General features: G+C 71.9%; 203 protein-coding genes, 5 tRNA genes, 9 pseudogenes and 1 riboswitch (1 of these 218 only partly in view). Of the genes and pseudogenes, 100 read left to right on the plus strand and 117 right to left on the minus strand.

The genetic code is table 11. The features are described from left to right. Positions 1-36 precede the first annotated feature (36 nt). The 4 genes from AB0P07_RS13685 to AB0P07_RS13700 all read left to right on the plus strand — a co-directional run bounded on the left by AB0P07_RS13685 (position 37) and on the right by AB0P07_RS13700 (position 2,023). Positions 37-459 carry a M67 family metallopeptidase gene (locus AB0P07_RS13685; RefSeq protein WP_365549520.1) on the plus strand — a complete coding sequence of 141 codons (423 nt, stop codon included), beginning with the start codon at positions 37-39 and terminating at the stop codon, positions 457-459. Between the two features lie 79 nt (positions 460-538). Next, positions 539-634, plus strand: a complete 96-nt coding sequence (locus AB0P07_RS13690; protein WP_309546867.1) for a putative leader peptide — start codon at positions 539-541, stop codon at positions 632-634. Between the two features lie 99 nt (positions 635-733). After that, complete coding sequence (locus tag AB0P07_RS13695; RefSeq protein WP_365549524.1) at positions 734-1,066, plus strand: MoaD/ThiS family protein; 333 nt, start codon at positions 734-736, stop codon at positions 1,064-1,066. 6 nt (positions 1,067-1,072) lie between these two features. Beyond that, positions 1,073-2,023 carry a cysteine synthase gene (locus tag AB0P07_RS13700; RefSeq protein WP_365549527.1) on the plus strand — a complete coding sequence of 317 codons (951 nt, stop codon included), beginning with the start codon at positions 1,073-1,075 and terminating at the stop codon, positions 2,021-2,023. 59 nt (positions 2,024-2,082) lie between these two features. Here AB0P07_RS13700 and AB0P07_RS13705 read toward each other — a convergent pair whose 3' ends face one another. Beyond that, positions 2,083-2,241: a hypothetical protein gene (locus AB0P07_RS13705; RefSeq protein WP_365550353.1), complete on the minus strand. Its 159-nt coding sequence runs from the start codon at positions 2,239-2,241 to the stop codon at positions 2,083-2,085. A 204-nt stretch (positions 2,242-2,445) separates the two neighbouring features. Here AB0P07_RS13705 and AB0P07_RS13710 point away from each other — a divergent pair, with 204 nt between their 5' ends. After that, positions 2,446-3,198: an MBL fold metallo-hydrolase gene (locus AB0P07_RS13710; protein WP_365549530.1), complete on the plus strand. Its 753-nt coding sequence runs from the start codon at positions 2,446-2,448 to the stop codon at positions 3,196-3,198. A gap of 91 nt (positions 3,199-3,289) precedes the next feature. Here AB0P07_RS13710 and AB0P07_RS13715 read toward each other — a convergent pair whose 3' ends face one another. Together AB0P07_RS13715 and AB0P07_RS13720 are read right to left on the minus strand one after the other, a co-directional pair. Beyond that, positions 3,290-4,540, minus strand: coding sequence for a PTS transporter subunit EIIC (locus tag AB0P07_RS13715; RefSeq protein ID WP_365549533.1), 1,251 nt, complete (start codon positions 4,538-4,540; stop codon positions 3,290-3,292). A gap of 227 nt (positions 4,541-4,767) precedes the next feature. Further along, positions 4,768-6,063: a PTS transporter subunit EIIC gene (locus AB0P07_RS13720; protein WP_365549536.1), complete on the minus strand. Its 1,296-nt coding sequence runs from the start codon at positions 6,061-6,063 to the stop codon at positions 4,768-4,770. Positions 6,064-6,223: 160 nt separating this feature from the next. Between AB0P07_RS13720 and AB0P07_RS13725 the strand changes: the two genes are divergently transcribed. After that, positions 6,224-6,457 carry a glucose PTS transporter subunit EIIB gene (locus tag AB0P07_RS13725; protein WP_003975905.1) on the plus strand — a complete coding sequence of 78 codons (234 nt, stop codon included), beginning with the start codon at positions 6,224-6,226 and terminating at the stop codon, positions 6,455-6,457. A 36-nt stretch (positions 6,458-6,493) separates the two neighbouring features. Here the strand turns inward: AB0P07_RS13725 and AB0P07_RS13730 are convergent. Next, positions 6,494-6,864: pseudogene (locus AB0P07_RS13730) on the minus strand (RNA-guided endonuclease TnpB family protein); the annotation flags it as partial. Positions 6,865-7,018: 154 nt separating this feature from the next. On the opposite strand from AB0P07_RS13730, the gene rph reads away from it, so the two are divergent. The 3 genes from rph (at position 7,019) to rdgB (ending at position 8,991) form a co-directional block, all read left to right on the plus strand. Continuing rightward, positions 7,019-7,759: a ribonuclease PH gene (rph, locus tag AB0P07_RS13735; RefSeq protein ID WP_365549539.1), complete on the plus strand. Its 741-nt coding sequence runs from the start codon at positions 7,019-7,021 to the stop codon at positions 7,757-7,759. 177 nt (positions 7,760-7,936) lie between these two features. Continuing rightward, positions 7,937-8,341, plus strand: a complete 405-nt coding sequence (locus AB0P07_RS13740) for a hypothetical protein (RefSeq protein ID WP_365549542.1) — start codon at positions 7,937-7,939, stop codon at positions 8,339-8,341. A gap of 47 nt (positions 8,342-8,388) precedes the next feature. Next, complete coding sequence (gene rdgB, locus AB0P07_RS13745; RefSeq protein WP_365549544.1) at positions 8,389-8,991, plus strand: RdgB/HAM1 family non-canonical purine NTP pyrophosphatase; 603 nt, start codon at positions 8,389-8,391, stop codon at positions 8,989-8,991. A 41-nt stretch (positions 8,992-9,032) separates the two neighbouring features. On the opposite strand, the gene AB0P07_RS13750 is transcribed toward rdgB, so the two are convergent. The 3 genes and pseudogenes from AB0P07_RS13750 to bcp all read right to left on the minus strand — a co-directional run bounded on the left by AB0P07_RS13750 (position 9,033) and on the right by bcp (position 10,392). Further along, a tRNA-Leu gene (locus tag AB0P07_RS13750) sits at positions 9,033-9,117 on the minus strand. Positions 9,118-9,129: 12 nt separating this feature from the next. Continuing rightward, positions 9,130-9,791, minus strand: a pseudogene (locus AB0P07_RS13755) (HNH endonuclease). Positions 9,792-9,924: 133 nt separating this feature from the next. Continuing rightward, positions 9,925-10,392, minus strand: a complete 468-nt coding sequence (bcp, locus tag AB0P07_RS13760) for a thioredoxin-dependent thiol peroxidase (RefSeq protein WP_365549547.1) — start codon at positions 10,390-10,392, stop codon at positions 9,925-9,927. Positions 10,393-10,486: 94 nt separating this feature from the next. Between bcp and AB0P07_RS13765 the strand changes: the two genes are divergently transcribed. The 3 genes from AB0P07_RS13765 to AB0P07_RS13775 all read left to right on the plus strand — a co-directional run bounded on the left by AB0P07_RS13765 (position 10,487) and on the right by AB0P07_RS13775 (position 11,679). Beyond that, the gene (locus AB0P07_RS13765) at positions 10,487-10,819 is read left to right on the plus strand and encodes a DUF3618 domain-containing protein (protein WP_365549549.1); all 333 of its coding nucleotides are present in this window, start codon (positions 10,487-10,489) and stop codon (positions 10,817-10,819) included. A 23-nt stretch (positions 10,820-10,842) separates the two neighbouring features. After that, positions 10,843-11,199, plus strand: coding sequence for a co-chaperone GroES (locus tag AB0P07_RS13770; RefSeq protein WP_003975911.1), 357 nt, complete (start codon positions 10,843-10,845; stop codon positions 11,197-11,199). A gap of 61 nt (positions 11,200-11,260) precedes the next feature. After that, positions 11,261-11,328, plus strand: a riboswitch (guanidine-III (ykkC-III) riboswitch). A gap of 30 nt (positions 11,329-11,358) precedes the next feature. Further along, positions 11,359-11,679 carry a multidrug efflux SMR transporter gene (locus AB0P07_RS13775; RefSeq protein ID WP_365549552.1) on the plus strand — a complete coding sequence of 107 codons (321 nt, stop codon included), beginning with the start codon at positions 11,359-11,361 and terminating at the stop codon, positions 11,677-11,679. Here the strand turns inward: AB0P07_RS13775 and AB0P07_RS13780 are convergent. Continuing rightward, positions 11,673-14,081 (minus strand): transglycosylase domain-containing protein, encoded by a 2,409-nt coding sequence (locus AB0P07_RS13780; RefSeq protein WP_365550309.1) that lies wholly within the window; start codon positions 14,079-14,081, stop codon positions 11,673-11,675. The genes AB0P07_RS13775 and AB0P07_RS13780 overlap by 7 nt on opposite strands. 180 nt (positions 14,082-14,261) lie before the next feature. Here AB0P07_RS13780 and AB0P07_RS13785 point away from each other — a divergent pair, with 180 nt between their 5' ends. From AB0P07_RS13785 to AB0P07_RS13800, 4 genes are read left to right on the plus strand one after another with little or no spacing between them, the layout of a single operon-like run. After that, a complete protein-coding gene (locus tag AB0P07_RS13785) occupies positions 14,262-15,068 on the plus strand; it encodes an ABC-2 family transporter protein (RefSeq protein ID WP_365549555.1) in 807 nt (268 codons plus the stop codon). Beyond that, positions 15,061-15,903 carry an ABC transporter permease gene (locus AB0P07_RS13790; RefSeq protein ID WP_365549558.1) on the plus strand — a complete coding sequence of 281 codons (843 nt, stop codon included), beginning with the start codon at positions 15,061-15,063 and terminating at the stop codon, positions 15,901-15,903. The genes AB0P07_RS13785 and AB0P07_RS13790 overlap by 8 nt, the downstream gene beginning before the upstream one ends. Continuing rightward, positions 15,900-16,973: an ATP-binding cassette domain-containing protein gene (locus tag AB0P07_RS13795; RefSeq protein WP_365550312.1), complete on the plus strand. Its 1,074-nt coding sequence runs from the start codon at positions 15,900-15,902 to the stop codon at positions 16,971-16,973. The genes AB0P07_RS13790 and AB0P07_RS13795 overlap by 4 nt, the downstream gene beginning before the upstream one ends. Before the next feature lie 33 nt (positions 16,974-17,006). Further along, positions 17,007-17,852, plus strand: coding sequence for a DUF1707 domain-containing protein (locus tag AB0P07_RS13800; protein WP_365549560.1), 846 nt, complete (start codon positions 17,007-17,009; stop codon positions 17,850-17,852). Positions 17,853-17,962: 110 nt separating this feature from the next. Here AB0P07_RS13800 and AB0P07_RS13805 read toward each other — a convergent pair whose 3' ends face one another. Continuing rightward, positions 17,963-19,327 (minus strand): SGNH/GDSL hydrolase family protein, encoded by a 1,365-nt coding sequence (locus tag AB0P07_RS13805; protein WP_365549563.1) that lies wholly within the window; start codon positions 19,325-19,327, stop codon positions 17,963-17,965. Between the two features lie 346 nt (positions 19,328-19,673). Between AB0P07_RS13805 and AB0P07_RS13810 the strand changes: the two genes are divergently transcribed. From AB0P07_RS13810 to AB0P07_RS13820, 3 genes are read left to right on the plus strand one after another with little or no spacing between them, the layout of a single operon-like run. Beyond that, on the plus strand, positions 19,674-20,936 hold the full coding sequence (locus tag AB0P07_RS13810; RefSeq protein ID WP_365550315.1) for a DUF445 domain-containing protein: 1,263 nt from the start codon (positions 19,674-19,676) through the stop codon (positions 20,934-20,936). Positions 20,937-20,964: 28 nt separating this feature from the next. After that, the gene (locus AB0P07_RS13815; protein ID WP_365549566.1) at positions 20,965-22,473 is read left to right on the plus strand and encodes an MFS transporter; all 1,509 of its coding nucleotides are present in this window, start codon (positions 20,965-20,967) and stop codon (positions 22,471-22,473) included. A gap of 52 nt (positions 22,474-22,525) precedes the next feature. Further along, positions 22,526-22,885, plus strand: a complete 360-nt coding sequence (locus AB0P07_RS13820; RefSeq protein ID WP_365549569.1) for a VOC family protein — start codon at positions 22,526-22,528, stop codon at positions 22,883-22,885. A gap of 46 nt (positions 22,886-22,931) precedes the next feature. Here the strand turns inward: AB0P07_RS13820 and AB0P07_RS13825 are convergent, their stop codons facing one another. Beyond that, entirely contained in the window at positions 22,932-23,234 is a 303-nt protein-coding gene (locus AB0P07_RS13825) for a hypothetical protein (RefSeq protein ID WP_125631267.1), read from the minus strand. Positions 23,235-23,409: 175 nt separating this feature from the next. Here AB0P07_RS13825 and AB0P07_RS13830 point away from each other — a divergent pair, with 175 nt between their 5' ends. Together AB0P07_RS13830 and AB0P07_RS13835 are read left to right on the plus strand one after the other, a co-directional pair. Continuing rightward, positions 23,410-24,294 (plus strand): alpha/beta hydrolase, encoded by an 885-nt coding sequence (locus AB0P07_RS13830; protein WP_365549572.1) that lies wholly within the window; start codon positions 23,410-23,412, stop codon positions 24,292-24,294. 111 nt (positions 24,295-24,405) lie between these two features. Continuing rightward, complete coding sequence (locus AB0P07_RS13835) at positions 24,406-24,879, plus strand: carboxymuconolactone decarboxylase family protein (protein ID WP_365549575.1); 474 nt, start codon at positions 24,406-24,408, stop codon at positions 24,877-24,879. Between the two features lie 54 nt (positions 24,880-24,933). Here AB0P07_RS13835 and AB0P07_RS13840 read toward each other — a convergent pair whose 3' ends face one another. The 8 genes from AB0P07_RS13840 to AB0P07_RS13875 form a co-directional block, all read right to left on the minus strand. Beyond that, positions 24,934-26,160 (minus strand): cytochrome P450, encoded by a 1,227-nt coding sequence (locus tag AB0P07_RS13840; RefSeq protein WP_365549578.1) that lies wholly within the window; start codon positions 26,158-26,160, stop codon positions 24,934-24,936. 11 nt (positions 26,161-26,171) lie between these two features. Next, positions 26,172-27,404: a cytochrome P450 gene (locus AB0P07_RS13845; RefSeq protein ID WP_365549581.1), complete on the minus strand. Its 1,233-nt coding sequence runs from the start codon at positions 27,402-27,404 to the stop codon at positions 26,172-26,174. Then, positions 27,401-27,970, minus strand: coding sequence for an ATP/GTP-binding protein (locus AB0P07_RS13850; RefSeq protein ID WP_365550317.1), 570 nt, complete (start codon positions 27,968-27,970; stop codon positions 27,401-27,403). Before AB0P07_RS13850 ends, AB0P07_RS13845 begins: the two co-directional genes overlap by 4 nt. Before the next feature lie 127 nt (positions 27,971-28,097). Further along, on the minus strand, positions 28,098-28,451 hold the full coding sequence (locus AB0P07_RS13855; protein WP_365549584.1) for a DUF742 domain-containing protein: 354 nt from the start codon (positions 28,449-28,451) through the stop codon (positions 28,098-28,100). Then, a complete protein-coding gene (locus tag AB0P07_RS13860; RefSeq protein ID WP_061444491.1) occupies positions 28,448-28,888 on the minus strand; it encodes a roadblock/LC7 domain-containing protein in 441 nt (146 codons plus the stop codon). Before AB0P07_RS13860 ends, AB0P07_RS13855 begins: the two co-directional genes overlap by 4 nt. 2 nt (positions 28,889-28,890) lie before the next feature. Further along, a complete protein-coding gene (locus AB0P07_RS13865) occupies positions 28,891-30,474 on the minus strand; it encodes an ATP-binding protein (RefSeq protein WP_365549587.1) in 1,584 nt (527 codons plus the stop codon). A 568-nt stretch (positions 30,475-31,042) separates the two neighbouring features. Beyond that, positions 31,043-33,796 carry a hypothetical protein gene (locus tag AB0P07_RS13870; RefSeq protein ID WP_365549590.1) on the minus strand — a complete coding sequence of 918 codons (2,754 nt, stop codon included), beginning with the start codon at positions 33,794-33,796 and terminating at the stop codon, positions 31,043-31,045. Positions 33,797-33,952: 156 nt separating this feature from the next. Further along, complete coding sequence (locus tag AB0P07_RS13875; RefSeq protein ID WP_365549593.1) at positions 33,953-34,516, minus strand: GNAT family protein; 564 nt, start codon at positions 34,514-34,516, stop codon at positions 33,953-33,955. Between the two features lie 252 nt (positions 34,517-34,768). On the opposite strand from AB0P07_RS13875, the gene AB0P07_RS13880 reads away from it, so the two are divergent. After that, positions 34,769-36,046 (plus strand): hypothetical protein, encoded by a 1,278-nt coding sequence (locus AB0P07_RS13880; RefSeq protein ID WP_365549595.1) that lies wholly within the window; start codon positions 34,769-34,771, stop codon positions 36,044-36,046. A 309-nt stretch (positions 36,047-36,355) separates the two neighbouring features. Here the strand turns inward: AB0P07_RS13880 and AB0P07_RS13885 are convergent, their stop codons facing one another. Both AB0P07_RS13885 and AB0P07_RS13890 read right to left on the minus strand, forming a co-directional pair. Next, positions 36,356-36,556, minus strand: coding sequence for a DUF397 domain-containing protein (locus tag AB0P07_RS13885; protein WP_365549598.1), 201 nt, complete (start codon positions 36,554-36,556; stop codon positions 36,356-36,358). Further along, positions 36,557-37,402: a helix-turn-helix transcriptional regulator gene (locus AB0P07_RS13890; protein ID WP_365549601.1), complete on the minus strand. Its 846-nt coding sequence runs from the start codon at positions 37,400-37,402 to the stop codon at positions 36,557-36,559. It lies immediately after the preceding gene. 220 nt (positions 37,403-37,622) lie between these two features. On the opposite strand from AB0P07_RS13890, the gene AB0P07_RS13895 reads away from it, so the two are divergent. Continuing rightward, complete coding sequence (locus tag AB0P07_RS13895) at positions 37,623-38,252, plus strand: ATP-binding protein (RefSeq protein ID WP_365549603.1); 630 nt, start codon at positions 37,623-37,625, stop codon at positions 38,250-38,252. Here AB0P07_RS13895 and AB0P07_RS13900 read toward each other — a convergent pair. Continuing rightward, the gene (locus tag AB0P07_RS13900) at positions 38,249-39,001 is read right to left on the minus strand and encodes an HNH endonuclease (protein WP_365549606.1); all 753 of its coding nucleotides are present in this window, start codon (positions 38,999-39,001) and stop codon (positions 38,249-38,251) included. The genes AB0P07_RS13895 and AB0P07_RS13900 overlap by 4 nt on opposite strands. A gap of 164 nt (positions 39,002-39,165) precedes the next feature. On the opposite strand from AB0P07_RS13900, the gene dcm reads away from it, so the two are divergent. Beyond that, complete coding sequence (dcm, locus tag AB0P07_RS13905; protein WP_365549609.1) at positions 39,166-40,383, plus strand: DNA (cytosine-5-)-methyltransferase; 1,218 nt, start codon at positions 39,166-39,168, stop codon at positions 40,381-40,383. Here the strand turns inward: dcm and AB0P07_RS13910 are convergent, their stop codons facing one another. The 4 genes from AB0P07_RS13910 to AB0P07_RS13925 all read right to left on the minus strand — a co-directional run bounded on the left by AB0P07_RS13910 (position 40,384) and on the right by AB0P07_RS13925 (position 46,624). Continuing rightward, entirely contained in the window at positions 40,384-40,836 is a 453-nt protein-coding gene (locus tag AB0P07_RS13910; protein WP_365550320.1) for a very short patch repair endonuclease, read from the minus strand. Positions 40,837-40,891: 55 nt separating this feature from the next. Beyond that, the gene (locus tag AB0P07_RS13915) at positions 40,892-41,833 is read right to left on the minus strand and encodes a NaeI family type II restriction endonuclease (protein ID WP_365549612.1); all 942 of its coding nucleotides are present in this window, start codon (positions 41,831-41,833) and stop codon (positions 40,892-40,894) included. Positions 41,834-42,036: 203 nt separating this feature from the next. Next, positions 42,037-45,015: a Z1 domain-containing protein gene (locus tag AB0P07_RS13920; RefSeq protein ID WP_365549614.1), complete on the minus strand. Its 2,979-nt coding sequence runs from the start codon at positions 45,013-45,015 to the stop codon at positions 42,037-42,039. A 55-nt stretch (positions 45,016-45,070) separates the two neighbouring features. Beyond that, the gene (locus AB0P07_RS13925; RefSeq protein ID WP_365549617.1) at positions 45,071-46,624 is read right to left on the minus strand and encodes an ATP-binding protein; all 1,554 of its coding nucleotides are present in this window, start codon (positions 46,622-46,624) and stop codon (positions 45,071-45,073) included. A 217-nt stretch (positions 46,625-46,841) separates the two neighbouring features. Between AB0P07_RS13925 and AB0P07_RS13930 the strand changes: the two genes are divergently transcribed. Continuing rightward, positions 46,842-47,363, plus strand: a complete 522-nt coding sequence (locus tag AB0P07_RS13930; RefSeq protein ID WP_365549620.1) for a hypothetical protein — start codon at positions 46,842-46,844, stop codon at positions 47,361-47,363. 119 nt (positions 47,364-47,482) lie between these two features. On the opposite strand, the pseudogene AB0P07_RS13935 reads toward AB0P07_RS13930, so the two are convergent. Further along, positions 47,483-47,939: pseudogene (locus tag AB0P07_RS13935) on the minus strand (SRPBCC domain-containing protein). A gap of 115 nt (positions 47,940-48,054) precedes the next feature. Beyond that, positions 48,055-49,071, minus strand: a complete 1,017-nt coding sequence (locus AB0P07_RS13940; RefSeq protein ID WP_365549623.1) for an SEC-C domain-containing protein — start codon at positions 49,069-49,071, stop codon at positions 48,055-48,057. Between the two features lie 159 nt (positions 49,072-49,230). On the opposite strand from AB0P07_RS13940, the gene AB0P07_RS13945 reads away from it, so the two are divergent. The 3 genes from AB0P07_RS13945 (at position 49,231) to AB0P07_RS13955 (ending at position 51,558) form a co-directional block, all read left to right on the plus strand. Further along, complete coding sequence (locus AB0P07_RS13945) at positions 49,231-49,551, plus strand: DUF6412 domain-containing protein (RefSeq protein ID WP_365549626.1); 321 nt, start codon at positions 49,231-49,233, stop codon at positions 49,549-49,551. Positions 49,552-49,651: 100 nt separating this feature from the next. Continuing rightward, the gene (gene yidC / locus AB0P07_RS13950; RefSeq protein ID WP_365549629.1) at positions 49,652-50,365 is read left to right on the plus strand and encodes a membrane protein insertase YidC; all 714 of its coding nucleotides are present in this window, start codon (positions 49,652-49,654) and stop codon (positions 50,363-50,365) included. 335 nt (positions 50,366-50,700) lie between these two features. Next, entirely contained in the window at positions 50,701-51,558 is an 858-nt protein-coding gene (locus AB0P07_RS13955; protein ID WP_365549632.1) for a fumarylacetoacetate hydrolase family protein, read from the plus strand. 154 nt (positions 51,559-51,712) lie between these two features. Here AB0P07_RS13955 and AB0P07_RS13960 read toward each other — a convergent pair whose 3' ends face one another. From AB0P07_RS13960 to AB0P07_RS13970, 3 genes are all read right to left on the minus strand, one after another. Beyond that, entirely contained in the window at positions 51,713-52,585 is an 873-nt protein-coding gene (locus AB0P07_RS13960) for an LLM class F420-dependent oxidoreductase (protein ID WP_365549635.1), read from the minus strand. Positions 52,586-52,691: 106 nt separating this feature from the next. After that, positions 52,692-53,168, minus strand: coding sequence for a heme-degrading domain-containing protein (locus tag AB0P07_RS13965; RefSeq protein WP_365549638.1), 477 nt, complete (start codon positions 53,166-53,168; stop codon positions 52,692-52,694). Beyond that, on the minus strand, positions 53,165-54,247 hold the full coding sequence (locus tag AB0P07_RS13970) for a Gfo/Idh/MocA family oxidoreductase (protein ID WP_365549641.1): 1,083 nt from the start codon (positions 54,245-54,247) through the stop codon (positions 53,165-53,167). The genes AB0P07_RS13965 and AB0P07_RS13970 overlap by 4 nt, the downstream gene beginning before the upstream one ends. A gap of 55 nt (positions 54,248-54,302) precedes the next feature. Between AB0P07_RS13970 and AB0P07_RS13975 the strand changes: the two genes are divergently transcribed. The 5 genes from AB0P07_RS13975 (at position 54,303) to AB0P07_RS13995 (ending at position 59,455) form a co-directional block, all read left to right on the plus strand. Next, positions 54,303-55,763, plus strand: a complete 1,461-nt coding sequence (locus tag AB0P07_RS13975; protein ID WP_365549643.1) for an ROK family transcriptional regulator — start codon at positions 54,303-54,305, stop codon at positions 55,761-55,763. Positions 55,764-55,977: 214 nt separating this feature from the next. Then, the gene (locus tag AB0P07_RS13980; RefSeq protein ID WP_127895636.1) at positions 55,978-56,757 is read left to right on the plus strand and encodes an HAD-IIA family hydrolase; all 780 of its coding nucleotides are present in this window, start codon (positions 55,978-55,980) and stop codon (positions 56,755-56,757) included. A 103-nt stretch (positions 56,758-56,860) separates the two neighbouring features. Then, complete coding sequence (locus AB0P07_RS13985; protein WP_365549645.1) at positions 56,861-57,415, plus strand: hypothetical protein; 555 nt, start codon at positions 56,861-56,863, stop codon at positions 57,413-57,415. A gap of 44 nt (positions 57,416-57,459) precedes the next feature. Next, a complete protein-coding gene (locus tag AB0P07_RS13990) occupies positions 57,460-58,146 on the plus strand; it encodes a class F sortase (protein ID WP_365550322.1) in 687 nt (228 codons plus the stop codon). 277 nt (positions 58,147-58,423) lie between these two features. After that, positions 58,424-59,455: a glycoside hydrolase family 6 protein gene (locus AB0P07_RS13995; RefSeq protein ID WP_365549648.1), complete on the plus strand. Its 1,032-nt coding sequence runs from the start codon at positions 58,424-58,426 to the stop codon at positions 59,453-59,455. Positions 59,456-59,554: 99 nt separating this feature from the next. Here the strand turns inward: AB0P07_RS13995 and AB0P07_RS14000 are convergent, their stop codons facing one another. The 3 genes from AB0P07_RS14000 to AB0P07_RS14010 all read right to left on the minus strand — a co-directional run bounded on the left by AB0P07_RS14000 (position 59,555) and on the right by AB0P07_RS14010 (position 63,870). After that, the gene (locus AB0P07_RS14000; protein ID WP_365549650.1) at positions 59,555-61,492 is read right to left on the minus strand and encodes a kelch motif-containing protein; all 1,938 of its coding nucleotides are present in this window, start codon (positions 61,490-61,492) and stop codon (positions 59,555-59,557) included. Beyond that, positions 61,489-63,504, minus strand: a complete 2,016-nt coding sequence (locus AB0P07_RS14005; protein WP_365549653.1) for a glycosyltransferase family 2 protein — start codon at positions 63,502-63,504, stop codon at positions 61,489-61,491. The genes AB0P07_RS14000 and AB0P07_RS14005 overlap by 4 nt, the downstream gene beginning before the upstream one ends. Before the next feature lie 292 nt (positions 63,505-63,796). Next, positions 63,797-63,870: transfer RNA gene (locus AB0P07_RS14010), tRNA-Lys, on the minus strand. Positions 63,871-64,068: 198 nt separating this feature from the next. On the opposite strand from AB0P07_RS14010, the gene AB0P07_RS14015 reads away from it, so the two are divergent. The 3 genes from AB0P07_RS14015 to AB0P07_RS14025 all read left to right on the plus strand — a co-directional run bounded on the left by AB0P07_RS14015 (position 64,069) and on the right by AB0P07_RS14025 (position 67,213). Then, a complete protein-coding gene (locus tag AB0P07_RS14015; RefSeq protein ID WP_365549656.1) occupies positions 64,069-65,169 on the plus strand; it encodes a peptidoglycan-binding protein in 1,101 nt (366 codons plus the stop codon). 59 nt (positions 65,170-65,228) lie between these two features. After that, positions 65,229-66,458: an SPFH domain-containing protein gene (locus tag AB0P07_RS14020; protein ID WP_365549658.1), complete on the plus strand. Its 1,230-nt coding sequence runs from the start codon at positions 65,229-65,231 to the stop codon at positions 66,456-66,458. 149 nt (positions 66,459-66,607) lie between these two features. After that, complete coding sequence (locus AB0P07_RS14025) at positions 66,608-67,213, plus strand: lytic polysaccharide monooxygenase (protein ID WP_365549661.1); 606 nt, start codon at positions 66,608-66,610, stop codon at positions 67,211-67,213. Between the two features lie 53 nt (positions 67,214-67,266). Here AB0P07_RS14025 and AB0P07_RS14030 read toward each other — a convergent pair. From AB0P07_RS14030 to ehuB, 6 genes are all read right to left on the minus strand, one after another. After that, positions 67,267-67,340: transfer RNA gene (locus AB0P07_RS14030), tRNA-Lys, on the minus strand. A gap of 124 nt (positions 67,341-67,464) precedes the next feature. Further along, the gene (locus tag AB0P07_RS14035; protein ID WP_365549664.1) at positions 67,465-68,235 is read right to left on the minus strand and encodes an IclR family transcriptional regulator C-terminal domain-containing protein; all 771 of its coding nucleotides are present in this window, start codon (positions 68,233-68,235) and stop codon (positions 67,465-67,467) included. Between the two features lie 216 nt (positions 68,236-68,451). After that, on the minus strand, positions 68,452-69,237 hold the full coding sequence (gene ehuA, locus AB0P07_RS14040) for an ectoine/hydroxyectoine ABC transporter ATP-binding protein EhuA (RefSeq protein WP_007449894.1): 786 nt from the start codon (positions 69,235-69,237) through the stop codon (positions 68,452-68,454). Then, positions 69,227-69,877 (minus strand): ectoine/hydroxyectoine ABC transporter permease subunit EhuD, encoded by a 651-nt coding sequence (gene ehuD, locus AB0P07_RS14045; protein ID WP_365549667.1) that lies wholly within the window; start codon positions 69,875-69,877, stop codon positions 69,227-69,229. Before ehuD ends, ehuA begins: the two co-directional genes overlap by 11 nt. Next, positions 69,877-70,590 carry an ectoine/hydroxyectoine ABC transporter permease subunit EhuC gene (gene ehuC / locus AB0P07_RS14050; RefSeq protein ID WP_365549670.1) on the minus strand — a complete coding sequence of 238 codons (714 nt, stop codon included), beginning with the start codon at positions 70,588-70,590 and terminating at the stop codon, positions 69,877-69,879. Before ehuC ends, ehuD begins: the two co-directional genes overlap by 1 nt. After that, positions 70,587-71,516: an ectoine/hydroxyectoine ABC transporter substrate-binding protein EhuB gene (ehuB, locus tag AB0P07_RS14055; RefSeq protein WP_365549673.1), complete on the minus strand. Its 930-nt coding sequence runs from the start codon at positions 71,514-71,516 to the stop codon at positions 70,587-70,589. The genes ehuC and ehuB overlap by 4 nt, the downstream gene beginning before the upstream one ends. Positions 71,517-71,623: 107 nt before the next feature. Here ehuB and AB0P07_RS14060 point away from each other — a divergent pair, with 107 nt between their 5' ends. Then, complete coding sequence (locus AB0P07_RS14060) at positions 71,624-72,118, plus strand: DUF3830 family protein (RefSeq protein ID WP_164410898.1); 495 nt, start codon at positions 71,624-71,626, stop codon at positions 72,116-72,118. Here AB0P07_RS14060 and AB0P07_RS14065 read toward each other — a convergent pair. The 3 genes from AB0P07_RS14065 to AB0P07_RS14075 are packed head-to-tail and all read right to left on the minus strand — an operon-like array spanning position 72,099 to position 75,025. Next, on the minus strand, positions 72,099-72,596 hold the full coding sequence (locus AB0P07_RS14065) for a hypothetical protein (protein ID WP_365549676.1): 498 nt from the start codon (positions 72,594-72,596) through the stop codon (positions 72,099-72,101). The genes AB0P07_RS14060 and AB0P07_RS14065 overlap by 20 nt on opposite strands. A 16-nt stretch (positions 72,597-72,612) precedes the next feature. Beyond that, entirely contained in the window at positions 72,613-73,995 is a 1,383-nt protein-coding gene (locus AB0P07_RS14070; protein ID WP_365549679.1) for an amidase, read from the minus strand. A gap of 46 nt (positions 73,996-74,041) precedes the next feature. Then, on the minus strand, positions 74,042-75,025 hold the full coding sequence (locus AB0P07_RS14075; RefSeq protein WP_365549682.1) for a D-2-hydroxyacid dehydrogenase: 984 nt from the start codon (positions 75,023-75,025) through the stop codon (positions 74,042-74,044). Between the two features lie 188 nt (positions 75,026-75,213). Between AB0P07_RS14075 and AB0P07_RS14080 the strand changes: the two genes are divergently transcribed. Both AB0P07_RS14080 and AB0P07_RS14085 read left to right on the plus strand, forming a co-directional pair. Continuing rightward, positions 75,214-76,116, plus strand: a complete 903-nt coding sequence (locus AB0P07_RS14080) for a decarboxylase (protein ID WP_365549684.1) — start codon at positions 75,214-75,216, stop codon at positions 76,114-76,116. Next, positions 76,113-76,844, plus strand: a complete 732-nt coding sequence (locus tag AB0P07_RS14085; RefSeq protein ID WP_365549687.1) for an aspartate/glutamate racemase family protein — start codon at positions 76,113-76,115, stop codon at positions 76,842-76,844. Before AB0P07_RS14080 ends, AB0P07_RS14085 begins: the two co-directional genes overlap by 4 nt. An 82-nt stretch (positions 76,845-76,926) precedes the next feature. On the opposite strand, the gene AB0P07_RS14090 is transcribed toward AB0P07_RS14085, so the two are convergent. Then, a complete protein-coding gene (locus tag AB0P07_RS14090; RefSeq protein WP_365549690.1) occupies positions 76,927-77,310 on the minus strand; it encodes a peptidoglycan-binding domain-containing protein in 384 nt (127 codons plus the stop codon). A 528-nt stretch (positions 77,311-77,838) separates the two neighbouring features. Here AB0P07_RS14090 and AB0P07_RS14095 point away from each other — a divergent pair. The 4 genes from AB0P07_RS14095 to AB0P07_RS14110 all read left to right on the plus strand — a co-directional run bounded on the left by AB0P07_RS14095 (position 77,839) and on the right by AB0P07_RS14110 (position 80,693). After that, positions 77,839-79,395, plus strand: coding sequence for a pectate lyase (locus AB0P07_RS14095; protein ID WP_365549693.1), 1,557 nt, complete (start codon positions 77,839-77,841; stop codon positions 79,393-79,395). 150 nt (positions 79,396-79,545) lie between these two features. After that, the gene (locus tag AB0P07_RS14100) at positions 79,546-79,893 is read left to right on the plus strand and encodes a hypothetical protein (protein WP_102927141.1); all 348 of its coding nucleotides are present in this window, start codon (positions 79,546-79,548) and stop codon (positions 79,891-79,893) included. 112 nt (positions 79,894-80,005) lie between these two features. Then, positions 80,006-80,629, plus strand: a complete 624-nt coding sequence (locus tag AB0P07_RS14105) for a bifunctional DNA primase/polymerase (RefSeq protein WP_365549697.1) — start codon at positions 80,006-80,008, stop codon at positions 80,627-80,629. After that, positions 80,620-80,693: transfer RNA gene (locus AB0P07_RS14110), tRNA-Lys, on the plus strand. Before AB0P07_RS14105 ends, AB0P07_RS14110 begins: the two co-directional genes overlap by 10 nt. A gap of 241 nt (positions 80,694-80,934) precedes the next feature. Here the strand turns inward: AB0P07_RS14110 and AB0P07_RS14115 are convergent. Continuing rightward, a complete protein-coding gene (locus AB0P07_RS14115) occupies positions 80,935-82,287 on the minus strand; it encodes a M6 family metalloprotease domain-containing protein (protein WP_365549700.1) in 1,353 nt (450 codons plus the stop codon). A 284-nt stretch (positions 82,288-82,571) separates the two neighbouring features. Between AB0P07_RS14115 and AB0P07_RS14120 the strand changes: the two genes are divergently transcribed. Continuing rightward, positions 82,572-84,500, plus strand: coding sequence for an EAL domain-containing protein (locus tag AB0P07_RS14120; RefSeq protein WP_365549703.1), 1,929 nt, complete (start codon positions 82,572-82,574; stop codon positions 84,498-84,500). Here AB0P07_RS14120 and AB0P07_RS14125 read toward each other — a convergent pair. From AB0P07_RS14125 to AB0P07_RS14140, 4 genes are all read right to left on the minus strand, one after another. Next, positions 84,476-85,576 (minus strand): LLM class flavin-dependent oxidoreductase, encoded by a 1,101-nt coding sequence (locus AB0P07_RS14125; protein ID WP_365549706.1) that lies wholly within the window; start codon positions 85,574-85,576, stop codon positions 84,476-84,478. The two genes, AB0P07_RS14120 and AB0P07_RS14125, sit on opposite strands and share 25 nt — an antisense overlap. A 72-nt stretch (positions 85,577-85,648) precedes the next feature. Beyond that, positions 85,649-86,137, minus strand: coding sequence for a pyridoxamine 5'-phosphate oxidase family protein (locus AB0P07_RS14130; RefSeq protein ID WP_365549709.1), 489 nt, complete (start codon positions 86,135-86,137; stop codon positions 85,649-85,651). 133 nt (positions 86,138-86,270) lie between these two features. After that, positions 86,271-86,837 carry a dihydrofolate reductase family protein gene (locus AB0P07_RS14135; protein ID WP_365549712.1) on the minus strand — a complete coding sequence of 189 codons (567 nt, stop codon included), beginning with the start codon at positions 86,835-86,837 and terminating at the stop codon, positions 86,271-86,273. A gap of 87 nt (positions 86,838-86,924) precedes the next feature. Beyond that, positions 86,925-87,290, minus strand: coding sequence for a VOC family protein (locus tag AB0P07_RS14140; RefSeq protein WP_365549715.1), 366 nt, complete (start codon positions 87,288-87,290; stop codon positions 86,925-86,927). Positions 87,291-87,442: 152 nt separating this feature from the next. Here AB0P07_RS14140 and AB0P07_RS14145 point away from each other — a divergent pair, with 152 nt between their 5' ends. Continuing rightward, positions 87,443-88,420 (plus strand): WYL domain-containing protein, encoded by a 978-nt coding sequence (locus AB0P07_RS14145; protein WP_365549718.1) that lies wholly within the window; start codon positions 87,443-87,445, stop codon positions 88,418-88,420. 288 nt (positions 88,421-88,708) lie between these two features. Here AB0P07_RS14145 and AB0P07_RS14150 read toward each other — a convergent pair whose 3' ends face one another. Genes AB0P07_RS14150 through AB0P07_RS14165 form a run of 4 tightly spaced genes read right to left on the minus strand, consistent with a single transcriptional unit; the run spans position 88,709 to position 93,909 of the window. Beyond that, positions 88,709-90,076, minus strand: coding sequence for an AAA family ATPase (locus tag AB0P07_RS14150; protein ID WP_365549721.1), 1,368 nt, complete (start codon positions 90,074-90,076; stop codon positions 88,709-88,711). After that, a complete protein-coding gene (locus AB0P07_RS14155; RefSeq protein WP_365549724.1) occupies positions 90,073-91,746 on the minus strand; it encodes a hypothetical protein in 1,674 nt (557 codons plus the stop codon). Before AB0P07_RS14155 ends, AB0P07_RS14150 begins: the two co-directional genes overlap by 4 nt. Next, positions 91,737-92,894 (minus strand): hypothetical protein, encoded by a 1,158-nt coding sequence (locus tag AB0P07_RS14160; RefSeq protein ID WP_365550324.1) that lies wholly within the window; start codon positions 92,892-92,894, stop codon positions 91,737-91,739. The genes AB0P07_RS14155 and AB0P07_RS14160 overlap by 10 nt, the downstream gene beginning before the upstream one ends. A gap of 1 nt (position 92,895) precedes the next feature. Beyond that, complete coding sequence (locus tag AB0P07_RS14165) at positions 92,896-93,909, minus strand: phosphatase PAP2 family protein (RefSeq protein ID WP_365549727.1); 1,014 nt, start codon at positions 93,907-93,909, stop codon at positions 92,896-92,898. Positions 93,910-94,121: 212 nt separating this feature from the next. On the opposite strand from AB0P07_RS14165, the gene AB0P07_RS14170 reads away from it, so the two are divergent. Further along, positions 94,122-94,718, plus strand: a complete 597-nt coding sequence (locus AB0P07_RS14170) for a histidine phosphatase family protein (protein ID WP_061444573.1) — start codon at positions 94,122-94,124, stop codon at positions 94,716-94,718. Between the two features lie 258 nt (positions 94,719-94,976). On the opposite strand, the gene AB0P07_RS14175 is transcribed toward AB0P07_RS14170, so the two are convergent. Then, the gene (locus AB0P07_RS14175) at positions 94,977-96,398 is read right to left on the minus strand and encodes a hypothetical protein (RefSeq protein ID WP_365549731.1); all 1,422 of its coding nucleotides are present in this window, start codon (positions 96,396-96,398) and stop codon (positions 94,977-94,979) included. A 266-nt stretch (positions 96,399-96,664) separates the two neighbouring features. Between AB0P07_RS14175 and AB0P07_RS14180 the strand changes: the two genes are divergently transcribed. Both AB0P07_RS14180 and AB0P07_RS14185 read left to right on the plus strand, forming a co-directional pair. After that, entirely contained in the window at positions 96,665-97,060 is a 396-nt protein-coding gene (locus tag AB0P07_RS14180) for a hypothetical protein (protein ID WP_365549734.1), read from the plus strand. An 89-nt stretch (positions 97,061-97,149) separates the two neighbouring features. Next, positions 97,150-98,022: a fused MFS/spermidine synthase gene (locus AB0P07_RS14185; RefSeq protein WP_365549737.1), complete on the plus strand. Its 873-nt coding sequence runs from the start codon at positions 97,150-97,152 to the stop codon at positions 98,020-98,022. 22 nt (positions 98,023-98,044) lie between these two features. Here the strand turns inward: AB0P07_RS14185 and AB0P07_RS14190 are convergent, their stop codons facing one another. Beyond that, complete coding sequence (locus tag AB0P07_RS14190) at positions 98,045-98,605, minus strand: hypothetical protein (protein WP_365549740.1); 561 nt, start codon at positions 98,603-98,605, stop codon at positions 98,045-98,047. Positions 98,606-98,724: 119 nt separating this feature from the next. Here AB0P07_RS14190 and AB0P07_RS14195 point away from each other — a divergent pair, with 119 nt between their 5' ends. The 3 genes from AB0P07_RS14195 to AB0P07_RS14205 all read left to right on the plus strand — a co-directional run bounded on the left by AB0P07_RS14195 (position 98,725) and on the right by AB0P07_RS14205 (position 102,525). Beyond that, positions 98,725-99,429 (plus strand): response regulator transcription factor, encoded by a 705-nt coding sequence (locus tag AB0P07_RS14195; protein WP_365549743.1) that lies wholly within the window; start codon positions 98,725-98,727, stop codon positions 99,427-99,429. After that, the gene (locus AB0P07_RS14200; RefSeq protein WP_365549746.1) at positions 99,426-100,892 is read left to right on the plus strand and encodes a HAMP domain-containing sensor histidine kinase; all 1,467 of its coding nucleotides are present in this window, start codon (positions 99,426-99,428) and stop codon (positions 100,890-100,892) included. The genes AB0P07_RS14195 and AB0P07_RS14200 overlap by 4 nt, the downstream gene beginning before the upstream one ends. A gap of 163 nt (positions 100,893-101,055) precedes the next feature. Beyond that, positions 101,056-102,525: a cellulose binding domain-containing protein gene (locus tag AB0P07_RS14205; protein ID WP_365549749.1), complete on the plus strand. Its 1,470-nt coding sequence runs from the start codon at positions 101,056-101,058 to the stop codon at positions 102,523-102,525. Positions 102,526-102,680: 155 nt separating this feature from the next. Here the strand turns inward: AB0P07_RS14205 and AB0P07_RS14210 are convergent, their stop codons facing one another. From AB0P07_RS14210 to AB0P07_RS14225, 4 genes are all read right to left on the minus strand, one after another. Next, on the minus strand, positions 102,681-104,120 hold the full coding sequence (locus AB0P07_RS14210) for a GH1 family beta-glucosidase (RefSeq protein ID WP_365549752.1): 1,440 nt from the start codon (positions 104,118-104,120) through the stop codon (positions 102,681-102,683). Positions 104,121-104,303: 183 nt separating this feature from the next. Then, positions 104,304-105,221: a carbohydrate ABC transporter permease gene (locus AB0P07_RS14215; RefSeq protein WP_102929453.1), complete on the minus strand. Its 918-nt coding sequence runs from the start codon at positions 105,219-105,221 to the stop codon at positions 104,304-104,306. 12 nt (positions 105,222-105,233) lie between these two features. Then, a complete protein-coding gene (locus AB0P07_RS14220; protein ID WP_365550327.1) occupies positions 105,234-106,247 on the minus strand; it encodes a sugar ABC transporter permease in 1,014 nt (337 codons plus the stop codon). A gap of 5 nt (positions 106,248-106,252) precedes the next feature. Continuing rightward, positions 106,253-107,578, minus strand: coding sequence for an extracellular solute-binding protein (locus tag AB0P07_RS14225; protein ID WP_164410826.1), 1,326 nt, complete (start codon positions 107,576-107,578; stop codon positions 106,253-106,255). A 364-nt stretch (positions 107,579-107,942) separates the two neighbouring features. Between AB0P07_RS14225 and AB0P07_RS14230 the strand changes: the two genes are divergently transcribed. Next, positions 107,943-108,998: a LacI family DNA-binding transcriptional regulator gene (locus tag AB0P07_RS14230; RefSeq protein ID WP_365549755.1), complete on the plus strand. Its 1,056-nt coding sequence runs from the start codon at positions 107,943-107,945 to the stop codon at positions 108,996-108,998. A gap of 233 nt (positions 108,999-109,231) precedes the next feature. Continuing rightward, entirely contained in the window at positions 109,232-109,636 is a 405-nt protein-coding gene (locus AB0P07_RS14235; protein ID WP_365549758.1) for a hypothetical protein, read from the plus strand. An 88-nt stretch (positions 109,637-109,724) separates the two neighbouring features. Here the strand turns inward: AB0P07_RS14235 and AB0P07_RS14240 are convergent. From AB0P07_RS14240 to AB0P07_RS14255, 4 genes are all read right to left on the minus strand, one after another. Then, positions 109,725-109,797: transfer RNA gene (locus tag AB0P07_RS14240), tRNA-His, on the minus strand. Between the two features lie 122 nt (positions 109,798-109,919). Further along, a complete protein-coding gene (gene orn, locus AB0P07_RS14245) occupies positions 109,920-110,522 on the minus strand; it encodes an oligoribonuclease (protein WP_365549761.1) in 603 nt (200 codons plus the stop codon). Between the two features lie 369 nt (positions 110,523-110,891). Next, on the minus strand, positions 110,892-112,082 hold the full coding sequence (locus AB0P07_RS14250; RefSeq protein ID WP_365549764.1) for a helix-turn-helix domain-containing protein: 1,191 nt from the start codon (positions 112,080-112,082) through the stop codon (positions 110,892-110,894). A 385-nt stretch (positions 112,083-112,467) separates the two neighbouring features. Next, a complete protein-coding gene (locus tag AB0P07_RS14255) occupies positions 112,468-112,746 on the minus strand; it encodes a hypothetical protein (RefSeq protein ID WP_164712943.1) in 279 nt (92 codons plus the stop codon). Positions 112,747-113,041: 295 nt separating this feature from the next. Here AB0P07_RS14255 and AB0P07_RS14260 point away from each other — a divergent pair, with 295 nt between their 5' ends. After that, positions 113,042-113,569, plus strand: a complete 528-nt coding sequence (locus AB0P07_RS14260; RefSeq protein ID WP_007449983.1) for a universal stress protein — start codon at positions 113,042-113,044, stop codon at positions 113,567-113,569. A gap of 15 nt (positions 113,570-113,584) precedes the next feature. Here the strand turns inward: AB0P07_RS14260 and glmS are convergent, their stop codons facing one another. From glmS to AB0P07_RS14275, 3 genes are all read right to left on the minus strand, one after another. Beyond that, a complete protein-coding gene (gene glmS / locus AB0P07_RS14265; RefSeq protein WP_365549767.1) occupies positions 113,585-115,402 on the minus strand; it encodes a glutamine--fructose-6-phosphate transaminase (isomerizing) in 1,818 nt (605 codons plus the stop codon). Positions 115,403-115,435: 33 nt separating this feature from the next. After that, positions 115,436-115,693 (minus strand): hypothetical protein, encoded by a 258-nt coding sequence (locus AB0P07_RS14270; RefSeq protein WP_365549770.1) that lies wholly within the window; start codon positions 115,691-115,693, stop codon positions 115,436-115,438. An 88-nt stretch (positions 115,694-115,781) separates the two neighbouring features. After that, positions 115,782-116,669 (minus strand): DUF4429 domain-containing protein, encoded by an 888-nt coding sequence (locus tag AB0P07_RS14275; RefSeq protein WP_365549773.1) that lies wholly within the window; start codon positions 116,667-116,669, stop codon positions 115,782-115,784. Positions 116,670-116,783: 114 nt separating this feature from the next. Here AB0P07_RS14275 and AB0P07_RS14280 point away from each other — a divergent pair, with 114 nt between their 5' ends. Next, positions 116,784-118,391, plus strand: a complete 1,608-nt coding sequence (locus AB0P07_RS14280; RefSeq protein ID WP_365549775.1) for a beta-N-acetylhexosaminidase — start codon at positions 116,784-116,786, stop codon at positions 118,389-118,391. Between the two features lie 59 nt (positions 118,392-118,450). Here the strand turns inward: AB0P07_RS14280 and AB0P07_RS14285 are convergent, their stop codons facing one another. From AB0P07_RS14285 to AB0P07_RS14330, 10 genes are all read right to left on the minus strand, one after another. After that, a complete protein-coding gene (locus tag AB0P07_RS14285) occupies positions 118,451-120,229 on the minus strand; it encodes an IucA/IucC family siderophore biosynthesis protein (RefSeq protein ID WP_365549778.1) in 1,779 nt (592 codons plus the stop codon). Further along, positions 120,226-120,786, minus strand: coding sequence for a GNAT family N-acetyltransferase (locus AB0P07_RS14290; RefSeq protein ID WP_365549781.1), 561 nt, complete (start codon positions 120,784-120,786; stop codon positions 120,226-120,228). Before AB0P07_RS14290 ends, AB0P07_RS14285 begins: the two co-directional genes overlap by 4 nt. After that, positions 120,783-122,066 (minus strand): lysine N(6)-hydroxylase/L-ornithine N(5)-oxygenase family protein, encoded by a 1,284-nt coding sequence (locus AB0P07_RS14295; protein ID WP_365549784.1) that lies wholly within the window; start codon positions 122,064-122,066, stop codon positions 120,783-120,785. The genes AB0P07_RS14290 and AB0P07_RS14295 overlap by 4 nt, the downstream gene beginning before the upstream one ends. Further along, positions 122,050-123,492, minus strand: a complete 1,443-nt coding sequence (gene desA, locus AB0P07_RS14300) for a lysine decarboxylase DesA (RefSeq protein WP_365549787.1) — start codon at positions 123,490-123,492, stop codon at positions 122,050-122,052. Before desA ends, AB0P07_RS14295 begins: the two co-directional genes overlap by 17 nt. A 151-nt stretch (positions 123,493-123,643) precedes the next feature. Further along, a complete protein-coding gene (locus tag AB0P07_RS14305; protein WP_365549790.1) occupies positions 123,644-124,504 on the minus strand; it encodes a siderophore-interacting protein in 861 nt (286 codons plus the stop codon). A 29-nt stretch (positions 124,505-124,533) separates the two neighbouring features. Next, entirely contained in the window at positions 124,534-125,586 is a 1,053-nt protein-coding gene (gene desE / locus AB0P07_RS14310; RefSeq protein WP_365549793.1) for a siderophore-binding protein DesE, read from the minus strand. Positions 125,587-125,715: 129 nt separating this feature from the next. Further along, positions 125,716-126,876, minus strand: coding sequence for an acyl-CoA dehydrogenase family protein (locus tag AB0P07_RS14315; RefSeq protein WP_365550329.1), 1,161 nt, complete (start codon positions 126,874-126,876; stop codon positions 125,716-125,718). A gap of 5 nt (positions 126,877-126,881) precedes the next feature. Continuing rightward, positions 126,882-127,829: a hydroxymethylglutaryl-CoA lyase gene (locus AB0P07_RS14320; protein WP_365549795.1), complete on the minus strand. Its 948-nt coding sequence runs from the start codon at positions 127,827-127,829 to the stop codon at positions 126,882-126,884. Next, entirely contained in the window at positions 127,826-129,850 is a 2,025-nt protein-coding gene (locus AB0P07_RS14325) for an acetyl/propionyl/methylcrotonyl-CoA carboxylase subunit alpha (protein WP_365550332.1), read from the minus strand. The genes AB0P07_RS14320 and AB0P07_RS14325 overlap by 4 nt, the downstream gene beginning before the upstream one ends. A gap of 38 nt (positions 129,851-129,888) precedes the next feature. Beyond that, the gene (locus tag AB0P07_RS14330; protein WP_365549798.1) at positions 129,889-131,505 is read right to left on the minus strand and encodes a carboxyl transferase domain-containing protein; all 1,617 of its coding nucleotides are present in this window, start codon (positions 131,503-131,505) and stop codon (positions 129,889-129,891) included. Positions 131,506-131,602: 97 nt separating this feature from the next. On the opposite strand from AB0P07_RS14330, the gene AB0P07_RS14335 reads away from it, so the two are divergent. From AB0P07_RS14335 to AB0P07_RS14345, 3 genes are all read left to right on the plus strand, one after another. Next, positions 131,603-132,217, plus strand: a complete 615-nt coding sequence (locus AB0P07_RS14335) for a TetR/AcrR family transcriptional regulator (RefSeq protein ID WP_125631439.1) — start codon at positions 131,603-131,605, stop codon at positions 132,215-132,217. Between the two features lie 125 nt (positions 132,218-132,342). Further along, complete coding sequence (locus tag AB0P07_RS14340) at positions 132,343-133,500, plus strand: acyl-CoA dehydrogenase family protein (RefSeq protein ID WP_365549801.1); 1,158 nt, start codon at positions 132,343-132,345, stop codon at positions 133,498-133,500. Between the two features lie 10 nt (positions 133,501-133,510). Then, the gene (locus tag AB0P07_RS14345) at positions 133,511-134,377 is read left to right on the plus strand and encodes an acyl-CoA thioesterase II (protein WP_102932859.1); all 867 of its coding nucleotides are present in this window, start codon (positions 133,511-133,513) and stop codon (positions 134,375-134,377) included. Between the two features lie 25 nt (positions 134,378-134,402). Here AB0P07_RS14345 and AB0P07_RS14350 read toward each other — a convergent pair whose 3' ends face one another. After that, a complete protein-coding gene (locus AB0P07_RS14350; protein ID WP_365549804.1) occupies positions 134,403-135,191 on the minus strand; it encodes a phosphatase in 789 nt (262 codons plus the stop codon). Between the two features lie 209 nt (positions 135,192-135,400). On the opposite strand from AB0P07_RS14350, the gene speB reads away from it, so the two are divergent. From speB to AB0P07_RS14365, 3 genes and pseudogenes are all read left to right on the plus strand, one after another. Then, the gene (gene speB / locus AB0P07_RS14355) at positions 135,401-136,372 is read left to right on the plus strand and encodes an agmatinase (protein WP_365549807.1); all 972 of its coding nucleotides are present in this window, start codon (positions 135,401-135,403) and stop codon (positions 136,370-136,372) included. Next, complete coding sequence (locus AB0P07_RS14360) at positions 136,369-138,054, plus strand: thiamine pyrophosphate-binding protein (RefSeq protein ID WP_365549810.1); 1,686 nt, start codon at positions 136,369-136,371, stop codon at positions 138,052-138,054. The genes speB and AB0P07_RS14360 overlap by 4 nt, the downstream gene beginning before the upstream one ends. Beyond that, positions 138,054-138,305, plus strand: a pseudogene (locus AB0P07_RS14365) (sortase); the annotation flags it as partial. The gene AB0P07_RS14360 and the pseudogene AB0P07_RS14365, both read left to right, overlap by 1 nt. A 4-nt stretch (positions 138,306-138,309) precedes the next feature. Here AB0P07_RS14365 and AB0P07_RS14370 read toward each other — a convergent pair. The 4 genes from AB0P07_RS14370 to AB0P07_RS14385 form a co-directional block, all read right to left on the minus strand. Beyond that, entirely contained in the window at positions 138,310-139,149 is an 840-nt protein-coding gene (locus tag AB0P07_RS14370) for an endonuclease (protein ID WP_365549813.1), read from the minus strand. Positions 139,150-139,519: 370 nt separating this feature from the next. Further along, positions 139,520-140,131, minus strand: a complete 612-nt coding sequence (locus AB0P07_RS14375) for a hypothetical protein (RefSeq protein ID WP_365549816.1) — start codon at positions 140,129-140,131, stop codon at positions 139,520-139,522. A 93-nt stretch (positions 140,132-140,224) separates the two neighbouring features. After that, positions 140,225-140,449 (minus strand): DUF397 domain-containing protein, encoded by a 225-nt coding sequence (locus AB0P07_RS14380; RefSeq protein WP_365549819.1) that lies wholly within the window; start codon positions 140,447-140,449, stop codon positions 140,225-140,227. Next, a complete protein-coding gene (locus AB0P07_RS14385; RefSeq protein ID WP_365549821.1) occupies positions 140,442-141,236 on the minus strand; it encodes a helix-turn-helix transcriptional regulator in 795 nt (264 codons plus the stop codon). The genes AB0P07_RS14380 and AB0P07_RS14385 overlap by 8 nt, the downstream gene beginning before the upstream one ends. Positions 141,237-141,398: 162 nt before the next feature. Here AB0P07_RS14385 and AB0P07_RS14390 point away from each other — a divergent pair, with 162 nt between their 5' ends. Both AB0P07_RS14390 and AB0P07_RS14395 read left to right on the plus strand, forming a co-directional pair. Then, positions 141,399-141,710, plus strand: coding sequence for a hypothetical protein (locus AB0P07_RS14390; protein WP_365549824.1), 312 nt, complete (start codon positions 141,399-141,401; stop codon positions 141,708-141,710). A 23-nt stretch (positions 141,711-141,733) separates the two neighbouring features. Beyond that, entirely contained in the window at positions 141,734-141,988 is a 255-nt protein-coding gene (locus AB0P07_RS14395; RefSeq protein WP_365549827.1) for a hypothetical protein, read from the plus strand. 9 nt (positions 141,989-141,997) lie between these two features. Here the strand turns inward: AB0P07_RS14395 and AB0P07_RS14400 are convergent, their stop codons facing one another. After that, positions 141,998-142,372 carry a hypothetical protein gene (locus AB0P07_RS14400; RefSeq protein WP_365549830.1) on the minus strand — a complete coding sequence of 125 codons (375 nt, stop codon included), beginning with the start codon at positions 142,370-142,372 and terminating at the stop codon, positions 141,998-142,000. A gap of 90 nt (positions 142,373-142,462) precedes the next feature. On the opposite strand from AB0P07_RS14400, the gene AB0P07_RS14405 reads away from it, so the two are divergent. From AB0P07_RS14405 to AB0P07_RS14420, 4 genes are all read left to right on the plus strand, one after another. Then, the gene (locus AB0P07_RS14405) at positions 142,463-143,497 is read left to right on the plus strand and encodes an esterase-like activity of phytase family protein (protein ID WP_365549833.1); all 1,035 of its coding nucleotides are present in this window, start codon (positions 142,463-142,465) and stop codon (positions 143,495-143,497) included. 108 nt (positions 143,498-143,605) lie between these two features. After that, on the plus strand, positions 143,606-147,337 hold the full coding sequence (locus AB0P07_RS14410) for an ABC transporter ATP-binding protein (protein WP_365549835.1): 3,732 nt from the start codon (positions 143,606-143,608) through the stop codon (positions 147,335-147,337). Positions 147,338-147,438: 101 nt separating this feature from the next. Further along, positions 147,439-147,831, plus strand: coding sequence for a hypothetical protein (locus tag AB0P07_RS14415; protein ID WP_365549838.1), 393 nt, complete (start codon positions 147,439-147,441; stop codon positions 147,829-147,831). Positions 147,832-147,894: 63 nt separating this feature from the next. Next, entirely contained in the window at positions 147,895-149,319 is a 1,425-nt protein-coding gene (locus tag AB0P07_RS14420; RefSeq protein WP_365549841.1) for a S28 family serine protease, read from the plus strand. 42 nt (positions 149,320-149,361) lie between these two features. Here the strand turns inward: AB0P07_RS14420 and AB0P07_RS14425 are convergent, their stop codons facing one another. The 3 genes from AB0P07_RS14425 to AB0P07_RS14435 form a co-directional block, all read right to left on the minus strand. Next, entirely contained in the window at positions 149,362-150,000 is a 639-nt protein-coding gene (locus AB0P07_RS14425) for a hypothetical protein (RefSeq protein WP_365549844.1), read from the minus strand. A 613-nt stretch (positions 150,001-150,613) separates the two neighbouring features. Continuing rightward, on the minus strand, positions 150,614-152,461 hold the full coding sequence (locus AB0P07_RS14430; protein WP_365549847.1) for a glycoside hydrolase family 3 protein: 1,848 nt from the start codon (positions 152,459-152,461) through the stop codon (positions 150,614-150,616). A gap of 349 nt (positions 152,462-152,810) precedes the next feature. Continuing rightward, entirely contained in the window at positions 152,811-153,752 is a 942-nt protein-coding gene (locus AB0P07_RS14435) for a LysR family transcriptional regulator (protein ID WP_365549850.1), read from the minus strand. Positions 153,753-153,873: 121 nt separating this feature from the next. Between AB0P07_RS14435 and AB0P07_RS14440 the strand changes: the two genes are divergently transcribed. Together AB0P07_RS14440 and AB0P07_RS14445 are read left to right on the plus strand one after the other, a co-directional pair. After that, positions 153,874-154,812, plus strand: coding sequence for an EamA family transporter (locus AB0P07_RS14440; RefSeq protein WP_365549853.1), 939 nt, complete (start codon positions 153,874-153,876; stop codon positions 154,810-154,812). Continuing rightward, positions 154,809-155,441, plus strand: a complete 633-nt coding sequence (locus AB0P07_RS14445; protein WP_365549856.1) for a GNAT family protein — start codon at positions 154,809-154,811, stop codon at positions 155,439-155,441. The genes AB0P07_RS14440 and AB0P07_RS14445 overlap by 4 nt, the downstream gene beginning before the upstream one ends. Before the next feature lie 68 nt (positions 155,442-155,509). Here the strand turns inward: AB0P07_RS14445 and AB0P07_RS14450 are convergent, their stop codons facing one another. Beyond that, positions 155,510-156,310, minus strand: coding sequence for a sugar phosphate isomerase/epimerase family protein (locus tag AB0P07_RS14450; RefSeq protein ID WP_365549859.1), 801 nt, complete (start codon positions 156,308-156,310; stop codon positions 155,510-155,512). A 248-nt stretch (positions 156,311-156,558) separates the two neighbouring features. Next, positions 156,559-157,605, minus strand: a complete 1,047-nt coding sequence (locus AB0P07_RS14455) for a LacI family DNA-binding transcriptional regulator (RefSeq protein ID WP_365549862.1) — start codon at positions 157,603-157,605, stop codon at positions 156,559-156,561. Positions 157,606-157,822: 217 nt separating this feature from the next. Here AB0P07_RS14455 and AB0P07_RS14460 point away from each other — a divergent pair, with 217 nt between their 5' ends. From AB0P07_RS14460 to AB0P07_RS14470, 3 genes are read left to right on the plus strand one after another with little or no spacing between them, the layout of a single operon-like run. After that, a complete protein-coding gene (locus AB0P07_RS14460; RefSeq protein ID WP_365549865.1) occupies positions 157,823-158,974 on the plus strand; it encodes a Gfo/Idh/MocA family oxidoreductase in 1,152 nt (383 codons plus the stop codon). Further along, entirely contained in the window at positions 158,971-160,140 is a 1,170-nt protein-coding gene (locus AB0P07_RS14465; RefSeq protein ID WP_365549868.1) for a dihydrodipicolinate synthase family protein, read from the plus strand. The genes AB0P07_RS14460 and AB0P07_RS14465 overlap by 4 nt, the downstream gene beginning before the upstream one ends. Further along, positions 160,137-160,991, plus strand: coding sequence for a sugar phosphate isomerase/epimerase family protein (locus tag AB0P07_RS14470; RefSeq protein WP_365549871.1), 855 nt, complete (start codon positions 160,137-160,139; stop codon positions 160,989-160,991). The genes AB0P07_RS14465 and AB0P07_RS14470 overlap by 4 nt, the downstream gene beginning before the upstream one ends. Before the next feature lie 170 nt (positions 160,992-161,161). Here the strand turns inward: AB0P07_RS14470 and rbsD are convergent, their stop codons facing one another. The 6 genes from rbsD to AB0P07_RS14500 form a co-directional block, all read right to left on the minus strand. Further along, positions 161,162-161,551 (minus strand): D-ribose pyranase, encoded by a 390-nt coding sequence (rbsD, locus tag AB0P07_RS14475; protein WP_365549875.1) that lies wholly within the window; start codon positions 161,549-161,551, stop codon positions 161,162-161,164. Continuing rightward, positions 161,548-162,453 (minus strand): ribokinase, encoded by a 906-nt coding sequence (locus AB0P07_RS14480; protein WP_365549878.1) that lies wholly within the window; start codon positions 162,451-162,453, stop codon positions 161,548-161,550. Before AB0P07_RS14480 ends, rbsD begins: the two co-directional genes overlap by 4 nt. Before the next feature lie 59 nt (positions 162,454-162,512). Further along, the gene (locus tag AB0P07_RS14485) at positions 162,513-164,471 is read right to left on the minus strand and encodes a substrate-binding domain-containing protein (RefSeq protein ID WP_365549882.1); all 1,959 of its coding nucleotides are present in this window, start codon (positions 164,469-164,471) and stop codon (positions 162,513-162,515) included. Then, entirely contained in the window at positions 164,461-165,996 is a 1,536-nt protein-coding gene (locus AB0P07_RS14490) for a sugar ABC transporter ATP-binding protein (RefSeq protein WP_365549884.1), read from the minus strand. Before AB0P07_RS14490 ends, AB0P07_RS14485 begins: the two co-directional genes overlap by 11 nt. After that, on the minus strand, positions 165,993-167,036 hold the full coding sequence (locus tag AB0P07_RS14495; protein ID WP_365549887.1) for a LacI family DNA-binding transcriptional regulator: 1,044 nt from the start codon (positions 167,034-167,036) through the stop codon (positions 165,993-165,995). The genes AB0P07_RS14490 and AB0P07_RS14495 overlap by 4 nt, the downstream gene beginning before the upstream one ends. Before the next feature lie 181 nt (positions 167,037-167,217). Continuing rightward, positions 167,218-167,706, minus strand: coding sequence for a carboxymuconolactone decarboxylase family protein (locus tag AB0P07_RS14500; protein ID WP_365549890.1), 489 nt, complete (start codon positions 167,704-167,706; stop codon positions 167,218-167,220). Positions 167,707-167,839: 133 nt separating this feature from the next. Between AB0P07_RS14500 and AB0P07_RS14505 the strand changes: the two genes are divergently transcribed. Beyond that, positions 167,840-168,817: an RNA polymerase sigma-70 factor gene (locus AB0P07_RS14505; RefSeq protein ID WP_365549893.1), complete on the plus strand. Its 978-nt coding sequence runs from the start codon at positions 167,840-167,842 to the stop codon at positions 168,815-168,817. Between the two features lie 12 nt (positions 168,818-168,829). On the opposite strand, the gene AB0P07_RS14510 is transcribed toward AB0P07_RS14505, so the two are convergent. Further along, the gene (locus tag AB0P07_RS14510; protein ID WP_365549896.1) at positions 168,830-169,624 is read right to left on the minus strand and encodes a metalloregulator ArsR/SmtB family transcription factor; all 795 of its coding nucleotides are present in this window, start codon (positions 169,622-169,624) and stop codon (positions 168,830-168,832) included. A 111-nt stretch (positions 169,625-169,735) separates the two neighbouring features. On the opposite strand from AB0P07_RS14510, the gene AB0P07_RS14515 reads away from it, so the two are divergent. The 3 genes from AB0P07_RS14515 (at position 169,736) to AB0P07_RS14525 (ending at position 171,431) form a co-directional block, all read left to right on the plus strand. Next, entirely contained in the window at positions 169,736-170,353 is a 618-nt protein-coding gene (locus AB0P07_RS14515) for a TOPRIM nucleotidyl transferase/hydrolase domain-containing protein (RefSeq protein WP_365549899.1), read from the plus strand. Positions 170,354-170,389: 36 nt separating this feature from the next. Further along, positions 170,390-171,043 (plus strand): hypothetical protein, encoded by a 654-nt coding sequence (locus AB0P07_RS14520; protein ID WP_365549902.1) that lies wholly within the window; start codon positions 170,390-170,392, stop codon positions 171,041-171,043. A 220-nt stretch (positions 171,044-171,263) separates the two neighbouring features. Continuing rightward, entirely contained in the window at positions 171,264-171,431 is a 168-nt protein-coding gene (locus tag AB0P07_RS14525; protein WP_365549905.1) for a hypothetical protein, read from the plus strand. 35 nt (positions 171,432-171,466) lie between these two features. Here the strand turns inward: AB0P07_RS14525 and AB0P07_RS14530 are convergent, their stop codons facing one another. Beyond that, the gene (locus AB0P07_RS14530) at positions 171,467-172,489 is read right to left on the minus strand and encodes an alpha/beta hydrolase (RefSeq protein WP_365549908.1); all 1,023 of its coding nucleotides are present in this window, start codon (positions 172,487-172,489) and stop codon (positions 171,467-171,469) included. On the opposite strand from AB0P07_RS14530, the gene AB0P07_RS14535 reads away from it, so the two are divergent. After that, entirely contained in the window at positions 172,488-172,928 is a 441-nt protein-coding gene (locus AB0P07_RS14535; RefSeq protein WP_365549910.1) for a MarR family transcriptional regulator, read from the plus strand. The two genes, AB0P07_RS14530 and AB0P07_RS14535, sit on opposite strands and share 2 nt — an antisense overlap. A gap of 45 nt (positions 172,929-172,973) precedes the next feature. Here the strand turns inward: AB0P07_RS14535 and AB0P07_RS14540 are convergent. The 5 genes and pseudogenes from AB0P07_RS14540 to AB0P07_RS14560 form a co-directional block, all read right to left on the minus strand. Next, a pseudogene (locus AB0P07_RS14540) lies at positions 172,974-173,138 on the minus strand (IS630 family transposase); the annotation flags it as partial. 83 nt (positions 173,139-173,221) lie between these two features. Next, positions 173,222-173,956: pseudogene (locus AB0P07_RS14545) on the minus strand (class I SAM-dependent methyltransferase); the annotation flags it as partial. A 27-nt stretch (positions 173,957-173,983) separates the two neighbouring features. Beyond that, positions 173,984-174,688, minus strand: coding sequence for a HEAT repeat domain-containing protein (locus AB0P07_RS14550; RefSeq protein ID WP_365549913.1), 705 nt, complete (start codon positions 174,686-174,688; stop codon positions 173,984-173,986). A 515-nt stretch (positions 174,689-175,203) separates the two neighbouring features. Next, a pseudogene (locus AB0P07_RS14555) lies at positions 175,204-175,413 on the minus strand (hypothetical protein); the annotation flags it as partial. A gap of 57 nt (positions 175,414-175,470) precedes the next feature. Continuing rightward, entirely contained in the window at positions 175,471-175,881 is a 411-nt protein-coding gene (locus tag AB0P07_RS14560) for an ATP-binding protein (protein ID WP_365549915.1), read from the minus strand. Positions 175,882-176,102: 221 nt separating this feature from the next. Between AB0P07_RS14560 and AB0P07_RS14565 the strand changes: the two genes are divergently transcribed. Together AB0P07_RS14565 and AB0P07_RS14570 are read left to right on the plus strand one after the other, a co-directional pair. Beyond that, a complete protein-coding gene (locus tag AB0P07_RS14565; RefSeq protein WP_365549918.1) occupies positions 176,103-176,954 on the plus strand; it encodes a helix-turn-helix transcriptional regulator in 852 nt (283 codons plus the stop codon). Positions 176,955-176,960: 6 nt separating this feature from the next. Continuing rightward, positions 176,961-177,155, plus strand: a complete 195-nt coding sequence (locus tag AB0P07_RS14570) for a DUF397 domain-containing protein (RefSeq protein WP_365549921.1) — start codon at positions 176,961-176,963, stop codon at positions 177,153-177,155. Here AB0P07_RS14570 and AB0P07_RS14575 read toward each other — a convergent pair. Further along, positions 177,152-177,724 (minus strand): Uma2 family endonuclease, encoded by a 573-nt coding sequence (locus AB0P07_RS14575; RefSeq protein WP_256110132.1) that lies wholly within the window; start codon positions 177,722-177,724, stop codon positions 177,152-177,154. The two genes, AB0P07_RS14570 and AB0P07_RS14575, sit on opposite strands and share 4 nt — an antisense overlap. A 66-nt stretch (positions 177,725-177,790) precedes the next feature. Between AB0P07_RS14575 and AB0P07_RS14580 the strand changes: the two genes are divergently transcribed. Next, entirely contained in the window at positions 177,791-180,052 is a 2,262-nt protein-coding gene (locus AB0P07_RS14580) for an ATP-dependent RecD-like DNA helicase (RefSeq protein WP_365549925.1), read from the plus strand. 236 nt (positions 180,053-180,288) lie between these two features. Next, positions 180,289-181,578: a citrate synthase gene (locus tag AB0P07_RS14585; protein WP_365549928.1), complete on the plus strand. Its 1,290-nt coding sequence runs from the start codon at positions 180,289-180,291 to the stop codon at positions 181,576-181,578. Positions 181,579-182,273: 695 nt separating this feature from the next. On the opposite strand, the gene AB0P07_RS14590 is transcribed toward AB0P07_RS14585, so the two are convergent. Next, positions 182,274-184,577, minus strand: coding sequence for a heavy metal translocating P-type ATPase (locus AB0P07_RS14590; RefSeq protein ID WP_365549931.1), 2,304 nt, complete (start codon positions 184,575-184,577; stop codon positions 182,274-182,276). A gap of 36 nt (positions 184,578-184,613) precedes the next feature. After that, positions 184,614-184,856, minus strand: coding sequence for a heavy-metal-associated domain-containing protein (locus AB0P07_RS14595; protein WP_134652931.1), 243 nt, complete (start codon positions 184,854-184,856; stop codon positions 184,614-184,616). Between the two features lie 200 nt (positions 184,857-185,056). Between AB0P07_RS14595 and AB0P07_RS14600 the strand changes: the two genes are divergently transcribed. Continuing rightward, positions 185,057-186,106, plus strand: a complete 1,050-nt coding sequence (locus AB0P07_RS14600) for a zinc-dependent alcohol dehydrogenase family protein (RefSeq protein WP_365549934.1) — start codon at positions 185,057-185,059, stop codon at positions 186,104-186,106. A 117-nt stretch (positions 186,107-186,223) separates the two neighbouring features. Here AB0P07_RS14600 and AB0P07_RS14605 read toward each other — a convergent pair whose 3' ends face one another. Next, on the minus strand, positions 186,224-186,847 hold the full coding sequence (locus AB0P07_RS14605) for a GNAT family protein (RefSeq protein WP_365549937.1): 624 nt from the start codon (positions 186,845-186,847) through the stop codon (positions 186,224-186,226). Positions 186,848-186,925: 78 nt separating this feature from the next. Continuing rightward, on the minus strand, positions 186,926-187,117 hold the full coding sequence (locus AB0P07_RS14610; protein WP_061444657.1) for a MerR family transcriptional regulator: 192 nt from the start codon (positions 187,115-187,117) through the stop codon (positions 186,926-186,928). 582 nt (positions 187,118-187,699) lie between these two features. On the opposite strand from AB0P07_RS14610, the pseudogene AB0P07_RS14615 reads away from it, so the two are divergent. Beyond that, positions 187,700-187,909 (plus strand): annotated as a pseudogene (locus AB0P07_RS14615) (hypothetical protein); the annotation flags it as partial. A 14-nt stretch (positions 187,910-187,923) separates the two neighbouring features. After that, on the plus strand, positions 187,924-189,426 hold the full coding sequence (gene mmsA, locus AB0P07_RS14620; protein ID WP_365549941.1) for a CoA-acylating methylmalonate-semialdehyde dehydrogenase: 1,503 nt from the start codon (positions 187,924-187,926) through the stop codon (positions 189,424-189,426). A gap of 118 nt (positions 189,427-189,544) precedes the next feature. On the opposite strand, the gene AB0P07_RS14625 is transcribed toward mmsA, so the two are convergent. Then, positions 189,545-190,402, minus strand: coding sequence for a hypothetical protein (locus AB0P07_RS14625; RefSeq protein ID WP_365549944.1), 858 nt, complete (start codon positions 190,400-190,402; stop codon positions 189,545-189,547). A gap of 341 nt (positions 190,403-190,743) precedes the next feature. Here AB0P07_RS14625 and AB0P07_RS14630 point away from each other — a divergent pair, with 341 nt between their 5' ends. The 5 genes from AB0P07_RS14630 (at position 190,744) to AB0P07_RS14650 (ending at position 200,020) form a co-directional block, all read left to right on the plus strand. Further along, positions 190,744-192,165 (plus strand): APC family permease, encoded by a 1,422-nt coding sequence (locus AB0P07_RS14630; RefSeq protein WP_365549946.1) that lies wholly within the window; start codon positions 190,744-190,746, stop codon positions 192,163-192,165. A gap of 509 nt (positions 192,166-192,674) precedes the next feature. Beyond that, positions 192,675-195,326, plus strand: a complete 2,652-nt coding sequence (locus AB0P07_RS14635; protein WP_365549949.1) for a CocE/NonD family hydrolase — start codon at positions 192,675-192,677, stop codon at positions 195,324-195,326. Next, positions 195,323-196,222 (plus strand): ABC transporter permease, encoded by a 900-nt coding sequence (locus tag AB0P07_RS14640; protein WP_365549952.1) that lies wholly within the window; start codon positions 195,323-195,325, stop codon positions 196,220-196,222. The genes AB0P07_RS14635 and AB0P07_RS14640 overlap by 4 nt, the downstream gene beginning before the upstream one ends. Before the next feature lie 147 nt (positions 196,223-196,369). Further along, positions 196,370-197,962: a von Willebrand factor type A domain-containing protein gene (locus AB0P07_RS14645; protein ID WP_365549954.1), complete on the plus strand. Its 1,593-nt coding sequence runs from the start codon at positions 196,370-196,372 to the stop codon at positions 197,960-197,962. A gap of 129 nt (positions 197,963-198,091) precedes the next feature. Then, positions 198,092-200,020: an AMP-dependent synthetase/ligase gene (locus tag AB0P07_RS14650; protein ID WP_365549957.1), complete on the plus strand. Its 1,929-nt coding sequence runs from the start codon at positions 198,092-198,094 to the stop codon at positions 200,018-200,020. Positions 200,021-200,110: 90 nt separating this feature from the next. Here AB0P07_RS14650 and rdlB read toward each other — a convergent pair whose 3' ends face one another. After that, a complete protein-coding gene (gene rdlB, locus AB0P07_RS14655; protein ID WP_007388551.1) occupies positions 200,111-200,503 on the minus strand; it encodes a rodlin RdlB in 393 nt (130 codons plus the stop codon). A 263-nt stretch (positions 200,504-200,766) separates the two neighbouring features. On the opposite strand from rdlB, the gene rdlA reads away from it, so the two are divergent. From rdlA to chpA, 3 genes are all read left to right on the plus strand, one after another. Beyond that, entirely contained in the window at positions 200,767-201,162 is a 396-nt protein-coding gene (rdlA, locus tag AB0P07_RS14660; RefSeq protein ID WP_365549960.1) for a rodlin RdlA, read from the plus strand. Between the two features lie 287 nt (positions 201,163-201,449). Then, positions 201,450-201,677: a chaplin ChpD gene (gene chpD, locus AB0P07_RS14665; protein WP_102929832.1), complete on the plus strand. Its 228-nt coding sequence runs from the start codon at positions 201,450-201,452 to the stop codon at positions 201,675-201,677. Positions 201,678-201,837: 160 nt separating this feature from the next. Further along, the gene (chpA, locus tag AB0P07_RS14670) at positions 201,838-202,626 is read left to right on the plus strand and encodes an LAXTG-anchored chaplin ChpA (protein WP_365549963.1); all 789 of its coding nucleotides are present in this window, start codon (positions 201,838-201,840) and stop codon (positions 202,624-202,626) included. Positions 202,627-202,860: 234 nt separating this feature from the next. Here chpA and AB0P07_RS14675 read toward each other — a convergent pair whose 3' ends face one another. Continuing rightward, the gene (locus AB0P07_RS14675; RefSeq protein WP_365549966.1) at positions 202,861-204,192 is read right to left on the minus strand and encodes an ATP-grasp domain-containing protein; all 1,332 of its coding nucleotides are present in this window, start codon (positions 204,190-204,192) and stop codon (positions 202,861-202,863) included. A 167-nt stretch (positions 204,193-204,359) separates the two neighbouring features. Between AB0P07_RS14675 and AB0P07_RS14680 the strand changes: the two genes are divergently transcribed. Next, positions 204,360-205,631: a glycosyl hydrolase gene (locus tag AB0P07_RS14680; RefSeq protein WP_365549969.1), complete on the plus strand. Its 1,272-nt coding sequence runs from the start codon at positions 204,360-204,362 to the stop codon at positions 205,629-205,631. Positions 205,632-205,680: 49 nt separating this feature from the next. Here the strand turns inward: AB0P07_RS14680 and AB0P07_RS14685 are convergent, their stop codons facing one another. The 8 genes and pseudogenes from AB0P07_RS14685 to AB0P07_RS14720 all read right to left on the minus strand — a co-directional run. Further along, positions 205,681-206,832 (minus strand): GNAT family N-acetyltransferase, encoded by a 1,152-nt coding sequence (locus tag AB0P07_RS14685; protein ID WP_365549972.1) that lies wholly within the window; start codon positions 206,830-206,832, stop codon positions 205,681-205,683. Further along, a complete protein-coding gene (locus AB0P07_RS14690; RefSeq protein WP_365549975.1) occupies positions 206,829-207,548 on the minus strand; it encodes a lipopolysaccharide biosynthesis protein in 720 nt (239 codons plus the stop codon). Before AB0P07_RS14690 ends, AB0P07_RS14685 begins: the two co-directional genes overlap by 4 nt. Then, on the minus strand, positions 207,545-208,711 hold the full coding sequence (locus tag AB0P07_RS14695) for a glycosyltransferase (RefSeq protein WP_365549978.1): 1,167 nt from the start codon (positions 208,709-208,711) through the stop codon (positions 207,545-207,547). Before AB0P07_RS14695 ends, AB0P07_RS14690 begins: the two co-directional genes overlap by 4 nt. Before the next feature lie 10 nt (positions 208,712-208,721). Next, positions 208,722-209,411, minus strand: coding sequence for a polysaccharide deacetylase family protein (locus AB0P07_RS14700; protein WP_365549981.1), 690 nt, complete (start codon positions 209,409-209,411; stop codon positions 208,722-208,724). Between the two features lie 40 nt (positions 209,412-209,451). Beyond that, entirely contained in the window at positions 209,452-211,170 is a 1,719-nt protein-coding gene (locus tag AB0P07_RS14705; protein ID WP_365549984.1) for a lipid II flippase MurJ, read from the minus strand. After that, positions 211,167-212,483, minus strand: coding sequence for an O-antigen ligase family protein (locus tag AB0P07_RS14710; protein WP_365549987.1), 1,317 nt, complete (start codon positions 212,481-212,483; stop codon positions 211,167-211,169). Before AB0P07_RS14710 ends, AB0P07_RS14705 begins: the two co-directional genes overlap by 4 nt. A 5-nt stretch (positions 212,484-212,488) precedes the next feature. Continuing rightward, a complete protein-coding gene (locus tag AB0P07_RS14715; protein ID WP_365549990.1) occupies positions 212,489-213,988 on the minus strand; it encodes an exopolysaccharide biosynthesis polyprenyl glycosylphosphotransferase in 1,500 nt (499 codons plus the stop codon). A gap of 794 nt (positions 213,989-214,782) precedes the next feature. Then, a pseudogene (locus tag AB0P07_RS14720) lies at positions 214,783-215,931 on the minus strand (glycosyltransferase); the annotation flags it as partial. Between the two features lie 291 nt (positions 215,932-216,222). Here AB0P07_RS14720 and chpG point away from each other — a divergent pair. From chpG to AB0P07_RS14750, 6 genes are all read left to right on the plus strand, one after another. Then, complete coding sequence (gene chpG, locus AB0P07_RS14725; RefSeq protein ID WP_007449696.1) at positions 216,223-216,462, plus strand: chaplin ChpG; 240 nt, start codon at positions 216,223-216,225, stop codon at positions 216,460-216,462. A gap of 271 nt (positions 216,463-216,733) precedes the next feature. Continuing rightward, positions 216,734-217,429: a hypothetical protein gene (locus tag AB0P07_RS14730; protein WP_365549993.1), complete on the plus strand. Its 696-nt coding sequence runs from the start codon at positions 216,734-216,736 to the stop codon at positions 217,427-217,429. A gap of 199 nt (positions 217,430-217,628) precedes the next feature. After that, the gene (locus AB0P07_RS14735) at positions 217,629-217,931 is read left to right on the plus strand and encodes a hypothetical protein (RefSeq protein WP_102931516.1); all 303 of its coding nucleotides are present in this window, start codon (positions 217,629-217,631) and stop codon (positions 217,929-217,931) included. Between the two features lie 103 nt (positions 217,932-218,034). Continuing rightward, positions 218,035-218,550 carry a hypothetical protein gene (locus AB0P07_RS14740; RefSeq protein WP_365549996.1) on the plus strand — a complete coding sequence of 172 codons (516 nt, stop codon included), beginning with the start codon at positions 218,035-218,037 and terminating at the stop codon, positions 218,548-218,550. Between the two features lie 120 nt (positions 218,551-218,670). Beyond that, complete coding sequence (locus tag AB0P07_RS14745) at positions 218,671-219,237, plus strand: tyrosinase family oxidase copper chaperone (RefSeq protein WP_365549999.1); 567 nt, start codon at positions 218,671-218,673, stop codon at positions 219,235-219,237. Beyond that, a complete protein-coding gene (locus tag AB0P07_RS14750) occupies positions 219,221-220,087 on the plus strand; it encodes a tyrosinase family protein (protein ID WP_365550002.1) in 867 nt (288 codons plus the stop codon). Before AB0P07_RS14745 ends, AB0P07_RS14750 begins: the two co-directional genes overlap by 17 nt. 90 nt (positions 220,088-220,177) lie before the next feature. Here the strand turns inward: AB0P07_RS14750 and chpF are convergent, their stop codons facing one another. Further along, entirely contained in the window at positions 220,178-220,450 is a 273-nt protein-coding gene (gene chpF, locus AB0P07_RS14755; RefSeq protein ID WP_365550005.1) for a chaplin ChpF, read from the minus strand. Positions 220,451-220,690: 240 nt separating this feature from the next. On the opposite strand from chpF, the gene AB0P07_RS14760 reads away from it, so the two are divergent. Then, positions 220,691-221,332 carry a DUF2087 domain-containing protein gene (locus AB0P07_RS14760; protein WP_365550008.1) on the plus strand — a complete coding sequence of 214 codons (642 nt, stop codon included), beginning with the start codon at positions 220,691-220,693 and terminating at the stop codon, positions 221,330-221,332. Between the two features lie 6 nt (positions 221,333-221,338). On the opposite strand, the gene AB0P07_RS14765 is transcribed toward AB0P07_RS14760, so the two are convergent. Beyond that, a protein-coding gene (locus tag AB0P07_RS14765) for a D-2-hydroxyacid dehydrogenase family protein (RefSeq protein WP_365550010.1) crosses the window boundary here: on the minus strand, positions 221,339-222,117 show its 3' portion. 208 nt of this gene lie beyond the right edge of the window; only the last 779 of its 987 coding nucleotides appear in the window; the start codon falls outside the window, past its right edge; its stop codon occupies positions 221,339-221,341.

The raw sequence follows: 222,117 nt of genomic DNA on the forward strand, positions 1-222,117 counted from the left end.
CCGGTACGGAGGAGCCCGTCTGCTTATCCTGGCCGCATGCTGACCATCACACAGGCCCTGTACGACCAGATCGTCGCCCACGCGCGCGCCGACCACCCCGACGAGGCGTGCGGCGTGGTGGCCGGTCCCGTCGGCGAGGGCCGTCCCGAGCGGTTCGTCCCCATGCTCAACGCCGCCCGCTCGCCCACCTTCTACGAGTTCGACTCGCAGGACCTCCTCAAGCTCTACCGCGAGATGGATGACCGCGACGAGGAGCCGGTGGTCATCTACCACTCCCACACCGCCACCGAGGCCCACCCCTCCCGCACCGACATCACCTACGCCAACGAGCCCGGCGCCCACTACGTCCTCGTCTCCACCGCGGACACCGACGGCGCCGGCGAGTTCCAGTTCCGGTCGTTCCGCATCCTGGAGGGCGAGGTCACGGAGGAGGAGGTCAAGGTCGTCGAGGCGTACTGATCCCGCCCTGCGGACGGAAAGAGTCCATCAGGTGAGATCACACTCCGGATGTCGGACCGGGAATCGATACGATGAGCCCATGGTTCTTCTCGACGTGAGCGAAAAGGCGCCGGGCACGCTGCTCGTGGCGCGGCTGCACGTCGACCTGTGCAGGCTGAAAAGCGCCATCTGTTGATCTTCGCCGCCGCCGTACGGCCGTGAGCCGCGGCGTGCTGACGTGTGCCGCCGCGCGCCCCACGAACCCACGACAAACTTCCGACAGGAGCACTCAGCCATGGCCATCGAGGTCCGCATCCCGACCATCCTCCGCCAGTACACCGACGGCCAGAAGGCGGTGGAGGGCAACGGGGACACCCTCGCCCAGCTCTTCGCCGACCTCGAGACCCGGCACACGGGCATCCAGGCCCGCATCGTCGAGGGCGAGCAGCTCCGCCGCTTCGTCAACGTCTACCTGAACGACGAGGACGTCCGCTTCCTCGACGGCATCGACACCAAGCTGTCCGACGGCGACAGCATCACGATCCTGCCGGCCGTCGCAGGGGGTTCTGTCGCGGCGAAGCCGCGTCCGGTCGGGGTGGCGGCCGGGCGACGGGCGGGAATGGCCTGATCGCCGATGCGCTACGACTCCCCGCTGGCCGCGGTGGGCAACACCCCCCTGGTGCGCCTGCCGCGGCTGTCGCCGTCCGACGACGTCCGCATCTGGGCCAAGCTGGAGGACCGCAACCCGACCGGCTCGATCAAGGACCGCCCCGCGCTCCACATGATCGAGCAGGCGGAGAAGGACGGCCGGCTCACCAAGGGCTGCACGATCCTGGAGCCCACCAGCGGCAACACCGGCATCTCCCTGGCCATGGCCGCCAGGCTCAAGGGCTACCGCATCGTCTGCGTGATGCCCGAGAACACCTCCCGGGAACGCCGGGACCTGCTCGCCATGTGGGGCGCGGAGATCATCTCCTCCCCGGCCGCGGGCGGCTCCAACACCGCCGTACGGGTCGCCAAGGAACTCTCCGCCGAGCACCCGGACTGGGTCATGCTCTACCAGTACGGCAACCCGGACAACGCGGGCGCCCACTACGCCGGCACCGGCCCGGAGATCCTCGCCGACCTGCCCTCCGTGACCCACTTCGTGGCCGGCCTCGGCACCACCGGCACCCTCATGGGCGTCGGGCGCTACCTGCGCGAGCACAAGCCGGACGTGAAGATCGTCGCCGCCGAACCGCGCTACGACGACCTCGTGTACGGCCTGCGCAACCTCGACGAGGGCTTCGTGCCCGAGCTGTACGACGCCTCCGTCCTCACCACCCGCTTCTCGGTGGGCTCCGCCGACGCGGTCACCCGCACCCGCGAGCTGCTCCAGCAGGAGGGCATCTTCGCGGGCGTCTCCACCGGCGCCGCCCTGCACGCCGCGATCGGCGTCGGCAAGAAGGCCGTCAAGGCCGGCGAGAGCGCGGACATCGTCTTCGTCGTCGCCGACGGCGGATGGAAGTACCTCTCCACCGGCGTCTACACCGCCGAGACGACCGAGGCCGCCATCGAGACCCTCCACGGCCAGCTCTGGGCCTGACGGTTCCGCCCGCGCAACGCCCGCACAACCGCCCCGTGACGTAAGCGTCGCGGGGCGCGTCAGCTTTCGGGCCCCCGTCCGCCGGCCCCGTCCCGCCCGTCCGGGGGCCGCCGGCCCCGGCCACGAGGCCGCCGCCCCCGGCCCCAGCCGTCGACGACCGTGGCGACGAGCGCGAGCAGGACCACCGCCGCGAAGACGAGCCACCAGGACGTGTTCATACCGAGGACCGTACCGGCGCGCACCGTTCCCGCGCGCCCCCTCAGCGGCCCCGCGCTCCCCACTTCCATCCGAACCGGTGATCCCACAGGTGAGTTCGCCCACAACAGCCCCTGGCGGAGGAGCGACCACAGGTTTTGCGCCTTACGCTCGACAAACCGCACGACCCCCGTCTCTCCACACGCGCCAGCGGAGGTTTCTGCTTCATGAAGCTCACCGTCGTCGGCTGCTCGGGGTCGTTCCCGTCCGCGGAATCGGCCTGCTCGAGCTACCTCGTCGAGGCCGACGGCTTCCGGCTGCTCCTCGACATGGGCAACGGCGCCCTCGGCGAGCTGCAGCGCCACTGCGGTCTCTACGACCTCGACGCGATCTTCCTCAGCCACCTGCACGCCGACCACTGCATCGACATGTGCGCCTACTTCGTGGCGCGCTACTACCGGCACGACGGCGGCCGCTGCGCTCCCCTCCCGGTCTACGGACCCGAGGGCACCGAGCACCGGCTGACCACCGCCTACGCCGACACCCCCTCGGCCTCCTCCATGAGCGAGGTGTTCGACTTCCACACGGTCAAGCCGTCCACCTTCGAGGTCGGCCCGTTCACCGTGCACACCGAGCGTGTCGCCCACCCCGTGGAGGCCTACGCCATCCGCGTCGAGCACGGCGGCCGCTCACTGACGTACTCCGGCGACACGGGAGCCACCCCCGTGCTGGACGAACTCGCCCGCGACACCGACCTGTTCCTGTGCGAGGCCGCCTTCACGCACGGCAAGGAGAACATCCCCGACCTGCACCTCAACGGACGCGAGGCGGGACAGAGCGCCGCCCGCGCCGGCGCCCGGCGCCTGGTGCTCACCCACATCCCGCCGTGGACCGACCCCGAGGTCAACCGCGCCGACGCGCGCGAGGTCTACGACGGGACCGTGGACATCGCCGCGGCGGGCGCGGTGTACGAGATCTGACACCGGGGCGAGGCCCCAGACACCCCGGACACGGGGGAAGGCCCCGGAACCTCGCGGTTCCGGGGCCTTCCGTACGCCGTGGGGCCGGGGCTCACGCCTTGGTGAGGTCCTCGATCTCCTCCTCGGGCTCGCGGCCCGGGGTCTTCAGGTCGAACTTGACGATCGCGAAGCGGAACGTCACGTAGTAGATCGCCGCGAACACCAGACCGATCGGGATGATCAGCCAGGGCTTGGTGGCGAGGTGCCAGTTCAGGGCGTAGTCGATGAAACCGGCCGAGAAGTTGAAGCCGGCGTGCACACCCAGGCCCCACGTCACCGCCATCGAGATCGCGGTCAGCACCGCGTGCAGCACGTACAGGACCGGCGCGATGAACATGAACGAGAACTCGATCGGCTCGGTCACACCGGTGACGAACGAGGTCGCGGCCAGCGAGAGCATCATGCCGAGGACGGCCTTGCGGCGCTCCGGGCGGGCGGTGTGCGCCATGGCCAGGGCGGCGGCCGGCAGACCGAACATCATGATCGGGAAGAAGCCCGACTGGAAGATGCCGGCGGAGGGGTCGCCCGCGAGGAAGCGGGTGATGTCGCCGTGCACCACGTCACCGGCGGAGTTGGTGAAGTCACCGAGCTGGAACCAGGCCACCGTGTTCACGAACTGGTGCATGCCGACCGGGATCAGCGCGCGGTTCACGCCACCGAACAGGGCCGCGCCGCCGGAGCCGAGGCCCGTCATCCACTCGCCGAAGTTCGAGATGCCGTCGCCGATGGGCTCCCAGACCAGACCGAAGAAGACACCCACGACGATGCCGACGAAGGCCATGATGATCGGCACCAGCCGGCGGCCGTTGAAGAAGCCCAGCCAGTCCACCAGCTTCTTGCGGTGGTACCGCTGCCACAGCACGGCGGCCAGCAGACCCATGATGATGCCGCCGAGCACACCCGGGTCGTTGTACGTCGCGGCGACGTCCTCGCCCTTCTGGATCACCGCCTCGGTGACCGGGAAGGCCTCCAGGACCTTGCTGTAGACGAGGAAGCCGACCACCGCGGCCAGCGCGGTCGAACCGTCCGCCTTCTTGGCGAAGCCGATGGCCACGCCTATGCAGAACAGGATCGGCAGCGAGCCGGTGAGCGCGCCGCCCGCGTTGTTGAAGACGGCGGCGACCTTGTCCCAGCCGAGGCCGTCCTTGCCGAAGATGTCGTCCTGGCCGAGACGGACCATGATGCCCGCCGCCGGAAGAACGGCGATCGGGAGCTGGAGGCTGCGTCCTACCTTCTGCAGCCCCTGGAAAAGACCGGATCCCCGCTTCTTTGCGGGGGCCGCCGTGTCGGTGGCGGTGCTCATGCTTCCTCCATCGGGTGGTGGTCTACACCACTCAGTGGTGTAGACCTGTTGTAGCACGATGAAGGCGGCGTAAGGAACCCGCGATTCCGCAACCGGAGCGCTACGCGCAGTACCCGCCCAAGTCCCCTGATCACAGGCCCGGGAGCGCGCGGAGAAGGCCCCCGGACCGTCGGTCCGGGGGCCTTCGCGAGACCACCCTCAAAGGGTACGTGAGGAACGGAAGAGGTCTACACCTTGGTGACGTCCTCCACCTCGTCCTCGGGCTCCCGCCCCGGAGTCTTCAGATCGAACTTCGTGATCGCGAACCGGAAAACCACGTAGTACACCACCGCGAAACACAGTCCGATCGGAATGATCAGCCACGGCTTCGTCGCCAGGTTCCAGTTGATGACGTAGTCGATCAGTCCCGCCGAGAAGCTGAACCCGTCCTTCACCCCCAGCGCCCACGACACCGCCATCGACACCCCCGTCAGCACCGCGTGCACCGCGTACAGAAGGGGAGCGATGAACATGAACGAGTACTCCAGCGGCTCCGTGATCCCCGTCACGAACGACGTCAGCCCCACCGACAGCATCAGACCGCCGACCTCCTTGCGCCGGCTCGGCCGCGCGCAGTGCGTGATCGCCAGCGCCGCCGCGGGCAACGCGAACATCATGATCGGGAAGAAGCCCGTGGTGAACTGCCCCGCGGTCGGATCCCCCGCCAGGAACATGTTGATGTCACCGTGCACCACCGTCCCGTCCGGCTTGGTGTACGAACCGAACTGGAACCACATCGGCACGTTCAGGAACTGATGCAGACCGATCACCAGCAGGGCCCGGTTCGCCACCCCGAACACACCCGCGCCCCACGCGCCGATCCCGGTCATCCAGTCGCTGAAGCTCTCCAGCGCGTCACCGATCGGCGGCCACACCCACAGACACAGCGCCGCGAACACGATCGCCACGAACGCCATGATGATCGGCACCAGCCGGCGGCCGTTGAAGAAGCCCAGCCAGTCCACCAGCTTCGTCCGGTGGAACCGCTGCCAGAAGTACGCCGTCAGCAGCCCCATCACGATGCCGCCGAAGACCCCGGGGTTCTGGAAGACGAACGCCGTCACCTCGCCCGACCCGTCGGTCACCTGGCAACCGACCTGAGGGACGGCCTGCGACCCCTCCGGACAGTCCTCCGGGAACTGCCGCAGCACGTTGTAGTAGACGAGGAACCCCGCCACCGCCGCCAACGCCGTCGAGCCGTCGGCCTTCTTCGCCATCCCGATGGCCACACCCACACAGAACAGCAGCGGCAGCCCCAGCGACCCGTCGAGCAGCGCACCGCCCGCACCCGTCATGACCTTCGAGACGTTCGTCCAGCCCAGACCGTCGTCCCCGAACACGTCCGGCTGCCCCAGCCGGTTGAGAATGCCCGCAGCGGGCAGGACCGCGATGGGCAGCTGAAGACTGCGACCCATCTTCTGCAGCCCCTGGAACGCCTTGTTCCAGCGGACCCGAGCGGGACTGACCGTGCTGTCGGCACTCATCCGGTCTCCATTCGGTCGCCGGTACACTGGTGTAGACCAGTAGACGGACGGCTCCGCCGTCGTGAGGCCCATCATTCGCGACGGAACCGTGCGATGGCTCGCGAAGATGGGCCAACTGTGGGTTACTGCGACAAAGCGGCTCGGATCAGGGAGAACCAACATGGCCAGCAAGGCTGAGAAGATCGTCGCCGGCCTCGGCGGCATCGACAACATCGACGAGATCGAAGGCTGCATCACCCGACTCCGCACCGAGGTCAACGACCCGGCCCTGGTCAACGAAGCCGCCCTCAAGGCCGCAGGCGCCCACGGCGTCGTCAAGATGGGCACCGCCATCCAGGTCGTCATCGGCACCGACGCCGACCCGATCGCGGCGGAGATCGAAGACATGATGTGAGTCCTCCCTTCCCCGAAGGGGGAGGGGATTCCTGGCTCAGGCTGCCTCCTGGAGCGGCGTTCCAGGAGGTCTTGTGCCGTCGGCGCCAGCCGGGTTGAGACCAGCCCGGACGAGCATGACGCGTGCGGAGTTCTTGTCCTGGCGCCGATGGCGGCGTCCGCGGCTTTGCGGGCCATCGTGGCCTGGGCCAGGAACTGGGGCCGGAAGTCTTCGACCGCGACGGCGTCATGGTCGCGGACGACCTTCTCGGCCCACTTGCGGCCGGTATCCGTGCGCTGCCTGGCGACCTTCCTGTGGGCCTTCGCGCGCAGCCTCTTCGCCGTCCGACAGCCCTTCGACGCGGGCATTCCCTTCTTGGGTCGGCGACGGGCCATCATCCGGTCGTACCGGGTGAGTGGTGACGCTGCGCGTCGCAACAACGGATCCGATTTCTTCCCCGGCGTGAACGGCGGAGCCCCCTCGCAAGAATCAGGTGAACCACCGGTTCACCGGCAAGGAGCCCGTCCCGCCCGCCCCACGGCGGGGCAGGCCCCTTTCCCATGGGCCGCTAGGCTCACCCGCATGTCACGAATCGACGGCCGCACCCCCCAACAGCTCCGCCCCGTCACCATCGAACGCGGCTGGAGCAAGCACGCCGAAGGCTCCGTCCTCGTCTCCTTCGGCGACACCAAGGTCCTCTGCAACGCCTCCGTCACCGAAGGCGTCCCCCGCTGGCGCAAGGGCAGCGGCGAAGGCTGGGTCACCGCCGAATACGCCATGCTCCCCCGCGCCACCAACACCCGCGGCGACCGCGAGTCCGTCAAGGGCCGCATCGGCGGCCGCACCCACGAGATCAGCCGCCTCATCGGCCGTTCCCTGCGCGCCGTCATCGACTACAAGGCGCTCGGCGAGAACACCATCGTCCTCGACTGCGACGTCCTCCAGGCCGACGGCGGCACCCGCACCGCCGCCATCACCGGCGCCTACGTCGCCCTCGCCGACGCCGTCCACTGGGCCCAGCACACCAAGAAGCTGATCAAGCCCAGCCGCAAGCCCCTCACCGGCACGGTCTCCGCCGTCTCCGTCGGCATCGTCGACGGCACCCCGCTCCTCGACCTGCGCTACGAGGAAGACGTCCGCGCCGACACCGACATGAACGTCGTCTGCACCGGCGACGGCCGCTTCGTCGAGGTCCAGGGCACCGCCGAGGCCGAGCCCTTCGCCCGCGACGAACTGGGCGCCCTGCTCGATCTCGCCACCGCGGGCTGCACGGAACTGGCCGAGCTCCAGCGCAAGGCGCTCGACGCGACCCTCGACAGGTGACGGGGCACGGCGGGTAAAGCGAGTAAAGGGAACGCCAAAGGCACGCAACTCGGCCGCACGCAGGCGCGTCCCTAGCAGTACAGCACCACGGGCGTACGGCGGCAGACCTCGCCGTACGCCCGCCGTCGCACCGCACACGGGCCGCCCGGCCCTGTCCCAAGGGGAGGACCGAGACCCATGGCCGCGAGCCGCCACCGCCGCCTTCGCCGCACCGCCACCGCCGCCGCCACCGTGGCGACCATCGCCCTGACGGCCGGCCTCACCACCGGCTGCGACGCCGTCGACAAGGCGCTCGACTGCGTACGCACGGCCGACGCGATAGCCGACAGCGTCACCGAACTCCAGCAGGCGGTGGAGAACACGGACGACCCCACGCAGTGGGAGGAGTCCCTCGACTCCATCGACAAGAACCTCGGCAAGATCGGCGACCAGACCGACAACGCCGACGTCGACAAGGCCGTCGACGACCTCGGCAAGGCCGTCGACAACGTCCGCACCTCGGTGGAGAAGGGCGACGAGACCCCCGACCTCAGCCCCGTCACCGACGCGGCGGGCGAACTGACGAAGGTCTGCACGCCGTAGCGGAGGGCTCGGTGGGGCGGGACACCGGCTCCGGAATACTGGACCCCATGACCCGCCTCATCCTCGCCACCCGCAACGCCGGAAAGATCACCGAACTGAGGGCCATCCTCGCCGACGCGGGCCTGCCCCACGACCTCGTCGGCGCGGACGCCTACCCGCACATCCCCGACGTCAAGGAAACCGGCGTCACCTTCGCCGAGAACGCCCTGCTCAAGGCCCACGCCCTCGCCCGGGCCACCGGCCTCCCCGCCGTCGCCGACGACTCCGGCCTCTGCGTCGACGTCCTGAACGGCGTCCCCGGCATCTTCTCCGCCCGCTGGGCCGGCCGCCACGGCGACGACAAGGCCAACCTCGACCTCCTCCTCGCCCAGATCGCCGACATCGCCGACGAACACCGAGGCGCCCACTTCGCCTGCGCGGCGGCCCTGGCCCTGCCCGACGGCACGGAGCGGGTGGTCGAGGGCCGGTTGCGCGGCACCCTCCGCCACGAGCCCGCCGGTACGGGCGGCTTCGGCTACGACCCGATCCTCCAGCCGGAGGGCGAGACGCGGACCTGCGCGGAACTGACGGCGGCGGAGAAGAACGCGATCAGCCACCGCGGGAAGGCTTTCCGGGCGCTGGTGCCGGTGGTGCGGGAGCTGTTGGGCTGAAGCGCACGAGGGGGGCCGCCCATGGGACGGCCCCCCTGCCGTGCGGCCGGTGGGATTCGAACCCACACGGGCTTTCGCCCACGGGCTTCTAAGGCCCGCGCGTACTGCCTATTTCGCCACGGCCGCGTGGCCGTCATGTTACCGGTCTCCGTCTGCTTGCCTAGGCTGACCTCCTCGGCACCAGGTGCTGGTGATCGCGTGGCAATTGGGGCAGAGCAGTCGCAGATCCTCACGCCGGTCGTCGCTCCAGTCGCCGTTGACGTGGTCGATCTCCAGTGTCATCGGGTTGCCGAGCCGCACTGCCTCGTTGCCGCAGAGCGCGCGGCGCTCCTCCACGTCGAGTTCGCGCATCGCTCTCTTCAGCCGGGTGCCCGGGACACGCCTGGCGCGGGCCGACGTGTCCGCGACGAGAATTTCCTCAGCGGTCCGGCGTCGCTGGTTGTGCCGCTGTGCCTCCGTGCGGACCACCGATGTGAAGTGTGAGGTGTCGATGCAGTAGGCCCTGATGCGCCGGGAGGTGTTCGTGTGGTGCCCTCCCACGGGGTCGAGTCCGAGTCGCCGCAGGACCTCGTAGACGCTCGCCGACTCCCCGACCACGGGCTCCAGGATCTCCCTCGTCCACTTCGCACCCTCGCGCTCGAAGTGTGAGACATCCACCCCAGCTTCCTCATCCGGTCGAAGATGTACCGGCGCTTCCAGCTCTTCGGATCTACCTCCAACCGCACCAACGCCTCCGACAACGTCCGCGCCCCCCGAGCCGCCTCCTCCAACCGCTCCCGGCTGTACGCACTGGCCCCCATCGGATCCCCTCCGTTTCCGGCCACGCGTTCGTGGCCCCGTACGGAGTAACGAACCGGTTATCGGACCGTCATGTACGGCATGCGGAGGGGCCCGTACCGGAAAGCTTCGGTACGGGCCCCGCCGGAAGGGGACTCAGATGCCAAGGTCCTTGATGATCTTGGCCACGTGGCCCGTCGCGCGGACGTTGTACAGGGCGCGTTCGACCTTGCCCTCCTCGTCCACGACGATCGTGGAGCGGATGACGCCCAGGTAGGTACGGCCGTAGTTCTTCTTCTCGCCGAAGGCGCCGTACGCGTCGAGGACCTTCTTGTCCGGGTCGGCGAGCAGGGTGACCTTCAGGGACTCGGTCTCGCGGAACTTGGCCAGCTTCTCGGGCTTGTCGGGGGAGATGCCGATCACGTCGTACCCGGCGCCGGCCAGCAGCTCCAGGTTGTCCGTGAAGTCGCACGCCTGCTTCGTGCAGCCGGGGGTAAGCGCCGCAGGGTAGAAGTAGACGATGACCTTGCGGCCCTGGTGGTCGGACAGGGACACCTCGTTGCCGTCGGCGTCCGGGAGGGTGAAGGCCGGGGCCTGGTCCCCGGGCTGGAGTCGCTCGCTCATCGATCCAGCGTAACGGGGGGTCCTGACAGTGCGGCGGCGCGAGTAGCTGACAGACTGTCCGGGACAGCGTCAGAGCAGACTTCGGAGGCGTACGGTGGCGGACACGTCGGACATCAGAACCCCGGCGCAGATCGAGGCGGACATCAAGCGCCGCCGCGAGGTGCTGGCCGAGACGCTCGACGAGCTCGGGATGCGGGTGCACCCGAAGACGATCGTCGACGATGCGAAGGCCAAGGTCGCTTCCAGCGTCGACCACACACTCGGCCGGGCGTACGTCCAGGTCAACCGGGTGGTCAGCGATGTGAAGGCGCAGTTCGTGGACGAGACGGGCGCCCCCCGCATGGAGCGGGTCGTGCCGGCCGCGCTGGTCGCGGTCGGGGTCGTCGGGCTGCTCGCCCTGGGCGGCACCCGGCGGCGGAAGCGCTGAGCGGGGGCAGGTAGGTTCAGGGCGTGAGCGCCAAGAGAAACGAGCACGGTCCCCAGGACGACAAGCTGCCCATCCGGATGCTGCACGACCGCGTGCTCGTGCGGCAGGACACCGGCGAGGGCGAGCGGCGTTCCGGGGGCGGCATCCTGATCCCCGCGACGGCGGCCGTCGGCAAGCGGCTGGCCTGGGCCGAGGTCGTCGCGGTCGGGCAGAACGTACGGACCGTGGAGCCGGGCGACCGGGTGCTGTACGACCCGGAGGACCGTGCCGAGGTCGAGGTGCGGGGCGTGGGCTACGTGCTGATGCGCGAGCGCGATCTGCACGCCGTGGCCGCGGACCGGTTCGAGGGGTCGGAGGACTCCACCGGGCTGTACCTCTGAACCACGGGTTCGCATCCTGACTCAGGGGCCGGTGACCAAGGTCACCGGCCCCTTTCCGCTGTCTTTGCTACGTTGGGAAGCACCCCGACGAGACGCGCCGTACCGGGCTGAAGGAAAAGACGACGCACCCCGTTCAGTTCGTTCACGGAGGTGCCTGTCATGGCGTGGGTTCTGCTCGTCGTCGCCGGTCTGCTCGAGGTCGGCTGGTCGGTCGGGATGAAGTACACCGACGGTTTCACGCGGCTGTGGCCGAGTGTGTTCACCGGTGCCGGGATCGTCGCGAGCATGATGCTGCTGTCGTACGCCGCCCGGACGCTGCCCATCGGTACCGCCTACGGCGTGTGGGTGGGCATCGGCGCGGCCGGGGCGGCGGTGCTCGGCATGGTGGTGCTGGGGGAGCCGGCGACCGCCGCCCGGATCTTCTTCATCTGTCTGCTACTGGTCGCCGTCGTGGGGCTGAAGGCGACCTCCGGTCACTGACGCCGGGGTGTGACGGGGATGCCGGGGAAGCCGGTGTCGCCGCCGCTCGCGCCGTCGGTGTCCCCGCCGCCCGGGCCGGTGCCGCCGTTCGAGGAGTCGTCGCCGGTGTCGCCGCCCGAGTCGCCGCCGCCCGTGGGGCCCGGCTCGGTGCTGGGGCCGCCCGAGCCGGGGGTGCCGCCGCCGGTCGACGGGGGGTCGGACTCGGTGCCGCCCACGTCGCCGGGCGGGGTGCTGCTGCCGGAGTCGCCCGGGGTGTCGCTGCCGTTGCCGTCCTCGTCGCCGGTGGAGGAGGCGTCCGGGTCGCCGCTGCCGCTCTCCTCGCCGTCGCCGGGTTCGTCCGAGGCGTCGCTGCTGGGGGGCGCCGTCACGTCGGCGCCCGCCTGGAGCTGGAGGTCGAAGTCGGCGACGGGTTCGCCCTTGAGTGCGTTGCGGGTGTACTGGCTCCAGATCTCGGCGGGGGCGCCGCCGCCGTTGATGCGGGCGAGGCCCATGGCGCCGTACAGGGACTTGTGGGCGGCGGTCTTGGGGTCCTGGCCCATGACGGCGACGACGGTGGCCAGGTCGGGGGTGTAGCCGGCGAACCAGGCGGCGGTGTCCTCCTCGGCGGTGCCGGTCTTGGCGGCGGCGGGGCGGCCGACGGCCTGGGCGGCGCTCGCGGTGCCGTTCTGGACGACGCTGCGCAGGACGGACGTGGTGGTGTCGGCGGCCTCGCGGCTGACGGCCTGGTGCTCGCGCCGCTCGGGCAGCTCGACCTCCTGCTTGCCGTCCTTCATGACCTTCTCGACCAGCGTGTAGGTGCTGTGCCTGCCGTGGTTGGCGAGGGTGGCGTAGGCCTCGGCCATGTCGAGGGGGCTGGCGGTGGCGACGCCGAGGGCGATGGAGGGGGAGGGGGTCAGTTCGGGGGTGTTCTTGGAGAGGCCGAGGTCGATCGCGGTCTGCATGACCTTGTCGGAGCCGACGTCGACGGCCATCTGGGCGTACACGGCGTTGATGGACTTGTCGGTGGCCTCGCGGACGGTGACGTTGCCGTAGTCGCGCTGGTCCTCGTTCTCGGGGGCGTAGCGGCCGCCGGCCCAGCCCTGGACGGGGCGTTCGCTGGTGCCGTCGTAGCGGGTGTTCGGGTCGATGGTCCGGCCGTTCTGTGTCTCGGAGTGGTTCTCGACGGCGGACGTGAACACGAAGGGCTTGAAGGTGGAGCCGACCTGGAAGTCGCGGCGGGTGGCGCCCGGTGTGTACTGCTTGACGTAGTCGATGCCGTTGTACATGGCGACGACCTTGCCGGTCTTCGGGTCGACGGAGGCGCCGCCGGCGCGGACGTAGGTGTCGACCTTGCGTTCCTTCTGGTCCAGCTGGGAGATGAGCTTGTCGTCGACGGCCTTGACGAAGGCGTCCTGCTTGTCCTTCTGGAGGGTGGTGGTGATGCGGTAGCCGCCGCGGTCGAGTTCCTCCTCCTCGACGATGCCGTTGTCGATCAGGTACTTCCTGACGATGTTGACGACGTAGCCGCGCTGTCCGGACAAGTTGGTGGAGATGGTGGACTGCTTGGGCTTGGGGAACTTCGCGGCGGCGCGGTCGGAGGCGCTGAGCCAGCCCTTGTCGACCATGCCGTTCATGACGTAGTTCCAGCGGGCCTCGGCGGCGGGCCGGTTCTCGGGGTGGGCGACGACGTCGTACTGGCTGGGGGCGTTGAGCAGGGAGGCCAGGTAGGCGCCCTGGGCGGCGGTGAGGTCCTTGGCGTCGACGCCGAAGTAGGCCTGGGCGGCGGACTGGATGCCGTAGGCGCCGCGGCCGAAGAAGCTGGTGTTGAGGTAGCCCTCGAGGATCTCGTCCTTGCTCTTCTCGCGGTCGAGCTTGATCGCGATGAAGAACTCCTTCACCTTGCGGGTGACGGTCTGTTCCTGGGCCAGGTAGTAGTTCTTGACGTACTGCTGGGTGATGGTGGAGCCGGACTGCTTGCCCTGGCCGGTGGCGGTGTTCCAGCCGGCGCGGACCATCGCCATGGGGTCGATCGCGGACTCGCTGTAGAAGTCCCGGTCCTCGGCGGCGAGGACGGCGTGCTGGGCGTCCTTGGAGACGCGGGCGAGGCCGACGCTCTCGCGGTTGACCTCGCCGTCGCGGGCGAGGACGCTGCCGTCGGCGTACAGGTAGACGTTGGACTGCTTGGTGGCGAGGGCGTTGGCGGCGGGGATCTGGACGAGGTGGTAGCCGAGGAAGAAGCCGCCGACGACGAGCAGCAGGCCGATGACGACGGTGCTGAGCACGATGCGCCAGGTGGGGATCAGCCGGCGCCAACCGGTGCGCTTGGGCCGCTTGGCCTTCTTCGCCTTCCCGGCGGCGTCCGGTGTTCCCGACGCCCAGCCCCGGTTCGGCTGCTGTGGCTGCGGCTGCGGCTCGTCGCTCATCTCGTGCACGGACTCCTGTTTCATTTCGTACGGTTTTCGTACGTCTGAGTTCTTCTGAAGAAGACTCTCGCACCGTGGGTTCCGTTCCCAGTCGACGGCACACCCGTGAAATTCCGTGGCGGGGGCCTTCGCGGTCGCACTAGGCTCCTGCGCTTCGGTGCCGGTCGGAGGGGGAGGGCTGTGGGTGCGGGCTCGGGGCGGTTGTACGTGGCCGTCGCGGCGGGTGGATTCCGACGGTACGCGACGTATCGGGCGGCCACTGCGGCCGGGGTGTTCACGAACACCGTTTTCGGACTGATCCTCGTCTACACCTATCTGGCCCTGTGGGACGAGAAACCGCAGCTCGGCGGGTACGACCAGGCGCAGGCGACGACCTTCGTGTGGCTGGGGCAGGCGCTGCTGGCGGCGCTGGCGATCGGCGGCGGGGGCTTCGAGGACGAGCTGATGGAGCGCATCCGTACGGGTGATGTCGCCGTCGATCTGTACCGTCCGGTCGATCTTCAGCTGTGGTGGCTGGCGGCGGACGTGGGCCGGGCGGTGTTCCAGCTGCTGGGCCGGGGCGTGGTGCCGTTCGTGTTCGGATCGTTGTTCTTCCCGGTGGCGCTGCCGGGTGAGGTGAGCGTGTGGGCGGCGTTCCTGGTGACGCTGGTGCTGGCGATGCTGGTGGGTTTCGCGCTGCGCTATCTGGTGGCGCTCTCGGCGTTCTGGCTGCTGGACGGGTCCGGGGTGACGCAGATGGCGTGGCTGGCGGGGCTGTTCTGCTCGGGGATGCTGCTGCCGCTGAACGTGTTCCCCGGGGCGCTAGGCGAGGTGGTGCGGGCGCTGCCGTGGTCGTCGCTGCTGCAGGCGCCGGCGGACGTGCTGCTGGGGGAGGCGGACCCGCTGCCCACGTATCTGTTCCAGGCGTCCTGGGCGGTGGCGCTGCTGGCGCTGGGCCGTCTGGTGCAGTCGGCGGCGACGCGACGGGTGGTGGTCCAGGGTGGCTGAGGCGGCCGGTACGGAGGTACGGCGGGGGCGGGTCGTCGAGGGGGTGCGGGCGTACGGGCTGATCGCCGGGATGTGGATCAGGTCGACGATGGCGTACCGGACGTCGTTCGCGCTGACGACGCTGGGGAACTTCGCGACGACCGCGCTGGACTTCGTGGCGATCCTGTTGATGTTCTCGCGCGTCGACGCGCTGGGCGGCTGGGCGCTGCCCGAGGTGGCGTTCCTGTACGGGCTGTCCGGGGTGTCCTTCGGCCTGGCCGACCTGGCCATCGGCTCGATGGACCGGCTGGGGCGCCGGGTGCGCGACGGCACGCTGGACACGCTGCTGGTGCGGCCCGTGCCGGTGCTCGCGCAGGTGGCGGCGGACCGGTTCGCGCTGCGCCGGCTGGGCCGGGTGACGCAGGGGGTGCTGGTGCTCGGGTACGCGCTGGTGGTCCTGGACGTCGACTGGACGGCGGCGAAGCTGCTGCTGATGCCGTTGATGCTGCTCGGCGGTGCGGGGATCTTCTGCGCGGTGTTCCTGGCGGCGGGGGCGTTCCAGTTCGCGGCGCAGGACGCCTCGGAGGTGGCCAACGCCTTCACCTACGGCGGTACGACGCTGCTGCAGTACCCGCCGGCGGTGTTCGCGCTCGACCTGGTGCGCGGGGCGACGTTCGTGGTGCCGCTGGCGTTCGTGAACTGGCTGCCGGCGAGCCATGTGCTGGGGCGGCCGTACCCGCTGGGACTGCCGGGGTGGGTGGCGTTCACGACGCCGCTCGTGGCCGCGGCCTGCTGTGCGCTCGCCGGGCTGGCCTGGCGGGCGGGCCTGCGTTCGTACCGGAGTACGGGGAGCTGAGGGAGATGACCGAGACGGCTGGGACGGCCCGCACCACGGCGGAGACGACGGAGACGACGGAGACGACGGAGACGACGGAGACCGTGCCGGGCGGGGAGGCGGACGGCGGGGCCTTCATCGAGCTGGACGGTGTGGAGAAGGTCTTCGACGTGCGCAAGAAGACGGGCTTCCTGAGACGGGAGCGGCGGCAGGTGCGGGCCGTGGACGGGCTGTCGTTCACCGTGTCGCGCGGCGAGGTGGTCGGCTACATCGGCCCGAACGGCGCCGGGAAGTCGACGACGATCAAGATGCTGACCGGCATCCTGACGCCGAGCGGGGGCCGGCTGCGGGTGGCCGGCATCGACCCGTCCCGGGAGCGGACCCGGCTGGCGCACCGCATCGGGGTGGTCTTCGGGCAGCGCACGACGCTGTGGTGGGACCTGCCGCTGATCGACTCCTACCGGCTGATGCACCGCATGTACCGCATCCCCGACGCCCGTTACCGCGAGAACCTGGACCGCTGTGTCGAACTCCTGCAGCTCCAGGACCTGTTGGACGTGCCGGTACGGCAGCTCTCGCTCGGCCAGCGGATGCGCGGCGACATCGCGGCGGCGCTGCTGCACGATCCCGAGGTGCTGTACCTGGACGAGCCGACGATCGGGCTCGACGTCGTCTCCAAGGCCAAGGTGCGGGGATTCCTGCGGGACTTGAACGCGGAGCGCGGCACGACGGTGCTGCTGACCACGCACGACCTTCAGGACATCGAGCAGCTGTGCTCGCGGGTGATGGTCATCGACCACGGCCGGCTGATGTACGACGGCCCGCTGGCGGGCCTGCACGAGGCGGGGGAGAGCGAACGCACCCTGGTGGTGGACCTGGCACGGGAGTTGCCGCCGATCGAGGCGCCGGAGCCGGCGCGGGTGGTGCGGGTGGAGGGCCCGCGGCAGTGGCTGGCGTTCCCGGCGTCGTCGTCGGCGGCCGGGCTGGTGGCGGCGGTCGCGGCCCGGTATCCGCTGGTGGATCTGTCGGTGCGGGAGCCGGACATCGAGTCGGTGATCGCGAAGATGTACGCGGAACGCGCGGGCGCGTAGTGTCCGGCGCGGTCACCTCGTAGGCTGCTGTACATGACCGACGACGCCCCGGAACTCCGCGCATCCGACGCCGACCGCGAACGAGTCGCCGAGGTCCTGCGCGACGCCCTCGCCGAGGGACGCCTGGACATGACCGAGTTCGAGGAGCGGCTGGACGCCACCTACAAGGCGCGGACGTACGGGGAGCTGGCGCCGATCACCCGGGACCTGCCGGTCGGCGCGGCGCCCGCGGCACCCGCGGCGCCCAGGGTGTCGATGACCAAGGAACCCGAGCGGGCCGGGGGCTGGGCGGGGCGGATCACCGGCGCGGAGCCCTCGTCGACCTGGGCGGTCGCCGTGATGTCCGGCTTCCAGCGCAAGGGGCGCTGGACGGTGCCGGGGCGGTTCAACTCCTTCGCGTTCTGGGGCGGCGGTGAGATCGACCTGCGCGAGGCGGACTTCTCGGCCGGCGAGGTCGTGCTCAACTGCGTCGCGATCATGGGCGGGATGCAGGTGATCGTGCCGCCCGGCGTCGAGGTGATCGTGCGCGGCATCGGCATCATGGGCGGTTTCGACCACCGCGAGGAGGGCGTCCCCGGTGACCCGGGCGCCCCGCGCGTCGTCGTGACGGGCTTCGCCTTCTGGGGCGGGGTCGGCGTCGAGCGCAAGGTGACGCGGGCGGAGCGGCAGCGCCTGAAGGAGGAGCGCCGGCAGGAGAAGCTGGAGCGCAGGGCCGCGCGCCGAGAGCTGCACTCCACCGTCCGCGAGGACGCGGAGGACGCCCACCGCCGGATGCTGGACGACCACCGCGACATGCTGCGCGAGCACCGCGAGGACCGCCGCGAGCGGCGCGAACTGCGCCGCGAGGACCGCGACCGCCGCGGGCGCGGCGAGGACTGACGACCGCCGCGGGCGCGGCGAGGGCCGGCGGATGCCTCGCTCGGAGCGAGGGCCGCGACCGCCGCGGGGGCTGACGACGGCGCGGGCGGGACCGGGCGGCGCCACGCCCGCTACGCCGCGACCGGTGCCGCGCCCTTCAGGGTGTCGAGGTCGAGGACCCGGCCCATGCGCGCGTACCCCTTGTCGCCGGGGTGCAGGTGGTCGCCGCTGTCGTAGTCGGAGCGCAGCCGGCGCGGGTCGTAGGGGTCGCGCAGGGCCTTGTCGAAGTCGACGACCGCGTCGAAGACCCGGCCGGAGCGGATCTCCTCGTTGATCTGCTGCCGCATCGTCTCGCGGGCCTCGGTGTGGCCGCCGTGGCCGCCGAACGGCAGGATCGTGCCGCCGACGACCCGCAGGCCCCGGTCGTGCGCCCGGTCGACGAGGGTGCGCAGGCCGGTGAGGATGCCGTCGCGGTCGGCGAGTTCGGGGCTGTGCAGGATGTCGTTGACGCCGAGGAGGACGACGACGACCTTGACGCCCGTGCGGTGCAGCACGTCCCGTTCGAAGCGGCTCAGGCCGCTGGGGTTGTCGGCGGGCCGGCCCGTCCTGCCGGTCAGGAGGCGGTTGCCGCTGATGCCCTCGTTCACGACGCTGTAGCGGGGCGTGTCCCGGCCGTCGCCGGCCGCGTCGTGCAGCCGCTCGGCGAGGACGTCGGTCCAGCGGTGGTTGGCGTCGACGTCGGCGCCGAGACCGTCGGTGATCGAGTCGCCGAACGCCACCACCGTGCCGTCGGCCTCGTGGCTGAGCACGTCCAGCGCGGTCAGGTAGCGCCAGTACGGCGTGGGCGTGGTGTACGCGACGCCGGTGACGTCGGCCGTGCGGTCGCCGTCGGCGAGGTAGCTGGTCTGCCGGGCCATCGGATGGTAGGTCACCGGGCCGGACGGGAGCGGGGAGTACGTGGTGACCAGGACGTCCGCCCCGTAGGGGAGGGCGATGCGGACGACGTCGCTCATCACCCGGCCGCCCGCCGGGATGATCACCCGGGCGCTGCCGCCGAAGGTCAGCCGGCGCATGGTGTCGGCGACGGCGGCGGCCGTGTCGGGCCCCGCGGCCAGCGCTATCGAGGCGTGCGTGACGGTCAGCGGCGACTGGCCGTACAGGTTGGACAGGGTGATGCGCGCGCTGGTGCCGCCGACCGAGGTGTGCACGACGTTGCGCACGGAGCGGCCCGCCATGCCGGTCGTCTCGGTCCCGGGTTCGGCCGCGGCCGGCGCGGTGGCCCAGGCGCCCACCCAGACGCCCGTGGAGGCGGGGGCGGCCTCTCCCCGTGAGAGGCGGCCGCCGGCCTGCGGTGCGTGGTCCCCGGTGCCGATGTCCGCGGACGCTCCGGCGTATATGGCCGCGGAGATCGCCACTATCAGGGTGACGATCGCCGCCAGCAGGGCACGGTGCTTGGTGGGAGGCGCCCCCGCACCCCCGTCACGACCAGGGGTCATGCTGTGTTGTTCTCCTCGGGCGAGGGGAGCCCCGGGGCTCCGGTCCGATGAACCCATGATGCGTCATGGGCGGAGGAAAGGCCGCGGGAGCCCCGGGCGTTCCCCCTTCCGGGACAGACGCCGGGAACTTGTGTTCCGTTCCGGGAGTCGGTCAGGAAGGGACAATGTGTGAGGGACGTGTCAGCGAACGGTGGAGCGGATGGAACGCACGAAGGCGGAGCTTCCTGCGGGTGCGGGTGCGGGTGCGGGTGCGGGTGCGGGTGCGGGGGACGGGGGTGGTTCCGGGGGCGCCGGGGCGGGCGCGGGTGAGGACACCGGCGGCGCGGGTGCGGTCCGTGACCGTGCGATGACGTCCTTCAGCCCGGCCGACGAGATCAAGCGCCGCGGCGTGCGCCGGATGAAGCTCACCGCCACCGGCCTGCTGCTCTTCGTCGCCCTGGTCTACGTCCTGGCCGAGTGGGCCTCCCACCGCGGCGCGGGCGCCTGGGCGGGCTATGTGTCGGCCGCCGCCGAGGCCGGCATGGTCGGCGCGCTCGCCGACTGGTTCGCGGTCACCGCCCTCTTCCGCCACCCGCTCGGCATCCCCATCCCGCACACCGCGATCATCCCGAAGAAGAAGGACCAGCTGGGCGTCTCGCTGGGCGAGTTCGTCGGCGAGAACTTCCTCTCCGAGGCCGTCGTGCGCCACCGGCTGCGCGCCGTCGGCATCGGCAGCCGCCTCGGCGCCTGGCTCGCCGTGCCCGAGCACGCCGACCGGGTGACGGCCGAGCTGTCCGCCGCCCTGCGCGGCGCCCTCACCGTGCTGCGCGACTCCGACGTCCAGGCGGTGGTCGGCGAGGCGATCACGCGCCGGGCCGACGCCCAGGAGATCGCGCCCGGCATCGGCAAGATGCTGGACAGGGTCGTCTCCGACGGCGGTCACAAACGCGCCGTCGACCTGATCGTCTCCCGCGCCCACGACTGGCTGATCCTGCACGGCGACTCCGTGATGGACGCCGTACAGGGCGGGGCGCCCGGCTGGACGCCCCGGTTCGTCGACCGGAAGATCGGCGACCGGGTCTACAAGGAGCTGCTGCGCTTCGTCACCGAGATGCGCGACATGCCCGCCCACCCGGCGCGCGGCGCCCTCGACCGGTTCCTCACCGACTTCGCCGCCGACCTCCAGTCCGACACCGAGACCCGCGCGCGCGTGGAGCGGCTGAAGACCGAGGTGCTGGGCCGCGGCGAGGTCCAGGACCTGATCGCGTCCGCCTGGACGGCCGTACGGTCGATGATCGTCTCGGCGGCGGAGGACGAGCGCAGCGAGCTGCGGCTCAGGGTGCGCGCCTCGCTGCTGTCGCTGGGCGCCCGGATGGCCTCCGATCCCAAGGTGCAGGGCAAGGTCGACGGCTGGGTGGAGAGCGCCGCGGTGTACGTCGTCACCACCTACCGCAAGGAGATCACCTCGCTGATCACCGACACGGTGGCGAGCTGGGACGCCGAGCACACCACGAAGAAGATCGAGGCGAACATCGGCCGCGACCTCCAGTTCATCCGCATCAACGGCACCGTCGTCGGATCCCTGGCCGGGCTGCTGATCTACACCGTCTCGCGCATCCTGGGGGCGTAACCCCGTCCGCCGCGGGCACTCCCTCGCCATGACAGGAGACTCGCCGGCGCCGGTGCCCGCTTCCACCGGGACGGTCACCACGGCCGTCCCCGCCCGGCTGGACCGGCTGCCCTGGTCGCGCTGGCACTGGATGATCGTGATCGGCCTGGGCACCGTCTGGATCCTGGACGGCCTGGAAGTCACGATCGTCGGCAACGTCGCCGGACGGATCGCCGAGGAGGGCAGCGGCCTCGACATCAGCTCCGCCCAGATCACCGGCCTGGCCGCGGCCCTGTATGTGGCCGGCGCCTGCTCCGGGGCCCTGTTCTTCGGCCGGCTGACCGACCGGCACGGCCGCAAGAAGCTGTTCATGATCACGCTGGTGGTCTATCTGGCGGCCACCGCGCTGACCGCGGTCTCCTTCGAGTCCTGGTGGTTCTTCCTCTTCCGCTTCCTGACCGGTTTCGGCATCGGCGGCGAGTACGCGGCGATCAACTCCGCGATCGACGAGCTGATCCCGTCCCACTACCGGGGCCGGGTCGACCTCGTCATCAACGGCAGCTACTGGCTCGGCGCGATCGGCGGCGCCCTGCTGTCCATCGTGATGCTGGACACCGACATCTTCGCCAAGGACGTCGGCTGGCGGCTCAGCTTCGCCCTCGGAGTGGTCCTGGGCCTGGTGGTGCTGCTGGTACGGCGGCACGTGCCGGAGAGTCCACGCTGGCAGATCATCCACGGGCACGGCGAGGAGGCCGACCGGCTCGTCGACTCCGTCGAACGGGAGATCGAGCAGGAGAAGGGCGAGGGACTTCCCCCGGCGGCCGGTGAGATCACCATCCACCAGCGCAGGTCCATCGGCTTCGGCCTGATCGCCAAGACCGTCTTCGGCCGCTACCCGCGCCGCGCGATCCTCGGCCTGTCCCTCTTCATCGGCCAGGCCTTCCTCTACAACGCCATCACCTTCGGCTTCGGCACCATCCTCATCACGTTCTTCGACGTGCCGACCGGCAGCACGGGCTACTACTTCGCCGTCATCGCCGCCGGCAACTTCTGCGGACCGCTGCTGCTGGGCCACCTCTTCGACACGGTCGGCCGCCGCATCATGATCTCCGGCACCTATCTGCTCTCCGGCCTCCTGCTCTTCGCCACCGCCTGGCTCTTCGACCGCGGCTCGCTCACGGCGACGACCATGACGGCCTGCTGGTGCGTGGTGCTGTTCTTCGCCTCGGCGGGCGCGTCCAGCGCTTACCTGACCGTCTCCGAGATCTTCCCCATGGAGACCCGCGCCATGGCCATCGCCTTCTTCTACGCCCTCGGCACCGCCGCCGGCGGCATCAGCGGCCCGCTGCTCTTCGCCGACCTGACCGAGTCGGGCGTGGTCGGCGACACGGTCATGGCCTTCCAGATCGGCGCCGGCCTGATGTGCGCGGCCGGCCTGGTGGCGGCGTTCCTCGCGGTGAAGGCGGAACGCCGCTCGCTGGAGGACATCGCGGAGCCGCTGTCGGCGGCGGCGCCGGATACGCCCGGGACCGCGGACTCCGGCGCGAAGACCGCGTAGCGTCACACACGCCGATCCGGTCCGACCCGGCACAGACGTCGAGGAGTCCCCGATGAGCGTCCGCAGGATCGTCCCGAACATCCACGTCGAGGCCGAGGAGCAGTGGAACACGAGCCGCGACTTCTACGGCCTGCTCGGCTTCGAGGAGGTCATGGACATGGGCTGGGTCACCACCCTGGCCTCCCCGTCCAACCCCACCGCCCAGATCAGCCTCTTCACCGAGGAACGCACGGCGCCCGTCGTCCCCGACCTGAGCGTGGAGGTCGAGGACGTCGACGCGGTCTACGACCGGGTCGCCGCGTCGGGCGCCGAGATCGTACGGGAGCCGCGGAACGAGGAGTGGGGCGTACGGCGGTTCTTCGTCCGGGCCCCGGACGGCCGGGTGATCAACGTGCTGACCCACCTGACCTGATCCCTTCCCCGGGCCGGCGGCCCCGGCCGGGCCGGTGCCTCGCCGCTCAGGCGCGCCGGTCGGCGACCGCCCAGGAGGCCAGCGCCACGGCACCCGCCACGCCGAACACGGCGGGCCACGCGCCCACCTTCTTGGCCAGCGGGTGCGACCCCGCGAACCCGGCGACGTAGGCCGCCGTCAGCGCGCCCGCGGCCTTCCCGCCGGCCCGCGCCCGCCACTGCTGCGCGGCGGCGGCCCCGGCGACGGCGAGCACGGCCCCGCCGAGCTGCCGCTTCTTCGTCCAGCGGGCCACGCCGTACCCGCCGACGAGACCGCCCGCGGCGACCACCGCGCTGGGAACCTTCGCCATCTCTGCCTCCTGCACTGCCGCACCGGTCCCGGTCGTCGAACGAGATTCCGGTGCACCGACTTGTCGGGTTCGAGGCTAATCCCCGCCCCTTTCGGCCGAGCACCGAGCCCTGATCGCGACACTCGCGGGTATGCGCCCCGTTGGAGAGGGGGACGACGAGCACCGGAGGAGCCCGATGACCACGCAGCGCCCCCGCACCGACGACCCGACCCGCCCCCGGACGGTCACCGTGGACGGCGCCCGCGTCGCCTGCTGGGAGTCGGGACCGCGGGACGCCGAGCCCGTACTGCTCCTGCACGGCTACCCGGCCGACCACCGCTGCTGGCGCCACCAGGTCCCGCCCCTGTCGGACCGGTACCGGGTCATCACCCCGGACCTCCTCGGCTGGGGCGCGTCCGAGCGGCCGCTGCACCTGTCCTTCGACTACGACACGGAGGTCGCCCGGCTCGGCCGGCTCCTGGACGCGCTGGAACTGGACGCGGTGAACCTGGCCGGCCACGACTACGGCGGCTTCCTCTCCCTCGGTTTCGCCGAAACCCGCCCCGGACGGGTACGCAGGCTGGCGATCCTCAACAGCCGGGCGCAGGGCACCTTCACCCGCCGCTGGTACGCCGTGTTCAGCCTGGTCAGCCTCGTGGGACGCACCCCCGCCCTGCACCGCCCGGCGACGCGCCTGCCCTACGCCGCCCTCCACCGCCGGGCCTTCGCCCCGCTCGTACGCGCCGGACACCTGGAGCCCGGCGTCCTGGACGGCTACGTCGACTGGATGGCCACCGCCGAGGGCCGCCGCTGGCTGCTGCACTACTTCGGCGACTACCGCACCCCGCCCCGCCCCGAACTGCGCCGGCGCCTGCGTGACCTCACCTGCCCGACGGCGGTCGTCTGGGGCCGCGCCGACCCGTACCTGAGCCCGGCGATCGCGACCGAGCTGGCGGCGACCGTGCCCGGCGCCGAGCTGACGCTGCTGGACGACGCGGGCCACTGGGTGATGGACGAACGCCCGGACGCCGTGACGGCGGCACTGGGCCGACTGCTGGAACGACCGACTTCGAACGGGTGAGACGCACGTCACATGCGGGGCGTGCTCCGGCCTGTCACATCGCGCCGCCGGCATCCGTCGTAGCTGTGTAGGGCCAGGAAGCCGATCGAGCAACGCTGAAGAGGAACCGTCATGGAAGCGCGTCTCAACATGTTCACCAACCCGCTCGCGGGCAAGATCCTGCGTCACGTCAACTCCGCGGGCAAGGCCGTGAGCGACTCGACGCTGCCGGCCGAGACCCAGGAGCTGGTCAAGATCCGCGCCAGCCAGATCAACGGCTGCGGTTTCTGCCTCGACATGCACACCAAGGACGCCGCGAAGGCGGGGGAGACCCCGCTGCGCCTCAACCTGATCGCCGCCTGGCGGGAGGCCAAGGTGTTCACCGACGCGGAGCGCGCCGCCCTGGAGCTGACCGAGCAGGGCACCCGCCTCGCCGACGCCTCCGGCGGCGTCACCGACGAGGCCTGGGCGAACGCGGCGAAGCACTACGACGAGGAGCAGCTCACCGCCCTCGTCGGGCTGATCGCCGTCATCAACACCTACAACCGCCTGAACGTGATCACCCAGCAGCCGGCCGGCGACTACGAGCCGGGGATGTTCGGCTGAGGCCGGCGCCGCCCCGGCCGTCGTCCCCGGCCGCCCGGTCCCGTCGCCCGCCGCTCAGCCGGCGTGCAGCAGGACCGGAAGCCGCTGGTGGCCGTTGCTGATCAGCGAGGGCACGGGCGGCAGCTCCTCGGCCGGGTCGGCGAGCCGCAGGTCCGGGAAGCGGCCGAAGAGGCTCTCCAGCGCCAGGGTCACCTCCATGCGGGCCAGCGGCGCGCCCAGGCAGAAGTGGACGCCGTGGCCGAAGGCCAGGTGCTCCTTGACCGTGCGGGTGGCGTCGAAGGTGTCGGCGTCCTCGTGCCAGTCCGGGTGCCGGTTGGCGGCGGCGTACGAGGCCAGGATCGCCTCCCCGCGGGCGATGGTCCGCCCGTCCGGCAGGGCGATGTCGTTGACCGCGTACCGCAGCGGCAGATGCTTGACCGCCGGTTCGTGACGCAGCGTCTCCTCCACCACGTCCCCCCAGGTGACCTCGCCCTTGCGGACCAGGGCGAGCTGGTCGGGGCGGGTCAGCAGGGTGTGCACGGCCTGGTCGATGACGTTGACGGTGGTCTCGTAGCCGGCGCTGATCACCAGCAGCAGGGTGTCGCGCAGCTCGTCGGGCGTCAGGCGGTCGCCGTCCCCCTCGTCGTCCCGCGCGGCGATGAGCAGGGACGTCATGTCGTCGCCCGGCGTCGCGCGCTTGGTCGCTATGAGCCGGTCCAGGACCGCGTACAGGCCTGCGGCGTTGGCCTGCGCCTCGGCCTGGTCCAGGGTGGTGTCGAAGACGCCGTCCACGACGGTGCGGAAGCCCCCGCGCTGGTCCTCGGGCACGCCCATGAGGTGACCGATCACCGCGATGGGCAGGGGGTAGGCCAACTCCTGCCGCAGATCGACCGGTTCACCGGCGGGAAGCTCCGCGAGCCGGTCGACGATCGCGGTCACCGTCTTCTCCACGGCCGGCCGCATCGCGGCGATCCGGCGGGCGCTGAAGGCGGGCGCCACCAGTCGGCGCAGCTTGCGGTGGTTCGGCCCGTACGCGGTGAACATGTTCTCCACCGCCACCCACAGCGCCAGCGGCCAGGTGGTGACGACCTCGGCGAAGGCGGGCCAGTGCGCCCGGGAGTCCTTGGACACGTCGGGGCTGGTGAGCAGCTGTTTGAGGAGGACGGGGTCGCTCACCGACCAGGCCTCGACGCCGAGGACGTCCACCCGGGTGGCCGGGCCGCGCTCCCGCAGGGTGCGGTGCTCGGCGTGGTGATCGGCGCCGTAGGGGTCGAGGACGAGGGCGGGCTGCTGGGTCGCCATGGCCTGGCTCCTTAGTGTGCGGCGGGTTGCGCGGCGGGGAAGGTGACGGGCAGGGATTCGAGGGCGCGGTGGAACGGGCCGGGGCGCCAGGTCAGTTCGGCCGCCGGCCGGGCCAGGTCGGTCTCCGGCAGTGCGTCCAGGAGGTGGGTGACCGCGGTCTCGGCGATCAGGTAGGCGTGCGAGCGGGCGGGGCAGGTGTGCGGGCCGGCGCTCCACGCCAGGTGGGCGCGGTTGCCGCCGAGCCGCCCCGCGGGCAGACCCTCGGTGAGGGCCGGGTCGTTGTTCGCGGCGGCCATCGAGATCACCACCGGCTGGTCGGCCGGCAGCAGCACGCCCTCCACGTCGATGGGGTACGGCGGGTAGGAGATGCAGTAGTTGGCCATCGGCGGGTCGGTGTAGAGGACGGCGTCGAGCGCGTCGCGCACCGTGGACAGGCCGGCGTGCAGGTCGGCGGAGAACTCGTCGTCGGTGAGGATCTTCAGGATCGTGTTGCTGATCAGGTTGGTCATGGGTTCGATCCCGGCGCCGTAGAGCGTGACGAGCTGGTGGCTCATCTCCTCGTCGCTCAGCTCGACGGGGTGCAGGGCCAGCCGGGAGGTGATGTCGTCGCCGGGGTGGGCCCGGCGCAGCGCCACCAGGTCGGACACGGCCCGGGCGAGGATCACGTTGCCCTGCTCGGCGTTGGTGGTGTCGAAGATCTTCGCCATGCCGTCGGCGATGCGCTGCCCGATCTCGTCGGGGCAGCCGAGCAGCGCGCTGAGCACGCTGAAGGCGATGGGGAAGGAGTACTGGGTCAGCAGGTCCGCCGAGCCGGCCGCGCGGAAGCCGTCGATGGCGCCGTCGGCGACCTTCTCGACCAGGGCCCGCAGCCCGTGCTGGTCGACCTGGTCGAGGGCGTGGGTGTTGGCCGACCGGTAGCGGGCGTGCTCGGCGCCGCCCGAGCGCAGCGCGTTGGGCCGCCACTCCATCATCGGCCGCACCGGGCAGGTCGCCGGGATCAGCTTCTCCCAGGCCCGCGGGTCGGCCGGGAAGTGCAGCGGGTCGTTGAGGATGCGGCGGGCCTGGTAGTAGCCGATCACCAGGGTCGCGGGCACACCGGGCGCCAGGTCGACCGGGACGAGCGGGCCGTGGGTGCGGCGCATGCTCCGGTAGGCGGCGTGCGGGTCGGCGGCGAACTCCGGTGCGTACAGGGCGATCCGGCCCGGGGGACCGGCGGGCGCGGACTCGGCGGAGGACAGCGTCATCGGCGGGACTCCAGGAGGGCGGCTGAACGGTGCTCGGAGAGGTACTCGGTCAGCGTGATCAGGGCGTGCAGGGAGGACGTGCGGTCGCGGGCGTCGCAGTACGTCAGGGGCGTGGCCGGCTCCAGGGCGAGGGCCTCGCGCAGTTCGGCCTCGGGGTAGGCCGGGGCGCCGGGGAAGGTGTTGATCGCGACGGCGTACGCGATGCCCGCACCGTCGAGCAGCCCGAGGGCGTCGTGGGAGGCGTCGAGGTCGCGGGTGTCGGCCAGGACGAGACAGCCGAGGGCGCCCTCGGCCAGGTCCTCCCACAGCGGCTGGAAACGGGACTGCCCCGGCAGCCCGAACAGGTACAGGGCGAGCCGGCCGCCGGCCATGTGGATGCGGCCGAAGTCCATCGCCACGGTGGTCGTCGTCTTGTGCGGGGTGCCGCGCAGGTCGTCCACACCGGCGCTGGCCTGCGTGATCGGCTCCTCCATCCGCAGCGGCCGCACCTCCGATACGCTGCCGATCAGCGTCGTCTTGCCGACGCCGAAACCGCCCGCGACCACGATCTTGGCCGACCGGGTCACCGTGGCGGGGACGTAGGTGACGGCCCCGTCGGCCCGGTCGGTGCCGTGGGCCCGGTCGGCGCCTTCGGCCGGGGTGGACTCGTCGGTCCGGGTGGACGCGCCGGTCCGGGTGGACGCGCCGGTCCGGTCAGACCATGGAGCGAAGTCCACGGAGTACCTCCTGCAGCAGGTCGAAGTCGGGCTGGTCGTCGGTCGCGTCGACCGGGCTGGCGAGGTGGCCGGAGTCCATCAGCGAGGAGACGAGGATGCGCACCGTCGAGGGCGGCAGCTCCAGCGCGGCGGCGATGTCGGCGACGGCCAGGCCGCCGTCCGCGCCCGCGAACAGCCGCATCACCCGGCGGGCGTCCGGCCCGAGCGTGTCCGTGGGGCCGGTCGCGGCGATGACCACGCTCTCCAGGCGCACGTCCTCGCGCGCACGGACCCGGCCCTGGGTGCGGACGTAGGGCCGGACCATGTCGGGGTCACGCCGCGGCCCGCTCATACCGGTGAGCCGCCGTCCGCGGCCGGCACCCGCGCCTGGACCGGCACCCGCTCCTCGGTGGCCAGCTCGTGCCCCACCCGGGTGGCGAGCCGCACCATGTGGTGCGAGATCAGACCGACGTCGGCGTCGGGGCCGGTCGTGCACACCGACAGCATGGTGTTCTTCGCGGCCGTGGTCGTCAGGCCGATGCAGCCGACCGACTCGATCAGCAGCTGCCGCATCCCCGAGCCGCCGGTGAACTCGTCCCAGGCCTTGCCCGCCGCGCGCAGCGCCGCCGTCAGCGCGGCGAACTTCTCCCCGTCGTCCTGGCCGATCGTCTCGGTGCGGGCCTTCAGCAGCCCGTCGCTGCTCATCAGCACGGCGTACCGGACGCCCTCGACGCTGCCGAGTTCCTGGTCCAGCAGCCAGCCCAGGCCGTTGGTGTGTGTGTCTTGCACGATCAGTTTCCTTCGTCGTCAGCGCCGTCGTGGGGGGTGGGATGGGCGGCGGAGGTGCGGATGGCGTCGGCGGAGGTCGGCGAGGGCCGCTCGCCCTCCCGGCCGCTGCGGGTGCCGGCCGCCCAGGCGGCGGCGACGGCGGGACGGCCGGGCTCGGTGTCGTCGGGAGCGGCGGGGCGGGGTGCGCGGGCGGGCGCGGGGGAGCGCCGGCGGACGGTCAGGCCGCTGGCGGTGGTGGTGGCGGGTGCGGCCTCGGGGGTGGCCGAAGGGGCGGTCTCGGCGAAGGGGGACGAGGCGGCCGGCACGGGTGCGGGGGCCGGCTCGGGTGCCGGGTCCGGGGCCGGAGCCGGGCCCGGTTCGGGTGCGGGTGCGGCGGGAGCCGTGGTCACCGTCCGGCCCGGGGTCTCCTCCGCCTCCGCCGCGTTCGCCACCGCCTTCGGCGGCAGTGCCCGGGACACGGCCTGCGGCGCCGGCTGGGCCGCCGCCGGGTCGACGATCAGGTTCTTCGGCAGGACGACCATGGCCCGGGTCCCCTGGTAGATGTTGGGTGCGGTCAGCTCCACGCGGAAGCCGTAGTTCTCCGCGAGCAGCGACGCCACGCGCAGCCCGGTCTGGGGGTGGGCGCCCAGGCGCGTGATGTCGTCGCGCTGCTCGCCGGACATCACGTCGCTCGCCCACAGCAGCCGCTCGTCGTCCATGCGCAGCCCGGCGTCGTCCACGATCAGGAAGCAGGCGTGGTGCCCCTGTTCCAGCGAGACGTGGACGCTGGCGGCGGGCGGCGAGTAGCGAAGCGCGTTGTCCAGCAGTACGGCGAGCGCGTGCACGACCGCCTCCACGGCGCGGCCCTCGACCACCACGGATCCCATCTCGGGGTGCTTGATCCGCTCGTACCCCTCGATCCGGCCCATGGCCGCGCGCACGATGTCGGTCAACGTGGTGGCCGGCCAGCGCCGGGACAGCTTGTCCCCGGCGAGCACGGAGTACCCGGACGCCGTGAGCAGCATCTGCTGCGCGAGGTGGTCGATCTCCACGAGCGTCGCGTACGCCTCGTCCGAGATGTGCCGCCGTACGCCGTGGCTGACGGCCCGGCCCAGCTTCGCCGCGCGGGCCACGACGTTGTTGGCGAAGCCGCGCACGGCGGCGCGGGCCACGCCGACGGACTCCTGCCGTACCTGTGCGATCCGCCGCTCGGTGTCCTGCCGTACCTGCTCCGCGGCGTGGGCCGCGGCCTGCTGGGCGGCCGTCCGTTCCTGCGCCCGTACGTCCCCCACCGCCGCGGCCACCGCGCCGGGCACGGCACGCAGTCGCTCGGCGAGCGGCGTACCGTCGAGCTGCGCCGGCACGGGCAGCCCGCCGTCGGGGCCGGTACCGCCGGGCCCGCCCTTCGCGACCGCCGGGATCACCGTGGCGGCCAGGTGCCCCACGCACTGCTCGGCGGCGACGAGTTGCAGGGTGAGCCGGTCGGCGTGCTCGCGCAGCTGCTCGGCCCGGCGCCGGGCCTGCTCGCCCTTGCGCCGGAAGTACCACGCGGCCCCGACTCCGGCCACCGCCAGCACGGCGGTGGCGGTCACTATCAGTTCAGTCATCAGGTCCTCACGGATCGGAAGCCGTCGGTGTGGGCGAGGGTGGCCGAGGCGGGACGGCGCGCAGGGGCGGGGCGCCGTCCGGCCCGATGACGACCGGGCTCAACGGGCCGGAGCGGACCGGTGTCTGCGAAGGGCGCCTCGGGCTGCGGACTCAGCAGCGACGCGGGCGACGGCGAGGGCGCACGACATGGAACTCCCGGGGGACACGCGAGGGCCGGTACGAGCAGGGGGTGCCGACGACGCGGACTCGAAGCGGTACGGGACACGGCCCGACCACCTCGAACTCCCGTATCCGCGAGCGGCGTTCGACGTACAGGAGGGGACACTACCGCTTGTGCTCACGGGTCGTGGCAGCCTCGTGACTACGAGCCGGAGCCGTCGGGGGTTTGACGCGAAAAATGCCCGAATGGCGGCCGAACGTCTTTGGCCGGAAAGGAAGTTGGCCCGGAAGGCGCCACCCTGGTAAGGGCGGTCCGGCAGCGGCTCGGCCCACGTCGGCGAGACGCTTCAGCCATTCGACGACCACGGACTCGCGCAGCCCCGTCCTCGTCCCCCCCGCTCCGCTCCGTCACGATCCGGAGCTGAGCTGGTCCGTGATCTCCTTGATCCAGTCGGCCTTGGCGGCCGGGTCCATGAGGCTCTCCTGCCATGTCCGCGGATCCATCCCGTGGTCGGTGGGGCCGGCCTTGAGCACCACCAGCAGATCCATGGCCGAGCGGCGCAGTTCGGGCTCGGTGTCGGGCCGCGAGACCATGTCGTAGAGCTTGTGCGCCGCCAGCTGGCGCTTGTACTTCGACACCTTCTTCCAGACCTTCATGGCGTGCTTCAGCGATTCCCAGGTGGGCTTGGCCTCCGGCACTTCCTCGCCGTGCGGCGTGTAGCGCTCGGGGTGGTGGGCCTCCTGGAAACGCCCGTAGCCCGACCTGACCCCCTTGTAGCCGGCGGTGAGGACGACGAGACCCGCCCCGGCCGCGGCGACGATCCAACCGGCCGGGTTGGAGGCCAGGGCTCCCGTGGCGACGATGGCCACGGTCGCGATGCCGCCCGCACCCTTCAGCCCCTCGCCCAGGCCACCGCCCGCCCCCTCCTTGAGGGCCTTGGAGACCTGCTTCCGCCGCGCGAACTTCTTGGTCCCGTCCACGGTCCTCGCGTCGTTCAGGGCACGGAGGTAGGTGAGCTTGGCCTGGGCCTCGCGCTGCGCGGCCGCCTCGTAGCTCCGCACGGCGGCGTCGAACGCCGCCTGCCACCCTTCCCGCGGACGCCCCTGTTCGGACTCCCTCTGCAACGCCACGACCTCGTCGTACGCGGCTTTGGCCCGTTGCTCCTCGGCGTCCGCCGGAGCCTTCAGCCGGGCCAGCAGTCCGGCGTGGGCGGTTTCGGCGTCCGGGAGCTTCCCCAGGTTCCGGTACTTGCGGATCGCGCCGCCGGTCTTGCCGAGGGCGCGGATGCTCTTCGCCACACCGGCGACGCCGCTGAGCACACCGCTCGCCTCGGCGCCGGCCGCGGTGCTCGCCACGCCCTCGACCTTGATCGCCTCCTTGGCGATGGCACCGGCGTTGGCCCCCGTGCTGGCGACGCTCATACCCGCGTCGCCCGCCTTGACCTTGGCCTTCCTCCGCGCGTTGTGATATCCGGCGCCCGCCTTCTTCTGCAGGGAGGTCTTCAGGTTCCTGAAGGCGTCCGCGACGCTGGCCCCGAGGGCGAGGAGCTCCGCGCCGGCGCTCAGCGACGCGCCGGCGACTCCCGCGGCGGCGGCGTCGTGCTTCAGGACGGAGGCCGCCGACGCCCCGGAGGCCTCCGCCGGGGTGGCGTCCGGCTTCGCCGCGGCGGCCGCCTCTTCCGTGGCCTTCTGGCCGAGCCCCGCGGCTGTGGGCGCCTGAACCCCCTTGCCCAGGGCGTCCGCGGGATCGAGGATCCGTTTTCCCTGGTCCGCGTTCTCGGCGATCTCCTTCAGGCGGTCACTCTTCTTCCCCGAGGCCGAGGGCGCCTCCGTGACGCGCGCCGCGTCTCGGGCGGTGTCGAGCTCCGTCTGGAAAACGGGGTCGACTCCCATCCCGTGGGTGCCGGATTCCGATCCGCGTCGGGTGAGGGTGGCGGGGTCGGGGCGGGTGTCGGTGTCCGAGCCGCGCCGGGTGCGGCCCGTGGAGGTGAAGCGGGCGGCGAGGGCGGCGCGGCGTGCCGCTTCTTCTGCGGCGGCACGCTCCTGGGCGGCGCGTTCGGCGGCGCGGCGTGCCTGCTCCTGGAGGCGGGGGTCGACTCCCATCCCGTGGGTGCCGGATTCCGATCCGCGTCGGGTGAGGGTGGCGGGGTCGGGGCGGGTGTCGGCGTCCGAGCCGCGCCGGGTGCGGCCCGAGGGGGTGAAGCGGGCGGCGAGGGCGGCGCGGCGAGCCGTCTCCTCGGCCGCGGCGGCGGCGCGTCCGGCGGCGAGGCGTGCCTCTTCGGCGGCGCGTTCAGAGGCGAGGCGCTCCGCTTCTTCGGCGGCGGCGCGTTCGGCGGCGGCGGTGCGTGCCTCTTCTCTGGCGGTGTCGACGTGTTCCTCGAAGCCGGGGTCGACTTCCATCCCGTGGGTGCCGGATTCCGATCCGCGTCGGGTGAGGGCGGTGGGTCCGGGGCGGGCGTCGGTGTCGGAGCCGCGCCGGGTGCGGCCCGAGGGGGTGAAGCGGGCGGCGAGGGCGGCGCGGCGTTCCGCTTCTTCGGCGGCGGCGCGTTCGGCGGCGGCGGTGCGTGCCTCTTCTCTGGCGGTGTCGACGTGCTCCTGGAAGCCGGGGTCGACTTCCATCCCGTGGGTGCCGGATTCCGATCCGCGTCGGGTGAGGGCGGTGGGTCCGGGGCGGGCGTCGGTGTCCGAGCCGCGTCGGGTACGGCCCGACGGGGCGAAGCGGGTCGCCCCGGTGGCCTCGGGGGCCGCGACGGGTTCCGGTGCGCTGGTGCCGACCTCCGGGGCGCCGGAGTCGCTCCGGACTTCGGCGACCGACGCGGGCCGGGTGCCGGACCCCATGCCGAGCGGGACACGGTCGCCCAGGGCACCGGGTGCCGACCCCCGTCGCGTGAGGCCGGCCGGGGCGCGCCGGGCGCCGGGGGCCGAGCCGGGCCGGGCGGTGTCGATGCCCGGGGCCCGCTCCGGGGTCCTGCCCCTGGCGCGCTGCACGGTGGCGGTCGCCGCCTGGTTGCCGGCGCTGGACTGGAGCCCGAGGAGGGCCTGTTCCGCCGAGGTGCCCGACCCGGACGACCTGGCGGTCCGTCCCTCCTCGCGACGCTGCCGGGCCGCGGCCAGGGTGGCTGCGGAGGGCCGTTCGGAGGAGCGGTGGACAGGGGCGCTCATGGACATACCTCTCCTGCTGCCGGACCGGGCAGCGCGAAGCTAGCCGGGCACGGCGAACAGCAGAGGTGCGGCGGGGAAACACTTCGAGGACGCGTGCGGAACCCGTCGACCCTCCCCGCCCCTCGAGCGCAGGACGTACGCGTACGCCAGGAGGAGTCAGCGCGTGTCGGCTTCGGGCCGCCACTCGCGCCTGATCAGCCCGTACACCCACGAGTCGGACACCTCGCCGTTCACGACGCAGTCCTCGCGCAACGTCCCCTCGCGCACGAACCCGAGCTTCTCCAGAACGCGGGCGGACGCCGGGTTGCGCGTGTCGGCCTCCGCCTGGACCCGGTTCAGGTCCAGCGTGCCGAAGGCCCACCGCAGCACGGCGTGCGCCGCCTCCGGTGCGTAACCGTGGCCCCACATCGGCTCGTCGAGGCAGTAACCCAACGACGCGCTGCGGTGGACCGGGTTCCACTCCAACAGGCCGCACCAGCCGACGAAGGCCCCGTCGGACACCCGGTCGACGGCCACCCGCGCACCGGTGCCCTCTTCCTCCATCTTCCGGCAGGTGGAGAGGAAGCGCTCCGCGCGTGCCCGCTCGGTCCACGGCGGGGAGTCCCAGTAGCGCATCACACGGGTGTTGCCGTGCAGCGCGAAGAGGCGGTCCCCGTCGGCATCGGTGAAGGGCCGCAGCCGCAGGCGGGGAGTGTGCAGTACAGGAGTGGCCAGACGCATGCGACCATCCTGGGCCCTCACGAAGCAGGCGGACACCGAATATCCGGGGGCATCCCGGGCGGCCGGCGGACCGCCGGAGGGCCGTGACCGGCACAGCGTCGCGCACGTGCGGTCCGCTCCGTGGTCACCAGGGGCGGAACAGGCCCCTCCGTCACGATCTGTGGCCAGTTCGGCCCTCACACCACCCCACCGTGTGGCCGTTACATTCACCCCCCGACCGGACCCACACGACCAGGGGGGGAACAGACAACGATGCGCTTCACAGGACCCGTCCGTCGCACCGGCAGATTACTCATCGCGACGACCGCCACCGCGGCCGCCGGGGCGGTCACCGCCCTGAGTCTCGCCACCCCACCGGCCGCCGCGGCACCCACCCGGACCACGGAGGCCCGGCCGGGCGACGCCTGCACGGCGGCCGACCTCGGCACGCGCCACCCGTACGTCAAGACCACCGAAGTGTCCCCGACGATCACCCACTTCAAGGGCTGGTACGTCACCGAGGGCACCACCGGCCAGCAGACCGTCAGCACCGACACCACGACGGTCATCACGGTCTCCGTCGGCCTCGACGACACGATCGAGACCAGTTTCGCGACCCAGGCGCTCAGCAACGTCAAGGCGACCGTCGGCCTGGACGTGAAGCTCGAGTACACCTCCACCAGCAAGGAGTCGAACTCGGTCACCTGGAACCTGACCCAGCCGGGCTACTACGGCTTCTACAAGGGCACCAAGAAGGTCACCGGCACGTACGGCAGCCTCAACTGCAACCGCGCCCCACAGGACGACGGAAGCTGGGCGCTGGAGTGGACCGAGGGGTCCGGCAGCGGCAGCTTCACCACCTTCACCACCCTTGAGGAAGGAGCGGTGCGCTGCCAGGACAGCGTGCCCGCCGACAGCATCATGGCCAGGGCACAAGCCCTCCTCGACTGCGGCTCGGCGGCCGCGCAGGCCGACCACCCGGCGGGCGCGGTCGCGCCGACGGCGCGGCAGAAGCAGGAAAGCCCCGCGCCGCGCCCGGCCCCCGCCGACGGCACCTCCACCCAACGGCCCACGGCGAACGCGAGCACCACACGGACGGCCCTCGACTGCTCCACCGAGGCCTACAAGATCGCCGTACCGGGCAAGCCCCTGTCCTGGGGCGCGCCGCTCCTCGCGGACGACGGCGTACGGCTGCGGCCCTCGTCGATCTTCAGCGCCCACCTGGACAACTGGCGCCTGTGCAACGTGACGGAGCAGAACGGCGTCATCGAGGCGTCCCTGTGGAACTGGGGCAACGGCGGTTGCGCGACCGTCGCCGAGCAGAACGCGTCCGCCGAACGAGCGGTCCTGATGACGGTCCCGTGCGCGGAGGACGACCTCCAGCGGTTCTCCATCTACCGCGACGTCCCCGGCAGCTCGAAGATCGGGGTGCAGAACAAGTACACCGGTTCCATGATGGGCTACGACCGGTACGCGGACGGTGAGTTCATCCGCCAGTACTCCAGCGGCAGGCAGGACGGTTCGGGGACGTTCGACCTGACGGGAGTCTGACGCCCCCCGTGAGGGGCCGGTACGCGGCTGCCCGGGTGTCTAACCCGCGGGCAGCCGCAACTGGGGAGTCCTGAATGCAGCAGCCCCAGGTACTTCAGCGGGTCGCCTTCCCGGACATTCCAGGTCCCCCGTCGGGAGTGAGCGTGGCGACGGACGAGGGAACCACGCGGATGAGGTGCGGCACTCCGCCGATGGTGACCACGTGCGCGTCCGGTACGCCACCTGGGCGAGGAACCGTAAGTGGAAGGCTTCCTCGGTCGCGGCTGTGATCCGCTCCGGAGCGTGCCGCGCCGACCGGGGCTACGCACGTCACCTCTGATGGAGTGCGTCGATGAAGCGACGCCAAGCCTTTGTGTCGACGGAGAGGACGGGACCGTCTGCACACTTCGAGTCGCGTATCAGCGTCCTCGGAGAAGCGTAGGCGCACTCGACGCACTCAGTGGCGTTGCCACCGCTGTACGAGGATTTGAACCAAGCAGGGGTGGCGGCAACCTGGAGACCGACGGACATTCACAGCTCCTTGCGGACGCGATGGATCAGGGCGGACGAAGCTTCCATGTCCAACGCTTGTGCGCGCAGGTACTCGAACGCAACCCGGTAGCGCTCCAGTTCTTCGTCCTTCTCCAGGAAGAGGGACCCAGTGTGGAAGTCGACGTATACGACATCGAGCGCCGGCTCAGCGCCGCCAATCATGACGAAGCTTCCGAGGGCCGCGGCATGAGCGCCCTTCGCGAAGGGGAGTACCTGGAGCGTGGTGTGAGGCGAATCGTTGGCCGCGAGCAGTCGGTCCAACTGGTCCTTCATCGTCTGCGGTGACCCGACAACGCGACGGATAACGGACTCGTCGATGATCGCCCACAGGCGTAGCGGCTTCGGGCGGGTGAGAGTCTCCTGCCGCTTCATGCGGATGTCCACGAGCCGCTCGATCTCATCTGGTGACAAGGGAACTTCGTTGGCCCGCTGAAGGGCGGTGCTGTAGGCGCGCGTCTGGAGGAGACCGGGGACGTAGACGCAGGAGAAGTGGTTCTCGCGTACCGCCTCGTCCTCAAGGGTGAGGAGCAGGTTCATACTCTCCGGGATGGAGTCGGCGAACGAACTCCACCAGCCCTGCTGCTTGGCGTCCTTGGCCAGCCGTACGACCGCCTCACGCTCAGCGTCCGATGCTCCGTACTCGCGGCACAACGCGTCGATGACGATCCACCTCACCGGGCCGGCCTGCGTCTCGTACCGACTGACCGTTGCCTTCGATACGCCTACCAGCCGTCCGGCCTCCTCCAGTGTCATACCCGCGTGAGCGCGCAACTTGCGGAGTGTCGCCCCCAGTTGACGACGGCGTGTGGTGGTTCTCGCGGGCATGTGACTCCTCTGCGCAGACCCCCGGCACCTGCTCGGGGGGCGTGAACAGGCTAGGCATCGCCGCTGGCGGCCTACTACGGGATTCACTCGATAGATTCTGATGAGAAGTTACATAGAGAGACTTCTCTGTGCCATCCTCTCCTTACGGACCGCTACGCACCGCATCCACAGAGACACGGTGAGTGCAGCACGGGGCGTGGTGGAGGGTGGAGGAGTGCGTATGACCAGTACTGATGCCACAGGGTGCGAACGCCGCTGGGTCCTGCCCTTTGAGGCGCTGCCGGCAGAAGTACGGCTGCTTCGGAGAGCCGTCGATGCCCAAGTTGCTCAGTGGGGTGTCCCAGTGTCTTGCGAGGAGGTGCAACTTGTCGTCACGGAACTGGCGACGAATGTCATCAAGCACGTGGGTGAGGGTGCGTCGGCGACTCTGGTACTCGAGTTGAAGGGGAGGCGGCTTCGCGTGGAGATGCACGACAAGAGCCGATCGCTACCTGCCTTGCGAGCCGCCGACTGCGACGCGGAGTGCGGGCGTGGGCTGCACTTGCTCGCTGCCATAGCGCTGGACTGGGGAGTCGTCGCCACCGCTGTCGGCAAGGCGGTGTGGTGCGAGGTCGGACTGGATTCCGAGATGAGGTGTCGCCGAGTTGAGCGTGCCGTGATGGCTCTGGAGAACTATCAGACCGATGGCGGTACTGCCTCGGTAGGAAGTCCAAGAGAAGCGGCTCTTGAGGAGTCGGCGATCGAGCTCATCGCGGACCTGCTCCACTGGACTTCGGCGCTTGGTCGGGACCCGGACGACGTGCTGGACCAAGCCCAGAGGTTCTTCGAAGCCAAGAGGGAAGCCGCCTAGTGATCATCCGTCTCGCTGTTCGGTTTGTGCATGAGCTCCCGAAGGTCAGCCGGCGTGCGCCAGGACTCTCCGGGACGGGCCCGGTGGCACATGCGGTGGCAGTTGGCACACAGGCATGCGAGGTCATCCAGCCGGGTTTCTCCTTCTCCGGAGACGTGAAGGGGAGTGAGGTGATGGACCTCGATGTATTCCTCGCCCAGTTTTCCGTACGTGTCGGCGAAGCTGAACGCACAGACCTCGCACCGGAGCGGGTTGCCCTGACGCTGAACGTGCCTGATCTTCTGGGCCCTGAGGCGGGGGTTCCGCTCACGAGCCAGGGCTCGTCGAACGAGGAGGCGTCCCTCAATGGCGGAGGTGCCTGTTTCGTCGACCTCGTCGGGTTGCGCGGGGAGCAGGTGCAGCTCGCCGGATCCGATGCCGTCCTCAATGGCTCGGGCGGCCTGGAGCATTTCAGCTTCCCGTGCGATGAAAGCCTGGATCATGAGCTGTGTCGGCCTGCCACAGCGGGTCGCTTTGCCGTTGTATTTTGGGTGGTTTGTCATAAAATCAGTCGTCTTGCGGCTCACACTGTCCACGGATCTGAAGGACGGCAGCGTGCGCGCCGCGGGTTCGTGCAACGGCAGCGACCGGAGCAGCTCCGACAACTTCTGGACCTCAGGATCTCCCGTGCGCAGTTCGCGCCAGCCGTTCCGCGCCACGAGGGCCCCGGCCAGCACGAGTTCGTCCTCGGTCCAGGCAGGTATCCGCATGTGGAATATCGTATGTGTGTTCGTTGTGTCGTGAGGCATGTACGGCGAACCATGAGACGTACTGCAAAATTGGTCAGGTCTCGTTGTTGTCAGTGGGGTCTGTCACCCTCAGTGATGGTGGACTGCAAAGTGTGTCTGCCGCTGCACGACTGTAAGGAGGGGGCATGACCCGCACAAGTGAACCGAAGCCCGCGACGGAGGAGCGAAGGGAACCCGCCTTCACGTCGATCGAGATCTGCGCAGGCGCCGGCGGTCAGGCTATCGGGCTGCACCAGGCCGGATTCGGCCACCTCGCACTGGTGGAGATCGACAAGTACGCGGTCGAGACACTGCGCCTCAACATCGAAGACCATGAAGTGTGGGCCTGGGAGCGAGAGCACTGCGACGTCCTGTCGGCTGACGTCACGAAGTTCGAGCCCCACCAGGATCTGCACAAGGGCGCCGACCTGCTGGCACGGAACGGGTTGGATCTCCTGGCTGGCGGCGTGCCCTGCCCGCCCTTCTCTCACGCGGGCAAGCAGTTGGGGAAGCTCGACGAACGTGACCTTTTCCCCCGCATGCTGCAACTGGTCGAGAAGCTGAAGCCTCGAGCAGTGATGATCGAGAACGTTCGCGGGATCATGGACCCGAAGTTCTCGGATTACCGTGACTGGATCAGGGCTCGGCTCGAGGGCGGCACGTACCAGGCGGACGACGGACAGACGGTCAGTGACGAGGGTCTCGGGTACACCGTCTGCAGGTGGGACGTTCTGGAGGCGAGTGACTTCGGCGTCCCTCAGCTTCGTCCGCGTGCCGTCCTCGTCGCGTTCCGGGATGACGTCATCGAGGACCTCAAGTACGAGTGGCCCGCGCCCACGCATGAGGACCCGGTCAGTGTCGCTGTCAGCCTTGAGCCGTCCATGCGGGAGCGGTACGGGCGGTACTTCAACGGTGTGCACGCGGAACGCGCCCGCAAGGGGTTCGAGCGATGGCTCAAGAAGGCCCGGGAACGTGACGCCGAACTCAAGGGCAAGGGCGGTGGCATCGCTCCCACGCTCGTCGGCGGCTCGAAGAAGCATGGAGGAGCGGACCTCGGACCCAGCCGTGCCAAGGCGGCCTGGAAGCAACTCGGGATCTCAGGCATGGGCGTCGCCAACGACATCGAGGCATGCGAGAAGAAGGCCAGCGAAGAACGCGACCTGTTCGGTGCTGACGGCCCGATGCTCACGGTTCGGCAGGCTGCTGTCATCCAGGGCTTCCCGCCGGAATGGGACTTCTCCGGCGGGAAGACTGCGCAGTACCGCCAGGTGGGAAACGCCTTCCCACCCCCAGTAGCCCGTGCTGTCGGCAAGTCGATCATCGACGTACTCAAGGCAGCCCGAGAGCGTGACGGGAAGAACTGACTAGCTGCTCGGCGGATCCTTCCGTTCGGTGTTGCGGCGCCTTTCTACTTCTGCAGCAATGCGGGCGGCGCACTCTTCCGACGGTTCGTGTTCCCAGAACCGGAGCACCGTCCAGCCCTCCGCTGCGAGGCGCTGGTCGGTGTCACGATCACGAGCTACGTTCCGCGCGACCTTGTCTGACCAGTAGCCGGAATTGGTTTTCGGCGGCACATAGTGTTCAGGGCACCCGTGCCAGTAACAGCCGTCGATGAAGACAGCCACTTTCGCCGGACGGAAGACCATGTCAGCCGTCCGGCGAAGCTTGGGAATCGGTCTCGCAGCCACGCGATAGCGCAGGCCCTGCGCGTGAACCAGTTGTCTGATCAAGCGTTCGGGTGTGGTGTCCCGGCTGCGGATCGCCTGCATGTTGCGCCGTCGCGCGGCTGAGGAAGCCCAGGAGCCGACGGGGGGCACCCAGGCGGTGCCTAGGGGCTCGTCCGCCTGCGTGCCCCTGTCGCTGTTTGCCTGGTCAGGCTTCTTCTTCACCCGTGACCTTCGGTAGGAGTGGCGCTGTCATCACCGGATCCTCCGGCCCTGCAAGGACCCAGCGGCTTCCGTCCAGTTCAACAGATGGGCGGTCGCCATGATGAGGCATGGCCTCAGCTACCCGGAAGCTTACAAACTCCCCTCGCTGGGGTACTTCTGCCCCGAGGCGGCATGCAATATCCCGGTGCTTGCTGTAGGGGCCAGCAATGACGATGCCCTCCTTGCGGAGCACCGTGCGAGCCCGTCCTTTGCCTTCCCGTAGGCGCGCCATGTAATCCAGCTGCTTCGCGGCGGTCCGTATGGCGCCCCGTCCGATACGGCGGTTCTGTACCCTTCGGAACAATTCAATGACTCGCTGCTGCCCCTTGCGGGGACCCTCGAGAAGAATTTGCTGGCGCGTGGCATCGTCGAGATGCAGAAGAACGTTTTCTGGGAGTTCTTTCTCATGCCAGAGCCAGTGCACCTTGTCCATGCGGTACTTTGCCTTCAAGGTGAGCTTCTTGTCGCGGTTGCTGCCTGTATTGAGCCATTCTTCGCGCACTCGGAAGATACCGGCACTCCACCTGCTCTTGAGGTCGTCTGCCCACACCAGAAGACACAGATGCCCCATTGCCTCAGGTGGGATCATCCATCCGCCGAAATCCTGAGAAAACTTGCAGTCCACGTTCACGCCAAGAATCTGGTAATCCATGGGGTGCTGGTCGTGTGAACCTACGTCTGCGCCGTCGTCGAACTTGAACTCGCGCTGCAGGTTGATCTCGACGAGAGTGCCCGCATGAGTCTTTTCGGTTTTGAAGAGCTGCTCCCAGGCGTATCGGCCGGTCGTTTCGCCGTTCAGCAATTGGTCGATCGTGTCGCGCAGAACCGCGGCGAATCTCTTTCCATCAGGATCGAGGGAAAGGAGGTGATCGGCGACCCTCTTCACGTCTGAATCTTGCGCGATCAGACTGTGCTGTGCACTCCAACTCGTCCTTTGAACGCTGGTGTATTCGTCGAAGGGAAGCAATTCAGGACCTAGCTTGTGAGTCGACGTGGGACGCGCACTCGGATGTGGACACCGTGTGCAGGGGCGCGATGGCAAGGCCCTCAGTTACGACGCCTGCTGCCTGGGCAGCAGGCGTCCCGCGGTCACGAGGGCTGCGGCAGCGACACGGTGGCCTCGTTGATGAAGCGTGAGTCCTTGGCCCGGAAGCGCACCAGGCGGCGGTCTGCGTTTGTGGCTGACTTGGGCGGGATCAGAGTGAAGGCCATGACGACCTTGGACGGGTCGGCCGCACCGTTACGGACGGCCGCCCGGACGCTTTCGATGCTGTCCCCCTCCACGACCGGGTAGACCAGCGCGACACCGGTTCTCGGCCCGACCTCCCGGCCTGAGCCGGCAGCAGCCTCGTCGATGAGCCGTAGTGCTGTGGTGCGGTGCTCGACGCTGGCGATACGGCCGAAGGAGCTCTTGCCGGCCTGAATACTGCGTCGGACGAGAGACAGTGGGGCCGAGCCAAGGACGCTGGCCTCGACGCGGCTTTCCGAGGCGAGCCGGGGCGAGATGAGGAGCCAGTCATCGACTTTTGCGAGGGTGCCATCGAGCTGGCGAAGGTACGTCAGATGAGGGTCAAAGTACTGCGGCCGCTCCCATTCGAGCTGGGTCAGTACCCCTACCAGATCACCATGCGTCACAGTGGCTGTGAGGGCGGTGAATGTGCGGGTGAGTGAACTTGAGGAATCCGGAGGATTGCTGAAGGACAGCGGTGTGCTGCCCAGGGCATGCAGCAGAGGCCGCCAGCGCTCGGTGTTGCGCTTGTTGGTGGCGCTGTTCAGAGGGTAGGCGGCGGGCTCGATGGGCCGGCCCGGCGACCGGATCTCCACGAGTTCCGCGTTGAACATCTTGTTCCGCGCCGCTGGCTTCAGCCACGGCAGGTGCTGGGCTACCAGAGGTGGGATCTGAACGGGCGTGACCTGTGGCTCTCCGTCCACCATGACGGAGTACTGGGCCAACTGCTCCCGGAAGCTCTCTTCGTCGCGACAGACGGCTTCGTATGCCTCGTAGAGGTCGACGTGCTTGTCACGGCCAAACGGCTCTTCACGGCCGATGTAAAGCCGGACGAGGTCTCGGTATCCGGGGCGGAAACCGAACCATCGCCCCATCTGCATGAGTGTGTCTGCTTGCTGAGTGGTCCGGCGGTAGTAGGTGACGGTGAGCCCTTCGACAGTGAAGCCACGGGACAGTTTTGTGCCGCCCACAAGAATCTTCCACACGTTCGGTGTCCGGTCGAAGTCAAGGTCGAGCTGGGCGAAGTACCGGTCCGTGTCCCCGTTCACGACAACGACGGGATTGCCTCCACTGCCGATGCGCTGCCGCGCGGCGTGGACGTATGGACGCAGATCGGTGTACGAGGAGGGTGCGGGGAGATCACTTGCGCGTGCTGCCGTCACCGGCGCGAAATCCGCCTCCCACAGTGCGGCCAGACGGTCGTGTCCCGCCGCCGAGCTGTAACCCGCCTGATGCCAAAGAGAGTTGATACGGAGTGCCAGGTCGGCGTGATCATCCTGACGTACTGATTCATGAGCGAGCATGGTGTGGTGTCGAAAGGCTGCGTCAGGTACGCCGTGGTCTGCCCGGTAGAGCTTCAGGGCGCCAGACAGGACGAAGGCGTCCATGGCCTCCTGAAGCCTGTCGTCCGCGGAGTCGTAGATGCCCCGCACATGTGCTTTCTCCTGTGAGTTGGCGTAGGTGCGCTCTTCCACAGGGACAGGCGAGTTCAGGTCGTGGAAGTCCTGGACCCCCATGTACCCGGCCGGGCGTGGCAGAGAGATCAGGAAGTCGCTGGGGAAGATGTCCATGTCGTCGCCGGGGTCGACGAAGACGTTGGCGAAGGGGGTCGCGGTATACCCCACGTACTGGGCTCGCGGCAGCAGACCCAGGAGCTTGGATATCAAGCCGTTGATGGCTGTGCGCTCAGTGCTCCCACGTTCCCACTTCTTCGGGTCCGAAGTGTTCACCGAAGCCTGATCGGACTCGTCGTCGATGATGAGAGCCGGGAGCTCGCCAAGGATCCCGTGGATCTGCTTGAGGTCTTTGACGAGTTTCGTGAGGACAGACTTGTTCTTCTTTACGACAAGAATGCGTGCCGCTGCGTGGTGAATGTTCGCCGGATCATGCAGAGGACGGGCGGGGAAACGCTTTTCAAACTCGAGTGCCCGAATGCCCTGGGCAAGGCTCTTGTAGTCGTTCTCGCGTGTCGTCAGCCGCTCGATGTCGAACGCGCCCAGCGTGGAAGGACGGCCACCATGGCGCACGAATTCCGGCCAGCCCTCGTCATCGCCTACATAGTCCACGCCCACCAGGGAGTCCACATCTGTGACGTCCGCGCCACGCAGGATGTTCTCCTGGCCGATCAGTTCCATGTCCAGTCTGCGTTGGGTCTGGGCGCGGAGGAGGTTGAGTGTTCCTCCCAGAATGATGACGAGACGGTACCCGGCATCGATGGCCTTGGCCGCCACTCCCGTGAAGTTTGCCGTCTTTCCAGACTGGACGTATCCGACAACCAGACCCTTCGCCTGCCTGGCGGACTCCTGTTCGGGATCGGTGAGACGTTCGACGACTGAGCGGCTCGCCTGGTCGAGGCTGGCGATAGCGGCTTCGGACCATCCTTTGGTGCGAAGCTTCTGCTCGTAGGAGGTCCAGTAGAAGGACCGGGCCGCTGCACGCTCAGGGCTGTACCACGGAGTGAACTCCCGCGTGATGACGGTCGCGCCAGGGACCTTGGCCACCGGGACAGCTTCGTCCAAGGCCTTGCGCAGTTCGTTTCCGAAGTGAAGGCGTTCGTAGACCACGAGGCGCCGTTCCTCGGTACGGGCGCCGGAGCCCTCACCCCATGAGGGCGTCTCGGCGAAATCCCAGGCAGCGAGATGACGGGACCAGAGCGCGATCAGTCCTTCGTGGCCGCTGATGAGAAGCGACCGGAAAAGATCTTCCCCGAGGTCTGCGTCCGGCTGACGGTCTTCTGCGGCGAGTTCTGCCCATCTCTGGAAGGGCCGCGGCAGGATGCTCATACCCGCCAGGGCGTCGGCGTGGATGTCAAGGAGCATGCCAGGTGCGGTGTTGGTCATCGTTGGTTCCTGGGGTTCAGGGGGCCAGAGCGGCGCGGGACGAGAGCGGACCGGGTCAGTCAGCAGCCTGTGCCCGGCGGTCTTGCTGTACCTGCACAGAGGCCAGGAGGATGGTGTTCCAGTAGTCCACGCGGTCCTGGCGGCTACGCTCCCAGCGGCCGAGGCCGAAGCAGTCCTCCAGCAGCAGGTAGAGCAGGGCCTTCGTGACGGGTGCGTCGTTGCTTCCTCCGCGCCTTCCGTCGTTGAAGTCACCACGGAAGGCCTTGTTGAGAAGTACGGAGTTGTTCTCGCGATCCAGGTCGAAGAACTTGTCCGGCGGTAGCGTCGCCCAGGTGAACGCGATCGGTTCTTCGCCAGGCTTCTCAGGCAGTTCCTCTTTGATGACCCGCTTGATCTTCGGGTCCATCCCCTTACCTGGAGGAGTCACAGGTCGCCGGACGATCTCAGTGCGCTTCGCCCCGTCGCGGTATGTGGCTTCAGCGTCAGTCAGGTACCCCCGGAAGCTCCCGCCGGATGCATCGATAGCGTTCTCGACTCCCAGCGTGAAGGCCGGCGTGACCGTGACGCTCTCCTTCTTTACGTCAAGGCTCAGCACGCTGCTCTCGTGACTCGGAAGGTCGACTGCTACGCGGGCCAGCGCCAGGTGCCCCTCGGGATTGCGGAGACCGTTCCAGCCGCCAGCTTGGACGAGTCGGTTGTTCCGGTAGAAGTAGAACCCCTGCCGGTCCGTCAGGGAACCGATCTGCCGGAAACCGGCCTGCTTCGATTTGGCTGGCCAGATATGCGCCGTCAGCTGTACGTCTCCCAGGCCCTCTACGGGGGCTGTGAACGTCCGGGGGTAGCGAGCCTTCCCAGGCACCTTGTAGCCGAAGGGGTCCAGTGCTTCGACAGCAATGTGGTCCACTTCCTCACCGAGGAGGCCCTCGCCGCTGCTTACATCCCATACGGCGATGTCGAGCTTGAGGCCATCCTGGAGAAAACGGTGCAGGTAGAGACCGAGGTGGGTTTCCAGGCGGGCAATCGCCTTCGACAGGAACTGGTCGCTCTGACCAGTCGTCACGGTCTCGAACACCCGGACCTGGTCCCAGCGCACGATCGTGCCGTGCCACTCGATGACGCCGTCGTACCGGTCTACAAGTTCCTGGGCGTAGCGAGGGTCGACGGTGTCACAGCGGAAGCTGTCCTCAATGCCCTCTGCGGTGAGACGGCGCCCCGCGGCGCGACTGCGCTTGGTGCGGCTGACCACGGTGAGCGACGCCGCATGTGAGAGCGAAGCGGCCTTGAGACCCGTCCCGTACATGCCCAGGGCGCTCTCGCCGTAGTCGCGGCGTCGGCCCACTGTCATCGCAGTGTCCAGGCCGACATCGTCCATGCCACCGCCGTTGTCGATGACTAGCAGGGTCAGGATCCGCTTGGCGTCACGCAGGAAGTGCACAACGATCTTGTCGGCGCCAGCATCGATCGAGTTGTCGATCAGGTCGGCGACTGCAACCTCGAAGCCGTAGCCCTGGTTGGTCAACGCCTTGCCGTAGCCGGCGTCCGGCGGCAGGTGGGTGCTGCCGGTCGTCGGGACCTCGTACTGCCAGACGGTTCCGGGCTCGTAGGGCATTGCGCTTCCTCTATACACAGGTCTGGGCCTGCTCAACGAGCGATGGGCCCTCCGGATCGGTGGTTCATGTGACGGTACTGCAAAGGTCGGACATAGAGGCAGCTGATCTGTAGAGAAGGGTGGTTCGCCCGAAATCCGCCAGTCGATGGTCCGGTTGACGAACACCGAACGGACCGAATCCGCCCCACTCCACAGGCCCTGCTGGCACCCTCGTTCCGTGGACGCAGGGACAGCAGCCGTCCTGGGTGCCGGGGTCGGTGTGGTGGGGACTGCCCTGGCGGCGACCATCGCCGGGATAGCGGGGCAGCGGCAGGTGCGGGCCGAGCATCGGCACTGGCGGCGGCAGTTGCGCTGTGATGCGTATGCCGTCTTCACGGTCAAGGCCGACGAGGTCTACGAGGCACTGCGCGACGTCGAAGCCGAGTTGGGCAGGCCGGGTCATGACCTTGAGCGGGTGCGCGCGACGCTCGACGGCGCGCGCAGGCTGGTGCGAGGGGGACTGGCCGACGCGCAGACCGCCGCCGAGTTGGAAGGGCCGGAGAAACTGGCCCGGACGGCCGGTGAGTTGGCCAAGTCCCTGTCTGCCTGTGTCGCGGCGATCGAGGCGAGGATCGTGGGACGGGCGGGCGGCGACGCGCTGGAGTCCAACGATTCGCATCGCATCCGGCGTTTCCTCAACCATGCGTCGAAGAAGCGGGAGCAGTTCGTGAGCCATGCCCGCGAGGCCATCGACGTGTGAACTGCCTCGTTGGAAGCGCCCGCTCCGCAATGGAGCAAGGCGTGACCACTTCGCCGTGCGCAGCGTTCACGCCTTCCGTCGACGGGGTTCTGGCAGCGGGCGCGGTCGGGGAGAGCTGGTCAGGCCTTCGCCCCGCCCGCCAGGAACCCCGTCAACCGTCCAGCAGCATCCCGCTGCCCTGCTCCGCGCCGTCCCGCTGCTCCGCCGTGGCGCAGGTCCGGCGGAGGGTGATCACCGTGTTGCGCGGGCCCTGCTCCGTCAGGTCGAGGGTCGTCGTCGCCGGGTCCGGGCGGCCCGGGACGTCCGTGCCGATGGTCAGGTGACGCGGTTCGGCGACCTCGGTGTAGGAGGCCGTCAGCGGGAACTCCGCGCCCTCCGGGGTGCGCATCGTCGCCTTCCAGGCGCCGCCGGGGCGGACGTCCGTCTCCACGGAGCCGGGGACGGCGTAGGCCCACTGGGCGTACTGGTCGGGGGTGGTCCACGCCTGCCGGACCCGGGACGCGGGGGCGTCCAGGGTGCGGGTGAGGTGTACGAGAAGCCGTTGTCCGCCGCGGTGGGCGTCTGGTCGGTGCTCATGTCGTCGGGTCTCCTCGGTCGGCTCGGGTGACGACGCCCCGCCCGCTGTCGGCGAGGCTCTCGCACCGGTAGACGACCGGCGGTGCCGGAACTCATCGCCCCCCGCGCCGGTTTCCTACCGCCCGTGGCACTCCCCGTACGTCCGCCCCGACCCGCACCAGCACGCCGCCCCGCGCTGCGGCGGCCACGCCGTCGCCAGGCCCCGGGCCGCCAGCGTCGTCGCGTACTGGGGGAGCAGCGCCGGGTCGGCCGGGGACGCGCCCTCCGACGCCGCGAAGGCCTCGTAGGAGGGGACCGTGCCCGGGACCACGCCCAGGTTCGGGGTGCCCGAGGAGGCCAGTTCGCGCAGGGCCGCCTCTATCGAGGCCAGGTGGTCCTCGTAGGACGGGTACTCGGTGGCGAGGGGCGGGTACGCCTCGATCAGTTCCGCCAGCTCGCCGGCCGGCCAGTGGAGCATGGCGACCGGGAAGGGGCGGGACAGGGCCTCGCGGTAGGCGCCCAGCTCGGCGCGCAGCCGGGAGATCTCCGCCTCCAGGTCCTCCGGGTTGTCCGAGCCCAGGGACCAGACCCGCTTGGGGTCGTGCAGCTCGTCCAGGGACACGGGCATCGAGTGCAGGGTGTCGGCCAGGGTGTCCCACGCGTCGTGGGCCAGGCCCAGCATGCGGCGGACGCGGTGGCGGCCGTAGAGGAGGGGGTGCGTGGCGTACGGGGGTTCCGGTACGTCGGTGAGGAGCAGGCGGGCGCCCTCCGTGAACGTCTCGTGCGCCGCCTCCAGCTCGTCGTGGGACTCCAGGGCCTCGGCCGCGATCACCCAGGGGGCCGGGTCGCGCGGCGCCGCCGCACGCACGCCGTCGATGATCGCCCTGGCCTCCGCCTCGTGGTCGTACTCCCAGAGGTTCGACGCCTTCAAGGCGCGGACCAGGGACGGGTTGTCCAGCGGGACGGAGGCCTCGGCGGACAGCAGGCGGTCGTAGAGCTTCGTCGCGGCGGGGCGGTCGCCGGACAGTTCCAGGTGGGCCGCGGCGCGCAGCAGCAGGGCCTCGGCGTCCTCGGGGTAGAGGCCGGCGGTCCGTTCCAGGCGGGCCGCCTCGGCGGCGTGGTCGACGTTTTCGGCGGGCGTGTCGGGGCGCATGGAGGACACGGTACTGCCGCGGGGTGGCGAGGGTGAGGGGCCCGGGGGCAGGTACCCGGGATGTGCGGTCGGGCTCCGGGGGCGATACCGGCTCGCGTACGGCTCCTGTATAACTTGGGGCAAACGTGTGTACGCGAGCGGGGGAGCGAGGGGCGGCGGATGAGTCGGGGACGGGCCGTGGTTCGGGTGTCCCGTGCGCTGTTCGTCCTGCTCCTCGTGGTCCTGCCCGTCGCCCTCGTCGACGTCGGCAGCCTCTCCGCCACCGTCGCGCTCGCCGCGACCACCGCGGTCGCCTCCGCGCTCGCCGCGTGCGCCGTCATCGCCGCCCGCTGCGCGCCCGCCGTGCCGCCCACCCGGGTGCGCACCGCCATCAGGGACCGTGACCTGCGTACGGCCTTCCTGCCCCAACGCGATCCCGACGCCCCCGGCCGCCGCCGGCCCCGAGCGCCCGGACACGCCCTCCCGGCGACCACCGCGTAGGGCGAGGCTTCTCCCGTACTCCTGGCCCCGCGCCGGTCGTGTCGTCATGCCGCCCCACCTTCACCCGGCACGACGAGACCCCCGGAGGGCTCACCCACCCATGTCCGTTTTCGCCAGCCTGGTCGAGCGCCTCGCCGACCTGCTCCAGCCCCTGTGCGGCGCCTCGGCCGCGGCCGCCGCCATCGTCCTGTTCACCGCCCTCGTACGGCTCCTCGTCCACCCGCTCTCCCGGGCCGCCGCGCGCGGGCAGAAGGCACGCACCGAGCTCCAGCCGCGGATCGCCGAACTGCGCCGCAAGCACGCTGGGAACCCCGATCGTCTTCAGCGGGCGGTCCTCGAACTGCACGCCGCGGAAAAGGTGTCCCCGTTGTCGGGATGCCTGCCCAGTCTGTTCCAGTTGCCCGCTTTCTTCCTGCTCTACCACGTCTTCTCCAGCTCGGAGATCGGCGGCCGGGCCAACGGACTCCTGTCCCACCAGCTGCTGGCGGCCCCGCTCGGCGGACGCTGGGCCGACGCGCTCGGCGACGGCGGGGCCCTCGGCGGGGCCGGGCTCGTGTACGTGGCGCTGTTCGCGGTCGTGGCCGCGGTCGCCACCTTCAGCTACCGGCTCACGAAGCGGACGACGGCCGCCCGTCCGGTGCTGCCCACCGGTGACGCGGACGCGGTGCCGGGTGTCGGCGCGATCACCAAGGTCATGCCCTTCATGTCCTTCTTCACGCTCGTCACCGTGGCCGTGGTGCCGCTGGCCGCCGCGCTCTACGTCGTCACCAGCACGACGTGGAGCGCCGTCGAGCGGGCGGTGCTCTACCGCTGAGGGCCGGCCGGCCGGTCGGCCCGGCCGGGTTCCAGGGGTTCCAGGGGTTCCAGGGGTGAACGGCCTGGTCAGGCGGAACACCGGAAGCAGGGGCCTTGTCGACCGCCGCTGTCGATCGACAAGGAGGAGACCCTGTGCCTGCGATCCCTCGGCCCGGGCGCTGCGTCCCGGGCGGCCCGCCGGGGTCGTGGCTACGGTCCAGTACGTGAACGGGGTATTGCGGAGTGCACCCCTGCCTTGGAGGATCGACCAGTCCTCCGATGCTTGTCGCGTCGCTGCCGCACCCAGGTCGCGCACCGTCGGGCGGGCTGCCCGCGAGCGAGGAGTTGGGGATCATGAAGCTGTTGCGAGTCGGTACGGCGGGGTCGGAGCGTCCCGCGCTGCTCGACGCCGACGGGACCCTGCGAGACCTGTCGGGCGTCGTCACGGACATCGACGGCGAACTGCTCGCCGACGCGGGCGCACTCGGCCGGATCCGGTCCGCCGCCGAGGCCGGTGAGCTGCCCGCGCTGGACGCCACCGGGCTGCGCGTCGGACCGCCGGTGGGACGCATCGGCAAGATCGTGTGCATCGGGCTGAACTACCACGACCACGCCCGCGAGACCGGGGCCGAGCCGCCCGCCGAACCGGTCGTCTTCTTCAAGACGCCGGACACGGTGGTCGGGCCGCACGACACGGTGCTCGTGCCGCGCGGGTCGACCAGGACCGACTGGGAAGTCGAGCTGGCGGTCGTGATCGGGCGTACGGCCCGCTATCTGGAGTCGGCCGAGGAGGGGCTCGCGTGCGTCGCCGGGTACGCGGTCGCGCACGACGTGTCCGAGCGGGAGTTCCAGATCGAGCGCGGCGGGACCTGGGACAAGGGCAAGAACTGCGAGACGTTCAACCCGCTGGGCCCCTGGCTGGTGACCGCCGACGAGGTGCCCGACCCGCAGCGGCTGTCGCTGCGGCTGTGGGTCAACGGCGAGCTGAAGCAGGACGGGACGACGGCGGAGCAGATCTTCCCCGTGGGGGAGGTCGTGCGGTACGTCAGCCAGTTCATGGTGCTGCGCCCCGGCGACGTCATCAACACCGGGACGCCGGCGGGCGTGGCGATGGGGCAGCCCGAGCCGAAGCCGTACCTGCGGGCGGGGGACGTCGTCGAGCTGGAGGTCGAGGGGCTGGGGCGGCAGCGGCAGGAACTGAAGGGGGCGTAGGCGCTCCGCCGGGGAGAGGGATACGGCGGTGCGGTGGCGGCCGCGGCCTGTCCGTCGCCGCCCGCCCCCACGAGGTGGAGCCGCTCACGTCACGGTCCCGCTCACGTCACGGTCCCGCTCGCGTCACCGTCCCGCGTCCCCGGGCGCCTTGCCCTCAGCCGAGCAGTGAAGCCAGTCGGCGCCAGCCCTCCCTGGGGAGCCGGGCCGTGTCGTCCTCCACCAGCTGGAGGGCCACGTGGTCGGCGCCCGCGGCGTGGAAGGCGTCGATGCGGGCGCGGATCGTGGCCTCGTCGCCCCAGGCGAACACGGCGTCGACGAGGCGGTCACTGCCGCCGCCCGTGACGTCCTCGTCCGTGAAGCCGAGGTTCAGGAAGTTCCTCGTGTAGTTCGGCAGCCTCAGATACATGGCGAGGTAGGCGCGGGCCGTCGCACGGGCGCGGGACGGGTCGGAGTCGAGGACGACCTTGAACTCCGGGGCCAGCAGCGGGCCCTCGCCGAGCCGCTCGCGGGCCTGCGCGGTGTGCTCCGGGGTGACCAGGTACGGGATCGCGCCCGCTGCCCGGTCCCGGGACAGGTCCAGCATCTTCGGGCCGAGCGCCGCCAGCACCCGGTGCCCCGAGCGCACCCCGGCCCGGTCCAGCTCGTCCAGGTAGCCGACCATCGTCGAGTACGGGCGGCGGTACCCCTCCGCGAGCGGGGCGTGGCTCACGCCGAGGCCGAGTACGAAGCGGCCCGGGTGGGACACCTCCAGCTCGGCGAAGCCCGCCGCCGCCTCGGACGCCCTGTGCTCCCAGATGCTCTGGATGCTGGTGCCCACCACGATCCGCTCCGTCGCCCCGATCAGCGGGGCGGCGTGCCGGGCGGAACTGTTGCCGCCGAGCCACAGGGCACCGTAGCCGAGCTGCTCCAACTCGGCGGCGGCATCGGCGCGTTCGGCCGCGCCCTCCGGGGCCTCGGAGCGCAGGGGCACGCTCCAGACGCCGTACCGTCCGACCGATTCCTTCAGGGAAGCCGTCGCCTCGTCCATCGCTTGCGATCCCTCCGGTGGGCACCGTGATCATGCTGCGTGTCTGCCTGCCAACCACGGGTACCCACCGGTGATTCCCCGACCACGCCGCCCGGGGCCGGTCGGGCTACTCGCCCAGGAAGCGCTCCAGCGCCTCGACCACCAGCCGGTGGTCCTCCACCTGCGGCAGTCCGGAGACCGTCACCGCGCCGACGACCCCGACGCCGGCCACCGTGACCGGGAACGAGCCGCCGTGCGCCGCGTACGTGCCGGGGTCGAGCCGCGAGGCCTCCTCGAAGGTCGTGCCCTTGGCCCGGAAGCGGGAGCCGACCAGGTACGACGCCGAGCCGTACCGCTCCACCACGCGGCGCTTGCGGGCGATCCAGGCGTCGTTGTCCGGGGCGGAGCCCGGCAGTGCGGCGTGGAAGAGCTGCTGTCCGGCACGGTGGATGTCGATGGCGACCGGGGCCTCGCGCTCCCGGGCCAGCTCGACGAGCAGGGAGCCCAGCGCCCACGCGTCGTCGTTCGTGAACCGGCGGAAGACCAGGCGGCGTTCCTGCTCCTCCAGCTCCGCGACGGTGGGGGTGGCCGGTGCGGTGCTCACAGGGCCACCACCACTGCGTCGCGGGCGGACCGGCGGGCCGCCTCCAGCACGTCCAGGGCGGCGGCCGCCTCCCGTGCGTCCACCGGGTTCGGGCCGCCCTCGCGCAGGGCCCTCGCCACCGCCGCGTAGTACGCGGGGTAGTCGCCCGCGACGGTCGCCGTCACCTGTCCACCGCCGGTCAGCGGCGACTCCCCGGCGCCGACGCGGCCCCAGAGCGACTCGGCCTCCTCGCCCCAGCCGGGGCCCGGCCGCTTGCCCTCGCGCAGCGCCGCCTCCTGCGGGTCGAGGCCGTGCTTGACGTAGCCCGCCTTCGAGCCGAGCACCCGGAAGCGGGGGCCGAGCTGGGCGGCGGTGGAGGAGACGTAGAGGTGGGAGCGGACGCCGTTCGCGTGGGTGAGCGCGAGGAAGGTGTCGTCGTCCGCCTCCGCGCCCGCCCGCCGGACCACGGACTCGGCGTACACCTGCGTGACCGGGCCGAACAGGACCAGGGCCTGGTCGACGACGTGGCTGCCGAGGTCGTACAGGAGACCGCCGATCTCCGCCGGGTCGCCGGACTCGCGCCAGCCGCCCTTCGGCTTCGGCCGCCAGCGCTCGAAGCGGGACTCGAAGCGCCACACCTCGCCCAGCGCGTCCTCGGCGAGCAGGGCGCGCAGGGTGAGGAAGTCGTTGTCCCAGCGGCGGTTCTGGAAGACGGAGAGGAGCAGACCGCGTTCCTCGGCCAGCGTCGCCAGCGCGCGCGCCTCGGCGGCGGTGCCCGCGACCGGCTTGTCCACCACGACCGGCAGACCGGCCTCCAGGGCCCGGGTCGCGAGGGGTACGTGCGTCCTGTTCGGGGACGCGACGACGACCAGGTCCAGCTCGCCGGCCCGGTCGAACAGCTCGTCGGGGCTGGCCACGGTGCGCACGTCCGGGAACTCGGCGCGGGCCTGCTGCTGCCGCTCCGGGTTCGACGTGACGACCGTGTCCAGGGCCAGGCCCTCGGTGGCGGCGATCAGCGGGGCGTGGAAGACGGAGCCCGCGAGACCGTAGCCGACGAGGCCGACGCGCACAGGGGGAGTGCCGGGAGGGGTAGCAGTCATGCGTCTACTTTCGCAACGGTGTTGCCAAAGTGCAAGCGCCGGGGACAATGAGGGTGTGAACAGGAGTAACGCGAGTGCGGGCGACGGTGCCAACCTGCTCGCCCTGCGCAGCCACAACACCGCCCTGGTGCTCGACCTGCTGCGCGGCGCCGGTGCCGGAGGGATCAGCCGACTGGAGCTCGCCGAGCAGACCGGGCTCACCCCGCAGGCGGTCAGCAAGATCACCGCCCGGCTCCGGGGCGAGGGCCTGGCCGCCGAGGCCGGACGCCGCGCGTCCACCGGCGGCAAGCCGCGCACGGTGCTGCGCCTGGTGCCCGGGGCCGGCCACGCCGTCGGCGTCCACCTGGACCGCGACGAGCTGCGCGCGGTGCTGGTCGACCTCGACGGCACCGTGGTGGCGGAGCGGCGCGCTCCACTCGACCTGGGTGCGGGCGCGGAGACCGTGCTGGAGGGGGTGGTGCGGGCGGCGGAGGAACTCGTGGCGGAGGTACTGGGGCCGCCTGCCGCGGGACCCGGCTCGCCCGGCTCGCCCGGCGCGCCCGGCGCGGCGGGCCTGCGGACGGAGGCGACGGAGGCGACGGAGGCGTCGGAGGCGTCGGGCTCGTCGTCCCGAGGGGAGCGGGCCTCGGGGGAGCAGGCCTCGGGGAAACGAGGTCCGGAGGATCGGGCTTCGGGGAAGCAGGGCCCGGGGGAGCGGGAGCCGGGGAAGCGGGAGCCGGGGAAGCGGGAGTCGGAGGAGCAGGCCTCGCAAGGGCGGGTGTCCTTTGCCGGGGAGGGCGCGCCGCCGGGCGCCGCTCTCGACGGCGTGCCCACCCTCCTCGGTCTCGGCGTCGCCCTCCCCGGGCCGCTCGACCACGTCCGCGGGGTGCTGCACCGGGTCACCGGCTTCCCGGAGTGGGACGGCTACCCGCTGCGGGACGCGCTGGAGCGGCGGCTGGGCGTGCCGGTCGTCGTCGACAAGGACACCAACGCGGCGGCCCTCGGCCTCGCGGTCGGCGGCGCGGGACACGAGGCGGGGGGCGCCGGGGCCGGCTCCTTCGCGTATCTGCACCTCGGTACGGGACTCGGCGCCGGGCTCGTCTTCGGCGGCGGCGTGCACCGGGGCGCCCGGACCGGCGCCGGCGAGTTCGGGCACCAGGTCGTCCAGCTCGACGGGCCGCCCTGCACCTGCGGCGCCCGGGGCTGCATAGAGGCCCTGTGCCTCGCCGCCGTCGCCCGCGGGGACCTCGCGGAGGCGGCAAGGGTGCTCGGCACGGGCGCCGCGAACCTCGCCGGGCTGCTGGACATCGACCGGGTGCTGCTGGGCGGCCGCACCGTCACCGCCGCGCCCGAGGTCTTCGTCCACGGCGTCGGCGCGGTCCTCGACGCCCGCGCCCGGCGCGAGGGCGGTCACGACGGCGCCGTACCGGTGCGGCTCGCGCCGGGCGGGCCGCGCGGCGTCGCGGAGGGCGCGGCCCAACTGCTGCTCGCCCCCCTCTTCGGCCACGGCAACGGTTCCGCCCGAACGGCTCCCTGACCCCGCTACCTTCGCCCTGCCCTACGCGGCCGGACTCGTCACCGGCGCCCCGCACACCGAGAACGGGAAGCTCCTCGACTGCATGCTGAGCACCTCACCTCGTACATCGACGCCCGGAAGGAAGCCACCGGAAGCTGAGACGGCCGTTCCCACAAGATCCGGCACTGTTTAGGCTGGGGCGCACGCAGGACCGCCCAGGCAGGAGACCGAGCACATGGCAGACCGCAAGCCCATCGAGTCGTGGCTCACCGACATGGACGGGGTCCTCATCCACGAGGGGGTGCCGATCCCCGGCGCCGACGCCTTCATCAAGAGGCTCCGCGAATCCGGCAAGCCCTTCCTGGTCCTGACCAACAACTCGATCTACACCCCGCGCGACCTGCACGCCCGGCTGCGCCGCATGGGGCTGGAAGTGCCGATCGAGTCCATCTGGACCTCGGCGCTGGCCACCGCCCAGTTCCTGGAGGACCAGCGGCCCGGCGGCTCGGCGTACGTCATCGGCGAGGCGGGACTGACCACGGCCCTGCACGACATCGGCTACATCCTCACCGACCACGACCCCGACTACGTGGTCCTCGGCGAGACCCGCACCTACTCCTTCGAGGCCATGACGAAGGCGGTACGGCTGATCAACGCCGGCGCCCGCTTCATCTGCACCAACCCCGACGAGACCGGCCCCTCCACCGAGGGCCCGCTCCCGGCGACCGGCGCGGTGGCCGCCCTGATCACCAAGGCGACCGGCAAGCAGCCGTACTTCGCGGGCAAGCCCAACCCGCTGATGATGCGCACCGGGCTCAACGCGATCGGCGCCCACTCCGAGACCAGCGCGATGATCGGCGACCGCATGGACACCGACGTGCTGGCGGGCATGGAGGCCGGGATGCAGACCTTCCTCGTCCTCACCGGCCTCACCCGGCCCGAGCAGGTCGAGGACTTCCCGTACCGCCCCTCCCAGGTGGTCGACTCCATCGCGGACCTCGTGGAACGGGTCTGAAACGCGGACTTCCTCCGCATGACCCGATCGGAGTAGCCCCGGCCCCGCGCAGGATGCGGTGACGGGGTCCGCGGGGCAGCCTCCAGGTAACTGGAGGTACACGATGGGCTCACTGAAAGTAACCCTCTGTGCGGGTGCCGCGCTGGCCACCGCACTGTGCGCACCGGCGGCCTACACCTACGCGGCGGACGGCGGCGGCATCTCCGTGTCGCCGTCCTCGCCCGCCCCCGGCGCCGACGTCACGCTTCGCGTGCCCGACTGCACCGAGAAGACGGCCGTCGCCGTGTCCGCGGCCTTCGAGTCGGACGTACGGCTCAGCCTGGCCGCGCAGGACGGCGTCCTCGTCGGCTCCAGCCGGGTCCGTACCAGCGTGCGGGCCGGTGCGTACGCCGTGCAGGTCACGTGTGGCGAGCAGGCGCGCAAGGGCACCATCACCGTCCACGACGAGGGACGCCCGACCGCACCCGCCTCGCCCGTCGCCCCCGTCGACGCGGGCGGCGGCGGCACGGCGGAGCTGGCCGCGTCGGGGACCGGGGACGCGGCGCGCGTTGATCCCCCCGGTACGGCGCACACCGTGACCGGCCTGGTGCTCGCGGGCATCGCCGCCGTCGCCGTGGCACTGCGCAGCGTCCGCAGCCGGAGCCGCAGGACGGACTGACCATGTCGGAACAGGCCGAACGGGACGAGCGGGACACCGCACGGATGACGGGGCCGGAGACCGCGCCGACGACCGCCGCCCCCGGCGGGCGTCTGGTCACCGGCATCGCCTGGGTGGTGCTCCTCCTCGGGCTGTGGCTGTGGGGCCGCGAGGCCACCGACGTGCGCGAGGGCATATCGCGGCCGGCCACCGGGGACATGGCGGCGGCCGGCCGGCCTCCGGACGTCCCGCTGCCCCCGGCCCACGCGCCCCTCGACGACGCCCGGCCGCAGCGGCTCGACGTCCCCGGACTCGACATCGACGCCCCCGTCGTGGCCCGCGGTCTCGACGCCGAGGGCGCCATCGAACCACCGCCCTTCGACCAGCCCGGCACCGTCGGCTGGTACGCGGCCGGGGTCGCCCCCGGAGCCGCCGGGACCGCCCTGATGGTCGGCCACGTCGACACCGAGACCCGGCCCGCCGTGTTCTACCGGCTCAGCAGCATCGAACCCGGCCAGACGATCCGGGTGGCCCGCGACGACGCGGAGGCCGCCGAGTTCACCGTCGAGGACGTCCAGGTCCTCACCCGCGACGGCTTCGACGCCCAGCAGGCCTACGGGCCCCGCGACACGGGCCGCTCCGAGCTCCGACTCATCACCTGCGGCGGCACCTTCGACCAGGCCACCGACAGCTACACGGCCAACGTCGTCGTCTCCGCCTACCTGACCGGAACCGGCCCCGTCACCCGGTGAGCGCTCCCGTGTCGCGCGCCGCCCTCGCGAGGGCCCGGACCAGCGCCGTCTCGGTCCTCCAGCGATGACTCCCGGGTTATCGGACCATGTGCGGCGGCAGCTTCTCCGCGCCCCTCCCCTCCCCGCCCCGCATCCCGGTCGGCGACCACGAGGGCGGCGGCGAGAGCGCTCGGGGCCGACCCCTTCCGCCTCCTGCCGTCCGTCGGCCGACGACCCCGTGGGCGCACGAGGCGTATGTCAGGATTGAGCCTCGGAACAGTGCACCCAGGGGGGTTGGATGTACGGCAGCAGGCCGGCCGGAAGCATGTCCAGGAGGCGGGCTGCGTCGGCGGCGGTGCTCGGAGCGGCGGCCCTGCTGCTCGCGGGCTGCTCCTCGTCCGGTGACGGGGACGGCGAGGGCAAGGGCGCGGGCGCCGGGATCACGCAACAGCCCAAGGAGGCCGACCCGTTCTGGGTCAACCCCGACGGCACCGCGGCCCGGCAGGTGGCCTCGCTGACCGAGGCGGGCAAGAAGGACCAGGCCGAACAGATCCGCAAGATCGCCCAGCAGCCGACCGGCGAGTGGATCAGCCCGGAGAACCCCGAGGAGCAGGCCCGCGGCTTCACCGAGGCCGCCGACGAGGCCGGCCGCACCGCGCTGCTCGTCCTCTACAACATCCCGCACCGCGACTGCGGCCAGTACTCCGGGGGCGGCGCCGCGGACGGCGACGCCTACCGCTCCTTCGTCGACGGCGTCGCCAAGGGCGTCGGCGACCGCGCCGCGACCGTCGTCCTGGAACCGGACGCCGTGCTCCACCTCGTCGACGGCTGCACCCCGCAGGAGTTCCACGAGGAGCGCTACGACCTGCTCAAGGGCGCGATCGCCAGGCTCGGCGCGCTGAAGAACACCAAGGTGTACCTGGACGCGGGCAACGCCGGCTGGGGCCACCCCGACCAGATCTTCGACCCCCTGAAGCGGGCCGGCATCGACCAGGCCGACGGCTTCGCGGTCAACGTGTCGAACTTCTACACCACCGAGGACTCCATCGCCTACGGCAAGCAGCTCTCCGCCAAGGTGGGCGGCAAGCACTTCGTCGTCGACACCAGCCGCAACGGCAACGGCCCCTACACCGAGGGCGCCGAGGACGAACGCTGGTGCAACCCTCCGGGCCGGGCCCTCGGCGAAACCCCGACGACGAAGACGGCCGACCCCCTGGTGGACGCCTACCTGTGGGTCAAGCGCCCGGGAGAGTCGGACGGCGAATGCAAGGGCGGCCCGAAAGCGGGGGCGTGGTGGCCGGAGTACGCCGTGAAACTGGCGCAAGGATAAGGAACCCAGGGGCGCGGGGCTGTGACATGTGCGGCCACCGTCGCGTGCGCGCGATCAACCACGACGCTCCCGCACCCCTGGCCGTACCCTGCGGGAGCGCTACGGCACCCGCACCCACTCCGCCTTACTCGGCGTCCCCTCCCCGTCCGTCGCGAACATCATGTACCACCCCGACTGCACCAGGTTCTCGTTCCTCGGCACCGTCACCGTCAGCTTGTCCCCCTCCGCCCTGAAGTCCAGCGCGACGGACCGCTGATCCACGTCCGTGACATGCGTGGACGCGCTCGGCCGGATCAGCCGCACCTTCTTGACGGTGGACGCCGCACGCGAGGTGAACGTCCCCGACCCACCGCGCTCGATGGTCTGCGGCCCCCCGGAAAGGTCCGGCCGCGAGTCGCGGTACAGGTACGGCGGCGTGTAGATCTCGATCCGCTGCTCGAACTTGCCCGGCTTGGTGTTCGCCTTGTCGGCGTAGAGCGAGTCCGAGCCGAAGAACATCAGGCGCCCGTCGGGCAGCAGGATCGAACCGGAGTGGTAGTTGCGGCCCACCAGCGGATCGGCGACCCGCTCGAACGAGTTGGTGTCCGGGTGGTAGAGCCGTGCCTGGAGGATGTTGGAGTCGCTGCGTCCCCGGTAGTCCTCCGAGCCGCCGGAGACCAGCACGCTGTCGTCGGGCAGGACCGAGGCCTGCGGATAGCGCGTGCCCTTCTCCAGTGACGGCCCGTCCACGAACGTCGGGTCGTCCGCCTTGAGGTCGACGATCCGGGTCTTCTCGCTGGACAGCTTGGACTCGCCGACCCCGCCGCCGCCGATCACCATGAACTTCTCGTCCTGCGCCGGCGGCAGCAGCACCGTGTTCGCCGTCTCCAGCTTGTTCGCGTCGCTCATGCCGGGGACCTCGGTGAACTTGTTGGTCTCCACGTCCCAGATGCCCGGGGTGCGGCCCACGTCGTCGGGGCCGTAGCCGGCGTTCGCGCCCGAGTAGAAGATCTTGCCGTTCTGCATCAGGAACAGCGCCGGGTACGTCGGGAACTGGCGGACCTTGTCGGTGTAGGTCCACTCCTTGGTCTTCGGGTCGTAGATCTCGTTCTTGCCCGGGACCAGCTGGCCGATGTCGTCGAGACCGGAGACGCTGAGGATCTTGCCGTCGCTCAGGGTGGTGAGCGTCGGGTACCAGCGGGCCTCGTGCATCGGGTCGACCTTGATGTACTTCTCGGCGACCGGGTCGAACTCGAAGGCGTCGCGGATGCCCTGGAAGTCCTTCTTGTCGAGGGCGAGCTTCTGCGCGATGCCGTACGTGTTGCGGGCGTCGGCACCCGACAGGCCCTGGACGCGGTAGTTGTCCTCGGTGCCCGTCTCGTACTCGCTGCCGCTCTTCTGCGCCTCGACGTAGATCCGGCCGAGGCCCGGGTCGTTGCGCAGGAACTTCCCGGTCTCCTTGTCGAAGACCTTCTCGGCGCGGGGCACCAGGACCGGGTCCTTGGAGACGAAGGTCTTGCCGTTCTCCCTGCCGGTGAACCTGGTGCCCGCCGGGAGGGTGATCGGCTCGTCCGGGTTCTCGTTGTGGACGACCATCAGGCCGCCGGCCTTGGTGACGTCGCCCTTGAGCTTCTCGTACCGCTTGGTGCCGCCCGCGATCAGCAGATTGCCGTTGGCGAGCTGGGTGTGCCCGGTGCAGAACAGGTCGGTGGGTGTCGGCACCTTCTTGATGGTCCCCTTGACGGGGTCCCAGATCCGGGTGTCGTACTGCTTGTCGTCGGAGTTGTCCTGGTTGTTGCCGGACCCGGCGACCATCAGCACCTTGCCGGTGCGCAGCAGGGCCGCGTGAATGGTGTTCTGCCGGTACTTCTCGGGAAACTCGATGATCTCCCACTTGCCGTTGGCGGCCTTGTACTCCGGCTGGTCGATCTTGTACTGGTGGTATTTCTCGGTGCTGAAGCGGTAGAGCCACGGCCCGTTCATCCCGGCCAGCGCGACTACCACCGCCGTACCTATCGCGAAGCGACGGGCCCGGCGGCGGCCGGCACGGTCTTTCATTCCTTACGTCCCCCAAGTCCACCAAGGGCGATCTGCATGGTCTGGTCGTCGCCCCCGTCGGCGGAGGCGGCCCAGTTGGGCGTCTGCTGCGGCGCGTGCTGTCCGTACGGCGGTCCGTAGGGCGCCTGCCGTTGTCCGTACGGTGCGTCGGCCGGTCCGGGCGCGGGCTGCTGCGAGGGGACCCGCGGTGCGGGCTCCGCCGCCGCGACCGGCGGTTGCTTCTTCGCCTTCCTCAGCTCGTGGCGCCAGGCGAACATCGGCGACGCGGTGATCAGCAGCGCGAACGTCGCCCAGATGATCATCGCGGGGTGCGAGTGGCCGAGGACGAGGCCGGCGGCGATGGAACCGGCGAAGATCACGATGAAGTACCAGTGGTACCGGAAGGTGCCGAACAGCGTGTCCGGGCTGGCCGAGTCGCCCTTCGGGGTCACCACGAACTTGCTCTTGCGGCGCAGCACGGAGTCGACGAGCGCCTTCGCGTACAGCGGCGCCGACAGCGCGGACATGATCATGCCGGCCACGCCGCCGGAGCCCTCCGGCTCGTGCGGGGAGACGTTGTGGCGGCGGTTCCAGACGTACAGGCCGATCTGGAGCGCGGAGGCGTTGCCGTAGAGCATCAGCCAGACCGCCGGGTCGATGTTGACGCCGGACGCGCCCAGGCCCAGGAACAGGCAGCAGCTCAGCGCCGCCAGGATCCAGTTCAGGGCCGACATCGGATAGAAGATGATCATCATCGTGTAGTTGAAGAGCTTGCTCGGCGGGAGCGAGTACCAGCCCTTCCAGTACTGTTTGAGGATCGTCTCGTACGTCCCTCGCGACCAGCGCATCTGCTGGGTGAAGAAGTCCGTCCAGGCGTTCGGGCCCTCGCCCACCGCGAGCACGTCGGGGGTGTAGACCGAGCGCCACTTGCGGCCCGTGGCCGGGTTCTTGTGGCGGTGCATCTCGAACCCGGTCGCCATGTCCTCGGTGATCGAGTCGTACAGGCCGCCGATCTGCTTGAGCGCCCTGATGCGCACCGCGTTGGAGGTGCCCACGAACATCGGCCCGCCGTAGCGGTTGCCGGCGCGCTGGATCAGCGCGTGGAAGAGGAACTGCTGCGACTCGGCGGCCTTGGTGATCGGGTTGTCGTAGTTGCCGTAGACCTGCGGGCCGATGACGAAGCCGACGTCCGGGTCGCGGAAGAAGCCGAGCATCCGCTCCAGGTAGTTGGGCAGGGGCACGTGGTCGGTGTCGACGGAGGCGAAGAAGTCGTAGTCGTCGCCGTGCGCCTCCAGCCAGGCGTTGTAGTTGCCGTGCTTGGTCTTGGCACGGTGCGGGCCCTTCTTCCGGTTCCACTTGGCGACGCCCTTGCGGGAGAAGTGGTGCACGCCCAGGCGCGCGCAGACCTCCTTCACCTCCGGGTCGTCGCCCTCGTCGAGGAGCCAGACGTGCATCAGACCGCGGTGGCGGATCTTCACCGCCGCCTCCAGGGTCTTCGTCACCATCTCCAGCGGCTCCTTGCCGGGCACGAAGGAGGTGAGGAAGGCGACCCGGGTGCCGGTCTCGGGCACCACCGGCACCGGGTCGCGGGCGACCAGGGTGGCGTGCGCGTTCGACAGCACGTTCAGGCAGCGGAACAGCTCGATCAGGCCGATCGCGACCAGCATCACGATGTCGAGCGCGGGCAGCCAGGAGAAGGCCGGGTAGTCGCGCTCCGTCCAGTGCTCGGGCTGGAGCAGCCACACCAGCAGCACCACCGACAGCAGCGGTGCGGCGGCCAGCATCAGGGCGACCCGGATGCGGTGCGGCTCCTGCGATATCAGCGAGCGGTACTGCACCCGGTACGGCTTGTTCGGGTCGGGCTGGGTGAGGGGGCCCGCGAGGCGACTGTAGTGCTCGTAGTCGTACTTCGGCAGCGTCTTCTTTATTCGCCGGAACGAACCTGTGTTCCAGTTCCGGTGCCCGGGCACCCGGAGTCGGGTGGTCTGGGACGGGTCGGGATCCTGCCCGGCGCCCGTCGGCGTCGACGTCATGTGTCATCCCCCCACACGCGGGTCAGTGCGTGTTTCGTCGCTTCCTTCGCCTGCTCGGGTCCCCCTCGACCGTCACGGACGTGTCAGTGGTGGGTCATGGTCACCACGGCATGCACACCATATAGACATGGGAATGGCGACCCCCGGTTGCATGATGCCCCCCTCGGCATCCCCTCCGCACCCGGCCCCCGACCGGACCAAGGTTCTACGGCGTTCCTCATGATCGCAAGACGTTCCGGAGCCGAATGCACCGAAGGCCCCTCGTGTGATACGAGAGGCCTTCGACCGTCTGTGCGCCGCCAGGGACTCGAACCCCGGACCCGCTGATTAAGAGTCAGCTGCTCTAACCAACTGAGCTAGCGGCGCCTGCTGACCTGCACAACTCTACCCGATGCCGACCGGTGCTCCGGACCACCGCCGGCCGTTCCCGGCGCACGGCGATATCGGCCGGGTACATCATTCGGACCGTCAACATGCGAGTGGTGTGGACAGTTGAGAAACTGACCGACATGTACCGAAGTGGGCCGCCGCGGACATATCCACCGGGAGTGTGAGGGGAATCGCATGGAGACTCCCGTATTCGAGGAAATCGATCCCGCGATCGATTGTGAATGTCCCGGCTGCCGTCACTGGCGGCGCGTTCTGCCGCATTCCCCGGCAGGCCGCGCGCTCGCCCACCCGGCCGCCTACCGCACGCTGGTCGTGGCCACCGCCACCGCCGCCGCTTCCGCGACCGCCGTGTCCGTCCTCGGCGCGGGCCCGGCGGCGGCGCTCCCGGCGGCCGCCCACGCACCCCACCTGCCGGGTGTTCCGCCGGATTCCGCTTTTGCGGATCCGGCGGATCCGGCGGGCGACGAGCCCGGCACCCCTCAGGGGCCCAGGTCCCCGCTGTACGGCGCGACCGGCCGGCCCGCGGCGCCCCCGGCCGGCGCGGAACCGGCCGGCATCACCCGTACGGAGATCATCGACCGGGCCAGGACCTGGGTGGCCGCGAAGGTCCCCTACAGCCTGACCGCGTACTGGTCCGACGGTTACCGGCAGGACTGCTCGGGCTTCGTGTCGATGGCCTGGAAGCTGCCCGGCAACGAGTGGACCGGCAGCCTCGGCACCGTCGCCGACCGCATCACCAAGGAGGAACTGCAGCCCGGCGACATCCTGCTGTTCCACAACGCGTCCGACCCGGAGAAGGGGTCCCACGTGGTGATCTTCGGCGGCTGGACGGACGGGACGCGCACCGCCTACACGGCGTACGAGCAGACCCCGCCGCACACCCGCAAGCTGGACACGCCGTACGCCTACTGGAGCAACTCCGCCAAGTACCTGCCGTACCGCTACAAGGGGGTCACGGAGGGCAAGGCGGGCCAGGCGGGTGCGGCGGGCGGCGGGGACGCGCCGCCCGCGGCCGAGGGGCCCGCCTCGCACGGGGTGGCGGGCTACCCCGGGCGGGGCATGTTCCGGCCGGGCGCCGACAACGTGTACGTCACCCGGCTCGGCAGGCAGTTGGTGAAGAAGGGATTCGGCGCCCACTACACCAGGGGGCCGGGTCCGCGCTGGGGCGAGGCGGACCGGCTGGGCGTCCAGGCCTTCCAACGTGCGCAGGGCTGGCGCGGCGGGGCGGCGGACGGCCTCCCGGGTCCGGAGACATGGCGGCGGCTCTTCTCGTGACCGTCGCCCGCAGGTGATCACCCGTTCATGACGCGTCTGGCGCGGAGGCTGGAGCACGCATGAGTACGAACACGACATCCTCGACCGACTCCTCGACCCCACCGGCCGGCTCCCCGACCGCCCCACCGGCCGGCTCCCCGGCCGGCCCCTCGACCGGCTCGTCGGCGCAGTCCTGCACGGGGTCGCGTGCCGTGGCACCCGAGGCCGGGACCCGGCCCGCCCGGCTCATTCACAACGAGGCCACCACGGAGATCCCCGTCCACCTGCTGTTCCGCGACGACCCCGCCCCGGCGCCGGTGCCGCTGCGGCCCGCGGTCGTCGCGCGGCGGCAGGGCGCGGGGGAGCGGCCCGGAGAGCGGCCCGCGACCCGGCGCCCCGTCAACGCCCGCCCCCGCCCGGTGCCGTCGGTCGACCCGGAGCTGAGGGAACGTCCGGCCCGGGTGCTGCCCGGCGCGGCGGGCGTGGCCGCGGGGCTGTGCGGGGTGGCCGGGTGCGCGGCGACCTCCTGGTGGGCCGGTCTCGTACCTCCGCTCGCGGCGCAGGCGCTGGGGCTGCCGGCGTACGCGGGTGCCGGGCTCGGGCCCGCACAGTGGGCGGCGTACGCGACCGCCGGTGTGCTCGGGCTGTTCGGATTCGGCGGGCTGGCCCGGGGGCGCACCGGGCGCGCCTGGGTGCTCGGGCTGTTCGGCCGCTACCGGGGGACGGTGCGGCGCACCGGCCTGATGTGGGTGAACCCGCTGCTGCTGCGCCGCCGGGTGGACGTGCGGCTGCGGCACTGGCGCAGCGAGCCGATGCCCGCGGCCGACGGGAACGGGGTCGCGCTGCGGGCGGTGACGCTGGTGGTGTGGCGGGTGCGGGACACCGTGAAGGCCACGCTGGGCGTCGAGGACCACGAGACGTATCTGCGCGAGTGCGTCGAGGCGGCGCTGGCCCGGGTTCCGGTGGAGCCGCTCGGCACGGTCCGCAGCTCGGCGGACGTGGCCGGGGACACGCTGACCCGGCTGGTGGCGGCGGACGCGGCGCCGGTCGGCCTGGAGGTGTTCTCGGTGCGGCCGGTCCGGGTGGAGTACGCGCCCGAGGTCGCCGCCGCGATGCACCGGCGCCGGATCGCGGCGCTGGACGCGGCGCAGCGGGCGAGCGTGTTGACCTCGGTCGTGGACTCGGTGGAGGACACGGTGACCAGGCTGACCATGCGCGGTCTGGTCGAACTGGACGACTACGAGCGCAAGGTGCTGGTGAAGGACCTGACCGTGGCGTTCTGTGCGGGACGGGGGGATGCCGGGGCGTGACCCGGCGCGCTGCCCGGCGTGGGCGGGCAGCACGTCCCGTCTTTGGTATGGACATGTTCAACTAACGGCAATAATCTGAACTTGGTCTAGACCTGCACGGCTCACTGAACTTCCCCTGAACTTCCCCACACGTCACAGGGAGCAGCAGTATGCGCACAAGGACCAAGTTGTACGCGGCCGCGCTGGGCATGGCGACCACCGGAGCCCTCGTGCTCTCGTCCGGCGGCGCCAGCGGTCACGGCTACACCGACCTGCCCGTCAGCCGGCAGAAGGTGTGCCAGAACGGCACCGTCAGTGGGTGCGGCGCCATCCAGTGGGAGCCGCAGAGCGTCGAGGGTCCCAAGGGATTCCCGGCCTCCGGACCGGCCGACGGAAAGATCTGTTCCGCGGGTCACGGGCCGTTCGCCGCACTCGACAGTCCCAAGCAGCCGAACGGCCAGGCGTGGCCGACCACCCGGGTGAACGGCGGGCAGAGCTACACCTTCCGCTGGCAGTTCACCGCCCGGCACGCCACGACCGACTTCAAGTACTACGTCACCAAGCCGGGCTGGAACCAGAACCACAACCTCGCCCGGTCCGACCTCAACCTCACGCCGTTCTTCACGGTGCCCTACGGCGGCAAGCAGCCCCCGGCCACGCTCTCCCACACCGGCACCCTGCCGTCCGGGCTGAGCGGGCACCACGTGATCCTCGCGGTGTGGACGGTGGCCGACACCGGCAACGCGTTCTACGCGTGCTCGGACGTCACCTTCTGAACGGGTTCCGAACAGGCGAAGGCCCCTCGCTCGGCGAGGGGCCCTTCCTTCTGTGCGCCGCCAGGGACTCGAACCCCGGACCCGCTGATTAAGAGTCAGCTGCTCTAACCAACTGAGCTAGCGGCGCATGACTCCCGCCGTCCGCTTTCGCGGCCGGCGACGAAGAAAATACTACCCGGTGCCGGGCAGTGCTCGTGACCAGCCCCAGGGGTGTCGTTGGGATCAGGCCGGCTAGATCCCAACGGCGCCCCCTAGATCGCCAGGGACAGCAGTATCGGCGCCGCGCTCCGGTTCAGCTCGTCCGCGGCCTGGCGCAGCCGGTGCGCGTGCTCGACCGGGAGCGACAGGGCCAGACAGCCCACGGCGGAACCGGCGGTGATCGGGACGGCTGCGCAGACCGTGCCCACCGCGTACTCCTGGAGGTCGAGGACCGGCACGGTGGCGGGCTGGGACTCCAGACGGGACAGCAGCAGCTTGTCGCTGGTGATGGTGCGCGAGGTCAGACGGGCCATCCGGTGCCGGGACAGGTGGTCGCGGCGGCCCGCGTGGTCCAGCTGGGTCAGCAGGGACTTGCCCACCGCGGTGGCGTGCGCCGAGACCCGGAAGTCCACCCACTCGTTGACCTTGGGCGTGGCCGGGCTGTCGGCGTACTGGGTGACGCTGACCTCGCCGTCGACGTACCGGCTGATGTAGACGGCGGCGCCCACCGAGTCGCGCAGCCGGTCCAGGGTGCGCTGGAGTTTGTCGCGCAGGGCCTGCTCCCGGCCGTGGGCGGAGCCCAGCCGGGCCAGTGCCTCCCCGGTGACGTACGTGCCGTCGGCGGTCTGCTCGACGTAGCCCTCGCGGCGCAGCATGCGCAGGAGCGGGGTCAGTCGCTCCCGGTCGAGGCCGCTGAGGCGGGCGATCTCGGTGTCGGTGACACCGGAGGCGTGCCGCGTCACCGTCTCCAGGACGCGCAGGGCGTCCTGGGCCGAGTGGTGCGGCGCGGTCGGCTTGTGCTTCGGCGTGTGCTGTAGCGCCACGGTGGTCTCCCCCTGCGCTAGCTCGTCGGCCCCTGTCCCTGCCTGTGCCCCCGGTGCGGACAGCGGATGGCGTCCACGATAGCCGCCAAGGTGCCCGATGTGAGGGGGTGTTGGCCCAATCTCAGGGCCCCCAACTGCGACACTGGCCCGCTGGCATATGACAGAGGACTGCCCCAGCGCCCCGACCTCGGACGTTGGGGCAGTCGCGCCTTGTGGTCACAGGACCGCGCTGAGGAACTCCCGCGTACGGTCGTGCTCCGGCTCGCTGAAGATCTTCTCCGGCGCGCCGGCCTCGATGACCCGGCCCGAGTCGAACATCAGGACCTGGTCCGAGATGTCCCGGGCGAAGTTCATCTCGTGGGTCACACAGAGCATCGTGATGTCCGTGGTGCGGGCGATGTCCCGCAGCAGGTCCAGGACGCCCGCGACCAGCTCCGGGTCGAGCGCCGAGGTGACCTCGTCGAGCAGCAGCACCTTCGGCCGCATCGCCAGCGCCCGGGCGATCGCCACCCGCTGCTGCTGACCGCCGGAGAGCTGGGCCGGCCGGGCGTCGCACTTGTCGGCCAGGCCCACCATGTCGAGCAGGCCCTTGGCCCGCTCCACGGCCTCGTCCTTGGACATCCCGAGCACCGTGACCGGCGCCTCCGTGATGTTGCGCAGGACGCTCATGTTCGGGAACAGGTTGAACTGCTGGAACACCATCCCGATCTGCTTGCGGACCTCGCGCCGCTCCTTCTCCGTCGCCGGGAAGAGCTTCTGCCCGTCCACGGTGATCGTGCCCTCGTCGGGCTTGAGGAGCGTCATCAGCAGCCGCAGGATCGTCGTCTTGCCCGACCCGGACGGGCCGATCAGGGTGACGTGCTTGCCGGCGTCGACGGAGAAGTCCAGGTGGTCGAGGACGGTGTTGTCCCCGAACCGCTTGGTGACCTGCTCCAGGCGTATCAGCTCGCCGGAGCTGCGCTCGGGGCTTTTCTCGGGGTTGGGAAGAGTGTCAGTGGGCAAGGCGTCGCTCCAGGGCTCGCAGGGCAAGGGAGGCCAGGTAGGAGATGACGATGAAGGCCACGCCGATCACCGTCAGGGGCTCGGTGAACTGGAAGTTCTGCTGCGAGAACAGCCGCGCCTCGCCGAGCATCTCCAGCACCGTGATCGCCATCAGCAGCGGCGTGTCCTTCAGCATGGAGATCACGTAGTTGCCGAGGGCGGGAGTCACCCGGCGGATCGCCTGCGGCAGGACGACCGCCGTCCAGGTCCGCCGCAGCGGCAGGTTCAGCGCCGTCGCGGCCTCCCACTGGCCGACCGGCACTCCCTCGATGCCGGCCCGGTAGACCTGCATCGTGTACGTCGAGTAGTGCAGCCCGATGGCGACCACACCGGTGGTGAGCGCCGAGAAGGTGATGTTCCACTCGGGCAGCACGTAGAAGAGGAAGAACAGCTGCACCAGCAGCGGGGTGTTCCGCACGAACTCGGTGACCACACCGACCGGCCAGGTCACCCAGCGGCTCGGCACCCGCATCAGCAGCGCCCACACCAGGCCGAGGCCGAAGGAGACCAGCGAGCCGAGCACCAGGATCTGCAGGGTGACCAGCAGGCCGTCCCAGAAGTGCGGCATGAAGTCGGAGACCGCGCTCCAGTCCCACTTCATCAGACAGCACCTCCCACGTTGGTCGCCTCAGGGCGCTTCAGTTCCACCTCGGGCTCGGGCGTCGGCGCCTTGCCGACACCCGCCTTCAGCTTCTTCTCCAGGCCGCGCATCACCCGCGTGAGCAGGAACGCGATCACGAAGTAGATCAGCAGGATGTACGTGTAGATCTCCGCGCTCTCCTGCAGCGCCAGGCGGACCAGGTTGCCGCTGAAGGCCAGGTCGCCCATGCCCATGATCGACACCAGGGCGGTGCCCTTGAGCAGCTCGATCAGGAGGTTGGAGAAGGGCGGGATCATCTCCGGCACCGCCTGCGGCAGCAGGATCAGCTTCATCCGCTGCCAGGGCGTGAAGCTGAGGGCGATGCCGCCCTCCTTCTGCGCCGGGTCGACCGCGCCGAGCGCGCCGCGCACGATCTCGGAGCCGTACGCCCCGTAGGTCAGGCCGAGCGCCAGCGTGCCCGCCCACATCGGCACCAGCTGCCAGCCGAAGGCCGGGGGCAGCACGAAGAAGACCCAGAAGATCATCACCAGCGCCGAGGTGCCGCGGAACACCTCGGTGTAGAAGCCCGCGAGGAAGCGGACGATCCACAGCCGGTGGGTGCGCGCGATACCGATCACGAAGGAGACGCCCGCCGCCAGCAGCGAGCTGAAGAAGAGCAGCTGGACGGTGACCCAGACGCCCTGGAGTACGAGTTCCCACAGTCCCGAGGTCATCCGCCGCAGAGCTCCTTCGCGGTCAGATCGGTCATCTCGTTCTGGGTGAAACCGAAGGGCTTGAGTATGCGCAGCAGTTCGCCGCTCTTCTTGAGCTTCTGCAGCTCGACGTTGAAGGCGTCCCGCAGGTTGGTCTCGTCCGGTCGGAAGGCGAAACCGCCGCCGTCGACGTGCGGCTTGCCGTCGATGATGGGTGAGAAGGGCTCGGTGGCCTCCGCCTTGCTGGACTTCTTGACCACTTCGCGGACGGTCAGTGCCGTACCGGCGAAGACGTCCACGCGCCCGGACTCGACGGCGTTGAGTCCGGCCACCTGGTCGGGGACGATCAGGATGTCGTCCTCCTTGTACCCGTGCTCCACCGCGTAGGCGATCTCGGCGTAGCCGGTGCCGGTCGCGAACTTGGCCTTCTTCTTGACGACGTCCTCGTAGTTGTGGAGCCCGAGCGGGTTGCCCTTGCGCACGATGTACGCGTCGAGCATCTGGTAGTCGGGGTCGGAGAAGATGACCTGCTGGCACCGGTCGGGGTTGATGTACATCCCGGCCGCCACGACGTCGAACTGCTGCGAGGCCAGACCCGGGATGAGGGAGCCGAACTCCGTCGGCACCGGCTGCACCCGGTCCACTCCGAGCCGCTTGAAGATGACCTTCGCCAGCTCCGGCGCCTCACCGGTCAGCTCGCCGTTCTTGTCGATGTACCCGAAGGGGATCTCGCCCGCGATGCCGAGCCGGGCGACACCCTGTGCCCTGAGCCGACCGAGCAGGTCACCTCCCTTGACGTCGGACGCCGTGGCCACCCGCGAGCAGCCGGCCGCCCCCAGCGCGCCGAGCGCCGCGACCCCCGCGAGCAGCGACCGGCGAGTGGGCCCGGCTGTCCTGGACCTTTGGTCGGATATACCCCATGGAGGGGTTCTGTGTGGTGGAGCCATGGGCGCGCAGCTACCCGAAGGTGGGCAGGTTATGCCGATCTTTTTCAGTCCGATACATCGGCCCGGCGCCCTTGACCGCGGGGCTCCGGGGCACTGCCATGGAGGGCATGGCTGATCGCTACATCGAAGTCTCGCTGGTCAAGCGCGGAATCACCTGCACGGCCCAACTGCTCGACGACCGGGCCCCGATCACCTGCGCGGCCGTCTGGGACGCGCTCCCCCTCGGCGGCGACGTGTATCACGCCAAATACGCCCGCAACGAGATCTACGCCCTCTTCCCGCCCTTCGCGACATCCGAACCACCGCTGGAGAATCCGACGGTAACTCCCATTCCGGGCGATCTGTGCTATTTCGCCTTCGCGGGTGCCGAGTTGGGCACGAAGGCGTACGGCTACGACCGCGAGGTCCGCCCGGGCACCACCCTCGTCGACCTCGCCCTCTTCTACGAGCGCAACAACCTCCTCCTCAACGGCGACGTCGGCTGGGTCCCCGGCACCGTCTGGGGCCGCATCACCGAGGGCCTGGACGCCATGGCCGAGGCCTGCAACGACCTGTGGCGCACCGGAGCGGCGGGGGAGACGCTCAGCTTCCGCCGGGCATAGCCGACGAAACGGAGAACCCTTCACCGCCGTACAGCGACTCGTACTCGATCTCGATGACGAGCCGCCGGTCGATCAGGCTCCAGAACTCCCGGAGCCGGTCGGAGCCGGTGCTCCCGGACCGGTCCAGGAGCACCAGGAAGGTCTCCTGACCGGCGAGCACGACGGAGCCGGCCCTCAGGGAGTAGGTCTTCGGCCACAGCTCGGGGGCGAAGACCGTCCCCTTGACCTCCCGGTTCCACTCCCCGGCCGCCGTGCCGTCCAGGCGTACCACGGTGCGCGTCACGACGGCCGGGCCCAGCCCGGCGTTGACGAGTCTCAGCCCGACCATGTCGTCCTGGCGTATGCGCCGGATCTGCAGCAGGGGTCTGACCGACTGCCGGTTGTGCAGCCGGGTCGCCCTGGTCTGGGCCCAGCTGACCCACAGCGATCCGAGCGCGATGACGGTGGCGGCCACGGCGACGACCGTCTCCGCGTTCAACCGGCGCTCCGCGTATTCATGAGGTGGCCTCCCCTCCGTACAGCGCATGCGCGGCCCGCAGTACGAGGTCGTCCCGATGCCGCGCCGCGACGACCTGGAGGCCGACGGGCAACGCGTCGCTGTCGGTCCCCACCGGCACGGTCGCCGCAGGCTGCTGCGTCAGGTTGAACGGATAGGTGAACGGCGTCCACGCCGTCCACCGCCGGTACCCGGAACCCTTCGGCACCTCCACCCCCGCCTCGAACGCCGTGATCGGCAGCGTCGGTGTCACCAGCAGGTCGTACTCCTGATGGAAGACCCCCATCCGCCGCCCCAGCTCCATCCGCACGTCCACCGCCGCCAGATAGTCCAGCGCCGAGTACCGCGCCCCCGCCCCCACGATCTCCCGCAGCCCCGGATCGAGCAGCTCCCGCTGCCCCGCCCGCAGATGCTGCACCACCCGCGCCGCCCCGCTGAACCACAGGGTGTGGAAGGCGTCCACCGGGTCGGCGAAGTCCGGGTCGGCCTCCGTCACGTACGCGCCCAGTTCCGCCAGCCGTTCCACCGCCCGCCGCACCGCCCCGGCCACCGCGGGACGCACCGCCACCTGCCCGCCCAGCGAGGGCGAGTACGCCACCCGCAGCCCCCGCACCCCGCCCGACAGTGCCTCGGTGTACGAGCCCGGCGCCGGGCCCAGCGCCGACCAGTCCCGGGCGTCCGGGGTGCCGATGACGTCCAGCATCAGCGCCGCGTCCGCCGCGTCCCGCGCCATCGGACCGACGTGCGCGAGCGTGCCGAACGCACTCGCGGGGTACAGCGGCACCCGGCCGTACGTCGGTTTCAGGCCGAAGATGCCGCAGAACGACGCCGGGATGCGCACGCTGCCGCCGCCGTCCGTGCCCAGCGCCAGTGGCCCCGCCCCGAGCGCCACGGCCGCCGCCGCGCCCCCGCTGGAACCGCCCGCCGTACGGGACGGGTCGTGCGGGTTGCGCGTCACGCCGGACAGGGGCGAGTCGGTCACGCCCTTCCAGCCGTACTCCGGCGTCGTGGTCTTGCCGACGAACACCGCACCGTGCTCGCGCAGCCGGGCCACGGACGGCGCGTCCTCGTCCCAGGGGCCGTCCGGCGAGACGGCCCGCGAGCCGCGCAGGGTCGGCTGACCGCGCGTCAGCAGGATGTCCTTCACCGTGACCGGCACTCCGTCGAGCCGCCCGCACGGCTCCCCGCGACGCCACCGCTCCTCGGCCCGCCGGGCCTGGTCCAGCGCCTCCTCGCCGGTCAGCCGGACGAAGGCGTTCACTTCCGGCTGGATCCGCTCGGCCCGCTCCAGGACCGCCCGGGTCGCCTCCACAGGGCTGAAAGCACCCTTGCCGTAGCCGTCGACGAGCTGTACGGCGGTCAGCTCGGTGAGGTCGGTCATGCAGCACCCTCCCGCAGGTCTTGGAACGTCGGTGTCGTCGGCGACGTCAGTGTCCGGGTACGTATCCGCGCTTCTTGTCGACCACGTTGGCCAGCGGTCCGCCCGCCGCCCAGCTCTCGAACAACTCCACGAACTGGGCGCCCAGTTCGTCCCGCCAGCCGATCGTGTCCCCGCTCATGTGCGGCGAGACGATCAGCTCCGGCACCTTCCACAGCGCGCTGTCCGGCGCGAGCGGCTCGTCGTTCAGCACGTCCAGGGCGGCGCCCGCGATCCGGCGCGCGGTCAGCGCCTCGACCAGGTCCTCCTCGACGACCAGCGGGCCCCGCCCCACGTTCACGAACCGGGCGGAGGACCGCATCAGTCCGAACCGCCGGGCGTCGAACATGCCGCGCGTGGCGTCGGTGAGCGGTGCCGCCGCCACCACCCAGTCGGCCCCGGCCAGCAGCCGGTCCAGCTCGTCGGTCCCGTGCACACCGGGGCGCGCGGTGCGGCCGACCAGCGCGGTGGTGACGCCGAGCGCCTCCAGCGTGCTCGCGATCGCCCGCCCGATCGGCCCGGAGCCCACCACGCAGGCGCGGGTTCCGGCCACCCGCATCGACTCGCGGTGCCGCCAGGTCCGCTCGCCCTGCAACCGCAGCGTGGCCGGCAGATCCTTCGCCATCGCCAGGACGAGCGCGGCGACGTACTCGGCGATCGGCCGGTCGAAGACGCCGCGCGCGTTGGTCACCACCGTGTCCGACTCGGCCAGCTCCGGGCACATCAGATGGTCCACACCGGCGCTCGCCGTGTGCACCCAGCGCGGGCGCGGGCCGCCGCCGGGCCACGCCTCGCGCACCGCGTGCGAGGTGAAGTCCCACACCAGCAGGACGTCGGCGTAGGGCAGCCGCTCGGCCAGCGTCGCCGCGTCGGCGTGCTCGACGCGGGCCCGGCCGGTCAGCCGGCCCAGACGGGGGAGCGGCTCGGCGTCCAGGACGAGGAGCGTGGGCACGGGCGGGGACGCGGGCGTGGGCGAGGGCACGGACGTGGTCATCGGCGGGCCTGTCTCCGGTCGGGGGGAAGCGGGGCGGTTCAGGAGTTGACGGGGGACTTAACCAGCTGTTGACCTGGAGGTGACGCGGGCGGATTGACCACGCTCGCACCGGAACCTACCTTCGTCAACACGGCCGTTCATAACGGTGCGTTGCCCTCTCCTTCCTCAGTGTGAGGCCGGTGCGTGCCATGGACATCTCCTTTCTCGGCGGACCAGCTCCGCAACGCGGGGTCGGCGTGGTCGCCCCGTTCGACTTCGCACTCGATCGCGAGCTGTGGCGATGGGTGCCCGACGACGTGTCACTCCACATGACACGGACACCCTTCGTACCCGTCGAGGTCAGTCTGGACCTCGCCCGGATGGTCAGCGAGCACGAGACCCTGGGCGAGGCGGTCCGCACCCTCAACGCCATCGCGCCCCAGGTCGTCGCCTACGCCTGCACCTCGGGCAGCTTCGTCGGCGGCATCGCCGGGGAACGCGCCATGTGCGAGGCGATGACCTGGGCGGGCGCCGTCCCGTCCGTCACCACCTCCGGCGCACTGCTCGACGCGCTGACCGAGCTGGGCGTACGCCGGGTCGCGCTGGTGACGCCGTACACCGTGTCCGTGACCCGGGCGCTGGAGGCGTACGTCGCCGAGGCCGGCGTCACGATCAGCGGTTGCGCCTTCATGGGGCTGACCCGGCACATCTGGAAGGTCCCGTACCGCGACGTGGCCGACATGGCCCGCCAGGCCGTGCCCACGCCGGGATCGGCGGACGCCCTGTTCATCTCGTGCACCAACCTCCCCACCTACGACGTCATCCCGCAGCTGGAGGCCGAGCTGCGGATCCCGGTGATCTCGGCCAACCAAGTGACGATGTGGGCGGCGCTGCGCCGACTGGGTACCCCTGCGGTGGGGCCGTACCAGGCGCTGACCGATCCGTCGGCGCGCACCGGCCCCGCGGCGACGGGTGCGGCCGGTCCCGCGGTGGTGGGGCCCGCCGGTCCCGTCGACCCCGCGGTGGCGGGCCCGGTCGGACCCGCCGCGGCGGACCTGCCGGGCGTCGGTGACGTCCCGGACTCGGAACAGCAGCAGGAAGGGTGGACATGACAGCACTGGGAATCCTGTACCCGGGCCACTCCGGCGAGGACGACTACCCACGCATCGAGCAGCTCCTGAGCAGCGGCATCCGGGTGGACCTGGTGCACACGGACATCGGCGAGGACGCCCACCGGGTGGACGCGCTGCTCGAGATGGGCTCGCCGCAGCGGCTCGAGGCGGGTGTGGCCGAGCTGCGGCTGGCCGGCGCCGACGCGGTGGTGTGGGCCTGCACCAGCGGCAGCTTCGTGCACGGCTGGGACGGCGCCCACGAACAGGTGCGTTCCCTGGCCCGGGTGGCGGGCATGCCGGCCTCGTCCACCTCCTTCGCCTTCGTGCACGCGGTGAAGGAGATCGGCGTGCGGCGGGTCTCCATCGGCGCGACCTATCCGGAGGACGTGGCCCGGATCTTCGCGGACTTCCTCGGCGCCGCCGGCATCGAGGTGGCCGACGTCGTCAGCTCGGGCATCATCACGGCCGCGGAGGTCGGCACCTGGACCGAGAAGGAGGTACTGGCGCTGGCCCGTGCCGCCGACCGCCCGGACGCGGAGGCGGTCCTCCTCCCGGACACGGCCCTGCACACGGCGGCCCACATCCCGGCCCTGGAGAAGGAACTGGGCAAGCCCGTCCTCACCGCCAACCAGGTCACCGTCTGGGAGGCCCTGCGCCTGGCCGACCGCCGCGTCAACGCCCCCGAGCTGGGCGCGCTGTTCACACGGGAGCCGGTGGTGCAGGTCTGAGGAGGGGCGTCGAGGGCCGGGCCGGGGGCGGGGCAGGAGCGGTTCCCGGTCCGGTCCCGCCCCCGGGAGGGTGCCGGACCGGTCAGGGCGTACGCAGGGCCCACCAGGTGTGGGGGCCGACGATGCCGTCGACCCCGATCTTGTTGTGCCGCTGGAACGCCATGACGGCCGACCGGGTGGCCGAGCCGAACTCGCCGTCGATCCCGTAGCGGCCGACCGAGTACCCGAAATACGTGAGGAGAGCCTGGATCTCCTTCACGTGCGCGCCCCGGTCGCCGTAGTCGGTGTAGCGGCTCCCGTCGTAGTAGCCGCAGGCGAATCCGATGAAGTCGTAGAGCCCGCAGTACCGGGTGCCGGGGCCCGCGGCCCGCTGTGGGGCGGCGTCCGGAACGGCGGCGGCGGTGCCGGCCGCGCCGAACAGCGATCCGCAGACGGCCAGGATCACCAGTGCTTTCTTCCCCCGCATGGCATGTCCCTTCGGTGGACGGATTGGTCACCCGGAACGCTAGGGGTCGGGTGCGGCCGTGGCATCCAACGAGCGTGCGACAACGAACGGCGTAGGCGGGGTAAACCGGCGCGGTACGCACGGACGCGGCCAGCCGGCCGGAGCCGACACGGAAGAAGCCCCGGTCCGCGTGAGCGGGACCGGGGCTTCTCGTCGAGCGCTGGGCAGGCCTTGCACCTGCATTTCCCCACGGGAAGTGGGGCGTCTTTCCTTGGACCACCAACGCACTGCCTGCTGCGGGAGGTTGACCTCCGTGATCAGGGGATGATCGTATCGCAGCTTCGGCCGGGGTGCACATCGAGCCGCGTTCGTTCATGTAGAGGGACACTGATTGTCAGTCTGAACGTTCGAGATCTCGCCTGACCTCTTGTCAGCTTTCGGGCAGGCCCCTATTCTCACGCTGAGAAAGCGCTTTCCGCCATGGCCTGATTGACATGATCACGTCATGGCTTCCGTTCCGGCATGTGAAGGCGAATGGGGAGACCGAGGATGAGACGACCAGTCGCGCTGCGACTCCAAGCGGCACTGGGCACGCTGGCCCTCGCGGCCGCGGCCGGTGTGGTGCTGACGATGCCCGAGACGGCGTCGGCGGCGGCCGGCGGCGCCACCGGCTACGCGACCCAGAACGGCGGCACCACCGGCGGCGCGGGCGGGCAGACCGTCCGCGCCACCACCGGCACGGCGATCCACCAGGCCCTGTGCGGCCGGGCCAGCAGCTCGACCCCGATCGTCATCGAGGTCGAGGGCACCATCAACCACGGCAACACCAGCAAGGTGTCGGGCGACAGCTGCAACACGGCCGCCGACAAGATCGAGCTCAAGCAGATCAGCAACGTCACGATCGTCGGCGTCGGCAGCGGTGCCGTCTTCGATCAGCTGGGCATCCACATCCGGGAGTCCAGCAACATCATCATCCAGAACGTGACCGTGCGGAACGTCAAGAAGTCCGGCTCGCCCACCTCCAACGGCGGCGACGCCATCGGCATGGAGAGCGACGTCCGCAACGTCTGGGTCGACCACTCCACCCTGGAGGCCTCGGGCGGGGAGTCGGAGGGCTACGACGGCCTCTTCGACATGAAGGCCAACACCCAGTACGTCACCCTGTCCTACAGCGTCCTGCGCAACTCCGGCCGCGGCGGACTCATCGGCTCCAGCGAGAGCGACCGCTCCAACGGCTACATAACCTTCCACCACAACCTGTACGAGAACATCGACTCCCGGGCGCCCCTGCTGCGCGGCGGCACCGCCCACATGTACAACAACCACTACGTGAGCCTGAACAAGTCCGGGATCAACTCCCGGGCGGGCGCCAAGGCCAAGGTCGACAACAACTACTTCGAGGACTCCAAGGACGTCCTCGGCACCTTCTACACCGACGAGGCCGGCTCCTGGCAGGTCAGCGGCAACATCTACGACAACGTGACCTGGTCCGAGCGCAGCGGGGACAACAACCCGGCCGGTCCCGACCCGCAGTCCAACACCTCGGTGTCCATCCCGTACTCCTACACCCTGGACGACGCCTCCTGCGTGCCGTCCGTGGTGAGCGCCACCGCGGGCGCGAACAAGGGCCTGAAGGTGTCGGACGGCAGCTGCACGCCGCAGAGCCCGGACCCGACGGACCCCACGGACCCGACCGACCCGACGGACCCGACGGACCCGGACCCGACCGATCCGCCGAGCGGGACCAACCTCAGCATCGGGGCCGGCTCCGACGGCTCGTCCAAGGCGAGCGGCACCAGCTACGGCAACGTCCGCGACGGTGACCTCGGCACGTACTGGTCCCCGGTCGGCACGACGGGCTCCGTCTCCGTCAAGTGGTCCTCCGCCCAGACCATCGGCAAGATCAACATCCGGGAGGCGGCGGGCTCCGAGGGCACGATCGGCTCGTACCGCGTCCTCAACCACGACACCGGCGCCGTCCTGGCCTCCGGCAGCGGAGCGGGCGTGATCGCCTTCTCCCCGGTCTCGCTGGAGAAGATCACCTTCGAGATCACCGGCGCCTCGGGCACCCCGAGGATCGCCGAGTTCGAGACGTACGGCGGCTGACCCGGCCGGGAGGGCGGGGTGTGTCCGGATCGCGGTGCCGGACACACCCCGCCCTCTTGCGCGGGCGCGGGACAATGGACGGTGGCCCACTCCGCCGGAGTGCCCCCGCGTCCCGGGGAGGGCCGTCGTGACGTACGAGGAGGACCAGACATGGCGGAGCCCACGCCGCGTCGGCACGAACCGCGGCTACGCCCCGCGCCCCTGCTCTTCGAGCCCGCCGAGGCGGCCGCCGACCCCGAGCACTTCTTCGACCTCGAGTCGATCGACGACCCCCGGGCCCTGCTGGAACGGGCCACCGAGCTGACCCATGCGTTCCGCGCCGCGGCGGACCGGGCCATGGAGTTCCAGGCGATCGCGGCGGCACAGCTGGCCGATCCGAGGCGGTTCGACCGGCTGACCACCGCCGACATCGCCGAGCGCGCCGAGTGGACCGAGGACTACGCCAAGAAGATGGTGGAGTTCGGCCGTGACCTGATGCGCGGCGAACCGGCCGAGTAACCGGGGCGCATATGACAGAGGGGTGGGCAAGATACTCCCTTCCCGGTCGTCGTGTCACCGTTTCCCGTAACCCGACGGAGCGGCTCCCTCACACCGGGTAGATATTTGCGGTATGAGCAGCACACGCAACGCCACCACCCACGTCTCGGACGTCACCTCGGACGGCGCCGCCTGGCTGGCGTCGGCGGGCGCGTACCCGCGCCGCACGCTCGCGCTGTGGGAGGAGCGGCCCGGGGCGCCGGTCGTCCTGCCCTGCGGCTCCGCCTTCGACGTGGTGAGCGCTCCCGCGATCTTCGGCCGCCGGATGCTCGACCGGATGTGGGAGGACGGCCCGGGTTCGGGCCCGGTGGCGGAGTTCCGCGGCCGGATGCTGCTGTTCGCCGCGCCGGGCACCGCCCAGCGCCTGCCCTCGCTCCTCGACTGGGAGGAGTGGGGCGCCCGCGGCCGGGCGGCCGGCCGTACGGGTGCGGTGCCGCCGCTGCTGTGCCACGGCGCCGGGGACACGGTGACCGTCCCGGCCCCCGCCGGCTCCACGAGTGCTGCGGTCACCGCCGGCACGCCGCCGCGTTCCGGGTCCCGCTGGCTGGTGGCCCCGGACACCCGCCGGCCCTGGCTGCCCGGCCCGGAGATCCTGCTCTGGGCGGCCGTGCGGGCGGCCCGCGCGGCGGTGCGGATTTCGATTTTTTCTCCCGCCGACCAGGATGCTAAGGTCTACGACGTCAGCAGGCGCCGCTAGCTCAGTTGGTTAGAGCAGCTGACTCTTAATCAGCGGGTCCGGGGTTCGAGTCCCTGGCGGCGCACGTTGGCGATGGCGAGGCGTGTTCGCGGAAAGCGCGAACCGGCCTCGCCATCGTTGTTTTCGCGCTGGCTTTGCCGCGCGTTGTGGGGGCTTCGCCACCCACAGCCCCCCATGCGCGGTGCGCCGCCGAGCCGCGGCTCGGCCGATGCCGGGGGTGGGCCGGGGGTGCCTGGGGCGCCCGGTGTGGTGGTGGGCCGGGGGCGGAGGGGCCCCGGCGCCCGTGTCGGCCGGAGGCGTGTGCGTCAGCCGGGGGTGATCCGTACGGTCCAGGCGCCCGACTCCGTGCGGGCCTCGGCCTCCACCCGCACGCCGTCTCCCGGCACCGTGAAACTCTCGCCGAGACCCACCGGGGCGTCGGCGAGCGGGGGATAGACCGAGCCGGCCCAGCAGGCCTCGGTGCCCGGGTGGGCGTCGACCACCTCGATCGGCCCGCCCCCCGACCGCTCCCCACTGCGCACCCGGTACACCAGCACCCCCGCCCGGCACGCGGAGACGTCGTTGCCGACCGGCGTGCGCACCTCGAAGGCGAGGGCGCTGCCCGCCCCCGTGCGCACCACCGCGAGCTTCGTACCCCGCCCGAGACCGAAGGCCGGCGCGCCGGCGGCACCGGTCACCACCACCCCCGGGCCCGCGCCCAGCGGCTCCAGCGTCAGCCGGGTCGGCTCGCTGCCCCGCACGCACGCCACCTGCCGGGGCTGCAGCCAGCCCAGCTTCCACTTGTGCCAGCCGAAGAGGTCCGGGGCGAGTCCGAACTGGCTGCCCATCAGGTCCCAGTCACCGACGTGCGTGTCCCAGTCGCCCGTGCCGTCGGCCGGACGGTGGTACAGGTCGGGCAGGTCGAAGACGTGCCCCGTCTCGTGGGCCAGGACCAGCCGGTCCGGCGGATGGTTCTCGAAGACCGTGACGACCCGCCGGATGTCCGTGCCGTCGGCCCGCATCGGGGTGTCCAGGTTGACGACCTTCGTGGCATCGGAGTCCACCCCGGGTGCGTCCGGGTCCGCGACGAAGTAGACGACGTCGTAGCGGGAGAAGTCGACGTGCGGGTCGGCCGCGGCCAGCGCGTCGCGCAGATAGGCGGCCCGGTGCCCCGGGGTCCAGTCGCGCCGTATGGCGTACGACGTCGACGGGCTCGGCATCCGGATCCACTCCCGCAGTGGATGCGGGCGCAGCGTGAAAGCGCCGTAGGAGGCACGCCGGAAGAAGTCGCCGGTGGCGGGGAAGTGGTCGGCGGCGAGTTCCGCCGGTGCCGTCAGCGGCTGGGAGTCGGGGAAGGACAGGAACACCATCACCGCGTCCAGGGTGCGGGCCGGCCTGGGGTAGGCGGCGTTCCAGGTGTCCAGGCCTTCGGAGTGGTGCACGTCGGTGCGCTGGAGGGCGCAGGGCTCCGGGGAGAAGGGCTCGGCGACCGAGGGCGCGGTGATCAGGGAGGTCGCGGCGAGCGCCGACAGCGTGGTGCACACCGCGGCGGTGCTGCGCAGCCTCGTCCGCGCCGCCCGCGCCGTGCCCGCCTCCCGGGGAAGGCGCCTCAGGGAGAGCTGGCGCGGCACATGAACCTCCGGACGCGGTCGACGGGACACCGCACCCAGCTTGTGCATGATTGTCGTATTACGACCTGTTCGCCTGCACCGGATGGGTGAGCCGGCCGGGATTTCGCCGAAGTTCTCCCGAACGACACCCCGAAGACACTCACGGAACGTCACAACTGGTCGGAGGGGTGACGGACCCGGCCAGGGGTGAGCAGAAACGATCTGTCAGAGGGGTCGCCCGGTCCGCGACGCGGAACGGCGGCTGGAAGGGTCCGGTGTCAGCCTCTATGATCGGCACACTTTCCTGCACGAACAGAGCACGAACAGAGATCGAGGCACTGCGGGAGCGAGCGGTGAACGGAACCTCCGACGGGCCGGCGCCCGCACCAGACCTCGGCCCGTCGGTCATCACGGACAGTGACGAAGGTCTGGCTCCTCGTGCCGGACGTACGGAGCCCCCGGCCTACCGGTCGGTGTTCACCACGGCCCCGCTCGCCATGGCCGTCGTCGACGCCGAGGGTCTGGTCGTCAGCGCCAACGACTCCCTGGGCGGCCTGCTCGGCACCGATCCGGAAACGCTGGCCGGGTCCGTCGCGGCCGACCTCGTAGACCTCGCCTCCGACGCCGGCACCTGGCACGCGTACCGCGAGGTGCTGCGCGGGCACCGGTCCCGGCTGCGCTGCACCAGACGGCTCAAGCGGGCCGACGGGCACTCCCTGTGGGCCCAGGTGACGGTCGAACCGCTGGCCGGTTCGGGGGGTGAGGGGCACGGCGACTCCGAGGCGCTGCTGCTCTCCGTCGCCGACGTCAGTGCCCGGCGCGAACTGCAGGAGCGGCTGCGCCACCTCCAGATGCACGACCCGGTGACCCGGCTGCCCAACCGTGCCCTGTTCTTCGAACGCCTGACGGCCGCGCTGGAGGCGGAGTCGTACGAGAGCGGCACCGGCCGGATCGGCGTGTGCTACCTCGATCTGGACGGCTTCAAGGCCGTCAACGACACCCACGGCCACCGCGTCGGCGACCGGCTCCTGGCCGCCGTGGCCGAACGGCTGACCAGGTGCGCGGAGGAGGCCGCCCAGGCCCGCTCCGGCCCGCCGCTGGTCGCCCGGCTCGGCGGTGACGAGTTCGCCCTCCTGGTGGAGGACTCCACCGGCACCGACCAGCTAGCCGACCTGGCCGGGTCGGTCCTGGCGGCCCTCCAGCCGCCCTTCGAGCTCTGCGACCGGCGTCTGTCGGTCACCGCCTCGGTCGGCGTCGTCGAACGCCACACCGCCGGCACCACCCCCACCGCCCTGATGCAGGCCGCCGACACCACCCTGTACTGGGCCAAGGCGGACGGCCGGGCCCGCTGGACCCTCTTCGACCCCGAGCGCAACGCCAACCGCATGACCCGCCAGGCGCTGGCCGCCACGCTCCGCCCCGCCATCGAACGCGGCGAATTCGCGCTGGAGTACCAGCCGCTGGTCGGCATGGAGGACGGCCGGGTGCGGGGCGTCGAGGCGCTCGTCCGCTGGAATCATCCTCAGTTCGGTGTACTTGCGCCGAATCGGTTCATCGCACTGGCGGAGGAGGATGGTTCGATCGTTCCCCTCGGCCGCTGGATCCTGCGCACCGCCTGCCACCAGGCCCGCCGGTGGCAGCTGGCCCACCCCGACGAGCCGCCGATCTTCGTGAGCGTCAACGTGGCCGTCCGCCAGGTCTGGGACTCCGACCTGGTCGCGGACGTGGCCCACACCCTGGAGGAGACGGGCCTCGCCCCGGAGCTGCTCCAGCTGGAGCTGACGGAGTCGGCGGTGATGGGCTCGGCCGGACGCCCGCTCCAGGTCCTCAAGGCGCTCAGCGACATGGGCGTCCGCATCGCCATCGACGACTTCGGCACCGGCTACTCGAACCTGGCCTACCTCAGCCGGCTGCCGGTCTCGGTGCTGAAGCTGGACGGCGCGTTCGTACGGGGCTTCCAGTACGAGGCCGCAGTTTCAGAGGCCACCGGGGCGGGGGCCGGGACCCGGACGGGTACGGGTGCCGGTGCCGGAGAAGGTGCCGGGGTCGCCAGTCCGGCCGACGAGGTCATCGTCGAGGCGATGGTCCAGCTCGCCCACCGCCTCGGTCTCACCGTCACCGCCGAGTGCGTGGAGACCTCCGACCAGGCGAGCCGCCTGCGCCGCATCGGCTGCGACACCGGCCAGGGCTGGCTCTACTCCCGGCCGGTGGCGCCGGACCGCATCTCCGCACTGCTGGGCTCGGGACCGGCAGGGGTTCAGGCCGGCGTCGGCAACCCGTAGGCGTCGGCGATCAGCTCGTAGGAGCGCAGCCGTACGTCGCCGCCGTGGGCGTTGGCGGTGAGCATCAGCTCGTCGGCGCCGGTGCGCTTCTGCAGGTCGTCGAGGCCGGCCCGGACCTCGTCGGCGGTGCCGTGGACGACGTTGGCGTTCCAGGAGCGCACGAACTCCTCCTCCATCGGGCTGAAGTCGTACGCCTCGGCCTCCTCCGGCGTCGGCACCAGCCCCGGGCGCCCGGTGCGCAGCCGGACCATGTTCAGCGCGGCCGCGAGCACCTGCCTGCGCGCCTCCTTCTCGTCGTCGGTCGCGAGCGCGGAGACGCCGATGAGGGCGTACGGCGCGTCCAGCACGGCGGACGGCCGGAAGGACTCCCGGTACAGGTCGAGGGCGGGAATCGTGTTCTGCGCCGAGAAGTGGTGCGCGAAGGCGAACGGCAGCCCGAGGGAGCCGGCCAGCCGCGCGCTGAACCCGGAGGACCCGAGCAGCCACACCGGCGGCCGGTGCGCCGACTGCACCCCGCCGGGCGAGGTGGCCTGCACGGGCCCCGGCACGGCGTGGATACGGCCGTAGGGGTGCCCGTCCGGGAAGTCGTCGTCCAGGAACCGGATCAGCTCGGCGAGCTGCTGCGGGAAGTCGTCGGCGCCCTCGTTGAGCCGGTCGGTGCGGCGCAGCGCGGCGGCGGTGGCTCCGTCGGTACCGGGCGCCCGGCCCAGCCCGAGGTCGACCCGCCCCGGCGCCATCGCCTCCAGCGTCCCGAACTGCTCCGCGATGACGAGCGGCGCGTGGTTGGGCAGCATGACGCCGCCGGACCCGAGCCGGATGCGGTCGGTGTGGGCCGCCAGGTGGGCGAGGATCACCGCGGGCGAGGAGGAGGCGACGCCGGGCATGGAGTGGTGCTCGGCGACCCAGTACCGCCGGAAGCCGCGCGCCTCGGCGAGCCGCACGATGTCCACGCTGGTCCGCAGCGCGTCGGTGGCGGTCCGACCCGCCCCGACGGTCACCAGGTCCAGTACGGAGAGGGGGACGGGAGCGGTGCCGTGGGCGGTGCCCCGGATCTCCTCTGCGGCGTCTGCGGCCATGGTGGGGTGCCTCCTGTGATTGACGTACTCGTACGCGGGTCGCTGCGCGACGTAACAGGAGGGGGTCTCCGGTTATTCCCGGGCGGGGCTCGGTCGGGGCTGGGCGAGCCACACTCCGCCCCGCATGACGACCCGGCCGCGAAGCTCCGGTTCTCCGCGCCAGGCGCGCACCGTCGTCGGCTCGACGCGCAGGTAGAGGAAGGAGCCGTGCTCGGTGCGCGGATCCCAGCCGAACTTGCCGGCGAACGCGTCGGCGGCCTCCCCGGGTACCTCACTCGCGGGATACGCCTGTGCCGATCCTTGCAGCATCACCACGTCGAAGGTGTCCGGCAGCGACAGGCGTACGCGCGGCTCGCGACGCACGTTGCGCGCGGTCGCGGAGGAGGCGCCGGTACACATCCAGACCGCCCGTCCGTCCCACCGGAACCACAAGGGCACCTGGTGCGGCCCGTGGTCGGGGTGAGCCGTTGACAGCCACACGTCGCGTTCCGTGCTCAGCCGGTCCAGGGTGTCGCGCCTGCGCTCCGCCGCGGTCCGGCGGGTGGTCTCCGTAGCGTGCATGGACGCCGACCCTAGGCGTCACGGTCGCGACGCGCATCGGGCGCAGGTCCTAGGTCGAGGCGCCGACGCCCCGGGCCGCGTCAGCTGCGGGGTGAGTTCCGGCTGCCGTGGGACGGACGGCCTGACGTCTCGGTCAGCGGGTCACGCGGTGGCGGAGGCGGACGACGCCTGACGCGAAAGTGTGGGCCTCCATGAGGTCGAGCTTCACCCGGCGTCCGTGGTGAGGGAAGTAGGGGGTACCGCCGCCGACGAGTACCGGGTGGACCACGGCCCGGTACTCGTCGATCAGGCCGGCCTCGGCGGCCTCGGCGGCGAGGCTTGCTCCGCCGATCGCGATGTCGCCGTCGCCGGGTACGCTCCGCAGGTGCTCGATCTCCTCCGTCAGCGTGCCGGAGGCCAGGCGGGTGTTGGTGCCCCGCACCGTCGTCAGCGTCCGGGAGAAGACCACCTTCGGCAGCGCCTTCCAGAGCGCGGCCCACTCCCGTTCCGCCGCGTCGAGCGACTCGTCCTGCTCGGCGGTCTCCCAGTACAGCATCGTCTCGTACAGGCGCCGGCCCAGCAGGTGGACGCCGGTCTGCCGTAGCTCGTCGGTGAAGTGGCGGAAGACCTCCTCGTCCGGGTCGCTCCAGTCGATGGCGCCGTTCGGATCGACGACGAAGCCGTCGAGGGACGTGTTCATCGAATAGGTCACCCTGCGCATCGGAAGGCCTCCTCGGTAGCCGTTCGGGTCCGACCGTACGGCCACCGGCCGGGCGCCGCAGCCGATCCGGGACGGCGCGGCCGGGGCCTAGTCGACCGGCGCGACCCGGATCAGGTTGCCGTCCGGGTCCGTGATCGCGAAGGTACGGCCGAAGGGCTCGTCGTGGGGTTCCTCCGCCACGGTGACGCCCTTGGCGGCCCACTCGGCGTGGAGGGCGTCGATGGCCGCCGAGGAGCCGGGGATCATCAGGCCGACCTCCGAGGTGCGCGGGGTCTGTGGCGTGACCTGGTCGGCGCGGCCGCTCCAGAGGGCGAAGAGGACTCCGGGGGCGACCTCGAAGGGGATGTAGCGGGGGGTGGTCATCACCGGCTTGATGTCGAAGAGGTCGGAGTAGAAGGCGGTCGCGCGCTCGACGTCCGTGACGTAGACGAGGAAGAGGTTGGGTGCGGACATGGGTGACTGCTCCTTCCGGACGGGCCGGTCGGTTCCGGCCCTTGGTGCCAGCCTCGCCTGAGAACATGACAGGAGTTGTCCTGTTCGGGCTTTCCGGTCTTCCGGTCTTCCGGTCTTCCGGTCTTCGGGTTTTGGGTGAGAGGGGCTGTCGGATGAGTCGGCCGCAGCGGTTGATCGAGCTTCTCGCGGCCCTGCAGGCGCGGCCGCGGACCACCGCCGAGGAGCTGGCCGAGGAGCTGGGGGTGTCGGCGCGGACCGTGCTGCGCGATGTGCGGGCGCTCGTCGATGCGGGGATCCCCGTCTTCACCGAGCGGGGGAAGTACGGCGGCATCAGTCTGCTGCCCGGCGACCAGGCCGACCTGTCGAGGCTGACGACCGGCGAGGCGGACCTGCTGCGGGCGGTCGGCCTCGACCTGGAGCGGGCCCGGCAGCTCGGCGGTGAGGCCGCCGCCCGGTCGGCGCTGCGCAAGCTCACCTCACGCAGGCGGCCGCCGCCCGCCCGGGACGAGTTGCCGCTCGCGCTGACGGATGTGATCGCGATCGACAACCGGCCCTGGTTCGGAGAGACCGCGCCCCTGCCCGATGTCGCGGGGCTGGTGCAAGACGTGCGGACGGGGAGGCGGTTGCGGATCGTCTACCGCAGGAGCGGGGCCGCGTCCGCGCGGGAGTTCGTGGTCGATCCGTACGGGCTCGTGCAGCGGGGCGGGCGGTGGTATCTCGTGGCCGACCGGGACGGCGAGCCACGCCTGTTCGCGCTCACCCGGCTCCGGCGGTGGACCGTGCTCGACGACGGGCGCCGGCTTCGGCCGGGTGCCGACCTCGCCGGTACGGCACGGGAGTTGGGCGAGGCGCTGGAGAGCAGGGAGCGCGTGCTGGTCACGGCGCGCGTCGATGCCGCCAGCCTCGACATCGCCCGCCGGATCCTGGGCGCCAGGCTCAGGGCGGCGGGTGACCGGGGGGAGGACGGACGGGTCGAGATCACCGTGGCGTACGACGGGGTGGACGCCGTACGGCAGTTGCTCCAGTTCGGGGAGCACATAGAGGTCGTCGGTCCGGAGGCCGCACGCCGGCTGGTCGCGCGGCTCGCCACCCACCTCGCCCACACGCACACCCCCCTCGGCGAAACGTGAACACTCGCCCCGCATCTGTCCTTCAGCCGCTCGAACGAGCGGCTGAAGGACAAACTTGCCGAACTGTCCTCGCCGCGCGTGACCACACCCCCTACGGCGCCACGTCCTCCAACGTGCGGCCGCTCGTCTCCTCCGCCCAGCTCGCCGCCGACAGAGAGCCCGCGACGGCGACGACCGCGAGGGTCACGAGCACCGTGCCGGTAGTAGGACCGACCTGACCGCGCTCGGCCCCGTCCTAAGGGAAATCCCCCGTCCGTCGGTGCCCTCCGACTCCCTGCAGCGCCCCGCTCAGGGCCGCCAGGCCACCCGGTGCTCCGCGAGACGCGCCAGCACCGCGTGGTTCGCCTCCCAGCCGTCCGGGAACTTCACCAGCGTCCCCAGCTGGACCGGTTCTGTGGACGGATAGTCGTCCAGCAGTGCGCCCACGCCCTCGCGGCAGACCACGATGCACGCGTGCCGGTGCCGGGAGGCGAGGACGCACAGGCGGCCGGTCTCCAGGTGGAAGGCGGTGGCGTCGGGGCGGCCGGAGAGCGGGTGCAGGACGACCGTGACGTCGTACTCGCGGCCCTGGAGGCGGTTGGCCGTGTCCACGGTCACGTCGTGCACACCGAGGTCGGCCAGCGCCGCGCGGACCGCCGCCGCCTGGTCCCGGTGCGCCGTGCCGACGGCGACATGGGCGGCGGTCAGGGGAGCGGGGTCGGGGGAACGCTCGGAGGTCGCCCGGCCCTCCCGGTCGAGCAGGCGCCGGACCACCGCCGCCACTGCCCGCACCGCCTCCGGGTCGGTGCGCGGGGTGTGCCGGGGCGGAAGCTCCAGCAGGCCCCAGCCGGCGACGGCCGCCTCGTCGATCACCCGGTCGGGACCCGAGCCGTCCGACGGCACCGCGAAGGCCAGGCTCCGGTCGCCGTGGTCCGTGCCGCTGCGGAAGGGCGTGTACGGGTAGAAGGCGTCGGAGACCAGACGGGCCGCCGACGCGGGCAGGCGCCAGGAGACCGGGAGACGGTGCTGGGGGAGCCCGGGGTTGTGGGCCAGCAGGGTCGTCACCGCCGAGGACGACGGGTCGTAGGCCAGGCCCGCCCACTGCTCGCTGCCCACCGTCGCGAACGGGTCCAGCTGGCCCGGGTCGCCCACGAACAGCGCCCGTTCGAAGAGCCCGGCGACCGCGAGCAGGGAGTCCGAACGCATCTGGTACGCCTCGTCGACGATCGCGTGCCGCCACGGCTCGTCCACCTTGACGTGCGCCCACTTCGCCGCCGTGGACAGGACGACGGACAGCCCGGCGAGGTCGGCGGCCTTCGCCGACTTGCGGACGTTCTCCAGCCCGTCGAGCGCCTTGTCGTACGGGTCGGCGTCACTGCTGTGCAGGCGGCCCACCGGAAGGTCCGGGTTCTTCTCGGCCAGGCGCAGCACCAGGTCGTCCACCTGCGCGTTGGTCTGTGCCACCACCATCAGGGGGCGGCCCGCCCCGGCAAGCTCCAGCGCCGCCCGCACCACGAGCGTCGACTTCCCGGCGCCGGGCGGGGAGTCCACGACGACGCCGCGCTCCGTGCCGTGCAGGGTGTCGTGGAGGATCGCCGCGGTGGCGCGGGCAGCCTCCGCGCCCGGGTCGAAGGCCTCGGGCGCGGGTGCGGGGGCGGACAGGGCCTCGGCGGTCACAGCACGTCCTCCTCGGTCTGGGCGTCGGCGGCCTCCGGCACCGCGGCCGCCTCGCCGGGCGGGCCGCCGTGCGTCCACGGGGTCTGCTCCGGGTCGGGGAGCTTCGCGCCGCCCCGCTGCTCGTGCTCGAAGAGCGTGAAGCAGACCAGGTCGCCCTTCTCGGGCACCGACCCGGCCTCGGGTTCCTTGCCGCGGCCCATCTTGTCCACGATCCGCAGGACCAGTGTCCCGTCGACGGTTCCGGCCCCGGCCCCGTCGACGGTTCCGGCCCCGGCCCCGTCGTCCGGGCCGTCGTCCGACGGCGCGGGGCCGACGTACTCGGCCGTCTGGGGCCTGCCGCCCAGCGAGCGGTACACCTTCACCCGCTCGCCCAGGTGCGGGCGGTCGTCCGTGCGGACCGTCACCAGCGGGCGCGGACTGGGCCGCTTGCTCTCGCTGTACGCCATCACCACGTCGACGACCTCACCCGCGAACGCCTCCCCGGACAGCCGGCGCCCCGCCATCACCAGCGGGTCGTCCAGCGCCTCCTGGGCCTCCAGGCGGGCCTGCTCACGCTCGCGCGTGGCCAGCTTGTTCGCCGCCGTCACCGCGTCGTCGCGGCGGGGCTGCGGGGGCTCACCGGCCAGGATGCGGTCGCGGTGCGAGGTGAACGACCAGCGGTCGCGGGTCCAGCGCTCCTCGACGTGCGCCCCTTCGGGCAGCTCGCCCAGCAGGTCCAGGCCCCGCCACACCGCGTCCCAGGTGGGGCGGGTACGGCTCTCGACCAGGACGCGGACCTCCCGCTCGGCGGCCACGAGCGCGCCGAGCCGGTCGTCGGCCTCCAGTCCGTCCTCGGCTGCGGCCAGCGCGGTGCGCGCGCGGTCGTAGCGCTCGATGGCGGGCGCGAGCAGCTTGTTGTCGAAGGCCGGGTCGGTCGCCGGGCCCGCGGGCGGGCACAGCAGCTGGCCGTCGGCGTCGCGGGCCAGCTCGGCGCGGTGAGCCGCCTCGGCGCCGGTCAGGCCGGGGTTCAGCGCGTCCTCGGGCGCGATCCACGCGAGCAGGGCGCCCAGGTGCTGGTCCTCCAGCGTGGACTGCCCGGTCGCCCAGTGCCGGCCCAGCAGGTCGGTCACGGCCAGGAGGAGGGAGGAGCCGGGCACGCGGGCCCGCTCGCCGTAGTGGGTCAGCCACCGGCCGAGCAACGGCACCCGGGGCGGCGCGGGGTGCGGGGTCTCCGGGTCCTGCTCCGCCGTACGCCGAAAGCGCATGGAGCGGCCCAGCAGCCGTACGAAGTCGACGCCGGCGCGGCTCGGCACGACCAGTTGGGCGGCGTCCGCGCACAGGTCGACCTCGACCTTGACCCGCTTGCCCGTCTCCGGGTCCGTCTCGGTGCGCTCGGCGGCCTCGACGCGCTCCGCGTACGCCTCGACGTGCGGCAGCACGATGTCCGCCAGCTCGGCCAGGAACGCGAAGCGCAGGTCGCGGTCGCGGGGCTGCGGCACGACCAGCAGCCGCGGCGCGTCCCGGTCGGTGCCGACCAGCGCGCCGAGCGGGGCCCCGGCCTCACCGGCGGTGATCAGCGGTACGAAGACCAGCGGACGGTCGGACAGGTGCCGGTGCCGGACGGTGGCGGCGGGCTGGGCACGGCCGGTGCGCACGGCCTCCAGCCGGGCGAGCGTGGTGATCAGCGACACGCGGACACCTCGCCGGCTCCGATCCCGGTGCCGGTTTCGGGAGCGCTGCCGGCGCCCGCCGACCCGCCGGGTGCCGCACCGGCCGTCGCGAGCGCCTCCGCGCGCAGCCGGGCCGCCCGGCGCAGCGCGGCCACCGCCGGGTCGTCCGGGTCGCCGGCCTCCCCGCGGGCCGCGGCCAGCACCTCCTCGACCGTGGACAGCCCGCCCAGTTCGGCCCGTACCGGGCGGCCCAGGCGGGTCACCGCACCGGCGTCGCGGGAGCGGGCACGGCAGTGGAAGGCCAGCTCGCACGCGGACAGGCACTCCGGCGCATACGTCGCCGGGACCGCCTCGACCGCCGCCGCGAGCTCCTCGGCCGACTGCTCGGGGGAGAAGCAGACGCCCTGAGGGAGCGCGTCGGCGATCTCCTCGATACGGGTCAGCCGGGCCAGCTGGCGGTCGGTGACGGCGCGCTGCTTGCGCACGTCGACGGCGGAGGCGGTGGGCAGGTTGGAGAAGTCCTTGGGGCAGACCAGCAGGACGCGGTGGCGCACGCGCGGGGCCGGGTCCAGCCGCGCCGCGACCCGCTCCAGGGCCAGCACGTACACCGCGGCCTGCCGCGCGGCGGCGCCGACCTTCGCCGGGTCGGCGGAGCCGTCCAGCATGGGGAAGGACTTGATCTCGACGACCGTCCAGCTGCCGTCCGGATGCACCACCACGGCGTCCGGCTCCAGGAAGGCGGGGGAACCGGCTACCTCGAGGGCGAGCATCGGATGGTCGAGCAGCGTCCACGCGCCGGCGGTGCCGGTGGCCTCGCGCAGGGCCAGCGCCGTGCGCGCCGCACGCCCCTCGGGGCCGGTGGCGGACAGGTCGGGCACCGCCACCCGGGCCTCCGCGGGCGGCTCGGCACCCCGGTCCAGCCTCTCGTGCACGAGCCGCAGCAGCTCGGCGCCGCCGTCCGCCTTCACCTTCGCCTCGAAGGCGTTGCCCCGAACCAGGGCGAACTGCGACTGCCCGAAGACCGACGGAGATCCCAGCGCACTCGCCAGCGAGCCCTTGTCCACCCCGGCGCCGTCGAGGACCGCCCGTCGGCGGCACCCCGGGTTGGCGGCGAGGGCGGCCAGGGCGCGCGCGTCCAGCGCCTTGGCCGGTACGTCGGGACCGCGCAGCTCAGCGAGCCGGTGCCGGAGTCTCGTCCCCCGCGTCCGAGGGGGCGGGGTCCGGCTCGGCTCCCGCTCCGAACCGCTGCTCGCGCTGCCGTGGAAATCGCTCACCCGCGGAAGTCTGGCATCCGCCACTGACATTCGCGGAACCCGCGCCGTCCGCGGCGGTGGCGGAGGCCGTCGCGGGGGTGGTCCCGGCAGCGGCCGCGGGGGCGTCGCCGGAGGCGGTCCCGGCCGGTGCGACAGGGACCGGGAGCCGGGACCGCAGCCGCTGCGCGGTCCGCAGCACGAACGGCGTCAGCAGCAGCCCCACGCCCATCACGGCCGCGCCCGCGACCGCGTCGAGGAAGTAGTGGTTCGCGGTGCCCATGACCACGATCGTGGTCCCCAGGGGGTAGACGACGGCGACCACCTTCGCCGCGCGCGTGCCGCCGTAACGCCACAGCATCACCCCGCACCACAGCGCCCAGCCCACGTGCAGGCTCGGCATCGCCGCGTACTGGTTGGTCATGCCGCCCATGCCGCGCGGCGCGCTCGCCGCGCCGCCCCACCAGCCGTACGAGCTGTACTGGGCCATCGTGTCGACGAAGCCGTGGGAGGCGTCCAGCAGCCGGGGCGGGCAGGTCGGCAGGAGGGTGAAGCCGATGAGACCGATGAACGTGGACGTCATCAGCCAGGTGCGGGCGGCCCGGTAGCGCACCGCGCGGGAGCGGAACAGCCACACCAGGATCGCCGGGGTGACGAGGTAGTGCAGCGACGCGTACCAGAAGTCCGCCGGGACGCCGATCCACGGCTCCCTGGTGAAGAGACGGTTGAGGGGGTGCTCCGCGTTGAGGAAGAGCGCCTTCTCGATGTCCAGGATGGCCAGGCCGTGGTCGACGGCATCCGCGACGTTGCTCTGCACGAGCAGGCGCCCGGCGCTGTAACAGGCGTACACGAGGACGATGAGCGGCAGCTCGGTCCACCAGCGCAGCCGAGTCTTCGGGGCCGTCTCGGTGCCCGGTTTCTCGGTGTGCCGCAATCCGATCGCCCTCCCCCTCTTCTCGTTCCCGCTTCTCGTTCACACGTGCGCCCGGACGGACACGGACGAGTCACTCTACGGCCTCGCCCGGCCCGCTCCGCGAAGCGCCCTCGGACCGGATAGACGCGGGCAGTGCCCCTCGGGTTGCCCGCACGGACAGTACGGGATGATGGAAGCGTCCTCTCAGACATTTCTCCCGGAAAGGCCTCTTCATGGCACCGCGCATTCTGCTGGCCCGGCACGGACAGACGGAGTGGTCGCTGTCCGGCAGACACACCGGCAGGACCGACGTGCCGCTCCTGGAGGAGGGCCGGCGCGGCGCGAAGCTGCTCGGCGAGCGGCTGCACCGGGCGCCGCTGGACGGGCTGGACGGCGTGGAGGTGCGGACCAGTCCGCTGGTGCGCGCGAGCGAGACCTGCGAGCTGGCGGGATTCGGCGAGCGCGCACGCGCGTGGGACACGTTGATGGAGTGGGACTACGGCGCGTACGAGGGCATGACGCCGGACCAGATCCAGGCCGTGCGGCCCGGCTGGCTGATCTGGCGGGACGGGGTGCCCGAGGGGGAGAGCGTGGCGGACGTCACCGCGCGCGCGGACGAGGTGGTGGCGTGGGCGCGGGAGGCGGACCGGGACGTGCTCGTCTTCGCCCACGGGCACGTGCTGCGGGCGATCGGGGCGCGGTGGCTGGGGCTGCCGGTGTCGTTCGGGGCGCGGATACGGCTGAATCCGACGTCGCTGTCGGTGCTGGGGTGGGCCTATGGGGAGCCGGCGGTGGAAAGCTGGAACGACGTGGGGCACCTCGTCGGCTGACGGTTGCTGCCGCTGCCGCTGCCGCTGCCGCTGCCGGTGCCGGTGCCGTGTTTGGCGGTGCCCGGTGTCGGGATGGGCGGTGGCGGGGTGCGCGGCCCGGCGTTGCGGGGTGCCTCCCCCAGCGCCTGAACGGCCTGGGAGATACCCCCGGCGTCCACCCGTGCCGCCCCAGCGGGACGACTGCCCGCAGCGGAGGTCGGTGGGGGAGCGACATGACTGCACGCAGCGGCGGTGGGCCGCAGCGGTGGCGGAGTGCGGTCATGCCGGTCGCGGGAGTGCTCCATGGCGGTCAAGGAAGGTGGAGACGGCCGAGGAGCGGCGGTGGGGGAGGAGGACCCGGGCCGTGCCCGCCAGCATCGTGTGGATGCGGGAGGACTGCACCTCGCCCAGCAGGTCCACGACCCGCATCCCCGCCCCCGCCGCCTCGTCGGGGCGCCCGCCCCGGGCCAGGTCGTCCGCCAGCTCCGCCGAGTACAGCGCCAGGTTCCGGGTGAAGTGCGGGTCCTGGAGGTCCGCCGCCCGCCGCGCGTGCCGGGCGGCCCGGGGCCAGTCGCCCAGGGTGGACCAGCACTGTGCCTCCAGCCCCTCCAGTTCGGCCTCGCCGTAGAAGCTCATCCACTCGGGGTCGGTGTCCGAGGGACCCCGCCCGAAGAAGGCCTGCGCGCGGACCAGTGCCTGCTCGCAGCCGACCCGGTCGGCGAGCCCCGCCCAGCCGCCCGCCTCGCGCAGCGCGAGCAGGGACATCAGCCGGTCCGAGCCCAGCGGGCGGGCGGCGCGCTGTGCGGCCTGCGCCGCCCGTACCGCCTCGCGCGGCCGGCCGGCGTCGCGGGCCAGGAACGCCATGTTGCAGAAGGCGTGCGCCTCCAGGCCCGCGTCGCCGTTCATGCGGGCGGTGGCGAGGGCCTCGGCGTAGTGGGAGCGCGCGTCGTCGAAGCGCCCCGAGTCGTGCGCCAGCCAGCCCACGGAGATCGCCAGTTCACCTGCGCCCGTGTAGAGCCGGTCCGCGGTCGCCCGCCGGGACGCGCCGGCGTCCAGGAGCGCGTACGCGGTGCGCAGCGGGGCCGCCGCGCGCCGGTAGAGCCCGTCCGCGCCGTGCCGGTCGTCCAGCAGCCGGATCCGGCGGACGGCTTCCTCGAGGGCGCCGGCCTCGCCCGTCCCGGCCCGGCGCGTGGGGCGCCCGGCCGCCGCGGCGTCGAGGGCGAGTCCCAGGGGGCCGAGCGAGGCGGCGGCCACCGTGGCACCGCTCGTCATGAATGCGCGACGCAGCACGTCGCTCTCCTCGTTGTTGTCGTGCGTTTCGTACAGGTCTTGCGGGTCTCGGACGTCTTGCGTGTCATGCGTCTCATACGGCTCACCCGCCCCTCGCGGCTCACCCGGGGTGCGCGCCTGCCGTCCGCGTACCGACGAGCGGGGCGCGAACCCCAGGTCGGTGAGCGTGCGACCGGGGAACATGTGCAGGAACACCCGTTCGTAGGCGTAGTTGGGACAGCGGATCTCGCCCGACTCGACCCGGCCGACATAGCGCGCGTCGCAGCTGACCCGCTCGCCGATCTCGCGCGCGGCCCGGCGGACCGCCGCCGCGAACTCCGCCGGGGAGCGCTTGCCGCGCAACCGCCTGAAGGCGAGGTTCGGCCGCGGGGGCCGTTCTGGCTGGGCGGAGGTCACCGTTGACGACGCCATGGCCGGGTCCTCTCGTGCGAACCGTCGAACCATGCCGGGGAAGGACACGACCGCGCGGCCCTGTTTCCGGCGAGCAAGAACGTACCGGTTGTGACGGAGCCGGTACGCGCTGTTTGGCTACAAACCGGATATCTCATCCACGATCTGCCATGAAGTGCCATCCTTTGCGGCGGCCCCGTGCCGTAGCCGTTGACGGTCCGCCGCGTTGAACCGGGTGGACCGGGAGACCCGCCGACTCCCGATCCGCTCGTCCGAGGAGGAGTTCCGTGGTGGAAGCCGGGATGGACACCAGTGTCAGCGTTCCCCCCTGCGATGCCTGTGACGTCGTCACCGTGCCGGCCCGGCAGGGTCTGGAGGCGGTCGACATCATCCGGCGGGGAGCCGGTGAGGGGGTGGGCTCGGTGCTCCACGACGACGGCTGCGACACCCTGGGCTTCCTGGTGCCGCCCGGCACCGCCGCCGCCTGGGACGTGCCGGGCAGCACCTGCACGGAGACGGACGGCCGGGGACTGAGCATCGTCCCGGAGCCCGAGCCGCCCGTGGAAGGCTCCGACTGGCTGCTGCCGCCCGGCGAGGCGGACCTGGCGACCGACCCCGCCGTCCTGAGGGCCGCGCTGGGCGAGGCGGCCCGTCTGATCAGGGCCGCGGACAGCTGCCGCTGAGGGAGACCCGTGGACTGCTGCCGCTGAGCGCGGCCCGTGGACTGCGGCCGCTGCGCGGGGCACTCCCACCCCGGTCCGACAATGGACCCATGGGAAAGTCCAGGAACAACGCCCGTCGCGGGCGCGCCACCGCCGAAGCCGTCGTCGAGGACGTCGACGGAGGGCGCGCCGAGCTGGTGCCCGACCGCGACCGGCCCCGGGCCTGGACGCTGCTGATCGACGGCGCCCCGCAGTCGCACGTCGACCTCGACGACCCGGCGTACCTGTCCTTCGAGTACCAGCGCCGCATCGGCCACGTCATCGACCTGGCCGCCCCGTCGGGCAAGCCGGTCCGGGCCGTGCACCTGGGCGGCGGCGCCCTCACCCTCGCCCGCTACGTCGCCGCCACACGACCCCGCTCCACCCAGCAGGTCGTCGAACGCGACGCGGCCCTCGTCCACCTGGTCCGCCGGGAGCTCCCCCTGGACCCGGCCGCGCGGATACGGGTGCGCTCCACCGACGCCCGCGCCGGGCTGGCCAGGGTGCCCGACGGCTGGGCCGACCTCGTCGTCGCGGACGTCTTCGCCGGCGCCCGCACGCCGGGCCACCTGACCTCCACCGAGTTCCTCGACGAGGTGCGGCGCGCGCTCGCGCCCGGCGGGGTCTACGCCGCCAACCTCGCGGACGGGCCGCCGCTCGCCCACCTGCGCGGACAAATCGCCACCGCGGCCGCCCGGTTCGCCGAACTCGCCCTCGTCGCCGACCCGGCCGTACTGCGCGGCAAGCGCTTCGGCAACGCGATCCTGGTCGCCTCCGACCACCCGCTGCCCCTCGCCGAACTCACCCGTCGCGCCGCCTCCGACCCGCACACCGCGCGCGTGGAACACGGCCGCGCGCTCACCGACTTCACCGGCGGCGCCCAGCCAGTGACGGACGCGGCGGCCGTGGACTCACCCGCGCCGCCGGAATCCGTCTTCAAGTGAGCCCGTACCGGCACGGTCCGGTTCAGTAGCTGCCGATCTCCACTCGCGGCGGTCCGTCGTGCCAGGTGCAGAACACCGAGACCCGGTCGGCGCCCGAGGTGAACTCCACCCGGATCCACGACTCCGTCTTCCACACCTGCATTGACCAGCCCGCACCCGGCGTCGCCGACACCAGGGACGCGGACGACGTACCGAGGTCGAAGACCGCGCGGCCCCCGTCGGTGTCGTAGCTCCTGACCCGGCCGGACGTCGTGGGGGCGGGGCTCGCCGGGGTCGCGGGCGGCGTGGTGGAGGGTGCGGTGCGCGAGGGGGCCGGGTCCGGCTCGCGGGGCGTTGCGCTCGGCGTCGGCGAGGCGCTGTGCGACGGCGAGGGCGAGGGACGGCTGGTGGACGACGCCAGGGACTCCCCGTCGTCGCCGTCCGCCCCGTCCCGCGCGCTCGCGTCGGCGGCCGTGATGGGCAGCGCGCGGGGAGCGTCGTAGGCCGTGCCGGCCATCACCGTGTGAACGCCCCACCACGACAGGGTGACCGCGGCGCCGGTGGCGAGCAGCCAGGCGATCACGTGGACGAGTCCTCTGCGCATCGCGGCCATACTGCCTCACCCGCCCCACGTGTGTCGCGTGGACGCCGTGCGACGCGGGCCCGGGCGGAGTTGTCCACAGGCTCGGACCGGGTCGGTCCGCATGGCGTACGGTGCCGCCCATGGCAAGTGTGCTCGTGGTCGAGGACGACCAGTTCGTACGCTCGGCGCTCATCCGGCAGCTGACCGACGCCTCGCACACCGTGCGCAGCGTCGGCACGGCACTGGAGGCGCTGCGCGAGGTCGCCCATTTCCGGTTCGACGTGGTGATCCTGGACCTCGGACTGCCCGACCTGGACGGCTGTGAGGCGCTGAAGATGCTGCGCGGCATCACCGACGTACCGGTGATCGTCGCCACCGCCCGGGACGACGAGGCGGAGGTGGTACGGCTGTTGAACGCGGGCGCGGACGACTACCTCACCAAGCCGTTCTCCGTCGAGCACCTGTCGGCCCGGATGGCGGCCGTGCTGCGCCGGGCCCGCGGCGGACCCACGGAGGCGGCGCCCCCGGCCGTCCTCAGGGTCGGCGGCCTCACCGTCGACCCGCTGCGCCGCCAGGCCGAACTGGACGGGACGGCACTGGACCTGACCCGCCGCGAGTTCGACCTGCTCGCCTTCCTGGCCGGCCGGCCGGGCGTCGTCGTCCCCCGCAAGGAGCTGCTCGCCGAGGTGTGGCAGCAGTCCTACGGCGACGACCAGACCATCGACGTCCACCTCTCCTGGCTGCGGCGCAAACTGGGCGAGACCGCGGCCCGGCCCCGCTATCTGCACACTCTGCGCGGCGTCGGCGTGAAGCTGGAGCCACCGCGACTGGAGCCACCACGATGAGATGGGCCCTGGTCAAGGTCTCGCTGGCGGTCACCGCGATGGTCGTGGTCGCCTTCGCCGTGCCGCTCGGACTCGTCATCCGGGAGATGGCCCGGGACCGCGCCTTCTCCAACGCCGAGCGGGAGGCCGCCGCCGTCGCCCCCGCCCTGTCCATCACCACCGACCGCGAGCAGCTGGAACGCGTCGTGGCCTCGGCCGGTTCGGACGCCGGGATGGCCGTGCACATACCGGCGCCCGGCGACGGGAGCGGCGACGCCACCGACATCGGGCGGCAGCGTGCCACCGACGAGGACATCGCCGCCGTACGGGAGATGGGGCGGGCCTCGACCACCGAGGTGGGCGGCGGTTCCACCCTGCTCCAGCCGGTCGCGCTCAGCTCCGGCGAGATCGCCGTCGTCGAGGTGTACGTGCCCGAGTCCGCGGTGACCAACGGCGTCGGCACCGCCTGGGCGGTGCTCGCGGCGGTCGGCGCCGCCCTGATCGTCGGCTCGGTCGCGGTCGCCGACCGGCTGGGCGTACGGATGGTGCAGCCCGCGCGGCGCCTGGTCGACGGGGCGCACGAGCTGGGGGAGGGCAGGCTGGGGGCGCGGGTGCCCGAGGAGGGGCCGGACGAACTGCGGCGCGCCGCCGTCGCGTTCAACTCCATGGCCGACCAGGTCGTGCAGCTGCTGGCCAACGAACGGGAGCTGGCCGCCGACCTGTCCCACCGGCTGCGCACCCCGCTGACCGTGCTGCGCCTCAACGCGGCCTCGCTGGGCGACGGCCCCGCCGCCGAGCAGACCCGGGCGGCCGTCGAGCAGTTGGAGCGCGAGGTCGACACCATCATCCGCACCGCACGGGACGCCAAGCCGCAGACCGCGACCGCCGGCCCCGGCGCCGGGTGCGACGCGGCCGAGGTGGTCCGGGAGCGGATGGGGTTCTGGTCGGCGCTCGCCGAGGACGAGGGCCGCAAGTGGCGGGTGGCCGGCGCCGACCGGCCGGTGCGCATACCCGTGGCCCGCGCCGACCTGGCCGCCTCCCTCGACGCGCTGCTCGGCAACGTCTTCCGGCACACCGCCGAGGGCACCGCCTTCGCCGTCGACCTGCACAACGGCGAGGACGCGGTGATCGTGCTGGTCTCCGACGCGGGCGCCGGGATAGCCGACCCCGAGGCGGCGATTGCCCGCGGCCGGGGCTCGGGCACCGACGGGTCGACCGGGCTCGGCCTGGACATCGTGCGCCGGATGGCCGAGTCGACCGGCGGCGACGTGCGCATCGGCGCTTCCGTGCTGGGCGGCACCGAGGTGCGGATCTGGATCCAGCTGGACGGGCGAACGGCACCGGTGCGGCGCGGGCACCGGGGAGCGGTACGCCGGCGCAGACAGGGCCGTACGCGGGCGCAGACGCAGACGCAGACGCAGACGCAGACGCAGACGCAGACGTCGGCACCGGCACCGGCGGTCCGGGCCGGCCGCGACCATTAATCGGTCCCGATCCCTTCCTTAAGCCCACCCTAAGATCGTCAACCCTCGCCCGGATCAGGCGCTTTGCCCGTTTCCGGGTCGCTAGCGTGCTGCCGCACCCACCCCCACCCCGCCCTCGCCGCGTCCCCGCGAGGGCACCGTGAACAGCGAAGGCAGGCACGTGATGCGTACGCACCGACGCAAGGCCAGTGGCAGGAACAAGGCGATCGGCGCCGTCGTCGCGGCGGCCGTGGCCGGGGGCGGCGCGCTGCTGTTCACCAGCACCGCCCAGGCGGCCGCGGTCGGCGCCGCGTACACGAAGACCAGCGAGTGGTCGACGGGCTACACCGCCCAGTACGTCGTCACCAACACCAGCGGGCAGGCGAAGGCGGACTGGACGCTGGAGTTCGACCTGCCCGCGGGCGCGCAGCTCGGTTCGCTGTGGAACGCCGAGTCGAAGGTCGACGGGCAGCACGTCACCGTGACCCCGCCGAAGTGGGACACGGACGGGCTGAAGGCCGGCGAGTCCGTCACGGTCGGCTTCGTCGTCAACGGCACCGCCGACCCCACCGGTTGCCTCGTCGACGACGCCGCCTGCTCGACGGACGGCGGCGCCACCCCCGAGCCCAGCGGCCGCCCCACCGAGCCCCCGGCCCCGACGCCCACGCCGACCCCCACGGCCACCGGCACTACCGAGCCGGCCCCGACCGGCACCCCCACCACCCCCGCGCCCACCGGAACCCCCGGCGACGGCACCGCCGCCGGCGCGGGCTTTGCGCCGTACGTCGACACCTCCCTCTACCCGGCCTTCGACCTGCTCGCGCACTCCGCGGCGACCGGCGTGCAGGAGTACAACCTCGCCTTCGTCACCGACGGCGGCGGCTGCACGCCCAAGTGGGGCGGCGTCACCGACCTCGGCAGCGACGCCGTCGCGAACCAGATAGGCGATCTGCGCGCCAAGGGCGGCGACGTCCGGGTCTCCTTCGGCGGCGCCTCCGGCTCCGAACTGGGCACGACCTGCACGTCGGCGGACGCGCTCGCGGCGGCGTACGGCAAGGTCGTCGACGCCTACCGGCTCACCAAGGTCGACTTCGACGTCGAGGGCGGGGCGCTGCCCGACAAGGCCGCCAACACCCGCCGCGCCCAGGCCGTCGCCGCGCTCCAGAAGCAGCACCCCGGCCTGGACGTCTCCTTCACCCTCCCGGTGATGCCCGAGGGCCTCACCCAGGCGGGCGTCGACCTGCTCGCCGACGCCGAGAAGAACGGCGTGGACATCGGCGCCGTCAACATCATGGCGATGGACTACGGCCCCGCGTACAGCGACGACATGGGCACCTACGCCATCCAGGCCGCCACCGCCACCCAGGCCCAGATCAAGGGCGTTCTCGGCCTGTCCGACGCGGAGGCCTGGAAGACGGTCGCCGTCACCCCGATGATCGGCGTCAACGACGTCGCCTCCGAGGTCTTCAAGGTCGACGACGCGACCCAGCTCGTGGAGTTCGCCGAGTCCAAGGGCCTCGGCGCGCTGTCCATGTGGTCCGCCACCCGCGACAAGGCCTGCCCCGGGGGCCCCAAGCCCTCGGCCGACGCCACGTGCAGCTCCGTCGACCAGGCGCTCAACGCCTTCTCCAAGGCGTTCGCCGCCTACAAGTAGGACGGCCTGGCTCCCCCGGGCAGGGCCGGGCCCCACACCGGCCCTGCGAGTGGGGCGCGGCATCCCCCCCGTGGGATGCCGCGCCCCGTGTCCCGCGTTCCTGCCGCGTACCTCCCGCGTCGTTTCTCCCGCGTTCCCTCCGGCTGCCCGAAGGCCTACTCGGCCGCGTCCAGCGGCGGCAGCGTCCCCGTGCGGGCCGCCCGGCCGTACCACAGCGCGCTCGACTTCGGGGTGCGCTGCTGGGAGACGTAGTCGACGTACACCGCGCCGAAGCGCTTCTCGTAGCCGTACGCCCACTCGAAGTTGTCCAGCAGGGACCACAGGTAGTAGCCGCGCACGTCGGCGCCGTCGGCGATGGCCTGCCGGACCGCCGTGAGGTGGCCGTTCAGGTAGGCGACCCGCTCGGGGTCGTGGACCGAGCCGTCCGCGCCGGGCTTGTCGTCGTAGGCGGCGCCGTTCTCGCTGATGTACAGCGGCATGCCGGGGGCCTCGCGGTTGTAGCGCATGATCAGCTCGTGCAGGCCGGACGGGTCGACGCTCCAGCCCATCTCGGTGCGCTCGCCCGGCGGCTGGTGGAACGCCACGTCGTCCGCGGCGGGCCACGGCGAGTGGTCGCTGGCGCCGTGGCCGTCGGCGCGCGGGGCGCGCGAGTCGGCGTCGGCCGCCGACACCACGGTGGGCGTGTAGTAGTTGAGGCAGATCGCGTCGACCGGCTGCCGGATCTGCCCCAGGTCGCCGTCCTGGACGTGCGACCAGTCCGACACCGACGCCGTCGCCTCCAGCAGGGACTGCGGGTAGGCGCCGTGCAGGATCGGGCCGTGGAAGATCCCGCCGGACAGGTCGTCGATCTTCCGCGCCGCCGCCAGGTCCGCCGGGCTCTGCGACAGCGGCCGCACGACGGAGGTGTTGAGGCTGATCGCCACCGAGTTGCGGGCCGGCATCACCGAACGCAGCGCCACCGTGCCCAGGCCGTGCGCCAGGTTCAGGTGGTGCGCGGCGCGCAGCGCGGCCGCCGGGTCGGTACGGCCGGGGGCGTGCACACCGGAGGCGTAGCCCAGGAAGGCGGCGCACCACGGCTCGTTGAGCGTGATCCACTGCTCGACCCGGTCGCCGAGGGCCTCGCCGACGATCTGCGCGTACTCGGCGAACCGGTACGCGGTGTCCCGCTCGGGCCAGCCGCCCGCGTCCTCCAGCTCCTGCGGCAGGTCCCAGTGGTAGAGGGTGACGGCGGGCTTGATCCCGGCGGCCAGCAGCTCGTCCACCAGGCGGCGGTAGAAGTCCAGGCCGCGCTGGACGGCGGGGCCGCGGCCGGTCGGCTGCACCCGGGGCCAGGAGATCGAGAAGCGGTAGGCGCCGAGGCCCAGGTCCTTCATCAGCGCCACGTCGTCGCGGTAGCGGTGGTAGTGGTCGACAGCGATGTCACCGGTGTCCCCGCCGGCCGTCTTTCCGGGGGTGTGGCTGAAGGTGTCCCAGATCGAGGGGGTACGGCCGTCCTCCCGCACCGCGCCCTCGATCTGGTACGCCGAGGTGGCGGCGCCCCACAGGAAGGCAGGGGGGAAGGTCACCGGGGTCACCGGCGTTGCGGACTCAAGCATGGAAACGCTCCCATAGAGGGTTCGTGGCGGGTCGTCCCGGCCGGCGCGAGGCCCGGCCGGTGGGACCGACGGGTGGAGGGACGAGGGGGGAAGCCGGGCAGGGGGCGGCGGTCACGGCGGTCGCCCGTTCCGGGGCCGGGGCGGCGGTGACCCGGCCCCCGCGGGTGAGCTGCCGGTGAGGTGTCAGCCCTTGACGGCGCCCTGCATGATGCCGCCCACGATCTGCTTGCCGAAGATCGCGAACACCAGGAGCAGCGGCAGCGTGCCCAGCAGCGCGCCGGCCATGATCAGGGACTGGTCCGGGGTGTAGCCGCGGCCCAGTCCCGCGAGGGCGACCTGCACGGTCGGACTGCCGTTCTGCGTCAGCACCAGGAACGGCCACAGGAAGTCGTTCCAGGACTGCACGAACATCAGCATGCCGAGCACGGCCATCGCGGGCCGCGCCGCCGGGAACACCACGTGCCACACCACGCGCCAGCTGCTGGCCCCGTCGACGCGCGCGGCCTCGATGATCTCGTCGGGCAGCGCCTGGAGCAGGTACTGCCGCATGAAGAACACGCCGAACGCGTTCACCAGGGACGGCAGGATCACCGCCTGGAGCTGGTCGGACCAGTCCAGCTTCGCGACCATCATGTACAGCGGGATGATGCTGAGCTGCGGGGGCACCATCATCGTGCCGATGACGATCAGCATCAGCGCGCCCCGCCCGCGGAAGCGCAGCTTGGCGAAGGCGAACCCGGCGATCGTCGACAGGAAGACGATCGTGAGCGCCGAGGTGCCGGCCACGATGGTGGTGTTGAGGAACGCCTCGCCGAGGTTGGCGTCGTTCCAGGCGATCTCGAGCTTGTCGAAGAGGTTGCCGCCGAACCAGAAGGGCGGCGGGGTCTGGGCGAGCCGCTGGTTGTCGCGCGAGGCGGCGATCGCCGTCCACACCAGCGGGAACAGCGAGCCGATGGTGAACAGGGCGAGGATGATGTAGGCGATCGGGCCCGCGTGCATGTGCCCGCCGGCCCGGGAGGACTTGGCGCCTCGTCGGCCCCTGCCCTTGCGGGACGGGTCGGGTGCCGCGTCGGCCGGGGGTTTCGTCATGGTCGTCGTCACGGCCGGTTCTCCTTAACTACTGGCGCGCAGCCGGCGCGAGATGACGGCGTTCAGGATGCCGATCACGATGAGGATCAGGAACATCGCCCAGGCGATCGCGGAGGCGCGGCCCAGGTGCTGGTTGACCCAGCCCTGCTCGTACAGGTACAGGCCGAGCGTCTGGAACTGGTGCTGGGAACCGCCCGAGGCACCCTTGTTCGCGTCGAACAGCAGCGGCTCGCCGAAGACCTGCGAGGCGCCGATGGTCGACACGACGACCGTGAACAGGATCGTCGGACGCAGCGAGGGCAGCGTGACGTGGATGAACTGCCGCCAGCGGCTGGCGCCGTCCAGCGCCGCCGACTCGTACAGATCCTGCGGGATCGCCTGCATCGCGGCCAGGTAGATCAGCGCGTTGTAGCCGGTCCAGCGCCAGATGACGATCGAGGACACGGCGAACTTCGACGCCCAGGAGCCGTTCTGCCAGTCGATCTTGTCCAGGCCAACCAGGTCGAGGGCCCAGTTGATCATGCCGTAGTCGCGACCGAAGAGCAGCACGAACACCAGCGAGGCCGCCGCGATCGACGTCGCGTACGGCGCCAGCATCACGACCCGGTAGAAGGTCGAGGCCCGCAGCTTGTAGTTGAGGATGTGCGCGAGGCCCATGGCCATCAGCAGCTGCGGCACCGTGGAGATGATGCCGATGTACAGGGTGTTCTTCGCCGCGTTCCAGAAGAAGTCGTCGTCGAAGATGCGGGTGTAGTTGTCCAGGCCCGTCCACTTCATGTCGGTGGGCGCGGTCAGCTCCACCGTGTGCAGCGAGGCCCAGCCGGTGTAGATCAGCGGGAACAGGCCGAAGGCGACGAAGAGCAGGAAGAACGGCGAGACGAACGCGTACGGGCTCCAGCGGATGTCCCGCTGCCAGCGCCGGGAGAGATTCGCCCGCTTCTTCCGGTCGGCCTCGTCGGCCGCCCTGCCGCCGGGCGGGCGGCCCGGGGCCGCGCCCCCCTTGACGGGGGACGCGGCGGTGTCGTGCCGGGTGGTCATTCCGGTCACTTCTCCAGGTTGTTGTCGATGGTCTTCACGGCGTTGTCCCAGGCGTCCTTGGCCGACTTGCCCTGGGTGACGAGGATGACGCCGTTGTCCGTCAGACCCTGCTGGATGATCTGGTCCTTCGGGCCGATGACCTGGGTCGGGATCTGCTCGGCGGCCTTGGCGAACAGCTCACCGATCGGCGCGTCGCCGGTCATGTCGTTCTTGCCGCCGGTCACCTGCGGGAGCTTGTACGCGGCGGGCGCGCTCGGGAAGCTGCCCATCTTGGAGAACAGCTTGGCCTGCTGCTCGGGCGCGGTCAGCCAGGTGACCAGCTTCTGGGCCTCCTTCACGTGCTTGCCGCTCTTGGGCACGCCCAGGAAGGTGCCGCCCCAGTTGCCGGACTTCGGGGCCTGGGCCACGTCCCACTTGCCGGCGGAGTCCGGCTGCGACTTGGCCTTGATGGTGCCGAGCATCCACGGCGGGCAGGCGACGGTGGCGAACAGGCTGTTGGAGATGGTCTGGTCCCAGGCCGGCTGGAACTGGGTCTGCGACTGGACCAGCCCCTTCTCGGCCGCCTCGGCGGTCAGGTCGAAGGCCTTCTTGACCTCCGGGTTGGTCTTGTAGATGACCTTGCCGGAGGAGTCGTAGAACTTCTCCTCCTCGCTGCTGAGGATGGCGTTGATCAGACCACCGGGGGAGTCCATGAAGTAGGTGTCCTTGCCGGCACCCTTCTTGTACTTCTCACCGGCCTCGATGAACTTGCTCCAGTCGCCGGCCCACAGCTTGGAGACCTCGTCGCGGTCCGTCGGCAGGCCCGCCTTCTCGAAGAGGTCCTTGCGGTAGCAGATGGCCATCGGGCCGATGTCCGTGCCGAGGCCTATCGTGGCGCCGTCCTTGGTGGTGGCCTGCTGCCACTTCCAGTCCAGCCAGTTGTCCTTCTTGACGCCCTCGGCCTTGGACATGTCCTCGAACTTGTCCGCCTGGGTGGCGACGACCTCGGCGATGTTGCCGACCTCGATCGCCTGCACGTCCTGGAGGCCGCTGTTGGTGGTGAGGTGGTTGACCAGAGCGGGGTAGTAGTTCTCGTTCCGCTCGGTGACGTTCTCCTCGATGTTGATGTCCGGGTTGAGCTTCTCGTACTCCTCGTAGAGCCCGGCCTCCTTGAAGCCCATCGTCCCGAACAGACCGAGGGTGATCGTGGTCTTGCCGCTGCTGTCGCCCGACGACGAGCTGTCCTCGTCCTTCCCGTCGTCGGCGCAGCCGGCCAGCAGCCCGGCGCCCAGCGACGCGATGGCCGCCATGACCACCACTCTGCGGGCCGATCCTCTGCGTGCTGCTCGCATTGCGTCCTCCTGTTGCCCTGACGTGCCGACCCCCCGGCCAACTGCATGGTTGGACCCGCTGCTTCATGTGATGCGTTCGTCGCTGCGGCTCGGGCGTGGAACGTGCGGGATGTGTATGTGCCAGGTAGTGTGGGAGCGCTCCCACAAGTGATGTGTTGAAGATTCGCGGGTCCGGGCGGGGGTGTCAAGGGAACGGACGCGACGAATTGCGTTCAGTTATCGGCCTGTTAACTGGACGTTGCGAGCGGCACGGAGACACTCCCGTACGGCGGTGGAGGGGCCGGAGTCGGTCATTACACCCGACCGGCCTGTTAAATTCCAGGCCAGCCGCAGAGTGCGGGGGTGACGACGGGAGGCGGGGCCGATGGCAAGCCACGGAGTGCGTGGGCGGAGCGGTGGCCGGCCCACCCTCGAAGAGGTGGCGGCACGCGCGGGCGTCGGTCGCGGCACGGTCTCCCGCGTGATCAACGGCTCCCCCCGGGTGAGCGACGCGACCCGGGCGGCCGTCGAGGCGGCGGTCGAGGAGCTCGGCTACGTCCCCAACACGGCGGCCCGCGCGCTGGCGGCCAACCGCACGGACGCGATCGCCCTGGTGGTCCCGGAGCCGGAGACCCGATTCTTCGCGGAACCGTACTTCTCGGACATGCTCAAGGGGGTCGGCGCGGAGCTGTCCGACACCGAGATGCAGCTGCTGCTGATATTCGCGGGCAGCGACCGGGAGCGGGAGCGGCTCGCCCAGTATCTCGCGGCGCACCGGGTGGACGGCGTCCTGCTGGTCTCGGTGCACGCCGACGACCCGCTGCCCGACCTGCTGACCCAGCTGGAGATCCCCGCGGTGATCAGCGGCCCGCGCTCGGCCGCGGAGCCGCTGGCGTCGGTGGACTCGGACAACTACGGCGGCGCCCGCTCGGCCGTCGAGCACCTGTTGTCCCGCGGCCGCGACCGCATCGCCCACATCACCGGGCACCTCGCCGTCTACGGCGCCCAGCGACGCGTCGACGGCTACCGCGACGCGCTGCGCGAGGCGGGCCACGAGGTGGACGAGGGGCTGATCGAGCCGGGCGACTTCACCGAGGAGGGCGGGCGCCGCGCGATGGCGGAACTGCTGCGCCGGCGCCCCGACATCGACGCGGTCTTCGCCGCCTCGGACGTCACCGCGGCCGGTGCCGGCCAGATCCTGCGCGAGGCGGGGCGGCGCATCCCGGACGACGTGGCGCTGGTCGGCTACGACGACTCGGCGATCGCCCGGCACATGGAGCCGCCGCTGACCAGCGTGCGCCAGCCCATCGAGGAGATGGGCCGCGCGATGATCGACCTGCTGCTGACCGAGATCGCCGACCGCAGGCCGGCCGCCTCGCGGGGGCTGGAGCGGCACCAGGTGGTGCTGGCGACGGAACTGGTGGAGCGCCGGTCGTCGTAGTGGCCTCCTTCGGCGGACGCCCTCCTGCTGCGCGCGCCGCGCTCACGGGCTCGCCGGGAAAAGGGTGACCGGCTGCGCCCTTGTCGCGGACAACACTCCTGGTTCGGGGGGAAGTTCGAGGTCCGTTGGACATGGCGTAGGGCCGGGCGCATCGTGGAGGGAGAGGGGCCAACGGGGCGGCATGCGGGGTCGGCTTCGATCTCTGGGCTCCGCTCCGGGACAAGGAGCAGACCATGACGCGCAGAATCACGACGCTGGCGGCGGTCAGCGGAATGGACTACGAGGACTTCGGTCCGAACGAACGTGCTTCGGGCGTCCGCAACGGAGTGGACTTCTACGAAGAGGGGGAGGGCTACCGCCGCTTCTTCGACGGGGAACTGCGCTGGGGCGGTGAGTGCCGCGGCGAGGTGCATCTGGACGGACGGGTCCAGGACCGCGAACTCTTCGTCAAGGGTGAAGCGCTGCTGTTCGAGGGGACGAGTGAGGACACCACTGATCTCGACGGCCGGCAGGAGCTGTCGTTCTCCGTGCCGAGGGGTGACACCGTCACACAGTCGGCCCACGTCACCAACACGGACGAGGGGTCCCAGGACTACGTCCACTGGGACATCACGGTCTCCAACAACATCGTCGAGTGACGCAGCGGGCACGGACGGTCCAAGATCCCCGCATTGCGGAAGAGGGGCCGCCGGTCTGCTCTCGCAGATCGGCGGCCCCTCTGATCAGGGTGAGTGACGGGACTTGAACCCGCGGCCACCTGGACCACAACCAGGTGCTCTACCAACTGAGCTACACCCACCAAGGCCGGTGCTCGAATCCCGCGTGGCGGGGTTTCCCGACCGGCTGAGAAAAAGTGTACAGGGTCCCAAGGGGTGCTCGCGCCCGGCTTTCCGGACGCCGCCGCCCGGCGGCCCCGAGCCGCTACCCGGCGCGTACGACGTGCTTCGCGGCGATCGCCCGGGCCGTGTCGGAGTCGGGGCCGGGCTGCGGGACGAAGACCGCCTCGCGGTAGTAGCGCAGCTCGGCGATGGACTCGCGGATGTCGGCGAGCGCGCGGTGGTTGCCGTTCTTCTCGGGGCTGTTGAAGTACGCCCGCGGGTACCAGCGGCGGGCCAGCTCCTTGATCGAGGAGACGTCGACGATCCGGTAGTGGAGGTAGCCCTCCAGCGCGGCCATGTCCCGCAGCAGGAAGCCGCGGTCGGTGCCGACGGAGTTGCCGCACAGGGGGGCCTTGCCGGGCTCCTTCACGTGCTCGCGCACGTAGGCCAGGACCTGGGCCTCGGCGTCGGCCAGGGTGGTGCCGTCGTTCAGCTCCGCGAGCAGGCCGGACGCGGTGTGCATCTCGCGCACCACTTCCGGCATCGTCTCCAGGGCCCGGTCCGGCGGGCGGATGACGATGTCGACGCCCTCGCCGAGGATGTTCAGCTCGGAGTCGGTGACGAGGGCGGCAACCTCGATGAGCGCGTCGTCGGACAGCGAGAGGCCGGTCATCTCGCAGTCGATCCACACCATGCGATCGTTCATGCGGGCCACTTTACGGTGGGCGCCTGTTTATCGGGCCCCCGGCGTCGGTGCGGGCCTCGCTGGGGGCTGCCGCCCTCAGGCCCCCGCTTCGGCCCTGAACGGGCCTCGTCCTCAAACGCCGGACGTGCTGAAGCGCCCCGCCCGGCGTCGGACGTGAGCGCCGGACGGGCCGAAGTGACCCCCGTGTCGGACGTGAAAGCCGGACGGGCCGCAGTGCTCCCCGTGTCGGTGTGAAAGCCGGACGGGCTGAAGCGCCCCGCCGGCGTCGGACGTGAGCGCCGGGCGGGCCGAAGTGACCCCCGTGTCGGGTGTGAACGCCGGGCGGGCCGAAGTGACCCGTCCGGCGCTCAAAGGGGCCGTCCGCTCACCTCACGGCGCGCTGCGCTGGCCCGGTACGCCGGCCGCGCCGGCCGGCATCGGGGTCGGCGTGCGGCGGGTCTGGAAGGGGACCGCGGTCTCCGCGGGGAGGGCGGCCGGCGGGTCGGACGGGGGCAGGGGGCGGGCGGCCCCCGCCGGGTCCGGGTCGGGCCGGCGCTCGCCCTGGGGGCGGCGGGCGCGGTAGGCGGCGCGGTAGGCCGCCGGGGACGAGCCCAGCTGGCGGCGGAAGTGGCCGCGCAGGGCGACCGGCGAGCGGAAGCCGCAGCGGCCCGCGACCTCGTCCACCGAGTAGTCCGACGTCTCCAGGAGGCGCTGCGCCTGCAGGACCCGCTGGGTGATCAGCCACTGGAGCGGGGCGCTGCCCGTCAGCGAGCGGAACCGGCGGTCGAAGGTGCGGCGGCTCATGTAGGCGCGCGCGGCCAGCGTCTCCACGTCGAACTGCTCGTGGAGGTGCTCCAGCGCCCAGGCGACGACCTCGGCGAGCGGGTCGGCGCCGATCTCCTCCGGTAAAGACCTGTCCAGGTAACGCTCCTGGCCGCCGCTGCGGCGCGGCGGAACCACCAGGCGGCGGGCGAGGGCGCCGGCCGCCTCGTTGCCGTGGTCCGTGCGCACGATGTGCAGGCACAGGTCGATCCCGGCCGCGGTGCCCGCGGACGTCAGCACGTCGCCGTCGTCCACGAACAGCTCGCGCGGATCCACGTGCACCGACGGATAGCGCTTGGCCAGCGTCGGCGCGTACATCCAGTGCGTGGTGGCGGGGCGGCCGTCGAGCAGGCCCGCCGCGGCGAGGACGAAGGCGCCCGTGCACAGTCCGACGATGCGCGCCCCCTCCTCGTGCGCGCGGCGCAGCGCGTCGAGCGCCTCCTCCGGCGGCGGCGAGGTGATCGACCGCCAGGCCGGCACGACCACGGTGCCCGCGCGGGAGATCGCCTCCAGGCCCTGCGGCGCGGTGAGTTCCAGGCCTCCCGTGGTCCGCAGCGGGCCCTCCTCGCCGGCGCACACCAGCAGCCGGTAGCGCGGTACGCCGGCGTCCTGGCGGTCGATCCCGAACACCGACAGCGGTATGGAACTCTCGAAGATGGGGCCGCCGCTGAACAGCAGCACCGCGACGATCTCCTTGCGGCGTCGCCCGGAGAGCTTCCGGGCCGCGGCTTCCGGCGCGGCAGTGGAGTCGTGGCTCATCCTGCTAAGCCCCCCTCGGTGGTCGCGGCGCCCCTTACCCTTCGGGCCTGTCGCTCCAACACGTTTCCCCTCGGTCCTGCACGAGTCCCCCGCCCAGACGGTCAAGATCGAATCTACTGCGTCCCACCGCGCCGAGGTGGCTGGTTCGGCACTTGGGACATTGTCGACATGGCAACTTGGCGTGAAGCAGTCGATCACGAAGCGTCGCACTCCCGGGAGCCCCTGGGAAGTGCGCCTTGTGTCAGTGGCCAATCCACGTAGGGTGCGAAGGGGTCACGAGACCCTTTACGTGCAGGTGGAACGGGGGTTTGGGGGTGGTGAGGGGTGGTGATGCGCCACCTGTGGAAGTTGGCTGAAAAGAAGCGGAACGGTGCGCGGAAACCGGTCAGTCGACCGGTGTGTTTTCCCCGGCGTGCCGTCCACCCCTGCGGGCCCGCCGTCGCGCCGCCACGCGCTCGGACCGCCGCAGCAGCACACGGCACACGCCGGTGACGGCGGCCAGGCCGAGGGCCGTGCCGGCGGCGCCGGCGAACGAGGCGCCGTACCAGAGGAGCGCGACCGGCACGAGGAAGCAGCTGAACGCCGCCCAGCGCACGAGGTCGGTGACGCCGTCGCGGCCGGGCGCGCCGGACGTCGGCTCGGCGGGGCGGTGCGGTCCGGTCACGGGTGCTCCCTGGGGTGGCGGCATGGAGATCAACGTCCGCGCGGCGCATCGGTCACGACCGGTGACCGGCAGTTGAATCCCGTGCAAACCGCCTGTACAGAGCAGCAACCATTGCGTTACGGGCGCCCTCTCGGGCATGCTCCGGTGCAGCCCGCGGCGGACCCTTCGCGGGATCTGGGCGAAGGAGGCGTGCCGCCGTACCCTTGGGGGTATGGGGTTGGGAAGACCATTCCCGGACACACAGCTCCGCCGCACACTGTTGTCCCCCACAGAGGATAAAAACGCCGAGACAGCCATGGCCGGTCACGAATTCTTCGAACCCGCGGACCGCAAGCGGCCCGTCGCCGAACCTACGGCGGCCGAGCCCCTGGCGGCCGAAGAGCCACGCCAGTCGTGCGACCCAGCCTTCAAGCACGGCGTCGTCGTCGGCTTCGACGGCTCCACCTCCAGCGAGCGCGCCCTCGCCTACGCCATCGGCATGGCCTCCCGGCTGGGCTCGGGCCTGGTCATCGTGCACGTCGCCAACCGGCTGCCCACCACGGTGTGGGCCGGGTGCGAACCCCCGGTCTTCGTCGACGTGCCCGACCACCGCACCGAGGTGCTCGGTCTGGAGCTGGCGTGCGCGGACTACCTCGCCGAGGTGCCCTGGATCCTGGTCGAGCGCGGCGGCGACATCTGCCACGAACTCGAGGAGGTGGGGCGGGAGTACGAGGCGGACGCCATCGTCGTCGGCTCCAGTCACGGCCTGGTCGGCCGCCTCTTCGGCTCCGTGGCGGGCCGCCTCGCCAAGCGGGCGAAGCGGCCCGTGGTCGTCATCCCCTGACCGGGCGGGAGCCGGCTACTCCACCGTCACCGACTTGGCCAGGTTGCGCGGCTTGTCGATGTCCCGGCCCAGGGCCAGCGCCGTGTGGTAGGCGAGGAGCTGGAGCGGGATGCCCATGAGGATCGGGTCCAGCTCGTCCTCGTTCTTCGGGACGACGATCGTGTGGTCGGCCTTCTCCTGCTCCCGGTGGGCGACCGCGAGGATCTGACCGCTGCGGGCCTTGATCTCCTCCATGGCCGCGCGGTTCTTCTCCAGCAGGTCGTCGTCCGGCACGATCGCGACCGTCGGCAGGGCGGGCTCGATCAGGGCGAGCGGGCCGTGCTTCAGCTCGGAGGCCGGGTAGGCCTCGGCGTGGATGTAGGAGACCTCCTTGAGCTTCAGGGAGGCCTCGCGGGCGACCGGGTAGCCCCGCACCCGGCCGATGAAGAGCATCGAGCGGGCGTCGGCGTACTGCGCGGCCAGCTTCTTGACGTCCTCCTCCTGCTTCAGCATCTCCTCGATCTGCGCGGGCAGCTTGCGCAGGCCCTCGATGATCCGCTTGCCGTCGCGCACCGACAGGTCGCGGGTGCGGCCCAGGTGCAGGGCGAGCAGCGCGAACGCCACGCAGGTGTTGGTGAAGCACTTGGTGGACACGACGCACACCTCGGGACCGGCGTGCACGTACATGCCGCCGTCGGCCTCGCGGGCGATCGCCGAGCCGACGACGTTGACGATGCCCAGCACGCGGGCGCCCTTGCGCTTCAGCTCCTGCACGGCCGCCAGCACGTCGTAGGTCTCACCGGACTGGGAGACGGCGATGTACAGGGTGTCGGGGTCGACGACCGCGTTGCGGTAGCGGAACTCGGAGGCGGGCTCGGCGTCGGCGGGGATGCGGGCCAGCTCCTCGATCATCTGGGCGCCGATCTGGCCCGCGTGGTACGAGGTGCCGCAGCCGAGGATCTTCACCCGGCGCACGGCGCGCGCGTCGCGGGCGTCCAGGTTGAGGCCGCCGAGGTGCACGGTGGAGAAGCGGTCGTCGATCCGGCCGCGCAGCACGCGGTCCACGGCCTCCGCCTGCTCGTGGATCTCCTTGTGCATGTAGGTGTCGTGGCCGCCCATGTCGTAGGAGGCGGCCTCCCACTCCACCGTGGTGGGCTCGGAGGTGGTGCGGGTGCCCTCGGTGGTGTAGGTGCGGAAGTCGTCGGCCTTGAGGGTGGCCATCTCGCCGTCGTCGAGCGTGACTATCTGCCGGGTGTGGGCGACCAGCGCGGCGATGTCCGAGGCGACGAACATCTCCTTCTCGCCGATGCCGAGCACGACCGGCGAGCCGTTGCGGGCCACGACGATGCGCTCGGGGAAGTCGGCGTGCATCACGGCGATGCCGTACGTGCCCTCGATGACCCTGAGGGTCTCGCGGACCTTGTCCTCCAGCTTGACGCCCTCGGAACGGGCGATGAGGTGGACGAGGACCTCGGTGTCGGTCTCGGAGAGGAACTCGACGCCGTCCGCCTCCAGCTTGCGGCGCAGGTCGGCGGCGTTGTCGATGATGCCGTTGTGGACGACGGCGACCTTGTTGTCGGCCGACATGTGCGGGTGGGCGTTCACGTCGGAGGGGGCGCCGTGGGTGGCCCAGCGGGTGTGGGCGATGCCGGTGGTGCCCTTGAAGCGCGCCGGGACCTTGGCCTCCAGGTCGCGCACCCGGCCCTTGGCCTTGACCATCCTCAGGCCGGTCGCCTTCGGGGAGGTGACGACGATGCCGGCCGAGTCGTAGCCGCGGTACTCCAGGCGCTGCAGGCCCTCCAGGAGCAGGGGCGCGACGTCGCGCTTGCCGATGTATCCGACGATTCCGCACATGTAGACGTATTCCTCGTGTCCTTCTCGGCCTGCTCAGCCGTAGACGATGCGGCGCAGCTGACGGAGCGACAGCTCCGGCGGCGCGACCGCGCGGTATTTCAGTTCCGCCTCGATCCGTTCGAAGATCGTCGCGTTCACCTGGCCCTGGGCCTGGAGCTCGCGGTGGCGGCGACGGACGTACTCCTCGGTCGTCTCGTCGAAGTAGGCGAGCACGTCCTGGACCACGCGCAGCGCCTCGCCCCGGCTCAGCGGGGTGGACCGCGTCAGATGATCAACGAGTTCGTCGTGCACCCGGTAGATCCTGGGGTAAGGGAGGCGCTTGCGCAAGAATCCTGCCCGATATCGGGCAGGCGTGAGCGTGTCTCTGGGGGTGCTGTGTCTACATCCGCTTGAGAATCGCCTGTTTCGCCAGGGAGAACTCCTCGTCCGTCAGTACTCCCGAGCGGTGCAGATCACCCAGCTCGCGCAGTCGGCGCAGCAGCGCGTCGTGGTCGTCCTCGGCGGCCGGCGCGGGCGCCGGCGCGTGGCTCTCCCCGGCCGGACCCGCGTCGTCCAGGGCCGGGCGGGCGGCCGGGTGCGGCAGGCGGGCCTGTACGGCCGCGGCCACCAGGGCCATCAGCGGGTCCTTCTTGAAGCCCCACAGCTCCACCGCGTTGGGGTCGTACTTCGGCGGCACCTTGCCCGGCGCCGCCCGCACCGTGAAACGCAGGTGGCCGTTCTCCAGACCGGCCGACGGCTGCCACTCCACCGCGACGATGTCCGCGAGGGGAAGGGTGCGCGGGCCGGCGGCCGACTTGGCGTCCTCCGCCTGCCACTTCCACTCCAGGCGCACCTGCTCGCCGTCGAAGTGCGCGATGCCGTCCCCGGCCGACACGGACAGCGGCACCGACGGCCCCGGCAGCAGGTACGCGTCCACCGGGCCGGACGGAACCTGGTCGAGGAGCAGGGCGTTGCGCACCTCGTCCACGAAGTACTCGGCCACGCCGTACCGGTCGGGCTCCACCAGGAGCTGGTACGGGTCGTGCGGCTCGGTCAGCCGGCCGCCCGTCGCGTGCAGCAAGGGGTCGGCGCCGTCCCGCAGCCGGAGCCTCAGCCGCCCCGACTTCTTCCCCTGCTCGAACGAGACGCCCGCCAACGCGGCGAGCGGCACGAGCAGTTCACCCAGCTCCCTGCGGAGCAGACCGACGTTCTTGTCCCGTCCGGGTGTCAACCGCAGGGCGTCGCCGTCGAAGACCCACGTACCGTCCTTCTGGATGATTTCCGCCATGCCTGGATTGTTTCATCGCTCCCGCGGACGGCGATGGTGCGGGAGAGTGGTCTGCACCCGTCCCCAACACCCATGACTCACACCCCGATTGCACCCCCCGCGAAGGGAGCGCACGTGAGACCTCATCGACGGCACCACAGAACGACTCCCCGCATCCCCCGGCTGCTGGGAGCGCTGCTGCTGGTGGCGGCGGTCGGCGCCATGACCACCGGCGCCGCACCGGACCGGAAGACGGCCGCGGAACCCACGCCCCTGGACCGGGTGATCCCGGCCCCCGCCTCGGTCGACCCCGGCGGCGCACCGTACCGCATCACCCGCGGCACCCACATCCGCGTCGACGACTCGCGCGAGGCCCGCCGCGTCGGCGACTACCTCGCGGACCTCCTGCGGCCCGCCACCGGATACCGGCTCCCCGTCACCACCCACGGCCACGGGGGCATACAACTGCGCCTGACCGAGGGCCCCTACGGCGACGAGGGCTACCGCCTCGAAAGCGGCCGCTCCGGCGTCACCATCACCGCCCGCAAGGCCGCAGGCCTCTTCCACGGCGTCCAGACCCTGCGTCAGCTGCTGCCCCCCGCCGTCGAGAAGGACACCGCGCAGCCCGGCCCCTGGCTGGTCGCGGGCGGCACCATGGAGGACAGCCCGCGCTACGCCTGGCGCAGCGCGATGCTCGACGTCTCCCGGCACTTCTTCGGCGTCGACGAGGTCAAGCGCTACATCGACCGCGTCGCCCGCTACAAGTACAACAAGCTCCATCTGCACCTCAGCGACGACCAGGGCTGGCGCATCGCCATCGACTCCTGGCCGCGCCTGGCGACCTACGGCGGCTCCACCGAGGTCGGCGGCGGCCCCGGCGGCCACTACACCAAGGCGGACTACAAGGAGATCGTCCGCTACGCGGCCTCGCGCCACCTGGAGGTGATCCCCGAGATCGACATGCCGGGCCACACCAACGCCGCCCTCGCCTCCTACGCCGAGCTGAACTGCGACGGCGTGGCGCCCCCGCTCTACACCGGCACCAAGGTGGGCTTCAGCTCGCTGTGCGTGGACAAGGACGTCACCTACGACTTCGTGGACGACGTCCTCGGCGAACTCGCCGCGCTCACCCCCGGCCGCTACCTGCACATCGGCGGCGACGAGGCGCACTCCACGCCGAAGGCCGACTTCGTGACGTTCATGAAGCGCGTCCAGCCGATCGTCGCCAAGTACGGCAAGACGGTCGTCGGTTGGCACCAGCTGGCCGGCGCCGAGCCGGCCGAGGGCGCGCTGGTCCAGTACTGGGGCCTGGACCGCACCAGCGACGCCGAGAAGGCCGAGGTCGCCGCGGCCGCCAGGAACGGCACCGGGCTGATCCTCTCCCCGGCCGACCGGACGTACCTGGACATGAAGTACACCGAGGACACCCCGCTGGGCCTGTCCTGGGCGGGCTACGTCGAGGTGCAGCGGTCCTACGACTGGGACCCGGCCGGCTATCTGCCGGGCGCCCCGGCCGACGCGGTCCGCGGGGTCGAGGCCCCGCTGTGGACGGAGACCCTGTCCGACCCGGACCAGCTGGACTACATGGCCTTCCCGAGGCTGCCGGGCGTCGCCGAGCTGGGCTGGTCCCCGGCGTCCACGCACGACTGGGACACCTACAAGGTGCGGCTCGCCGCGCAGGCCCCGTACTGGGAGGCGGCCGGGATCGGCTTCTACCGCTCGCCGCAGGTGCCCTGGACCTGACCCGGACGGCACGGCGGGCACCCCGCAGGACCGTCTCCGGGGTGCCCGCCCGTCTGTGGTCAGAGCCCCGCGATGGGGTTCTGCAGGGTCCCGATCAGCTGCAGCGCGCCGGACGGGTCGGCCAGGTCCACCATCTGCCGGTTGTCGCGCAGCTGGAGCCGGTTGAGGCAGGACAGCGCGAACTCGGGGGTGAACATGTCGTACCGCTCGAACTTCTCGGCCAGCTCCGGCACCGACTCCTGGTACGCCCGGGTGACCTCCGCGACCGTCCGCCAGAAGGCGTCCTCCGTCACGATCCCCTCCTGCGCCAGGTTCGCGGCGAGGAAGCGGAAGAAGCAGTCGAAGACGTCAGTGAAGATCGACAGGAGCTTCTTGTCGTCCGGAACGTCCACCGCGATCCGGGACACCTCCGGCGGCAGCACGGCGTCCGGGTCCATCACCGCGATCTCCTCGGCGATGTCCTTGTAGATCGCGCGCCGCACCACCCCGTCCGCCAGGACCAGGATCACGTTCTCGCCGTGCGGCATGTACACCAGGTCGTAGGCGTAGAAGCTGTGCAGCAGCGGGACGTAGTAGGCGCGCAGGTAGTGCCGCAGCCACTCGGTGGGCGCGAGCCCCGACCGCTCGATCAGCGCGCCCGCGAAGGAGGCGCCCTCGTGGTCGACGTGGACCAGGGAGGCCATGGTGGCGAGCGTCTCGCCCTCCCGCAGGGACGGCACCGGGCTCTCCCGCCACAGCGCCGCCAGCATCTTGCGGTACGGCGAGTAGCGGTCGGTGGCCTTCTCGTACTCCAGGTGCCGGTAGCCCACGGCCGCCCGCTCCCGGATGATGCTCAGCCCCGTCTCCTTCAGCACCGGGTCGCCCTCGATCAGCCGGGCGAGCCAGTCGTTGATGGCGGGGGTGGCCTCCATGTACGCCGCCGACAGGCCGCGCATGAAGCCCATGTTGAGGACGGACAGGGCCGTCTTCACATAGTGCTTCTCGGGCCGGCTGGTGTTGAAGAAGGTGCGGATGGACTGCTGGGCCAGGTACTCGTCGTCGCCCTCGCCCAGGCACACCAGGTGCCCGCGGGCGACCTCGGCGGCGAAGGTGACGGTGAGCTTGTTCCACCACTGCCAGGGGTGGACCGGGATGAACAGGTAGTCGTCCGGGTTCAGGCCGCGCTCGCGCAGCACGCCGTGGAACCGGTCGACGGTGGCCGCGCCCAGCTCGTCCCGGACGAAGGGCTCGTACTCGATGCCCACGCCCGCCGTGAACGCCGCCCGCGAGCGGTGCGCCGCCAGCCACACCAGCCGGACCGGGCTCGCGGTCTCGGGGGCGTACGAGAGGTACTCGTGGATGCCGAAGCCGAGCCGGCCGTTGTTGGCGACGAAGCACGGGTGGCCCTCGGTCATGCCGGTCTCGACGGCCTGGAAGTCGTCGCTCCGGGCCAGCTCGGCCGAGGTGACCTGCGGTTTGGTCAGCTTGTAGCAGGTGCCGGAGAGGGTGGAGGAGACCTCCTCCAGGTAGACCGGGAGGATCTCGTCGCTCAGGCCCAGGGTGTCCTTCAGCTCGACGAGGAAGTCCAGCGCCGCGAGCGGAAGTTCGGCACCGTCGCGGTGGCGGGTGATCGAGTCGGCGTCCACCTGCCAGTGGTCCAGGGCGCGGACGGTGGCGGTGAAGCGGTAGGCGGTCTTTCCGTCGTCGGCGCGGACGGTGTACGCCGCCCCGTCCGGCTCCCGCTCGGGGGTCAGCAGGCGTTCGTGCGTGAACTCGGCCAGCGCCTTGCGGATCAGGAGGCGGTTGGCCCGCTCCCAGCGTGCGGGGGAGAGGTGGGCGACGGCATCGGCGAGGCTCATGCGGACACCGCCTTCTCGAACTGCTCACGGGTGCAGAAACTCAGCAACGCCCTCTTCTCCGGCTTCTGGATCTCGCGCTCGGGCACGAATCCGACGGCTGCGTTCAGGGCGTGGACGGCGGTGTTGGCGACGTCCGGCTCGACGACGACCCGCCGGGTCGCCGGGTCGGAGAACAGTTCGGCCATCACGGTGGTGATCACGGCACGGGTGAAGCCGTGCACGGGCCGGTCGGTCGGCGCGACCAGGAAGTGCATGCCGACGTCACCGGGCTCGGGCTCGTACAGTCCGACCAGCTCGCGGTGGGCCGGGTCGTAGCGCTCCATCAGGAAGGCCGGGACACCGTCGTGCAGGCCGAGGTGGGCCTGCTGGTGCTCGTCGGCGGCCAGCTCCATGTACGCCCGCTCCACGTCCACCAGCCTGGCGTCCTGCATCATCCAGAACGCGGACTTGGGGTGGGTGAGCCAGCCGTGCAGCAGTACGGCGTCGGTCAGCGGGTCGACGGGGCGCAGGGTCAGCGCCCCGACGGCGGTGGTGGTGGCGGTGCTCGTGCGGCTCATACGGCGAACTCCTGGAACGCGATCGTCTTCTCGACCGGGTAGTACTCGCGGCCGAGCAGCTCCCGGACGATGCAGCTGTTGCGGTAGGCGCCCATGCCCAGGTCCGGGCTGGTGACGCTGTGCGTGTGGACCCCCGCGTTCTGCAGGAACACGCCGCCTCCCGTGACGTCCACGGAGTAGTTGCGGGCGATGTCGAAGTTGCCGCGGGAGTCGTGGCGCAGCCGGCCTCGGACGGGCTTGAGGAACTCCGGCTCGGCATACCGGTAGCCGGTGGCGAGGACCAGGCCCTCGGTCTCGATCTCGAAGTCCGCGCCCTGCTCCTGCTGGCGGAAGCCGAGCGTGTACGTGCCGTCCGCGTACCGGGCGCTGGTCAGCGCCGAGTTGGTGAGCAGGCGGGTGGGGACCGGGCCGCCGAGTCTCTTCTGGTAGAGCAGGTCGAAGATCTCGTTGATCAGGTCGCCGTCGATGCCTTTGAACAGGCCCTTCTGCTCGGCCGTGAGGCGGTAGCGGGTGTCCTCGGGCAGCGCGTGGTAGTAGTCCACGTACTCCGGGGAGGTCATCTCCAGCGTCAGCTTGGTGTATTCGAGGGGGAAGAAGCGCGGGGAGCGGGTCACCCAGTTGAGCTGGTAGCCGTGGACGTCGATCTCGCCCAGCAGGTCCCGGTAGATCTCGGCGGCGGACTGGCCGCTGCCGACCAGCGTGATCGACTTCTTCTTCACCAGTTCCGCGCGCTGGTGGACGTACCGGGAGTTGTGGAGGAAGTCGCCGGCCAGGCCCCGGCAGGCGTCCGGGATGTGCGGCGGGGTGCCGGTGCCGAGGACGAGGCGGCGGGCGCGGTAGGTGTCGCCGGAGGTGGTGGCGACGGCGTACAGCTCCTCCCGCTCGTCGTAGGTGACCTCGGTGACCGTGGTGGAGAAGCGGACGCTGCCGAGCTTGTGTGCGGCCCAGCGGCAGTAGTCGTCGTACTCGACGCGCAGGGGGTAGAAGTTCTCGCGGATGTAGAACGAGTACAGCCGCCCCTTCTCCTTCAGGTAGTTGAGGAAGGAGTACGGCGAGGTCGGGTCGGCGAGGGTGACCAGGTCCGACATGAACGGGGTCTGGAGGTGGGCGCCGTCCAGGAACATGCCGGCGTGCCACTCGAAGTCCGGCTTGGACTCCAGGAAGACGCCGTTCAGCTCCGCGATGGGCTCGGTGAGGCAGGCGAGGCCGAGGTTGAAGGGGCCGAGGCCGATGCCCACGAAGTCGTAGGTGGTCTCCGGGGCTTCAGGAAGCGCGGTCAAGGGAGTCTCCCAGGTACTGCTCGGCGTGGCCGGCGATCAGGTCGAGGACGGCGGCGATGTCGGCCGTGGTCGTCTCGGGGTTGAGCAGGGTGAACTTCAGGTAGTGGCGTCCGGCCACCTTGGTGCCCGCGACCACGGCGTCGCCGGAGGCGAACAGGGCCTTGCGGGCGTACAGGTTGGCGCGGTCGATCTCGGCGGGGTCGGTGACGGCCGCCGGAATGCAGCGGAAGACCAGGGTGGAGAGCGACGGCTCGACCACCACGTCGAAGCGCGGGTCGGCGGCGAGCAGTCTCCAGCCCTCGGCGGCCAGGTCGCAGACCTCGTCGAAGAGCTCGCCGATGCCGTCGGCGCCCATGACGCGCAGGGTCATCCACAGCTTGAGCGCGTCGAAGCGGCGGGTGGTCTGGAGGGACTTGTCCACCTGGTTGGGGATACGTTCCCGTACCATCCGGCGCGGGTTGAGGTACTCCGCGTGGTAGGTGGCGTGCCGCAGGGTGGCCGCGTCGCGGACCAGCACGGCGGACGAACTCACCGGTTGGAAGAAGGACTTGTGGTAGTCCACGGTGACGGAGTCGGCCCGTTCGATGCCGGCGATGCGGTCCCGGTACTTCAGGGAGGCCAGCAGCCCGCAGCCGTAGGCCGCGTCCACGTGCATCCACACGCCGTACCGCTCGCACAGCCGGGCGATCTCGGGCAGCGGGTCGATGGAGCCGAAGTCGGTGGTGCCGCCGGTGGCGACGACGGCCATGGGGACGAGGCCGGCGCGCGCGCAGCGCTCCAGCTCACGGGCGAGGGCGACGGTCTGCATCCGCTTGTCGTGGTCCACGGGGATCGACACGACGGCGTCGGGCCCGAGGCCGAGCAGTTTCGCCGACTTCTTCACGCTGAAGTGGCTCACCTCGGAGGCGAAGACGCGGAGGTCGGCGAGGGACTCGGCCTTGGCCTCCTCGCGGGCCAGCAGCAGCGCCTGGAGGTTGGACTGGGTGCCGCCGGAGGTGAACACACCGTCGGCCGCGGAGCCGAGGCCGATGCGCCCCGTGGTCCAGTCGATCAGTTTCCGCTCGATGAGCGTGCCGCCGGCCGACTGGTCCCAGGTGTCCAGGGAGGAGTTGACGGCGGTCAGGACCGCCTCGCCGAGCACCGCCGGTATGACGACCGGGCAGTTGAGGTGGGCGAGGTAGCGGGGGTGGTGGAAGTAGACGGCGTCGCGGAGGTAGACGTCCTCCAGCTCGTCGAGGGCCGCGGCCGTGTCGCGCAGGGGCCGGTCGAGGTCGATCCCGTCGACGCGGGGGGAGAGGGCGTCGACCGTGACACCGGTGAACGGGCGGTCGGTGGTGGCGAGTTTGGCGGCCACCCGCTCGACTCCTTCGGTCACGCAACGGCGGTACTGCTCCGCGGTGGTGTCGTTGAGCAGGTGCGAGCGCATGTGGGGGTCCTCCGGTGGGGACGGTCCGAGAGGGGCGGGAGAGAGCTGAGTCCTCCTCAGTTTAACTTAGGTTAGCCTAACCTAAGTTGAGAGGATCAAACGCGCGTCGCGGGGTGACCGCCGTCACTGCGGCCCCTGGAAGTGGCAGGCGTCAGTCCTGCTCGCGGAGTTGTTCCTCCGTCAGCCCCCGGCGCCAGTAGCCGACGAAGGTGACGCGCCGGCGGTCGATGCCGCGCTCGCGCACGAAGTGCCGCCGCAGCTCCTTGACGCAGCCGGACTCTCCCGCGATCCAGACGTAGGGGTGTTCGGCGGGCGGAAGGTGGGCGTCCCGGAGCGCGGCGAGGGTGGCTTCGGAGCCGCCGCCGGCGTTCCCGACCAGCCAGGTGACCTCGGCGTCCGCGGCCGTCTGGAGGTCCTGCACGTCCTCGGCGTGCGGCACCTCGAGCCAGACCCGGGCGCGGGTGCCGGCCGGCAGTGCCTCCAGGGCGGCGCAGGCGGCCGGTACGGCGGTCTCGTCGGCCCAGATCACCACCAGGTCGGTGTCCCCGGGCGGCCGGAAGCGGATCGCCCGATTGTCCGCGACCGCCGGGCCGAGGATCAGCACGCGGTCGCCCGGGGCGGCGCCGGCGGCCCAGCGGGCGGCGGGACCGGCCTGGGCCCCCGAGCCCGGTTCGAGGCCGTGCAGCACGAAGTCGACGTCGATCTCGGCGGTGTGCCCCTCGCCGTCCCGGCGCAGCGCCCGCAGCGTGTAGGAGCGCATCACCGCCCGTACGTCCTCCGGCAGTTCGCGCCAGCCCTGCCACCAGTCCTCGCCCAACTCCACCGGCACCGCGGGCGCGGTCTGCCCCGGGTGCGGCAGGAACAGCGACAAGGACTGGTCGAGGCCGTCGGAGTGGAAGTCGCGCAGGTCGGGCCCCGCGAAGGTGACCCGGGCCAGGGAAGGTCCGAGCCGCCGCGTCCGTACGACCTGGAGGGAGAAGAAACGGAACGGGGCGGCCACGGCCGTCGTCATGGAGGGCTCCGGGGGAGAAAGGGGAAGGGTCAGCCGACCTTCTTGGCGTTCTCGATCGCCTCGGCCAGGTTGTCGAGGAGCGGCGTGCACTTGTCGTAGGACAGGATCGGCTCGGGGGAGCGGGCGATGACCTGGCCGGCCTTGACCGCGGGGAGCTTCTTCCAGGTGCCCTCGGTGATGTCCGCGGGCTGGATGGTGGAGGCGCGGTCGTCCATGATGATGACGTCGGCCGGGTACTTGTCGACGTTCTCCCAGCTCAGGGACTCGAACCAGCCGCCGGTCGCCTTCTTGGCCTCCTCGGAGGGCTCGACGAAGTTCACGCCGAGGGCCTTGAAGTACTCCAGGTCCACCGAGAGGTTGGTGCCGGAGACGTAGAACAGGTCGGGGCTCGCCGAACCGGCCAGCACCCGGATCTCGGGCCGGGCCTTGGCGGCCGCGCGCAGCCGGGCGGCCGCCTTGTCGAAGGCGGCCTTGGCGTCGGCGACCTTCTTGGCCTTCATGTCCGCGCCGAGCGACTCGGCCAGCTCCCACATGCGCTGCAGCGGCTGGGTGAGCTGGCGGTCGAAGACGGAGATGGCCACGCTCGGCGCGAGCTTGGCGATCTTGTCCTTCGACTCCTCCGGGACGGACCAGAGGGTGCCCGCGGTGTCGAAGGTCGTGGTGATGAGCACCTCGGGGGCGAGGGAGGCGTACTTCTCGACGCTGAGCTTGCCCCACTCGTTGCCGAGGACGGTGACCTTGTCGACGTCGAGGTCGCCGGCCTGCACGTCGGGCTTGCCGTCCTTGGTGGTGGTCGGGCCGAAGACGCCCTTGACCTCGACGCCGTAGTCGTGGAGCGCGGCAGCGACACCGGTGAAGGCGACGATGTTCGTCGGCACCTTGTCCAGCTTCACGGTCGTGCCGCGGTCGTCCTTGAAGGACCAGGGGCCGGACTTGGCGGCCGCGCCACCCGTCCTGTCGCCCGAGCCGCCGCTCTTGCCGTCGTCGTCCCCGCAGGCCGCGAGCACGGCACCGAGGCCGAGGGCGCCGCCGGCGGCGAGGATTCCACGGCGGGTCGGGTGGGTGGCGCTGGCGTTGGACATGGTGGTGGCTGCCTTCGAACGGTGCGGAGGGTCGTGCCCTGCGGGACGATTCGAAGATAGGTTAGCCTAACCTCAGATCTTGTCCAGGGGTGGGGCCCGTTTGCCGCCCCACCCCGGCCCTTTGGGGGCTCAGCCCGCCAGCCCCAACTCCCGTGCGATCAGCATCCGCTGGACCTCGCTGGTGCCCTCGCCGATCTCCAGGATCTTCGCGTCCCGCCACATGCGGGCCACCGGGTACTCGTTCATGAAGCCGTAGCCGCCGTGGATCTGGGTGGCGTCCCGGGCGTTGTCCACCGCCACCGTCGACGAGTACAGCTTCGCCAGCGCCGCCTCCTTCTTGAACGGCTCACCCGCCACCAGCCGCGAAGCCGCGTCCCGCCAGGCGAGACGGGACGTGTGGGCCTTCATCTCCATGTCGGCGATCTTGAACTGGATCGCCTGGTTGGCGCCGATGGGCCTGCCGAAGGCGTGACGTTCCTTCGCGTAGGTGACCGACTCGTCCACACAGCCCTGCGCGAGCCCCGTGCCCAGCGCGGCGATGGCGACCCGGCCCTCGTCCAGGATGCGCAGGAACTGCGCGTAGCCGCGCCCCTGCTCGCCCAGCAGGTTCGCCGCCGGGACCCGGACGTCGGCGAAGGACAGCTCACGGGTGTCCGACGCGTTCCAGCCGACCTTCGAGTACGGGGCGGCCACCGTGAAGCCCGGGGTGCCGGACGGGACGATGATCGACGAGATCAGGGGCCTCCCGTCCGGCTTGCGGCCGGTGACCGCCGTGACCGTCACCAGGCCGGTGATGTCCGTGCCGGAGTTGGTGATGAAGCACTTGGTGCCGTTGACGACCCATTCGTTCGTCGCCTCGTCCAGGCGGGCCGTGGTGCGCGTCGCGCCCGCGTCGCTGCCGCCGTCCGGCTCGGTCAGTCCGAACGCGCCCAGGATCTCGCCGGAGCACAGTCGGGGCAGCCACTGGCGCTTCTGCTCCTCGGTGCCGAACAGGTGCAGGGGCATCGCGCCCAGCGAGACGCCCGCCTCCAGCGTGATCGCCACCGACGAGTCGACCCGGGCCAGCTCCTCCAGGGCGATGCCGAGGGCGAAGTAGTCGCCGCCCATGCCGCCGTACTCCTCCGGGAACGGCAGCCCGAACAGGCCCATGCGGCCCATCTCGCGGACGATCTCGTACGGGAACTCGTGCCGCTCGTAGAAGTCGCCGATCTTGGGTGCCACGACGTCGTGGGCGAACTCCTCCACCGTGCGGCGCAGTTCCTCGAGTTCGGGGGAGAGCTTGTGGTCCATGGTGTTCACGACTCCTGGTGGGAGAGGGCTCGAACGGTGCGGGACGGGCTGGGTCGGCCCAGGTGTGCGGCCATCCAGACGCTTGTGGCGACGAGACGGCCGAGGTCGACCCCGGTGTCGATGCCGAGGCCGCGCAGCATCCACACGAGGTCTTCGGTGGCGAGGTTGCCGGTGGCGGACTTCGCGTACGGGCAGCCGCCCAGCCCGCCGGCCGAGGCGTCGACCGTGGTGACGCCCTGCTGGAGCGCGGCCAGCGTGTTGGCCAGGGCCTGGCCGTAGGTGTCGTGGAAGTGGACGCCCAGCGCGGACACCGGCACACCCGCCCCGGTCAGCGCGGTGAGCAGGGCCGTCACCTGGCCGGGGGTGGCCACCCCGATGGTGTCGCCGAGACTCAGCTCGTCGCAGCCCATGTCCAGCAGGGCCCGGCAGACCCGCACCACCTGGGGGAGGGGTACCGGGCCCTCCCACGGGTCGCCGAAGCACATCGAGAGATAACCGCGTACGTGGACGTCCTCCGCCTTCGCCCGGACCACCACCGGCTCGAACATGGCCAGCGCCTCGTCCACCGTGCGGTTGAGGTTGGCCTTGGCGAAGGACTCCGTGGCGCTCGCGAACACCGCGACGCGGCGCGCGCCGAGCGCGAGGGCCCGGTCCAGGCCCCGCTCGTTCGGCACCAGCACCGGCAGCGACACCGGCAGGCCGGAGATCTGCGGGTACAGGTCCTCGGCGTCGGCCAGCTGGGGGACCCACTTGGGGTGGACGAAGCTCGTCGCCTCGATCGTGGTCAGGCCCGTGCCGGCCAGGCGGCGGACGAACTCCGCCTTGACGGCCGTCGGCACGGTCGCCTTCTCGTTCTGCAGTCCGTCGCGGGCGCCGACCTCGTGGATGCGGACGCGCGCGGGCAGGCCCGTCGCCGGTACGGCCATGGGCAGATCCAGCTCCGGGGTGTTCATGTCGTCTCCTGCCCCTCGTCGGTGGGTGCGACGACCGCCAGCACCTGGTCCATGGCGACGGTGGTGCCCGGCGCCACGTCCAGCTCGGCGACGGTGCCCGCGTGCGGGGCGGAGACGACGTGCTCCATCTTCATCGCCTCCACCACCAGCAGGCTCTGCCCGGCGCTCACCTCGTCGCCGACGGCGACCTTCACCACCGTCACCGTGCCCGGCATCGGCGCGGTCAGCGAGTCGGCGCCCGCGTGGGCGGCCCGGTTCAGCAAGGCGGCGACCGGGTCGTGGTCGCGCACGTGCCAGGCGTCACCGTCGCGGCCCAGCCAGCTGCCGTCCGGCAGAGCGGTGAAGGTGTGGGCGACGCCGTCGAGGAGGAAGGTGAACCGGTGCTCGTCCTCGGGCCGCGGGGGCGTGCTCCCGGACCCCCGAACGGGCGTGTCGCGTCCCGGCAGCAGCAGCTCCACTTCTCCGCCCGGTGCCCGGCGCACGCGCACGGTCACCGGGTCGTGGCCCGCCGCCCGCAGGTGGTGCGCCGTCCAGGCGCGCTCCCCGCCCATGCGCCAGCCGTCCGCGGCGGCGAACGGGTCGGCCCAGCCGGGGCCGCCGACGGGCGTGAGGGAGGCCTGGCGCAGCAGCGCGGCCGCCGCGTACGTCGCCGCCGGCACCTCGTCCGGTACGAGTCCGCCGACCTCCCGCTCCACCAGCCCCGTGTCCAGGTCGCCCGCGACCACCGCCGGGTGCGCGAGCAGCCGGCGCAGGAACCCCGCGTTGGTGGGCACGCCCAGGGTGACCGTCCCGGCCAGCGCCGCCCGGAGCCTGCGCAGCGCGGTCTCCCGGTCGGGGCCGTAGGCGATCACCTTGGACAGCATCGGGTCGTACAGGCTGCCCACCTCGGTGCCCTCGTTGAGCCCCGAGTCGGTGCGCACGCCGTCGCCCTCGGGCTCGCGCAGCCGCAGCACCGTGCCGCCGGAGGGGAGGAAGCCGCGGGACGGGTCCTCCGCGCACAGCCGGGCCTCGATCGCGTGGCCGGTCAGCCGTACGTCCGCCTGCGCGAACCCGAGCCGCTCGCCCGCCGCCACCCGCAGCTGCCACTCCACCAGGTCCAGGCCGGTCACCAGCTCGGTCACCGGGTGCTCGACCTGGAGACGGGTGTTCATCTCCATGAAGTAGTACTGCGAGGGGTCGCCGCCCGGCACGATGAACTCCACCGTGCCCGCGCCCCGGTAGCCGCAGGAACGGGCCGCCTGCACGGCCGCCTCGCCCATCGCCGCCCGCGTCGCCTCGTCGAGCAGGACGCTGGGCGCCTCCTCGATCACCTTCTGGTGGCGGCGCTGCAGCGAGCACTCGCGCTCGCCCAGGTGCACCACGCCCCCGTGGCCGTCGGCCAGTACCTGGATCTCGATGTGCCGGGGACGGTCGATCCACCGCTCCACCAGCAGCGTGTCGTCGCCGAAGGAGGCGCGGGCCTCGCGGCGGGCGGCGGCGATCTCGTCGGCCAGCACCGCCTCGTCCCGCACCAGCCGCATGCCCTTGCCGCCGCCGCCCGCCGAGGGCTTCAGCAGCACCGGGGTGCCGATCTCGCGGGCGGCCTCGGCCAGCTGTCCGTCGGTGAGCCCGCTGCCGCTGGAGCCGGGGACGACCGGCACCCCGGCCGCCCGCACCGTCTCCTTGGCGCGGATCTTGTCGCCCATCAGGGCGATCGCGTCGGCGGGCGGCCCGATGAAGACCAGCCCCGCCTCCTCGCAGGCCCGCGCGAAGCCGGCGTTCTCGGCGAGGAAGCCGTACCCCGGATGCACGGCCTGCGCGCCCGTCCGGGCCGCCGCCTCCAGCAGCCGCTCGACGGACAGGTAGCTCTCGGTCGCCGGCGCCGGGCCGATCCGTACCGCCTCGTCGGCCTCCCGCACGTGCCGTGCGTCCGCGTCGGCGTCGGAGAAGACCGCCACCGAGCGCACGCCCATCGAGCGCAGCGTCCGGATGACGCGGACGGCGATCTCGCCGCGGTTGGCGACGAGCACGGTGTCGAACATGCGCGGCGTGTCCTTCGTGTTGTCCATGGGTCCCCTCCTCACATCCGGAAGACGCCGAACTGGGGCTCGCCCAGAGGCGCGTTGGCACACGCGGTCAGGGCCAGGCCCAGCACCTGCCGGGTGTCGGCGGGCTCGATCACGCCGTCGTCCCACAGGCGGGCGGTCGCGTAATAGGCGTTGCCCTGGTGCTCGTACTGGGCGCGGATCGGCGCCTTGAAGGACTCCTCCTCCTCGGCCGGCCACTGCTCGCCGCGCCCCTCCAGCTGGTCCCGCTTGACCGTGGCCAGCACGGACGCGGCCTGCTCGCCGCCCATCACGGAGATCTTGGCGTTGGGCCACATCCACAGGAAGCGCGGCGAATACGCCCGCCCGCACATCGAGTAGTTGCCCGCGCCGTACGATCCGCCGACGACGACCGTCAGCTTCGGCACGCGCGTGCACGCCACCGCCGTGACCATCTTGGCGCCGTGCTTGGCGATGCCGCCGGCCTCGTAGTCCCGGCCCACCATGAAGCCGGAGATGTTCTGCAGGAACACCAGCGGGATGCCGCGCTGGTCGCACAGCTCGATGAAGTGGGCACCCTTCTGGGCGGACTCGGAGAACAGGATGCCGTTGTTGGCGACGATGCCGACCGGGTGGCCGTGGATCCGGGCGAAGCCGGTGACCAGGGTCTGCCCGTACTCGGACTTGAACTCGGCGAAGCGGGAGCCGTCCACCACGCGCGCGACGACCTCGCGGACGTCGTAGGGGGTGCGGGAGTCGACCGGCACCGCGCCGTACAGCCCCTGCGGGTCCGCCTTCGGCTCGACGGACGCTTCGACGCCCCAGGGGAGCGTGCCGCGCTCCGGCAGGGTGGAGACGATCTGCCGCACGATGCGCAGGGCGTGCGCGTCGTCCTCGGCCAGGTGGTCGGTCACGCCGGACACCCGCGAGTGGACCTCGCCGCCGCCCAGCTCCTCCGCCGTGACCACCTCGCCGGTGGCCGCCTTCACCAGCGGGGGGCCGCCCAGGAAGATCGTGCCCTGGTTGCGGACGATCACCGCCTCGTCGCTCATCGCCGGGACGTACGCCCCGCCCGCCGTGCAGGAGCCGAGGACGGCGGCGATCTGCGGGATGCCGGCGCCGGACATGCGGGCCTGGTTGTAGAAGATCCGCCCGAAGTGCTCGCGGTCGGGGAAGACCTCGTCCTGCATCGGCAGGAAGGCGCCCCCGGAGTCGACGAGGTAGAGGCACGGCAGCCGGTTCTCCAGCGCCACCTCCTGCGCCCGCAGGTGCTTCTTCACGGTCATCGGGTAGTACGTGCCGCCCTTGACGGTGGCGTCGTTGGCGACGATCACGCACTCCCGGCCGCTGACCCGGCCGATGCCGGCGATGACGCCGGCGGCGGGGGCCGCTCCGTCGTAGAGCCCGTCGGCCGCGAGCGGCGCCAGCTCCAGGAACGGCGAGCCCGGATCGAGCAGCGTGTCCACGCGGTCGCGCGGCAGCAGCTTGCCGCGCGCGGTGTGCCGGGCCCGCGCCCGCTCGCCGCCGCCCAGCCGGGCCGCCGCGAGCTTGGCGCGCAGCTCCTGAACGAGGGCGGCGTGCGCCTCCTCGTTGGCCCGAAAGGCCTCGGAGGCGGGATCGGCCGCCGTCGTCAGCTCCGGTGCCTCTTGCATCCTGCGGTCCCCTCACCCAGTGATCGACCAGTTAATGAGCGTTAACGCATTTCCTTCAGGTTAACGACCGCTAACCTCCCTGTCTAGAATCGACTCCATGGCCACCAGAACCGACGCCCCCACCCGCCGCGAGCAGATCCTCAAGGAGGCCGCCCGGCTCTTCGCCGAGCGCGGCTTCCACGGGGTCGGCGTCGACGAGATAGGCGCCGCGGTCGGTATCAGCGGCCCCGGTCTCTACCGCCACTTCCCCGGCAAGGACGCGATGCTCGCCGAACTGCTGGTCGGGATCAGCGACTCGCTGCTGACGGGGGCGAAACGGCGGCTGGCGGAGGCGGACGGGGCGGCCGGCTCCGGGGCGGGCGCCGGTGCGACGGGTCCCGAGGCGGTCCTCGACTCGCTCATCGAGGGGCACATCGACTTCGCGCTCGACGACCGCCCGCTCATCACCCTGCACGACCGCGAGCTGGACCGCCTGCGGGACGCCGACCGCAAGATGGTGCGGCAGCTGCAGCGGCAGTACGTCGAGCTGTGGGTCGGGGTGCTCCGCGAGGTCTACCCGGCGCTCGCCGAGCCCGCCGCCCGCTCCGCCGTCCACTCGGTCTTCGGCCTCCTGAACTCCACCCCCCACCTGGGCCGCCCGGGGCGCGCGGTGACGGCGGAACTGCTGCACCGGATGGCGCGGGGGGCGTTCGCGGCGGTGGGGGAGGCGTAGGGCCGGCTCCCCGCCTCCGGGAGTGACGAGGGTTACCCGCGTCCCGGTCTGGACGCCTCTGACTACTCGCCGGTACGGTGGTATATGAGCAAGCGCTTAGATATTCGTACCCTGGAGGTGGCGCGGTGCGCCGTACGGTGTTCAACGAGGACCACGAGGCGTTCCGGGAGACCCTGCGCGCCTTCATCGAGGCCGAGGTCGTCCCCGTCTACGACGACTGGTTCGCCGCGGGCCAGGCGCCGCGCGAGTTCTACTACAAGCTCGGCGAGCTGGGCATCTTCGGCATCAACGTGCCCGAGGAGTTCGGCGGCGCCGGCATGGACAGCCACAAGTTCGAGGCCGTCCTCTACGAGGAGACCGCCCGCGCGGGCGTCCAGTTCGGCGGCTCCGGCGTCCACGTGCTGCTCGCCCTGCCCTACATCAACATGCTGGCCACCGACGAGCAGAAGAAGCGCTACCTGCCGAAGTTCGTCACCGGCGAGGAGATGTGGGCCATCGCGATGACCGAGCCGGGCACCGGCTCCGACCTCGCGGGCATGAAGTCCACCGCCAAGCTCTCCGAGGACGGCACCCACTACGTCCTCAACGGCGCCAAGACCTTCATCACCGGCGGCGTGCACGCCGACCGGGTGATCGTCTGCGCCCGCACCGCCGCGCCCACCGCCGAGGACCGCCGCCACGGCATCTCCCTGTTCGCCGTGGACACCAAGTCCGGGGGCTACTCCGTCGGCCGCAAGCTCGACAAGCTGGGCCTGCGCACCTCCGACACCGCCGAGCTGGCCTTCGTCGACGTCAAGGTCCCCGTCGAGGACCTGCTCGGCGAGGAGAACAAGGGCTTCTCCTACCTCGGCCACAACCTGGCCTCCGAGCGCTGGGGCATCGCCTTCGGCGCCTACGCGCAGGCCAAGGCCGCCGTCCGGTTCGCCAAGAGTTACGTGCAGGACCGCACCGTCTTCGGCAAGCCGGTCGCCCATTTCCAGAACACCAAGTTCGAGCTGGCCGCCTGCCAGGCCGAGGTGGACGCCGCCGAGGCCGTCGTCGACCGCGCCACCGAGGCCCTGGACGCCGGCGAGCTGACCCCCGCCGAGGCCGCCAGCGCCAAGCTGTTCTGCACCGAGGTCGCCCACCGCGTCATCGACCGCTGCCTCCAGCTGCACGGCGGCTACGGCTACATGAACGAGTACCCGATCGCCCGCCTGTACGCGGACAACCGCGTCAACCGCATCTACGGCGGCACCAGCGAGATCATGAAGTCGATCATCGCGAAGAACATGGGCCTGTAGACCACAGGTCATGAGCGAAGCACTCCAGTCCCTCCTCGACCTGCTCGACCTCGAGCGGATCGAGGAGGACATCTACCGCGGCCGCTCCCGGTCCGCCGTCGTCCCCCGGGTCTTCGGCGGGCAGGTGGCGGCCCAGGCCATGGTCGCCGCCGGCCGCACGGTCCCCGCGGACCGGCACGCGCACTCCCTGCACGCGTACTTCCTGCGCCCCGGCGACCCGGGCGCCCCCATCGTCTACAACGTCGACCGGCTGCGCGACGGCCGCTCCTTCACCACCCGCCGCGTCGTCGCCGTCCAGCACGGCAAGCCGATCTTCACCCTGTCGGCGTCCTTCCAGACGTACGAGGAGGGCCTCGACCACCAGGCCCCGATGCCGCCCGCCCCGGACCCGGCGACCCTCCCCACCGGCGAGGAACGGCTGCGGGCCTACCCGCACCTGCCCGCCGAGACCGTGGAGCGCTTCCTGGAGGCCCGCGCCGCCGTCGACCTGCGCTACGTGGACGACCCGCCCTTCGGCGACTTCGGCACCCCGCGCGAACCGCACTCCCAGGTGTGGTTCCGTACCAACGGCAAGCTCGCGGACGACCCCCTGCTGCACGTCGTCCTCGCCACCTACGTCTCCGACATGACGCTGCTCGACTCGGTCCTGCTCGCGCACGGCCGCGGCGGCTGGGCCGTCGGCGATGTCGTCGGGGCCTCGCTGGACCACGCCATGTGGTTCCACCGGCCCTTCCGCGCCGACGAATGGCTGCTGTACGACCAGCAGTCGCCGTCGGCGTCCGGCGGCCGGGGCCTCGGCCAGGCCCGCATCCACACCCAGGACGGCCGGCTCGCCGTCTCGGTCGTCCAGGAAGGCGTGGTCCGCGTCCCCCGGTGACGGCGGCAGGCCCGCAAGGCGCGGCCTACTTCAGTCCCGCCTCCGTCAGCAGGTACGCCGTCATCGGGTCGTAGGAGCGCGGGCTGACCACGTGGTCGTCCAGCGGCACCGCCACCTGGAGGGTGCCCTCGGACTCGGCGAGGAAGAGGGCCGGGTCGTTGCAGTCCGCGTAGCCGATCGAGTCCACACCGTGCTGGGCGGCGTACCCGGCCCAGCCGTGGTCGGCGACCACCAGGTCCGGCAGCGGGCGGCCCTCGCGCTCCAGGCCGGTCAGGATGGCCTTCATCGGCTCGCCCGAGTGGGTGTGCCACAGCGAGGCCCCGTGCTCCAGCACGGACACGTCCGCGAACTGCTGGACGTACCCCTCCTCCGTGGTCAGCCCCTCCGGGATCACCACGATCTCGCAGCCCGCCTCCCGCAGCGCGGCGGCCGTGGCACGGTGCACGTCGAGCAGCCCGCCGGGGTGGCCGGTCGCGAACAGCACCCGCTGCCCGCCGTCGGCCGCCTTGCGCAGCCGCCCCGCCATCCGCTCCAGCGCCGAGACGGTCAGCTCGGGATCGATGGTGTCCTGGCCGTACCGGTGCTCGGGATCGTCGTTGACGCCGACCCGCTCCGCCATCACCGCGAGCACGTCCTGCTCGTCGCTCCAGCGGTCGCCCAGCTCCAGGCCGAGCCAGAAACCCCGGTCGCCGTTGGCCAGCTTCCGGTAGTGGGAGAGGTTGTTCTCGCGGGGAGTGGCGACGTCACCCGCGATACGGGTTCTGACGAGGTGCTCGGCGAGTTCGGCGCGGCTGGGTGTCCCGGGTATCGGCATGGCCCCATTGTGAGGCAGCCCGGGTCCGGGCAGCAGCCGGTCCCGGCGGAATAGCCGATTCCTCCAGTCACCGGGACGCGTATGGACGTGATGTACATGTCGCGGTCCGGTTTGGGCCATCTAGTCTGCGACGACCGGCTGCCTCGCGCACCAGTACAGTCGGTCAGCAGTAGTACATACGCGACGAAGCGTAAGAAGGAAGGCAGTACATGAGCAGCAACGAGACGCCCCGCGGGCCCGTCGACTCCTCGCGGATCCCGCGCTACGCCGGGCCCGCGACCTTCGCCCGGCTCCCGCGCCTGGACGAGGTCGGCACCGCCGACGTCGCCGTCGTGGGCGTGCCGTTCGACTCGGGCGTCTCCTACCGGCCCGGCGCCCGCTTCGGCGGCAACGCCATCCGTGAGGCCTCCCGCCTGCTGCGCCCCTACAACCCGGCGCAGGACGCCTCCCCCTTCGCCCTCGCCCAGGTCGCGGACGGCGGCGACATAGCCGTCAACCCCTTCAACATCAACGAGGCCGTCGAGACGATCGAGGCCGCCGCCGACGACCTCCTCGGCACCGGCGCCCGCCTGATGACCCTCGGCGGCGACCACACCATCGCCCTGCCGCTGCTGCGCTCGGTCGCCAAGAAGCACGGCCCGGTCGCCCTGCTCCACTTCGACGCCCACCTGGACACCTGGGACACCTACTTCGGCGCCGAGTACACGCACGGCACCCCCTTCCGCCGCGCCGTCGAGGAGGGCGTCCTCGACACCTCCGCACTTTCCCACGTGGGCACCCGCGGCCCGCTGTACGGCAAGCGGGACCTGACCGACGACGAGAAGATGGGCTTTGGCATCGTCACCTCCGCCGACGTCTACCGCCGCGGCGCCGACGAGGTCGCCGACCAGCTCAGGCAGCGCATCGGGGACCGCCCGCTGTACATCTCCATCGACATCGACTGCCTGGACCCCGCCCACGCCCCCGGCACCGGCACCCCCGAGGCCGGCGGCATGACCTCCCGCGAGCTGCTGGAGATCCTGCGCGGCCTGGCGTCCTGCAACCTGGTCTCGGCCGACGTCGTCGAGGTCGCCCCGGCCTACGACCACGCGGAGATCACGTCCGTCGCGGCCTCCCACACCGCGTACGAACTGACGACGATCATGTCCCGCCAGATCGCCCAGGAGAAGGCAGCGAAGTGACCCACGACCACGACCTGGTACTCCGTCCGACCGCCGCACAGACGGAGGCCGCACTGAACCCTCCCGGCGGCCGCAACGGCGGCGACCTGGTCGTGGAGAGTCTGGCCGGGCTCGGCGCGACCACGGTCTTCGGCCTGCCCGGTCAGCACGCCCTCGGCATGTTCGACGCCCTGCGCCGCTCCGACCTGCGCTACATCGGCCTGCGGGTGGAGAACAACGCCGGGTTCGCCGCCGACGCGTACGGCCGCGTCACCGGCGAGGCCGCCCCGCTGCTCCTGTCCACCGGTCCGGGAGCCCTCACCTCCCTGGCCGCGCTCCAGGAGGCACGGGCGGCCTCCGCCCCCGTCCTGGCGGTCAGCAGCCAGGTGCCGACGGCGGGCCTGGGCGGCGGACGCCACGGCTACCTGCACGAACTGCCCGACCAGGCCGCCTCCTTCCGCGGCGTGGTGAAATCCGTCCACACGGTCCGCACCCAGTCCCAGATCCCGTCCGCGATCGCCGAGGCGTGGACGTCGGCACTGACCGTCCCGCACGGCCCCGTGTGGGTGGAGATCCCGCAGGACGTCCTCCTGGCCGAGACGCAGATCCCGGTCGTGACCGGCGGCGACACCTTCCCCGAGGAACTGCCCCCGCGCCCCGAACTGACCGCGGTCGCCGCCGACCTGCTGTCCCGCGCGGAGCGCCCCGCGATCGTCGCGGGCGGCGGCGTCGTCCGGGCCGACGCCGCGAAGAAGCTCCGGCAACTCGCCGAACGCCTCCAGGCCCCCGTCGTCACGACCTTCGGTGGCAAGGGCGCCTTCCCCTGGACGCACCCCCTCTCCCTCCAGTCCTGGCTGGAGGACCGCCACACCACGGACTTCCTGGAGGACGCCGACGTCCTCCTCGTCGTCGGCTCGGGCCTCGGCGAACTCTCCTCGAACTACCACACGTTGAGGCCCCGCGGCCGGGTGATCCAGATCGAGGCCGACCTCGGCAAGCTGGAGTCCAACCATCCGGCCCTCGGCATCCACGCCGACGCCCGCCTCGCCCTCCAGGCGCTGCTGGAGACCGTGGGGGAGCGCACCGACCCGAGTGCTCCGGAGCGGGTCCGCGCGGTACTGGACAAGGTCCGCGAGCGCATCGCGGCCCAGGAACTCACCCTGGAGCAGGACGTCCTGGCCGCCGTCCGCGCGGCCCTCCCGCCCGGCGCCCCGTCGTTCTGGGACATGACGATCCTGGCCTACTGGGCGTGGTCGGCCTTCGACGCCAAGGCCCCGAACACCATGCACTCCGCCCAGGGCGCCGGCGGCCTCGGCTACGGCTTCCCGGCCGCCCTGGGAGCCGCGGTCGCCGACCCCACCCACCCGGTGCTGGCGGTCTCCGGCGACGGGGGCGCCCTGTACTCCGTCGCCGAGCTGGCCACCGCCCGCCAGTACGACCTGAACGTCACCTGGCTGATCGTCGACGACGGCGGCTACGGCATCCTGCGCGAGTACATGACCGACGCCTTCGGCGCGCCGACGGCCACGGAGCTGACCCGCCCCGACTACGTGGCGCTGGCCGAGTCGTTCGGGGTGCCGGGCGTGCGGACGTCCCCGAAGACCCTGGCGGCCGACCTCGCGAAGGCCCTGGCCGCACCGGGCCCCTCGGTGGTCGTCCTCCCGGCCGTCCTGCGGATGTTCGCGCCGACACACCTGGGTTGAACGGCCCGGCGGTCACGCGGAACGTCGGGAGGATCAAGCCCGGCGACACGATCGACGTGACCCGCGAGGACGGCACCCGGGCGGTCTTCGCCGTCACCGCGCTGGAACAGGTCGACAAGGACGCCTTCCCCACCGACAAGGTCTACGGCAGGACCGACCGCCCCGAACTGCGCCTGATCACCTGCGGCGGCGAGATCACCGACGGCCACCGCCCGGACAACATCATCGTCTACGCCGACCTCGTGGGCTGACCGCCTACCAGATCGACTCCACCCACTCCGGGTGGTCGACGAACGGGTTGCGGTTGTGCTGGTACTCGTCGTAGACGACCTGGTTGCGCCGCTCCTCGAAGGCGTCCGGCGGATCCTCGTCGTTCCACGCCTTCAGTACCGAGAGCTTTCCGATGTACGGGCTGCTGCCGTTGTCGACCTGGCCGTTGACCTCCAGGTCGGCGAAGCCGTCGCCGCCCTCGTAGCGGACCGCCATGTAGAAGATCATGCGGGCCACGTCGCCCTTGACTGCGTCGCGGGGTTCGAAGGAGTCGGAGTCGGTGAGGCTGCCGCCGCCCTCGCTGACCGCGCTGCCGCCGTTGTCGAAGTCCTTGTTGCCCCGGACACTGTTCACCCGGACGTCCGAGGGGCGCAGGTGGTGGATGTCCGTGCCGGGTCCGGTCGAGGTGCCGAAGTCGCCGTGGGACTTGGCCCACACGTGCTCGCGGTTCCAGTCGCCGGTGTCGCCGCCGTTGAGCGACTTGCTGCGGGAGACGCCCGAGTAGAGCAGGATCACGTTCCCGCTGTTGTCCGGGTCCTCGTCGGTGGCCTTGAGAGCGTTCCAGACCGCCGAGTACGACAGCTTGGTCTGGTCGCTGATGATGGTGTGCAGGGCGGACTTGAGGCTGTCGCCGGTCTTCCCGATCGCGTCCTTGTAGTACGTCGAGTCGTAGTCCGTGTTCGCTGTCGATGCGGTTGCCGGGGCCGCCGTGGCCGGGGTCGCCGTGGCCGGGCTCGCCGTCAGAGAGGGGCCGGCGAGTCCGACGAGTACGGCGACCGCGGCGAGGGCGGCCGCTTTCCGGTGCCGGGTGCGTATCGCGAGCATGTGGGGTGTCCGATCTACGCGTGTGGAGTTCTGCGGTAGATCGAGCGTGACATGGACATGTAGGAGGTGGGGTGTACGGACGGTGTCGATTGAGTGACGGTGGCCCCGGCGTCGTGAGTGGCGGGGCCACCGGGCCGGGAGCGCCGTGGGTCAGTTCCCGTCTGCGGGGTCCAGCCGGTAGACGGGCGACGTACTCTCCGAGTCGTCGCGGCGACCATCAGGGCGAACGGCGGCTCGTCGACGGTCAGAAGTCCAGCTCTCGGCGCCGCTGAGCGCGGCCGCGCTGCACAAGCAGTTCGGACCGGACCGGACCGGACTGTGGGCGCCGACCGTGCTCAGTCCACGAGCAGGCTGTGAATCCGGCGCGGAGTCACTCGGAGGTGGCTGCCCATGGGGCGAGCAGGTCACGCACCAGGTGAGTGAAGCCCCCGTCCAGTCGGTCCTCCCAGTCGGGGTCGCCGACGGCCTCGGGACACAGGGCGGCGGGACGGGCGACCCACAGGATCTTCCACGGCCGGGAATGCAGCACCGGGCTGCCCTGGACCCCGCCGTACGGCGCGAGCGGGTGCAGCAGATCGCCGAGGTGCTCCGTCGCGACGCGCACCAGAGGTCCTTCGGTCACCGTGTGCGCCGTGGCCATGGCCGCACGCGAGCTACGGGCGACGGCCGCCGTGGTCGGGTGGCGCCGGACGAGACGTACGGCCTGCACGAGGTGCTCGGTGATGCCCCGGACCGTGCCGTCGCTCGGGTGGGTGCGGTTCGCGGCGGCGAAGGTCTGGGCGAGTTCGACGGTCAGCGCGCGCAGATGCAGAGCGGAGACGGACTTCCAGTTCGCGTAGAGGAAGTTGTGCGAGGTTCCGCAGGCGCGGGCGATGGCGGTCAGGGACACGTCCAGACCCTCGGTGCGCATGAGAGTACGGACCGTGCCGATGACATGGCCGGTGCTGAGAGGGTCCGGGGCGTGCCAGGGGGCGGGGCTCATGGACCCTATGGTGGAAAAGGCGTGAGCAGTTGGGGGATTTTTGTCATCGGGTCACTCGGATGAGCGGGTGGAGGACAGGGGAGGGGGGAGTGTTCAGGCTTTTGAGGCGGTGAGGGTGGTCTTGAGGGCTGTGATGAACGACGTCCATCCACCCACCGAGAACACCAACACCGCCCCACCCGGCACCTTCGAGTCCCGCACGGGTATCCCCGCGGGATGCCCGTCCACCACCTCCACACAACTGCCGGCCTCATTGCCGCTGTACGTGGACCTGCGCCAGCCCGCGAGGTCGGTCGCGGTTGCGATGTGGTCAGGCATCGTCTTCGTAGTCCTTCGCCGTCGACTTGAGCAGGGCGAGCGACTCACGTAGAGACAGCGCGTCGCTCAACGCGTGATAGTAGGCGCCTTGCAACCGCTCGACGACGGTCGGACTGTCGTGGATCTTGGCGACGTTGATGCCCTCCGAGTACGCCACCGGGGGCTGGTCCTCGAACCACAGCAGGCTCAGCATGCTCTGCATGACGGGATACGCGCCTTGGTGACGAGGCATGACGTGCACCCGGACACGACCGCTCTCCACCAGTTGGGCGAGGTGGGTGAGTTGCTGTGCCATGACCCGCCGATCGCCGATCACGCGGTGCAGCAGCGCCTCGTCCAGCAGTCCCCAGAAGACAGGTGTGGCGGGATCGTCGAGAATCTTGCCCCGCTCGAGGCGTGTGACAAGGCGCCTGTCACATTCCTCGGCGGTCAACGGAGGGTACGTGGTGCCGAGAACAGCACGTGCGTACCCCTCCGTTTGCAGAAGGCCGGGAAAGAAGGTCACGGCTGACTCCCGGATCGCCACCGCCTGCTGCTCCAGCAGCCGCGCCGCCTCGAAGTAGTCCGCGACCGCCGCCTCCTCCGGAGGAAGAAAGCTGGTCAGCACGTTCCCCGTGTTCAGCGCCCGGTCCAGGCGCCGCGCGTCCTCCTTCGAAGGCACCCGCCGCCCCGCCTCGACGTGCGCGATGTGGGACCGCGTCATGATGGCCATGTCGGCAAGCCGCTGCTGCGTCAGGCCGGCCGCTTCCCGCTGCTGCTTGAGCCAGTCGCCGTAGATGTTGCTCATCCGTTCGACTTCCGTGTGACAAAGGCGCCGTCACATCCGCACCTCTGGCGAGCCTAGCGACGACGGTTCCACTCTGTACGTGGATCGCTACGGAAAGCGAGACCCCCGCGACCGTCGCACCGGTCCGGGGGCATGGTCACCGATCACCACGGAGTCGACGACATGCGTCACCGTATCGCCCGTATCGCCGGGCCGCCCCTGCTTCTGCTGCTCGAACTCCTGCTGCCCGCTTCGGGATGCCGGCGCCGCCGACGGCGTCCGGCGACGAAACCCGCAGCACCCGCCCGCACGGCAGGCGCCACCACCCCGCACGCCGACATGGCCGCCCTGCGGGGCGAGGACAATGCGCTCGTACGCCCGTACGTCCTGGCACACCGACGACGCGACGAGGCCCGGCAGCGGACCCTGCGGTTCGCGGTACACGGCGTCGACCTGGGACCGCGTGTTCTCCACGGTGCTGCGGCGGCACGGTGAACAACGGCACGCACCCTGCCCGGTTGCTGCCCTGGACGGGCTCGGAGGGCAAACCCTGCTACCTCCTGACCGACGGTGACGGGCCGTTGTCCCGGATGGCCGATGTCATGGAACGCACTCAACTCGACATGGCCCAGGACCTGCTGGACCACGCGGCCGACCTGCTCGCCGACGCGCGCTCGACGCCCGAACAGCTCCGCTTCCTGCTGGCCCGGATGCGGGAGGCGCTGACGGACGTCCACCGCGTCGCGGAGAGCCGGGGCATGCGGCCGCGCTGAGACACCGGGTCAGCCGAGCAGTTCGGGCAGAGCCTCTTTGAGGGCGCCGAGCTGGGCCCGGTACCCGGCGTTGAACTCGGCCAGTTCGCGTTCCCCGAGGTTGTCCTGCAGTGCGCCGTGCCTCAGCGGTACCACGGAAGGCATCGCGCGGAACACCTCAGCCATCGCCTCCGCGTGCCTGCCCTTTTGCACAGCGGTCACCAGGTCCTCGAAGAGGTCGAGCTTCAGGGCCTGGATCCGCCTGCGCGGACTGTCCTTGTCCTTGAACAGGTCCTCCGTCGTCGGCCTGGGGCCGCTGCGGGGGTTCGCGACGAACTTCAGCACCCGCAGCGTCGCGTACAGCCGCCCGGCCAACTTCTCGCCGCTTTCCTTTTGATCTGGCATGGAGCATTACTTGCCGTCCCGACACCCCCGCATCCCAGCATTCGCGAAACAGCCAACTTGCGTCCTTTTTCCCGCCCTAGGGTGACCGGCATGCGCCCGAGAACCTTCCGAACCGCCCTCGCCACCCTCACCGCGAGCGTCGCGGCGGCCGGCTGCCTGACCGCCGCCGGTCCGGTCGCCGCGCAGGGGAGGCACCCGGCAGCGAACGCCTGCTCGCCCTCCGTCTCCCTCGCCGGCTTCTCCGACGTCCTCGACAAGACGACCTACGACGGCACCTACGTCGGCAACCTCTCCGCCCTCGCCCGGGATCGTCGGGGCACGGTAGCCGCTCTCTCCGACCGCTCCTCCCTCTTCCGGCTGGACGCACGCACCCTCGAGCCGCGCGGCGTGATCCCGCTCGCCGACGAGAACGGCGCCGCCCTCGACTCCGAGGGGCTGGTCGTCGACCTCCCCCACGCTCGGCTTCGCTCGAGCGGGGGGAACCCCACCGGCACATACCTCGTCTCCTCCGAGGACGAGCCGTCCATCCGCCGCTACTCGCACACCGGGGAGCCGCTGGGCCGTCTGCCCGTGCCCGACGACCTGCGCACCGCTCCCGAGGGCCGGGCGCGGGCCAACGGCAGCTTCGAGGGGCTGACGCTCCTGCCGGGCGGACGGACCCTGCTCGCCTCGCTGGAGTACCCGCTCGACGGCGACCCGGCCGACCTGGTCCGTTTCCAGACCTGGCAGCGGACGCGACAGGGCGACTTCCGGCTCGGGGTCCGCTACACCTACCGGACCGACACCGGCCTCGGCGTCTCGGAGGTCACCGCGATCCCCGACGGCCGTCTGCTCGTCCTGGAGCGCGGCTTCACCGCCGGCGTCGGCAACACGATCCGCCTCCACCTGGCCGACCGGCCCGGCCACGGCACAGCGCTGCGCAAACGGCTCCTCGCCGACCTCGCCGACTGCCCCACGCTGGGTGCCACCGCCGGGCAGCCGCAGCCCAACCCGCTCCTCGACAACTTCGAGGGGATGGCGGTGACCGGCCGCTCCGGGGGCCGCCTGGAGGTCCTGGTCGTCAGTGACGACAACCAGAACGACGTACAGACCACGCGCTTCCTCCGGCTCCGCGTACGCGCCTGATCAGCCGGCCGATCGTCGCGGCGGGATGAAATCCCCGCTCGCCCGTGTTGGTGCCTTCCGGTAGATCAGGTGAGCAGGACGACCGGACGAACAACCGGAGGGCACGGCGTGGACGCGCAACGGGGCTGGGTACGACGACTGGCGGGGTACGCCTGGCGGTATCCCAAGGACGTAGTTCTCGCCCTCGGCGCCTCGCTGGGCGGCATGGCCGTCATGGCCTTCGTCCCCCTGATCACCAAGGTGATCATCGACGACGTGATCGGCGCCAAGACGAGGGACATGGCCGTGTGGGCCGGTCTGCTCGTCGGCGCCGCGCTCGCCGTCTACGCCCTGACCTACATCCGCCGCTACTACGGCGGCCGGCTCGCCCTCGACGTCCAGCACGACCTGCGCACCGACATGTACGGGACGATCACCCGGCTCGACGGCAGACGGCAGGACGAGCTGTCCACGGGACAGGTGGTCGGGCGGGCGACCAGCGACCTCCAGCTGATCCAGGGCCTGCTCTTCATGCTCCCGATGACCATCGGGAACGTCCTGCTCTTCCTGATCTCCCTCGTGATCATGGCGTGGCTCTCCCTGCCGCTCACCCTGGTCGCGCTGGCCGTCGCTCCCGCCCTGTGGTTCATCGCCCGCCGCAGCCGCACCCGGCTGCACCCCGCCACCTGGTACGCGCAGGCGCAGGCCGCCGCCGTCGCCGGAGTGGTCGACGGCTCGGTGAGCGGCGTCCGCGTCGTGAAGGGCTTCGGGCAGGAGGAGCAGGAGACCGGCAAGCTCAGGGAGGTCGGGCGCAAGCTCTTCGCGGGGCGGCTGCGCACCATCAAGCTGAACGCCACCTACACTCCGGCCCTCCAGGCCGTCCCCGCGCTCGGCCAGGTCGCCATGCTCGCCCTCGGCGGCTGGCTGGCCGTCCGCGGGCACATCACCCTCGGCACCTTCGTCGCCTTCTCCACCTACCTCGCCCAGCTGGTCGGCCCGGTCCGCATGCTCGCCATGGTGCTCACCGTCGGCCAGCAGGCCCGCGCCGGCACCGAGCGCGTCCTGGAACTGATCGACACCGAGCCGGTCATCGAGGACGGCACCAAGACCCTCCCGGCGGACGCGCCCGCGACCGTCGAGTTCGACGACGTCGCCTTCGGCTACGACACGGGCGACGGGGAGCCGCGGCCCGTGCTCGACGGGCTCTCCTTCGAGATCCGCGCCGGGGAGACCCTCGCCGTCGTCGGCTCCTCCGGCTCCGGCAAGTCCACCGTCTCGCTGCTCCTGCCGCGCTTCTACGACGTGACGCGCGGCGCCGTCCTCGTCGGCGGCCACGACGTGCGCGAGCTGACCCTCGACTCGCTGCGGGCCGCCGTCGGCCTGGTGCCCGAGGACTCCTTCCTCTTCTCCGACACCGTCCGCGCCAACATCGCCTACGGCCGCCCCGACGCCACCGACGAGGAGATCGAGGCCGCCGCACGGGCCGCCCAGGCCCACGGCTTCATCACCGAGCTGCCCGAGGGCTACGGCACGACCGTCGGCGAGCACGGGCTGACCCTCTCCGGCGGCCAGCGCCAGCGCGTCGCACTCGCCCGGGCGATCCTCACCGACCCCCGGCTGCTGGTTCTCGACGACGCCACGTCCGCCGTGGACGCCCGCGTGGAGCACGAGATCCACGAGGCGCTCAAGCAGGTCATGCGGGGCCGCACCACCCTCCTCATCGCCCACCGCCGCTCCACCCTCGGCCTCGCCGACCGCATCGCCGTCCTCGACCGGGGCCGCCTCGCCGACCTCGGCACCCACGAGGAGCTCCAGCAGCGCTCCGCCCTCTACCGGCGGCTGCTCACCGACCCCGACGAGCTGGGCGGCGTCTCGCCCGGCCACACCCGCCCCGCCGAGCAGGCGGAGGACACCTCCGTACGCGACGAGCTGGACGCCGAGTTCGACGCCGAGCGCGGGGTCACGCCCCGGCTGTGGACCGGTGACCGCGCGCCCAAGGACACCGCGCTCGCCGGTACCCCGGCCACCCCGGAACTGCTGGCCCAGGTCGACGCGCTGCCCCCGGCGAACGACACCCCGGGCATCGACGAGACGTCGGCGGTGCGCCCCGAGTCCTCGTACGGCCTGCGGCGCCTGCTGCGCGGCTTCCGCACCCCGCTGCTGATCAGCCTCGCCCTGGTGGCGGTGGACGCGGGCATGGGCCTGCTGCTGCCGGTGCTGATCCGCAACGGCATCGACGACGGCGTCACCCAGGTCGCCCTCGGCGCGGTGTGGGCGTCCGCGCTGCTCGGACTGCTCGCCGTACTCGCCCAGTGGGCGGCGCAGACCGGCGAGATCCGCATGACCGGCCGGACCGGCGAGCGGATCCTGTACTCGCTCCGCCTGAAGATCTTCGCCCAGCTCCAGCGGCTCGGCCTCGACTACTACGAGCGCGAGCTGACCGGCCGGATCATGACCCGGATGACGACGGACGTGGACGCGCTGTCGACGTTCCTGCAGACCGGACTCGTCACCGCCTTCGTCTCGGTCGTCACCTTCTTCGGCATCATGGTCGCCCTGCTGGTGATCGACGTGGAGCTCGCGCTGATCGTCTTCGCGACGCTGCCGCCGCTGATCGTCGCCACGTACTTCTTCCGCAGGGCCAGCGTGAAGGCGTACGAACTGGCCCGTGAGCGGGTGTCCACGGTCAACGCCGACCTCCAGGAGTCGGTGGCGGGCCTCAGGATCGTGCAGGCCTTCCGGCGGGAGCGGGACGGCGGGCGGCGGTTCGCCGAGCGCAGCGACAGCTACCGGCAGGCCCGCATCCGCGGACAGTGGCTGATCTCGATCTACTTCCCGTTCGTGCAGCTGCTGTCCTCGGCCGCCGCCGCGGCCGTGCTGGTCGTGGGCGGCGCGCGGATCGACGACGCCACGCTGACGACCGGCGCGCTGGTGGCGTACCTGCTCTACATCGACCTGTTCTTCGCCCCGGTCCAGCAGCTCTCCCAGGTCTTCGACGGCTACCAGCAGGCGTCCGTCTCGCTGGGCCGCATCCAGGAACTGCTGCGCGAGCCCACCTCGACCCGGGCCGCCGAGAAGCCGTCCGAGGTCACCGGCCTGCGCGGCGAGATCGCGTTCGAGGACGTGCACTTCAAGTACGGGGACGATGAAGAGGCCCTCACCGGCATCGACCTGCGCATCCCGGCCGGACAGACCGTCGCCTTCGTCGGCGAGACCGGCGCCGGCAAGTCGACGCTGGTGAAGCTGGTGGCCCGGTTCTACGACCCGACCGACGGCCGGGTCACCGTCGACGGACAGGACCTGCGCGCCCTCGACCTCACCTCCTACCGGCACCGGCTGGGCGTCGTCCCGCAGGAGGCGTACCTGTTCCCGGGCACCGTGCGCGACGCGATCGCCTACGGCCGTCCGGACGCCACCGACGCCGAGGTGGAGGCGGCGGCGCGGGCGGTCGGCGCGCACGAGATGATCGCCACGCTCCAGGGCGGCTACCTGCACGAGGTCGCCGAGCGGGGCCGCAACCTCTCCGCCGGACAGCGGCAGCTGATCGCGCTGGCCCGCGCCGAGCTGGTCGACCCGGACGTGCTGCTCCTCGACGAGGCCACGGCCGCCCTGGACCTGGCCACCGAGGCACAGGTCAACCAGGCCACCGACCGCATCGCGGGACGCCGTACGACGCTGGTGGTCGCGCACCGGCTGACCACCGCTGCCCGCGCGGACCGCGTCGTGGTCATGGACGGCGGCCGGGTCGCCGAGGACGGCACGCACGACGAACTGCTGGCCCTCGACGGACGGTACGCGCGGCTGTGGCGGACCTTCGTCGGCGCGTCCGAACCGGAAGAGCCGGTCGGCGCGACGCGCTGACGCGCTCGCGCAACCGTGCGACACCTGTCCTGCGTCCGTACACCCGTACGTCGTCAGTGATCGTGCTGTCGTCAGTGACCACGCCACGCAGGGGGAGCGCAATGGGCCGGGACGGTGCCGCGACTCGTCGTCGGCTGGCGCTCGGCACGGCCGTGCTGAGCGCCGCCGCGCTGCTCGCCGTCGCGCTGCCGCAGCAGGCGCAGGCCGCCACGGGATGCCCCGGCCGCAAGGTGCGCACCCTCCACTTCGCCACCGGATCCGTCCTCGTCCACAAACGCGGCGGATACATCTGCGCCGTCACCGTCCCCAAGAAGCCGGGCACGAAGCGGCAGATGTCCGTCGGCGTGCGGGCCCGGGGCAGCCGGGCGGTCGTGGACTCGGGCCGGTTCGCCCACCGCGCCGGACCGGTGACCGTGCACGCCGGGAAGCGCTGCGTGTGGGTGACCGGCAAGGTGTCCCGGTCCTCGGTCAGCTCCGGCTGGATCCTCTGCTGACCCTGGTGCCGCGGGAGTTGCTCCGATAGCTTCCGGCGGACATCAGTTTCACAGGGAGGGTGCATGCGCAAGGCGCTCAGATGGCTGCTGGCGCTCGTGGTGCTCATCGGCACCGTCAGCACGGCGGGCGCGGCCACCGCCGCCGAGCCGAAGGCCGTCGACATCAAGGACCGGCTGCTGTCCATACCGGGCATGAGCCTGATCGAGGAGAAGCCGTACACCGGCTACCGCTTCTTCGTCCTCAACTACACCCAGCCGGTGGACCACCGGCACCCGTCCAAGGGCACGTTCCAGCAGCGGATCACCGTGCTGCACAAGGACGTGAACCGGCCGACGGTCTTCTACACCGGCGGCTACAACGTCTCCACGAACCCCAGCCGGCGCGAGCCGACCCAGATCGTGGACGGCAACCAGGTCTCCATGGAGTACCGCTACTTCACGCCGTCCCGGCCCGCCCCGGCCGACTGGTCCAAGCTGGACATCTGGCAGGCGGCCAGCGACCAGCACCGCATCTTCAAGGCGCTGAAGCCGCTCTACTCCGAGAACTGGATCTCCACCGGCGGCTCCAAGGGCGGCATGACCGCCACCTACTACGAGCGCTTCTACCCGCGCGACATGGACGGCGTCGTCGCCTACGTCGCCCCCAACGACGTGGTGAACAAGGAGGACTCGGCCTACGACCGCTTCTTCGCCCGCGTCGGCACCGAGGAGTGCCGCGACAAGCTGAACGGCGTGCAGCGCGAGGCGCTGGTGCGCCGGGCGCCGCTGGAGAAGAAGTACGCGGCGTACGCGGCCGAGAACGGCTACACCTTCGACACCATCGGCAGCCTCGACCGCGCCTACGAGGCCGTCGTCCTCGACTACGTGTGGGGCTTCTGGCAGTACAGCACCCTCGCCGACTGCGCGGACATCCCGGCCGACGCGAAGCACGCCACCGACGAGGCGATCTGGGACTCCGTCGACACCATCTCCGGCTTCTCCGCCTACACCGACCAGGGCCTTCAGACCTACACGCCGTACTACTACCAGGCGGGCACGCAGCTGGGCGCGCCGACGATCCACTTCCCGCACATCGAGAAGAAGTACATCCGCTACGGCTACCAGCCGCCGCGCAACTTCGTGCCCCGCTCGATCCCGATGAGGTTCGAGCCGTGGGTGATGCGGGACGTCGACACGTGGGTGCGGCACAACGCCCGGCACATGCTGTTCGTGTACGGCGAGAACGACCCGTGGGGCGCCGAGCGCTTCCGCCTCGGCCACGGCGCGCGCGACTCCTACGTCATGACCGCACCCGGCATGAACCACGGGGCGAACGTGGCCGGTCTGGTGCCCGGCCAGAAGGCGTTCGCCACCGCCCGCATCCTGGACTGGGCGGGCGTCGCCTCCGCCGAGGTGCAGGAGAACCCGTCGGCGGCCGAGCCGCTGGCGACGTTCGACGCGAGGCTCGACAAGCGGAACGTCGAGCGCGAGCCGGCGCTGCGCCCGTAGCGGCGTCTCCTCCGGCACGGTGACGGTGCCCGGCCGCCGCTTTCACAGCGGCCGGGCACAGCCCACCGGGTGCGCGCCGCCGAGCCGGACGTACAGACCGGTCGAGGCGGGGCAGTCCGCCCGGACGGCGACCGCCTCGACCACCTTGAACCGCGGTGCGCGCTCGCCCTCGGCGTCGCACGCGGCCTCGCGGACCCGGCCGCCGCCGATGTCGCGGACACAGTCGCCGACGATGGTGCGCGGGCCGCCCCCGCCCCCCGGGTCGCCGGGGTGCGGCGGCTGCAACCTGCGCATGCAGGCGTATCCCAGGGGCACGGCCCCGTCGCCGTCCTCGTCGGCGGCCGGCCGCCGCTCGCTGATGTGCAGGACGAAGTCCGTGGTGGCCGGGCACGGCGGTCCGCCGCTCGCGCGGCCGCTCTCCCGGGCCACCACCCGGGCCGCCGCCCGCTCGCTGTCGCAGGGCACCTCGGTCGGGTCGAGCGTGCCGAACGAACTGCACTCGCCGACCGCCAGGAACACCGCCCCGTATCCGGACGGCCACACCGCGGCGGAGCCCGCCGCCGGCCCCGGCCGCCCCCCGCCGGCTCCCTCGCCCGCAAACCCGTGACACCCGGTCAGTACTGCGGCCGCCAGCACCGCCGACAGCGCGCACAGCGCCCCGGCAGCCCCTCGCTCGCCCATCGCCGCCCCCCTGCGATCCCCGGCCCAGCGTGGCCCGCCGGGGCGGGCGCACACCAGACGCGCGGGAGGCTTGGCACACGGGGCACGGGGGCGCCCCCGGCGCGTGTCGCAGGCCGCGCTACGCCCGCTACGACCGGATGGCGCCCCGCGCTGTGACCGCACGGGACCCTGCGCTACGACCGGATGGCGCCTCGCGCTGTGACCGGCCCGTGCCACGACCGGATGGCGCCCCGCGCCACGACCGCACGGCGGCCCGGGCTACGACCGGACGGCGGCCTGGGCCACGACCGGACAGCGGCTTGGGCCACGACCGGACGGCGGCCTGGGCCACGACCGGATCGCGCCCCGCGCCACGACCGCACGGCGCCCCGCGCCACGACCGCACGGCGGCCCGGCCACGAGCGACCCGCGAGCCGCGCTACGACCGCACGGCGCCCCGCGCTGTGACCGGCCCGTGCCACGACCGGACCGCGCCCCGCGCTACGACCGCACGGCGGCCCGGGCTACGGCCGGACGGCGGCCCGGCCACGAGCGACCCGCGAGCCGCGCTACGACCGCACGGCGCCTCGCGCCACGACCGCACGGCGCCCCGGGCCACGACCACCGCCCCGCGCTACGACCGGTAGGTCAGTCCGTGCCCGAGCGGGAAGAGCACCGTGTCCGGATCGTCCGCGCTCATCACCGGCACCGGCAGCTTCCCGCGCGGCCGCACCCGCCCGGCGATCACCCGGGCCGCCGCGCGCACCTCCACGTCGGTCCAGGAGTACGCGGCGAGGAAGGCGGGGACGCCGGGAAGCTGGGCGACGTCGTACGGGTTGCGGACGGCGACCGCGACGACCGGCTTCCCGGTCTCCAGCAGGCGGGTGACCAGGGTGCGCTGGCTGCTGCCCGCGGTCACGTTGTACGTGGCGACGACCACCGCGTCGGCGTCCCCGGCCGCCGCGACGGCGCCGTCGATCACGGCGGTGGAGGGCGCGGTGCCGGTGGACAGGGCGGTGGCCGTGAAGCCCAGTTCCGTGAGCGCGCCCGCGAGAACACCGGTGGGCGGCCCCGTGGTGCCCGACGGCGAGGCCGGGTCGGCGCCCACCACCAGCAGCTTGCGGTGCTCGCGGCGCGACAGCGGCAGCAGGTGTCCCTCGTTGACCAGCAGCGTGGTGGTCCGCTCGGCGATCCGGTCGGCCGCAGCGAGGTGCGCCCGGGTGCCCACGGTCCGGTCGACGTCCCGGCGGCTGGTGTACGCGTCCCCGAACAGCCCCAGCTTGGCCTTCAGGCGCAGCACGCGCAGGATCGATTCGTCGAGCCGCGCCTCGGTCAGTTCGCCGTCCTTCACGGCCGTCAGGACGGCGTTCCAGGCGAGCGGCAGGTCCGGCGGGTTGAGCAGCTGGTCGACACCGGCCTTCAGCGCCAGCACCGGCACCCGCGCGTCTCCGTACTTGGTCCGCACGCCCTGCATGCCGAGGGAGTCGGTGACGACGACCCCGTCGTAGCCCAGCTCCTCGCGCAGGATGCCGGTGAGGATGGGACGGGAGAGGGTGGCCGGGTCGCCGGAGTCGTCGAGCGCGGGGACCATCAGGTGGGCGGTCATGATCGCGTCGATGCCGGCCTCGATCGCCGCGCGGAAGGGCGGCGCGTCCAGCTCCTCCCACTCCTCCCTGCTGTGCGTGATGACCGGGAAGCCGGTGTGGCTGTCGGTGGCGGTGTCGCCGTGCCCGGGGAAGTGCTTGGCGCACGCGGCGACGCCGGACCGCTGATACCCCGTCACCTCGGCGGCCACCAGCTCCGCGACCGCGTCCGGGTCGGCGCCGAAGGACCGTACGCCGATGACGGGGTTGGCCGGGTTGACGTTCACGTCGGCCACGGGGGAGTAGTCCTGCCGGATGCCCAGGGCGTTCAGCTCGGCGCCCGCGATCCGGCCGAGGGTACGGGCGTCGGAGCGCGACCCGCCCGCCCCGACGGCCATCGCGCCCGGGAACAGGGTGGCGGGCTCGCCCACGCGGGCCACTATGCCGTGCTCCTGGTCGGTGGAGATGAGCACGGGCAGACCGCGCGGCTGCTCCAGGGAGGCCTTCTGGATGCCGTTGGACAGGTCGGCGATCTGGTGCGGGTCGCGGGTGTTGTGCGCCCAGGCGAAGTAGATGATGCCGCCGACCCGGTAACGGGCGATCAGCTCGGCCGCGGTGCGGACGCCGATCTCCCTCAGGTTGGCGTCGATGTCGGCCTGGTCTGGGCCGGTGGCGGAGTGTCCGTAGACCCGCATGACGAAGAGCTGGCCGACCTTCTCCTCCAGCGTCATCCGGGAGATGAGCGCGCGGAGTTTGTCGTCGTCGGGCCTGCGGGCGTCGGCGTACGCCGTGCCGCCCCCGGCCGCGAGGGCCGCGGTGACCACCGCGGTGGCGGTGAGGACGGTACGTCTGGAGGGCTGTGCGGTGCTTCCCGTGCCGGCCGTGCTGCTGTGGTGCACGTGCGCTCCTTCCGGAGAGCTGGTGAAGGAAACTGCCAAGGAGTCACCAATATCCGGGAAGTTTCTGCCAGTCAAGGGACCGCACACGCGTCGCCCGCAGCGGTGAACGGGGCCCTGCGAGGCCGGTATCGAGGCCGAGCGCTGAGAAGGCGCCTGCTCCTCCCGCCCCGAACCCGCCCCGAGCCCGGCCCGAGTCCGCCCCGAGCCCGCCCCGAGCCCGGCCCGAGTCCGCCCCGAGCCCGCCCCGAGCCCGGCCCGAGCCCGCCCCGAGCCCGGCCCGAGCGCGCCCCGAGCCCGGCCCGAGCGCGGCCTGAACCCGGTCCAAGCCCGGCCGGTGGCGGGGCGTCGGTCAGTCGGAGCCGACGGCCGGCGGCGCCGCGGTGCCGTGGGCCGAGGCGTCCGGCCAGTGGGCCCGCAGCGTGCGGACCGTCTCCGCGATCGCCGGGCGGCGCGCCGCGCCCGTGCGCCACAGGGCGTACAGCCGCCGTACCGGCATCGGGTCGAGCGGCACCTCCACCACCCCGGCGGGCAGGGGGCCGCGCCCCAGCCGGGGAATGAGGGCGACGCCGAGACCGGCGGCGACCAGTGCGACGAGCGTCGGGTTCTCGTCCGCCTGGTGGACGATGTCCGGCTCGTGCCCGGCGCCCCGCAGCGTCCGCATCAGCCAGTCGTGGCACACCCGCCCGGGCGGCTGGCAGATCCACCGCTCCCCGCCCAGCTCCGACCGCCGTACGGCGCTCCGGCCCGCGAGGCGGTGTCCCTCGGGCACCAGCAGGTCGCACAGGTCCTCCCCGATCCGCGCCTGCTCCACCCCGGCCGGCGCCGGCAGCGGGGCGATGTCCCAGTCGTGCGCCACCACCAGATCGACCGCCCCCTTGGCGACCAGGTCCACCGACAGATGCGGGTCGACCTCGGTGAGCCGCACATCGAGCGCGGGGTGGCGCACCGCCAGGTCGGCCAGGACGGACGGCAGCAGACCACGCGCCGCCGACGCGAACGCGGCGATCGTCAGCCGTCCCGACGGCACCCCGCGCCGCTCCTCCAGGCGGGTCTCCGCCCGCTCCACAATGGCCAGCAACTCACGTGCCACATCGGCGAGTTGCCACGCATCGTCGGTGAGGCGCACCCCGCGCCCCTCCCGCTCGAACAGCACCGTCCGGGTCTCCCGCTCCAGCTTGGCGATCTGCTGCGACACGGCGGACGGGGTGAAGCCGAGCGCGGCGGCGGCCGCCCCGACCGTCCCGTGCACGGACACGGCGTGCAGGGCGCGCAGACGCTGGAGGTCGAGCATGACGGCGGCTCCCGGGGTACGGGCGGCGGGACGGTGGAGGACCAATCAACAGCAGTGCTTCATCCAACCATGCAGTAATCATCGCTGGTGCTACACAGTCGTCCCGGCGGATCCTCGACGCATGCGACCTTCCCACCTCTGCCTCGCCGTGCTCGTCGCCGCCGTCTGGGGCGTGAACTTCACGGTCGTCGAAATCGGCCTCGGCCACTTCCCGCCGCTCCTCTTCTCCGCCCTGCGCTTCCTGGCGGCCGCGCTGCCCGCCGTCTTCCTGGTGGGCCGCCCGAAGGTGGCCCGGAAGTGGATCGTGGCGGTGGGACTGGTCCTCGGCGTGGCCAAGTTCGGCCTGGTCTTCGTGGGCATGGACGCGGGCATGCCGGCCGGACTGTCCTCCCTCGTGCTGCAGATCCAGGCGGTGTTCACCGCGGTGATCGCCGCCGCGGTCCTGCGCGAACGCCCCTCCCGCGTCCAGGCCCTGGGCATGCTGGTCGCGCTGTCCGGCATCGGCGTGGCGGCGGTCGACGAGGGCACCTCCGGACCGCTGGGAGCGTTCCTGATGGTGGTCGGCGGGGCGGCGGCATGGGGCGTGTCCAACGTCCTGACCCGCAGGGCGTCCCCGCCCGACGCGCTGAACTTCATGGTGTGGGTCTCCACCGTCCCCGTGCTGCCCCTGCTGGCCCTCTCCCTGCTCACCGAGGGCCCCGCCGAGGACCTCGCGGCCCTGCGCGCCCTGGACTGGCAGGGGGCGGGCACGGTCCTCTTCGTCGCCTGGGTCTCCACCGTCTTCGGCTTCGGCGCCTGGGGCTGGCTGCTGCGCCGTCACCCCGCCTCGACGGTCGCGCCGTTCTCGCTCCTGGTCCCGGTCTTCGGCATGTCGTCGGCGGCCCTCTTCCTCGGCGAGTCGGTGACCCCCCTGCGCTGGTGCGCGGCGGCCCTGCTGGTGGGCGGGGTGGCGCTCACGACGCTCACCCCCGCCCGCAGGCGCACACCGGAGGCGACCGTCCGCACCTCCCCGGAATTCGCTGGACGGGCCCCCGCCCCGGCTGAAGAATCCGTCGGGTGACATGCGCACTGAAGGGCCCGGTCCTCGAAGGCACGCTGGTACGACTGGAGCCGCTGGACCACCGGCACGCGGCCGACCTGGCGGTGGCGGCGCGGGAGGATCGCGGCACCTACGACTTCACGTCGGTGCCGAGTCCCGACGAGGTCGGCGCCTACATCGACGGCCACCTGGCCACGGCGGCCACCGGACGCCTCGCGCCCTACGCCCAGGTGTCCCTCGCCACCGGCCGCGCGGTCGGCGCCACCGCCTACTGGGAACCCCGCTCCTGGCGCACCGACGACGTGCTCGACGCCGTCGAGGTCGGCTTCACCTGGCTGGCCCGTTCCACCCAGGGCACGGGCCTCAACGCCGAGGCCAAGCTGCTCCTGTTCCGCCACGCCTTCGAGGTCTGGGGCGTGGCCCGCGTGGACCTGAAGACCGACGCCCGCAACGAGCGCTCCCGCGCCGCGATCGAGAAGACCGGCGCCCGCTTCGAGGGCGTCCTGCGCAACTGGTCCCGCTCCTTCGTGCCGGGCGAGGAGGGCCGGCTGCGCGACTCCGCGATCTACTCGATCACGGCGGCGGAGTGGCCGGGATGCCGGGAGCGGCTGGAGGACCGGGTGCGCGCGGCGGAGGCACGGTCGGCGTAGACGCGGTCGGCGTAGACGCGGTCGGCGGCGACACCACGGGCCGTCCGGCGCGGTGCGGCCGCCCTCGTTCACGCCGCGTCCGTGAGCAGCCGGGCGAGGTGCTCGCGCCCCCGCCCCAGCAGCTCGGGCAGCGGGGCGGCCGACTCGTACCACCGCTTCTCGTACTCCCAGCACAGCCAGCCGTCCCACCCGTGCCGGGACAGCACGTCCACCACCTCGGTCAGCGGCAGCACCCCCGCGCCCAGCGCCAGCGGCGTCGTGTCCTCGGCGGAGGCGATGTCCTTGACCTGGACGTAGCCCAGGTGCGGGGAGAGCGCCGCGTACGACTCGGAGGGCTGCTCCCCGCCCAGCCAGGTGTGCATCACGTCCCACAGGGCGCCGGCCTGCCGGTGCCCCACCAGCCCGAGGACGCGCATCGCGTCGGCGCCCGTACGGTGCGAGTCGTGGGTCTCCAGCAGGATGCGCACGCCGAGCTCGGCGGCGTACTCGGCGGCCGTACCCAGCCGCCGCGCTGCCGCCGCGTCGGCCTCCTCGGCGCTCTGCTCGGCGGTGCCGCCGGGGAAGACCCGGATGTACGGGGCGCCCAGGTCGCGGGCGAGCTCGAGCAGCCCCCGCATCTCGGCGATCACGGCCTCGTCGTCACCGGGCGCGGCGACCCGCGCGTAGCCCGCCACTCCCAGCGGCTCGACCCCGGCGGCCCTGAACTGCGCGGCGACGGAGGCCCGTTCGTCCGGGCCGAGGCTCGGGTTGACCGGTTCCTCGGGATGGGCGCGCAACTCGACCCCGTGGTAGCCGTGCGCGGTCGCTAGCCCCAGCACGTCGTTCAGGGGCAGTCCGGGAACACCGAGAGTGGAGAACGCCAGCTTCATGCCCACGGAGCGTACCCGCGATCACTGGCTTCACCTGTCGACGCGGGCAGGTGAAACTCAGCCCGTCCGGCCATATGAGGACGCCGCCCGGAAAATCCAGCCCGTCCGGCCGCATATGGACGCCGACCGGCATTGCCAGCCCGTCCGGCGTTTGAGGACGAGGCCGTCCGGGCCGAAGCGGGGTCTGGGGGCGCAGCCCCCCGGGGCGGCCACCCCAACGCGGGCCACCGCGTCACCGACGGTCCGTTTCACCCCCGCGGCCGTCCGGAGGACCCCCGCACCATCAGCTCCCCCCGCACCGTCGCGATCCCGCCCACCGGCGCGTCCTCCCGCCCCATGGCGACCCGCCCCGCCCGCGCCCCCGCCTCCGCCAGCGGCAGCCGGACCGTCGTCAGCGCGGGCACCGCGTCGATGCTGAACGGCAGGTCGTCGAAGCCGGCCACGGACACGTCGTCCGGGATCCGCAGCCCCGAGTCGCGCAGCGCCGCGCACGCGCCCAGCGCGACGGTGTCGTTCGCGGCGACGACCGCGGTCAGCGACGGGTCCCTGCGCAGCAGCTCCAGCGTGGCCTCGTACCCGGCCTGCCGGTCGTAGCGGCCGTGGACCGTCCAGCGCGGGTCCTCCTCGATGCCGTGCGCGGCGAGGGCGGCGCGGTGGCCCTCCAGCCGGTGCCGGGTGGTGGTGCGTTCCTCCGGGCCCGCGATGTAGCCGAGCCGCCGGTGTCCGAGCCCGATCAGGTGCTCGGTCAACTCCCGCCCGCCCCCGCGGTTGTCGAAGGTGAGCGCGATCGCCCCGGTGTCCGGCGCCGGCGGCCGCCCGCACAGCACGACCCGCGTCCCCGCCTCCGTGAGCTTGCGCAGCTTCGCCGCCACCGCCGCCTGATGGACCCCGTCCTCCATGGCGCCGCCGGTCAGCACGACCGCCGCCGCGCGCTGGCGTTGCAGCAGCGTGAGGTAGGTCAGCTCGCGCTCCGGGGTGCCGCCGGTGTTGCAGACCACGGCGAGTCTCTCGCCGCCCGCTCTGCCGCCGGGACCGCCGATCTCGGACTGGACGGCGCCGGCCATGATGCCGAAGAAGGGGTCGGCGATGTCGTTGACGAGGATGCCCACCAGGTCGGAGGTGGCCGCCGCCAGCGCGCTCGCGGGGCCGTTGAGCACGTAGTCCAGCTCGTCGACGGCCTTGAGCACCCGCTCCCGGGTGGAGGCGGCCACGGGGTAGTTGCCGTTCAGTACGCGCGACACCGTCGCGGGGGAGACCTGGGCGCGGGCCGCCACGTCCGCCAGTGTCACCGTCATGTCCTCGTCCTCCGCATCGCGCGTGTGAGTCGAACGCCGTCCCGGGTGACCTTACGGCCACCGCCCGCCGCCGTTCGCCCCCTCGAACAACTCACCCGAACCGCGGTCTTGTCCAGACCACCGTTCACAGGCTAGCTTCGTCTTACATAGAAAGCGCTTGCTGTACGGCTCGAACTTGATCCGGGGCTCGCGGCACGGCTCGTACGAAGGGAATGACGTGACACGCAAGACGGTGCGTATCGCCATGAACGGCGTGACCGGGCGCATGGGCTACCGCCAGCACCTGGTCCGCTCCATCCTGGCGCTGCGCGAACAGGGCGGCCTCGATCTCGGCGACGGGACGGTGCTGTGGCCGGAGCCGGTCCTGGTCGGCCGCCGCGAGCACGCGCTGAAGGCGCTGGCGGAGCGGCACGGACTCGCCGACGTCTCCACGGACCTGGACGCGGTCCTCGCCGACGACACCATCGACATCTACTTCGACGCCCAGGTGACCTCGGCCCGCGAGGAGGCGATCAGGAAGGCGATCGCCGCGGGCAAGCACGTCTACACCGAGAAGCCGACGGCCACCGGCCTCGACGGCGCCCTGGAGCTGGCCCGGCTCGCCCAGGACGCGGGCATCAAGCACGGCGTCGTCCAGGACAAGCTCTTCCTCCCCGGCCTGCTCAAGCTGAAGCGCCTGATCGACGGCGGCTTCTTCGGCCGGATCCTCTCCGTGCGCGGCGAGTTCGGCTACTGGGTCTTCGAGGGCGACTGGCAGGAGGCCCAGCGTCCGTCCTGGAACTACCGCAGCGAGGACGGCGGCGGCATCGTCGTCGACATGTTCCCGCACTGGGAGTACGTACTGCACGAGCTGTTCGGCCGGGTGAAGTCCGTCCAGGCCCTCACCGCCACCCACATTCCCGAGCGCTGGGACGAGAAGGGCAAGCCCTACGACGCCACCGCCGACGACGCCGCCTACGGCGTCTTCGAGCTGGACGGCGGTGCCATCGCGCAGATCAACTCCTCCTGGGCGGTCCGCGTCAACCGCGACGAACTCGTCGAGTTCCAGGTCGACGGCACCGAGGGCTCCGCCGTCGCGGGCCTGCGAAACTGCCGCGTCCAGCACCGCTCGGCCACCCCCAAGCCGGTCTGGAACCCGGACATCCCCGCCACCGAGGTCTTCCGCGACCAGTGGCAGGAGGTCCCGGACAACGGCGAGTTCGACAACGGCTTCAAGGCCCAGTGGGAGCTGTTCCTCAAGCACGTCTACGCCGACGCCCCCTACCACTGGGACCTGCTGGCCGGCGCCCGCGGCGTCCAGCTCGCCGAGCTGGGCCTCAAGTCCTCCGCGGAGGGCCGCCGCCTCGACGTACCGGAGATCGGCCTGTGACCCTCCACCTCCCCAATCCCGACGGCACCCTGCGCGCCTACGAACCCCGCACCGCACCCCCGGCCGTTCCGGGGACCGGCGGGGGAAGCGCTTTCACCTCCCGTACGGTCTTCTCGGCCGCGCACGTCGTCGCCGACCCGTTCGCGGACACCTCCCCCGACGGGCCCGCCGCCGTCGACTGGGACGCCACCCTCGCCTTCCGCCGCCACCTGTGGGCGCACGGGCTCGGCGTCGCCGAGGCGATGGACACCGCCCAGCGCGGCATGGGACTGGACTGGGCGACGGCTGCCGAACTGATCCGCCGCTCCGCCGCCGAGGCGAAGCAGGCGGGCGGCCGCATCGCCTGCGGCGTGGGCACGGACCAGCTGACCGCGACGGCCACCACCACCCTCGCGGAGGTCCGGACGGCCTACGAGGAACAGCTCGCGGTGGTGGAGGAGTCGGGCGCCCAGGCCATCCTCATGGCCTCCCGCGCCCTCGCGGCGACCGCGCAGGGCCCGGACGACTACCTGGACGTCTACGGCCACCTCCTGCGCCAGGCCACCGAACCGGTGATCCTGCACTGGCTGGGCCCGATGTTCGACCCGGCCCTGGAGGGCTACTGGGGCTCGTCCGACCTGGACGCGGCGACGGACACCTTCCTGGAGGTCATCGCCGCCCACCCCGACAAGGTCGACGGCATCAAGGTCTCCCTCCTGGACGCCGGGCGCGAGATCGACCTGCGCCGCCGCCTCCCGCAGGGCGTGCGCTGCTACACCGGCGACGACTTCAACTACCCCGAGCTGATCGCCGGCGACGACCAGGGCTTCAGCCACGCCCTGCTCGGCATCTTCGACCCGCTGGGCCCGCTGGCGGCACAGGCGGTCCGCGTCCTCGACACCGGGGACACGGAGGGCTTCCGCGCCCTCCTGGACCCCACCGTGGAACTCTCCCGGCACCTCTTCCAGGCCCCCACCCGCTACTACAAGACGGGCGTGGTCTTCCTGGCCTGGCTGTCCGGCCACCAGAGCCACTTCACGATGGTCGGCGGCCTGCAGTCGGCCCGCTCCCTGCCGCACTTCGCCCGCGCCTACGAACTGGCCGACGGCCTCGGCCTGTTCCCGGACCCGGAGCTCGCGCAGGATCGCATGCGCACCCTGCTGAGCCTGTACGGAGTGAACCAGTGAGCGATCCCGGCCTGACCCGCTTCAGCATCAACCAGATGACGGTCAAGCAGCTCTCGCTGCCCGAACTCACCGCCGCCTGCGGTGACCTGGGCATCGGCAACGTCGGCCTGTGGCGCGAGCCGGTCCAGGCCTACGGCGTCGAGGCGGCCGCCAAGCTGGTCCGCGACGCGGGCCTCACCGTCACCACCCTGTGCCGCGGCGGCTTCCTCACCGCGACCGACCCGGACGAGCGCGCGAAGGCCCTGGCCGACAACCGCCGCGCCGTCGACGAGGCCGCCACCCTCGGCACCGACACCCTGGTCCTGGTCTCCGGCGGCCTCCCCGCCGGAGCCAAGGACCTGAACGCGGCCCGCGAACGCATCGCGGAAGCCCTCTCCGAGCTGGCGCCGTACGCCGAACAGCACGGCGTACGCCTCGCCATCGAGCCGCTCCACCCGATGTACGCCGCCGACCGCTGCGTGGTCTCCACCCTCACCCAGGCCCTGGACCTCGCCGAACGCTTCCCGGCCCACCAGGTCGGCGTCACCGTCGACACGTACCACATCTGGTGGGACGACCGGGCCCCGGCGCAGATCGCCCGGGCCGGCGCGGGCGGCCGCATCCACACCTTCCAGCTCGCCGACTGGACCACCCCTCTTCCGGAGGGCGTCCTCAACGGCCGCGGCCAGATCGGCGACGGCGCCATCGACATGCGGGAGTGGAAGTCGTACGTCGAGGCGGCCGGATACAGCGGCCCGATCGAGGTCGAGCTGTTCAACGAGGGGCTGTGGGCGCGGGACGGCCGGGAGGTGCTCGCCGAGACGGCCGCCCGCTTCGCCGCGCACACCGGGGACGGGACGCCCGCAAAATAGTCCCGGCGACCCGTGCAACCCTTCCGCCCTCGCGCGGGTCGTACTTGGCATCAGAACTCCCGTGGGGGTACCCGGGGGGATCCCGGGGTTCTGAAGGGGAGGGGAAACCCGAGGGGGCCCGGTCGTCGACCGGGCCCCCTCGAAGTTCTCGGGCGTTCTCCGAGGTGTCCTCAGAAGAAGACGCCGCACCGCAGCAGCACGTTGGCGTACGGCCGGGCCTCCCCGGTGCGCACGACGAGCCGCGCGCCCGCCGACAGCTCCTTCAGCCGCTCGTGCGGGACGAGTTCGAGCGCCGGGAAGAGGCCGTCCAGCAGCGCGGCGCACTCGGCGTTCGCCTCCCGGACCTCCGCCGCCGCCGTCGCGCCCTCGACGACCAGCTCGGCCAGCAGACCCTCCAGCACCTCGGCGAAGGCCGGCACCCCGGCCCGGAAGGCCAGGTCGACGACGCGCGGCCGGTCCGGAACGGGCATGCCCGCGTCGCACACCAGGACACCGTCCCCGTGGCCGAGTTCGGCGAGGGCGCCCGCCAGGTGCCGGTTGAGTATCCCCGCCTTCCTCACAGCGCCTCGGCCTCCGCGGCCGTCGGGTACGACTCCTGCGCGCCCGGCTTCGTGACCGCCGCCGCGCCGACCCGGGCCGCGTAGGCCGCCGCGTCGGCGAGCGACTCGCCCCTGCCGAGCCGCCAGGCCAGTGCCGCCGTGAACGCGTCGCCGGCGCCCGTGGTGTCCACGGCGTCCACCTTCACGGACGGCACCCGGACCACGTCTCCGGTCGCCGACGCGACCAGCGCACCCTCGGCGCCCAGGGTCACGACCACGGAACGCGGCCCCTTGGCCAGCAGGATGCGGGCCCAGTCCTCGGGACGCTCGCCGACCAGGGCGTCGCCGAGGATGACCTTCGCCTCGTGCTCGTTGACGATCAGCGGGTCGCACGCCGCCAGCACCTCCTGCGGAAGCGGCCGCGGCGGCGACGGGTTCAGCACGAACCGGCTGTCCGGCGCGAGCGAGCGGACCACCTCCACCACCGTCTCCAGCGGGATCTCCAACTGCGTGGAGACCACCCGGGAGGCGTGGAAGAGACTGGCCGCCGCGCGTACGTCCCCGGGCGCCAGGCGGCCGTTCGCGCCCGGCGAGACCACGATGCTGTTGTCCCCGGACGGGTCGACGGTGATCAGCGCGACGCCGGTCGGGGCGCCGCCCACCAGCACGCCGACCGTGTCGACGCCGGCCGCCCGCTGCGAGTCCAGCAGCAGCCGGCCGTAGTCGTCGTCGCCGACGCGGGCCAGCAGGGCCGTACGGGCGCCGAGCCGGGCAGCGGCGACGGCCTGGTTGCCGCCCTTGCCGCCCGGGTGGACGGCCAGGTCGGAGCCGAGCACCGTCTCGCCGGCCCCCGGCCGCCGCTCGACACCGATCACCAGGTCGGCGTTGGCCGACCCGACGACCAGCAGGTCGTAGTCGTACATCAGTCGTTCTCCGATTCGAGTGATTCCCGCTGGATTCCGCCGGGTCCCGAGGGCCGGTCTCAGCCCTCGAAGCCGGCCACGTTCTCCTTGGTGACGACCTTCACGGGCACCTTCACCGTCTGCTCCACCTTCTTGTCCTCGGCAGCCCGCAGCGCGTTCTGTACGGCGATCCTGCCCAGTTCCTTCGGCTGCTGCGCGACCGACGCGTACAACGTGCCCGCCTCGACCGCCTTCAGCCCGTCCGGCGTGCCGTCGAACCCGACGACCTGCACGGACTTCCCGGCCTTGGAACCCAGTGCCTTGATCGCGCCCAGCGCCATCTCGTCGTTCTCCGCGAAGACGCCGTCGACGTCGGGGTGCGCCTGGAGCAGGTTGGTCATCACGTCCAGGCCCTTGGTGCGGTCGAAGTCCGCGGGCTGCTTGGCGACGACCTCGATGCCCGGGTACTCCTTCAGCCCGGCCGCGAAGCCCGCCCCGCGCTCCCGGCTGGCGGAGGTGCCGGCCTGGCCCTGGAGGATGACGATGGTGCCCTTGCCGCCGAGCTTCTCGGCGAGCGCCTTGGCGCCCAGCTTGCCGCCCTCGACGTTGTCGGAGGCGACCAGCGCCGACGTCTCGGCCTTGTTGACGCCGCGGTCCACGGCGACGACGGGGATGTCGTCCTTGTTCGCCGCGCGCACCGAGGGGCCGGCCGCGTCGGAGTCCACCGGGTTGACGACGATCGCGGACAGGCTGCCGCTGACGAAGTTCTGCAGCTGGTTGGCCTGCCGGGAGGCGTCGTTCTGGGCGTCCGTGACCGTCAGGTCCACGCCCAGCTTCTTCGCCTCCTCCTCGGCGCCGTTCCTGATCTGCACGAAGAACGGGTTGTTGAGCGTGGACAGCGACAGCCCTATCTTCTGGGCCTTGCCTTCCGAGGAACCGTTGTGCAGCAGCGAGGTCGCGCCGACCACGGCGACGGCCACGACGGCGGCGATCACATACGTCAGCGCCTGCTTGCCCCGGTCGCCGCCGCCGGAGGAACCGGCGGCCGCAGTGGTCGCGCCCGCCTTGCGGCGCAGCGTGTCGAAGAGCACCGCCAGCGCGATGACGACACCGATGACGACCTGCTGCCAGAACGCGGAGACGGACAGCAGGTTGAGGCCGTTGCGCAGCACCGCGAGGATCAGCGCGCCGATCAGCGTCCCCGACGCCTTGCCGGTGCCGCCCGCGAGCGAGGCGCCGCCGATGACGACGGCGGCGATGGCGTCCAGCTCGTAGCCCTGCGCGGCCTGCGGCTGCGCGGAGGCCAGCCGGGAGGCGAGCACGATGCCCGCGGCGGCGGCGAACAGGCCGGAGAAGGCGTAGATGGCGAGCTTCTGCCGCTTCACCCGCAGCCCCGACAGCCGCGCGGCCTCCTCGTTGCCGCCGATGGCGTACATGGACCGGCCGATGTAGGTCCGGCCGAGGACGAACGCCGTGATCAGGCCCATCACGATCATCACGAGGACGGGCACGGGCAGCCACCCGCCGAGGGTGTCGCCGAGGTGCGAGACCGAGTCCGGGAAGGCGATTGGCGAACCCTGCGAGACGACCAGCGACAGACCGCGTCCCACCGACAGCATGGCGAGCGTCGCGATGAACGGCGGCAGCTTGCCGTACGAGATGAGGAAGCCGTTGACCAGGCCGCACGCGATGCCCGTCAGCACGGACAGCAGCACGGCGAGGGCGACCGGCATCCCGGCCTCGGTGGCGCTCCAGGCCAGCACGGTGGCCGACAGCGCGGCGACCGAGCCGACCGACAGGTCGATGCCCGCCGAGACGATGACGAAGGTGACGCCGAACGCGAGGATCGCGGTCACGGCGGCCTGCACACCGACGTTGAGGAGGTTGTCGGCGGTCAGGAAGTCCCCGGACAGCGCCGACATGGCGATGACGAGGACGATCAGCGCGGTCAGCGCGCCGTTGTCGAGCAGCAGGCGGCGCAGGCCGCCCGTGGCGCCGCCCCGCGCGCCCGGCTTGCTCTTGAGCGTGTCAGTGGCCACGGGAGGCCTCCGTTCCGTCCGTTATGGTGGTGTGCGTGCTCACCGCGAGCGCCATCACGGCGTCCTGGGTGGCCTGTTCGGCGGGGAGTTCGCCCGCGACGCGCCCCTGTGCCATGACGACCACGCGGTCGCTCATGCCGAGGACCTCCGGCAGATCGCTGGAGATCATCAGTACGGCGGCGCCCGCGGCCGTCAGTTCGTTGACGAGCTGGTAGATCTCGACCTTGGCGCCGACGTCGATGCCGCGCGTCGGCTCGTCGAGGATCAGCACCTTGGTGTCGGCCAGCAGCCACTTGCCGATGACGACCTTCTGCTGGTTGCCGCCGGACAGCGTGCGCACGTGCTGCCCGAGCCCGGCCATCCGCACGCCGAGCTGCCCGGCGATCCGCTCGGCCGCCGCGTGCTGCCCCTTGAGGTCGACGAGTCCGGCGCGGGCGCCGGAGCGCAGCGTCACGAGCCCGAGGTTCTCCTCGACGGACGCGTCGAGCACCAGCCCCTGCCCCTTGCGGTCCTCGGGCACGAGCCCGATCCCGGCGGCCATGGCGGCGTTCACGTCGTGGCGGCGCAGCGGCACACCCGCGACGTGCACGGACCCGGCGTCGTACGGGTCGGCGCCGAACACCGCCCGCACGACCTCGGTGCGCCCGGCCCCGACCAGCCCCGCGATACCGACGACCTCACCGGCCCGCACCTCGAAGCCGACGTCGTGGAAGACGCCGTCCCGGGTGAGCCCCTCCACCTTGAGCAGGGGCTCCCCGGCGTCGGTGCGCTCGCGCGGGTACTGCTGCTCGATGGACCGGCCGACCATGAGCCGGACCAGCTCGTCCTGTGGGGTGGAGGCGGGCACCTGCCCGACGCTCCGGCCGTCCCGGATGACGGTGACGCGGTCGCCGAGGGCGGCGATCTCCTCCAGGTGGTGGGTGATGAAGACGATCCCGACGCCGTCCTCGCGCAGCCGCCGCACGATGGCGAAGAGCTTCTCGACCTCCTCGGAGGTCAGCACGGCGGTCGGCTCGTCCATGACGAGCACGCGCGCGTCCAGGCTGAGCGCCTTGGCGATCTCGACCATCTGGAGCCGGGCGATGCCGAGTTCACGCACTCGCGCGCGGGGGGACACCTTGACCCCGACCCGCTCCAGCAGCACCTCTGCGTCGGCGTTCATCCTCTTCCGGTCGATCATGCCGAGCCGGCGCGGCTGGCGCCCCAGGAAGATGTTCTCGGCCACCGTCAGATCGGGGACGAGGTTGAACTCCTGGTAGATCGTGGCGATTCCGAGGCGCTCGGAGTCCTGCGCACCGTGGATGCGCACCTCCTCGCCAGCGGCCAGGATCCGCCCGGCGTCGGGCGTGTAGGCGCCGGAGAGCATCTTGATGAGCGTGCTCTTGCCCGCGCCGTTCTCACCGAGGAGCACGTGCACCTCGCCCCGGCGCAGGTCGAAGTCGACGCTGTCGAGCGCGACCACGCCGGGGAAGGTCTTGCGGATGCCCTCGATGCGCAGCAACTCGTCCGGACTGCGGCTGCTCACGGCGTACTCCTTCGTACGGGGGAGGGGGACTGGTGGGGGGTGGCGCCGTCCGGCTCGCCGCACGAGCGGCGCACGACGAGCCGCGCCGGCAGGGCGACGGACTCACCGGCCCGCCCCGCGATCCGCTCGACGAGCGCGCGTACGGCGGCCCTTCCGAGCTCCCGGGTCGGCTGGGCGATCGCGGTGACCGGCGGATCGGTGTGCACGAACCACGGGATGTCGTCGAACGCGGCGAGCCCGATGTCCTCGGGGACCCGCAGCCCGCGCGCGCGTACGGCGTCCAGCGCGCCGAGCGCCATCAGGTTGTCGGCGGCGAAGACGACCTCCGGCGGCTCGGGCAGGTCGAGGAAGCCCTCGGTGACCCGGCGTCCGCTGCCGGCCCGGAAGTCGCCCTGGCCGATGTAGGCGTCGGGGAGGGGAAGCCCGTGGGCGGCGAGCGCCTCGCGGAAGGCGTCGACGCGCTCGCGTCCGGTGGTCGTGGCGGCGGGCCCCGCGATGATCGCGAGCCGGCGGTGCCCGAGCCCGTGCAGATGCGCGACGAGGTCCCGTACGGCCGCCCGCCCGTCCGACCTGACGACGGGCACGTCCACGCCGGGGATCCACCGGTCGACGAAGACCATCGGCGCCCCGGCCCGCGCGGCGTCCAGCATGCGCGGGGAGCCGCCGTCGGTGGGGGAGACGAGCAGTCCGTCGATCCGCCGGTCGAGCAGCGTGGTGACGTGGTGGTCCTGGAGGTCGGGGCGTTCGTCGGCGTTGCCGATGATGACGCTGTAGCCGAGCGCGCGGGCCTCCTCCTCTACGGAGCGGGCCAGTTCGGTGAAGTACGGGTTCATCACGTCGCTGATGACCAGGCCGAGGGTGCGGGTCTGGTCGGTGCGCAGCGACCGGGCGACGGCGTTGGGGCGGTAGCCCAGCGTCTCGACGGCGGCCAGCACGCGGGCGCGGGCGGCGGGGCTGACGGACGGGTGGCCGTTGAGCGCCCGCGAGACCGTGGCGACGGAGACGCCTGCCTCGGCGGCGACGTCCTTGATGCTCGCCATCGTCGTTCCACCTCCTCGTGGAATCGATTACACGGAGGATTGGAAACGATTACACGAGCGGATTCAAGGGGCGGGGTGGCGCCGATGCCGAATCGTGACCGGGGAAGGGGCGTGTGCAGGGAAACGGGCGGCACCCGGGCAATCCGCTCCTGGGTGCCGCCCGAAACCGTCCTGCGCGAGGTCAGTCCGCCACGGCCGTCGCGAACATCCCCGCCTCGTACGAGCCGCCCTTCTGGTGCGTGATCACGGCGAGCCGGTTGGCCGCGTTGATCAGGGCGACCAGGCAGACCAGCGCGGCGACCTGGTCGTCGTCGTAGTGCTTGCGCACCAGGGCCCACGTCTCGTCGGACACGCCCTCGTGCGCGTCGGCGAGCCGGGTGCCCTCCTCGGCGAGGGCCAGCGCCGCCTGCTCGGCCTCGGTGAACACGGTGGACTCGCGCCAGGCGGCGACCAGGTGCAGCCGGACCGCGCTCTCCCCGGCGGCCGCGGCCTCCTTGACGTGCATGTCGATGCAGTGGCCGCAGCCGTTGATCTGGCTGGCCCGCAGCGACACCAGCTCCTGGGTGGCCTTCGGCAGTGCCGCCTCGTGCATCAACATGCCCATGCCCGCGAACCGCTTCGCGAACCGACCGGCGAACTCGTTCTCGAAGAGGTTGAATCGAGTGTCCATGATCTCGTCCTCGCTGTGTCGGTGCCTCGGTGACGCACACAGGACACCGGCGCCCCGCCACCCCGTGACAGACCATCGATGTGACACGGGCCACCCCCCACGGGTGTCACGGAACCGCGCCGGTCGGTGTCCTGTGCGCGTGACACCGCCGGAACCGAACGAACGGGAGAAGCTGGTGACCAGCGAGGACAACGGACGCGAACAGGCCGACGCGACCGGCGGCCGCGGCTGTGCGGACGCGGCCACCGAGGACTTCGTCGCCCACCGCAACCTGCTCTTCACCGTCGCCTACGAGATGCTCGGCTCGGCCGCCGACGCCGAGGACGTGCTCCAGGAGACCTGGCTGAAGTGGGCGGGCGTCGACCGCGGCGCGGTGCGCGACCGGCGCGCGTACCTGGTCCGCATCACCACCCGCCAGTCCCTGAACCGGCTGCGCACGCTCGGCCGCCGCAAGGAGTCCTACGTGGGTTCCTGGCTGCCCGAGCCGCTGCTCACCACGCCCGACGTGGCCGAGGACGTGGAGCTGGCCGACAGCGTGTCGATGGCGATGATGCTGGTCCTGGAGACGCTTGCGCCCATCGAGCGGGCGGTGTTCGTCCTGCGCGAGGTGTTCGACCTCGGCTACGACGAGATCGCCGAGGCGGTGGAGAAGAGCCCGGCCGCCGTCCGGCAGATCGCGCACCGCGCCCGGGCGCACGTGGCGGCCCGCCGCCCGCGCGGGGAGGTCACGGCGGCGGAGTCCCGCCAGGCGCTCGTGGCGTTCCAGCGGGCCGTCGAGACGGGCGACCTGCAAGGTCTGCTCGACATCCTCTCCCCGGACGTCGTCCTCCTCGGCGACGGCGGCGGCATCAAGCAGGCGGTGCTGCGGCCCGTCGTGGGTGCCGACAAGGTGGCCCGCCTCGTGCTCGGCGGCCTGGTCAAGCTGGACATGGAGATGCGGATGGACCCGGCCCAGGTCAACGGGCACCCGTCCCTGGTCGTCAGGCTCGACGGCGAACTCGACACCGTGGTCGCGGTCCGCATGGAGGCCGGGCGCATCAAGGGTCTCTACGCGGTGCGCAACCCGGAGAAGCTGTCGTACATGCGCGAGGTGACGGCCCTGAGCCGCTGACCGACGACCGGCTCAGCGAGGTTCCGGCAGCGCCTCCCCGGTCTCCAGCAGCGTCTTGAGGCTGGACAGCAGGGCCGGCCAGCCGTGCTGGATCATCTCGCGGACGGCGCTGCCGGGCTCGAACCCGTCGTGGAGGACGGTCAGCTTCACCGAGCCGCCGCCGAGGTCCTCGATGTCGAAGGCGACCTTCGAACGCCGCTCGGCGGAGAGCCTGGCGAGGGTCTCGTCGTCGATCCCGTTGGCCGCCGCCCACTGCGGCGTGAAGGTGTGCCAGGTGTACGACAGCCGGCGGGGCGGGTCGGACTCCAGGACGACCTGCTCGGGGTGGGCGGTCTCGGCCCCCCGCTCCCGCCACACCACGGGCGACCCGGTCGCCCAGTCGGTGCCGAACTCCAGCCCCCAGTAGCGGCGGGTGAAGGCCGGGTCGGTGAGCCCCTGCCACACCTTCTCCGGCGTGGCCCTGATGTAGGTCGTGTACACGAACGCGTTGCTGTCCATGGCGGTGTCCTCCAGCGCTTGCTTGAGGTCGGCGAGTGCGTGCACCCGCTCGCGGTCGTAGCGGCTGATCCAGCGTTCGGCGATGGCGTTGATCGGTTCGGCGTTGAGGTAGTGCAGCTTCTCCCGGCCCCGCCGCACGGTGGTGACCAGGCCGGCCGCCTCCAGCACCGCCAGGTGCTTGCTGACCGACTGCCGGGCCATGTCGAGCCCGGCGCACAGCTCGCGCAGGCTCTGCCCGTTGCGCGCGTTCAGGCTGTCCAGCAGCCGTCGCCGGCTGCCGTCGGCCAGTGCCTTGAAGACCTCGTCCATCTCCGCCCCTCTGACATGCAGCCCATTGGCTGCCTTCAACGATAGGCAGCCAATGGGCTGCATGTCAAAAACCACTACCGCGACGCCGGGCAACGGCGGGAGACTTTCCCCATGACGGACATGGGGGCACTGCGCAAGGCGGTCACCGCGTGGGCGGTCGGCGGCCCCGGCGGCCCGGCCCACGAGCTGGCCGACCGGCTGCTCGTCCACACCGCCGTCCTCCTCGAAGGACCGAGCGACGCGGCGGCCGTCGACGCGATGGCCGCACGGCACGGCCGGGACCTGGCGGCGGAGGGCGTCTGCGTGCTCCCGATGGGCGGCGCGATGAGCGTCGGCCGCTTCGCCGGCCTCCTCGGGCCCTCCGGCCTGGACCTCCGCCTGGTGGGCCTGTGCGACGAACGGGAGCAGGACTTCTACGCCCGGGCCCTGAAGCGCGCCGACGCGTCACCGCAGAGCCTCTTCGTCTGCGCGGCCGACCTGGAGGACGAGCTGATCCGCGCGCTGGGCGTGCGCACGGTGACCGAACTCGTCGAGACGGAGGGCGAGTCACGCCGCCTGCAGACCTTCCTCCAGCAGCCCGCCCAGCAGGGCCGCGCCGCCCAGCAGCAGCTCCGCCGCTTCCTCGGCACCAAGGCGGGCCGCAAGATCCGCTACGGCCGGGTGCTGGTGGAGGCCCTGGACCCGGCCCGCACACCGGCCCCGCTGGCGGGGTTGTTCGCGGCGCTGTGAGGGCCGCTGTCGGTGCCGGCTGGCAGTATGCCGATCATGAGCCGGATCATCTCGTACCGCACGGCCGACAAGGCCGACGTCCTCGCCTTCCTGGGAGCCGCTGGTGAACTGACGGCTGATCAGCGGAGCTGTCTCGGCATGATGCGCGAGCAGGCGCGGGAGCGCCAACGCGACCTGGACCGGCAGGACATCGACCTGGGCCTGTCCATAACCGACGCGCTCGAGCACCTGGTGGCCGGCCACGCGAGCGCGAAGGCGGAGGGCGCGGCGAGCGCCTACCACCACGCGCTCCAGATCGTCATCGACTGCAACGCCTCCGACCCGTCCGACCTGGGCGTGTACTCCAAGCCGTCCACCTTCTTCGGGCTGCTCGACGAGGAGCTGCGCCGCCTGGGCGTGGACCCCGGCCTCCTCCTGCACGACCATCTCTTCTCCGGCCCCCCGGCCGGGATGCCCTTCTCCCTCCCGTATCCCGTGGACGGGCCGCACATCGGCATGCTCCCGCTGGCCAGGGCCAAGCCGATGGCGGACGCCTACCGCGCGGTGCTGGACCGGATGGACGAGGACTTCCGTCACGACGTCCGCGAGGTGATCGAGAAGCTCGAATGCGAGCACGATGAGTGGGAGTACGCCACGAAGGAGGTCGACTGGTACACCCAGGACACGCTCTTCTTCTCGATCACGGGCTGACCGGGAGCCGGGGGCGGTCGTCGTCAGGCGCGAGGGAGTCGTACCAGTCGGCGAGCGTGTGAAAGGGCCCGGCCTGAGCGATGCTCACGATGGACTGCCGGAGCCACGGGAGGCGGCCCGGCCGGGCCGACGCACTGTGCGTCATCCCGCTTCGACGGGAGAAGAAGCGCAGGCATCGACGTCGCCACCCGACGCGAGTGCTCGGCGCAGCGGAAGCGCCGTGAGCAGAACGAAGATGCCGAAGAGCGTGATCGGCAAGAGCCCTGCGGGCAGGTGGAAGAAGAGTTGGACGCCGGGGCGCCGTGCGACCCGCACCCGCCTTCATGGCGTCCGGCATCCGTTCGCCGCGTACGACATGGGAAAGGACCAGCTCCACGGCCACATCTAGTGCTCTGACCGGGAAGGTCCGCCGGGTTGGATGCCCTACAGGTTGTTGACGTAGAAGTTGGTGAGACGTTCGACGGCGGCGTCGACGTACTCGGGCTCGTCGTACATCTCATAGTGGCCGGCGCCCTCGATCACCATGAGGTCGACCGGGTTGGGGGCCATCTTCCACAGGTGCATGCCCGCCTCGTAGGAGCCGGTGTTGCCGATGCGTCCGGCGAGGATGACCTGCAGCGGCTGGGTCATGAGCTGGTCGACCAGGTGGAACGCGTCGTAGCCCAGTAGGAGGGAGTCGCCGCGCGAGAGGCGGCGGTTTGTGGAGTGCTCGTTGCCGCCCCGCTCGGTGCGGTAGTAGGTGATCGCCTGCGTGGTGTCGATATCGGTCAGACCTGCTGCCGCAGCGTCCTCCAGGGTGTCGGGCAGCCAGTTCGCACGGGTGAGCTCGCCGGAGCGGGTCTCTTCGATGCGCGCGTCGGCGAGGGCGTCGAGTGCGGCGGCCGGGCCGTCAGGCTGGAAGCTGCGGAACGAGGTGCCCATGTTGCCGGGGGCCACGGTCCCGACCGCCTTGATGCGGTGGTCCGTGCGGGCGGTGTGCACGGCGTAGCCGCCGCCGGCGCAGATACCGAGGACGCCGATGCGCTGCGGGTCGATGCCGGGGGTCATGGTGAGCGCGTCGATGGCGTAGGAGATGTCCTCACCGCGGCGGTAGGGGTCTTCGAGGTCGCGTGGCTCGCCGCCGCTCTGCCCTTGATGAGCGGGATCGAAGACGAGCACCGCGATGCCGCGGGCGGCGAGGCGGGAGGCGTAGTTGGCGCCGATCTGCTCCTTCACGCTGCTGCCCGGGGTGGAGAGCACGACGGCGCGCAGCGGTGCGCTGCTGTCCGCGTTGTCGGGCAGGTGGAGGTCAGCGGCGAGGTCGATGGGACCGCGCGGGATCGTGAGGTGCCGAATCATGCCTGGCTTCCTTCGTGAGATTGTTGTTCCACAGGAGTCCAGTACAAGACTCTCTTTGTACGATCTGGAACTAATACGAAACCGTACCACATGGAGGAGGGGTCGCATGTCGGTCGACGGGGCGCAGCTGTGGACGCTGAACCAGCGGCTGCTGGCAGTCGTGATGGATGCCTGTACGGAGGAGCTGTCCGAGCTCGGGTTGGAGACGAAGGAGTTCTTCGTCCTGGCCGAGGTGGAGGCGTCGCCGTACCCGGCCGAGATCGCGACGGCACTGCTGCTGCCCAAGGCGAGCGTGACGGTCTACGTCCGCAACCTCGTCGCCAAGGGCTTCATCCGCCGCGAGATCGACGAGGCGGACCTGCGCCGTCACCGGCTCGTACTGACCGCTGAGGGCACAGAGGCACGGGATCGTGCACTTGCGGCCCTCGCGGCGGAGTACGACCGCAGGTTGGCGAGGGTCACCCCCCAGGACCGCACCGAGCTGCAGCGCATCCTTCAGGAGATGCTCTCGCCCGCATCAGTCCATGGCCACGAGCCTGCCCCGTGAGCCCCTGCTCGTCAGTGCTGTGGCCGCGTGTATTCGTCGGATCGTTCAGGCTGCGGTGGCGAGGGGGCGTCTGCCCCGGCGGATCCCTTTCTTGCTGCGAATGCGGGCGCGCTCCTTGCGTTCGGCGGCCAGGACATCGCGGTGGCGGGCGTCGCCGTTGCGCCGGCGGAGGCAGGCGTGCAGGGCCCGCGTCTGCACAGTGTGGTTGGGGGTGACGCCACGGCGGGCGAGCAGGCACCGCAACGCCTCGCGGCCGATCCGGATGAGCCGGCCGTGCACTCTCCGCAGGCAGGCTGCGAGCGGAACAACGCGGTCCACAGGGAGGCTACGCCGAACAGTGCTGATTCAAGGGGCTCCTCCCGCATCCGGCGCAGTTCCACCTCCACCAGGTCAGAGAAGATCCAGCGCAGCGATTCGGGGGTGTAGGCGAGGCCACCTTGCAACTCGCGTTCGCGGTAGATGTCGGCGTCCGCTAGTTCCGACCCCATTCCCGCCCCGGCGGCGAAGCTGGTGAGCGCAAGGTGGCCGCCAGGGGCGAGGACCCGGTCGAGGAGGGTCAGGTAGCTGACGCGGCGGTGCGGCGGTAGGTGGTGGAAACACCCCGAGTCGACGACCAGGTCGTACGGGCCGCTCCACTCGGCAGAGGGGAGGTCGAAAGCGTTACCGCACAGGAAACGGACGTCGACTCCGGCCTCGCGAGCCCGGTCCTCACCCCAGGCGACGGCTACCGGGGAGAGGTCGACGGCGTCCACGTCGAAGCCGCGCGAGGCGAGGTACACGGCATTGCGGCCCGGCCCGCACCCCAGGTCCAGGGCCCGACCGGGAACGATCAAGCCTTGGTCGAGGTAGGCGGCCAGGTTCTCGTCCGGCTTCGCCGCGAAGAACGGGACCGGCCTCGACCGGTCGGCATAGAAGCGGTCCCAGAAGCCCTTACCGTCGCCCGTCGCCAGGCCGGCCTCGGATTCGGATGCGAAGAGCCCGTCCAAGAGCACGAGTACGTCCTCGACGGAGCGTACGGTCCGGTCCATTCGGCCCCCTTTTTCTTACGACCCACGTCAATCGTAGGAGTGATGACGACGAAGGACCGGGTCAGGCGGTGCCTGGTGACGGGCCTCCCCCGCGTCCCCTGCTCCCACCGAGAGCCGCCACGGCCTGTTGGCGACACGGTTCCAGTCCCACAGCGCGTCGACCCTGTGGTCGTGCTCGAACCCGACACCGAGCGGCCCGACCCGCTCGATCGCCTCGCCGGTACGCGGATCGTCACGCAGGGCCAGGCCGTAGGCGGCTTCCAGGCGTACGAGGTGGTTGCCGTCGGCCAGCAGTGCGGCCAGGGCGTCGGCGACGGCGGGCGTACGGGCCCGGGAGGAGGCCAGCGCCTCCGCCACCCCGCCTCGCAGCTGCTCGTACGGTCCCTCGGCCAGGCGGACCAACTCCTCGGCGGCGGGGGCGAGGAGGGCGTCGTCCTGCAGGCCGGCCCGGCACGCCTCCAACCGTACGCGGGCGTCGGAGTCGCCGAGGAGGGTGAGCAGGGCCGTGCGGGTCTCGCGCGAGCGGGCCTCCGACGCGTCGAGGACGGTGGTCGCGCGGAGTCGCACGCGGGGATCCGGATGCGAGGCGTGGTGCAGTCCTGTCGCCTCCATGTCGGGATGCTCGTACTCCGCGAAGGCCTCCAGCACCTTCGCGAGCACAGCACCGTCCGGCTCCCGCGTCGCCCAGGCGGCCAGGGTTCCGCTCTCCCGCTCTGCGGAGGGGGGCCGCACGCGATGATCCCGCGTGCACGCAGGTAGTCCGCGACGAAGCGGCGGTGCCTCGGATCGGGGTGGTCGCGCTGTGCCGGCGTGGCCGACAGGACTTCCTCGCAGTGGCGCCGCGTGAGCGTGAGCCACACCGCCGACCAGTCCACATGTTCCTCGTCGGGTATGCGGACGGCGCGATCGATCAGTTGCTCGACCGGAGTCGCGATGCGGAACGACCACTCCAGCGAGGTCAGGACGGCACCGTGCCCGGCCCGCACGACGAGGCCGCCGAGGGCGTACTGGTCGACCCAGTCGTAATCGCCGTCCGTCACCCGGACCGACACCGCGGACCCTCGTGCCCCCGTCCTGCGCCGCAGCCCTTCGACCGGGCCCGTCTCGTACCAACTCCGGGCGCGGGCGAGCAGCCGTTCACGCTCCTGCTCCGGCAGCCGCAGCCGGGGTTCCTTGCCGAGTGCCGACTCGAAGACGGCCGGGGATCCGCTGTCCAAGGCCCGCCACAGCGGCGTACCCCCGTCCGGAAGCTCCCGGTCCGGATCGGCCCCGCCGTCCATCAGTGCTTCGGTGACCGACGCGTCGTAGGCCGCGACGGCCGCGCACAGGATCGGCAGTCCCCCTTCGGTGTCCGACGTGTTCGGATCCGCCCCCTCGTGCAGCAGGTCCCGCACGGTGTCGGCGTCACCCGACAGGGCCGCCGAGACCAGCCGGCGATTGAGTTCGCTTCCCGTCATGTGCCGAGCGTCCGGAAGATCCCCGGTCCGGACAAGTGAATAACGGGGCCGCCCCGTTCAGGCCGCCGACAGCTCGCACCACACGTACTTCCCCCGGTTGCCGTGTCGGGCCAGCGGGTGCCAGCCCCACACGTCGGCGCAGGCCCGCACCAGCGCCAGCCCCCGCCCCTCCTCCAGCTCCGTCACCTTCTCGAACCGCGCGGGCGGCTCCGGCGGTTCGGGGTCCGCGTCCCAGGCCCCGATCCGCAGCGTGCCCGGCGGCGACCAGCGGATGCGGAGGGCGGCGGGGCCCTTGGTGTGCCGTACGGCGTTGGAGACCAGCTCGGCGGCGAGCAGCTCGGCCACGTCCACGAGGCGGATCAGGCCGTGCATGGTGAGGACGAGGCGGAGGGTGCGGCGGCTGATGGTGACGGCGCGCAGGTCGTTGGGGATGTAGAGGGAGTACTCCCAGGGTTCGTCTTCGGGCATGCGGGACTCCTCGCAGAGGGCGGTGGGGTGAGAGGCGGGGCCGGTGTCATTGCCGCAGCCGTCATGGCAGGACGGGGCGGTGCGCTTCCGGTGACCCGGTGCCGCACGGTGTGCGTCGCGTCACTGAAGGTAGGGCTAACATGTCATACGGAGCAAGTGGATCGCCTAATCTGGACCCGAACGAGTCGCCCCGACAGGTGCGTTGAGCCGAGGAGTCGTTGATGGTCTTGAGGCGTGAGCCCACTGCGCGCCAGATGCGGTTGGCGACTGAACTGCGCAGGCTTCGCGACGCGGCTGGGCTGTCCGCCACCGAGGCGGCGGCGCTTCTCGGGACCAATCGAGTGCAGATCAGTCACATCGAGTCCGGACTCGCAGGTGTGAGTGAGGAGAGACTGCGCCGTCTCGCGGCCCACTACTCGTGCACGGACGGGGGCTTCGTCGATGCCCTGGTCGTCATGGCGACCGATCGGGCGCGCGGATGGTGGGAGGAGTACCGGGGCTTCCTGCCTACGTCATTTCTGGATCTCGCGGAGTTGGAGCACTACTCCACATACCGGTCTGACCTCGAGTTCCTGTTTGTGCCCGGCCTGCTCCAGACCGAGGACTACGCCCGCGCCGCCTTCGCCTCCAGAGTCCCCGAACTGCCTCCTGAGGAACTGGACCTGCGGGTCCGGCACCGCATGCAGCGCAAGACGGTCCTGGACGGTCCAACCCCTGTACCGTACGAGGCCGTTGTCCACGAAGCGGCGCTGCGTATCAGGGTGGGGGATCGCACCACCGCGCGGGCACAGCTGGCCCGTGTACTGGAAGTCTCCGATGCCGACCACGTCACCGTGCGCGTGATCCCTTTCGATCTGGACGGCTTCGGTGGGACCTGGAGCCCCATGATGCTGGCCGGAGGTGATGTGCCGAAGCTGGACACCGCCGTCCGCGATGCGCCGCATGGCACCGGCTTCATCGATTCCGATGCCCAACTCGGAGTCCTTCGAACGGTCTTCCGTACAGTGAGGGACGTGTCGCTCGATCGCAACCGGTCGCGTGACTTCATCCAGAGCCTGGCCAAGGAACTGTGAGGCACTGTGACCACCCCTGACAACTGGCGCAAGTCCTCGTACTCCGGTGGCGGCGACGGCAACAACTGCGTGGAGATAGCCACCTCACCCACCCACGTGGCCGTCCGCGACAGCAAGGACCCCGCCCCAGCCATCCTCACCGTCCCGGTGGAGGCCTTCGCCCCCTTCCTTGACGCCCTCAAGTCGCCCGCCCGCTGCTAACCGTCCCTGCCGTACCTGCGGAACTCCGACGTCTCCACCGTCCACGGCCCGAACGGCACCGAGTCGCCGAAGATGTACGGCTCCTTGTTGCTGTAGCGACCCTTGCACGGCTCGGAGTGCACCTCGATCGTGCCGGTGCGCGGGTCGACGATCATGTAGTGCGGGATGCCCATGGCCGGATAGTCGGCCAGCTTCTCGTCGTAGTCGTTGCTCGGGTTGGAGGGCGAGACGATCTCGACGGCAGCCAGCACCTGCGTCGCATCGACGGCCAGGCCCTCTTCGTCGAGGGTGGCTTCCGGGATCACCACGGCGTCGGGGCGGCGCATGCGGCCGATGGCCGGGTGCTCGATCTCGGGGCCGTTCGCGCAGATGTAGCCGGGGTCGGTGCGGGGCAGTTGCGCGTCCAACTGCTTGCAGATGCGGCGGACAGTACCCTCGTGCCGCTTCGACGGGCACATCATCGCCAGTATCGGACCGGACGGCCCGATCTCCACACTCCACGACCCCTCGAGCTGCTCCGAGTAGGCCCCGAGCTCTGCGGCGATGGCGCGCATCTTGGCGTAGTCCATGAGCCCAGAGTACTGAGAAGGCGACTCTCCGACCGCCCTGTCAGTCCCCACCGGTACCGTCGACCCATGCCCACCCAGCCCCCCGCGGCCCCCGGCGAGCGGCGGCTCGCCACGCTCGAAGGCGTCCTGGAGCGGATCACGTACGCCAACGAGGAGAACGGCTACACGGTCGCCCGCGTCGACACCGGCAGAGGCGCCGGCGATCTGCTCACCGTCGTCGGCGCGCTGCTCGGCGCGCAGGTGGGGGAGTCGCTGCGGATGGAGGGGCGCTGGGGGTCGCACCCGCAGTACGGCAAGCAGTTCCACGTCGAGAACTACACGACGCTGCTGCCCGCCACCGTGCAGGGCATCCGGCGTTATCTGGGGTCCGGGCTCGTCAAGGGGATCGGGCCGATCTTCGCCGACCGGATCACGCAGCACTTCGGGCTGGACACCCTCACCATCATCGAGGAGGAGCCCAAGCGACTCATCGAGGTGCCCGGACTCGGGCCCAAGCGGACCAAGAAGATCGCCGACGCCTGGGAGGAGCAGAAGGCGATCAAGGAGGTCATGCTCTTCCTCCAGACCGTCGAGGTGTCCACGTCGATCGCCGTGCGGATCTACAAGAAGTACGGGGACGCCTCGATCTCCGTCGTGAAGAACCAGCCCTACCGCCTCGCCGCCGACGTCTGGGGCATCGGGTTCCTCACCGCCGACAAGATCGCCCAGTCCGTCGGGATCCCGCACGACAGCCCGGAGCGGGTCAAGGCCGGGCTGCAGTACGCGCTGTCGCAGGCCACCGACCAGGGGCACTGCTACCTCCCCGAGGAGAGGCTGATCGCCGACGCGGTGAAGCTGCTCCAGGTGGACACCGGGCTCGTCATCGAGTGCCTGGGCGAGCTGGCCGCCGAGCCGGAGGACCCGGACGAGGACCCCGGGGTCGTGCGGGAGAAGGTGCCGCACCCGGAGGGGGGCGAGCCGATCACCGCCGTCTATCTCGTGCCCTTTCACCGGGCCGAGCTGGCCCTGGCCGGGCAGTTGCGCCGTCTCCTCCACACCGGCGACGACCGGATGCCCGGTTTCCAGGACGTGGCCTGGGACAAGGCGCTCGGGTGGCTGAAGGGGCGCACGGGCGCCGACCTCGCGCCCGAGCAGGAGGCCGCCGTCAAGCTCGCGCTGAGCGAGAAGGTCGCCGTCCTCACCGGCGGGCCCGGCTGCGGCAAGTCCTTCACCGTGCGGTCGATCGTCGAGCTGGCGCGGGCCAAGAAGGCCAAGGTCGTGCTCGCCGCGCCCACCGGACGGGCCGCCAAGCGGCTCGCCGAGCTGACCGGCGCCGAGGCGTCCACCGTGCACCGGCTGCTGGAGCTGAAGCCCGGCGGCGACGCGGCCTACGACCGGGAGCGGCCGCTCGACGCCGACCTGGTGGTGGTGGACGAGGCGTCGATGCTGGACCTGCTCCTCGCCAACAAGCTCGCCAAGGCCGTGCCGCCGGGCGCCCACCTGCTGCTCGTCGGGGACGTCGACCAGTTGCCCAGCGTCGGGGCCGGGGAGGTGCTCCGGGACCTGCTGGCGCCCGGCAGTCCCGTGCCCGCCGTCCGGCTCACCCGGGTCTTCCGCCAGGCGCAGCAGTCCGGCGTGGTCACCAACGCGCACCGGATCAACGCCGGGCAGCATCCCGTCACCGACGGGATGAAGGACTTCTTCCTCTTCGTCGAGGACGACACGGAGGAGGCCGGGCGGCTCACCGTGGATGTCGCCGCGCGGCGCATCCCCGCGAAGTTCGGGCTCGATCCGCGCCGGGACGTGCAGGTGCTGGCGCCCATGCACCGGGGACCCGCCGGTGCCGGGACGCTGAACGGGCTGCTCCAGCAGGCCGTCACCCCGGGGCGCCCGGACCTGCCGGAGAAGCGGTTCGGCGGCCGGGTCTTCCGGGTCGGCGACAAGGTCACCCAGATCCGCAACAATTACGAGAAGGGCGAGAACGGCGTCTTCAACGGCACCGTCGGCGTCGTCACCTCGCTCGACCCGGTGGACCAGCGCCTCACCGTGCTGACGGACGAGGACGAGGAGGTGCCGTACGACTTCGACGAACTCGATGAACTGGCGCACGCCTACGCGGTGACCATCCACCGGTCCCAGGGGAGCGAGTACCCGGCGGTGGTGATCCCCGTGACGACCGGCGCCTGGATGATGCTTCAGCGCAACCTGCTGTACACGGCGGTCACCCGGGCGAAGACGCTGGTCGTGCTCGTCGGATCGCGCAAGGCGATCGGGCAGGCGGTGCGGACGGTGTCGGCCGGACGGCGCTGCACGGCGCTCGACTTCCGGCTGGCGGGCCCCCGGCCCTGAAGCCTTCCCGTAAGCCTCCCGGCCCGTGTGAAAAAAATGATCGATCAAACGAGTCGGAAAGGTCACACAGCACTTCCGAATGGGCCCCGCAGGGGGCAGGATGAGCAAGTTGGCGGCACTGAGTGCCGCCAATAGGCCCGATGGCGACCCCGAGTGCACTCTCCTCAGTCAAGTGGGGGATGGTAGAGACAGTCAGGGCACCTCGAAGATGAGGCACTACGTCGGTGAGGGAAGACGTGAGCGACAACTCTGTAGTACTGCGGTACGGCGATGGCGAGTACACCTACCCGGTGATCGACAGCACCGTCGGCGACAAGGGCTTCGACATCGGGAAGCTCCGCGCCCAGACGGGGCTGGTGACGCTGGACAGCGGTTACGGCAACACCGCCGCCTACAAATCCGCCATTACCTATCTGGACGGCGAAGCCGGCATCCTGCGGTACCGCGGCTACCCGATCGAGCAGCTGGCCGAGCGCTCCTCCTTCGTCGAGGTCGCCTACCTGCTGATCAACGGTGAGCTGCCGACCGTCGACGAGCTGTCCGCGTTCAAGGACGAGATCACGCAGCACACCCTGCTGCACGAGGACGTCAAGAACTTCTACAAGGGCTTCCCGCGCGACGCCCATCCGATGGCCATGCTGTCGTCGGTCGTCTCCGCGCTGTCGACCTTCTACCAGGACAGCCACAACCCGTTCGACGAGCGTCAGCGCAACCTCTCCACGATCCGGCTGCTCGCGAAGCTTCCGACGATCGCGGCCTACGCGTACAAGAAGTCGATCGGCCACCCGTTCGTCTACCCGCGCAACGACCTCGGCTACGTCGAGAACTTCCTGCGCATGACGTTCTCGGTCCCGGCGCAGGAGTACGTGCCGGACCCGACGGTCGTCGCGGCCCTCGACAAGCTGCTGATCCTGCACGCGGACCACGAGCAGAACTGCTCGACCTCCACCGTCCGCCTGGTCGGCTCCTCGCAGGCGAACATGTTCGCCTCGATCTCCGCCGGCATCAACGCCCTGTGGGGCCCGCTGCACGGCGGCGCCAACCAGTCGGTGCTGGAGATGCTCGAAGGCATCCGCGACGCGGGCGGCGACGTCGACTCCTTCATCCGCAAGGTGAAGAACAAGGAGGACGGCGTCCGCCTGATGGGCTTCGGCCACCGGGTCTACAAGAACTTCGACCCGCGCGCCAAGATCATCAAGGCCGCCGCGCACGACGTGCTGTCCGCGCTCGGCAAGTCCGACGAGCTGCTGGACATCGCCCTCAAGCTGGAGGAGCACGCGCTCTCCGACGACTACTTCGTCTCGCGCAGCCTCTACCCGAACGTCGACTTCTACACCGGCCTCATCTACCGGGCCATGGGCTTCCCGACCGAGATGTTCACGGTCCTGTTCGCCCTCGGCCGGCTGCCGGGCTGGATCGCCCAGTGGCACGAGATGATCAAGGAGCCGGGTTCCCGCATCGGCCGCCCGCGCCAGATCTACACGGGCGTCGTCGAGCGCGACTTCGTTCCCGTCGAGGCGCGCTGACATCTGCCGGTGGCGGTGCGGGCGCGGTGCGTGCCGGTGCCGGTGCCGTGCGCCCAAGAGTTCGTCGCTGAGGGGTGCGGGCGGCTGCGGGGCAGTCTTGTGGCTGGTCGCGCCCGCGTGGCGGCAGCCGCATATCCGCACAGTCCCGAGCCCCTTTGGGGCGTTGCCCAAACGTAAGAAAGAAGGCGCCCTGGCGCCGGTCCCCCCACGGGCCGACGAACCAGGGCGCCTTCCCATGTCCCGGTGCGGATTCCCCCCACGGGATCCGGCCGGGCGTCTGTGAGGACAGCGCCTGAATCGCTGTTGTCGTACTCGTCGTGCTTGTCTGCTCGTCGTGCGGTCTGCCGGGACAGCGCACGCCCGGGAGGGCCGCTCAAAGCTTCCCGGTGTACGTGTCCCGGCAACGCAGCTCTGGGAAAGTCCCCCAAGACATCCCCAGATGCCAGGTGGCGCCCCCCCAAGACGCTGCCTGACATCGCCAACTTAGACCCTCGAACCCCTTCGATGGTTACGTTCGCATCACTGTGATCTGCGTCTCTTGCATATGTCCCTTACGTGCGCAAGAGCCCCGTACGTCGTGCGGAGCCCAAGCGTAAGGAAGATGCGCGAGCCTTGTGAAGAGCTTATGTGAGGTGGGTGCCGGACTCCAGAGGCTCAGCCCCACGACCTGCGTGAAATGCGGACCAGTGCGCGGGTCAGCGAAAGGCGCGCAGGCGGAGGCTGTTGGTGACGACGAAGACCGACGAGAAGGCCATTGCCGCGCCCGCGATCATCGGGTTCAGCAGTCCGGCGGCGGCCAGCGGCAGCGCGGCCACGTTGTAGCCGAAGGCCCACACGAGATTGCCCTTGATGGTGGACAGGGTGCGCCGGGACAGCCGGATCGCGTCCGCCGCCACCCTGAGGTCCCCGCGCACCAGCGTCAGGTCGCCCGCCTCGATCGCCGCGTCCGTCCCCGTGCCCATCGCCAGACCCAGATCGGCGACGGCGAGTGCGGCCGCGTCGTTGACGCCGTCGCCGACCATGGCGACCGTACGGCCCTCGGACCGCAGCCGCTCCACCACCGCGACCTTCTCCTCGGGCAGCACCTCGGCGATCACCTCGTCGATGCCGACGGCGGCCGCGACCGACTCGGCCACCCGTCGGTTGTCGCCGGTCAGCAGGACGGGCGTCAGGCCCAGCCGGCGCAGCCCGGCCACCGCCTCGGCGCTGGTCTCCTTGATCGCGTCGGCCACGGCGACGACCCCGCGCGCCTCGCCGTCCCAGCCGACGACGACGGCCGTACGGCCCCGCCGCTCGGCCTCGTCCACGGCCTGGGACACCTCGGGCGGGAGGACGTCGTACAGGCGCCCCACGGCCACCTCACGGCCCGCCACGCGGGCCCGTACGCCCCGCCCGGGGACGTTCTCGAATCCCTCGACGCCCGGCAGCGTGCCGAACCGCTCCTCGGCGCCGGCCGCGATCGCACGGGCCACGGGGTGCTCGGAGGCGTGCTCCACGGCCCCGGCGAGCCGCAGCAGCTCCTCCTCGTCGGTGCCGTCGGCGGCGTCCACCTCGTGCAGGGTCATGCGGCCGGTGGTGACGGTGCCGGTCTTGTCCAGGACGACGGTGTCGACGCGGCGCGTGGACTCCAGCACCTCCGGGCCCTTGATGAGGATGCCGAGCTGGGCTCCCCGGCCGGTGCCGACCAGCAACGCGGTCGGCGTGGCCAGCCCCAGCGCGCAGGGGCAGGCGATGATCAGTACGGCGACGGCCGCGGTGAACGCGGCGACCGTGTCACCGGTGGTCCCCAGCCAGCCGCCGAAGGTGGCGACCGCGATCAGCAGGACGACCGGGACGAAGATCCCCGAGATCCGGTCGGCGAGCCGCTGCACCTCGGCCTTGCCGCTCTGCGCGTCCTCCACCAGCTTCGCCATCCGCGCCAGCTGGGTGTCCGCGCCGACCCGGGTCGCCTCGACGACCAGCCGGCCCCCGGCGTTCACCGTGGCCCCGGTGACGGCGTCGCCCGCCGTCACGTCCACCGGCACGGATTCGCCGGTCAGCAGGGACGCGTCCACCGCCGAGGCGCCCTCGGTCACCGTGCCGTCGGTGGCGATCTTCTCGCCGGGCCGTACGACGAACCGGTCGCCCACGGCCAGCCGGGAGACCGGTATCCGCACCTCGCGGCCCTCGCGCAGGACCGCGACGTCCTTGGCGCCCAGCTCCATCAGGGCGCGCAGCGCGGCGCCGGCGCGGCGCTTGGAGCGGGCCTCCAGCCAGCGGCCGAGGAGGAGGAAGGCGGTGACTCCCGCGGCGGCCTCCAGATAGATGGCGGAGGCGCCGTCGGTGCGGGAGACGGTGAGGTCGAAGCCGTGCCGCATGCCCGGCATGCCCGCGTCCCCGAAGAACAGCGCCCACAACGACCAGCCGAACGCCGCCAGTGTGCCGAGCGAGACCAGCGTGTCCATGGTGGCCGCGCCGTGCCGGAGATTGGTCCAGGTGGCACGGTGGAAGGGCAGCCCGCCCCAGACCACGACGGGCGCGGCCAGGGTGAGCGAGAGCCACTGCCAGTTGTCGAACTGGAGTGCCGGGACCATCGCCAGCAGCACCACGGGCGCGGCGAGGAGGACGGAGACCAGCAGACGCTGACGCAGCGCCGACAGCTCCGGGTCGTCGTCGCCGTCCCCGGTGCCGCTCTCCCCGGTGTCCACCTCGTCGGCGGACGGCTCCGCGGGCGGCGCCGGTTCCTCGGCCGTGTACCCGGTCTTCACGACGGTGGCGACCAGGTCGGCGACCTCGGTGCCCGCCGGGTAACTGACGCGGGCCTTCTCCGTCGCGTAGTTCACCGTGGCGGTGACACCGTCCATGCGGTTGAGCTTCTTCTCGACGCGGGCCGCGCAGGAGGCACAGGTCATCCCGCCGATCAGCAGCTCGACCTCCGCGAGGCCGGGACCGGAATCGGTTCCGGGGGCGGGATCGGTCGCCGTCGGGGCGGTGCGGGTGTCCGCGGTGGTGCTGGTCATGGTCCGGACTCCAGGACGGGGGTGGGTGCGCCGGGATCAGACCCGGCCGACGAGCTCGAAGCCCGCCTCGTCCACGGCGGCGCGCACGGCCGCGTCGTCGAGGGGGGCCTCGGAGACGACGGTGACCTCGCCGGTGGAGGCCACGGCCTGCACGGAGCCGACGCCCGCGATCTCTGAGATCTCGCCGGAAACGGCGCCCTCGCAGTGGCCGCAGCTCATTCCGCTCACCTTGTAGACGGTGGTGACGGAGTCCTGGGCGGTGTCGGTCTGGGCGGTCATGTCGTTACTCCTCGTGGAGGGGGCGTGCGCGGGCGGGTACCCGCGGGTCCGGGCTGGACCACTTCACCTCCCACTGTACCCCTAGGGGGTATGGCTTCGGATGAGCCTGCCGTGAGATGAGGGGCGAGGGGGCGAAAACCCCGCCACGACGGCCGGGGTACGCCACGACCGTCACGACAGTACGGAAGTGAGGGTGACGGATGCGCGCGGTCGTGTTCGAGCGCTTCGGGGAGCCGGCCGAGGTGTGCGAGGTCGCCGACCCCGCGCCCGCGCCGCACGGCGTGGTGGTGCGGGTCGAGGCCACCGGGCTGTGCCGCAGCGACTGGCACGGCTGGCAGGGCCACGACCCGGGCATCACACTGCCGCACGTGCCCGGTCACGAACTCGCCGGCGTCGTCGAGGCGGCCGGCGACCGGGTGACCGGGTGGCGGCCCGGTGACCGGGTGACCGTGCCCTTCGTCTGCGCCTGCGGGAGCTGCGCGGCGTGCGCGGCGGGGGACCAGCAGGTGTGCGAGCGCCAGACCCAGCCGGGCTTCACCCACTGGGGTTCCTTCGCCGAGTACGTGGCGCTCGACCGCGCCGACGTCAACCTCGTCGCCGTGCCCGACGGCATGTCGTACGCCACGGCTGCCTCGCTCGGCTGCCGGTTCGCCACCGCCTTCCGGGCCGTCGTGCAACAGGGGCGCGTCGCGGCGGGCGAGTGGGTCGCGGTGCACGGCTGCGGGGGCGTCGGGCTGTCCGCCGTGATGATCGCGGCGGCGGCGGGTGCGCGCGTGGTCGCCGTGGACGTGTCGGCCCGCGCGCTGGAGCTGGCGCGCACCTTCGGCGCGGTGGAGTGCGTGGACGCCTCCGGGACGCCGGACACGGCGGCGGCCGTCCGCGACCTCACCGGCGGCGGCGCCCACCTCTCGCTGGACGCCCTCGGCTCGCCCGTCACCTGCGCCGCGTCCGTGGCCGGCCTGCGTCGCCGCGGCCGGCACGTCCAGGTCGGGCTGCTGCCCTCGGCGGACGGCACCACCCCGGTGCCGATGGCCCGCGCGGTCGCCCTGGAGCTGGAGCTGCTGGGCAGCCACGGGATGGCCGCGCACACCTACCCGCCGCTGCTGGAGCTGGTCCGCGCCGGAGTGCTCCGGCCCGACCTGCTGGTGACGTCCACCATCGGCCTCGACGCGGTCCCGGCGGCCCTCGCGGCGATGGGGACGGCGCCCGGCGCCGGGGTGACGGTCATCGAGCCCCTGCTGCCGAGATGACGCTCATCGGGCCGCTGCGGCCGTGCGGCGGTCGTCGGGCCCGTGTCGCCGCGGTGGCGGTCGTCGGGCCGCTGCGGCCGTGCGGCGGTCGTCGGGCCCGTGTCGCCGCGGTGACGGTCATCGGGCCGTGACGGCCGCCCCGGGGTGGCCGGGGCGGGATTCGTCGTGCCGTCGGGGGACATCGGGGTGCCCGCGGTGCACGGCCCACTCGTGGTCGAGGACGGCCATCAGGACCTCGTCCACCCACACCCCGTCCCGCTGCTCCACCTCGCGCCGCACGCCCTCGCGCACGAAGCCGGCCTTCTCGTAGACCCGCAGCGCCCGCCGGTTGTGGGCGTAGGCGTCCAGCTGGACGCGGTGCAGGCCGAGGCCCTCGAAGGCGTGGCCGACGATCAGCCGGGTCGCCTCGGTGCCGACGCCGCGACCGCGCCCCCGGGGGCCGAGCAGAGTGCGGAAGGTGCAGCTGCGGTCCTCGGGCACCCAGTCGTGGAGCACGACCTCGCCGAGCAGTTCCCCGTCGGCGGGGTCGGTGACCGCGAGGTCGAGGCGGTCGGGCTGGGCGCTGCGGGTGCCGTACCAGTCGCGCAGCACCTCGGGGGTGAGCTCGCGTGGCGGTGCGCCGGTGAAGTGCGCGACCTCGGGATCGTTGACGATCTCCCACATGCGCTCGGCGTCCGCCTCGGTGAACGGCCGCAGCACGGTCCGGTCACCGGTCAGTACGGGTTTGACGGAGAAGTCCATGGCCCGAACTGTGCCCCACGCGACCGCGGGGCACCGAACGGTTTTCCGACAGCGCTTGTTGCGTTCGGACCGCGCCCCCTACTTGTTCCGGTTGCGCGGGCGGGACGCCACCCAGGCCCGGACCGTGTCCGCGTACCAGTACGGTTTTCCTCCCTCCACGTGGTCGGGCGGGGGCAGCAGCCCGTGCTTGCGGTACGACCGCACGGTGTCCGGCTGGACGTGGATGTGGGCCGCGATGTCCTTGTAGGACCAGAGCCTTCGGTCGGTCACTCGCTGCACCTCCCTGCGCGCGCCGCGGCGGCGACCGGGGACGGCCGCCGGGGGGAGCCGGGCGCTGCGCCGGCGATCACCAAGCCTGTTCCGGGTGAACGACGTCGAGTGCGGGGCGGTCGGGGGCCGTACCGGGGTGTGACGCAAGTCCCGCGGACGCGTGACATGTGTGACCCGGAGGGTGCTTTTGTGACACGAGTGCCACACAGGCGTACGCCGTCGGTCGGGCGCGGCGCGTTGACCGCGGCGGTCGGAGGTGTTCCGTTTCCGCGTCCCCCGACGGTCTGTCGACCCTCACTTGGGACACGTCGTCCGAATGTCCGGACAAAACATTGACAGGCCGCACGCGCGGGGCTAGAAACCGGGGTGACGCAAGGGCGCGGGCAAGGAGGGAACGCGATGGCGCACGACCCGACGGCACACGGCCGGGGCGCCGGTTCCCCCACCGAACGCCTCCGGCGCGGGAAGGCGGCCTCGCCCTGGCAGGAGCGAGGCACGAGCGCCAACTCCCCGCTCGCACCGGCTCCGCGCCGGAGGTTCCCGCGTCGCGCCCGGGCGGGGGGCGGCCACACTGCCCCACGTGTCTACGCGGACCGCCAAACCGCAGACACAGTGTCGGGCGCGCCCACGGTGCCCGGCTGCTGGGATGGAGTCATGGCCGAGACCGCGACCCGACCGTCGCGGGTCCCGGCCCGCGAACAGCAGCACGAGCACCGCGTACGGCACGCGCTGTACGAGCGGCACGCGCTGTACCAACGGCACGTCTCGACCCGTCGCCGCCGCCATCTGTGAAGGAGTTCTCGGTCATGACGAACATCGTCAACCACTGGATCGGCGGCAAGACCGCCGAAGGCGCCTCGGGCACGTACGGGCCGGTGACCGACCCGGCGACCGGTGAGGTCACCACCAAGGTCGCCTTCGCCTCCGTCGACGAGGTGGACGCCGCGGTCGCCGCCGCCAAGGAGGCGTACCTGACCTGGGGTCAGTCCTCCCTCGCCCAGCGGACCTCGATCCTCTTCCGGTTCCGCGCCCTGCTGGACGCGCACCGCGACGAGATCGCCGAGCTGATCACCGCCGAGCACGGCAAGGTGCACTCCGACGCGCTCGGCGAGGTCGCGCGCGGCCTGGAGATCGTGGACCTGGCCTGCGGCATCACCGTCCAGCTCAAGGGCGAGCTGTCGACGGAGGTCGCCACCCGCGTCGACGTGTCATCGATCCGGCAGCCGCTCGGTGTCGTCGCGGGCATCACGCCGTTCAACTTCCCGGCGATGGTGCCGCTGTGGATGTTCCCGATCGCCATCGCCTGCGGCAACACCTTCGTGCTCAAGCCGAGCGAGAAGGACCCGTCGGCCGCCGTGAAGCTCGGTGAGCTGCTCTCCGAGGCGGGTCTGCCGGACGGCGTGTTCAACGTCGTGCACGGCGACAAGGTGGCCGTCGACCGCCTCCTGGAGCACCCGGACGTCCAGGCGGTCTCCTTCGTCGGCTCGACGCCCATCGCCCGCTACATCCACACCACCGCCTCCGCGAACGGCAAGCGCGTACAGGCGCTCGGCGGTGCCAAGAACCACATGCTGGTGCTGCCCGACGCCGACCTCGACGCGGCCGCCGACGCGGCGGTCAGCGCGGCCTACGGCTCGGCCGGCGAGCGCTGCATGGCCATCTCCGCGGTCGTCGCGGTCGGCGCCGTCGGCGACACGCTGGTCGAGAAGATCCGCGAGCGCGCCGAGAAGATCAAGATCGGCCCGGGCACCGACCCGTCCTCCGAGATGGGCCCGCTCATCACCAAGGCGCACCGCGACAAGGTCGCCTCCTACGTCGAGGGCGCCGCGGCCGAGGGCTGCGAGGTCGTCCTGGACGGCACCGGGTACACCGTCGAGGGGCACGAGGACGGCCACTGGATCGGCCTCTGCCTGCTGGACCGGGTGCCGACCACCGCCAAGGCGTACCAGGACGAGATCTTCGGCCCCGTCCTGTGCGTGCTGCGCGCGGAGACGTACGAGGAGGGCGTGGCCCTCATCAACGCCTCGCCGTTCGGCAACGGAACCGCGATCTTCACCCGGGACGGCGGCGCGGCCCGCCGCTTCCAGCTGGAGATCGAGGCCGGCATGGTCGGCGTGAACGTGCCGATCCCGGTCCCCGTCGGCTACCACTCCTTCGGCGGCTGGAAGGACTCGCTCTTCGGCGACCACCACGTCTACGGCAACGACGGCACGCACTTCTACACCCGCGGCAAGGTCGTCACCACCCGCTGGCCGGACCCGGCCGACGCCCCCGCGGGCGTGGACCTGGGCTTCCCGCGCAACCACTGAGGCCGCGCACGACTGAGGTCGGGCACGACCGAGGCCGGGCAACCGCCAGGGTCGTGCAGACGCCCCCGGCCCGCCGAGCGACACGGCGGGCCGGGGGCGCCGGCGCGTCACCGGCGGGTCACTGGCCGATCGCCGTGTCCCGCTGCTCCCTGACCTGCCCGCTGAGGTCGCCGGTCTCGGCAGCGGGCGGAGCCGTGATCTCCTTGGTGGCCCCGAACTTCACGAAGTCCATCTTCACGGTCATCCCGGCGCCGGTCTGCGTGATCCGTACCGGCAGGTCCTTGCCGTCGACCCAGATGTCGCAGGTCATCTTCCCGCCGTTCGCCTCCAGGGCGGCGACGGCGGCCTTCTTCTCGGCCTCGGTGAGCTTTGACTTCTCGAGGTGCTCTGCGCCGACGCTGCCCCGGTAGTGGGTGGTCTTCCTGCCGAGGACCGTCTCCTTGCCGAGATCCTCCACCGCGGTGGAGGCCGTCATGTAGCGCAGCGTCGCCGTCGGGTCGGCGGTGGCCGCCATGTTGTCGGCGGCCGCCTCGCCCGCCACGGCGGCGACGTCGACGCGCATCCATTCCTTGCCCGCGAGGGGGCCGTTCGGCTGGGGGTCGACGTCGTAGTAGTAGGCGCCGTCGACCATGATGACCCGTGTCGTGGGGTCGTCCTGGAGGGCGCTCATCTGCGCGGCGGCGGTGTCCATCTGGACGTCCATGGCCGCGCCGTCGCCCCAGGAGTAGGTGCCGTCCATGGAGATCGGTCCGCCGCCGGTCGCCTCGAACTCGGTCGTGGTCGTGATCTCGGCGGAGCCCAGCTCCTCGGTCCGGTCGGTGGCCCGGGTGAGGGCCGCCATGATCGTGTCCGCCTTGTCCACGGCCTTGTCGGCCGTCTCGGCCGCCGTCTTCGCGCCCTCCGAGCCGCACGCGGTGGCCGTGATCATCGCGGCCGCCGTGAGCCCCACCCAGGCCGCGGTGTACTTGAGCTTCATGAGTCCCCACCCCTTGCTGCGTTCCTGTGATTCATCTGTGCCGCGGACTGTACCGGGGGCCACCGACATGTCCGTATGCCGGACGTCGGCAGTCTTTCCGCCCTCCACGTTGCGGTTCCCGTAGCCGCAAGAAGCGGAATGGGACTGCCTCTTCTGCTGTTTCGGCGATCAAGAAGGCCCTTTGGCTGCGGATTTCGTAGGGAAACAACCATTGACGTGCTGGTTTTCGTCGGTGTTCCATGCAGCGCCGGGAGCGGACGAAAACACGTACGACCGAAGCCGCCGGAGGCGATAGCGCTCCCGTCCGAACCACCACCGCACGAGTCGATCGGAACCGCTCCATGACCGACACGCTCCGCCCCGTCGAGACCGCCGCCGCGCCCGCGGGCGTTCCGGCACCTCCGGAGCCGAGGACCCTCAAGCGCTCCATCGGGGTCGTCGGCGGCACGCTCCTGACGCTCTCGTGCGTGACCCCCGCCTCCACGCTGTTCGTGGTCGTTCCCGACCTCTTCGGCTCGCTCGGCACCGCCACCGCGCTCACCATCGCCATCGGCTCCCTGCTCTGCGTCGCCGTGGCGTTCTGCTACTCGGAGCTGGGCACCCTCGTCCCCAGCGCGGGCGGCGAGTACGCCATGGTGTCCACGATGACCGGTCGCCTCGCGGGCTGGCTGGTCTTCGTGCTGTCCCTGCTGGTCGTCATGATCGTGCCGCCGGTGATCGCGATGGGCACGGCCGACTACCTCGAACCGGTCCTCCATCTCGACCCGTCCCTGGCGGGCGCAGGCGTCATGCTGCTCGCCACCCTCGCCGGGCTGCTCGACCTGCGCGCCAACGCCTGGATCACCGGCGTCTTCCTGGTCCTGGAGGTGATCGCGGCGGCGGTCGTCGCGGTGCTGGGCTTCGCCCACGCCGAGCGCGGCCCCGGCAGCCTCCTGTCGATGGAGGTGGGCGGCGCCCACGGCGGCACGGACCCCGTGACGGCCATGCTGGTCGTCTCCGGGCTCGCCATCGCCCTCTTCGTCACCCAGGGCTTCTCCACCGCCGTCTACCTCTCCGAGGAACTGGAGAACCCGCGCCGCAACGTCGCCCGCACCGTCCTCGCCACCCTCGCCATCTCCACCGTGATCATCCTGGTCCCGGTCGCCGCCATCACCCTCGGCGCGTCCGACCTCGGCGAGCTGACCGGCGGCGACATCGGCGCCATGGTCGCCGCCTGGTCCAACTCCGCCGTCGGCACCTTCGTCAGCCTCTGCGTGGCCCTCGCCATCGTCAACGCCGGCATCGTCATGGTCATCCAGAACTCGCGCGTCCTGTTCGCCTCCGCCCGCGACAAGGCCTGGCCCGCCCCGGTCAACGGACTCTTCGCCAGGCTCGGCCGGTTCGGCTCCCCGTGGGTGGCCACCCTCGCCGTCGGAGTGCCCGGCGCCGCGCTGTGCTACGTCGACCTGGACACGCTGTACGGCGTCACCGGCGTCTCCGTCACCGCGATGTACCTGCTGGTCGCCGTCGCCGCCCTCGGGGCCCGGCGCGGCGCCCACCGGCACGCGCGCGCGTGGCGCATGCCCCTGTGGCCGGCGATGCCGGTGCTGCTGATCGCGGTCCTCGCCTACATCCTGACCCAGCAGGAGGCGAGCCACCTGCTGTGGACCGGCGGCATCGCGGCCGTCGCCACCCTCTACTGGGCCCTGTACCTGCGCCCGCGCCGCGACACGCGCTGGCTGGTGACGGTCCCGCCGGACGTCCGCGAGCCCGCCGGACCCTGACCGGCCCACCGGAGGGCGACGGCCGGCCGCCGGGCCATCAGGGCCGCCGGATCGCGAGGGCCGCCGGATCGCGAGGGCCGCCGGGCCATACCGGCCGCCGGGCCATGACGGTCGCCGGGCCATGACGGTCGCCGGGCGGGGACGGATGCCGGGCCGGGAGCGCCCGCCGGGCGTGACGGCTCGTCGGCCTTGACCGACCAGCGGTCGTGACAACTCGTCGGCTGTGTCTGCCCACAAGGCCGTGACAACTCGCCGGACGTGACAGCCCACACGGCCGTGACGGCAGCCCGGCCCTCGCAGCCCGGCCCTCGCAGCCCGGCCCCCGCAGCCCGGCCCCCGCAGCCCCGGCTGCTCCCCGGACCCTGACCGGGGAGCAGCCGGGGCTGCCGGACCCCGCCCGGACTACCGCGCCCGTGGTACGCGCGGCCGGCCGCGTACTTCCGTGGGAGGGCCGCCGGTTCACCCCCGGGAGGGCGGTCGTTGTCGGCGCCGGCCCGTACCGTTGACGCATGGATCTTCGACTGCCCCGCGTGCGAGGGCTGCTACGGGGGCCGCGGCGGATGCTCTCCGCCGCGGCCGCCGTCGTCGTGCTCGCCGGAGCCGGGACGTGGACGGCCGTCGCCGGTGACGATCCGGCCCCGGTCCGGCGCGCCGACCGGGTCGTGGCGGTGGCCGACGGCGTCCGCCTGGACACCTCGTACTTCACGGCCGGCTCCGGCGGCCCCCGCCCGGCCGTCCTGCTCGCGCACGGCTTCGGCGGCAGCAAGGACGACGTACGGGAGCAGGCCGAGGACCTGGCCAGGGACGGGTACGCGGTGCTCACCTGGTCGGCGCGCGGTTTCGGCAAGTCCACCGGGAAGATCGGGCTGAACGCGCCGGACGGCGAGGTCGCCGACGTCTCCCGCCTGATCGACTGGCTCGCCCGGCAGCCCCAGGTCCGGCTCGACAAGGACGGCGACCCCCGCGTGGGCATCGCGGGCGGTTCCTACGGCGGCGCGGTGGCCCTGCTCGCGGCCGGGCACGACACCCGGGTGGACGCCGTCGCCCCGGCGATCACGTACTGGAACCTCGCGGACGCGCTGTTCCCGAACGGCGTGTTCAAGAAGCTGTGGGCGGGCATCTTCGTCAACTCCGGCGGCGGCTGCGACCGGTTCGAGGCCGACCTGTGCCGCATGTACCAGCGGGTCGCGGAGTCCGGCACGCCCGACGCCGAGGCCGTGAAACTCCTCGAGCGGCGCAGCCCGCAGGCGGTGGGCGAGCGGATCAAGGTGCCCACCCTGCTCGTGCAGGGCCAGACCGACTCCCTCTTCCCGCTCGGCCAGGCCGACGCCGCGGCGAAGGCGATCCGGGCCAACGGCGCCCCCGTGGACGTCGACTGGATCGCGGGCGGCCACGACGGCGGCGACCTGGAGACCGACCGCGTCCAGGCCCGCATCGACGACTGGTTCGACCGGTATCTCAAGGACGACGCGAGCGCCGGCACCGGCCCGGCCTTCCGCGTCACCCGCACCGGAGGCGTCGACTCCACCGACGGACAGGCCCAGTTGCGCGGCGCGAGCGCCGACCACTACCCGGGTCTGGCGAACGGACAGCGCTCCGTGCCCCTGCGCGGCCGCGAGCAGAGCGTCGACAACCCGGCCGGCGCCAACCCGCCCGCCGTCTCCGCCCTGCCCGGCATCGGCGGCGCCGGAGGGCTCTCCCGGCTCTCCTCGCTCGGCGTCGGCGTCTTTCTGGACTTCCCCGGCCAGTACGCCGCGTTCGAGTCCGCCCCGGTCGACGACGACCTGCGGATCACCGGCGCCCCGACGGCCACCCTCCACGTCCGCTCCACCACCGACCAGGCCGTCCTGTTCGCCAAGGTGTACGACGTCGGCCCCGGCGGCACGGCGCCCGTGCTCCCCTCCCAACTGGTCACCCCCGTCCGCGTCGAGGACGCCCGGGCGGGCAGGGACGTGACGGTCACCCTCCCGGCGATCGACCACGAGGTGGAGAAGGGACACCGCCTCCGTCTGGTCCTCGCCTCCACCGACCTCGGCTACGCCTCTCCGGCCGCCCCGGCGACGTACACCGTCTCCCTCGACGGCGACCTGAAGGTGCCGACCGCGCCCGACGTGACGACCGCCGCCGCCCCGCTGCCCGCCTGGGTGTGGTGGCTGCCCCTGGCCGGTGCCGCCGTCGCCCTGGCCCTGCTGTGGACCGGCCGCCGCCGCACCGCCGCGCCCGCACCCGACCCGGCGCTCGACGACGTACCCCTGCGGATCACCGGCCTGAGCAAGCGCTACGCCGGGTCCGCCGAGCGGTACGCGGTGCGGGAGCTGTCCTTCCGCGTGGAGAAGGGGCAGGTGCTCGGCCTGCTCGGACCCAACGGCGCCGGCAAGACCACCACGCTGCGGATGCTGATGGGCCTGATCAAGCCGGACGACGGCGAGATCAGGGTCTTCGGCCACGCCATCAGGCCCGGCGCCCCGGTGCTGTCCCGGGTCGGCGCCTTCGTCGAGGGCGCCGGCTTCCTGCCGCACCTGTCCGGCCGGGAGAACCTGGAGCTGTACTGGCGGGCGACCGGCCGCCCGCCCGAGGACGCCCACCTGGACGAGGCCCTGGAGATCGCCGGGCTCGGCGACGCGCTCGCCCGCGCGGTGCGCACCTACTCCCAGGGCATGCGCCAGCGGCTCGCCATCGCCCAGGCCATGCTCGGCCTGCCCGACCTCCTCATCCTCGACGAGCCGACCAACGGCCTCGACCCGCCCCAGATCCGCGAGATGCGCGAGGTGATGATCCGTTACGCGGCTGCCGGGCGCACCGTGATCGTCTCCAGCCATCTGCTGGCCGAGGTCGAGCAGTCCTGCACCCACCTCGTGGTCATGGACCGGGGCCGGCTGGTCCAGGCCGGCCCGGTCGCCGAGATCGTCGGCTCCGGCGACACCCTCCTGGTCGGCACCGGCCTGCCCGTGGACGAACCGCTCGTGGACAAGGTCGCCGCGCTGCCCGGCGTCGCCTCGGTCGTGCACACCGACGACGGGCTCCTGGTCCGCCTCGACCCCGGCGGCACCGCGCCCGGCCTGGTCGCCGAACTGGTGCGGCTGGAGATCCCCGTGGCGTCGGTCGGCCCGCACCGCCGCCTGGAGGACGCCTTCCTCACTCTGATCGGAGGTTCCGCATGAGCGCGCCCACCAAGCCGGCGACGACCGGGCCCGCGCCCGGACCGGCGTCGGCGTCCGACGCGGCGCACGGCTACCGGGCAAGCCGCACGCTGCCCCTGCGGGTGGAGCTGGCGCGCCAGCTCAAGCGGCGCCGGACCCTGGTCATGGGCGCGATCCTCGCCGTCCTGCCGTTCGTCCTCGTCGTCGCCTTCGCGATCGGCGGCGAGCCGGAGGGCCCCGGCGACCGCATCACCCTGATGGACACCGCGACGGCCTCCGGAGCCAACTTCGCCGCCGTCAACCTGTTCGTCTCGGCGGGCTTCCTGCTGGTCGTGCCGGTCGCGCTGTTCTGCGGGGACACCGTGGCCTCCGAGGCGAGCTGGTCCTCCCTGCGCTATCTGCTCGCCGCACCGGTGCCGCGTGCCCGGCTGCTCGCCTCCAAGCTGGCCGTCGGGCTCGGGCTGAGCCTGGCCGCGATGGTGCTGCTGCCCGTGGTGGCACTGGCCGTGGGCACGGTCGCCTACGGCTGGGGGCCGCTGGCCGTCCCCACGGGCGGCTCGCTCGCGCCGGGCACGGCCGCGCAGCGCCTGATGGTGGTCGTGGCGTACGTCTTCGTGTCCCAACTGGTCACCGCCGGGCTCGCCTTCTGGCTGTCGACCCGCACCGACGCACCGCTCGGCGCGGTCGGCGGCGCCGTCGGCCTCACCATCGTCGGCAACGTCCTGGACGCCGTGACCGCGCTGGGCCACTGGCGCGACTTCCTGCCCGCGCACTGGCAGTTCGCGTGGGCGGACGCCGTCCAGCCGAACCCGGAGTGGTCGGGCATGATCCAGGGCGCGGCGGTCTCCGTGACCTACGCGCTGGTGCTGTTCGCCCTGGCCTTCCGGGGTTTCGCCCGCAAGGACATCGTGTCCTAGGTCAACGGAGGATCACCCACCGGTCACGGCACGGCGCCCGCGTGCCCGCTTCGAGACCCAGCCGTAACACCCCGTGCCGCACGTTTCGCCCCGCCGCCCCGTCACAGTCACGTACACCGGCGCCGAACAAGCACAGGGGGACGGACGATGAACCGGTACGGGATCCACGGGAAGCGGGGGCGGCGCGGCACGACCGCACTGCTCGCGCTCACCCTGGCGGGTGGCGTGCTGCTCACCGGCTGCGGGGGAGGGGACGACTCCGCCAGTGGGGCGAAGGACACCACGGTCGACTCGCGGCGTCGCGGCTCGGCCCCGATGCCCGCCCCCGACCGCCCGCGCGGCGAGGGCGAACAGCGTTACGACGGGGACACGGCCACCGGAGGGACCGGCAAGAACGGGGACTCCCGGGAGATCGCGCCCGACCCCGACTATCTCTCCACCTTCGCCCTCGACGTCGACACCGCCTCCTACGGCTACGCCCGCCGCACCCTGGCCGAGGGCCGGCTGCCCGACCCGGCGACGGTCCGCCCCGAGGAGTTCGTCAACAGCTTCCGCCAGGACTACGAGCGGCCCGGCGGCGACGGCTTCTCGGTGACCGTGGACGGCGCCCGCACCGACGACGGGGACTGGTCGCTGGTCCGCGTCGGCCTGGCCACCCGTTCCGCCGAACGGCAGGGCGAACGCCCGCCGGCCGCCCTGACCTTCGTCATCGACATCTCCGGCTCCATGGGCGAACCCGGGCGCCTCGACCTCGCCCGGGAGGCCCTGGGCACCATGACCGACCGGCTGCGCGACGACGACTCCGTCGCGCTCGTCACCTTCAGCGCCGAGGCAGAGACCGTCCTGCCCATGACCCGGCTGGGCGACCACCGCGACCGCGTCCATGACGCCGTCGACAGCCTGGAGCCGACCGATTCCACCAACCTCGGCGCGGGCGTCGAGACCGGCTACGAGACCGCCGTCGAGGGCCGCCGCGGGGGCGTCACCAACCGCGTCGTCCTCGTCTCCGACGCCCTCGCCAACACCGGCGACACCGACGCGGACACCATCCTCGAACGCATCGCCACCGAGCGCCGCGAGCACAGCATCACCCTCTTCGGCGTCGGCGTCGGCAGCGACTACGGCGACGCCCTGATGGAACGCCTCGCCGACAAGGGCGACGGCCACACCGCGTACGTCTCGACGCCGGAGGACGCCCGCGAGGTGTTCTGCGAGCAGCTCCCGACCCACATCGAGCTGACGGCCCGCGACGCCAAGGCCCAGGTCGCCTTCGACCCGGAGACCGTCGCCGAGTTCCGCCTCGTCGGCTACGACAACCGCCGGGTCGCCGACGAGGACTTCCGCGACGACCGCGTCGACGGCGGCGAGGTCGGTCCCGGCCACACGGTCACCGCCCTCTACGCCGTCCGCACCAGGCCCGGCGCCGACGGCCACCTCGCCACGGCCACCGTCCGCTGGCTCGACCCCGACAGCCGGGACCCGCACGAGGAGTCCGGCGTCGTGGAGACCGACGCCCTCGACGGCTCGGTCTGGGAGGCCGGGCGCGGGCTGCGGGTGACGGCGACCGCCGCTTACTTCGCCGACGCGCTGCGCTCCTCGGAGGGCGACCGCAGCTCCCTGCCGGGCGCACCGGGCCTGGCCGAACTGTCCGAGCGGGCCGACGGCCTGGCGGACCGCACGGAGGACGAGGACGTGCGCGAGCTGGCCGAGGCCATCGAGGAGGCGGACCGGCTGACCTGACCCGACGGGGTGCGTCCGCCCATTGACGTTTCCTTACGCGTGAGTAAGTTTACTCCGAAGTAAGTTCGTGAGTGAGTGCGCAGGAGTTCACGCGACAGTGCAGCAGGCCGACCGCGACCGGGAGCCGTCATGGGCGTACGCAGGGACCTGAAACGGGCGAAGGGGCGCGGTGGTCCGGCGTCCCGCGCGCGGACCGAGACCGTCAGGGACGCGGGCGGCACCGTCCGCGAGGCCCGCACCGCTGCCCTCGCGCCCCCTCCCACCGAGGGCAGCACCGCCGACATCCCGTTCACCAACGCGGCCCAGGCCCCCGGCGCGGTGGTCCTGCGCCGCCAGGTGGACGGTGCCTGGCGGCCCGTCACCGCCGCGGAGTTCGCCCACGAGGTCACCGCCGTGGCCAAGGGCCTGATCGCCGCCGGCCTCGAACCCGGCGGCCGGGTCGCCGTCATGTCCCGCACCCGCTACGAGTGGACGGTCCTGGACTTCGCGATCTGGGCGGCCGGCGGCCAGACCGTCCCGGTCTACGCCACCTCCTCCGCCGACCAGGTCGAGTGGATCGTCCGCGACTCCGGCGCCCGGCACGTCGTCACCGAGACCGCCGCCAACACCGCCACCGTCCGGGCCGGCACGGACGACCGCCCCGAGCACCCGCGCGTCTGGGAACTCGACGCCGGCGCCCTCGCCGACCTCACGGCCCTCGGACTGGGCGTGAGCGACGAGGAGGTCACCAAGCGCCGCACCGCCCTCGCCCCGGACGCGGTCGCCACCGTCTGCTACACCTCCGGCACCACCGGCCGCCCCAAGGGCTGCGTCCTCACCCACGCCAACCTGCACGCCGAGGCCGCCAACACGGTCGAGCTGCTGCACCCGATCTTCAAGGAGGTCACCGGCCAGACCGCCTCGACCCTCCTCTTCCTGCCGCTCGCCCACATCCTGGGCCGCACCATCCAGATCGCCTGCCTGCTGGCCCGCATCGAGATCGGCCACTTCCCCAGCATCAAGCCCGACGAACTGCGTCCCGCGCTCAAGTCGTTCCGCCCGACCTTCCTGGTCGGCGTCCCGTACCTGTTCGAGAAGATCCACGACACCGGCCGGGCGACCGCGGAGAAGATCGGCCGCGGTGCCTCCTTCGAACGCGCCCACCGCCTCGCCGTCCGCTTCGGCGGAGCGCACCTGGAACGCTTCCTGGGCCGCGGCAGGGGCCCCACCCTCGGCCTGTGGGCCGGCTGGGCCCTGTACGACCTGCTGGTCTACCGCCGGGTGCGGGCGGAGCTGGGCGGCCGGATGCGGTACGCCATCAGCGGCGGTTCCCCGCTGGAGCGAGACCTCAACCTGTTCTTCTACGCCGCCGGGATCATGGTCTACGAGGGCTACGGTCTGACCGAGACCACGGCCGCCGCCACCATCGTCCCGCCGCTCGGCCCCCGCCCCGGCACGGTCGGCCCGCCGGTCCCCGGCACCGCCGTGCGCATCGCGGACGACGGCGAGGTGCTGGTCAAGGGCGGCATCGTCTTCGGCGCCTACCGGGGCAACCCGGAGGCCACCGAGGCGGCCCTCACCGACGGCTGGTTCGCCACCGGCGACCTCGGCTCCCTCGACGCCGACGGCTACCTCACCATCACCGGCCGCAACAAGGACCTGCTGGTCACCTCCGGCGGCAAGAACGTCTCCCCGGCCGTCCTGGAGGACCGCCTGCGCAGCCGCCCGCCCGTCGCCCAGTGCCTGGTCGTCGGCGACAACCGCCCCTTCGTCGCCGCGCTGATCACCCTCGACCCGGAGGCCGTCGCCCACTGGCTGGCGGTGCGGGGGCTGCCCGCCGACACCCCGCCCTCCGAGCTGGTGCGGGACGAGAGGATGCGCGCCGACGTCCAGAAGGCCGTCGACCACGCCAACGCGGCCGTCTCCCGGGCCGAGTCGATCCGCGCCTTCCGGCTGGTCGAGGGCGAGTTCACCGAGGAGAACGGGCTGCTCACCCCGTCCCTGAAGGTGAAGCGGCACGCGGCGGTCGAGGCGTACGCCGACGACATCGAGGCGCTGTACGCGACGCCGGGACGCTGACCCGCACCCGGGCGCCGCGGGCATGCGAAAGGGGCGGGCCGCCGCTGTGCGCGACGTCCCGCCCCGGGCCGCTGTCGGCGCCCGCCGTGCTCAGTCCTCGCCGTTGGCGGAGAGGATCGAGACGTCCTCCAGGAGGTGGGCCAGCGCACCGTCGCGCTTGGCCTGCGTGGAGTTCTCCGCGCACTGCTGGTTCATGTCGTCGCCCAGGACGTTGAGGTCCTGGATCGGCACGAGACCGATGACGCTGACCGGGATGTCGCTGACCGCGATGCAGGGCTTGTTGAAGGAGCCCTGGATGAGCGCCATCTGCGGGCTCATGTTGCCCGTGGTCATCGAGTTGCCGAAGTACTGCGAAGCGCCGTTCCCGTTGGCGGCGACGGGCCCACTGTCGTCGCCGATCGCCATCGCCTGCGGGGCCGCGGCAGCGGAGGCGCCCATGACGGAGGCGGCGATCGCCGCGTAGGCAACTACCTTCTTGATCACTGGCCAGTCCTTTCTGAGGAAACCCCGTCCACCGGAGCGCTCTGGTCAACTCCGTGAGTCCGTCCGGGTTTCTCTCGTTCACTCCGACGGCGGACAGCGGGAAGTGTGTACGGAGTCGCGTTCCGCCCCGGTGATTCCGGCGTTTCCCGGGTCTTTCTCGAGATCCCGTGGGGGCCAACCGGGTGAACGCCCGCAACCAATCATGGCGCACCAGGTTGATGAGGCCGTAGGACAGTGCGTCGCTACGACGAAAGGAACGCGAAGTGCTCAAGAAGGCAATGGTCGCCGCGGCGGCTGCCGCTTCTGTGATCGGCATGTCGGCTGCCGCCGCTCCCCAGGCCCTGGCCATCGGGGATGACAACGGGCCGGCCGTGGCCAACGGCAACGGGGCCGAGTCGGCGTTCGGCAACTCGGCCACCAAGGGCGACATGAGCCCCCAGCTGTCGCTGGTCGAGGGCACGCTGAACAAGCCGTGCGTCGGCCTCGAGGACATCAACGTCGCGGTCATCAACCTCGTGCCGGTTCAGGACATCAACGTCCTGGCGGACGACCTGAACCAGCAGTGCGCGGACAACTCCACGCAGGCCAAGCGGGACGGCGCCCTGTCGCACGTCCTGGAGGACCTGTCGGTCCTGTCGGCGAACGGCGAGGGCCGCTGAGCCCAGCCCGGCCCGGTACGGGCGGCCCGCTGACTTCCGCGTGGGCCGCCCGTCCGTGAACGGGACGGGATCTCGCCGGAGAGTGGATCGACGTCGTCGCTCTCTTGGGGGAACGGCCGGACCGAGTCGTGGGGCATCCGAGTGAATTACGGGGTGTCCCACGTTCGGATGTTTCTTCGTCCGTCAATTCCTCGTGTGCAGGCTGCAGGTCATGGTGCGAGCCGTCAATGCTGTGCTCGCGCGGTTTCGGCCGTCATTCAGGCATGACCGCAGAGAAGGGAATGTTCATGAAGAAGAGCGCTGCTGTCGTCGCGGGCGCGATCATGGCCCTCGGCATGGCCGCCCCGGCCTTCGCCGACGGACACGCCGAGGGGGCCGCCGTCGGCTCCCCGGGCGTCCTGTCCGGCAACGTCGTCCAGATCCCGGTGAACGTCGACGCCAACGTGTGCGGCAACACCATCAACGTCGTTGGTCTGCTGAACCCCGCGTTCGGCAATGTGTGCGTGAACGACTGACGCAGTTCCGCACCGACCGGCTGCGTCACGGCCGGCCTTGGCCAACTCGTTTGGTTCGGGCCGGCCTTCCGCCTTTCCGCAGCCCGTCAGGCCGGATCGCTCCGCATCGTTCTCCGACGATCTCTCATCTCTCATCTCTCCAAGCAGGAAGACAACCAGAGTGCGACAGACCCTGAGCAGGGGGATGGTCGCGGCTGCCGCCGCGACGGGCATCCTTTCCCTGTGCGGCAGCCCCGCCCTTGCCGACTCGCATGCGGACGGAGCCGCCACGAACTCGCCGGGCGCCGTGTCCGGCAACGCCCTCCAGGCGCCCATCGACGTGCCGGTCAACGCCTGCGGCAACACGATCGACGTGATCGCCGCGCTGAACCCCGCCTTCGGCAACGAGTGCGAGAACGCCTCGGAGGAGCAGACCGACGCCCACGGCGACGGCAGCGGGTACGGCGAGGACACGTCGTCCTCGTCCTCGTCGTCGACCGGGTCCTCCGGCGGGTCCCACGCGGACGGCGTGACCGAGGGCTCTCCGGGCGTGGGCTCCGGCAACAGCACGCAGATCCCGGTCGACGTGCCGGTCAACCTCTGCGGCAACACCGTCGACGTGATCGCCGCGCTGAACCCGGCCTTCGGCAACGAGTGCGAGAACGCCTCGGAGGAGGAGCCCCCCGGCTACGGCGAGGAGGAGCCGCCGCCCCCGACCACGCCTCCCGGCTACGGCGAGGAGGAGCCCCCGCCGCCCACCGACGAGGAGCACCCCCCGCCCCCCGAGGAGGAGCAGCCCCCGCCCTCCGGCGAGGAGGAGCACACCCCGCCGGCTCCTCAGACGGAGCAGCCGCCCGTCCTGGCCGAGACCGGCAGTGAGGGCACGCTGGGTGCCGCGGCCGCCGGTGCCGTGCTGATCGCGGGCGGAGCGATCCTGTACCGCCGGGGCCGGGCGGCCGCCGGCCGCTGACCCCGCCCCACGCGCCCCGACGCCCCCGACGGCCCCCGCACGGGCCGCCGGGGGCGTCGTCGTCCGCGCTGCGGGTGGCGGCCGGTCCGTTGTCCGTCCGGGCGGTCGGCGCGGGCGGGGCGGCGGGGCCGGCCGCCGACCGTGCCGCGGCCGGACCCATGCCCCCGGCGGCCTCGCACGGGCCACCGGGGCACCGGGGGTGCCGTCCGTGCCGTCCCCCGGTGTCCGGGCGGGTCAGTGGCTGCCCGCCCGGTCCGGGTCGGGGCGGTCCGCGTGGCCCTCCTCCGGGCGGCCGGAGGCGCCGGTACGGTCCGCGGCCGGGGCGGATGCCTGGCGCACGACGCGGGCCCGGGCCGGGGCCGCGGCGTCCGGGCGGATGTCGGCCCGGTGCACCCGGTCCCGCAGCCGGGCGCTCACGTGACGGCCCCACAGCGCCCACAGGGCCCGGCCCGGCGCCCGGTCGTCCCGGGCGTACCAGGCCAGCTCCCGGCCCCCGCGCCCCGCTCCGGCCGGACGCAGCGCACTCAGCGGCGCGTAGTTCTCCACCACGAACGCCCGCCCCGGCCGCGGCGCCCCCTGAGGCAGCGGCCGGTGGGTCAGATCCAGGTGCAGGGCCCGTACGACGTCCAGCCCCGCGGTGTCGGCGAAGAGCCGGAACTGGGCGCCGGGACGCGGGTTGAAGTCGAGCAGGTGATAGCGGCCGGTCGTGCCGCAGCGCCGGAAGTCGAGGTCGAGGACGCCCCGGTAACCCAGTTCGGCGACGACTCGTTCGGCGAGCGCCCGCACCTCGGGGTTCGGCGTCCAGCGGCCCACCGCCGTCAGACCCGCGCCGCGCGGCCTGGCCCGCGTCTTGCGGCCGGGGCCGCCCGCCCGGACCGTTCCCGTGCGGTCGGCGTAGCCGTGGAAGAACCAGTCCCGGTCGGGCCCCGGCGGCAGGAACGCCTGCAGCAGCAGCCGGCTCCCGGCCTCCTCGGCCCGCCCGTACAGCTCCCCGGCCTCCCGCGCCGAGCGCACCAGCACCGTGCTGCGCAGCGCGCCGCCCGGGGGCACCAGCCAGGGCCGGCTCCACTTCGCCACCACCGGCAGACCCAGCCGCCACGCCGCCCGCGCCGCCTCCGCCGCGCCGTCCGGGACGACGGTCTCGGGGTGCGGGACGTCCAGGGACGCGCACGCACCGGCCAGTTCCGCCTTGTCGGCCACGCGCTCCGCGAGCCCGTCCGGCTGGTCCGGCAGCAGGAACGAGTGCGCCAGCGCCGCCCGCGCCCGGCCCACGGCCACGGCACACGCGTCGTCCATCGGAATCAGTACGGCGGGGCGCGCGATCCGCGCGGCGACGCGGCGCAGGGTCACCGCGATCTCGGCGGGCGACGCGCCGGGCGGCGGCGGGGTGTGCAGCTCGCTCAGGTAACGGGAGGCGCGGACCGGGCTCCCGGCGCAGTCGGCGACCACGTGCACGTCCACCCCCGCGCGGCCGAGCGAGCGCACGGCACCCAGCGTTCCGTGGTGAAAGGGATTCCGGTCGGTCCGCAGCACTACGGCGGGGACCCGGGTGTCGAACAGCGACACGGGAGACATCCTTCGGATTCGGGCTTGTGCGAGCGAGTGCCGCCGGCGATTCACCGGTGCGGGCGACCGCCGCACTCGAACGCCGTAACGGCGGTGGCGTGATGGCATTTCATATGACTGAGTGTCAGTAACGGAGGCGTGATTCGCGGCGATCCAAGGAGGCCGGCATGGCCGTACGGCAGTCACGGGCCCGGTCCGGGCGGCGGCCCGCGCACGCAGCGGCGGCTGCGGTCGCGGCGGCGGTGTTCCTGGCCGCGGCCCCCGGTGTCGCCGCCGGCGAACCACCCGCGCCCGAACCCAGTGCCCAACCCAGTGCCGAACCCAGTGCCGAACCCAGTGCCCAACCGAGCGCCGACCCCAGTGCCGGACCCGGTACCGAGTCCGCCCCGGCCTTCGGCGCGTACCTGGACTACGGCCCGCGCGGCGTGGCCCGGATGGCCGCGCTGAGCCACTGGCTGGGTGGCGCCGAACTGCGCGTCGGCCACACCTACCTGCCCGGTGACCGCTGGAGCAACATCGAAGGCGCCCCCGGCTTCCTCGACGTGTGGGCCGACTGGCGCACCCGCAAGGACGACCGGATGCTCGTCCTGAACGTGCCCATGATGGAACGCAACGAGGAGCACGTCGACGACGACGAGGTGCGCGAACTGCTGCGCCAGGGCGCCGCCGGTCGCTTCGACCACCACTTCCGGGCCCTCGCCGAACGCCTCGTCGCCCTCAAGGTGCCGGACACGGTCCTGGTGCTCGGCTGGGAGATGAACGGCACCACCTACACCCACCGCTGCGGACCGGATCCCGAGGCCTGGAAGACGTACTGGAACCGGATCGTCACCACCATGCGCGCGGTGCCCGGCCAGAAGTTCCGGTTCGACTTCGCGCCGAGCCGCGGCCGGGACGCCGTGCCCTGGACGCGGTGCTACCCCGGCGACGCCACCGTCGACATCATCGGCATGGACTCCTACGACCAGCCGCGCGGCATGACGTTCGACGAGCAGGTGAAGGAGCCCTACGGCCTCCAGGCGCACGTCGACTTCGCGAAGGCGCACGGCAAGCCCGTCTCCTACCCGGAGTGGGGGCTGTTCCGCAACGGCGACAACGCCGCGTACATGCGGGGCATGCTCGCCTGGATGGACGAGCACAAGCCCGTCTACAACACGGTCACCGACTACTGCCCGCACGGCGTCTGGCAGTGCGACGACAATCCCCGGTCCACCGCCGTCTACCGGTCCGTGCTCTTCGGCCGCACCGACGAGCCCGAGCCGACCGTCCCGAAGCCCGAGGAACCGGGCACACCGACCGCACCGCCCCTGCCCCCGGTGCCGTCCACCGCGCCCGAGCCCCCCGCCGACTGCTCGCCGTTGGAGCTGGGCGACTGGGTGGAGTACTGGCTCGGCGGGAAGCTCTGCATGCGCCTGGACTGGTACTCGCGCAACGAGTAGCGGCGCGCGGCCGGGGCGACCGCGGTGGCGGTCGCGGTCGCGGGGCCGGTCAGGTGGTTCCGTCACCGTCGGCCCCCCTCCGCTCCGCGCTCCGCCGCAGCAGCTCCTTGCCCCGCCGCCGGGCGGCCGCGTCGCACAGGGCCGCCGCCAGCAGCGGGGCCGTGCGGCGGCGGGCCAACAGCAGCCGCTGGTTCGGCACCGGCGCCGGGCGCCAGCGGTGCTTGTACGGCTCGTCGCCCCGCAGCAGGCTCAGCGTGGCGCGCCCCGGCGCGCGGGCGTACCCGGCGCACGCGTCCAGCAGCATCACCGCCACGTCCGCCTTCGCCTCCCGCAGCCGCGGATGTGCGCCGTACAGATAGCCGCCGGCCAGCCGGCGCGACAGCAGGGTCACGTCCACGGCCACCACCTCGTCGGCCATCCGGAACTCGGTGACCACCGCGTCCCCGGAGCGCACCATCGGCCCCACCGCCCGCACCAGGTGCTCGCGGAAGCGGGGACGCAGGTGCTCGCCGGTGACCTTCCGCCCCCGCCACTGCAGCCGGTGCAGTTCGAGCAGGCGCCGCACGGCCGCCTCCGCCTCGTCGGGCAGCACGGGCCGGCTCTTGACGCCGAGCGCGTCCAGCCGGCGCAGCTGGGCACGGACCCGCTGCCTGGCCTTGGCCGAGGGCAGCCGGGCGACCAGCTCGGCCGGCGGGAGGGCGGGCAGTTCCAGGCAGAGCGAGTCGGCCAGCCTGCGCCGGGGCCCGCGCCAGCACGCGTAGAGCCGCTCGGCGGCGGCGCCCGGCCGTACCTCGCGCAGGTCGACCAGTGCGGTGCGGGACGCCGCCGCGACGCCCGCGGTGAGGGCGGCCACGGCGTCCGGACCGCGTTCGTCGTCCAGCAGGACGTCCCCGTAGTCCGAGATCGCTCCGCCCAGCGGCACCAGCGCGGGCACCGGACGCCCTACGAGCATCAGCGGCGCGGCGGCGACGAGTTCGCCGCCCGCACGGGCCAGCACCACCCGCAGCCGGCCGGGCGAGCCGTACGAGCGCCACCAGGAGTGCAGCCAGGCGTGGCTCTGGAACGGGGTGGCGGCGGCGCAACGGCCGTACAGCCGCCCCCACTCGGGGGCCAGCTCGGCGAAGGCGGCCTGGTCGGTGACCAGCTCGATCGTGTGGCCGGGCGGGAGCGCGCGCGGCCGCGGCGGCCCCGGATGCCTCACAGCGGCCCGCGTCCGTCGGTCGCCGCCGCCGGACCGGGTACGGCCGCCGCTGTGCGGCCGGGCTCCCGGCCGGTGCGGCGCGGCCGGACCAGCAGCGCGAGGCCGCCCAGCAGTCCGCCCGCGCTCGCGCCCACCAGGCCGGTCACGGCGGCGGACGGCGAGGACGGTTCGGTGGGCTCGGTGGCCCGGGCGAACTGCCGCAGCTCCACATGGGTGTCGTCGGCGGAGGCGTCCGCGTGCCGGGTCAGGGCGCGGGCGACGGCGTTGGCCATGTCGGCGGCCTCCTCCGGGTCGGCGGAGGTGGCCGTCACCGAGACCATCGGCGCGTCCGGCGAGGTCGCGGTGCGGACACTCCGCTCCAGGGTCGCCACCGGCACGTGGGCCCACATCTGCGCGTCTCCGAGCACCGCGAGCTGGGTGGCGACCCGGCCGTAGGCCTGCGCGAAGCCCAGCGCGGACGCGGGGTCGGACTCGTCGGCGGCCACGGCGACGACGTAACTGGTCGCCGTGTACTGCGGGGTGGCGAGCAGGCCGTACCCGGCGCCGATCAGACCGCCGGCCAGGACACCGGCCGCGAGCGGGGACCAGGGCGGCAGGGAGCGCAGGCCGAGCAGCGAGCGGCGCAGCGCGGCCCGGGCGCGGGCCCGGCGGGCGGGCGGCGCGGGTTCGGGGTCCGTCGCGGGTTCGGGGGGGGACTGGGTGAGGGGCTCGGTCATGCGGAACCAACTCCCTGGGATGCCGGGGACGGGGGCAGCGGATGCGTGAGGGTGGTCGCGTACACGTCCATCAGCCGGGCGGCGCTGCGGGTGACGCAGTAGTGCCGGGCCGCCTCGGGCGCGGTGCGCATCCCGGGGACCGGGCCGCCGGACGCGCGGGTCTCGGCGAGGGCGCGCGCGAACTCCCCGGCGCCGCCGTCGACCCGCCGTGCCGAGGGCGCGGAACCGGGCGGCAGGTCCTCGATCGCCGGGCAGGAGGCGTACAGCACCGGCAGGCCGGACGCGAGCCCCTCCACGGCGGCCAGACCGAAGGCCTCCTCCGGCGACGGCGACGCGAGGACGTCCATCGCGGCGGCGAGGGCGGGCAGGTCGGGGCCGGGGGAGCCGTCGGGGTGGTAGGGGCGTTCGCCGGTGAGCAGGACGCGGTCGGCGACGCCGGCCTCGCGGGCGGTGCGGCGCAGCAGGTGCTCCTCGGGCCCGCCGCCGACCAGCAGCAGCCAGCAGTCCGGCGGCAGCAGGGCCAGGGCGCGGACCAGCACGTCGAACCGCTTGGCCGCCGTCAGCCGCCCGATGCCGCCGACGACGTACGCGCCCTCGGGCAGGCCGAGACGGCGCCGGGTGCGCAGCCGCCGGACCGGGTCGAAACGGAAGCGGTCCAGGTCGATGCCGTTGGGGACGACCTCGATGCGGGGCGCGGGCACGCCCCAGCGGCGCAGCCGGTCGGCGACGGTGGGGGAGACGGCGACCGTGGCACTGCCGAGGCGCTCCCCGGCCAGGTACAGGGCGCGGACACCCGGGGTGAGCGGGCGGCCCTCCATCTGGGAGTCGCCGAGGGAGTGCTCGGTGGCGACGACCGCGCGCACCCCGGCGAGGCGGGCGGCGAGGCGGCCGTAGAGGCAGGCGCGGTAGAGGTGGGTGTGCACGAGGTCGTAGCCGCCGGTGCGGATGAGGCGGGCCAGGCGCGGCAGCGCGGCCAGGTCGCGGTTGCCGGTCATGCCCAGGTGGACGACGTTGACGCCGTCGGCCAGCAGACCCTCGGCGACCGGGCCGGGGTTGGTGAGCGTCACGACGTCGCAGTCGACGGGCAGGTGCCGCAGCAGCAGCCGCAGTTGCTGCTCGGCGCCGCCGACACCGAGGCCGGTGATGATGTGCAGGGCCTTCACGTCCGTCACCTCACACCCCCGCCGCGGCCCGGCGGCGCAGGCGGTGCAGCCGGGTCTTCAACAGCAGCCGTACGGGAGTGTCCCGCTGGCCCACGTGCACGCGGGGCAGCGCGTACGGGCCGGTCAGCGGGCCAGGGTCGATGGCGCAGGCGTAGCCGTACCCGGCGGCGCGCACGGCGTCGGCGGCGCGGGCGTCGACGGTGCCGTACGGGTAGCAGAAGCCGGTGACCTCGGTGCCGGTCAACTCGGCGAGCAGGGCCCTGCTCCCTGCGGTCTCGGCGGTCAGTGTGGTGTCGTCCGCCGTGGTGAGGTCGACGTGGGTGAGGCCGTGCGAGCCGATCTCGACGCCCTCGGCGGCGGCGCGGCGGATGCCGTCGGCGGTCAGCAGCGGCTTGCGCGGGCCCAGCGGGTCCCAGGCGTTGTCGCCGCCGAGCCGCCCCGGCAGTACGAAGAGGGTCGCCCCGCAGCCCCAGCGGCGCAGACGCGGCAGCGCGTGCTCGACGAAGTCGGCGTACCCGTCGTCGAAGGTCAGCCCCACCAGGTCCCGGCCGCCGCCCCGGGCACGGGCGGCCAGCAGCTCGGCGACCGGCACGCCGCGCAGCCCGCGCCGCCGCAGCCAGCCCAGCTGCGCGTCCAGCCGGCCGGGCGTGACGGTGATGCGGTACGGGTCGTCCGAGCAGTCGCCGACCGAGTGGTACATCGCGACCCACGGGGCGGTGCGAAGGGGGGTGGGGCGGGCGTCAGCGGTCGGTGCGGTGTTCGCGGGCATCGCGGACGTCGCGAAAGCCGCGGAGGGGGAACCGGGAGCGGGAACGGCCATGCGGGTGCCTTTGTGTGACGGGGTGGGGGAGAGGGACGGGGCGGACCGTCCTCGGGGCGGGGCGCAGGCCCCGGACGCCCAGGACCAGGCAGAGGACGGCGAAGACGCCGCCGACGGAGGCGGCGCCGACGGCCAGGGAGAGCGCGGTCCGTGACACGGCGGCACCGGCGTCGGCGACCCGGTCCGCAGCCAGGGCGCCCGCGCCGGTCGCCGCGGCCGCCGCGAGCACCGGCCGGCCCAGGTCGCCCAGGACCCGACGGACGCGCACGGGTACGCTGCGCGGGCCCATCCCGGCGAGCAGCAGGACGGCGGTGACGGTGATGCCGGCGGCGTTGGCGGCGGCGATGCCGCGCACGCCCCACGGGCCGACGGCCGAGGCGCCGACGACGGCGGTGGCGAGGACACCGACGGCCATCGCGCCGAACGGATACCAGCAGGCGCGGCCCGCCGAGAAGTAGGAGCGGGCCAGCGCGCCCACCACCGTCTGGCCGAGCAGCCCGAGCGCGTACACGCGCATGACACCGGCGGTCGCCGCCGTGTCGGCGGCCGTGAACGCGCCGCGCTGGAAGAGCAGGTGGACGATCTGCGGCGCGCACGCGACGACGGCGGCCGCGCCGAGCAGCACCAGGCAGGCCGCCAGTGCCACGTCCCGCTCGACCCGGTCGCGGGCCCGTTCGGTGTCGCCGTCGGCCAGCGCGCGGGCCACCACCGGGAAGGTGACCGTGCACAGCATCAGAGACAGCGTCATCGGGATCTGGGCCACCTTCTGCGCGTAGTTCAGGTGCGAGATGGCCCCGGAGGGGAGCCCGGAGGCCAGGAAGCGCTCGATGAGGACCTGGGACTGGCGGCACAGGGCGAACAGCAGCACGGTGGTGAACAGGGCGAGGGCGAGCGGACGGGCGGCCCCGTCCGGCACCGTCGTCCGTTCGCCGCCCTCCCGGCGCCTCAGCCGCCGCAGCAGCGACGGCAGTTGCGCCGCCACCATCAGGACCCCGCCCACCGCGACCCCGGCCGCCGCCGCGCGCACCCCCCAGCGACCGCCGAGCACGAACATCACCGCGATGATGCCCGTGTTGTAGGCGACGTAGATCGCCGCCGGGGCCAGGAACCGCCGGTGCGCCCGCAGCGCCGCGCTGCAGTACCCGGCGAGCCCGAAGCTGACGACGCAGGTGGCGGTGAGCCGGGTGCAGTCCACGGCGAGGTCGTGGTCGGGCAGCCCCGGCGCCAGGGCCCGCACCAGCGCCGGCGCTGAGACGGCGACCAGCGCGCCGGCCGCCGTGAACGCGAGGGCCAGCCGGGGCAGGGTCGAGGCGACCAGCGCGCGCACCGGGTCGCCGCTCACGCCCCGCGCGCGGCGGGCCAGGGCCAGGCTGAACATCGGGACCAGTGCGAAGGCCAGCCCGTCCTCGATCAGCAGCGTCGCCGCGAACTCCGGCACCGTCCACGCCACCAGGAAGGCGTCCGTCTCGCCCCCGGCCCCGAACAGCCGGGCCAGCGCCTGGTCCCGGGCCAGCCCGAGCACCGACCCGGCCACCGAGAGCACGGCGGTGACCAGCGCGGCCCGGGCCAGGAAACGCCCCGAGGACCGGCCGTCGGCGGCCGGTGCGGTCTCCGGGAGCGTCGGGGCGGTCGTCGTCACCGCTGCGGCACCTCCCGCGCGGCGGAACCCAGCGCCCACCAGGCCGCCAGGCCGAAGCACACCGCCGTCACGACGGTCGACGGCCCGCCGATGTCGGCGTAGGCGAAGTCGGTCAGCTGCCAGACCAGGAGCCCGCAGGCGACGAACGCGCAGTCCGGCGCCGCGCCCCGTGCCCGCCGGGCCGCGCGCAGCCTGCGCAGGCCCAGCACCAGCAGCGCCAGCCAGCTCCCGGCGAGGCAGAGCAGGCCGATCAGCCCCTGCTCGGCCAGCACCAGCAGATACATGTTGTGCGGGGACAGCAGCGGCTGCCTGCGGTATCCGGCGCCCGCGCCGTCGGTCTCGCTGCCCGAGGACAGCGCCAAGGAGGCGTGCGCGTCCCGGTGTTCGGGGAAGCCCTTCAGCCCGACGCCGGTCAACGGCCGCTCCCGCCACATGCCGGCCGCCGCCGCCCACATCGTGTAGCGGTCGGTCACCGACTGGTCGGGGGCGTCGGTGACCTCCGTGATGCTGCCGACCCGCTCCTGGAGCATCGCCGTACCGACCCCGAAGCCGCCCACCAGCACCACCGCCGCCGCGACCACCGCCGCCCCCACCGCCAGCGCCCTGCGCGCCCCGGCGAGCAGCATCTGCACCGCGCAGGTCACCGCCGTCGCGATCCACGCCCCGCGGCTGAACGACAGGGCCAGCGGCAGCAGCAGGGCGCAGGCGCACCCGGCGGCGAGCAGCCGGTGCCGCGACGGCGTCCTCCCCAGCGCCAGCCCGACCGCGCAGACCAGCCCCAGGGACACCACGGTGGCCATCCCCATCACGTCCTGCGGCCCGAAGGTGCCCACGGCCCGGACCGTCTCCCCCTGGTAGGAGGCACCGGTTCCGGTGACGTACTGGTGCACGCCGACCGCCCCCTGCCACAGCGCCAGCCCCACCATCGACCAGGTGAGCAGCCGCACCTCGGCCCGGTCGCGGACGAGCAGCAGTACGGCGGCGGGGACCAGGACGAAGACCTGGAGGTAGCGGCCGAGGCCGGCCACTCCCGCCCCCGGCGACACGGCGCCCACCGCCGCGACGGCCAGCCCGAGCACGGGCAGCCCGAGCACCGTCGCCGCGGTACGGGACAGCGGGCGCCGGCGGTCCCGCACCAGCCGCAGCGCGCAGTACAGCACCGCCAGCGCCGACACCGCGTCGGCCGGGTGCGCGCCGCCCCCGTCGCCCGGGGCGAACGGCAGCGCGAGCAGTGCGACGACGGCGACCACGGCCAGCACGGGCGGCAGCCGCCGTAGGCGCGCCGTCGGCCGCAGGGGCAGGGCGTGGGCCACCGGGGTCAGCTCCCCGTGGGGCGCACTAGCGCGGCGGCCGTGCGCAGCAGGATGCACACGTCCCGCCACAGCGACCAGTCGTCGATGTACGCGTTGTCGAAGCGGGCCCGGTCCTCGATGGAGGTGTCGCCGCGCAGCCCGTTGATCTGGGCGAGGCCCGTGATGCCGGCCGGCATCCGGTGGCGGGCGGCGTAACCGGGGTGGGCCTGGCTGAACCGGGCGACGAAGTACGGGCGTTCGGGGCGTGGGCCGACCAGGCTCATGTCGCCCCGGAAGACGTTCCACAGCTGGAGCAGTTCGTCCAGCGAGGTGCGCCGCAGGAAGCGGCAGAACCACGGCATCCGGTGTTCGTCCGCCACGCTCCACCGGGTCGCCGACTCGTGCTCGTCGGCCGGCCGGTGCGTGCGGAACTTCAGCAGTGTGAACGGTCTGCCGCCCTGCCCGACGCGCTCCTGCCGGAACAGCACACCGGGGCCGCCCACCACCCGCAGTACCGCCGCGCAGGCCAGCAGCAGGGGGCTCAGCAGCAGCAACAGCAGCCCGGACACCGTCACGTCCAGCACCCGCTTGCCCGCGCCGCCGGGCCGCCGCGCCGCCGGTTCCAGACGCCGGCAGGGGAAGGCGGCGATCCGGTCCCCGGCCGGGCCGGGGGCGTGGGCGGCGGTCTCGGCGTCCAGTTCCCACACCGCGCAGCCCGACTCGGCCAGCGCCCGCAGCAACGCCGCCTGCCGGGACCGTACGGAGGGATCCACGGAGGCGTCCGGGGAGGACTCCGGGGAGGGCCGCACGGAGGGGAGCACGGAGGGGTTCACGACCAGTACGTCCCGTACGCCGTTCTGCACGACCGCCCGCCGCACCTCCTCGCCCGTGGACAGCACCGGCAGGCCCGCGGTGCCGCCCGGGTCGCCGGTGACGATCCCGACGGGGTGCACCCCGCAGCGTGGGTGACGCAGCAGCGCCGACGCCACCCGCTGCGCGGTCGGGACGGCCCCGACGACGAGGGCGGCGCGGGGGTGGTTGCGCAGCGCAGTGCGGTGTCGGCGGATCACGGCGGCCCGGCCGGCGCAGCCCGTCACCGAGTGCAGCAGGACGCCCGCGACCAGGGTGCGCACGGACAGCGCGTGCGCCGGGGCGTACGCCGCGACGAGCGCTGCCAGTACCAACCACACCACCGTGATCCGGCCGCACAGGGCGGGCAGGTCGTCCAGGGCACCGGACGGCCGCGGGCCCGGGCGCGGGCGGGGGCGCAGCAGCAGCGAAGCGGCCACCAGCACGCCTGTGAGCAGCGGTTGGTGCGGGGCACCGGTGAGGACCAGCGTGCCGGGCACGGCCGCCGCGCCGTCCACGACGAGCAGCGGCAGCGGCGAACCCGGCCCCGGTGCGGGCCGCCCGGAGGGCAGCCGGGGGCTCCCGGTGCCGTCGCGCTGGGGCAGCACCGCGACGGGGGAGGAGCCGAGGTCGCGCGACTGGCCGGCGGGGGAGGGGACGGTGCTTTCCGCGGTCACGGGTGGGTGGACTCCCTGCACTCGATGGGCACGACGGCCGACCGGCCCGCGGCTGCGAGCCCGTCGCCGGGGAGGGCACGCGGCACGGCGGACGGACCTGCGCCGTCGCCGAGTCCGCCGAAGACCACGACGGCGCACACCGCGCCCCCGGACCCCGTGCCGGCCGCGGGCCCCGCGTTGGCGGTGGTCCCGACGCCGACCGCAGGCCTTGTGCCGGCCGCGGGCCTCGCGTTGGTTGTGGGTCTTGCGTCGGCCCCGGGTCCCGCGCCGGCTGCAGGTCCCGCATCGGCTGTGGGTCCTGCGTCGGCTGTGGGTTCCGCATCGGCCGCAGGTCTGGCGCTGGCCGTGGACCTCGTGTCGGCCGCAGGTCCCGCATCGGCTGTGGGCCGTGCGGCGACTGTGGGTTCCGTGCCGGCTGCAGGTCTCGCGTTGGTTGTGGGTCCTGCGTCGGCTGTGGGTTCCGCATCGGCCGCAGGTCTGGCGCTGGCCGTGGACCTCGTGTCGGCCGCGGGTCCCGCGTTGGCGGTGGTCCCGACGCCGACCGCAGGCCTTGTGCCGGCCGCGGGCCTCGCGTTGGTTGTGGGTCTTGCGTCGGCCCTGGGTCCCGCGCCGGCTGCAGGTCCCGCATCGGCTGTGGGTCCTGCGTCGGCTGTGGGTTCCGCATCGGCCGCAGGTCTGGCGCTGGCCGTGGACCTCGTGTCGGCCGCAGGTCCCGCATCGGCCGCTGGCCCGGGGGCAGCCCTGCGTCCCATGACGGTCGCAAGCCCCGCACCGGCCGTGCGTCGTGTGTCGTCGAGGAGGTCGTCGTACAGGGCCGTGATCGATGCCGCCGTGTGACGTACGTCGTGTGCCGACCGGACGTGCGCACGCCCCCGGTGGCCGAGCGACGTGCGCAGCGGCGCGTCGAGGAGGAGCGTGGTGACGGCGGCGGCCAGGGCGGCCGGGGCTCCGGGCGGCACCAGGCAGTGCGGTACGAGCGCGGGCGGCAGGCCCTCGCGGGCGCCGTCCACGTCGGTCACCACCACGGGCCGGCCGCAGGCCATCGCCTCCAGCGGGGCCAGCGCCATGCCCTCCCAGCGCGAGGGCAGGACGACCAGGTCGGCGGCCCGGTACCAGACGGTGGCGTCGGCCACGGTCCCGGCGAAGAGCACGGACGCCGGGGCCCGTGCGGCCAGCCGGGCGCGGTCCGGTCCGTCACCGACGAGGACCAGCCGGGCGCCGGGCACCCGGTCGAGAACCGGCCCCCACGCGCTCAGCAGGAGGTCCTGCCCCTTCTGCCGGCACAGCCGGCCCACGCACACCACCAACGGCGCGTGCGGAGCGATGCCGTGCCGCCGCCTCACCCCGGCCGGGTCGGTCGGGTCGGACGGGTCCTCGGCAGCGTTCGTGGGCGCGTCGGCGTCGAAGCGGGCCAGGTCGACGCCGTTCGGGACCACCGCCCAGGGCACGTGCACCCCGGCCCGTACCCCCCGCAGCCGTTCCGCCTCGCTCACGCACACCGTCCGTGCCGTCCACCGCCCGGCCCACCGCTCCCAGCCGAGCGCCAGGAGACCGGCCGCACCGCCGACCGCCTCGAACGACCATGCGTGCGGCTGGAACACGGTCGGGATCCGGCCCCGTACGGCGAGCCGCCCGGCCAGACCGGCCTTCGCGCTGTGCGCGTGCACCAGGTCGGGCCGTACCTCCTCGATCACGCGGGCGAGCCGCCGTACCTCCGGCACCACGGCCGGACCCGGCGAGCGGGTGGCGGGCCAGTTCCGCACGTCGGCGCCGAGCGCACGCAGCCGGTCGGCGAGGCCCCCGTCGGGACAGGCGACGGCGACGCGCAGTCCGGCGGCGAGCTGAGCGCGCGTCAGGTCCGTCACCACCCGGGCGACCCCGCCGTCCACCGGTTGGGTGAGGTGCAGAACCCGTGGCCGTAAGCCGGTCGGTGGCAGGTGCATGCGCGTTTCCTCGCTCACGGAGATTGCTCGGGACGGGCGGGAACGCGCCCGACCGCGGGGCGTCGGCCGCGACGCGGCATACGGGTGCGTCGAACGAGTGCGTCGAACGGTGTGGGACTCTAGCTGCTATCCGTACTAATACGGCGAAATCGGGTAAGTGTGTTGGATTTGTGAATCCCGCGTTTTTGCGAGATCACCCCTTTGGCGGCAGAACTCGGGGCCGTGCCACGCGTTGACACTGCGCCGGGCAGCCGCCCGGATGTGTGTGACAACCCCAAGGAGCACTTCTCCATGTCGCGTATCGCGAAGGGCCTGGCCCTGACCTCCGTCGCCGCCGCCGCGGTGGCGGGCACCGCCGGTGTCGCCGCCGCCGACAGCGGCGCGCAGGCCGCCGCCGCCCACTCCCCGGGCGTCCTGTCCGGCAACGTGGTGCAGGTCCCGGTCCACATCCCGGTCAACGTCTGCGGTAACACCATCGACGTCATCGGCCTGCTGAACCCGGCGTTCGGCAACGAGTGCGAGAACGACTGACGTCGGCTGGCAACTCCCCGCACCGGCCGTCCGCACCGCGGTTCCTCCGCGAGCGGGCGGCCGGTTCGCGTTCGCGCGGACGGCGCTCGCTGCCCCGAATGGGGGGACCGCGCGGTGACACGGCGCACGGACCTTGACAGGGCGTCTCAGCAGGCAAGACGCCGGGCGGGGGAAGGACGGGCGGGCCGGCTGGGTCACCGCTCGGTTGCAGAGCGCCAAGGGCACTTCCACGGTGGGCACAAGATCCGACGCACCACCGAAAGGACCCCCCATGCGTCTGCCCGCACGTCGAATCGCCGCCTCCGCTCTCTGCGCCGGCCTGCTGATCGGCCTCTCCGGTCCGGCGGTGATGGCGGCCGACGGCGACTCGGTCCGGGAACGCACCCACGCGGCGTCCCGCGCTCCCCTGCCCGACGCCGACGAACTGCAGGGCCAGGTCGGCAGTCTGGCCGGGCTGGGCGGAGTGCTCATGCCGGTCACCGACATGCTCACCGCCATCCTCAAGGCCGACGACGGCCAGCTCTCCGCCGCGGACGGGGACAAGCTCTCCGCCGCCGTAGAGGACGCCCTTGCCAAGGTGGAGGCCGCGGACACGGACGCCGACGACGCGGCCGTGACCGCGCCGGAGGCCGGGACCGACACCCCGGTCACGCTGCCGGCGCCCGTCACGGCGCAGAACGAGGACGGCACCGCGGCCGCCTCGGACCTGTCCGCGACCGCTCGGGCCGAGCTGCAGAAGCAGATCGACGCCCTGGTCAAGGCCACCACCTCCGGTACCGCCGACCAGGTGAGCCCCGCCGTCGAGGACGTGATGACCGGCATCGTCAACGTCGTCGCCGCCACGCTGGTCGGCAACGGGCTGCCCGCCGCGGACCTGGCCGGCCTGCCCGGCGTGCCCACCGCGCCGGAAGCCGCGACTCCCGAGGCCGCGACTCCCGAGGCGGCCGTACCTGCGGACCCCTCCTGACGTCGGCCGCCCCCGGGCGTACCGGGCCGTCGCACCTCCCCCGCGGAGGCGCGACGGCCCTTTCCGTGTCCGCGGGCCTCATCCGGGCCGGAGATCTCATATGTCTTCCGGACGGCGGAGTTTCCGGGTCCGGCGCAGGTCGTTAGGGAGGGCGTCAGCAATCCCACCGGTGACACGGGTCGCCGAGGAAAGGAACACGATGAAGTCCCTCAAGGCCGCCGCCGTCGTCGCCGGGTCCCTGGTCGCCGCCGGTTCCGCCGTGCCCGCCTTCGCCTACGACGCCTCCGACGCCGCCGCCCTCACGCCCACCAGCCTCAACGGTGCCGTGAACGCGCTGACCGCGGAGCCCATCGACATCATGCCGATCAAGCACCAGTCGGACGCGCGGTCCAACGCCCTGGACACCGAGAACAAGGACTCCGTGCTGCACACCGTGAAGGGCGCCACCTCCGAACTGAACTCCGCGAACGGCCTGCTGGGCGGTCTCCCGCTGGGCGGCTGAGCCACCGTCCCGCTCCTCGCCGCACCCCCTCGTGCCGCCTTCCCGCCTCCCCGTCCTCCCCGAAAGCCGTACCCCCGCCTTCTCGAAAGGGACCGTGCCTGTCATGAAGCCGACCACCAGACGAACCCTGGCCGCCGTCGTCACCGGTGTGGCCGCCACCGTGGGCGCGGCGGTGACTCCCGCCGCCGCGGCCGGCGCGATCCCCGTGCCGGTGCCGCTGGACGGTGCGGAGACGGCCCTCGGCATGGAACTGCCCGAGGTGGCCGGCGAGCTGCCCGTGCCGACCGCGGGCGCCCCGGAGGGCCCGCGGTACGTCGAGGGTCGGCTGCTGCCGGAGCGGACACTGCCGCAGCTGCCGGTGCACGGCGGGCTGCCCGGCGTGGACGTGCGCCAGCCGGTGCCGCACGTCCTCGGCGACGACTTCGACCACGCCGGTGTCGACGCGCCCGCCGCCGAGGTGCGGACCCTGGCACCGGGCCTGTCCCTGGACGCCCCGCTCACCGCGCCGAACCCCGAGGCCCTCGGTCTGCCGTCGCCGAAGCTGCCCGAGGCCGGCGTGCTCGCCCCGGTGGTCCAGACGGTTCCGGTGGCCGACCTGGGCGTGGGACCGGGCCTGTAGCCCCCGCGGCGACCCTGCTTCCGGGAGCGGCCGTGCTCCGACTGGCCCTGCGTACGGTGACCGCGGGGCCCGTCGTGCGGTTAACGGTGCGGACCGACGCAACCGGACGAGGAGTGAGCCATGGTGGTCGACGCGGGCACGAGAGCGAACGGCGCGGAGCGCGAGCCGCGGTACGCGGTGCGGGGCGAGAGTGCGGCGAGAGGCGGGCCGGCGTCCGCCTCCCGGCGGCAGCTGATGCGGGGACTGCTCGTGCCGGCCGTCGCCGTCGGTCTGGCGCCGCTGATCGGCGCCTCCCGGCCCACCGAGACACGGGGCGCGGCAGGACCCGCGCACCCCGAGCCGCACACCGCCGAGCCCGCCCGGGACGGCGAGTCCGCCGGGTTCGGCGACAGCGCCGCCTTCGACGAGACCTACCGCGGGCGGCGGATCCGGGGCATCCGCTCCGCCGCGGGACGGGCCCTGAGGGCCGGCACCTGGCACGTCACCGTGGACGGCCGCCCGCTGCACCTGATGCGGCGGGCCGACGGCAGCTGGCTGAGCATGGTCGACCACTACCGGTCGTACCCCACCCCGCTCGCCGCGGCCCGCGGCGCCGTCGACGAACTCGGCCCCGGCGAGCACCTGCGCGACACCCCGTCCACCGGCCACGACCAGCACTCCGGGGGGCGGCATGGCGTACACGCGTAAGGACGTCAGCACGCTGACCCGCAGCGAGAAGCGGCGGTTCGTGGGCGCGCTGCTGGAGGTCAAACGACGCGGCGAGTACGACGAGTTCGTGCGCACCCACATCGAGTACTACGTCTCCGACGGCGAGGACGGACTGCGTACGGCGCACATGGCGCCGTCCTTCCTGCCCTGGCACCGCCGGTTCCTGCTGGACCTGGAGGAGTCGCTGCGCCGGGTGGACGACTCGGTCACCGTGCCGTACTGGGACTGGACGAAGGACCGCGGCACCAAGTCCACGCCCTGGACCGCCGACCTGCTGGGCGGCACCGGGCGGCGTTCCGACCACCGGGTCACCACCGGCCCCTTCGCGCACGCCGAGGGCAACTGGACCATCAAGGAGAACGTCACCGACACCGAGTTCCTCACCCGGGACCTCGGACGCGCCGGCGACCCCCTCGACCTGCCCTCGAAGAGCGACCTGGAGTGGGCGCTGGACGATCCGAAGTACGACACCTCGCCCTACGACTCCACGGTCCGCAAGGGGTTCCGCAACAAGCTGGAGGGGTGGGGGGCCGGGCGCGGCAGCGTCTCCTGGCGCAACCACAACCGCGTGCACCGCTGGGTCGGCGGGGCCATGGTCGGCGGCGCCTCCGTCAACGACCCGGTGTTCTGGCTGCACCACGCCTTCATCGACCTGCAGTGGTCCCGCTGGCAGACCCGCCACCGCGGCGCCCGCTACCTGCCGGCCGAGCCGCCCGGCCGGGGCAGCGCGCAGCGCGGGCGGATCGTCGCACGGCACGAGAAGCTGCCGCCGTGGGACGTGACGCCGGACGAGCTGGAGGACGTCGGCCGGATCTACCGGTACGCCTAGACGGGTCCGATCCCGGCGGCCGAGCACGTGCGGAGCGGAAATGCGGGAGCCCCGGCCGGGTGGGCCGGGGCTCCTCGGGTGCCTGGCGACTCAGCCGCCGTAGCCGCCGCTCATGTCCTCGTCGTCACCGTTTTCGCAGGCGTTGCCGAAGGCCGGGTTCAGCAGGCCGATGACGTCGATGGTGTTGCCGCAGACGTTGACCGGCACGTGCACCGGGACCTGGACGACGTTGCCGGACAGGACACCGGGCGAGCCGACGGCCGCGCCCGCCGCGCCCGCGTCCGCCATGGCCATGCCGGTGCCGCTGAGCACCACGGCACCGGTGCCGAGGGCGACGCCGGCGGCCTTCGCGATGCGAGACATCACGTTCTCCTTCTGACTCGGGGAGCGCGGCGGCAGGACGCGCCGCCGCACTGCCGGTTCAACGCGGCCGGTCGCAGCCGGTCACGGGGAGAATGTGCGGATCACCCTTTTTGGACATGCGGGCGGTGGCGACGGCGGACGGTCTCCGGCGGGTGGGGGACCGTCTCCGCCGGGTGGGCGGACGGTCTCCGGCGGGAAAACCGGTGCCCTGCGCGCCGGTGGGTGCACTAGCCTCCCGGCATGCCGAACGACCGATCCGACACGTCCGTCAGGGCTTCCGAGCCGCCGTCCGATCCCGCGCAGGCGTCCGCACTGGCCGCGCTGCCCGCCCTGTTCGCCGAGGAGAGCCGGGTGCGGGCCTTCGCCGCCGTGGCGCTCGGCGCGGGCGACGCCGCACAGGTGGCCCGGGCGGCCGGCCTCAGTGCGAAGGAGGCGGCCGGTGCGCTGCGCCGACTGCGGGACCAGGGCGTGGTGACGACCGGCGCCGACGGCGAACTCGCCGTCGCCCACGACCGTTTCCGGGAGCTGGCCCGGGCCGGCCGCCCGGCGCCGCAGGCGGCCCGGGACTCCGGTGCGGCGGGCGACGACGGCCCGGCCGGCATCGTCGTGCGGACCTTCGTCAGGGACGGCCGGCTGGTCCGGCTGCCCGCGCGCTGGACGCGCAAGAAGGTGGTGCTGCGGCACATCGCCGAGCAGACCTTCGCACCCGGCGTGGAGTACCCGGAGCGCACCGTCGACGAGAAGCTGCGCGCCTGGTGCGAGGACGGCGAGGTCGACCATGTGACGCTCCGGCGCCATCTGGTGGACCTCGGTCACCTGTGCCGGAGCGACGGCGTCTACTGCCGCCCGGTGCTGGACTCCGACCGGGCGGGCACCGCCTGAGCAGCGCTACACCGGGCTCGGCGCGGCCGAGGGCACGGGCAGGCGCCGTACGGGGGAGCCCGCGAGGTAGGCCTGGATCGCCTCGACGGCCTGGCCGTAGTACGTGGCGTAGTTGGCGCGCGACACATAGCCCAGGTGGGGTGTCGCGAGCAGGCGCGGGGCGGTGCGCATCGGGTGGCCGGCGGACAGCGGCTCGGTGTCGAAGACGTCCACTCCGGCGCCCGCGATGCGGCCCCCGTGCAGCGCGGCGAGCAGCGCCTCCTGGTCGACGATCGCCGCGCGCGAGGTGTTGACCAGGTAGGCGGTCGGCTTGAGCAGGGCCAGTTCGGCTGGGCCGAGCAGGCCGCGGGTGCGGTCGCCGAGCGCCAGGTGGACGGAGACGAAGTCGGCGCTGCGCAGCAGCTCCTCCTTGGACGGGGCGAGTTCGACGCCGGCCTCGTCGGCGCGCTCCCGGGTGAGGTTCTGGCTCCAGGCGCTCACCTTCATGCCGAAGGCCAGGCCGACCTGGGCGACCCGGCCGCCGATCTTGCCCAGGCCCAGCAGTCCGAGCCGGCGCCCGTGCAGGTCGGCGCCCACCGTCCGCTGCCAGGGGCCGCCCTCGCGCACCCCGTTGGCCTCCTGGACGATGCCGCGGGCCAGGCCGAGCAGCAGGGCCCAGGTCAGCTCTACGGGCGGGGTCGAGGAGGAGGCCGTACCGCAGACGGTGACGCCGTGGGCGTCGGCGGCGGCGTAGTCGATCACGCTGTTGCGCATGCCGGAGGCGACGATGAGCTTCAGCCGGGGCA

Source organism: Streptomyces sp. NPDC085944, from assembly GCF_040686295.1.
Taxonomy (GTDB): domain Bacteria; phylum Actinomycetota; class Actinomycetes; order Streptomycetales; family Streptomycetaceae; genus Streptomyces; species Streptomyces salinarius.

What these genes read in the sequence shown, in the direction of transcription:
- AB0P07_RS14070 (WP_365549679.1), bottom strand. Translation starts at nt 73,995, where the DNA reads ATGACCGACCTCACCGAGCTGACCGCCGTACAGCTCGTCGACGGCTAC.
- AB0P07_RS14225 (WP_164410826.1), bottom strand. Translation starts at nt 107,578, where the DNA reads ATGCGAGCAGCACGCAGAGGATCGGCCCGCAGAGTGGTGGTCATGGCG.
- AB0P07_RS14130 (WP_365549709.1), bottom strand. Translation starts at nt 86,137, where the DNA reads ATGCACGCTACGGAGACCACCCGCCGGACCGCGGCGGAGCGCAGGCGC.
- AB0P07_RS13895 (WP_365549603.1), top strand. Translation starts at nt 37,623, where the DNA reads ATGACCAGTACTGATGCCACAGGGTGCGAACGCCGCTGGGTCCTGCCC.
- AB0P07_RS14210 (WP_365549752.1), bottom strand. Translation starts at nt 104,120, where the DNA reads ATGCTTGAGTCCGCAACGCCGGTGACCCCGGTGACCTTCCCCCCTGCC.
- AB0P07_RS14510 (WP_365549896.1), bottom strand. Translation starts at nt 169,624, where the DNA reads ATGGACGAGGTCTTCAAGGCACTGGCCGACGGCAGCCGGCGACGGCTG.
- AB0P07_RS13810 (WP_365550315.1), top strand. Translation starts at nt 19,674, where the DNA reads ATGACGTCCTTCAGCCCGGCCGACGAGATCAAGCGCCGCGGCGTGCGC.
- AB0P07_RS14350 (WP_365549804.1), bottom strand. Translation starts at nt 135,191, where the DNA reads ATGCCGATACCCGGGACACCCAGCCGCGCCGAACTCGCCGAGCACCTC.
- AB0P07_RS14185 (WP_365549737.1), top strand. Translation starts at nt 97,150, where the DNA reads ATGGGAAAGTCCAGGAACAACGCCCGTCGCGGGCGCGCCACCGCCGAA.
- AB0P07_RS14390 (WP_365549824.1), top strand. Translation starts at nt 141,399, where the DNA reads ATGCGTCACCGTATCGCCCGTATCGCCGGGCCGCCCCTGCTTCTGCTG.
- AB0P07_RS14175 (WP_365549731.1), bottom strand. Translation starts at nt 96,398, where the DNA reads ATGGCGTCGTCAACGGTGACCTCCGCCCAGCCAGAACGGCCCCCGCGG.
- speB (WP_365549807.1), top strand. Translation starts at nt 135,401, where the DNA reads ATGAGCAGCAACGAGACGCCCCGCGGGCCCGTCGACTCCTCGCGGATC.
- AB0P07_RS14345 (WP_102932859.1), top strand. Translation starts at nt 133,511, where the DNA reads ATGAGCGAAGCACTCCAGTCCCTCCTCGACCTGCTCGACCTCGAGCGG.
- AB0P07_RS13700 (WP_365549527.1), top strand. Translation starts at nt 1,073, where the DNA reads ATGCGCTACGACTCCCCGCTGGCCGCGGTGGGCAACACCCCCCTGGTG.
- AB0P07_RS13955 (WP_365549632.1), top strand. Translation starts at nt 50,701, where the DNA reads ATGAAGCTGTTGCGAGTCGGTACGGCGGGGTCGGAGCGTCCCGCGCTG.
- AB0P07_RS14195 (WP_365549743.1), top strand. Translation starts at nt 98,725, where the DNA reads ATGGCAAGTGTGCTCGTGGTCGAGGACGACCAGTTCGTACGCTCGGCG.
- AB0P07_RS14200 (WP_365549746.1), top strand. Translation starts at nt 99,426, where the DNA reads ATGAGATGGGCCCTGGTCAAGGTCTCGCTGGCGGTCACCGCGATGGTC.
- AB0P07_RS14005 (WP_365549653.1), bottom strand. Translation starts at nt 63,504, where the DNA reads ATGACGTCGACGCCGACGGGCGCCGGGCAGGATCCCGACCCGTCCCAG.
- orn (WP_365549761.1), bottom strand. Translation starts at nt 110,522, where the DNA reads ATGAACGATCGCATGGTGTGGATCGACTGCGAGATGACCGGCCTCTCG.
- AB0P07_RS13690 (WP_309546867.1), top strand. Translation starts at nt 539, where the DNA reads ATGGTTCTTCTCGACGTGAGCGAAAAGGCGCCGGGCACGCTGCTCGTG.
- AB0P07_RS13715 (WP_365549533.1), bottom strand. Translation starts at nt 4,540, where the DNA reads ATGAGCACCGCCACCGACACGGCGGCCCCCGCAAAGAAGCGGGGATCC.
- mmsA (WP_365549941.1), top strand. Translation starts at nt 187,924, where the DNA reads ATGACGAACATCGTCAACCACTGGATCGGCGGCAAGACCGCCGAAGGC.
- ehuD (WP_365549667.1), bottom strand. Translation starts at nt 69,877, where the DNA reads ATGAAGTGGGACTGGAGCGCGGTCTCCGACTTCATGCCGCACTTCTGG.
- AB0P07_RS14535 (WP_365549910.1), top strand. Translation starts at nt 172,488, where the DNA reads ATGTCGGTCGACGGGGCGCAGCTGTGGACGCTGAACCAGCGGCTGCTG.
- AB0P07_RS14580 (WP_365549925.1), top strand. Translation starts at nt 177,791, where the DNA reads ATGCCCACCCAGCCCCCCGCGGCCCCCGGCGAGCGGCGGCTCGCCACG.
- chpD (WP_102929832.1), top strand. Translation starts at nt 201,450, where the DNA reads ATGAAGAAGAGCGCTGCTGTCGTCGCGGGCGCGATCATGGCCCTCGGC.
- AB0P07_RS14020 (WP_365549658.1), top strand. Translation starts at nt 65,229, where the DNA reads ATGAGTACGAACACGACATCCTCGACCGACTCCTCGACCCCACCGGCC.
- AB0P07_RS14565 (WP_365549918.1), top strand. Translation starts at nt 176,103, where the DNA reads ATGGTCTTGAGGCGTGAGCCCACTGCGCGCCAGATGCGGTTGGCGACT.
- AB0P07_RS14575 (WP_256110132.1), bottom strand. Translation starts at nt 177,724, where the DNA reads ATGGACTACGCCAAGATGCGCGCCATCGCCGCAGAGCTCGGGGCCTAC.
- AB0P07_RS13970 (WP_365549641.1), bottom strand. Translation starts at nt 54,247, where the DNA reads ATGACTGCTACCCCTCCCGGCACTCCCCCTGTGCGCGTCGGCCTCGTC.
- AB0P07_RS13865 (WP_365549587.1), bottom strand. Translation starts at nt 30,474, where the DNA reads ATGACTGAACTGATAGTGACCGCCACCGCCGTGCTGGCGGTGGCCGGA.
- chpG (WP_007449696.1), top strand. Translation starts at nt 216,223, where the DNA reads ATGTCGCGTATCGCGAAGGGCCTGGCCCTGACCTCCGTCGCCGCCGCC.
- AB0P07_RS14320 (WP_365549795.1), bottom strand. Translation starts at nt 127,829, where the DNA reads ATGAACACCCCGGAGCTGGATCTGCCCATGGCCGTACCGGCGACGGGC.
- AB0P07_RS14140 (WP_365549715.1), bottom strand. Translation starts at nt 87,290, where the DNA reads ATGTCCGCACCCAACCTCTTCCTCGTCTACGTCACGGACGTCGAGCGC.
- AB0P07_RS14595 (WP_134652931.1), bottom strand. Translation starts at nt 184,856, where the DNA reads ATGACCGCCCAGACCGACACCGCCCAGGACTCCGTCACCACCGTCTAC.
- glmS (WP_365549767.1), bottom strand. Translation starts at nt 115,402, where the DNA reads ATGTGCGGAATCGTCGGATACATCGGCAAGCGCGACGTCGCGCCCCTG.
- AB0P07_RS14305 (WP_365549790.1), bottom strand. Translation starts at nt 124,504, where the DNA reads ATGACGACGGCCGTGGCCGCCCCGTTCCGTTTCTTCTCCCTCCAGGTC.
- yidC (WP_365549629.1), top strand. Translation starts at nt 49,652, where the DNA reads ATGTCCGTTTTCGCCAGCCTGGTCGAGCGCCTCGCCGACCTGCTCCAG.
- AB0P07_RS13870 (WP_365549590.1), bottom strand. Translation starts at nt 33,796, where the DNA reads ATGAGCGCCCCTGTCCACCGCTCCTCCGAACGGCCCTCCGCAGCCACC.
- AB0P07_RS14640 (WP_365549952.1), top strand. Translation starts at nt 195,323, where the DNA reads ATGAGCGCGCCCACCAAGCCGGCGACGACCGGGCCCGCGCCCGGACCG.
- AB0P07_RS13940 (WP_365549623.1), bottom strand. Translation starts at nt 49,071, where the DNA reads ATGCGCCCCGACACGCCCGCCGAAAACGTCGACCACGCCGCCGAGGCG.
- AB0P07_RS14375 (WP_365549816.1), bottom strand. Translation starts at nt 140,131, where the DNA reads ATGAGCCCCGCCCCCTGGCACGCCCCGGACCCTCTCAGCACCGGCCAT.
- AB0P07_RS13980 (WP_127895636.1), top strand. Translation starts at nt 55,978, where the DNA reads ATGGCAGACCGCAAGCCCATCGAGTCGTGGCTCACCGACATGGACGGG.
- AB0P07_RS14480 (WP_365549878.1), bottom strand. Translation starts at nt 162,453, where the DNA reads ATGTACGACTACGACCTGCTGGTCGTCGGGTCGGCCAACGCCGACCTG.
- AB0P07_RS14440 (WP_365549853.1), top strand. Translation starts at nt 153,874, where the DNA reads ATGCGACCTTCCCACCTCTGCCTCGCCGTGCTCGTCGCCGCCGTCTGG.
- AB0P07_RS13685 (WP_365549520.1), top strand. Translation starts at nt 37, where the DNA reads ATGCTGACCATCACACAGGCCCTGTACGACCAGATCGTCGCCCACGCG.
- ehuB (WP_365549673.1), bottom strand. Translation starts at nt 71,516, where the DNA reads ATGGCTCCACCACACAGAACCCCTCCATGGGGTATATCCGACCAAAGG.
- AB0P07_RS14415 (WP_365549838.1), top strand. Translation starts at nt 147,439, where the DNA reads ATGGGCCGGGACGGTGCCGCGACTCGTCGTCGGCTGGCGCTCGGCACG.
- AB0P07_RS14325 (WP_365550332.1), bottom strand. Translation starts at nt 129,850, where the DNA reads ATGTTCGACACCGTGCTCGTCGCCAACCGCGGCGAGATCGCCGTCCGC.
- AB0P07_RS14450 (WP_365549859.1), bottom strand. Translation starts at nt 156,310, where the DNA reads ATGAAGCTGGCGTTCTCCACTCTCGGTGTTCCCGGACTGCCCCTGAAC.
- AB0P07_RS14730 (WP_365549993.1), top strand. Translation starts at nt 216,734, where the DNA reads ATGCGTCTGCCCGCACGTCGAATCGCCGCCTCCGCTCTCTGCGCCGGC.
- AB0P07_RS13880 (WP_365549595.1), top strand. Translation starts at nt 34,769, where the DNA reads ATGCGCTTCACAGGACCCGTCCGTCGCACCGGCAGATTACTCATCGCG.
- AB0P07_RS14515 (WP_365549899.1), top strand. Translation starts at nt 169,736, where the DNA reads ATGACGGACATGGGGGCACTGCGCAAGGCGGTCACCGCGTGGGCGGTC.
- AB0P07_RS14590 (WP_365549931.1), bottom strand. Translation starts at nt 184,577, where the DNA reads ATGACCAGCACCACCGCGGACACCCGCACCGCCCCGACGGCGACCGAT.
- AB0P07_RS14090 (WP_365549690.1), bottom strand. Translation starts at nt 77,310, where the DNA reads ATGCGGGGGAAGAAAGCACTGGTGATCCTGGCCGTCTGCGGATCGCTG.
- AB0P07_RS13990 (WP_365550322.1), top strand. Translation starts at nt 57,460, where the DNA reads ATGACGGGGCCGGAGACCGCGCCGACGACCGCCGCCCCCGGCGGGCGT.
- AB0P07_RS13740 (WP_365549542.1), top strand. Translation starts at nt 7,937, where the DNA reads ATGGCCGCGAGCCGCCACCGCCGCCTTCGCCGCACCGCCACCGCCGCC.
- chpF (WP_365550005.1), bottom strand. Translation starts at nt 220,450, where the DNA reads ATGTCTCGCATCGCGAAGGCCGCCGGCGTCGCCCTCGGCACCGGTGCC.
- AB0P07_RS14370 (WP_365549813.1), bottom strand. Translation starts at nt 139,149, where the DNA reads ATGCTCGCGATACGCACCCGGCACCGGAAAGCGGCCGCCCTCGCCGCG.
- AB0P07_RS14000 (WP_365549650.1), bottom strand. Translation starts at nt 61,492, where the DNA reads ATGAAAGACCGTGCCGGCCGCCGCCGGGCCCGTCGCTTCGCGATAGGT.
- AB0P07_RS14690 (WP_365549975.1), bottom strand. Translation starts at nt 207,548, where the DNA reads ATGACCGAGCCCCTCACCCAGTCCCCCCCCGAACCCGCGACGGACCCC.
- AB0P07_RS14625 (WP_365549944.1), bottom strand. Translation starts at nt 190,402, where the DNA reads ATGAAGCTCAAGTACACCGCGGCCTGGGTGGGGCTCACGGCGGCCGCG.
- AB0P07_RS13855 (WP_365549584.1), bottom strand. Translation starts at nt 28,451, where the DNA reads ATGAGCGGGCCGCGGCGTGACCCCGACATGGTCCGGCCCTACGTCCGC.
- ehuC (WP_365549670.1), bottom strand. Translation starts at nt 70,590, where the DNA reads ATGACCTCGGGACTGTGGGAACTCGTACTCCAGGGCGTCTGGGTCACC.
- AB0P07_RS13815 (WP_365549566.1), top strand. Translation starts at nt 20,965, where the DNA reads ATGACAGGAGACTCGCCGGCGCCGGTGCCCGCTTCCACCGGGACGGTC.
- AB0P07_RS14530 (WP_365549908.1), bottom strand. Translation starts at nt 172,489, where the DNA reads ATGCGACCCCTCCTCCATGTGGTACGGTTTCGTATTAGTTCCAGATCG.
- dcm (WP_365549609.1), top strand. Translation starts at nt 39,166, where the DNA reads ATGACCCGCACAAGTGAACCGAAGCCCGCGACGGAGGAGCGAAGGGAA.
- AB0P07_RS13775 (WP_365549552.1), top strand. Translation starts at nt 11,359, where the DNA reads ATGGCGTGGGTTCTGCTCGTCGTCGCCGGTCTGCTCGAGGTCGGCTGG.
- AB0P07_RS14290 (WP_365549781.1), bottom strand. Translation starts at nt 120,786, where the DNA reads ATGAGCCGCACGAGCACCGCCACCACCACCGCCGTCGGGGCGCTGACC.
- AB0P07_RS14750 (WP_365550002.1), top strand. Translation starts at nt 219,221, where the DNA reads ATGGCGTACACGCGTAAGGACGTCAGCACGCTGACCCGCAGCGAGAAG.
- AB0P07_RS14745 (WP_365549999.1), top strand. Translation starts at nt 218,671, where the DNA reads ATGGTGGTCGACGCGGGCACGAGAGCGAACGGCGCGGAGCGCGAGCCG.
- AB0P07_RS14085 (WP_365549687.1), top strand. Translation starts at nt 76,113, where the DNA reads ATGACAGCACTGGGAATCCTGTACCCGGGCCACTCCGGCGAGGACGAC.
- AB0P07_RS13925 (WP_365549617.1), bottom strand. Translation starts at nt 46,624, where the DNA reads ATGCCCTACGAGCCCGGAACCGTCTGGCAGTACGAGGTCCCGACGACC.
- AB0P07_RS14560 (WP_365549915.1), bottom strand. Translation starts at nt 175,881, where the DNA reads ATGCCCGAAGACGAACCCTGGGAGTACTCCCTCTACATCCCCAACGAC.
- AB0P07_RS13995 (WP_365549648.1), top strand. Translation starts at nt 58,424, where the DNA reads ATGTACGGCAGCAGGCCGGCCGGAAGCATGTCCAGGAGGCGGGCTGCG.
- AB0P07_RS14520 (WP_365549902.1), top strand. Translation starts at nt 170,390, where the DNA reads ATGAGCCGGATCATCTCGTACCGCACGGCCGACAAGGCCGACGTCCTC.
- AB0P07_RS14115 (WP_365549700.1), bottom strand. Translation starts at nt 82,287, where the DNA reads ATGCACAAGCTGGGTGCGGTGTCCCGTCGACCGCGTCCGGAGGTTCAT.
- AB0P07_RS14100 (WP_102927141.1), top strand. Translation starts at nt 79,546, where the DNA reads ATGGCGGAGCCCACGCCGCGTCGGCACGAACCGCGGCTACGCCCCGCG.
- AB0P07_RS13835 (WP_365549575.1), top strand. Translation starts at nt 24,406, where the DNA reads ATGGAAGCGCGTCTCAACATGTTCACCAACCCGCTCGCGGGCAAGATC.
- AB0P07_RS14060 (WP_164410898.1), top strand. Translation starts at nt 71,624, where the DNA reads ATGGCTGATCGCTACATCGAAGTCTCGCTGGTCAAGCGCGGAATCACC.
- AB0P07_RS13885 (WP_365549598.1), bottom strand. Translation starts at nt 36,556, where the DNA reads ATGTCCGTCGGTCTCCAGGTTGCCGCCACCCCTGCTTGGTTCAAATCC.
- AB0P07_RS14235 (WP_365549758.1), top strand. Translation starts at nt 109,232, where the DNA reads ATGACGCGCAGAATCACGACGCTGGCGGCGGTCAGCGGAATGGACTAC.
- AB0P07_RS14645 (WP_365549954.1), top strand. Translation starts at nt 196,370, where the DNA reads ATGAACCGGTACGGGATCCACGGGAAGCGGGGGCGGCGCGGCACGACC.
- AB0P07_RS13725 (WP_003975905.1), top strand. Translation starts at nt 6,224, where the DNA reads ATGGCCAGCAAGGCTGAGAAGATCGTCGCCGGCCTCGGCGGCATCGAC.
- AB0P07_RS13705 (WP_365550353.1), bottom strand. Translation starts at nt 2,241, where the DNA reads ATGAACACGTCCTGGTGGCTCGTCTTCGCGGCGGTGGTCCTGCTCGCG.
- AB0P07_RS14600 (WP_365549934.1), top strand. Translation starts at nt 185,057, where the DNA reads ATGCGCGCGGTCGTGTTCGAGCGCTTCGGGGAGCCGGCCGAGGTGTGC.
- AB0P07_RS14015 (WP_365549656.1), top strand. Translation starts at nt 64,069, where the DNA reads ATGGAGACTCCCGTATTCGAGGAAATCGATCCCGCGATCGATTGTGAA.
- AB0P07_RS14135 (WP_365549712.1), bottom strand. Translation starts at nt 86,837, where the DNA reads ATGCGCAGGGTGACCTATTCGATGAACACGTCCCTCGACGGCTTCGTC.
- AB0P07_RS13820 (WP_365549569.1), top strand. Translation starts at nt 22,526, where the DNA reads ATGAGCGTCCGCAGGATCGTCCCGAACATCCACGTCGAGGCCGAGGAG.
- AB0P07_RS14285 (WP_365549778.1), bottom strand. Translation starts at nt 120,229, where the DNA reads ATGAGCCTCGCCGATGCCGTCGCCCACCTCTCCCCCGCACGCTGGGAG.
- AB0P07_RS14125 (WP_365549706.1), bottom strand. Translation starts at nt 85,576, where the DNA reads ATGGCCGCAGACGCCGCAGAGGAGATCCGGGGCACCGCCCACGGCACC.
- AB0P07_RS14605 (WP_365549937.1), bottom strand. Translation starts at nt 186,847, where the DNA reads ATGGACTTCTCCGTCAAACCCGTACTGACCGGTGACCGGACCGTGCTG.
- AB0P07_RS14145 (WP_365549718.1), top strand. Translation starts at nt 87,443, where the DNA reads ATGAGTCGGCCGCAGCGGTTGATCGAGCTTCTCGCGGCCCTGCAGGCG.
- AB0P07_RS14420 (WP_365549841.1), top strand. Translation starts at nt 147,895, where the DNA reads ATGCGCAAGGCGCTCAGATGGCTGCTGGCGCTCGTGGTGCTCATCGGC.
- AB0P07_RS14205 (WP_365549749.1), top strand. Translation starts at nt 101,056, where the DNA reads ATGCGTACGCACCGACGCAAGGCCAGTGGCAGGAACAAGGCGATCGGC.
- AB0P07_RS14260 (WP_007449983.1), top strand. Translation starts at nt 113,042, where the DNA reads ATGGCCGGTCACGAATTCTTCGAACCCGCGGACCGCAAGCGGCCCGTC.
- AB0P07_RS14500 (WP_365549890.1), bottom strand. Translation starts at nt 167,706, where the DNA reads ATGGACACTCGATTCAACCTCTTCGAGAACGAGTTCGCCGGTCGGTTC.
- AB0P07_RS14760 (WP_365550008.1), top strand. Translation starts at nt 220,691, where the DNA reads ATGCCGAACGACCGATCCGACACGTCCGTCAGGGCTTCCGAGCCGCCG.
- AB0P07_RS13830 (WP_365549572.1), top strand. Translation starts at nt 23,410, where the DNA reads ATGACCACGCAGCGCCCCCGCACCGACGACCCGACCCGCCCCCGGACG.
- AB0P07_RS14630 (WP_365549946.1), top strand. Translation starts at nt 190,744, where the DNA reads ATGACCGACACGCTCCGCCCCGTCGAGACCGCCGCCGCGCCCGCGGGC.
- AB0P07_RS14095 (WP_365549693.1), top strand. Translation starts at nt 77,839, where the DNA reads ATGAGACGACCAGTCGCGCTGCGACTCCAAGCGGCACTGGGCACGCTG.
- AB0P07_RS13800 (WP_365549560.1), top strand. Translation starts at nt 17,007, where the DNA reads ATGACCGACGACGCCCCGGAACTCCGCGCATCCGACGCCGACCGCGAA.
- AB0P07_RS13780 (WP_365550309.1), bottom strand. Translation starts at nt 14,081, where the DNA reads ATGAGCGACGAGCCGCAGCCGCAGCCACAGCAGCCGAACCGGGGCTGG.
- AB0P07_RS14380 (WP_365549819.1), bottom strand. Translation starts at nt 140,449, where the DNA reads ATGCCTGACCACATCGCAACCGCGACCGACCTCGCGGGCTGGCGCAGG.
- AB0P07_RS14680 (WP_365549969.1), top strand. Translation starts at nt 204,360, where the DNA reads ATGGCCGTACGGCAGTCACGGGCCCGGTCCGGGCGGCGGCCCGCGCAC.
- AB0P07_RS13720 (WP_365549536.1), bottom strand. Translation starts at nt 6,063, where the DNA reads ATGAGTGCCGACAGCACGGTCAGTCCCGCTCGGGTCCGCTGGAACAAG.
- AB0P07_RS13805 (WP_365549563.1), bottom strand. Translation starts at nt 19,327, where the DNA reads ATGACCCCTGGTCGTGACGGGGGTGCGGGGGCGCCTCCCACCAAGCAC.
- AB0P07_RS14170 (WP_061444573.1), top strand. Translation starts at nt 94,122, where the DNA reads ATGGCACCGCGCATTCTGCTGGCCCGGCACGGACAGACGGAGTGGTCG.
- AB0P07_RS14455 (WP_365549862.1), bottom strand. Translation starts at nt 157,605, where the DNA reads ATGACGGTGACACTGGCGGACGTGGCGGCCCGCGCCCAGGTCTCCCCC.
- AB0P07_RS13920 (WP_365549614.1), bottom strand. Translation starts at nt 45,015, where the DNA reads ATGACCAACACCGCACCTGGCATGCTCCTTGACATCCACGCCGACGCC.
- AB0P07_RS13840 (WP_365549578.1), bottom strand. Translation starts at nt 26,160, where the DNA reads ATGGCGACCCAGCAGCCCGCCCTCGTCCTCGACCCCTACGGCGCCGAT.
- AB0P07_RS14425 (WP_365549844.1), bottom strand. Translation starts at nt 150,000, where the DNA reads ATGGGCGAGCGAGGGGCTGCCGGGGCGCTGTGCGCGCTGTCGGCGGTG.
- AB0P07_RS14405 (WP_365549833.1), top strand. Translation starts at nt 142,463, where the DNA reads ATGCGCCCGAGAACCTTCCGAACCGCCCTCGCCACCCTCACCGCGAGC.
- AB0P07_RS14220 (WP_365550327.1), bottom strand. Translation starts at nt 106,247, where the DNA reads ATGACCACCCGGCACGACACCGCCGCGTCCCCCGTCAAGGGGGGCGCG.
- AB0P07_RS14190 (WP_365549740.1), bottom strand. Translation starts at nt 98,605, where the DNA reads ATGCGCAGAGGACTCGTCCACGTGATCGCCTGGCTGCTCGCCACCGGC.
- AB0P07_RS14385 (WP_365549821.1), bottom strand. Translation starts at nt 141,236, where the DNA reads ATGAGCAACATCTACGGCGACTGGCTCAAGCAGCAGCGGGAAGCGGCC.
- rph (WP_365549539.1), top strand. Translation starts at nt 7,019, where the DNA reads ATGTCACGAATCGACGGCCGCACCCCCCAACAGCTCCGCCCCGTCACC.
- AB0P07_RS14330 (WP_365549798.1), bottom strand. Translation starts at nt 131,505, where the DNA reads ATGCAAGAGGCACCGGAGCTGACGACGGCGGCCGATCCCGCCTCCGAG.
- AB0P07_RS14335 (WP_125631439.1), top strand. Translation starts at nt 131,603, where the DNA reads ATGGCCACCAGAACCGACGCCCCCACCCGCCGCGAGCAGATCCTCAAG.
- AB0P07_RS13945 (WP_365549626.1), top strand. Translation starts at nt 49,231, where the DNA reads ATGAGTCGGGGACGGGCCGTGGTTCGGGTGTCCCGTGCGCTGTTCGTC.
- AB0P07_RS14080 (WP_365549684.1), top strand. Translation starts at nt 75,214, where the DNA reads ATGGACATCTCCTTTCTCGGCGGACCAGCTCCGCAACGCGGGGTCGGC.
- rdgB (WP_365549544.1), top strand. Translation starts at nt 8,389, where the DNA reads ATGACCCGCCTCATCCTCGCCACCCGCAACGCCGGAAAGATCACCGAA.
- AB0P07_RS14650 (WP_365549957.1), top strand. Translation starts at nt 198,092, where the DNA reads ATGGGCGTACGCAGGGACCTGAAACGGGCGAAGGGGCGCGGTGGTCCG.
- AB0P07_RS13875 (WP_365549593.1), bottom strand. Translation starts at nt 34,516, where the DNA reads ATGCGTCTGGCCACTCCTGTACTGCACACTCCCCGCCTGCGGCTGCGG.
- AB0P07_RS14495 (WP_365549887.1), bottom strand. Translation starts at nt 167,036, where the DNA reads ATGGCGAGCATCAAGGACGTCGCCGCCGAGGCAGGCGTCTCCGTCGCC.
- AB0P07_RS14735 (WP_102931516.1), top strand. Translation starts at nt 217,629, where the DNA reads ATGAAGTCCCTCAAGGCCGCCGCCGTCGTCGCCGGGTCCCTGGTCGCC.
- AB0P07_RS14635 (WP_365549949.1), top strand. Translation starts at nt 192,675, where the DNA reads ATGGATCTTCGACTGCCCCGCGTGCGAGGGCTGCTACGGGGGCCGCGG.
- desE (WP_365549793.1), bottom strand. Translation starts at nt 125,586, where the DNA reads ATGTCCAACGCCAGCGCCACCCACCCGACCCGCCGTGGAATCCTCGCC.
- AB0P07_RS14700 (WP_365549981.1), bottom strand. Translation starts at nt 209,411, where the DNA reads ATGTACCACTCGGTCGGCGACTGCTCGGACGACCCGTACCGCATCACC.
- AB0P07_RS13960 (WP_365549635.1), bottom strand. Translation starts at nt 52,585, where the DNA reads ATGGACGAGGCGACGGCTTCCCTGAAGGAATCGGTCGGACGGTACGGC.
- AB0P07_RS14400 (WP_365549830.1), bottom strand. Translation starts at nt 142,372, where the DNA reads ATGCCAGATCAAAAGGAAAGCGGCGAGAAGTTGGCCGGGCGGCTGTAC.
- AB0P07_RS14075 (WP_365549682.1), bottom strand. Translation starts at nt 75,025, where the DNA reads ATGACCACGTCCGTGCCCTCGCCCACGCCCGCGTCCCCGCCCGTGCCC.
- desA (WP_365549787.1), bottom strand. Translation starts at nt 123,492, where the DNA reads ATGCGCTCGCACCTGCTCAACGACACCACCGCGGAGCAGTACCGCCGT.
- bcp (WP_365549547.1), bottom strand. Translation starts at nt 10,392, where the DNA reads ATGAGCGAGCGACTCCAGCCCGGGGACCAGGCCCCGGCCTTCACCCTC.
- AB0P07_RS14740 (WP_365549996.1), top strand. Translation starts at nt 218,035, where the DNA reads ATGAAGCCGACCACCAGACGAACCCTGGCCGCCGTCGTCACCGGTGTG.
- AB0P07_RS13985 (WP_365549645.1), top strand. Translation starts at nt 56,861, where the DNA reads ATGGGCTCACTGAAAGTAACCCTCTGTGCGGGTGCCGCGCTGGCCACC.
- AB0P07_RS14250 (WP_365549764.1), bottom strand. Translation starts at nt 112,082, where the DNA reads ATGAGCCACGACTCCACTGCCGCGCCGGAAGCCGCGGCCCGGAAGCTC.
- AB0P07_RS13845 (WP_365549581.1), bottom strand. Translation starts at nt 27,404, where the DNA reads ATGACGCTGTCCTCCGCCGAGTCCGCGCCCGCCGGTCCCCCGGGCCGG.
- AB0P07_RS13825 (WP_125631267.1), bottom strand. Translation starts at nt 23,234, where the DNA reads ATGGCGAAGGTTCCCAGCGCGGTGGTCGCCGCGGGCGGTCTCGTCGGC.
- AB0P07_RS14105 (WP_365549697.1), top strand. Translation starts at nt 80,006, where the DNA reads ATGAGCAGCACACGCAACGCCACCACCCACGTCTCGGACGTCACCTCG.
- AB0P07_RS13900 (WP_365549606.1), bottom strand. Translation starts at nt 39,001, where the DNA reads ATGCGGATACCTGCCTGGACCGAGGACGAACTCGTGCTGGCCGGGGCC.
- AB0P07_RS14025 (WP_365549661.1), top strand. Translation starts at nt 66,608, where the DNA reads ATGCGCACAAGGACCAAGTTGTACGCGGCCGCGCTGGGCATGGCGACC.
- AB0P07_RS14435 (WP_365549850.1), bottom strand. Translation starts at nt 153,752, where the DNA reads ATGCTCGACCTCCAGCGTCTGCGCGCCCTGCACGCCGTGTCCGTGCAC.
- AB0P07_RS14230 (WP_365549755.1), top strand. Translation starts at nt 107,943, where the DNA reads ATGGCAAGCCACGGAGTGCGTGGGCGGAGCGGTGGCCGGCCCACCCTC.
- AB0P07_RS13710 (WP_365549530.1), top strand. Translation starts at nt 2,446, where the DNA reads ATGAAGCTCACCGTCGTCGGCTGCTCGGGGTCGTTCCCGTCCGCGGAA.
- AB0P07_RS13695 (WP_365549524.1), top strand. Translation starts at nt 734, where the DNA reads ATGGCCATCGAGGTCCGCATCCCGACCATCCTCCGCCAGTACACCGAC.
- AB0P07_RS13890 (WP_365549601.1), bottom strand. Translation starts at nt 37,402, where the DNA reads ATGCCCGCGAGAACCACCACACGCCGTCGTCAACTGGGGGCGACACTC.
- AB0P07_RS14315 (WP_365550329.1), bottom strand. Translation starts at nt 126,876, where the DNA reads ATGGACCACAAGCTCTCCCCCGAACTCGAGGAACTGCGCCGCACGGTG.
- AB0P07_RS14275 (WP_365549773.1), bottom strand. Translation starts at nt 116,669, where the DNA reads ATGGCGGAAATCATCCAGAAGGACGGTACGTGGGTCTTCGACGGCGAC.